Origin of the sequence: Mucilaginibacter sp. P19 (genome assembly GCF_050632265.1) — a bacterium.
Classification (GTDB): Bacteria; Bacteroidota; Bacteroidia; order Sphingobacteriales; family Sphingobacteriaceae; genus Mucilaginibacter; species Mucilaginibacter gossypii.
Map to the genome: position 1 here is coordinate 1,326,447 of NZ_CP192586.1, position 230,686 is coordinate 1,557,132.

Annotated in this window: 189 protein-coding genes, 8 pseudogenes and 1 riboswitch (2 of these 198 only partly in view); of the genes and pseudogenes, 126 read left to right on the forward strand and 71 right to left on the reverse strand. The window is 42.9% G+C overall.

From position 1 onward, the window contains the following. The 5 genes in view from ACQ86K_RS06285 to ACQ86K_RS06305 are tightly spaced (at most 9 nt apart) and all read right to left on the reverse strand, a layout consistent with a single transcriptional unit that may run on beyond the window. Positions 1–277, reverse strand: partial view of a four-carbon acid sugar kinase family protein gene (locus ACQ86K_RS06285; RefSeq protein WP_431200019.1) — the 5' portion only. 236 nt of this gene lie to the left of the window's left edge; 277 of the gene's 513 nt are visible here — the first part of the coding sequence; its start codon is at positions 275–277; its stop codon lies off the left edge, out of view. A gap of 3 nt (positions 278–280) precedes the next feature. Beyond that, positions 281–1,321 (reverse strand): 4-hydroxythreonine-4-phosphate dehydrogenase PdxA, encoded by a 1,041-nt coding sequence (gene pdxA, locus ACQ86K_RS06290; RefSeq protein ID WP_091162966.1) that lies wholly within the window; start codon positions 1,319–1,321, stop codon positions 281–283. After that, a complete protein-coding gene (locus ACQ86K_RS06295) occupies positions 1,318–1,803 on the reverse strand; it encodes a dihydrodipicolinate synthase family protein (RefSeq protein ID WP_431200803.1) in 486 nt (161 codons plus the stop codon). Before ACQ86K_RS06295 ends, pdxA begins: the two co-directional genes overlap by 4 nt. Then, positions 1,757–2,251, reverse strand: coding sequence for a dihydrodipicolinate synthase family protein (locus ACQ86K_RS06300; RefSeq protein ID WP_431200020.1), 495 nt, complete (start codon positions 2,249–2,251; stop codon positions 1,757–1,759). The genes ACQ86K_RS06295 and ACQ86K_RS06300 overlap by 47 nt, the downstream gene beginning before the upstream one ends. A 9-nt stretch (positions 2,252–2,260) precedes the next feature. Next, positions 2,261–3,427 (reverse strand): iron-containing alcohol dehydrogenase, encoded by a 1,167-nt coding sequence (locus ACQ86K_RS06305; RefSeq protein WP_091162968.1) that lies wholly within the window; start codon positions 3,425–3,427, stop codon positions 2,261–2,263. A gap of 417 nt (positions 3,428–3,844) precedes the next feature. On the opposite strand from ACQ86K_RS06305, the pseudogene fbp reads away from it, so the two are divergent. From fbp to ACQ86K_RS06430, 25 genes and pseudogenes are all read left to right on the forward strand, one after another. Further along, positions 3,845–4,889: pseudogene (gene fbp / locus ACQ86K_RS06310) on the forward strand (class 1 fructose-bisphosphatase). Between the two features lie 136 nt (positions 4,890–5,025). Next, complete coding sequence (locus ACQ86K_RS06315) at positions 5,026–7,491, forward strand: TonB-dependent receptor (RefSeq protein ID WP_091162970.1); 2,466 nt, start codon at positions 5,026–5,028, stop codon at positions 7,489–7,491. Positions 7,492–7,767: 276 nt separating this feature from the next. Next, positions 7,768–9,981, forward strand: a complete 2,214-nt coding sequence (locus ACQ86K_RS06320) for an alpha-N-acetylglucosaminidase (RefSeq protein ID WP_091162971.1) — start codon at positions 7,768–7,770, stop codon at positions 9,979–9,981. Beyond that, positions 9,981–11,153 carry an acyltransferase family protein gene (locus tag ACQ86K_RS06325; protein WP_091162972.1) on the forward strand — a complete coding sequence of 391 codons (1,173 nt, stop codon included), beginning with the start codon at positions 9,981–9,983 and terminating at the stop codon, positions 11,151–11,153. Before ACQ86K_RS06320 ends, ACQ86K_RS06325 begins: the two co-directional genes overlap by 1 nt. Positions 11,154–11,417: 264 nt before the next feature. Then, positions 11,418–12,377 (forward strand): family 43 glycosylhydrolase, encoded by a 960-nt coding sequence (locus ACQ86K_RS06330; protein WP_091162973.1) that lies wholly within the window; start codon positions 11,418–11,420, stop codon positions 12,375–12,377. Positions 12,378–12,391: 14 nt separating this feature from the next. Next, complete coding sequence (locus ACQ86K_RS06335) at positions 12,392–12,532, forward strand: hypothetical protein (protein ID WP_431200021.1); 141 nt, start codon at positions 12,392–12,394, stop codon at positions 12,530–12,532. A gap of 89 nt (positions 12,533–12,621) precedes the next feature. Next, on the forward strand, positions 12,622–14,373 hold the full coding sequence (locus ACQ86K_RS06340) for an alpha-L-arabinofuranosidase C-terminal domain-containing protein (RefSeq protein WP_431200022.1): 1,752 nt from the start codon (positions 12,622–12,624) through the stop codon (positions 14,371–14,373). A gap of 37 nt (positions 14,374–14,410) precedes the next feature. Continuing rightward, positions 14,411–15,916, forward strand: a complete 1,506-nt coding sequence (locus ACQ86K_RS06345; protein ID WP_431200023.1) for a family 43 glycosylhydrolase — start codon at positions 14,411–14,413, stop codon at positions 15,914–15,916. 2 nt (positions 15,917–15,918) lie between these two features. Further along, entirely contained in the window at positions 15,919–16,551 is a 633-nt protein-coding gene (locus tag ACQ86K_RS06350) for a family 43 glycosylhydrolase (protein ID WP_431200024.1), read from the forward strand. A gap of 199 nt (positions 16,552–16,750) precedes the next feature. Then, complete coding sequence (locus ACQ86K_RS06355; protein WP_431200025.1) at positions 16,751–17,380, forward strand: DUF6597 domain-containing transcriptional factor; 630 nt, start codon at positions 16,751–16,753, stop codon at positions 17,378–17,380. Beyond that, complete coding sequence (locus ACQ86K_RS06360; protein ID WP_431200804.1) at positions 17,308–17,565, forward strand: helix-turn-helix domain-containing protein; 258 nt, start codon at positions 17,308–17,310, stop codon at positions 17,563–17,565. Before ACQ86K_RS06355 ends, ACQ86K_RS06360 begins: the two co-directional genes overlap by 73 nt. A 71-nt stretch (positions 17,566–17,636) precedes the next feature. Then, a complete protein-coding gene (locus ACQ86K_RS06365) occupies positions 17,637–18,017 on the forward strand; it encodes a YybH family protein (RefSeq protein ID WP_431200026.1) in 381 nt (126 codons plus the stop codon). A gap of 201 nt (positions 18,018–18,218) precedes the next feature. Then, positions 18,219–19,007: an isocitrate lyase/PEP mutase family protein gene (locus ACQ86K_RS06370; RefSeq protein ID WP_431200027.1), complete on the forward strand. Its 789-nt coding sequence runs from the start codon at positions 18,219–18,221 to the stop codon at positions 19,005–19,007. Positions 19,008–19,310: 303 nt separating this feature from the next. After that, positions 19,311–19,424: riboswitch (SAM riboswitch) on the forward strand. A gap of 121 nt (positions 19,425–19,545) precedes the next feature. Beyond that, the gene (locus ACQ86K_RS06375) at positions 19,546–20,115 is read left to right on the forward strand and encodes a TlpA disulfide reductase family protein (protein WP_129569298.1); all 570 of its coding nucleotides are present in this window, start codon (positions 19,546–19,548) and stop codon (positions 20,113–20,115) included. Between the two features lie 335 nt (positions 20,116–20,450). After that, entirely contained in the window at positions 20,451–23,633 is a 3,183-nt protein-coding gene (locus ACQ86K_RS06380) for a SusC/RagA family TonB-linked outer membrane protein (RefSeq protein WP_431200028.1), read from the forward strand. 6 nt (positions 23,634–23,639) lie between these two features. Continuing rightward, complete coding sequence (locus ACQ86K_RS06385; protein ID WP_431200029.1) at positions 23,640–25,076, forward strand: SusD/RagB family nutrient-binding outer membrane lipoprotein; 1,437 nt, start codon at positions 23,640–23,642, stop codon at positions 25,074–25,076. 177 nt (positions 25,077–25,253) lie between these two features. Beyond that, positions 25,254–25,796: an isopentenyl-diphosphate Delta-isomerase gene (gene idi / locus ACQ86K_RS06390; RefSeq protein WP_431200030.1), complete on the forward strand. Its 543-nt coding sequence runs from the start codon at positions 25,254–25,256 to the stop codon at positions 25,794–25,796. A 172-nt stretch (positions 25,797–25,968) separates the two neighbouring features. After that, positions 25,969–28,578, forward strand: coding sequence for a ligand-binding sensor domain-containing protein (locus ACQ86K_RS06395; protein WP_431200031.1), 2,610 nt, complete (start codon positions 25,969–25,971; stop codon positions 28,576–28,578). Between the two features lie 8 nt (positions 28,579–28,586). Continuing rightward, positions 28,587–30,155: a hybrid sensor histidine kinase/response regulator transcription factor gene (locus ACQ86K_RS06400; protein WP_431200805.1), complete on the forward strand. Its 1,569-nt coding sequence runs from the start codon at positions 28,587–28,589 to the stop codon at positions 30,153–30,155. A gap of 471 nt (positions 30,156–30,626) precedes the next feature. After that, positions 30,627–33,830: a SusC/RagA family TonB-linked outer membrane protein gene (locus ACQ86K_RS06405; protein WP_218134347.1), complete on the forward strand. Its 3,204-nt coding sequence runs from the start codon at positions 30,627–30,629 to the stop codon at positions 33,828–33,830. 11 nt (positions 33,831–33,841) lie between these two features. Further along, entirely contained in the window at positions 33,842–35,542 is a 1,701-nt protein-coding gene (locus ACQ86K_RS06410; protein WP_091162983.1) for a RagB/SusD family nutrient uptake outer membrane protein, read from the forward strand. A 71-nt stretch (positions 35,543–35,613) separates the two neighbouring features. Then, on the forward strand, positions 35,614–37,116 hold the full coding sequence (locus ACQ86K_RS06415; RefSeq protein ID WP_091162984.1) for an RICIN domain-containing protein: 1,503 nt from the start codon (positions 35,614–35,616) through the stop codon (positions 37,114–37,116). A 101-nt stretch (positions 37,117–37,217) separates the two neighbouring features. Beyond that, entirely contained in the window at positions 37,218–38,705 is a 1,488-nt protein-coding gene (locus tag ACQ86K_RS06420; RefSeq protein WP_431200032.1) for a glycoside hydrolase, read from the forward strand. Positions 38,706–38,727: 22 nt separating this feature from the next. Beyond that, positions 38,728–41,160: a glycoside hydrolase family 2 TIM barrel-domain containing protein gene (locus ACQ86K_RS06425; RefSeq protein ID WP_091162986.1), complete on the forward strand. Its 2,433-nt coding sequence runs from the start codon at positions 38,728–38,730 to the stop codon at positions 41,158–41,160. Between the two features lie 49 nt (positions 41,161–41,209). Further along, positions 41,210–43,048: a glycoside hydrolase family 35 protein gene (locus tag ACQ86K_RS06430; RefSeq protein ID WP_091162987.1), complete on the forward strand. Its 1,839-nt coding sequence runs from the start codon at positions 41,210–41,212 to the stop codon at positions 43,046–43,048. A gap of 86 nt (positions 43,049–43,134) precedes the next feature. Here the strand turns inward: ACQ86K_RS06430 and ACQ86K_RS06435 are convergent, their stop codons facing one another. The 5 genes from ACQ86K_RS06435 to ACQ86K_RS06455 form a co-directional block, all read right to left on the reverse strand. Further along, positions 43,135–43,836, reverse strand: coding sequence for a hypothetical protein (locus ACQ86K_RS06435; protein WP_176844362.1), 702 nt, complete (start codon positions 43,834–43,836; stop codon positions 43,135–43,137). Positions 43,837–44,045: 209 nt separating this feature from the next. Next, complete coding sequence (locus ACQ86K_RS06440) at positions 44,046–44,627, reverse strand: cupin domain-containing protein (RefSeq protein WP_091162989.1); 582 nt, start codon at positions 44,625–44,627, stop codon at positions 44,046–44,048. Positions 44,628–44,910: 283 nt separating this feature from the next. Then, positions 44,911–45,090: a histone H1 gene (locus ACQ86K_RS06445; protein ID WP_090532015.1), complete on the reverse strand. Its 180-nt coding sequence runs from the start codon at positions 45,088–45,090 to the stop codon at positions 44,911–44,913. A 154-nt stretch (positions 45,091–45,244) separates the two neighbouring features. After that, positions 45,245–47,647, reverse strand: a complete 2,403-nt coding sequence (locus ACQ86K_RS06450; protein WP_176844363.1) for a glycoside hydrolase family 127 protein — start codon at positions 47,645–47,647, stop codon at positions 45,245–45,247. A 26-nt stretch (positions 47,648–47,673) separates the two neighbouring features. Next, complete coding sequence (locus ACQ86K_RS06455; RefSeq protein WP_176844364.1) at positions 47,674–50,043, reverse strand: glycoside hydrolase family 127 protein; 2,370 nt, start codon at positions 50,041–50,043, stop codon at positions 47,674–47,676. A 347-nt stretch (positions 50,044–50,390) separates the two neighbouring features. Here ACQ86K_RS06455 and ACQ86K_RS06460 point away from each other — a divergent pair, with 347 nt between their 5' ends. From ACQ86K_RS06460 to ACQ86K_RS06535, 16 genes are all read left to right on the forward strand, one after another. Next, complete coding sequence (locus ACQ86K_RS06460) at positions 50,391–53,417, forward strand: SusC/RagA family TonB-linked outer membrane protein (RefSeq protein ID WP_091162991.1); 3,027 nt, start codon at positions 50,391–50,393, stop codon at positions 53,415–53,417. A 25-nt stretch (positions 53,418–53,442) separates the two neighbouring features. Continuing rightward, complete coding sequence (locus ACQ86K_RS06465; protein ID WP_091162992.1) at positions 53,443–54,834, forward strand: SusD/RagB family nutrient-binding outer membrane lipoprotein; 1,392 nt, start codon at positions 53,443–53,445, stop codon at positions 54,832–54,834. Between the two features lie 122 nt (positions 54,835–54,956). Beyond that, complete coding sequence (locus ACQ86K_RS06470) at positions 54,957–55,895, forward strand: dihydrodipicolinate synthase family protein (RefSeq protein WP_091162993.1); 939 nt, start codon at positions 54,957–54,959, stop codon at positions 55,893–55,895. Positions 55,896–55,959: 64 nt separating this feature from the next. Further along, positions 55,960–56,901 (forward strand): 4-hydroxyproline epimerase, encoded by a 942-nt coding sequence (locus ACQ86K_RS06475; RefSeq protein WP_431200033.1) that lies wholly within the window; start codon positions 55,960–55,962, stop codon positions 56,899–56,901. A 200-nt stretch (positions 56,902–57,101) separates the two neighbouring features. After that, entirely contained in the window at positions 57,102–58,346 is a 1,245-nt protein-coding gene (locus ACQ86K_RS06480; protein WP_091163476.1) for an NAD(P)/FAD-dependent oxidoreductase, read from the forward strand. Between the two features lie 426 nt (positions 58,347–58,772). Continuing rightward, complete coding sequence (locus ACQ86K_RS06485; protein ID WP_091162996.1) at positions 58,773–59,675, forward strand: AraC family transcriptional regulator; 903 nt, start codon at positions 58,773–58,775, stop codon at positions 59,673–59,675. Positions 59,676–59,713: 38 nt separating this feature from the next. Beyond that, entirely contained in the window at positions 59,714–61,513 is a 1,800-nt protein-coding gene (locus ACQ86K_RS06490; RefSeq protein ID WP_256337340.1) for a DUF885 family protein, read from the forward strand. Positions 61,514–61,577: 64 nt separating this feature from the next. Further along, positions 61,578–62,885, forward strand: coding sequence for an APC family permease (locus ACQ86K_RS06495; RefSeq protein ID WP_431200034.1), 1,308 nt, complete (start codon positions 61,578–61,580; stop codon positions 62,883–62,885). Between the two features lie 150 nt (positions 62,886–63,035). Then, positions 63,036–64,232, forward strand: coding sequence for a putative Ig domain-containing protein (locus tag ACQ86K_RS06500; RefSeq protein WP_431200035.1), 1,197 nt, complete (start codon positions 63,036–63,038; stop codon positions 64,230–64,232). A gap of 4 nt (positions 64,233–64,236) precedes the next feature. Beyond that, the gene (locus ACQ86K_RS06505) at positions 64,237–65,259 is read left to right on the forward strand and encodes a glycoside hydrolase family 27 protein (protein WP_431200036.1); all 1,023 of its coding nucleotides are present in this window, start codon (positions 64,237–64,239) and stop codon (positions 65,257–65,259) included. A 195-nt stretch (positions 65,260–65,454) separates the two neighbouring features. After that, positions 65,455–66,939 (forward strand): aldehyde dehydrogenase (NADP(+)), encoded by a 1,485-nt coding sequence (locus ACQ86K_RS06510; protein WP_091162999.1) that lies wholly within the window; start codon positions 65,455–65,457, stop codon positions 66,937–66,939. Between the two features lie 90 nt (positions 66,940–67,029). Further along, positions 67,030–68,433 carry an aminopeptidase P family protein gene (locus ACQ86K_RS06515; protein ID WP_091163000.1) on the forward strand — a complete coding sequence of 468 codons (1,404 nt, stop codon included), beginning with the start codon at positions 67,030–67,032 and terminating at the stop codon, positions 68,431–68,433. An 856-nt stretch (positions 68,434–69,289) separates the two neighbouring features. Next, positions 69,290–71,332, forward strand: a complete 2,043-nt coding sequence (locus ACQ86K_RS06520; protein WP_431200037.1) for a prolyl oligopeptidase family serine peptidase — start codon at positions 69,290–69,292, stop codon at positions 71,330–71,332. Positions 71,333–71,429: 97 nt separating this feature from the next. Then, positions 71,430–71,666, forward strand: coding sequence for a hypothetical protein (locus ACQ86K_RS06525; RefSeq protein WP_431200038.1), 237 nt, complete (start codon positions 71,430–71,432; stop codon positions 71,664–71,666). Between the two features lie 17 nt (positions 71,667–71,683). After that, entirely contained in the window at positions 71,684–74,644 is a 2,961-nt protein-coding gene (locus ACQ86K_RS06530) for a family 43 glycosylhydrolase (protein WP_431200039.1), read from the forward strand. After that, positions 74,644–75,003 carry a hypothetical protein gene (locus ACQ86K_RS06535; RefSeq protein ID WP_431200040.1) on the forward strand — a complete coding sequence of 120 codons (360 nt, stop codon included), beginning with the start codon at positions 74,644–74,646 and terminating at the stop codon, positions 75,001–75,003. Before ACQ86K_RS06530 ends, ACQ86K_RS06535 begins: the two co-directional genes overlap by 1 nt. A gap of 94 nt (positions 75,004–75,097) precedes the next feature. On the opposite strand, the gene ACQ86K_RS06540 is transcribed toward ACQ86K_RS06535, so the two are convergent. From ACQ86K_RS06540 to ACQ86K_RS06595, 12 genes are all read right to left on the reverse strand, one after another. Continuing rightward, a complete protein-coding gene (locus ACQ86K_RS06540) occupies positions 75,098–76,003 on the reverse strand; it encodes a PepSY-like domain-containing protein (protein ID WP_176844365.1) in 906 nt (301 codons plus the stop codon). Between the two features lie 314 nt (positions 76,004–76,317). Beyond that, positions 76,318–76,884, reverse strand: a complete 567-nt coding sequence (locus tag ACQ86K_RS06545; RefSeq protein ID WP_431200041.1) for a tetratricopeptide repeat protein — start codon at positions 76,882–76,884, stop codon at positions 76,318–76,320. Then, positions 76,872–78,050 carry a tetratricopeptide repeat protein gene (locus ACQ86K_RS06550; RefSeq protein WP_091163005.1) on the reverse strand — a complete coding sequence of 393 codons (1,179 nt, stop codon included), beginning with the start codon at positions 78,048–78,050 and terminating at the stop codon, positions 76,872–76,874. The genes ACQ86K_RS06545 and ACQ86K_RS06550 overlap by 13 nt, the downstream gene beginning before the upstream one ends. Beyond that, positions 78,032–79,153, reverse strand: coding sequence for a M23 family metallopeptidase (locus ACQ86K_RS06555; RefSeq protein WP_431200042.1), 1,122 nt, complete (start codon positions 79,151–79,153; stop codon positions 78,032–78,034). The genes ACQ86K_RS06550 and ACQ86K_RS06555 overlap by 19 nt, the downstream gene beginning before the upstream one ends. A gap of 32 nt (positions 79,154–79,185) precedes the next feature. After that, complete coding sequence (locus ACQ86K_RS06560) at positions 79,186–80,196, reverse strand: urea transporter (protein WP_431200806.1); 1,011 nt, start codon at positions 80,194–80,196, stop codon at positions 79,186–79,188. Further along, positions 80,183–81,538, reverse strand: a complete 1,356-nt coding sequence (locus tag ACQ86K_RS06565; RefSeq protein WP_091163007.1) for a diaminopimelate decarboxylase — start codon at positions 81,536–81,538, stop codon at positions 80,183–80,185. The genes ACQ86K_RS06560 and ACQ86K_RS06565 overlap by 14 nt, the downstream gene beginning before the upstream one ends. A 9-nt stretch (positions 81,539–81,547) precedes the next feature. Further along, the gene (locus ACQ86K_RS06570; RefSeq protein WP_431200043.1) at positions 81,548–81,787 is read right to left on the reverse strand and encodes a hypothetical protein; all 240 of its coding nucleotides are present in this window, start codon (positions 81,785–81,787) and stop codon (positions 81,548–81,550) included. Positions 81,788–81,792: 5 nt separating this feature from the next. Continuing rightward, positions 81,793–82,602: a hypothetical protein gene (locus tag ACQ86K_RS06575; RefSeq protein ID WP_431200044.1), complete on the reverse strand. Its 810-nt coding sequence runs from the start codon at positions 82,600–82,602 to the stop codon at positions 81,793–81,795. 2 nt (positions 82,603–82,604) lie between these two features. Beyond that, positions 82,605–82,847, reverse strand: a complete 243-nt coding sequence (locus ACQ86K_RS06580) for a PqqD family protein (RefSeq protein ID WP_091163009.1) — start codon at positions 82,845–82,847, stop codon at positions 82,605–82,607. Positions 82,848–82,919: 72 nt separating this feature from the next. Further along, positions 82,920–83,297 (reverse strand): response regulator, encoded by a 378-nt coding sequence (locus ACQ86K_RS06585; protein ID WP_091163010.1) that lies wholly within the window; start codon positions 83,295–83,297, stop codon positions 82,920–82,922. A gap of 103 nt (positions 83,298–83,400) precedes the next feature. After that, entirely contained in the window at positions 83,401–84,096 is a 696-nt protein-coding gene (locus ACQ86K_RS06590; RefSeq protein WP_091163480.1) for a LytR/AlgR family response regulator transcription factor, read from the reverse strand. 10 nt (positions 84,097–84,106) lie between these two features. Further along, positions 84,107–85,300 (reverse strand): sensor histidine kinase, encoded by a 1,194-nt coding sequence (locus ACQ86K_RS06595; protein ID WP_091163011.1) that lies wholly within the window; start codon positions 85,298–85,300, stop codon positions 84,107–84,109. Positions 85,301–85,782: 482 nt separating this feature from the next. Between ACQ86K_RS06595 and ACQ86K_RS06600 the strand changes: the two genes are divergently transcribed. Beyond that, the gene (locus ACQ86K_RS06600) at positions 85,783–86,478 is read left to right on the forward strand and encodes a Type 1 glutamine amidotransferase-like domain-containing protein (RefSeq protein WP_091163482.1); all 696 of its coding nucleotides are present in this window, start codon (positions 85,783–85,785) and stop codon (positions 86,476–86,478) included. Here ACQ86K_RS06600 and ACQ86K_RS06605 read toward each other — a convergent pair. Both ACQ86K_RS06605 and ACQ86K_RS06610 read right to left on the reverse strand, forming a co-directional pair. Further along, positions 86,475–87,089, reverse strand: a complete 615-nt coding sequence (locus tag ACQ86K_RS06605; protein WP_091163012.1) for a hypothetical protein — start codon at positions 87,087–87,089, stop codon at positions 86,475–86,477. The two genes, ACQ86K_RS06600 and ACQ86K_RS06605, sit on opposite strands and share 4 nt — an antisense overlap. 47 nt (positions 87,090–87,136) lie before the next feature. Beyond that, positions 87,137–87,856: a 2OG-Fe(II) oxygenase gene (locus tag ACQ86K_RS06610; protein WP_091163013.1), complete on the reverse strand. Its 720-nt coding sequence runs from the start codon at positions 87,854–87,856 to the stop codon at positions 87,137–87,139. Between the two features lie 115 nt (positions 87,857–87,971). On the opposite strand from ACQ86K_RS06610, the gene ACQ86K_RS06615 reads away from it, so the two are divergent. The 11 genes and pseudogenes from ACQ86K_RS06615 to ACQ86K_RS06665 all read left to right on the forward strand — a co-directional run bounded on the left by ACQ86K_RS06615 (position 87,972) and on the right by ACQ86K_RS06665 (position 97,762). Beyond that, positions 87,972–88,325, forward strand: coding sequence for a DUF488 domain-containing protein (locus ACQ86K_RS06615; RefSeq protein WP_218134348.1), 354 nt, complete (start codon positions 87,972–87,974; stop codon positions 88,323–88,325). Between the two features lie 98 nt (positions 88,326–88,423). Then, positions 88,424–89,275, forward strand: a complete 852-nt coding sequence (locus ACQ86K_RS06620; RefSeq protein ID WP_091163014.1) for a methylated-DNA--[protein]-cysteine S-methyltransferase — start codon at positions 88,424–88,426, stop codon at positions 89,273–89,275. 294 nt (positions 89,276–89,569) lie between these two features. Then, the gene (locus ACQ86K_RS06625) at positions 89,570–89,893 is read left to right on the forward strand and encodes a hypothetical protein (protein ID WP_129569333.1); all 324 of its coding nucleotides are present in this window, start codon (positions 89,570–89,572) and stop codon (positions 89,891–89,893) included. Then, entirely contained in the window at positions 89,875–90,540 is a 666-nt protein-coding gene (locus ACQ86K_RS06630) for an ATP-binding cassette domain-containing protein (RefSeq protein ID WP_176844366.1), read from the forward strand. Before ACQ86K_RS06625 ends, ACQ86K_RS06630 begins: the two co-directional genes overlap by 19 nt. Before the next feature lie 60 nt (positions 90,541–90,600). Then, positions 90,601–91,575, forward strand: a complete 975-nt coding sequence (locus ACQ86K_RS06635; RefSeq protein ID WP_091163016.1) for an aspartyl protease family protein — start codon at positions 90,601–90,603, stop codon at positions 91,573–91,575. Beyond that, positions 91,575–93,002, forward strand: coding sequence for a hypothetical protein (locus ACQ86K_RS06640; RefSeq protein ID WP_091163017.1), 1,428 nt, complete (start codon positions 91,575–91,577; stop codon positions 93,000–93,002). The genes ACQ86K_RS06635 and ACQ86K_RS06640 overlap by 1 nt, the downstream gene beginning before the upstream one ends. A gap of 210 nt (positions 93,003–93,212) precedes the next feature. Continuing rightward, a complete protein-coding gene (locus tag ACQ86K_RS06645) occupies positions 93,213–93,998 on the forward strand; it encodes a PhzF family phenazine biosynthesis protein (protein WP_091163018.1) in 786 nt (261 codons plus the stop codon). 224 nt (positions 93,999–94,222) lie between these two features. Beyond that, positions 94,223–94,657 (forward strand): AAA family ATPase, encoded by a 435-nt coding sequence (locus ACQ86K_RS06650; RefSeq protein WP_431200045.1) that lies wholly within the window; start codon positions 94,223–94,225, stop codon positions 94,655–94,657. Continuing rightward, a complete protein-coding gene (locus tag ACQ86K_RS06655; RefSeq protein WP_431200046.1) occupies positions 94,606–95,154 on the forward strand; it encodes a hypothetical protein in 549 nt (182 codons plus the stop codon). Before ACQ86K_RS06650 ends, ACQ86K_RS06655 begins: the two co-directional genes overlap by 52 nt. Before the next feature lie 560 nt (positions 95,155–95,714). After that, a pseudogene (locus tag ACQ86K_RS06660) lies at positions 95,715–96,047 on the forward strand (hypothetical protein); the annotation flags it as partial. A 1,481-nt stretch (positions 96,048–97,528) separates the two neighbouring features. After that, a complete protein-coding gene (locus ACQ86K_RS06665) occupies positions 97,529–97,762 on the forward strand; it encodes a hypothetical protein (RefSeq protein WP_431200807.1) in 234 nt (77 codons plus the stop codon). A gap of 201 nt (positions 97,763–97,963) precedes the next feature. On the opposite strand, the gene ACQ86K_RS06670 is transcribed toward ACQ86K_RS06665, so the two are convergent. The 4 genes and pseudogenes from ACQ86K_RS06670 to ACQ86K_RS06685 all read right to left on the reverse strand — a co-directional run bounded on the left by ACQ86K_RS06670 (position 97,964) and on the right by ACQ86K_RS06685 (position 101,111). Next, positions 97,964–99,319, reverse strand: a complete 1,356-nt coding sequence (locus tag ACQ86K_RS06670) for a S41 family peptidase (RefSeq protein ID WP_431200047.1) — start codon at positions 99,317–99,319, stop codon at positions 97,964–97,966. Positions 99,320–99,543: 224 nt separating this feature from the next. Next, complete coding sequence (locus tag ACQ86K_RS06675; RefSeq protein ID WP_091163021.1) at positions 99,544–100,152, reverse strand: HAD family hydrolase; 609 nt, start codon at positions 100,150–100,152, stop codon at positions 99,544–99,546. Beyond that, a complete protein-coding gene (locus tag ACQ86K_RS06680; RefSeq protein ID WP_091163022.1) occupies positions 100,152–100,451 on the reverse strand; it encodes a hypothetical protein in 300 nt (99 codons plus the stop codon). Before ACQ86K_RS06680 ends, ACQ86K_RS06675 begins: the two co-directional genes overlap by 1 nt. Position 100,452: 1 nt before the next feature. Beyond that, a pseudogene (locus ACQ86K_RS06685) lies at positions 100,453–101,111 on the reverse strand (ABC transporter ATP-binding protein). A gap of 397 nt (positions 101,112–101,508) precedes the next feature. On the opposite strand from ACQ86K_RS06685, the gene sucC reads away from it, so the two are divergent. Then, the gene (gene sucC, locus ACQ86K_RS06690) at positions 101,509–102,702 is read left to right on the forward strand and encodes an ADP-forming succinate--CoA ligase subunit beta (protein ID WP_090532025.1); all 1,194 of its coding nucleotides are present in this window, start codon (positions 101,509–101,511) and stop codon (positions 102,700–102,702) included. 122 nt (positions 102,703–102,824) lie between these two features. On the opposite strand, the gene ACQ86K_RS06695 is transcribed toward sucC, so the two are convergent. Both ACQ86K_RS06695 and ACQ86K_RS06700 read right to left on the reverse strand, forming a co-directional pair. Beyond that, a complete protein-coding gene (locus ACQ86K_RS06695; RefSeq protein ID WP_091163024.1) occupies positions 102,825–103,538 on the reverse strand; it encodes a PH domain-containing protein in 714 nt (237 codons plus the stop codon). A 122-nt stretch (positions 103,539–103,660) separates the two neighbouring features. Further along, positions 103,661–104,647, reverse strand: coding sequence for an acyl transferase (locus ACQ86K_RS06700; RefSeq protein WP_091163025.1), 987 nt, complete (start codon positions 104,645–104,647; stop codon positions 103,661–103,663). Positions 104,648–104,872: 225 nt separating this feature from the next. Between ACQ86K_RS06700 and ACQ86K_RS06705 the strand changes: the two genes are divergently transcribed. Both ACQ86K_RS06705 and ACQ86K_RS06710 read left to right on the forward strand, forming a co-directional pair. Beyond that, positions 104,873–105,352, forward strand: coding sequence for a DUF1203 domain-containing protein (locus ACQ86K_RS06705; protein WP_091163026.1), 480 nt, complete (start codon positions 104,873–104,875; stop codon positions 105,350–105,352). A gap of 93 nt (positions 105,353–105,445) precedes the next feature. Further along, positions 105,446–106,123: a lipid-binding SYLF domain-containing protein gene (locus ACQ86K_RS06710; protein ID WP_176844367.1), complete on the forward strand. Its 678-nt coding sequence runs from the start codon at positions 105,446–105,448 to the stop codon at positions 106,121–106,123. Between the two features lie 53 nt (positions 106,124–106,176). Here the strand turns inward: ACQ86K_RS06710 and ACQ86K_RS06715 are convergent, their stop codons facing one another. Then, on the reverse strand, positions 106,177–106,317 hold the full coding sequence (locus tag ACQ86K_RS06715) for a hypothetical protein (RefSeq protein ID WP_167516217.1): 141 nt from the start codon (positions 106,315–106,317) through the stop codon (positions 106,177–106,179). Positions 106,318–106,333: 16 nt separating this feature from the next. Between ACQ86K_RS06715 and ACQ86K_RS06720 the strand changes: the two genes are divergently transcribed. Further along, positions 106,334–106,537, forward strand: coding sequence for a hypothetical protein (locus ACQ86K_RS06720; RefSeq protein ID WP_091163028.1), 204 nt, complete (start codon positions 106,334–106,336; stop codon positions 106,535–106,537). Here the strand turns inward: ACQ86K_RS06720 and ACQ86K_RS06725 are convergent. The 3 genes from ACQ86K_RS06725 to ACQ86K_RS06735 form a co-directional block, all read right to left on the reverse strand. Continuing rightward, on the reverse strand, positions 106,523–108,958 hold the full coding sequence (locus ACQ86K_RS06725; protein ID WP_091163488.1) for a penicillin acylase family protein: 2,436 nt from the start codon (positions 108,956–108,958) through the stop codon (positions 106,523–106,525). The two genes, ACQ86K_RS06720 and ACQ86K_RS06725, sit on opposite strands and share 15 nt — an antisense overlap. A gap of 33 nt (positions 108,959–108,991) precedes the next feature. Then, positions 108,992–109,570, reverse strand: coding sequence for a thermonuclease family protein (locus ACQ86K_RS06730; RefSeq protein WP_091163029.1), 579 nt, complete (start codon positions 109,568–109,570; stop codon positions 108,992–108,994). Between the two features lie 167 nt (positions 109,571–109,737). Beyond that, the gene (locus ACQ86K_RS06735) at positions 109,738–110,088 is read right to left on the reverse strand and encodes a VOC family protein (protein ID WP_091163030.1); all 351 of its coding nucleotides are present in this window, start codon (positions 110,086–110,088) and stop codon (positions 109,738–109,740) included. A gap of 250 nt (positions 110,089–110,338) precedes the next feature. On the opposite strand from ACQ86K_RS06735, the gene ACQ86K_RS06740 reads away from it, so the two are divergent. The 3 genes from ACQ86K_RS06740 to ACQ86K_RS06750 all read left to right on the forward strand — a co-directional run bounded on the left by ACQ86K_RS06740 (position 110,339) and on the right by ACQ86K_RS06750 (position 112,579). Continuing rightward, entirely contained in the window at positions 110,339–110,599 is a 261-nt protein-coding gene (locus ACQ86K_RS06740) for a (2Fe-2S) ferredoxin domain-containing protein (protein ID WP_091163031.1), read from the forward strand. Positions 110,600–110,703: 104 nt separating this feature from the next. Beyond that, a complete protein-coding gene (locus ACQ86K_RS06745; RefSeq protein ID WP_091163032.1) occupies positions 110,704–111,648 on the forward strand; it encodes a helix-turn-helix domain-containing protein in 945 nt (314 codons plus the stop codon). A gap of 85 nt (positions 111,649–111,733) precedes the next feature. Then, entirely contained in the window at positions 111,734–112,579 is an 846-nt protein-coding gene (locus ACQ86K_RS06750) for an SDR family NAD(P)-dependent oxidoreductase (RefSeq protein WP_091163491.1), read from the forward strand. A gap of 236 nt (positions 112,580–112,815) precedes the next feature. Here the strand turns inward: ACQ86K_RS06750 and ACQ86K_RS06755 are convergent, their stop codons facing one another. Further along, positions 112,816–113,346: a ferritin gene (locus ACQ86K_RS06755; protein ID WP_091163033.1), complete on the reverse strand. Its 531-nt coding sequence runs from the start codon at positions 113,344–113,346 to the stop codon at positions 112,816–112,818. A 129-nt stretch (positions 113,347–113,475) separates the two neighbouring features. Further along, positions 113,476–113,835: a hypothetical protein gene (locus ACQ86K_RS06760; RefSeq protein WP_091163034.1), complete on the reverse strand. Its 360-nt coding sequence runs from the start codon at positions 113,833–113,835 to the stop codon at positions 113,476–113,478. Between the two features lie 258 nt (positions 113,836–114,093). Between ACQ86K_RS06760 and ACQ86K_RS06765 the strand changes: the two genes are divergently transcribed. From ACQ86K_RS06765 to ACQ86K_RS06820, 12 genes and pseudogenes are all read left to right on the forward strand, one after another. Further along, the gene (locus ACQ86K_RS06765) at positions 114,094–114,609 is read left to right on the forward strand and encodes a cyclomaltodextrinase N-terminal domain-containing protein (RefSeq protein WP_431200048.1); all 516 of its coding nucleotides are present in this window, start codon (positions 114,094–114,096) and stop codon (positions 114,607–114,609) included. Then, on the forward strand, positions 114,606–115,955 hold the full coding sequence (locus ACQ86K_RS06770) for an alpha-amylase family glycosyl hydrolase (RefSeq protein ID WP_431200049.1): 1,350 nt from the start codon (positions 114,606–114,608) through the stop codon (positions 115,953–115,955). Before ACQ86K_RS06765 ends, ACQ86K_RS06770 begins: the two co-directional genes overlap by 4 nt. 43 nt (positions 115,956–115,998) lie before the next feature. After that, the gene (gene pgmB, locus ACQ86K_RS06775) at positions 115,999–116,649 is read left to right on the forward strand and encodes a beta-phosphoglucomutase (protein ID WP_091163035.1); all 651 of its coding nucleotides are present in this window, start codon (positions 115,999–116,001) and stop codon (positions 116,647–116,649) included. A gap of 112 nt (positions 116,650–116,761) precedes the next feature. Beyond that, a pseudogene (locus ACQ86K_RS06780) lies at positions 116,762–118,767 on the forward strand (family 65 glycosyl hydrolase domain-containing protein); the annotation flags it as partial. Positions 118,768–118,851: 84 nt separating this feature from the next. Beyond that, the gene (locus ACQ86K_RS06785; protein ID WP_431200808.1) at positions 118,852–119,070 is read left to right on the forward strand and encodes a glycosyl hydrolase family 65 protein; all 219 of its coding nucleotides are present in this window, start codon (positions 118,852–118,854) and stop codon (positions 119,068–119,070) included. Continuing rightward, positions 119,070–120,884, forward strand: a complete 1,815-nt coding sequence (locus tag ACQ86K_RS06790) for an alpha-amylase family glycosyl hydrolase (RefSeq protein ID WP_431200050.1) — start codon at positions 119,070–119,072, stop codon at positions 120,882–120,884. Before ACQ86K_RS06785 ends, ACQ86K_RS06790 begins: the two co-directional genes overlap by 1 nt. A 212-nt stretch (positions 120,885–121,096) precedes the next feature. Next, positions 121,097–122,110 (forward strand): MFS transporter, encoded by a 1,014-nt coding sequence (locus ACQ86K_RS06795; protein ID WP_431200051.1) that lies wholly within the window; start codon positions 121,097–121,099, stop codon positions 122,108–122,110. Positions 122,111–122,112: 2 nt separating this feature from the next. Continuing rightward, entirely contained in the window at positions 122,113–122,466 is a 354-nt protein-coding gene (locus ACQ86K_RS06800; protein WP_431200052.1) for a hypothetical protein, read from the forward strand. Positions 122,467–122,576: 110 nt separating this feature from the next. Further along, positions 122,577–125,051, forward strand: coding sequence for a TIM-barrel domain-containing protein (locus ACQ86K_RS06805; protein ID WP_091163038.1), 2,475 nt, complete (start codon positions 122,577–122,579; stop codon positions 125,049–125,051). Between the two features lie 764 nt (positions 125,052–125,815). Continuing rightward, positions 125,816–127,213 carry an MAC/perforin domain-containing protein gene (locus ACQ86K_RS06810; protein WP_091163039.1) on the forward strand — a complete coding sequence of 466 codons (1,398 nt, stop codon included), beginning with the start codon at positions 125,816–125,818 and terminating at the stop codon, positions 127,211–127,213. 669 nt (positions 127,214–127,882) lie between these two features. After that, on the forward strand, positions 127,883–129,844 hold the full coding sequence (gene glgB / locus ACQ86K_RS06815; protein WP_431200809.1) for a 1,4-alpha-glucan branching protein GlgB: 1,962 nt from the start codon (positions 127,883–127,885) through the stop codon (positions 129,842–129,844). A 100-nt stretch (positions 129,845–129,944) separates the two neighbouring features. Beyond that, positions 129,945–130,136: a hypothetical protein gene (locus ACQ86K_RS06820; RefSeq protein ID WP_091163041.1), complete on the forward strand. Its 192-nt coding sequence runs from the start codon at positions 129,945–129,947 to the stop codon at positions 130,134–130,136. Positions 130,137–130,265: 129 nt separating this feature from the next. Here the strand turns inward: ACQ86K_RS06820 and ACQ86K_RS06825 are convergent, their stop codons facing one another. Then, positions 130,266–131,912 (reverse strand): M1 family metallopeptidase, encoded by a 1,647-nt coding sequence (locus ACQ86K_RS06825; protein ID WP_218134349.1) that lies wholly within the window; start codon positions 131,910–131,912, stop codon positions 130,266–130,268. 303 nt (positions 131,913–132,215) lie between these two features. Here ACQ86K_RS06825 and ACQ86K_RS06830 point away from each other — a divergent pair, with 303 nt between their 5' ends. The 14 genes and pseudogenes from ACQ86K_RS06830 (at position 132,216) to ACQ86K_RS06895 (ending at position 148,123) form a co-directional block, all read left to right on the forward strand. Beyond that, entirely contained in the window at positions 132,216–134,633 is a 2,418-nt protein-coding gene (locus ACQ86K_RS06830) for an ABC transporter permease (protein ID WP_431200053.1), read from the forward strand. Positions 134,634–134,834: 201 nt separating this feature from the next. Then, entirely contained in the window at positions 134,835–135,740 is a 906-nt protein-coding gene (locus ACQ86K_RS06835) for a helix-turn-helix domain-containing protein (RefSeq protein ID WP_091163044.1), read from the forward strand. Between the two features lie 51 nt (positions 135,741–135,791). Continuing rightward, on the forward strand, positions 135,792–136,517 hold the full coding sequence (locus ACQ86K_RS06840; protein WP_091163045.1) for an SDR family oxidoreductase: 726 nt from the start codon (positions 135,792–135,794) through the stop codon (positions 136,515–136,517). 207 nt (positions 136,518–136,724) lie between these two features. Continuing rightward, a complete protein-coding gene (locus tag ACQ86K_RS06845; RefSeq protein WP_091163046.1) occupies positions 136,725–137,276 on the forward strand; it encodes an acyl-CoA thioesterase in 552 nt (183 codons plus the stop codon). Positions 137,277–137,326: 50 nt separating this feature from the next. Then, complete coding sequence (locus tag ACQ86K_RS06850; protein ID WP_431200054.1) at positions 137,327–137,440, forward strand: YqaE/Pmp3 family membrane protein; 114 nt, start codon at positions 137,327–137,329, stop codon at positions 137,438–137,440. 208 nt (positions 137,441–137,648) lie between these two features. Further along, complete coding sequence (locus ACQ86K_RS06855) at positions 137,649–137,891, forward strand: response regulator (protein WP_431200055.1); 243 nt, start codon at positions 137,649–137,651, stop codon at positions 137,889–137,891. 110 nt (positions 137,892–138,001) lie between these two features. Further along, positions 138,002–138,994 carry a sigma-54 interaction domain-containing protein gene (locus ACQ86K_RS06860; protein ID WP_431200056.1) on the forward strand — a complete coding sequence of 331 codons (993 nt, stop codon included), beginning with the start codon at positions 138,002–138,004 and terminating at the stop codon, positions 138,992–138,994. 465 nt (positions 138,995–139,459) lie between these two features. Then, complete coding sequence (kdpF, locus tag ACQ86K_RS06865) at positions 139,460–139,537, forward strand: K(+)-transporting ATPase subunit F (RefSeq protein ID WP_083879072.1); 78 nt, start codon at positions 139,460–139,462, stop codon at positions 139,535–139,537. Positions 139,538–139,546: 9 nt separating this feature from the next. After that, positions 139,547–141,261: pseudogene (gene kdpA / locus ACQ86K_RS06870) on the forward strand (potassium-transporting ATPase subunit KdpA). Between the two features lie 2 nt (positions 141,262–141,263). After that, a complete protein-coding gene (gene kdpB / locus ACQ86K_RS06875; protein WP_091163049.1) occupies positions 141,264–143,294 on the forward strand; it encodes a potassium-transporting ATPase subunit KdpB in 2,031 nt (676 codons plus the stop codon). 109 nt (positions 143,295–143,403) lie between these two features. Beyond that, positions 143,404–143,970 (forward strand): K(+)-transporting ATPase subunit C, encoded by a 567-nt coding sequence (locus ACQ86K_RS06880; protein WP_091163499.1) that lies wholly within the window; start codon positions 143,404–143,406, stop codon positions 143,968–143,970. 128 nt (positions 143,971–144,098) lie between these two features. Beyond that, complete coding sequence (locus tag ACQ86K_RS06885; protein WP_091163050.1) at positions 144,099–145,145, forward strand: porin; 1,047 nt, start codon at positions 144,099–144,101, stop codon at positions 145,143–145,145. A gap of 125 nt (positions 145,146–145,270) precedes the next feature. Further along, positions 145,271–146,399 (forward strand): annotated as a pseudogene (locus ACQ86K_RS06890) (sensor protein KdpD). Positions 146,400–146,401: 2 nt separating this feature from the next. Further along, positions 146,402–148,123: an ATP-binding protein gene (locus tag ACQ86K_RS06895; protein ID WP_431200057.1), complete on the forward strand. Its 1,722-nt coding sequence runs from the start codon at positions 146,402–146,404 to the stop codon at positions 148,121–148,123. Between the two features lie 21 nt (positions 148,124–148,144). Here the strand turns inward: ACQ86K_RS06895 and ACQ86K_RS06900 are convergent, their stop codons facing one another. After that, positions 148,145–148,906: an NUDIX hydrolase gene (locus tag ACQ86K_RS06900; RefSeq protein ID WP_091163053.1), complete on the reverse strand. Its 762-nt coding sequence runs from the start codon at positions 148,904–148,906 to the stop codon at positions 148,145–148,147. A gap of 189 nt (positions 148,907–149,095) precedes the next feature. Here ACQ86K_RS06900 and ACQ86K_RS06905 point away from each other — a divergent pair, with 189 nt between their 5' ends. From ACQ86K_RS06905 to ACQ86K_RS06960, 12 genes are all read left to right on the forward strand, one after another. After that, on the forward strand, positions 149,096–150,595 hold the full coding sequence (locus tag ACQ86K_RS06905) for a glycoside hydrolase family 3 N-terminal domain-containing protein (protein ID WP_431200058.1): 1,500 nt from the start codon (positions 149,096–149,098) through the stop codon (positions 150,593–150,595). Further along, positions 150,579–151,403 carry a glycoside hydrolase family 3 C-terminal domain-containing protein gene (locus tag ACQ86K_RS06910; RefSeq protein WP_431200059.1) on the forward strand — a complete coding sequence of 275 codons (825 nt, stop codon included), beginning with the start codon at positions 150,579–150,581 and terminating at the stop codon, positions 151,401–151,403. Before ACQ86K_RS06905 ends, ACQ86K_RS06910 begins: the two co-directional genes overlap by 17 nt. 936 nt (positions 151,404–152,339) lie before the next feature. Next, positions 152,340–155,588 carry a SusC/RagA family TonB-linked outer membrane protein gene (locus tag ACQ86K_RS06915; protein ID WP_091163055.1) on the forward strand — a complete coding sequence of 1,083 codons (3,249 nt, stop codon included), beginning with the start codon at positions 152,340–152,342 and terminating at the stop codon, positions 155,586–155,588. Between the two features lie 104 nt (positions 155,589–155,692). Then, positions 155,693–157,384 (forward strand): RagB/SusD family nutrient uptake outer membrane protein, encoded by a 1,692-nt coding sequence (locus ACQ86K_RS06920; RefSeq protein WP_431200060.1) that lies wholly within the window; start codon positions 155,693–155,695, stop codon positions 157,382–157,384. Positions 157,385–157,461: 77 nt separating this feature from the next. Beyond that, positions 157,462–161,076 carry a VCBS repeat-containing protein gene (locus tag ACQ86K_RS06925; protein ID WP_091163057.1) on the forward strand — a complete coding sequence of 1,205 codons (3,615 nt, stop codon included), beginning with the start codon at positions 157,462–157,464 and terminating at the stop codon, positions 161,074–161,076. Positions 161,077–161,086: 10 nt separating this feature from the next. Further along, the gene (locus ACQ86K_RS06930) at positions 161,087–162,343 is read left to right on the forward strand and encodes a vanadium-dependent haloperoxidase (RefSeq protein WP_431200061.1); all 1,257 of its coding nucleotides are present in this window, start codon (positions 161,087–161,089) and stop codon (positions 162,341–162,343) included. Between the two features lie 210 nt (positions 162,344–162,553). Continuing rightward, positions 162,554–163,990 (forward strand): FG-GAP repeat domain-containing protein, encoded by a 1,437-nt coding sequence (locus tag ACQ86K_RS06935; protein ID WP_431200062.1) that lies wholly within the window; start codon positions 162,554–162,556, stop codon positions 163,988–163,990. A gap of 16 nt (positions 163,991–164,006) precedes the next feature. Then, positions 164,007–165,560: an FG-GAP repeat domain-containing protein gene (locus tag ACQ86K_RS06940; protein ID WP_091163505.1), complete on the forward strand. Its 1,554-nt coding sequence runs from the start codon at positions 164,007–164,009 to the stop codon at positions 165,558–165,560. 169 nt (positions 165,561–165,729) lie between these two features. Then, entirely contained in the window at positions 165,730–167,574 is a 1,845-nt protein-coding gene (locus ACQ86K_RS06945; RefSeq protein ID WP_431200063.1) for a glycoside hydrolase family 2 protein, read from the forward strand. Between the two features lies 1 nt (position 167,575). Then, positions 167,576–168,520 carry a hypothetical protein gene (locus ACQ86K_RS06950; protein ID WP_431200064.1) on the forward strand — a complete coding sequence of 315 codons (945 nt, stop codon included), beginning with the start codon at positions 167,576–167,578 and terminating at the stop codon, positions 168,518–168,520. A gap of 210 nt (positions 168,521–168,730) precedes the next feature. Continuing rightward, entirely contained in the window at positions 168,731–169,585 is an 855-nt protein-coding gene (locus tag ACQ86K_RS06955; protein WP_431200810.1) for a flavin monoamine oxidase family protein, read from the forward strand. After that, positions 169,563–170,051, forward strand: a complete 489-nt coding sequence (locus ACQ86K_RS06960; RefSeq protein ID WP_431200065.1) for an FAD-dependent oxidoreductase — start codon at positions 169,563–169,565, stop codon at positions 170,049–170,051. Before ACQ86K_RS06955 ends, ACQ86K_RS06960 begins: the two co-directional genes overlap by 23 nt. A 28-nt stretch (positions 170,052–170,079) precedes the next feature. On the opposite strand, the gene ACQ86K_RS06965 is transcribed toward ACQ86K_RS06960, so the two are convergent. Beyond that, a complete protein-coding gene (locus tag ACQ86K_RS06965; RefSeq protein ID WP_091163062.1) occupies positions 170,080–171,330 on the reverse strand; it encodes a glycosyl hydrolase family 8 in 1,251 nt (416 codons plus the stop codon). Further along, positions 171,284–172,234: a LysR family transcriptional regulator gene (locus tag ACQ86K_RS06970; RefSeq protein WP_176844368.1), complete on the reverse strand. Its 951-nt coding sequence runs from the start codon at positions 172,232–172,234 to the stop codon at positions 171,284–171,286. The genes ACQ86K_RS06965 and ACQ86K_RS06970 overlap by 47 nt, the downstream gene beginning before the upstream one ends. 128 nt (positions 172,235–172,362) lie before the next feature. Here ACQ86K_RS06970 and ACQ86K_RS06975 point away from each other — a divergent pair, with 128 nt between their 5' ends. The 3 genes from ACQ86K_RS06975 to ACQ86K_RS06985 are packed head-to-tail and all read left to right on the forward strand — an operon-like array spanning position 172,363 to position 178,111. Continuing rightward, entirely contained in the window at positions 172,363–173,727 is a 1,365-nt protein-coding gene (locus ACQ86K_RS06975; RefSeq protein ID WP_431200066.1) for a TolC family protein, read from the forward strand. Positions 173,728–173,745: 18 nt separating this feature from the next. Continuing rightward, a complete protein-coding gene (locus tag ACQ86K_RS06980) occupies positions 173,746–176,991 on the forward strand; it encodes an efflux RND transporter permease subunit (protein ID WP_091163064.1) in 3,246 nt (1,081 codons plus the stop codon). Next, positions 176,984–178,111, forward strand: a complete 1,128-nt coding sequence (locus ACQ86K_RS06985) for an efflux RND transporter periplasmic adaptor subunit (RefSeq protein ID WP_091163065.1) — start codon at positions 176,984–176,986, stop codon at positions 178,109–178,111. The genes ACQ86K_RS06980 and ACQ86K_RS06985 overlap by 8 nt, the downstream gene beginning before the upstream one ends. 224 nt (positions 178,112–178,335) lie before the next feature. On the opposite strand, the gene ACQ86K_RS06990 is transcribed toward ACQ86K_RS06985, so the two are convergent. The 10 genes and pseudogenes from ACQ86K_RS06990 to ACQ86K_RS07035 all read right to left on the reverse strand — a co-directional run bounded on the left by ACQ86K_RS06990 (position 178,336) and on the right by ACQ86K_RS07035 (position 186,084). Beyond that, positions 178,336–179,766 carry a serine hydrolase domain-containing protein gene (locus ACQ86K_RS06990; RefSeq protein WP_091163066.1) on the reverse strand — a complete coding sequence of 477 codons (1,431 nt, stop codon included), beginning with the start codon at positions 179,764–179,766 and terminating at the stop codon, positions 178,336–178,338. Positions 179,767–179,841: 75 nt separating this feature from the next. Continuing rightward, entirely contained in the window at positions 179,842–180,381 is a 540-nt protein-coding gene (locus ACQ86K_RS06995) for a hypothetical protein (RefSeq protein WP_143020688.1), read from the reverse strand. Between the two features lie 15 nt (positions 180,382–180,396). Continuing rightward, a pseudogene (locus ACQ86K_RS07000) lies at positions 180,397–181,328 on the reverse strand (aspartate carbamoyltransferase catalytic subunit). Between the two features lie 147 nt (positions 181,329–181,475). After that, the gene (gene pyrR, locus ACQ86K_RS07005; protein ID WP_090531558.1) at positions 181,476–182,024 is read right to left on the reverse strand and encodes a bifunctional pyr operon transcriptional regulator/uracil phosphoribosyltransferase PyrR; all 549 of its coding nucleotides are present in this window, start codon (positions 182,022–182,024) and stop codon (positions 181,476–181,478) included. Positions 182,025–182,384: 360 nt separating this feature from the next. Next, positions 182,385–182,582 carry an ACT domain-containing protein gene (locus ACQ86K_RS07010; protein ID WP_431200811.1) on the reverse strand — a complete coding sequence of 66 codons (198 nt, stop codon included), beginning with the start codon at positions 182,580–182,582 and terminating at the stop codon, positions 182,385–182,387. 11 nt (positions 182,583–182,593) lie between these two features. After that, on the reverse strand, positions 182,594–182,779 hold the full coding sequence (locus ACQ86K_RS07015) for an ACT domain-containing protein (protein ID WP_431200067.1): 186 nt from the start codon (positions 182,777–182,779) through the stop codon (positions 182,594–182,596). 11 nt (positions 182,780–182,790) lie between these two features. Next, complete coding sequence (locus tag ACQ86K_RS07020; RefSeq protein ID WP_091163070.1) at positions 182,791–183,123, reverse strand: hypothetical protein; 333 nt, start codon at positions 183,121–183,123, stop codon at positions 182,791–182,793. A gap of 77 nt (positions 183,124–183,200) precedes the next feature. Next, the gene (rpsA, locus tag ACQ86K_RS07025; RefSeq protein ID WP_091163071.1) at positions 183,201–185,168 is read right to left on the reverse strand and encodes a 30S ribosomal protein S1; all 1,968 of its coding nucleotides are present in this window, start codon (positions 185,166–185,168) and stop codon (positions 183,201–183,203) included. A gap of 243 nt (positions 185,169–185,411) precedes the next feature. Then, a complete protein-coding gene (locus ACQ86K_RS07030) occupies positions 185,412–185,552 on the reverse strand; it encodes a hypothetical protein (protein ID WP_431200068.1) in 141 nt (46 codons plus the stop codon). A gap of 241 nt (positions 185,553–185,793) precedes the next feature. After that, on the reverse strand, positions 185,794–186,084 hold the full coding sequence (locus ACQ86K_RS07035; RefSeq protein WP_431200069.1) for a hypothetical protein: 291 nt from the start codon (positions 186,082–186,084) through the stop codon (positions 185,794–185,796). Between the two features lie 210 nt (positions 186,085–186,294). On the opposite strand from ACQ86K_RS07035, the gene tyrS reads away from it, so the two are divergent. From tyrS to ACQ86K_RS07050, 3 genes are all read left to right on the forward strand, one after another. After that, positions 186,295–187,578, forward strand: a complete 1,284-nt coding sequence (gene tyrS / locus ACQ86K_RS07040) for a tyrosine--tRNA ligase (RefSeq protein WP_091163073.1) — start codon at positions 186,295–186,297, stop codon at positions 187,576–187,578. Between the two features lie 404 nt (positions 187,579–187,982). Further along, a complete protein-coding gene (parS, locus tag ACQ86K_RS07045; protein ID WP_431200812.1) occupies positions 187,983–188,240 on the forward strand; it encodes a type II RES/Xre toxin-antitoxin system antitoxin in 258 nt (85 codons plus the stop codon). Beyond that, entirely contained in the window at positions 188,240–188,692 is a 453-nt protein-coding gene (locus ACQ86K_RS07050; protein WP_091163074.1) for an RES family NAD+ phosphorylase, read from the forward strand. Before parS ends, ACQ86K_RS07050 begins: the two co-directional genes overlap by 1 nt. Positions 188,693–188,822: 130 nt before the next feature. Here the strand turns inward: ACQ86K_RS07050 and ACQ86K_RS07055 are convergent, their stop codons facing one another. Next, entirely contained in the window at positions 188,823–189,683 is an 861-nt protein-coding gene (locus ACQ86K_RS07055) for a sigma-70 family RNA polymerase sigma factor (protein WP_090466905.1), read from the reverse strand. A gap of 228 nt (positions 189,684–189,911) precedes the next feature. On the opposite strand from ACQ86K_RS07055, the gene ACQ86K_RS07060 reads away from it, so the two are divergent. Together ACQ86K_RS07060 and ACQ86K_RS07065 are read left to right on the forward strand one after the other, a co-directional pair. Continuing rightward, positions 189,912–190,559: a DUF2975 domain-containing protein gene (locus ACQ86K_RS07060; protein ID WP_091163075.1), complete on the forward strand. Its 648-nt coding sequence runs from the start codon at positions 189,912–189,914 to the stop codon at positions 190,557–190,559. 3 nt (positions 190,560–190,562) lie between these two features. After that, on the forward strand, positions 190,563–190,763 hold the full coding sequence (locus ACQ86K_RS07065; RefSeq protein ID WP_091163076.1) for a helix-turn-helix domain-containing protein: 201 nt from the start codon (positions 190,563–190,565) through the stop codon (positions 190,761–190,763). 262 nt (positions 190,764–191,025) lie between these two features. Here ACQ86K_RS07065 and ACQ86K_RS07070 read toward each other — a convergent pair. Beyond that, a pseudogene (locus ACQ86K_RS07070) lies at positions 191,026–193,270 on the reverse strand (sodium-translocating pyrophosphatase). Positions 193,271–193,425: 155 nt separating this feature from the next. Between ACQ86K_RS07070 and ACQ86K_RS07075 the strand changes: the two are divergent. From ACQ86K_RS07075 to ACQ86K_RS07095, 5 genes are all read left to right on the forward strand, one after another. Beyond that, the gene (locus ACQ86K_RS07075; RefSeq protein ID WP_091163078.1) at positions 193,426–194,892 is read left to right on the forward strand and encodes an APC family permease; all 1,467 of its coding nucleotides are present in this window, start codon (positions 193,426–193,428) and stop codon (positions 194,890–194,892) included. Further along, complete coding sequence (gene dacB, locus ACQ86K_RS07080) at positions 194,870–196,276, forward strand: D-alanyl-D-alanine carboxypeptidase/D-alanyl-D-alanine endopeptidase (RefSeq protein ID WP_091163079.1); 1,407 nt, start codon at positions 194,870–194,872, stop codon at positions 196,274–196,276. The genes ACQ86K_RS07075 and dacB overlap by 23 nt, the downstream gene beginning before the upstream one ends. A gap of 68 nt (positions 196,277–196,344) precedes the next feature. Then, positions 196,345–196,800 (forward strand): hypothetical protein, encoded by a 456-nt coding sequence (locus ACQ86K_RS07085; protein ID WP_091163080.1) that lies wholly within the window; start codon positions 196,345–196,347, stop codon positions 196,798–196,800. Between the two features lie 25 nt (positions 196,801–196,825). Continuing rightward, the gene (locus tag ACQ86K_RS07090) at positions 196,826–197,050 is read left to right on the forward strand and encodes a hypothetical protein (RefSeq protein ID WP_431200070.1); all 225 of its coding nucleotides are present in this window, start codon (positions 196,826–196,828) and stop codon (positions 197,048–197,050) included. Continuing rightward, on the forward strand, positions 197,038–197,220 hold the full coding sequence (locus tag ACQ86K_RS07095) for a hypothetical protein (RefSeq protein WP_431200071.1): 183 nt from the start codon (positions 197,038–197,040) through the stop codon (positions 197,218–197,220). The genes ACQ86K_RS07090 and ACQ86K_RS07095 overlap by 13 nt, the downstream gene beginning before the upstream one ends. Before the next feature lie 80 nt (positions 197,221–197,300). Here the strand turns inward: ACQ86K_RS07095 and ACQ86K_RS07100 are convergent, their stop codons facing one another. Together ACQ86K_RS07100 and ACQ86K_RS07105 are read right to left on the reverse strand one after the other, a co-directional pair. After that, the gene (locus tag ACQ86K_RS07100) at positions 197,301–198,344 is read right to left on the reverse strand and encodes a response regulator (RefSeq protein WP_091163082.1); all 1,044 of its coding nucleotides are present in this window, start codon (positions 198,342–198,344) and stop codon (positions 197,301–197,303) included. Further along, positions 198,341–199,528 (reverse strand): PAS domain-containing sensor histidine kinase, encoded by a 1,188-nt coding sequence (locus tag ACQ86K_RS07105; protein ID WP_091163083.1) that lies wholly within the window; start codon positions 199,526–199,528, stop codon positions 198,341–198,343. The genes ACQ86K_RS07100 and ACQ86K_RS07105 overlap by 4 nt, the downstream gene beginning before the upstream one ends. Before the next feature lie 186 nt (positions 199,529–199,714). Here ACQ86K_RS07105 and ACQ86K_RS07110 point away from each other — a divergent pair, with 186 nt between their 5' ends. The 6 genes from ACQ86K_RS07110 (at position 199,715) to ACQ86K_RS07135 (ending at position 208,300) form a co-directional block, all read left to right on the forward strand. Beyond that, entirely contained in the window at positions 199,715–200,956 is a 1,242-nt protein-coding gene (locus ACQ86K_RS07110; RefSeq protein ID WP_091163084.1) for a YdcF family protein, read from the forward strand. Positions 200,957–201,027: 71 nt separating this feature from the next. Continuing rightward, positions 201,028–201,906 carry a hypothetical protein gene (locus tag ACQ86K_RS07115; protein WP_091163085.1) on the forward strand — a complete coding sequence of 293 codons (879 nt, stop codon included), beginning with the start codon at positions 201,028–201,030 and terminating at the stop codon, positions 201,904–201,906. 516 nt (positions 201,907–202,422) lie between these two features. Next, positions 202,423–205,557: a SusC/RagA family TonB-linked outer membrane protein gene (locus ACQ86K_RS07120; protein WP_431200072.1), complete on the forward strand. Its 3,135-nt coding sequence runs from the start codon at positions 202,423–202,425 to the stop codon at positions 205,555–205,557. A gap of 24 nt (positions 205,558–205,581) precedes the next feature. Next, on the forward strand, positions 205,582–206,559 hold the full coding sequence (locus ACQ86K_RS07125; RefSeq protein ID WP_431200073.1) for a RagB/SusD family nutrient uptake outer membrane protein: 978 nt from the start codon (positions 205,582–205,584) through the stop codon (positions 206,557–206,559). After that, complete coding sequence (locus ACQ86K_RS07130) at positions 206,556–207,110, forward strand: RagB/SusD family nutrient uptake outer membrane protein (protein ID WP_431200074.1); 555 nt, start codon at positions 206,556–206,558, stop codon at positions 207,108–207,110. Before ACQ86K_RS07125 ends, ACQ86K_RS07130 begins: the two co-directional genes overlap by 4 nt. 248 nt (positions 207,111–207,358) lie before the next feature. After that, positions 207,359–208,300: a helix-turn-helix domain-containing protein gene (locus ACQ86K_RS07135; RefSeq protein ID WP_091163088.1), complete on the forward strand. Its 942-nt coding sequence runs from the start codon at positions 207,359–207,361 to the stop codon at positions 208,298–208,300. A 285-nt stretch (positions 208,301–208,585) separates the two neighbouring features. Here the strand turns inward: ACQ86K_RS07135 and ACQ86K_RS07140 are convergent, their stop codons facing one another. The 5 genes from ACQ86K_RS07140 to ACQ86K_RS07160 all read right to left on the reverse strand — a co-directional run bounded on the left by ACQ86K_RS07140 (position 208,586) and on the right by ACQ86K_RS07160 (position 212,251). After that, on the reverse strand, positions 208,586–209,218 hold the full coding sequence (locus ACQ86K_RS07140) for a Crp/Fnr family transcriptional regulator (protein WP_431200075.1): 633 nt from the start codon (positions 209,216–209,218) through the stop codon (positions 208,586–208,588). A 332-nt stretch (positions 209,219–209,550) separates the two neighbouring features. After that, positions 209,551–210,198, reverse strand: a complete 648-nt coding sequence (locus tag ACQ86K_RS07145) for a response regulator transcription factor (RefSeq protein WP_090523305.1) — start codon at positions 210,196–210,198, stop codon at positions 209,551–209,553. A 26-nt stretch (positions 210,199–210,224) separates the two neighbouring features. Next, entirely contained in the window at positions 210,225–211,031 is an 807-nt protein-coding gene (locus ACQ86K_RS07150) for a sensor histidine kinase (protein WP_091163090.1), read from the reverse strand. Positions 211,032–211,094: 63 nt separating this feature from the next. Next, a complete protein-coding gene (locus tag ACQ86K_RS07155) occupies positions 211,095–211,667 on the reverse strand; it encodes a hypothetical protein (protein ID WP_431200076.1) in 573 nt (190 codons plus the stop codon). Positions 211,668–211,702: 35 nt separating this feature from the next. Next, positions 211,703–212,251 carry a hypothetical protein gene (locus ACQ86K_RS07160; RefSeq protein ID WP_143020689.1) on the reverse strand — a complete coding sequence of 183 codons (549 nt, stop codon included), beginning with the start codon at positions 212,249–212,251 and terminating at the stop codon, positions 211,703–211,705. Positions 212,252–212,661: 410 nt separating this feature from the next. Between ACQ86K_RS07160 and ACQ86K_RS07165 the strand changes: the two genes are divergently transcribed. Then, positions 212,662–213,210, forward strand: coding sequence for an inclusion body family protein (locus ACQ86K_RS07165; RefSeq protein WP_091163093.1), 549 nt, complete (start codon positions 212,662–212,664; stop codon positions 213,208–213,210). A gap of 101 nt (positions 213,211–213,311) precedes the next feature. On the opposite strand, the gene ACQ86K_RS07170 is transcribed toward ACQ86K_RS07165, so the two are convergent. Further along, positions 213,312–214,094 carry a hypothetical protein gene (locus ACQ86K_RS07170; RefSeq protein WP_431200077.1) on the reverse strand — a complete coding sequence of 261 codons (783 nt, stop codon included), beginning with the start codon at positions 214,092–214,094 and terminating at the stop codon, positions 213,312–213,314. A gap of 691 nt (positions 214,095–214,785) precedes the next feature. Between ACQ86K_RS07170 and ACQ86K_RS07175 the strand changes: the two genes are divergently transcribed. The 3 genes from ACQ86K_RS07175 (at position 214,786) to ACQ86K_RS07185 (ending at position 219,446) form a co-directional block, all read left to right on the forward strand. Continuing rightward, positions 214,786–217,284, forward strand: a complete 2,499-nt coding sequence (locus tag ACQ86K_RS07175) for a glycoside hydrolase family 9 protein (RefSeq protein WP_091163095.1) — start codon at positions 214,786–214,788, stop codon at positions 217,282–217,284. Positions 217,285–217,288: 4 nt separating this feature from the next. Then, positions 217,289–218,875: an AGE family epimerase/isomerase gene (locus ACQ86K_RS07180; protein ID WP_091163096.1), complete on the forward strand. Its 1,587-nt coding sequence runs from the start codon at positions 217,289–217,291 to the stop codon at positions 218,873–218,875. A gap of 205 nt (positions 218,876–219,080) precedes the next feature. Further along, positions 219,081–219,446: a hypothetical protein gene (locus ACQ86K_RS07185; protein WP_091163097.1), complete on the forward strand. Its 366-nt coding sequence runs from the start codon at positions 219,081–219,083 to the stop codon at positions 219,444–219,446. A 152-nt stretch (positions 219,447–219,598) separates the two neighbouring features. Here ACQ86K_RS07185 and ACQ86K_RS07190 read toward each other — a convergent pair whose 3' ends face one another. Then, positions 219,599–220,018: an OsmC family peroxiredoxin gene (locus tag ACQ86K_RS07190; protein ID WP_090523343.1), complete on the reverse strand. Its 420-nt coding sequence runs from the start codon at positions 220,016–220,018 to the stop codon at positions 219,599–219,601. 152 nt (positions 220,019–220,170) lie between these two features. Continuing rightward, positions 220,171–220,809, reverse strand: a complete 639-nt coding sequence (locus ACQ86K_RS07195; RefSeq protein WP_431200813.1) for a hypothetical protein — start codon at positions 220,807–220,809, stop codon at positions 220,171–220,173. Here ACQ86K_RS07195 and ACQ86K_RS07200 point away from each other — a divergent pair. Further along, entirely contained in the window at positions 220,742–220,978 is a 237-nt protein-coding gene (locus ACQ86K_RS07200; RefSeq protein ID WP_431200078.1) for a hypothetical protein, read from the forward strand. The genes ACQ86K_RS07195 and ACQ86K_RS07200 overlap by 68 nt on opposite strands. A gap of 23 nt (positions 220,979–221,001) precedes the next feature. On the opposite strand, the gene ACQ86K_RS07205 is transcribed toward ACQ86K_RS07200, so the two are convergent. Continuing rightward, positions 221,002–221,241: a hypothetical protein gene (locus ACQ86K_RS07205; RefSeq protein ID WP_431200079.1), complete on the reverse strand. Its 240-nt coding sequence runs from the start codon at positions 221,239–221,241 to the stop codon at positions 221,002–221,004. 204 nt (positions 221,242–221,445) lie between these two features. Here ACQ86K_RS07205 and ACQ86K_RS07210 point away from each other — a divergent pair, with 204 nt between their 5' ends. Both ACQ86K_RS07210 and ACQ86K_RS07215 read left to right on the forward strand, forming a co-directional pair. Next, a complete protein-coding gene (locus tag ACQ86K_RS07210) occupies positions 221,446–221,982 on the forward strand; it encodes a GNAT family N-acetyltransferase (protein WP_091163099.1) in 537 nt (178 codons plus the stop codon). A 97-nt stretch (positions 221,983–222,079) separates the two neighbouring features. Continuing rightward, positions 222,080–222,613 carry a hypothetical protein gene (locus tag ACQ86K_RS07215; RefSeq protein WP_091163100.1) on the forward strand — a complete coding sequence of 178 codons (534 nt, stop codon included), beginning with the start codon at positions 222,080–222,082 and terminating at the stop codon, positions 222,611–222,613. 155 nt (positions 222,614–222,768) lie between these two features. Here the strand turns inward: ACQ86K_RS07215 and ACQ86K_RS07220 are convergent, their stop codons facing one another. The 5 genes from ACQ86K_RS07220 to ACQ86K_RS07240 all read right to left on the reverse strand — a co-directional run bounded on the left by ACQ86K_RS07220 (position 222,769) and on the right by ACQ86K_RS07240 (position 227,024). After that, positions 222,769–223,656, reverse strand: a complete 888-nt coding sequence (locus ACQ86K_RS07220; RefSeq protein WP_091163101.1) for an alpha/beta hydrolase — start codon at positions 223,654–223,656, stop codon at positions 222,769–222,771. Positions 223,657–223,717: 61 nt separating this feature from the next. Further along, positions 223,718–224,155, reverse strand: coding sequence for an alpha/beta hydrolase-fold protein (locus tag ACQ86K_RS07225; protein WP_431200080.1), 438 nt, complete (start codon positions 224,153–224,155; stop codon positions 223,718–223,720). Beyond that, positions 224,134–224,601: an alpha/beta hydrolase gene (locus ACQ86K_RS07230; protein ID WP_431200081.1), complete on the reverse strand. Its 468-nt coding sequence runs from the start codon at positions 224,599–224,601 to the stop codon at positions 224,134–224,136. Before ACQ86K_RS07230 ends, ACQ86K_RS07225 begins: the two co-directional genes overlap by 22 nt. Before the next feature lie 18 nt (positions 224,602–224,619). After that, on the reverse strand, positions 224,620–225,582 hold the full coding sequence (locus ACQ86K_RS07235) for an MBL fold metallo-hydrolase (RefSeq protein WP_091163103.1): 963 nt from the start codon (positions 225,580–225,582) through the stop codon (positions 224,620–224,622). Positions 225,583–225,929: 347 nt separating this feature from the next. Further along, positions 225,930–227,024, reverse strand: a complete 1,095-nt coding sequence (locus ACQ86K_RS07240; protein WP_091163104.1) for an AI-2E family transporter — start codon at positions 227,022–227,024, stop codon at positions 225,930–225,932. A gap of 324 nt (positions 227,025–227,348) precedes the next feature. Between ACQ86K_RS07240 and ACQ86K_RS07245 the strand changes: the two genes are divergently transcribed. Next, entirely contained in the window at positions 227,349–227,525 is a 177-nt protein-coding gene (locus ACQ86K_RS07245; protein ID WP_167516215.1) for a DUF6496 domain-containing protein, read from the forward strand. Positions 227,526–227,610: 85 nt separating this feature from the next. Here ACQ86K_RS07245 and ACQ86K_RS07250 read toward each other — a convergent pair whose 3' ends face one another. The 3 genes from ACQ86K_RS07250 to ACQ86K_RS07260 all read right to left on the reverse strand — a co-directional run bounded on the left by ACQ86K_RS07250 (position 227,611) and on the right by ACQ86K_RS07260 (position 230,124). After that, on the reverse strand, positions 227,611–228,513 hold the full coding sequence (locus tag ACQ86K_RS07250) for a Gfo/Idh/MocA family protein (protein WP_431200082.1): 903 nt from the start codon (positions 228,511–228,513) through the stop codon (positions 227,611–227,613). Between the two features lie 190 nt (positions 228,514–228,703). Next, on the reverse strand, positions 228,704–229,696 hold the full coding sequence (gene mgrA, locus ACQ86K_RS07255) for an L-glyceraldehyde 3-phosphate reductase (RefSeq protein WP_431200083.1): 993 nt from the start codon (positions 229,694–229,696) through the stop codon (positions 228,704–228,706). A gap of 80 nt (positions 229,697–229,776) precedes the next feature. Further along, positions 229,777–230,124, reverse strand: coding sequence for a winged helix-turn-helix transcriptional regulator (locus tag ACQ86K_RS07260; protein WP_091163107.1), 348 nt, complete (start codon positions 230,122–230,124; stop codon positions 229,777–229,779). A 106-nt stretch (positions 230,125–230,230) separates the two neighbouring features. Here ACQ86K_RS07260 and ACQ86K_RS07265 point away from each other — a divergent pair, with 106 nt between their 5' ends. Beyond that, positions 230,231–230,686 carry the 5' portion of a lipocalin-like domain-containing protein gene (locus tag ACQ86K_RS07265; protein ID WP_091163108.1) on the forward strand. The gene runs 36 nt beyond the window's last position, so the window shows 456 of its 492 coding nt (coding positions 1–456); its start codon is at positions 230,231–230,233; its stop codon lies beyond the right edge, outside the window.

A 230,686-nucleotide genomic window follows, 5' to 3' on the forward strand; every position in this document is an offset into this window, starting at 1 on the left:
GGCTTTGCAGTTCCTCAATAATGTGCCCTCTTAAAACTGAATCTATCTTTTTGAAAAGAAAGCGGGGCTTTAACCGCTGTAATTGGACGGTAAGATTATAAACTATATTCGTCGCTTTATTTACAGCGAGTGAGCGGGTGTCGGTAGCTATAATTAGCAGATCTGCATCGCAGTGTTCATCAACAGAGGTACTCACCTCGGTTCTCAATCCGTGATTGAGACCTATACCCGCCAATTCGGCGGCTCCTGTTAAATCATCTGCAATTACAGCGATCATAGCTTATACTTTTATCCGGTTTTTGCTCAACTGCACCGCCGATTCGATGGCCAGTAACATGGCATCGCTGCTGGCAACGCCTTTGCCTGCAATTTCAAAGGCAGTCCCATGGTCAACCGAGGTGCGGATAATAGGCAGTCCCATAGTGATGTTAACGCCCTTTACGCTATCCATTTGGTGCTTTTCGGCATTCCATTTAAAACCGGTAAGCTTAAAGGGGATGTGGCCCTGGTCGTGGTACATAGCTACCACACCACCATAATATCCAGTTGATGCTTTTGAAAATAAGGTGTCGGCAGGTACAGGGCCTTCCACATCGTAACCTAATTTTATAGCTTCCTGTACAGCGGGAAGGATCTCAAAATCATCTTCGGTACCAAACAAACCTGAGTCACCTGCATGCGGGTTAAGCCCGGCTACACCAATCTTCAGGTTTTTTTCTCCAAGGGAAATAAGGCCATCCTGTAAAAGTTCGATTACTTCAATAATGCGGTCTTTTTTAACAAGGTCACAAGCTTGTCGTAGTGATACGTGGGTGGATACATGGATCACCTTCATGTTATGCTCAACCAGTAGCATGGCATATTTTTTTGTACCGGTATAATGGGCATAAATTTCGGTATGTCCGGCAAAATGATGCCCGGCTTCGTTAATTGATTTTTTGTTGATAGGCCCGGTTACTGTGGCATGTACTTCGCTATCAAGCGCCAGGTCAATTGCTTTTTTAACTGCTTCAAACGAGGCATTGCCTGCCATAGCCGAGATCTCACCAAAACGCAGCTGTTCCATATCTACATTTTGCAGATCAAATACATCGGGCCTGCCAAACTCAAAATTTGCGTTGCGGATATCTTTTATCGAGTTGATGCGTGCATCGAAGCCCAACCGTTTTACGATATCGAAAAATACACCGGTATCGCCAATAATCACCGGGCGGCAGATGTCGTATAATCTTTCTGTTAACAATGCTTTAACGGCTATTTCAGGGCCAATACTGGCCGGATCGCCCATGGTTATGGCTATGATCGGTTTTTCGGCTGTCATTGGTAAATCGGTAAGCTAAGATTTTCAACATTAAGCATACGCTGCAGTTTTCTTTGCAGATCGGCAGCTTCGGCTTCAGTAACCTGCAATAAAGGCGGCATCATGTAAGTACGGCACAATCCTGCGCTTTGCATTAGTGATTTTAATGCTGCCAATGATTCGCCCAGCAGGCGTTTGCCCTGGTAAATATCACCTATCAGGTTGGAATGCCTTTGTAGTTGCAGCGCAGCGGCTTCGTCGTTATTATCTGCAGCAACTATCATTTTGTAATAAATATCCGGGAACAGGTTTCCTGTACTTGGCACCAGGCCGTCGCTGCCGGTAAACAGCGCGTGGGCAGATTGCGCCCCCCAACCCAAAAAGTGGCTAAAATCGGCCCTGTCGGCCCATAGTTTAAGCGAATCTTTTAAACGCTCGTGATTCCGTTCCGAATCTTTAGTCCCAACAATATTTTCGTGGTGACTTAATTCTGTCGAGAAGATTTAGGTTTATCGATACATTGGTTGTAGCCGGTATGTTGTAAACTATCAGGGGGATAGGTACTTCGTTAGCCAGCGTTTCAAAGTATGTTTTAATTTCGTATTCAGTTAAAGTGAAATAGGCAGGCAGGTGAGCTACAGCAACATCAATACCTTCGTCGGCACAGCGTTTGGCAAGGTCAATTGAATCGGCAAGGCAGTTTGATGAAATACCTGCATAAAGCAACCGGCCCGGCTGCCTTACTGATGTGGCCAGTTTAATAAAATCAAGCTTAACATCGTTTGGCAATGAGGCAGATTCGCCGGTGGTACCCAGTATAAAAGGTACACCACCATAGTTGAAAATATTGTCAAATATTTTTTCAACTGCTTCGTGGTCAAGTTTGTAGTTGTCGGTAAGTGGCGTAATTGATGGCACCACCAGGCCATTATATTTCTTTTTTAGTTTCATTAGTATGTTTTAATAAGCAGCCTCGTAAATGCTGATAGCGTCATCTATGTTTATTGGTCGCGGGTTGTTTTTAAGCAAGCGCGTAATTTTCATGGCATCGGCAGCCATTTGCGGTATGGTATTTTTATCTATGTCTATTTCTTTTAAGCTTGCAGGGATTCCGCATTCGCTGATCAGCTGCCTGATCTTTTCAACACCGGCATAAGCGGTTTCAAAATCATTGATACTACTGTTACAACCCAATGCACGGGCAACGGCAGCATATCGCTCAGGTGCGGCAGGGATATTATACTCCATTACTAACGGCAGCAAAAGGGCATTGGATAGGCCGTGGGCAATATGATACAGGCTGCCCAACGGATAGGAGAGTGCATGTACGCCCGCTGTGTTAACCGGGCCTAAACAAAAACCACCCATTAAACTGCCAATGGCCAATTGCGTACGGGCATCTTCATTAGTGCCGTCATTTACTGCTTTAACCAGGTTATCAGCTATAAGCCTGATCCCTTCAAGTGCATACATATCTATAAAAGGATGTGCGTATAGATTGGTATAAGCTTCAAGGCAATGAGTTAAAGCATCAAGTCCTGTAGCTGCAGTAACCTCTGCCGGCAGGCTGATCATCAAAGCCGGATCAATGATCACTACATCCGGAACCAGGTAAGGGCTGATAATACCTTTTTTCTGGTTGTCTGTATCATCTATCAATATAGCATTGGGGGAAGCTTCACTACCAGTTCCGGCTGTTGTGGGTACACAGATCAGTTTTTTAGATCGCTTTTTAAGCAAACCAATTCCCGTGATATCTGCCAGGGTTTGGTCATTATCAATCTGCGCAGCTATGAGTTTAGCCACATCAAGCACACTGCCACCACCAATACCTATGATCACATCTGCTTCAGTATGTTTTACAGATGCAAGCAAATCTCCAAAATCCTTGAACGAAGGCTCCCGTACTATGGAGGTATCAACACGAGCGTTAACTCCTGCTTCTTTAAATTGAGCTAAAAGTGGTTCAAGTTTATTTAATAGCGGACTGATGGTAATAATTAAAGCTGATTTATACCCGCCGCTGATAACATCACCGGTTAATTTAAAAAGCGAGTTTTTGCCAACAATTACCTGGCCCGGAAACCGGATAGTGATGTCGCGATAAGGATGTTCAGTTTGCGGCATATACTTATATTAATAATAGCTGGCCCTGGTTAATTGGTTTTGATATAAAACAAAGATGGATAATGCCGCCTCCCATTTTTATCCAACCGTTATCCAATTATTATACGATATTATCAAAAGGGATACCTGCCGGTAAGTTATTATGATATGATCTGCCTGTAATTGGCTTTAATAGGTAGTTGTTATAGTAAATAATCAATAAAATACAGGGAGACGGGGCATGACAGTTCTGTAACTAAAGGCCGGTAACTTAGCAAAAAGTTGAATATGAGGTTATAGGGCCAAGTTTATATGGGCTGTTTATCTTTTGATACTTTTATTTATCGGTGGTTAAACTGCTGCATCCTAATTATAAATCATCCGGCTAAACCTCGGTATTTTTTAATATTTCCGTTAACCAATTAAATATACATCCTCATGAAAAGCGTGAAAACCTTAGGACAATTTATTATAGAGAAACAAGCTGATTTTCCATTTGCCAAAGGCGAACTGTCAAGGCTTTTGAGGGATATAGGCATTGCAGCTAAAATTGTAAACCGCGAAATCAGCAAGGCCGGGCTTATTGATATCATCGGCGAAACCGATTCCGTAAACTCACATGGCGAGCGGCAGAAAAAGATGGACGTTTATGCCAACGAACAATTCATTGCGGCATTACGTAGCGGCGGCGAATGCTGTGTTGTTGCCTCTGAAGAAAATGACGAGCATATCCTAATAGAATCAGAAATCTCAAAACATGCCAAATATATTGTGGCGATTGACCCGCTTGATGGCTCATCAAATATTGATGTGAATGTAAGTGTGGGCACCATATTTTCTATTTATCGCCGTAAGTCTCTTGAAGGCAAAGCTATACTGGATGATGTACTGCAGAAAGGTACTGAGCAGGTTGCCGCCGGTTACGTTATTTACGGTCTCGTCAACCATGCTTGTTTATACTACGGGCAAAGGGGTTAACGGTTTCACGCTTGATCCATCAATAGGGGAGTTTTGCCTGTCGCATCCTGAAATTAAAATGCCTAAGGATGGCTATATCTACTCAATAAACGAGGGATACTATACCCACTTTCCTTTAGGGGTAAAAAAATATATCAAGTACTGCCAGGTTGAAGATGTAACTACCAGCCGTCCGTACACTTCAAGATATACAGGTTCAATGATTGCCGATATTCATCGCAACCTGATCAAAGGCGGAATCTTTTTATATCCAACTACTGCGCAATATCCAAATGGCAAACTGAGATTGGTCTACGAATGTAACCCGATGGCCTTTATTGTTGAACAGGCAGGCGGTCTGGCGTCGACAGGTTATGAGCGGATCCTGGATCTGGATGTTAATGAGCTTCACCAGCGCTCGGCTATTTTTATCGGTTCGGAGAATATGGTTAAGCGTGCCGAAGATTTTATGCTGGCCTTTTCTTCGCAGCAACCATCTATAACTCAACATAAACAGGTTATTTAGTCATTAAGAACTTCTGTTCATAGTGCATCTGTTATTTGGATTGATATATGAGTAATTTTATATGTATTATTATAAAAATTAGGTAAGACTAATTTTTTTATTTGTTTTGTATATTATTTATGATGTGCTAAAACGAATGAAAATATTATCTCTACTATTCTTTTTATTAATGCCTGTGATGGTTTTCTCCCAGCGTGGTTCACTTAGGGGCAGGTTAACAACCGGCAGCGAACCGCTCTCTTTTGCTACCGTTGCACTTTCAGGAACTTCTATCGGGGCTACTACCAATGATAAAGGCTATTACCATTTAAAAAATGTTCCGGCAGGCACATACACAATAGTATTCTCTAACATTGGGTATGTTACTGAGCGCCATAAAGTGAGTGTAAAACCTGATGAAGCAATTTCATTGGATGGCAATCTTCAGGAAAGCAGCTCCAAATTAAATGAGGTGACGGTAACCGGCGTTTCACGCAAAACTGAGTTGAGGAGTAACCCCATTCCCATCGCAGTAATGACCAAGAAGGAAATGGATCAGAATGTGAATAATAACATTATTGACGCCATTGTGAAAGGAGTACCGGGTGTTAATGCGGTTACTACCGGGCCCAATATTTCAAAACCATTTATCAGGGGATTAGGCTACAATCGTGTTTTAACTTTGTATGATGGCGTGCGCCAGGAAGGGCAGCAATGGGGTGATGAACATGGTATTGAGATAGACCAGTACGGCATTGGTCGCGCCGAAGTAGTGAAAGGGCCGGCAAGTTTAACCTATGGCTCAGATGCATTGGCAGGCGTGATCAACATGATCCCTTACCTGCCGGTTGGCGAAAATAATGTTTTGAGAGGTGACTATACTGCCGATTATCATACCAATAACGGCATGATCGGTACCTCGTTAGGACTGTCATACAAAAAGAACGATTGGCGATACGCCTTCCGGGCAACTGCGAAAGCGGCGCATGATTATCATAATAGTGTTGATGGTTATGTGTATAACACAGGTTTCCGGGAGTTCAATTTATCGGGTATGGCCAGGGTTGATAAAAATTGGGGGTACTCGCAAATTGCCGCAACCGTTTATGATAACCGGCAGGAGATTCCCGATGGCAGCAGGGATTCGCTTTCAAGGCGGTTTACCAAACAAGTAGCTGAAAGCAGTACTGACAATATCAGGAACCGGCCGGTTGTAAGTGATGATGAGTTAAGATCATACAGTATAACCCCGCTGCACCAGCGTATTCAGCATTATCGAATTTATTCGCATAATGAGTTTAAACTTAGTGAAGGCAGCAGTATCAATGCTTCGCTTGGTTTACAACGAAGCATCCGTAAGGAATATAACCACCCTACATTGGCCGATCAGCCGGGCTTGTACGTGGTACTTAACACGCTTAATTACGATTTTAAATATAACCTGCCTGCTATTGCAGGGATAGAAAGTACCCTTGGTGTAAATGGCATGTACCAAACTAACCGCAGCAAGGCCGCAACAGATTTTCCGATTCCGGATTATAATCTGTTTGATGCGGGAACTTTTTTCTTCGCCAAAAAAACAATCGGAAAAGTTGATATTTCGGGCGGCTTGAGATATGATAACAGGCACATCCATTGGAATGATTTTTACGTAGGGCCAAACTCCAAAAACGGGTTTGAGCAGCATGTGAAATTACCGGATACCGCAGGCGCCCATTTACAGTTTCCGGCTTTTAGGCATGTTTATCAGGGTGTTTCGGGTAGTTTGGGAATAACCTATAATATCAGCGAACGCTTATTGTTTAAAGCCAACATCGCGCGCGGATACCGTGCCCCTAATATTACCGAAATCGGCTCAAACGGACTCGACCCCGGTGCTCATATCGTGTATTTAGGCAACCGCAGCTTCAACCCTGAATTTAGTTTACAGGAAGATCTGGGCTTCATCGCCTACCTGAAAGATGTTGACCTGATTGCTGAGCTGTTTAATAACCACATCAATAATTACATTTATCAGGCTAAACTTACTGATGCCAATGGCAATCCTGTGGTGATTGTACCGGGTAACAGCACTTATCAATACCAGCAAAGTAGTGCCCGCCTGTATGGGGCCGAGTTTACGCTAAATGTGCATCCCCAAGATGTTAAATGGCTGGCTTTTAACAACAGCCTGGCTTATGTAACGGGAATCAACGGCAATAAACAGCTTGTTGATGAATCCAATGGCGCGGCTAAATATCTGCCATTTATTCCGCCGTTGCATATCCGGTCGGAGTTTAAGGCGAGTTTGCAGAAAGCATATGGGGCTTTTTCTAAGATTTACTTTAAGGCCGAAATGGATGCTTATGCTACGCAGAACCGGTTCTATGCTTTGGATAATACAGAGACAGCTACGCCCGGCTATGCCTTGTTTAATATCGGAGCAGGCACTACCATCAAAAATAAATCGGACAAACCTGTTTGCGAGCTTTTTTTGCAGGTTGATAACTTGTTTGATAAAGCCTATCAATCAAACCTTAACCGTTTAAAGTATTTTGAGTATTACCAGTCGTCGCCAAACGGACACCTCGGCATTTATAATATAGGGCGGAATATTAGTTTTAAAGCTGTTTTTCCTTTTTGATTTATTTTCAATGAAATATGCCTTTTTTTGTTTTTATTGCCTTGAGTTTGTGAACATCATGTAAGCGTGCGATAATAACGTGCCATCAGGGTCTCTCGCAAAGGATCCTGATGTATACACCGAGCAAATTCGCCGTTCTGAATGCCCTCGAAGAAGTATACAACGCGGCTGAACCTCAGGGTCCTCTGCGAGAGACCCTGAGGGGACATGAAATGATGTCAAAACTTATTGGTCGATGTGCCTAAAACTCAGCAATCGTAAAAACAATCAAAGTAAATGATATATAAAACAAAGGTTTTCATTTGTGTGCTGCTGTGTGGCATATGCGGTGGGATGATAAGCGCTCAGGCACAATTGCAAGTGCCGGCTTCTTATGCTTTAATTAAACGGGTGGTGCCCGGTTATGAAAAGAATTTTATTGTTCAACCGCTTTCTGAAAATGAGGCCAAAGATGTTTTTGAAGTAGAGGGCGCTAAGGGCAAAATTGTACTCAGGGGCAATAATGGTATCGCAGTGGCCTCAGCCTTATATTATTACCTTACAGAATACGCTCATTGCCAGATCACCTGGAATGGTACAAATTTGAACCTTCCAGTAAAGTTACCTATACCAGCTCAAAAGGTTCATAAAACTACGCCTTACCAATACCGCTATTATCTTAACTATTGTACCTATAGCTACAGTATGAGCTGGTGGGACTGGAAACGGTGGGAAAAGGAAATTGACTGGATGGCCTTGCACGGCATCAATATGCCGCTGGCCATAACCGGGCAGGAGTATGTGTGGGATAAAGTTTATAAAGGTATGGGCTTTAGCAGTAAAGATATGCAGGACTTTTTTACCGGTCCGGCGTATTTTGGATGGTTTTATATGGGCAACATAGATAAATGGGACGGCCCGCTGCCCGCAAGCTGGATAACCAGTCACCGGGATTTGCAGATCAAAATATTGCAGCGCGAGCGCGAACTTGGTATAAAACCGGTGCTTCCTGCATTTACTGGTCACGTGCCGGCATCGTTTAAAACACATTTTCCCAATGCTAAACTAAAGCAAACCAACTGGAACAACGGCTTTGCCGATACTTATATCCTGGATTCGGAAGATCCGCTATTTGCAGAGATCGGTAAAAAATTTATACAGGAACAAACCAGGGTTTATGGTACAGATCATCTGTACTCTGCCGATACTTTTAACGAAAATGAGCCGCCCTCAAACGATCCTAAATTTCTTTCGGAACTAAGCGCAAGGGTTTATGACGGCATGAAAGGGGCCGACCCGAAAGCTGTTTGGGTAATGCAGGGCTGGCTATTTTTCAGCGATCGTAAATTTTGGCAAAACGAGCAGATCAAGGCATTGCTGAATGCAGTGCCCGATGATCATATGATAGTGCTTGACCTCAATACCGATTACGAACCAATATGGAAGCGTACTGAAGCATTTTACGGCAAACCCTGGATCTGGAATATGCTGCATAACTATGGCGGTAACAATAGTTTGTTTGGCAGGATAGAGGCGGTAGCAACGCAGCCGGCGCAGGCCCTTAATGATCCTAAATCGGGGCGTATGGTGGGAATTGGCTTAACGATGGAGGCTATTGAACAAACCCCTGTGCTTTATGAATTAATGACGCAGCATACCTGGCAAAACAAGCCGATTGACCTTGATCAATGGCTGCCGGAGTACTTATTTAATCGTTATGGTGTAAAAAGCAAGGATGCGCTTGATGCCTGGCAAACGCTACGGGGTACCGTATTTAATGGCAAGGATATCCGTGACGGGGCCGAGTCGATCATTACCGGCAGGCCAACGCTTGATTCGGCCGCAATATGGACCCGTACTCGCTTAAACTACAACCGGAAAGACCTGCTGCCGGCCTGGGATAAAATGGTAGCCGCCATACCTGCATGCAAACAAAGCAGCGGTTTTAACTACGACCTGGTTGATGTTACGCGGCAAGTATTGGCTAATTACGGCAGGCCGATGCAGCTAAAATGGATTAAGGCTTATCATGATAAAGATGAAAAGGCTTTTGATAAATATACTGCCGAATACCTTAACCTGATAACCGATATGGACAGGCTGCTTGCTACCCGTAAGGATTTTATGCTGGGCCCCTGGATAGCCGATGCCAGGAACTGGGGAGCTACTCCCGCCGAAAAAGCGCTTTATGAAAAAAATGCCCGTAACCTGATAACACTTTGGGGCGATGCCAATAGTCCGCTGCATGAATATTCATGCAGGCAGTGGAGTGGATTGCTCAATGACTTTTATAAAGTGCGCTGGCGAAAATTCTTTGATTTATTGAAAGGATCAATTAAAACCGGTAAAGAGCCAGACTTTAAACAATTTGACAAATCGATAAGTAACTGGGAATGGCAATGGGTTAATTCATCTAAAGTTTATCCCATTGTTCCTACCGGAGGCAGCGCTGCTGTTGCAAAACAGCTTTATGAAAAATACAGAACAAACATGGATAAGGATCTTAAATAATGGATACATCGACAGCTAAATCTGTAAATACTGTAGCGAAGCCTGCAAGATTGTTATCATTAGATGCCCTTCGTGGGTTTGATATGTTTTGGATCATGAGTGGGGAAGGGGTGGTGCATGCCCTCGCTAAAGCTACCGGCTGGCCACTGCTGGTGTGGATGTCGGGGCAACTACATCATACGGCATGGAATGGCATCACCTTTTATGATATGATCTTTCCTTTGTTTTTGTTTATTGCCGGGGTTTCCATGCCTTATTCAATAGGCAATAAAGTTGCCAAACACGGGGTAGCTTATCCATATCTGTTGCCGTCCTCATCCAAAGGCGAAATTTATCGTTCCATGATCAGGCGCACCATTATCCTGTTGTTTTTAGGTGTGGTTGTTAACGGCTTGTTTAAGTTTAACGGTTTGGAGAATACACGCTTTGCAAGTGTGCTGGGGCGTATCGGCCTGGCCTGGTTTTTTGCCGGTGTAATTTATCTCAATTTTGGTACTCGTGGACAAATTTTATGGTTTGGTATTTTGCTGTTTGGTTATTGGGCAGCAATGGAACTAATCCCGGTGCCCGGTTACGGGGCCGGGGTTTTAACCATGAACGGTAGCCTGGAATCCTATATAGATCGTTTGTTACTTCCCGGTCGCCTGCACGATAAGGTACATGATCCAGAGGGTGTATTATCTACCATTCCGGCTATTGGCACTGCTATGCTGGGGATTTTTACAGGCCAGTTTCTGAAGTTTGAATCTGCAAAATGGCCGATGTGGAAAAAGGGGGTTTGTTTATTTGCAGTCGGTGTTTTATTTATTGGCTTAGGGATGCTTTGGAATCTTGCTTTCCCTATCAATAAACGCTTATGGACAAGTTCATTCGTGATGTTTGTAGGTGGGTGGAGCCTGGTTTTCCTGTCGGTATTTTACCTGGTGATTGATGTTGCCGGATACAAAAAATGGGCATTTCCTTTTGTGCTTATTGGTGTAAACTCTATCCTGATCTATCTGGCATCAGAAGGGATGGTTGATTTTCAGCATACAGCCAATTTTTTCTTCGGGGGAATTGTTAGCCATCTCGCACAAAGCTGGCAACCGGTATGGGCAGCAATATTCATTGTGGTTGTACAGCTTGCTTTGTTGTACTTTTTATATCGTAATAAGATCTTCCTGAAAATATAAATATAAAGTAGTTTTTTGAATGTAGAGACGCATAATTGCGTCTCCCGCATGCAAGTTAGGGCGATTTACTCCGTTACAAGGTGGCCCGTCCTTTGGGAGACGCAATTATGCGTCTCTACATAAAAATATTTTAACCAAATTATCCAGTTACTCGGAATCACTTTTAATCGTAAGGCGATTGGAAAAAAATAATTGAGATAAAATCGTATTTAATTCGTTAATTGTTAAAATAACACTTAATATTGAATTGTTTTTACCTTTATTATGACCAAGCGCATACTTTTCTTTTTTACACTTGTTTTGATTGGCGCAGCTTCGCGTGCACAAAAGCAAATGATCCCAAATCCAATAACCGGGGGATACTTCGCCGATCCAACTATTGTGAAAGATAAAGGCCGCTATTTTATTTATGCCACAATTGATCCCTGGGGCGATAAAGAGCTGGCCGTATTGGAGACTACCGATTTTATTAAGTTTACGAGGCATCATATCAACTGGCCTACCAAACAAGCCTGCACCACTCCAACCTCGCTCAACGAAATGGTTTGGGCGCCATCTGTAGTAAAAGGAAAGGACAACAAATTTTACATGTATGTAGCTGTAGGCGGTGAGGTTTGGGGAGGCGTAAGCAATACACCGCTTGGCCCCTGGAAAAATTTAAAGAGCGACAATACGCCTATGGTAAAATCTACAGATTATCCGCAGGTGCATAATATCGATCCGGATTGCTTTATTGATAGTGACGGCAGCGCTTATTTGTATTGGGGATCGGGGTATAAATGGATCAACGGGCATTGTATGGCCGTAAAGCTAAAGGACGATATGGTTTCGTTTGACGGAGCGCCAAAAAATATCACCACGCCGCATTTTTTTGAAGGCGCACATATGGTTAAACGCAATCAAACCTATTACCTCATGTTTTCGGAGGGTAAAGCCATTGATGCAACCTACCAGGTAGGGTATGCGAAAGGAAATAGCCCGCTTGGGCCTTTTCAGGAGGATGAGCACCGGGTTATATTGAATACTTCTGCGGATAGTACCGTGATTGGCCCGGGCCACAATACCACTTTTGTTGAAAAAGGACAGCGTTATATTTTATATCACCGCATTTTTCCGCAAAAGGAATCATTTGTATTGCGGCAGCTGTGCCTTGACAGTTTAAATTTTGATGCCGATGGCAATATTAAAAAGGTAAGCACTAAAGGAGTACAAAAGTTCAATTAACCTTATAACCTGTTATGATGAAAAAGATAGCCTGCACAGCGCTGTTATCAACACTGGCATTTACCTGGCTTGGAGCCTCTGCACAGCAAAAAGGCGATGCCGCAAAGCCAAGAAAGATCAGTCCAGACCTTTTCGGGATTTTTTTGAGGATTTAAGTTATGCGGCAGATGGAGGCCTTTATGCCGAGCTTATCCAGAACCGCTCATTTGAGTACAGCCCGGCCGATAACCGCGACTGGAATTCAATGACCGCCTGGAAATATCAAACGGACGGTTTTGGCTATGGTACCATTTCAGTAGAAACAGCTACCCCGGTACATCCCAATAATCCGCATTATATTTTACTTGATATCCAGGATGAAGGGCAAAAAGGAGTGGGACTTGAAAATTCAGGGTTTGATGGGATCCCTGTAAAGGCGGGTAAAAACTATAATTTTTCAGTTTTTTTAAATGCAATTTCAGATCAGTCTTTACCTGTAAAAGTAGCTCTTGTTGATCGGAAGGGTAAAGAATTAGGTTCTTCCTCATTTACAACATCTGATAAAGGCTGGAAAAAATACGCCGAACAGATTCATGTGAATTTTGATAACGATAGTGCTAAACTGGTATTGCTGTTTAAAGCGAAAGGGAAAATCGGGATAGATATGGTGTCATTGTGCCCGGAGGAAACTTTTAAAAATCATAACAATGGATTGCGTGCCGATTTGGCGCAGGTTATTGCCGATATAAAACCAAAGTTTATGCGTTTCCCCGGCGGCTGCCTTGCTCATGGGGATGGCGTCGCCAACATTTATCGCTGGAAAAATACCATCGGCCCGGTTGAGCAAAGGGTAGAGCAACGTAACATCTGGAACTATCATCAGTCGGTAGGTTTGGGATATTTTGAATATTTCCAGTTTTGTGAGGATATCGGGGCAAAACCGGTGCCGGTGCTTGCGGCAGGCGTAAGTTGTCAAAATTCGGGTGGAACCTGGAAAATAGGAGGCACCGGACAAAAGGGTATCCCGGTGGAAGAAATGAAAGCTTATGTACAGGATGTACTTGATTTGATAGAATATGCTAATGGGCCGGTCACTTCTACCTGGGGCGCAAAGCGTGCCGCTGCAGGTCATCCTGCGCCTTTTAACCTGGAGTACCTCGGCATCGGCAATGAGGATAAAATCACTGGCGTATTTGAGGAACGGTTTAGGATGATCTATGATGCCGTACACAAGGCCCATCCCGAAATTAAAATTATTGGTACGGTTGGGCCAAGTCCGAAGGGCGAAGATTTTGATAAAGGCTGGAAGTTGGCCGATCAGCTTTCGGTTGGTATTGTTGATGAGCATTATTATGAAAAGCCGCAATGGTTTTTAAAAAATACCCAGCGTTATGATGCATACAACAGGCTCAGGTCAAAAGTTTATATTGGAGAATATGCTTCGTGGGGCAATACCTTGTTTAATGCCTTATCAGAAGCCGTGTACATGATCAGTTTAGAACGCAATGGAGACGTGGTTAGGATGGCGTCATACGCACCGCTTATTGCCAGGATAGGCCATGCATCATGGAACCCGAACCTGATATATTTTAATGGCACTCAGGTTTTCCCAACGGTAAACTACTATGTTCAGCAGCAGTTTGCCGTTAATTCGGGCAATGAGTATTTGCCGGGTGTAATAAAAATGAAAGGCGAAAAAACTGTATTGGATACCACGGCAGGTGTTTCAACCGTGCGCGACTCTGCGACTGGGGATCTGATCCTGAAAATTGCTAATGCCGGTAGTGTTCCCGTTTCGGGAGAGGCAGACCTGTCAAAAATTGGTCAACTACCCAAATCGGCAACGCTTACTGTTATTACAGGCAATCCGGAGGTGAAGAATTCTACCGACAATCCGCAAGCTATCGTCCCTCAATCATCAGTAATAAAATTGCAAAAAAAGTGGGCTTTCACTGTACCTGCCTATTCATTGACGGTTGTCAGAATTAGCAGCAGAAGTATGGAAAAGCACAAATAATTGTCCCGAATATTCGAAAATAACAAATCAATTATACATGAAAAAAATAGTTTTACTGGGCGTTTTAGTTAGCTTTTATACGGCGGTTATAGCGCAGCCGCATCAAAAATTCAGCGCCTACCTGTTTACTTATTTTACAGGCAGTAAAGGCGGCGAAGAAATTCGTTTTGCTTTGAGTAACGATGGGTATCATTTCCGTGCGCTGAATAACAATCACCCCGTTTTAAATTCAGCGGATATCAGTGCTACCGGCGGTGTTCGGGATCCGCATATTATGCGAGCTGCCGACGGTAAAACATTTTACATGGTTGCAACCGATATGAATACCGAAAAATACGGCTGGGGGCCGGATTATTCTATGGTATTGCTCAAATCAACCGACCTGGTACAATGGAGCTCGAAAACCATTGATATCACCAAACTTTATGAAAAGTTTGCAGGCGTGAACAGGGTATGGGCACCGCAAACCATTTATGATCCACAGAAAAAACAATATATGATCTACTGGTCGATGCGTTTTGGCGAAGAGGCCGATAAGATCTATTATGCTTATGCCAATAAAGATTTTACAGGTCTTGAAACCGAGCCTAAGCAGCTTTTCTTTAAGCCGGATGGCGGTGCCTGCATAGACGGCGATATTGTTTACAAGAACAATAAATATTACCTGTTTTTCAAAACAGAAGGATCGGGTGCAGGTATAAAAATAGCGGTATCAGATGAGCTAACTTCTGGCTATGTATTGCGTGATAAATACGTACAGCAAACCAAAGACCCGGTAGAAGGGGCAGGTACTTTTAAATTAAACGATGGTAGCGGTTATATTTTGATGTATGATATGTATACCCAGGGTAAATACCAGTTTACCAGGACAACCGATCTCGAAAACTTTAAACTGATTGACGATGAGGTATCCATGAATTTTCATCCGCGCCATGGTACAGTGATGCCAATAACTTCAAAGGAAGGGGCGGCATTAACTGCGAAATGGGAAACGCCTGAAGATGTCATACTTGCGCCGTTAAACAAGCAGATTAAAACCATCAATATCGTTTTAGATACGGCGAACCATAAAGTTCACCTGCCTGTAATACCGGGTACTAATTTAAAATCATTTGATCCCCGGTTTACCTTGTTCCCCGGCGTTACTATCAGCCCTATAAGGCCGCAGGATTTTACCAAAGGCCCGGTTAAATATTCGGTAACCATTGCAGGTAAAAAAACGCAGGTTTTTGAGGTTACTGCCCAGGAAACCCATAACCCGGCTATTGCTGGATACTATGCCGATCCGGAGATCCTCTACGCCGAAAAAACAGGCAAATTCTATATTTATCCTACCAGCGACGGCTTTGATGGTTGGTCGGGCAAGTATTTTAAGGCCTTTTCTTCGGATGATATGGTTAGCTGGAAAGACGAGGGTAAGATTCTTGATTTACCGCAGGACGTGAGCTGGGCTAAAAAGAATGCCTGGGCCCCTTGTATCATCGAAAAAAGGTGGGAAACGAGTATAAATACTTCTACTATTTCGCAGCTGCACAAAAAATAGGGGTGGCAACAGCAAATGATCCGACGGGGCCATTTACCGATTCGGGCAAGCCTTTGGTGGCACAATTGCCTGAAGGTGTTAAAGGCGGACAGCAGATTGATGCTGATGTTTTTGCCGATCCGCAAACAGGCAAAAACTATTTGTACTGGGGAAATGGTTATATGGCTGTAGCCGAGTTAAACGATGATATGATTTCGTTAAAGCCAGGCACCACCAAAATCCTTACACCTTACGCTCATTATAACGAAGGCACCTATGTGTTTTACCGCAACGGTACGTACTACTTCATGTGGTCTGAAAATGATACCAGGAGCCCTAATTATAGCGTGCATTATGGCACTTCTAAATCTCCATTGGGGCCAATCGAGATTCCTCAGCAAAATACGGTTATTGCCAAAAATGCTGCTAAAGGCGTTTACGGAACCGGCCATAACTCAGTTATCCAGATCCCGGGTACAGATGAATGGTATATTGTTTATCACCGGTTCAATTATCCTAAAGGCATTACCATGGGCGATGCCGCAGGCTACAACCGCGAGGTTTGTATTGATAAAATGGAATTTGACGATAAAGGGTTGATTAAACAGGTTACGCCTACACATGAAGGCATTAAACCTGTACATGTGAAAAAGTAAACGCGGGTTATTGAATGATAATATGGCTGCCATGTGAACGAGTTGAAGGTTCACATGGCAGCTTTTGTTTTATATAAAATCTATGCAAATTAGTTAAACAGATATTGCCTTTAAGCTTTATGCCTTCCGCTTTAAGCTACTAAAAATATGTTCCGTTTTTTACAATTTGGGAACTTCGTTGTATCCTATATTTGTAATCATGGTTTTCAAAGAGCTGCTTCCGGAGCCAAGGCTACAGCCTTACATTAAGTGCTTCTATCTGTATGAATCAGATTCGGACAGAAGCTATGATGATATCGTGTTTCCGAGCGGGACCATGGAAGTGATCTTTAACCTCGGTGCCGGAAACTGGAGATCAAAGAAAGGCGATACATTTTTTACCACTCCTCCTGTAGAGCTCTGGGGGCAGATCACTAAACCCTTAGCAATACAATCGGTAGGGCGAAATATCATGCTGGGCTTCCGCTTTTACCCGCACTCGGCAGCTTATTTTTTTGATGAAAATGTATCGGAATTTAACAACGAAATTGTTGATGCCACGCACGTATTCGGACCTAAATTAAGAACGCTTTATTTAAAATTATTGGAGACCGCCAACCTGAATGCGAAGGTGTCCATGATTGAAGATTATTTGTGGGGCCGTTTATCGGCATCCGAAAAAAGCATTCGAAGATCAAATTTATCGGGGATATCGTCAGTAATCTTAAAAAGAATTACAGCGGCGATAATATCCTGTCCATTTCCAGCCGTTATAACATTTCCTCACGGCACCTTAATACCCTTTTTTCGCAGTATACAGGTTTACCGCCAAAATTATTTTACAAAATAAACCGCTTTCAGCATAGCCTTAGCCTGGTTAGCGCTAATGAAGAAAAGCTAACGAATGTAGCCTACAGCGCCGGTTATTTTGACCAGGCACATTTTATAAAGGAATTCAAGCTTTTTACAGGTTTTACACCTAACTCATTTGCTGCTCAGGCGTCGCCTATAAACCAGGCCCTGGCGGGTAGTTAATACTCTTCCGTTTTATACAATTTTGGGCTATTCGAGCTACATAGTTTTGCTGATATAAAAAAAACAACAAAATGAAATCAGCAAAAACACCACAGGAAGTGCACGCAGTACTTGCGGCCGCTTTTAACACCAAAGATGTAAATGTAGTTATGAATGTGTATGATGCCAACGGTATTATTTTTCCGGAACCGGGAAAAGAAGTATCAGGCAGGACCCAGTTTGAAGAGGCTGTTAAAAGCATCTGCGCTGTGCCCGGAGTAATGGAAATCAAAACAGTTTACTGTCTGCAATCAGGCGATGTAGCGGTCGGCCGATCGGAGTGGAGCATTACCGACAATGGCAAAACACAGATTGCCGCAAAAGGGATAGAGTTAATGAAACAACAATCCGACGGCAGCTGGAAAATTGTCATCGATCACGCATTCGGAGCCGAAGCTAATCTCGTAGCCTGATTTAAATTCAGAAACAATAATGGCCGGTTTACCCGGCCATTATTGTTTCACCTTTCACCTTTCACCTTTCACCTTTCACCTTTCACCTTTCACCTTTCACCTTTCACCTTTCACCTTTCACCTTTCACTAATCTCTTCCGTTTTATACAATTTTTAGAAAAATGCTCAAGCTAATTTTGAGCATAAAATAAACACAAAAACATGAAAAATAGATTCAATGAATTTTTAGCGCTGCATCATAAAACCGAACCTTTGCAGATTGGCAATGTATGGAACGCTCAAAGCGCGCAGGTTTATGATAAGTTAAACTTTGAGGCAATTGGCACGTCAAGTGCCGCTGTAGCAAGCTCATTAGGCTTTGCAGATGGCGAAGAAATGAGTTTTGATGATTACCTGTTTGTAATCAAAAGGATAGCGGCAACATCATCGGCCATGTTAACTGTGGACCTGGAGGGAGGTTATGGTGATACAGCGGAAGTAATCTGCGATAATATCACAAAGCTATATGATATCGGCGTTGTGGGTATTAATATAGAGGATTCGATAGTGATGGATGGCAAGCGAAGTATCGTTGATGCAAATGAGTTTGCCATGAAGCTTAAACAGATCACCGAACTGTTGGCTAAAGTAGGTGTACAGGTGTTTATAAATGTGAGAGCCGATTCCTTCCTGCTTGGTTTACCTAACGCGTTGGAAGATGCTTTAACCCGCACTAAGCTTTACCAGGATACAGGTGTGCATGGTTTGTTTTTTCCCTGTATCACCCAAACAACAGATATTGAACAAATAACAGCCTTATCGCGCCTTCCGGTTAGCGTAATGTGCATGCCCGGACTTCCGGATTTTAAAGCGTTACAAAATGCCGGTGTTAAAAGGATCAGTGCAGGTCCGTTTTTAAACATGAACATTTACCGGTCACTGGAAAATTTGATCGAAAAAATAACAACCGAAAATAGCTTTGCAGCCCTTTTTAACGGGACTGCCAGTTAACAGGCGAATAAAAGTGCTAAATAATTAAAAAGCTAATTGTCTTGTTTTATCTTATTATAAGGTAGTTTAATAATCTGCAAAACAAGTTTAGGTTAAAGTCCCGGCAGCGAACGTTAGGGACTTTTGTTGTTATGGAATTTATCTTCAAAAAGTTTCAGCTAATCCAATCAGTAAACAAATTCTGTAAATAAGCCTGCAGAACTTTAAAGTGTTAATTCATTTTATTGCAATAATTATATAAAGTCTATGGTTTTAGTAGAATTTATATATATTTGCATCGTCAAATCGGTTCTTTGAATATTTTAATTATCAAGAAAGACTGAGGGAAAGGCCCTGTGATGTCTTAGCAACCTGTAAGCCCACTGTTATAAAGGTGCTAATTCCTGTCTGCCCAAAATAGGGTAGAAAAGATAATGTAATACGCTATGGCCTTGTATAGTGCAAGGTGTTGTATACTTCTTTTCCCTCTTCATTTTTCTTGCTAATTAAAATATTGAAAATATCACCGGGATGATATTACGGTTTAACCTGTATAGCAATGAACATTAAACAATTACTTTTTACCTGTTTGCTTTTCATAACAACATTGCCGGCTGTTGCGCAGACCACCAAGGCAATTGATCCGACAGCTGACGACCGCGGTTATATCATAAAAACCGGTGATCTTGCTCCTGCCGATTTTGAGCTCGTATTGACCAATGGTACAAAAACTTCTTTAACGAAGTTGCGTGGTAAGGTGGTTATCCTGCAGTTTACCGCAAGCTGGTGCAGCGTATGCAGAGAAGAAATGCCGCATTTGGAAAAAGAGATCTGGCAGACTTATAAAGATAAAGGCCTTGTTTTAATAGGCGTTGACCGCGATGAACCGCTCAACAAAGTAAAAAGTTTTCACCAGGTCATGAATATAAGCTATCCGTTGGCACTCGATCCTGGTGCTGAGATTTTTGGCCGGTTTGCCAGCAAAAAGAGCGGTGTTACCCGCAATGTGGTTATCGATCGGGATGGGAAAATTGTTTACCTCACCCGCTTGTACGATAAACAGGAATTTGCATCCATGTTAAAAGCTGTGGACGCTTTGGTAAACAACAAAACAGCGTCTATCAATTAAAAAGAATCTATCAGTACTTATTTAATACCCGTTTTATGAAAACAGAATCTACTTTTTTACACAAGAAAACTTTCGTTTCGGAAAGCCAGTCAATCTGCAAATCCTTCTGTCTCAATATGCAAAGCATGCATTGTTGCTGTTAATCATTTACAGCATGCATGGTGTTTAAATGCGGGCTTGCTGCAGCTTGTCTTAGCTTAATAATTACCATCCCCTAATCAATTCTTTACAGTTACGATAGGCTTATGAGCCGGGCAAATTATGCCCGCTAAGGCGATAGCCATGTCTTTTGTACTGGTAAAGGCATCAAAAATTAATCTCAATTATTAATTATCATGTTAAAAATTTACAAGCTATTACTGGCAATTATATTGCCTTTTATTCTCGTCCAGACGGTTGCGGGGCAATCCGTTAAAATTAGCGGAGTGGTAACCGCCAAATCCGATGGGTTGCCGTTGCCGGGCGTTAGCGTATCTGTTAAAGGTAAAACCACGGGTGCACAAACCAATGTTGATGGTAAGTTTATCATCAACGCCAATGTTAATGATGTGCTTAGGGTTAGCTACATTGGCTTTACAACCCAGGAGATCCCGATTACGCAAGGAATAACTACCTTAAACGTGGTTTTGGTTGAAGCACCAAATTCTCTGAATGAGGTAGTGATAACGGCCCTCAATATCTCAAAGGATAAAAAATCGCTTGGATATGCAGTACAAGGGCTTAAATCGAAAGATATCTCTGAAGCTAAGGAAACCAATTTTGTTAACGCGCTCACAGGTAAAATTGCCGGTGTGCAGGTTACCAACAGCCAGGGCGATATGGGCTCATCCCGTATCATTATCCGTGGAGAAACGTCTATCTCACGGGAAAATCAACCTTTATTTGTAGTTGACGGGGTTATTGTTGATAATAGCCAGTTTTTGGGCACTAATGGTTCAAGAGATTTCTCCAATGCCATTTCTGATTTAAATTCTGAAGACATTGAATCGGTAAGTGTATTGAAAGGCCCGAATGCAGCTGCGCTTTATGGTTCACGTGCAGCCGCGGGTGTTATCCTCATCCGCACTAAAACAGGCAAAGGGGCAAAAGGATTAGGTGTTACTATAAACTCCAATACCAGCTTTTCAAACGTACAGGTATTGCCCGAATATCAAAATCAATATGGTCAAGGCTCAAATGGGAAATTCAGCTATGTAGATGGTAAAGGCGGCGGCGTTAACGATGGTGTTGACGAAAGCTGGGGCCCTGCTTTGGATGGTTCACTGATTCCACAGTTTTATTCAAATGGGCAGGCCGTACCTTTCGTGGCACACCCCGACAACGTAAAAGATTTTTTTAAAACCGGTGTAACACTCAATAATGGCATTGCTATTGCGAGCAGCAGCGATAAAAGCGATTTCAGGTTATCCTATAATAACCTGCACCAAACCGGTATTGTACCCAATACCTCACAAGGCCGTAACTCTTTTGCTTTAAACTCAAGCTATCGTATCAACAATAAATTGACCGTTAATACAATTGTTGATTACAGTAAAGATGATGCTGATAACCTGCCTGGTGCATATGGAAAACGTGCAACCAGCACCATGCTGCAGTTTACCTGGTTTGGCCGCCAGGTTGATATCAACAGGCTTAAAAATTACAAGGATGCCAATGGTAATACCTTTAACTGGAATAATAGTTACTATAGCAACCCATACTGGCTGGCTTATGAAAACACAGTAGACCAACACAAAAATCACCTGATAGGTAGTATCGAGCTGAATTACAAAATCATTGACGGTCTATCAGCAAACTTCCGTACCGGTACCGATTATTATAATGACCGGCGTAAGATTAAAGTAGCCTACGGCACCAATGGAACACCGTTTGGCTCATACGAAGAGGATGCTTACAGCGTAAACGAAAATAACACCGAAGCCAGGTTGCAATACACTAAAAAGCTGAATAACGATTTTTCGCTTGATGTATTTGGTGGTGGTAACATAGCTGTGAGGACGACCGAAAATAATGATCAGTTGGCTCCGAAACTTGCAGTTGCTGGCTTGTACACGCTGAGCAACTCCCGCGATCCACTGGTCTCTACAAATTACTATGGGAAACTTAAAACCTATAGCTATTTTGGTTCGGCACAGCTTGGTTTCAGAAATTACGCGTTCATCAACTTCACAACCCGTAATGATTGGTCGTCAAGTTTACCGGCAGATGCCTTGTCATATTTCTATCCCTCCGTAAATGGCAGTTTAATATTATCTGAAGCATTAGGCATTAAAAGCGATGTACTTAGTTATGCTAAATTAAGAGGTGGGTGGTCAAAAGTAGGTAAGGCGACAGATCCATTTCAGTTAATTAACGTTTATACATCTTCAAACCTCTTTGGCTCAAATCCGCAACAGAGTATATCTAATATTGATCTGAACGATCATCTTAAGCCTGAAACCACTACATCGGCAGAGGCCGGTTTTGAATTAGGCTTTTTCCATGATCGCGTACATTTAGATGTAAGTGCTTATAACACCAACAGTATTAACCAGATCCTAACCGTACAGGTAAGTTCATCAACCGGTTTCAGCCAAAAAGTAATAAACGGTGGCCGTCTTAATAACAAAGGTATCGAGGTTCAGTTAGGTGTTACGCCAATTAAATCAAATGGATTTACCTGGGACATAACTACAAATTACTCGTTAAACCGTAGTAAAGTAGCTTCGCTTGATGCCGATGGCCGCTTACAGAGTGTGGTATTAGGCACTGATCGTACAGTGCAGGTTTTAGCATCGCTTGGTCAGCCTTATGGTGCTTTGTATGGTACCGCATACACACGTAATGCTTCAGGTCAGATTATTATCGACGCTAATGGTACACCTGTATTTAATACCACCAAACGTTATTTAGGTAAATTCACTCCAAATTGGTTGGGAAGCATCAATAACAGCTTCTCCTACAAAGGGATTAACCTGAGCTTTTTGGTTGATGCACGTTTTGGCGGATCCATTTATTCAAACACCAACCGTACAGGTACTTATACCGGCGTGTTGGCTTCTACCTTACCTGGCCGTGGCGCTGCTAACGGAGGCTTAAGTTACTATTACCCGGGCAACAATACTTCGGCTGCTGCTGTGCAGGTTACCGGTGCAGCCCCTGCGGGTGTAACCGTTTATAATGATGGTATGATATTTAAAGGCGTTAAGGCCGATGGTTCGCCAAATACCACTATTATCCCTGCGCAATCATATTACAAAGGCTTTACCAATATTGACGAAGCATTTGTTTACGATGCCTCATACATCAAGCTTCGCGAAGTAAAACTGGGATACTCTTTACCTGCTAAATGGGTGAATAAGATTGGTTTCCAGGGAGCTACATTTTCGGTAGTTGGCCGTAACTTGTGGATCATCCATAAAAACGCACCGAATATTGATCCGGAAACAGCCTTTAATGCAGGAAACGGACAGGGTCTCGAAGATCTTACCCTGCCTACCGTGCGTAACATCGGTTTCAACGTAAACCTTAAATTTTAAAACATCATGAAACTTAAATATATCAGCATATTATCTGCCGCGGTTTTATTATCGGTAACATCGTGCAAAAAGGATCTGTTAAAGATCAATCAAAACCCTAACGGCTCACAAACAGCACAGCCCGACTATCTATTAACCGCAGCCACCAAAGCAACGGCAGATACCTATTGGGGTGTAGCCAATAACATGGATGCTAGTCTTCTTTTTGTGCAGTATTGGTCTAAAATTCAATACACCGACCCCGACAGGTATATTTACGCCAGTAGTGCGTTTGAGGAGCTGTGGAGCACGGGCTATTCAAAAAGCATTGTAAACCTTAACCAGATCATCAAACTTGCCGATGCCCAGGGTAATACCAATTATAAAGGCGTTGCACTGGTACTTCGTTCATGGGTATTTAGCTTATTAACAGAGGCTTATGGGAATATTCCTTACAGGCAGGCCACCAATATTGATCAGTACCTTACCCCGGCTTATGACACCCAAAAGGATGTTTATTTTGCTTTGCTGGATGACCTTAAAGCAGCTCAAACGGCGCTTGATCCATCAGGCAAAGCTATAGCAGGAGATGTGATCTATAGCAACAATATTGCTTCATGGAAAAAATTTGCCAACTCGTTAAGGCTTCGCATCGCCTTGCGCATTTCCGATAGGGAACCTGCAAAAGCTAAGCAAGTATTAGATGATATTAAGACCGAAGGCGGTTCATACATCAGTTCGAATGTCGAAACCGCGCAGTTGGTTTATTTAGATTCGCCTAACCAAAATCCGATAAGCAACCTGTTTGATACCCGTGACGATTACCGTATCAGCAAAACTATAGTGGATAAGCTGTTTGCACTTAATGATCCCCGCTTATCAATATATGCCGCTAAAACACAAGATGTAACGCCTCAAACCTATGTTGGCTTGCCAAACGGTTTGTTGGTGGGCGATGCCAGCAATTACGGCTTCACCAAAACTTCTAAACCAGGCACTTATTTTCGTGCACCACATGCCCCTGCTGTAATATTAGGCTATGCAGAGAGCTTGTTTGACAGGGCAGAGGCTGCCGCTCGCGGTTTTACTACCGAAGATGCCGCTTCATTATACAGTCAGGCGGTTACTGCTGCGTTGGCTCAGTACAGTATTGCTTCGGCTGATATCGCTACTTATATAGCGCAGCCGGCAGTGCAATATGATGCCTCTAATTATAAAAAATCAATAGGCGAGCAAAAGTGGTTAGCGCTGTTTGGCCAGGGATTGGAAGGCTGGACCGAATGGCGCAGGCTTGATTATCCGCAATTACAGCCGGCAGTTGCAGGTACACTTAATGGTAAAATACCGGTAAGGTTTATTTATCCGGGAACAGAGCAATCGCTAAACAAAACTAATTACCAGTCGGCAGTAGCAGCACAGGGAGCCGATGCGCTTACTACCAAGCTTTGGTTTGATGTAAACTAAACAAGTGTCACTTCGTAAAATAAAACGGGTTTCTCCAAAAGGAAATCCGTTTTTTATTGAAAATAAAGCTGAAATTTGCGGTATGGCTTTGGCCCTGTTTTTAGGATTAACAAAAAATAACAAGAAATTCCTGAGATCTGCGTGTCTCATCAGGAAGATTACAACAAATTATAGCGAGTGAAGATAGAAGAAACCGTGATTTTGGTTGATCGCGATGATCAGGAAATTGGCACTATGGAAAAAATGAAGGCGCATCTTCAAGGGAAGCTACACCGTGCGTTTTCAGTTTTTATTTTTAATAAAAAAGGAGAGCTCCTGTTGCAGCGACGCGCCGAAGGCAAATATCACTCGGGTGGCAAATGGACAAACACCTGCTGCAGCCATCCAAGGCCCGGCGAACCCACATTTGCAGCAGCCCATCGCAGGTTACAGGAGGAGATGGGAATGGCCGCCGAACTTAACTTTGTATTTTCTTTTGTTTACTGTGCAGCTATCCAGGACGATCTGGTTGAAAATGAATACGATCATGTGTTTTTTGGCATCACCGATGCTTTGCCGATCCCTGACCATGGCGAGGTCTCCTCATTTAAATACATAACCATGGCCCGGCTGGCAGTCGACCTGAAAGAAAACCCGGGCGATTATACCAGGTGGCTCGCTATATGTTTCGACGAGGTAATGGATCATTATCAGCAATTACAGATCGCCAATATGCAGTAATCGTTGCTGTAAATAATGCTGTCCTTACAATTTTTATATATGATAAGGGTGAGCCATTACTTCTTATTGTAACGGGTATTTTACATTTTGCAATATTATTGTTTACTTTACAATTAATTAGGTAGCTTTAATCTTCCAATTATTTGTGTAATTCACAGCCTGCAACGTGTTAATGAAAAAGGGATCCTTCTGCTGCATTGTTCTTTGTTTGATCATTTCCTCGGCCTATGCCCAGTCGCCCATCAAAAATAAGATCCTCAATTATTCTTTAAAAAATGGTCTTTCTTTTGGTATTGTAAATAGCATTACACAGGATGATAAGGGTTTTATGTGGTTTGCCACCAATGATGGCCTCAATCGTTTTGACGGTACAACTTTTAAGATTTTTAAGTCGCGCCTGGGCGATTCAACTGCGCTGGCCAGTAACTATGTACAAAAGGTTTTGTGCGATGTTCATGGCAGCATCTGGGTATCGTCAAGAAACGGCCTCAGCAAATTTGATAGCCGTACAGAAAAGTTTATCCATTATAAATTCACCTCTAACAGGGCCGTCAAAAACGATATCAGTAATATCATTCAAAGCCATGATGGTAATTTATGGATCACATCTTATGGGCAGGGCTTTTCTTATTTCAATACCAAATCGGCAAAGGTTGTTAATTACACCCAAGCCAATTTATCCCGGTTGTCAAGTAACAGGGTGCTCTGTTTGTACGAAGATTCAAGGGGCCTGGTATGGGTGGGTACACAGGAAGGCAGCATCAATGTTTTTAGTCATAAGGATGGTGTAATAGCCAACCTTGCGGGCATAGGCCCTCCAATAGCCAACCTGCCGGGTACCCGGATCAATGACATTTTTGAAGATCATTTTCACAACATGTGGATAGCAACTGGAGGCGGGCTCGGCTACTACAACAGGCAATCAAATAAATTTACCTTACTGCAAACCAGTCAGCAGGGTATTAAAAGTAAACGATACATATCAGTTATTGAGGATAGTGATAAGCAATTGCTTGTAGGCCTGCAGGATGGCGGTTTGTTTAAAGTTAACATTGGCACAAGTCCCAACTACAACATTAATAACTTTTTTCTTCAGCCGGTAACCGGCGATGACGGATATTACCTTACACAGCGCTCTGTTCAAACGCTTTATATAGATAAGGATAAAAATGTTTGGGTAGGTACCTATGGCGATGGCATTTACATGGTGAGCAGCATTAAGGAGAAATTTTCAAAGATTGCTAAAAAGCGATATGGGGCCAGCGGCGAAAGCTTGGTAAGGTTTTATGGCCTGTGCCAGGATAGCGACGGCTTTTTATGGCTGGGCACTGACGGCGAGGGGATTTACAAAACCAGCCATAACGGCACCCTGATAAAGCAATACAAAGCAGATGGGCAACCCGGCAGTATTACCGATAATGCCATTTTATTCGGCTATACCGATCAGGATAATAATTTATGGTTTGGTACTTATGCAAAGGGGCTTTTGCAGTATAACAAGAAAACGGATTCGTTTGTCAACTACCTACACAGCCAGGCAAATAACAAAAGCCTGGGTGGTAACGACGTACGGGTTATCTACCAGGACAAGCATAAAAATTTATGGATTGGCACCAACGGCGGCGGCTTGTGCCTGTTTAATGCCGTTACAAAAACTTTCACCAACTATACCCCTGCCAATAGCGGCCTTACTTCATACGATGTAAGATCAATTGCCGAAGACGATAAAGGTAATTTATGGGTTGGTACTTATGGTGGGGGACTTGATTTTTATAACGCCGGGCAAAAGAAATTCAGCAGGTATTTTAAACCCGCCGATGAAAAAAGCAATTTACCAGGTCAGGTGATATTTTCACTCCATCCCGACAAACAACACAGGTTATGGATAGGAACTGAAGGCGATGGACTAATTTCATATGATCTTCAAAACCGGGTTTTTAAAAAGTTTAATGAAACTAATGGTCTCGCTAACAATACAGTATCGGCCATCAAGGAATCATCCGATGGTTCATTATGGCTAAGTACCAATAAAGGCTTATCAAACCTTGATGTACGGAATAACAAGATCTTAAATTATGATCAGTCGGACGGGTTACAGGCCGGGCAGTTTAACGCGGGGTCTGTTTTGTTTGATTCTGCTAATGGATTGATGTATTTTGGGGGAACAGAAGGGCTTAACTTTTTTGACCCGGGAAAAGTAAATCAAAGCGACTATAAACCAAAAGTTATTATAACCGGATTACAAATTTTTGGTAAGCAGGTTGAAGTTGGCGGGCTTGACAAGGACCGTACAGTATTGCCCGAAGCCATTAACCAGGCAAGGCAGATCACATTACAGCCCGATCAGTCGGTATTTTCTATCCAGTATGCCTCATTAAATTATACCTATCCGGATAAAGGCGGGTTTGCTTATAAACTGGATGGCCTTGATAAAACCTGGAACTATGTTGGCGATCAGCGGCTTGCAACTTACCGCTACCTTGAACCCGGAGAATATACGTTCAGGGTAAAAGCATCCAACCAGGATGGCTTGTGGTTTGATAATTATGCCACCTTACAGGTTAAGATCCTGCCGCCCTGGTATAAAACATGGTGGGCTTATTTAATTTATATAGCAGCAGCAGGGGTTGTAACTTATTACTATATACTTTACAGAAACCGCCAAACCAGGCTTAAATACGAGGTTAAAGTAGCCCAGCTTTCGGCCGAAAAAGATAAGGAGCTTAACGAGCGTAAACTTTCTTTTTTACCAATATCTCGCATGAATTCCGTACCCCGTTAACACTCATCATCAACCCGGTAAAGGATATGTTGTTCGGGAAGGGCGAGGTTACTGATGACGCTGGCAATTTGCATATCATTTATCGCAACGCACGGCGTCTTTTGAGTTTGGTTGATCAGCTTTTACTGTTCAGGAAAGCCGAAAGCGACACCGATAAGCTTAAAATAGTAAGGCTCAATATCGTATCCCTTTGTCATGAGGTGTTTTTATGTTTTAGTCACCAGGCACGTACCAAGCATATTCAGTTTGATTTTGTAAGTCAAAGGGATGCGATGGAGATTTATGCCGACAGGGAAAAAATGGAAATAGCTCTGTTTAACCTCATCTCGAATGCGTTGAAGTTTACACCGGAGTATGGCATAGTAACTTGTACAATAGCCGATTTTAACGATAAAATTACCATTGAGATCAAGGATAGCGGCTGTGGAATAGCCGAGGGGACCGGCGATCAGCTATTCGGCAAGTTTTACCAGTTGCAAAATTCGGCGCCAATGGCAGGCGGTTTTGGTATCGGGCTATATTTGGTTAAAGCATTTATTGAAAATCATAAAGGCAGCATCGGTTATAGCAGCCAGCAGGGGCAGGGTACGGCGTTTCATGTATCGCTGTTAAAAGGCCGGGAGCATTTTGGGCAGCAATTTGTGTTTGAAGACATTGCCGAAACTTCGGTGTTCCTGGATGAGCTGATGGAGAATAAAGGTGAATTAGTCGCCGTTGAAGCTGAAAACGCCGTCGCTGCCAAAAGTTCTGAGGCTTTAAGCTCCGACACCAAAACCATGCTGCTGATTGATGATAACCAACAGATCCGTACTTACCTTAAACAAATTTTTAGCGGCGAATTTGAGATTTTTGAGGCCGATAACGGTACGGATGGGCTTGACCTTGTTTATCACCTGGTACCCGATATTGTGATAAGCGACGTAATGATGCAGGGGTTAAGCGGTATTGAGGTATGTAGCCGTATTAAGGAAGATCCTGTGCTGAACCATATCCCTGTGATATTGCTTACCGCCAGTTCCTCGCCCGAAATAAAGCTCAAAGGTATTGAAGGAGGGGCGGATGATTATATTAGCAAGCCTTTTGAAAAAGAGATCCTGGTGGCCCGTGTTAACGGGATCCTGAAAAGCAGAAACAACCTGCAGAAGTATTTCTATAATGAAATAACCCTTAACAAATCAAACGATCTGAAGATCTCGCAGGAGTACAAGGAGTTTTTGGAAAAATGCCTCCAGATAGTTGAACAGCACTTAACCGACCCGGATTTCAGCATTAAAACACTGGCTGCCGAAATAGGCATGAGTCACTCTAATTTGTACAAGCGGATCAAATCTATTTCCGGGCAATCGGCAAACAGTTTTATCCGTTTTATCCGCTTGCGTAAGGCTGCCGAAATATTGCTTACAACCGATAGCACCGTGTACGAAACAGCTTATAAGGTGGGCTTGAATGATTTGAAATACTTCAGGGAACAGTTTAATAAGTTGTTCGGGATAAACCCTTCTGATTATATCAAGAAATATCGTAAGCCATTTCACAACAATTACAACGTGAACCGGGATGTGATTAAAGAGAATTAATCTTGTTTATCGGTTGGTTGATTCACCTGGTTCATGCTTCGTCGGACCAACTTCCCTTCGCCTTCATTTTCACAGCAAATAGCTAAGAGTGGTTTTTGTGGCCCTTCTTTACAAAGTAACGAGGTGACGACAAGCGCAGCAATGTTTGGGAGCTAAATACTACAACTTATTTTTGTCCCCCTGCCAGTATTGATTTACCCCCTCTTTAAAAAGTGCCCCAAACGCTGTTTTTAAGCGCTTTTTTATGAAATACCCCCTGTCTTATTCAGAATTTACCCCTCACTCATTTTTGCTTTAAAACGCAATTTAGCCCTACCAATAACCAAGGTTTAAACCAAACTTTTGTACTGTGTATAAATAATAAGGTCAAAATGGGGCGGTAATTTATCTATGCCGAATCCACTTCCTTGTTTTTATGCGCCTCGCTTTGCAAGGTTTAAGCCGATTAAAAAACCAATTTTTTAAAACCATATGAAACCAAATTTACTCGAAAAGGATTCTCCCCATCGGAAAAGATCACCCCGCTTTTTCGTAGTTGCGGCCAGCATGGCCGTTGCTTGTTTCGCTACAGTCCAAATGCCGGTAATGGCTTTTGCGGGTACCATTAATGAGCAGCGCTTACCTGATGCCAGAATTAGCGGTAAAGTAACCGACGAAAAAGGTGAAACATTACCAGGTGTAAGTGTATCCTTAAAAGGGACTTCAACCGGCGTGGTGACCGATATTAAAGGTAACTTTAGCCTTAATGTTCCAAACGCTTCATCGGGCACACTGGTGTTTAGCTACATTGGCTACACATCTCAGGAGGTTGTTCTTAACGGACAAACTACAATCAATGTACAATTAACAGCCGACTCAAAATCATTGAATGAGGTGGTAGTTGTAGGTTACGGTACTCAGAAAAAGGCAACCTTAACAGGCTCCATTTCGCAGGTAAAAGGTTCCGAGCTGGTAAAAAGTCCGCAGCCCAACCTTTCAAATGGTATTGCCGGTCGTTTTTCAGGTGTAATTGTTAACAATCGCAGTGGTGAGCCAGGATATGACGGTTCAGGTATTACCGTGCGTGGTTTGGCCACTACAGGCAATAACGATGTGCTCGTCGTTGTTGACGGGGTGCCGGCCCAGATAGGTGGTTTAGAGCGTCTCGATCCTAACGATATCGAAAACATGTCGGTATTAAAGGATGCGTCTGCTGCTATTTACGGTAACAGGGCCGCAAACGGTGTTATCCTCATTACTACAAAACGTGGCAAATCAGGCAAGCCAACCATCAATTACAGCTTTAATCAGGGCTTTAGTTCGCCAACCCGTTTACCAAAAATGGCTGATGCGGCAACTTATGCCCAAATCATGAACGAGATCAACTATGACTCGAACCCGGCGGGCGGCTTAAATCAATCTTACACAGCCGATCAGATTCAGAAATTTAAAGACGGATCGGATCCGTTAAATTATCCAAACACTGATTGGGAAAAGCAAACGCTTAAAGGTTCAGCATTGCAAAACCAACATAGCCTTTCGGTTTCTGGCGGCGGCGAGGATATAAAATACTTCGTTTCATTGGGTACGCTTTATCAGGATGGTATTTATAAAAACGGAGCAACTAAGTATCACCAATATAATTTCCGCTCAAATATTGATGCTAACGTTACCAAACGCTTAAAAGTAGGTTTATCGTTATCTGGCCGTGAGGAAGACAGGCAGTTCCCTGTAACAGGTGCCGGCGATCTTTTCCGTTCTGTTTACAGAGCCAAACCTATTGTTGCAGCTTATTACCCAAATGGTTTGCCAACTACAGGTATTGAGAATAATAACCCAGCTGTACAGGCAACCGATATTGGCGGTATCAATAATAACCCCAAACAGGTTTTCAATGGTATTTTAAAAGGTAGCTATGCTATCCCTGGCATTGAAGGTTTATCGGTTGACGGTTTTTTCTCGGTTGATAAATCATACAATTTTGATAAAAATTTCAGCAAACCGTACGTTTTATACAGCTATGTTGCGAGCACACAGGTTTATAACAAAGTTACTGTCGGCGGTAATAATAACGCTGCTACTTTATTCGAGTCGCAGGAAAATCAGAGTTTGCTAACTTCCAACATCAAATTGAACTATGCGCACAAATTTGGTTTGCATGATATAAGCGCGTTTGTAGGTTATGAGCAAAGTAAAAACCATAAAGAATATTTTGATGCAACGCGTTACAATTACTTATCTTCACAACTACCAGACCTGTCGCAAGGCGGAAGCGCTGCCACCGATTATCTTAACTCTGGTTTAAGTTCAAATTACAACCGCGCCAGCTACATCAGTCGCTTAACTTACGCCTACGATGAAAAGTATCTGTTTGAAGGGCAGTTACGTGCCGATGGAACTTCTGTGTTCCCGGGGGCTACCCGTTGGGGTTATTTCCCTTCGGCTTCAGTTGGTTGGAGAATCACGAAAGAAGACTGGTTTAAAAACAGCGTGAGCTTTTTTGATGATCTGAAACTAAGGGTTTCTTATGGCTCGTTAGGTAATGATAACATAACACCCTTCCAATATTTTAATAACTACACTTTAGTAAATAATGGCTTTGTGGCCAGTACGCCGGGCAGCGGTTCAAACATTATCCAGCCAAATGTTACCCTTACAAAACTTGCAAATCCTAACATCACCTGGGAAACCGCTAAAAAACTTGACATTGGCATTAATGCCACTTTCCTGCATAACTTTACAGTAGAGGCTATTTATTTCCAGCAAAGGAGAAATAATATCCTTGCTGCAAGGAATGCTTCTGTGCCAGCCTCATCAGGTATCGTAAACCCATTTAATGATGGTTCGGCAAATTATACCCCGTTAGTGCCTTTAGAAAACATTGGCAAAGTTAACAGCGATGGTTTTGAAGCAACATTAGGTTACAATAGCACAGGGCATGCCTTTACATGGGGAGTAAGCGGAAACTTCACTTATGCAAAAAGCAAAATTGTTTTTATTGATGAAGCAAGCACAGTGGCGACTTTGCCCTATCAGCGACAAACAGGACGCCCATTAGGCACATCGTTACTTTACGATGCCATAGGTATATTCCGTACCCAAGCCGAGCTCGACGCTTATCCACATGTTCCGGGTGCTAAAGTTGGCGACTTGAAATACCTTGATTATAACAACGATGGCAAAATTACAGCCGACGACCAAACCCGTACAAAATACGGTAACATCCCTCAAATCACTTACGGATTTAGTTTAAACGCAGCATATAAAGGGTTTGACCTGTCAGTTCTGTTTGCAGGCCAGGCCCAGGTTAGTCAATATGTGTTGCCTGAAGCAGGTAGCGTAGGTAATTTTTACAGTAGCTGGGCCGATAACCGCTTTAGTCCGTCAAATACCAATGGAACTTATCCAAGGGTTTCAGACCGTTCATCAAATGCCATTAGCGGTGGATTATATCCCAATAATTTCTGGCTTAATGACGCATCATTCCTGAGGTTAAAAAACGTACAGTTAGGCTACAATTTCAACGCACCGTTCCTGTCGAAACTTAAAATCGGTGGCTTAAGAGTGTATGCAAGTGCATTCAACTTGTTTACCATTACCAAAGTTAAGGATTACGACCCAGAGGGAACCAGTGGCAGCGGACAGTTTTATCCGCAGCAACGAATTATAAACTTAGGTGCTAACGTGAAATTTTAAATCAAACGATAATGAAACTACAATATAAAGCCCCACTATTTTTGATGATGGGCGGTATGCTGAGTATTACAGCATGTAAAAAGAATTTACTGGATGTAACACCAACCGATAGGATTGCTTCATCGGCGATTGCTTCAGACACAGCTGTATTTGAAGCGTTTGTAACGAATCGTTACATAGGTGCCAGGTTACAGGATAAAGAGGGTGATGGCTCAAACCCTGGTTTTGGCCGTGGTTTTGAATATAGCATGTGGAGCTCACTCACTGACGAGTCTATTTATAATAATGATGATGCTACCTGGCTGATTCAAAGGGGCCAGCTTGCTCCCGAAAATTTAGGTGGTGCAGGTGTGCTTTGGGCACGTAGCTATCGCAGTATCCGTGAATGTAATTCAGCACTTGCTCTTTTACCGACAGTTGCTTTAAGTGCCGCCCATAAAACCCGCATAGAGGGCGAACTTAAATTTATCAGGGCTTTCCGTTATCAGGACTTGATCCGCAATTATGGCGGAGTTGTGTTGATGGGGGATAAAGTAACTAACCTTAATGATAACCTGCAGGACCCGTCACTATCTAAACGTGCTTCTATCAAAGAGTGTATTGATTACGTGAGTGCCCAGCTTGACGACGCCGCATCAAAATTGCCGCTAAACAATGATGGTAGCTGGCTTTTGGGCCGTGCTACTAAAGGCGCGGCGTTGGCTTTAAAATCAAGGCTGAAATTATATGCTGCAAGCCCCTTATATAATGCAGGTACCTGGGCCGATGCTGTTACCGCTGCGCAAGCTGTTATCAGTTTGAATAAATATGGTATCTACACCGGTGGCTATAATAACCTGTTTTTAGTTAACGAAACCAACGAAACCATTTTTGAACGTTTATACACTAAAAACGCTAACCATACGCACCTTGAGATAGCCAACGGCCCCAACGGTTATGGCGGCTGGGCTGGTAACACGCCGCTTCAAAACCTGGTTGATGATTATGAAATGGATAATGGTAAAGCCATTACAGATCCGACATCTGGTTATGACCCAACACATCCGTATGACCACCGTGACCCGAGGTTTGCTGCTACTGTTTTATACAATGGCGCTCTTTACCGTGGTCAAACGGTTGACTCTTATATTCCAGGTGGTAAGGATAGTAAAGATGGACCTGATAACTGGAATACCACTAAAACAGGTTACTATCTTAAAAAATACATGAACGATGCTTACCCTCTGCAAAACCCGTGGGGTAACGCAGGCTTCCAGCCATGGATCTATTTCCGCTATGCCGAAATCCTGTTGAATTTTGCTGAGGCAGCTAATGAGGCTTATGGCCCTGATGTTGTACCTTCAGGTTCAACCTTATCCGCACGTACCGCTATTAACCTGATCCGTTCACGTCCAAGTGTTAATATGCCTCCTTTGGCTGCAGGTATGTCGCAATCACAGATGCGTGATGCCGTACGCTACGAACGCCGCGTTGAGCTGGCATTTGAAGAGCACCGCTTTTATGATGTACGCCGCTGGAAAATTGCCGAGGTTACGGAAAATAAGCCAGCTGGTGGTGTAATCATTACCAAAGATTCCAATGGCAAGTTTGTTTATACGCCAAAAATTGCTTTGGATGGTAGAAAGTTTGAAACCAAACATTACTGGTTGCCAATACCAAGAACTGAAATCCAGGCATCAGGTGGTCAGTTACAACAAAACCCTGGTTACTAATAACCAATATTCCGGGGGAAGAGTTTCTTTCTTCCCCCTTTTTTCCTTCCAATTATAACCTATAGCAAATTATGAAAAACTTAAGTATTGCATTAATAGCGATGTGTTGTTTGGTGGCCGGGTGTAAAAAGGATATCGTATCAGTAAAAAAATCGTCAACTCCGGATGAAGTAAAAACAGGAGATAAAACAGTAACTACAGATTCAACACCGGCAAGCGCGCTGAAAGGCGTGAACTGGGCGGCTGATGGTGATAATTTTAGCGACGGGATACTGGTATTAAGCGGTTTAACATCTGCTGATAGTTATGCCACGGTATCGGCTAAAGCAGATGCTGTTTTAACAGGCATACAGGCTAATACAGGGGCAAATACGGTAAGGCTGCCTGTAAACTATTCAACCGTATCGCAAACCTGGTGGAATTCATACACCGGCGTTATCGATAAAGCATTGAGCAAGGGAATGAATGTGATACTGGGCTACTGGGAAGCCAAATCATCCGAAGATGGTAAGATAGATAATACCACCGAATTTTGGTCGATGTGGCAAACCATTGTTACCAAATATGGCAGCAATGCCCACGTGTACTTTGAAATATTTAACGAGCCACATGGCTATACTTTAACCGACTGGACAACCATCTGTGCCCAGTGGTTAAGTAACTATCCTTCTGTTCCGCAGGGAAGGATTTTGATCAGCGGTACGTCCTATTCGCAGGATATTACCGGGGTAGGGGCCGATAGCCGTTTTTCGGGCTGTTTATTGTCGATACATGATTATACCTTTTTCAGTAATGGTACACTTACTACTGCTTTGCAATGGGAAAACCGCCTGAAAGGTAATATTGGCGCTTATAGCAGCCGCGCGGTGCTTACCGAGTTTGGTATCCCGATGACGGGTGGTAAAAATTATACCGGCGCCATAGGCGGTGATCAGGAAATTGCGTACCTGCAGGGATTAACCAACCAAGCACGTGCCTACGGCATGGGCGCGGTTTACTGGCCGGGCGTACGTACCGGCGATAGCTATGCCATTCAACAATTAAACGGGACAGGTACCAGTCTTACCGTATCAACAACAAATGCATCGGGCTTAAGCCGCATTAAGTATGCCTGGGGCGTAGGGGCCGGCGGTACCGACACTTTTTACACAGGCGCTTACTACAGGTTTTTAAATGTTAACAGCGGCCAGGCGCTTGATGTTAATGGTGGCTCAACTGCCAATGGAGCAGGTATCATACAATGGCCTCAAAACGGGGGCAATAACCAGCAATGGGTTATTGCTGCCAACGGTGGTGGCTATTACAAAATAACTAACCGCAACAGCACGCAGTCGCTTGATGTCAATATGAGTTCAACTGCCAACGGTGCGGCCATTATACAATGGCCCTGGAACGGCGGCAACAACCAGCAATGGCAGCTTACTGCTACCAGCGATGGTGTTTATAAAGTACTTAACCGTAACAGCGGGCTTGCGCTTGATGTTAACGGCGCATCAACCACAAATGGTGCAGGCATCATTCAGTGGCCTTATGGCGGCGCTACTAACCAGCAATGGCAAATAGTGCAACAATAATATTGCAATAAAACAGCGCTAAACAGTGCTGTTTTATTTGTTGATTTAAACACTATGATAATAAAAACTACTATAAAAAAATACTGCTGGCTGCGGCCGTTTTGGGGATTAATATTCCTTTTGTAAGCGGCCAGGGCAAAGAAGTAACTATTGATATCAATTTTTCAAAAACGCACCAAATCATTAGCAATTTTGGTGCTTCGGATGCGTGGGCCTGCCAGTTTGTGGGTAACTGGCCTGATGATAAGCGCAATAAAATTGCCGACCTGCTTTTTAGCCGGGACACCTATGCCGATGGATCGCCTAAGGGTATAGGCTTATCATTATGGAGGTTTAACATTGGTGCTGGCAGTACTCAGCAGGGAAACGAAAGTGGCATTAAGGACGAGTGGCGCCGTGCTGAATCGTTTTTAAACGGCGATGGCAGCTATAACTGGCGAAACCAGGCCGGGCAGTTGTGGTTTCTTGAGGCTGCCAAAAAGCGCGGGGTTAAGCAATTTTTAGGTTTTAACAACAGTCCGCCAGTGCAGTTTACTGTTAATGGAAAGGCTTACGCTACCGGTGGCAAAGTTAATATAGCACCCGATAAGTATGATGCTTATGCCGTGTTCCTGGCTAAAGTTGTAAAGGGAGTTGAGCAGGTAAGCAAAGTAAAATTTGATTACATAAGCCCGGTAAACGAACCTCAGTGGGATTGGAGCGATGGCGGTCAGGAAGGTGCCCCCTATAATAATGCCGAGGTAGCAGGATTGATACGGGCCATCAATAAAGAATTTATCAATAATAAGATTAGCTCAAAGATTTTGGTTGGTGAGGCCGGGAGCATCAACTATTTATTTACTAAAGGTGATAAGCCAGGTAAAGGCAGCCTGATAACCGATTTTTTTAAGCCGGGATCGGCCAATTACATAGGCGACCTGCCTTCGGTAGCCAAAACTATCGCGGCGCACAGCTATTTCACTACGTCGCCAATGGCATCGTCAGTAAAAGCTCGCAGGGCATTGGCCGATAGTATTGCGACTATTAATGGTCTTGATTTCTGGCAATCGGAGTATTGCATCTTAGGCGATAATGCGGGTGAGATAGACGGTAACAAGCGTGATCTGGGTATTGATGCCGCGCTATATTTAGCATCGGTGATCCACACTGATCTTACAGCCGCCAACGCGTCGGCCTGGCAATGGTGGACAGCCATTTCGGCCTATGATTATAAGGATGGCCTCATCTACATCGACAAAAATAAAACCGACGGCAATTTTTACGGCAGTAAAATGCTTTGGGCCATGGGTAACTACAGCAGGTTTGTTAAACCCGGAGCTGTGAGGGTTGATGCTGAAGTTTCATCAGTAGCTGAGGGAAAGCCCTTGCTGGTATCGGCATTTAAAAATGGAAAAAACTTAACCGTGGTTATAATTAACCAGGGTGCCAATGAGGTAAGAGCGGCATTTCACATAGATAATGCTAAAGTTCAGTTTACATCATCCTATTTAACATCGCAGGTTGATGAACTTAAAGCCGGTAAAGCAACCGGCGATGAGAATGTTGTTCCGGCACGTTCCATTGTCACGTTTACAGGTGTCATTAAATAGCATTTTATCTCTCTATCATCAAATGAAAAATAAAAAACATCTGCTACTTTTTGTACTTGGCATGTTAATGCTACCTGGCTTACTTAAGGCCCAGGGCATTGGTAAGCCGGTTTTATTTAATGCGGCATGGTCTTTCCACAAGGGCGATATCAGCACGGGGATCAGCGGGATCGCTTCCGAAACGCAATGGAGAACTGTTGATCTGCCGCATGACTGGAGCATTGAAGGCCCTTTTAGCGATGAATGGGCAAGTGCTACCGGTTATTTGCCCGGGGGGATTGGCTGGTACAAAAAGAGTTTCGCCGGTAATGCAGCCTGGAAAGCGAAGCAGGTATATATTTATTTTGATGGGGTATATAAAAACAGCGAGGTATGGATCAACGGGCATTATTTAGGTAAACGTCCAAATGGTTTTATTGCGTTTCAGTATGAGCTGACCAGGTATCTAAATTTAACCGGAAAAAATACGATAGCTGTAAGAGTAGATCACAGCGAGTTCGCTGATTCAAGGTGGTATACCGGCTCGGGTATTTATCGTAATGTATACCTCATCGTTAAAGATCCTGTACACATTGCTCCCTGGGATGTAGCATTTACAACGCCTGATATTTCGTTAGAGAAAGCTACCGTAAAAGCTAAGGTGAGTGTTACCAACAGCAACAAGGTTGATGCTTCTGTATTAGTGAAAGTAAACCTGCTTGATGAGAAAGGAAAAGCGGCTATTGCCCTCCAAAAACAAATAAAAGCAAAACCGGGAGTACACGAGGTTGAGTTTGAGAAAGAATTATCGTCCCCCAAACTATGGGACACCGAAAAGCCCGAGCTCTATAAATTACAGGTTTCACTTAGCCGCAATGGTAAAGCATTTGACGAGGTAACGCAATCTGTAGGGATCCGCGGTATCCGTTTCGATAAGGATAAGGGTTTCTTTTTAAATGGTAAAAGTACCAAACTTAAAGGCGTTTGTATCCATGATGATGCAGGCGCCCTGGGTGTAGCCGTTCCGCAGGAAGTTTGGGTACGCAGGTTGAAATTATTGAAAGATGCAGGAGTAAATTCGCTCAGGTTAAGCCATAACCCTCATGCCGATTATTTATACGATTTGTGCGATAAGATGGGCTTTTTAGTAATGGACGAAGCTTTTGACGAATGGGAGGTAGGAAAAAACAAATGGGTAGCAGGCTGGAATGTTGGTACGCCATCCAAAAACGGATACCACGAATATTTTAAAGAATGGGCAGATCGGGATGTAGCTGATATGGTACTGCGAGCGCGTAACCATCCATCTATCATTATGTGGAGCATTGGTAACGAAATAGATTACCCCAACGACCCATATACCCATGAGGTGTTAAACACAGGCCGCAACCCGCAGATCTATGGTAAGGGCTACCTGCCTGATCATCCCCCGGCAAGCGGTTTAACACCGATAGCCAAACAATTAGTTAAAGCTGTAAAAGCGGTTGATCAAACCCGCCCGGTAACTGCTGCGCTGGCCGGTGTGGTGATGTCGAACGAAGTTGGCTACCCTGATGTATTGGATGTTGTGGGCTATAATTACCAGGAATACCGGTACCCCGAAGATCATAAAAAATATCCCAACCGGATCATTTACGGCAGTGAGAACGGCATGCAAAAACAAGCCTGGAACGCTGTAGACAGTAATGAATATATTTCGGCCCAATACCTGTGGACTGGTATAGATTACCTGGGTGAAGCCGGCAAATGGCCGCAGCGCAGTAACGGAGCAGGACTTATTGATCTGGCCGGCTTTAAAAAGCCTGAATATTTCTTCAGGCAAAGTCTTTGGTCGGACAAGCCCATGGCTTATATAGGTGCACGTCCTATAACCGGGACCGATGACAAAGGGATCTGGAGCCACCGTACTGCCGAGCCTGTTTGGAATTGGCAATCTGGCAGTAAAGTAAAAGTTGATTGCTTTACCAATTGCCAGGAAACAGAATTGTTCCTGAATGGCAAATCTCTTGGTAAACAAATAAGCGGCGCCGCAAGAGGGCAGGTTCCATCATGGCAGGTTGACTATGAGCCTGGCGAGCTGGTTGTTAAAGGTTACAACAACGGTATTGAAGTATGCACTAACAATATCAAAACAGCCGGCGATGCTTATCAACTTAAAACGGTAGCTGATAATATCCTGTTTAACCATAACACAAAAGGCTTGAGCCAGATTGAGATTTACATTACCGATAAAAACGGGAACCCGGTATTTACTGCTACCGATGAGATAATAGTAACAGTTAACGGCGCAGCTAAACTATTGGGTCTTGAAAGCGGCAGCAACAGCAGCCATGAAAGCTACCAATCAAACAAACGTAAAGCATTGCATGGGCGCTTATTGGCCTATGTACAAACTACAGGTAAACCTGGCGTGGTACAGGTGCAGTTTGGTGCCGGTAATCTTAAATCATCAACTATAACATTAACCGTAAAATAGTCAACCCCCTTATACAAATAAAAACTAAAACCCTGCATTTTTTCAATTTATGAAACTTATAAAACTACTGTTCCTCTTTGTTATCCTGTTTGCATCAGCAAAGCTGCAGGCGCAAAATGCCAAACATACTTTTGCTCTTGGCGATACTACATTTCTGCTTGATGGTAAACCGCTGCAGATCATTTCAGGCGAAATGCACTATACCCGCGTTCCGCGTGAGGCCTGGCGCCAGCGTATGAAAATGGCCAAAGCAATGGGTTTGAACACTATTGGTACCTATGTTTTCTGGAATGTTCACGAGCCACAAAAAGGACATTATGATTTTACAGGCAATCATGATATTGCTGAGTTTGTTAAAATAGCAAAGGAGGAAGGCCTTTGGGTGATACTACGCCCAAGCCCATACGTTTGCGCCGAATGGGAGTTTGGCGGTTACCCATACTGGCTTGAAAAAGAGCAGGGCTTAGTGGTGCGCAGCAAGGAGCCTAAATACCTGGAAGCTTATAAAAGATATCTTACCCAGGTAGGTAAGCAATTGTCACCACTGTTGGTGAACCACGGCGGTAATATTTTAATGGTACAGATAGAGAATGAATACGGCTCGTACGGCAGCGATAAAGATTACCTGGCCCTTAACCGCAAAATGTTTATTGATGCTGGTTTTGACGGCCAGCTTTACACCTGCGACCCTGAACCAGCTATAAAGGATGGTCATTTACCGGGCTTGCTGCCTGCTATAAACGGTGTCGATGATGTAGCAAAAGTTAAAAAATTGATCGGCGAAAATTATAATGGCAAGGGCCCTTATTTTATTGCCGAATGGTACCCGGCCTGGTTCGACTGGTGGGGAACCGCGCATCATACTGTACCGGCGGCTAAATTTATACCAAAGCTTGATTCGGTATTGGCAGCAGGTATTTCCATTAACATGTATATGTTTCATGGCGGTACAACACGCAGCTTCATGAACGGTGCAAACTATAATGATCAAAATCCATATGAACCACAAATCAGTAGTTATGATTATGATGCCCCGCTTGATGAGGCAGGTAACGCTACCGATAAGTTCATGAAGTTTAGAGAGGTGATTAGTAAACACCTTCCGGCAGGCGTAACCCTGCCCGAAGTTCCGGCTGCTAAACCTGCTATGGAGCTGCCTGTAATTAAATTTACCAAATCAACCAGTTTATTTAATGTGTTGCCGCTTGCAAAGACCAACAATACTCCGCTTACTTTTGAAGACCTGAACCAGGCTTACGGTTTTGTGTTGTATCGTACAACCATTAACGGCGGCAAATCTGGTCTGCTTAAATTGAAAGACCTGCGCGATTATGGCATGATCTTCGTAAACGGTAAGCGTGTGGGGATCGTCGACAGGCGCAAATACCAGGATAGCTTGATGATCAGCTTACCAAAAGGAAAGGTAACATTGGATATTTTGGTTGAAAACCTTGGCCGCATCAATTTTGGGCCTTATCTGCTTAAAAACAAAAAGGGTATTACCGAAAAGGTACTTTTTGCCGGTACTGAGCTGAAAAACTGGAAAATGTATTCACTGCCTTTTGATGATATCAATAAAGTGAAAACAAATCCGGCAATTAAAAAAGTTGCAGCTAACAACGCACCGCAATTGAAAAAAGCAGTTTTCAAGGTTGATAAATTGGCCGATACCTATCTTGATATGAGTACATGGGGTAAGGGTATTGTTTGGCTCAACGGACACAACTTAGGCCGCTACTGGAATTGCGGTCCTCAGCAAACCTTGTATGTGCCGGTTGAATGGCTCAAAAAAGGTAATAATGAAATTACCGTACTTGAACTGATAAAACCATCAGAAAATACATTAAATGCGATTGATCACCCTGTTTTGGATGTTTTAGGGAAATAGGGTCAGGGTAGCCAATTAAAAGGAGGGCGCTGTTACTTTAAAGAAAAAGTAGCAGCGCCCTCCTTTATTATATTACAAGTTTTGAGCTAATCAGCTTTAGCATGCTTTAACAGGTGTACACCAATAAGGTATGGCATTATGAAAGGGATGGCAGGTATAGCAACAAGGTAACCGGCGGTGCCGAATGGCTCGGGCCAGTAGGATGGTAATACAACCAGCATCATGCCTATTAAACCGAAGATGATATAATACCGGCAGGCAACCGGATTAAAACGCCCGGTGACTTTAAGTGAAACGGCAAAAAATACGGTGCCAAGGTACATCAGTAATACTTCGGCTATACTGATCACATAAAATAAACTTTTTATTGGCCCATGCAGGTCCGGGCGTTTGGAAACACCTGATTGTATAAACACCCCGAATGCATCGGTTAGATAATATCCCCAAAAAGCCATGTTGATGATAAAGAGTGGCAATGCAAGATTAATCGCTGCTGAAGCCATTACCGAATATAGATTTTCGCCTGCCGCCTGTAATTTTACTTTCAACAATGCAGAACCCTGCGCGAATAAAATACCGCCTGTAATGAGTATAGTATACCGGATCTGCTGCTCTGCAGCAGCATTTACCCAACCCTGTAAAGTAGCAGGTGGTGGCCCCATTCCGGCGAAAATGGAAAATAATAGCCAGGGTGCAAATAGTAATAAAGCTGTGATTACCTGCTTCTTTATCTCCTGGTTATTGTTTCGGAGTTGATAGCCACCTAAATGCCAAGTTGCTGCTACCATTAAACAGGCGTTAACAACCCAAATTGGCAAATAAATTTTATAACTCACGTGGCCTATCCCAAATCCTATAGCTACAACTGCTAAAGGTATAAGGCATAAGTAAACCAGGCTCAGTTTTTGTTTAAAAGCAAGCCACTTCATGATAAGTAAGAAGGTATATAAATTAACATCAGAAATAAATTATTTGGTAAAAATGATGGTTGCGCCGGCTAAAACTTTTTATAGTAATCAAGCGGGGGGCCTACACGTTCAAAGCCATGTTCCTTTCTGAATGCGTCAAGCTCGGCTTCGGATTTACCTTTCATCAAACCATCGCTCAGTGCCTGGAAACAAGCTTCCATTTTACCGGCCGGCTGAAAGGTAATCAGCATTTTAGCTGGTGCGCCATCGCCTATTTTAGTAAAAGTATGCGGAACGCCCCGCGGTCCAAATACACTGTCGCCGGGTTTGGTATGAAATAGCTGATCTCCTACTTTTATTTGAAATTCACCTTCTAAAATATACCACCATTCGTCCTGCTCATAATGTACATGTAGGTTAGGCCCGCCTTTTTTAACCCGGGTTGATTCATAAACATACATATCACCATCAGTGTCCCTGGTTGAAACTTTGGTATAGAAAGTATCACCATCAAATAAGTGCATTGGATTTTGCGCGCGATCGGCTCCTGCATCGGTTTTAAAGCCTTTCTTTTCCCTGGTTTTGAAGAGGTTATTGGCAACTCCATCAAATGGAATAGCTAAAAATGTGGCAGCGCCCATCAAAGCGCGTACAAATGTATTCCGTTTCATATCGGGTTGTTTTGATTATGAATGTTTTTTCAGAAGGTTTACAAAGAAAGATCAACGGGAGTGAAAATACTTTTGAGTTTGTTACAAATACTTTCTGGTTCGTTACATTTTAAACCTGTGTGTCGGGCAGTAGGTTGTACTTGCTATGCCTTGTTGTGCTTTAGGCAGTTCGCCGGCGTGGAAAAACCCAAGCGAGTGATTGAAATGGCAGTGGCATCGAAAAAAATAAAGCGGGTACATGGAAAACCAGCCCCGCTTTATCTAAAAACATTTTTAACAGTGATTAAGCTGCTGCGTTTTTCTTTTCAGTAACTTCTTTACGGATATCCGTAGCTAATACTTTTAACTGTTGCATAGCGTTACGCAACCTTGTACCGGCAGCTTTGTTGCCTTTTTCATAAAAGCTTGCCGCATCAGCTTCAGCTGCTGCGATTACTTCTTTCACTTTTTCGAAATTTATCATTTTTTTATTTTTTAAGGCCGCAAATGTAGGGAATATAAGTTTATAGGTAAAATGGGCTTTTTCATACTTAAAGTATTCCGTTGCGGTGTAATTAAAATAGTAAAGCCTTTCGCATAAACGGAAAGGCTTTACTGTTATTATGGATAACAGGAGGTTATTTAACCGCCCATTCGTGGATCCCGGAAGAATTATCAACCGGTAACTGAATTTCCATCCGTAAGGCTGTAGTAGCAACTGGCTCAAAAGTAACTACGTTAAAGCTATCTTTACTTATGGCGTAGGGTGTAGTATTTTTAACAGGAACCCACTGCCCGTCTTTTTTATACAGGATCTTGTACGATACCGGGATACGGCAGCCACCCCATGGGCCGTCATCGTACCAGTAAACTTTCGATTCGCTTACGGTATGTTCGGCATCAAAATCATATTGCACAAACTCATTGGTGTTTTTGGCGGGCCACCAGTGCAGGTATGGGTAGTTGGTATCTTTGGAATCGGCGGGTTCATACTGGTCTTTTATGGCAGCAAACATCCTTACGTTTTTTAACGACGCGCTTACTTTGCTGGTGCTGGCAATGGTAGGTGCCGGTTTTGGCCGCACTGCCGAAGTTTCATAGGGGATCCAAACGGTCATTTCGCTTGGACCGCGATTGGCCCAGGCATAGTAGGGGATAGCCTTCACCATTTGCTCGGTTTGTAAAATGCTGTCGGTTTTTAGTTGGCGTTTGGCGCTTTTTCCTTCTGCACTGATTACATCAACACCGTTAAGCAGGTCGGCATGATAGTTGGCATCGGCAATGGCGTTTTTATCAATTAATATGTTTTGTACTAGGCTATCCTTGTTATCAGGGCCTTCAAGGCAATAAACAATAGGGCCGCGCTCAAAGGCAAATCTGCCACGGTCGTCTTTAACCTGTTGATTGGCCAATACCTTTTCGGTTTCCATCGGTAATAAAAGTGAAACCTTATCGCCTTTTTTCCAGGTGCGTTTTAATACGGCATAGCCTTTTTCTGTTTCAAATGATTTTGCCTGCCCGTTGATCATCAATGTAAGCGGGAAAGACTTCTTATCCATGAAGGTATACAGATCGCCGGGGACAGGTTGTTGTTTTGCCCAGCCCGGGATACGTACCCTCAATGTAAATTCACCCGCTTTATCCGGGTTAACAGTGATATCCACCCTACCTTTCCATGGGTAATCCGTTTGCTGTACTATGTTCACGTTACCCTCAGTAAGTTTGATATTGCTTGAGTTGCTCATGAACAGGTTAACGTACAGGTCGTTTTTGTTTTTGGCATACACATAACCCGGTAATGAAGGTAAAAAGCGGGTCATGTTGCTGATACAGCAGGCACAACTGATCCAAGCGCTGCGCTGGTGCTGGAACATGGAAGCCAGCGGATTTGGATAGAAAAATCTGTTACCACTCAACGAGACGCCCGATAACAGGCCATTATAAAGCGTACGTTCAAGCACATCAATATATTTCGAATCGCCGTGCAGCAGGAACATCCTGTTGTTCCAGTAAACGTTGCCAATGGCCGCACAGGTTTCTGCATAGGCCGACATATTAGGTAATTGATATGCCTCGCCAAAAGCTTCACCTGCCCCGGTTGCACCGATGCCGCCGGTGATGTATAATTTCTTGGTTACCACATCGCTCCATATATCATCTATGGCTGCCAAATATTTGGTATTACCTGTCAATGCAGCAATATCGGCCATGCCGGTGTACATGTAAGCAGCCCGTACCGCGTGCCCTTCGGCTTCATGCTGGTCAACTACCTTTTTATCGGCCTGGTTGTAAGCATCTCCTTTTGGGCCGCGTACATCTAAAAAGAATTTGGCAAGGTCGAGGTATTGTTTGTTGCCGGTAACCCGGTACATTTTTGATAAGCCGATCTCCACAATCTGGTGGCCTGGATATTCCTCAATTTTGCCCGGCCCGAAAGTTTTAACAAGTAGGTCAGCATTTTTTATGGCAATGTTGAGCAGTGTGCGCTTACCGGTTGCCTGGTAATGTGCTACAGCGGCTTCATAAAGGTGGCCTGCGTTATATAGCTCATGACTTAGATCTTCTTCCTTTTCCCAGCGTTTGGAACCTATCCATTCATGCGGCTTTTTGGCGTTAACAGTCCTGAATGTGTATAGATAGCCATCTGGCTCCTGGGCCGCGCCAATAATGGAGATGAGGCTATCAATGGATTTATCAAGCTGCGGGTTCCTTTTATTCTGCATAGAATAGGATGCACCTTCAATGGCCTTATAAACGTCTGTATCATCAAACGGAAACTCACTTAACTTATCGCCATCCAGTTTTTTTGCCGCACGTAAAAAGTTATCCATACGCCCGTTTGCCTTACATTGCGCCAGTACATACGGAATGGTAACGGTGGCATTTACTTCCATTTTGGGCTGCCAGAAGTTGTCATTTACATGTACGCTGGTGAAGACAACAGGTTGAATAGGGTAATCTTTTTGCTGTGCCAATACCGGACTTGTAAGTGCAGCCAGTGAAAAGGCAAGCGCACCGGCAACTTTTTGTTTATTGATCATGATATTCAAGTTCTTTTACTTTAAAATTAGTTTTTAACCATCCGGCTGCCGTAAACCGGGCCTGCGCTGTTCTCTTTTTGCGGCAACAGTTTTACGGTTACTTTTTGTTTGCCTTTTGTCAGTTCAATAGGCAAGGTGTAGCTGATATCGTAAAAACGGCTCTCTTTATATTGGTTCAAATCTTCAGAAGCCAATTTAACGCCATCAATCAGGATATCAAATTTTCTGCCGCGGTTATCCATGCCCCAGTAGCTGTTAATCAGCGTGTTTTGTGCATTGGCATCAACCTTCATTTCGTATTGCAGAAAGCCTCCGTTTTCTGTCGACCGCCATTTCTTTTGGTGATCTTCGCCTGTAGTGGCGTTTTCACTGCTGAAATTATGATCGCGCTCGGGCTGCATTTCGCCTACACGCAAAATATCCAGGGTGCGGGCTTCCAGTTCCTGTTGTTTTTTCCTTTGTTCATCATACGCTTTTTGCTGCACAACCCAGGCCTGTGGTGTAAATACGTCCCAGTAAACAGAATAGTATTGATTTTGGGTTTGATTAAAAGGGATCAAAGTAACTTCTTCGGGTTTTGAGATATTCACCGTGCGGAAACTTAGCTGTTTTTTATCAACCATTTGCAGCCATTGGTTAGGGTCAGTTTCGCTGGTCACAAAAACCGGAACACCTTTCAACGGATCGGGCTCTGTATTGCCTAAAACACCAGCCAATAATACCGGGCCGTAAAATACCGCGCGCCTGTTGGCATTGTCGGGCATGGCTTCGGTATAAAGTTTTTCGGGTGTTGTAAATTCAATTTTATCGTTGTTGCTCCATTTGCGGTTTAGCACAATATATCCCTGATCATCAGTGGCAGCATTTTGAGTTTTCCCGTTAATGCTGATGGTTGGGTTGGCAGTCCATTTTGGTTTACGGATGCGGATAGCCATGGTAAGCGGCTTTTTGGTGTTCACCGTAAATGTGATATGATCATCATTAGGGAAACTGCTTTGCTGCTTCACCGACAAACCTTTTGATGCCCAGTTAAGTACTGAGGGGATGAACAGGTTTACATATAAGCTGCCGTCGGTACCTTTAAAATAAATACTTTCGTTGTATTTAACATGGTTTTCCATGCCTGAACCAACGCAGCAGGTAAAATCATCAAATGGCGTACTATAATGCTTGGTGCCGCCCATACGCAATGGTACAAAGTAGCACATCATCCCATCAGTGTGGTTTTGCGATGCAAGGATATGGTTATACAGCGCTTTCTCGTAGTAATCCATCAGCATGGCCGAAGGCTCAACCGCAAACAAATGCCGGGTTAATTTCAGCATGTTGTAGGTATTGCAGGTTTCGGTAGTGTTTTCTGTTAGCTTATCGTTCAGTTTGTCTGCATCGCTCAGGTATTCATAATTGCTGTTACCTCCTGTTGCGTAGGAATGGTGGTTAACAATGGTTTCCCAAAAGAAATCGGCTATAGCCTTGTCTTTTTTATCGCCGGTAAGCTCGTATCTGCGTGCACTGGCTATTATCTTAGGGATCTGGGTGTTAGAATGCTTGCCCGGCAATATATCCTGCTTTTGAGATAGCGGATCGAGGATCTTTTTATCATAGAATTTATAGGATAGCTCCAGGTATTTTTTATCCCCATTAATAGCATAAAGGTTAGTTAATGTTTCTGCCATACCTCCATATTCACACAGCAGCATTTTTTGCAGTTTCTCGTCATCAAGGTTTTTGATGGTTTCGCCTGTCCAGTTGGCCATACCTTTGCATACTTTTAAGGCTTCGGCATTATTGCAATATAAATAGGCATCAAGTAACCCGGCCATAATTTTATGCACAGTATACCATGGCGACCAGCCACCGTTCAAATCGAAGCCACGGGAGCGGATCTCGCCTTTGGCAACCTCGGCCCAGATAGTGTCTTCTTTGGGGATTGCACCCACGTAACCTGTTTTGCGGGCTACCTGGCATTCGTCAAGTTCTTTAACTATATAGTTTACGCGTTTCAAAAATTCAGGATCGCGGGTTGATGCGTAGTGCATGGAAATGGCCGACAGGTAATGTCCTAATGTATGCCCTGCTAAACCTGATGACTCCCAGCCTTCGTACATTTTACCTTTAGGTGTAAGGCCCGAATGCGAGCGAAAAGCTGAAAGCAATCTGTCGGGCTCTATAGATAGCAGATATTTAACATCAGCATCCATTGCCGTTTTAAAAGGGCTTTCCAATAATTGAACGTCCTTTAAATTAAAAGAATAGGCTTTAACCGGAACTACCGGTTTTATCTTTACCCGGGTATCGTTCAATTCGGGTACGTAGGATTGTGCCTGGATAGTTTGTGCCCCTGCTAAGCAGGCTACGAGGCATAAGTTCAATTTAAACCACTTTTTTATTAGCATGATATGTTTGTGTAACGGTAAGAATAACTTTCAACTAAATTAGTGTGCTTTGCACAATTATTTTGAATAATATTTTGCAGTTGATAGCAGGATTTTATCCGTTTTTTTAACGTGCAGGTTATTTACAGTGAGTTTATTAACGATACTGCGAATTAACTATCAATATATTAACGTTTTAACGGGTTTTTATATAAATATAATATCAAATTAATGCTATTGTAACAGTAATGTTAAGATACGGGCAGTATTGGCAAATTTCATAAAAAAACAAGGGGCGGCTCGCAGATAGTTTTACGTGTCTGAAATACAGCATGTAATATATAGTTTTTAACCCCAAAATTTAATTTATGAAGTTTAAACAATTACTAAAGAGGTTCATTTTGCCTTTACTAAGTGTGTTTGTGTTTTGTTACAGCACCTACGCGCAAACAGTAACATTAAAAGGAAAGGTAACCGACGAGAAGGGCGAGCCCATAGTTGGCGCTTCCGTTAAAATAAAAAATACAAGCGCCGGCTCTGTTACCAACGGTAGTGGTATGTTTAGCCTTAACTATACCGGACAGGGTACACTTATGGTAACCGCTATTGGTTTTGCAACCCAGGAAATTAAGTTAACAGGACAAGCTCAGGTTAATGTAGCTTTAGCCGAGGATAATAAACAGCTGAACGAAGTTGTTGTTACCGCTCTGGGTATAAAACGCGACAAAAGGATCTTAACTTACAGCTCCCAGGAGGTAAAAGCCGAATCGATTGCGCAGTCAAAAGAGCCCAATCTGGTAAATGCTCTTGCCGGTAAGGTATCAGGCGTGCAGGTTACAAGCTCATCGGGTACGCCGGGTAGCTCCGCAAGGATCGTGATCAGAGGCGCAACTTCATTTTATGGCGAAAATGGCCCCCTAATGGTTATTGACGGGGTTCCTGTTGATAATGCTGAAACAGGTAACCTTAACTCCGGCCCGGGCACAAATAGACTGGCTGATATTGATCCCTCTATTATTGCCAGTATGAACGTGTTGAAAGGTGCTGCAGCAACGGCCCTTTATGGTTCAAAGGGTGCGAATGGTGTTGTTATTATTACCACTAAAAACGGCGCTTTGAATCAAAAGCCGCTTATCACTTTTTCTTCCGACTTTTCTTTTGAAAACCCGTTGTTGCCTCAAATTCAAAATAAGTATTCGCAAGGTACAAACGGTATTTATTATGATGGCGTAAATCAAAAAACAAGTACATCATGGGGTGCGCGCATGGACACCCTGAAAATAAATGGGCAACCCGCAAAAGTTTATAACCAGTCTGATCTGTTTTTTAAAACCGGCCACACGTATAATAATACTGTTAACATCGGCGGTGGCGGTAACAATTCTACTTACCTGGTTTCGTACTCTAATTTTAACCAGCAGGGTACGGTGCCAACAACTAAATTTTTGCGTAATACATTCTTCGCTAAATATAGTGCACAAGTGCTTAAAAACCTGACTACTACATTTCAGCTAAATTACTCCAATTCGCAAAATGACAGGTTGCCGGAAGGTTATGCGCTGGAAAGCCCGGTTTGGACAATTTTTACAGCGCCGGTATCATACAACCTGCAGCCCTATTTAAATGCCGATGGCACCCAGCGTTTGTATCGTTTTTCACGTAATAACCCATATTGGGTTTTAGATAACATCAAAAACCATTCGGGCGTTAACCGGTTTTTGCCAACTTTTACTGCCGATTATAAACCCCTGTCGTGGTTAACTATTACCGAAAGGTTTGGTGCCGATGTTTATGCCGAAATGGACAGGTATCATGAATCAACCCAGTCGGTGTCAAACCCCAATGGCAGGCTGGTTGATCAGAACCTTACTTACCGCCAGTACAATAATGATTTATTAATCAGTGCTAACAAGCAGTTTGGCAATTTCAATGTGGATGTTGTGCTGGGTAATAACCTGATCTCTACCTATGGTGAAAGTACATACGCAAATGGTGTTGGCTTAACTGTACCCGGTTTGTATAATATGGCTTCCGCATCAACAGTTAATTATAGTGAAGGCTCATCATTGCAGCGAAAAGTTGGTTTTTATCTGCAATCAAATATCGAATATAAACGTTTTCTGCTATTGTCATTAACCGGACGGTACGATGGTAACTCTGTACTTTCGATAGACCACAGCTTTTATCCATATGGTTCTGCTGCCGGTAGCTTCATATTCTCGGAGTTTTTTAGCCCCGAATTTTCAAAGGTCATGAATCTGGGCAAGGTAAGGGTTTCATATGGTACCGTTGGTAACGATGGCAGCATTGGTGCCTATAGCTTGTTAACCCCATATAATAAAGCAACTGTCCGGAACCTCTCTTTCCCTTATAACCAGCAGGCTGGTTTTTTAATCAACGATGTACTGGGCAATCCTAATCTTAAAAACGAGCGTATCAACGAGTTTGAAGCAGGGTTTGAGGCGGGTTTCTTTAATAACAGGATCAGTCTTGAGGCTTCATTCTACAATAAAAAAACAAATGGTGGTATCATACCTACTGTGGCGCTTCCGCCCTCAACAGGGTATTCTGCAACAAGTGTAAACTCTGCAGTAATGCGTAACAAGGGTATTGAAGTATTATTAAATGTAAACCCGATAAAAAGCCGCGACTTTAACTGGGACTTTACTTTAAATTTTACACGTAACAGGAATAAGGTATTATCTATTTATAAAGACCTGTCATTGATTAACATTGGCTTTACCAATGTCGTTATTGGGCAGCCTTACGGCGTGATATATGGTACCCGTTATGCTCGTAACGCTGCAGGTAAGTTATTGATTGACGATTCGGGGCTTCCATATGCCGATGATAACCAGGGTATAGTAGGTAATATTAACCCAAACTGGCTTGGTGGTATTAACAACAACTTCAGGTATAAACAATTCAATTTCAGTTTCTTTTTTGATATCAAACGCGGCGGCGATATTCAAAATAATGTTGATGGCTATGGCTATTTCTATGGCACGCCAAAAGTTACTGAAAACCGTGGTTTAAGAGTAGTTGATGGTGTAAATGCAACTACCGGGCAACCAAACACAGTAGCAGTTAACGGTCAGGCGTATTATCAGCGCGCAAACGGTGTGCTGGAGTCTGTTATCCAGGACGGCAGCTATGTTAAACTGCGTAATGTGAGTTTAGGTTACACTTTAAAACCATCATGGTTAAGTAAAAGCCCTTTCAAATCGGCAACATTTAGTGTAACGGGCCGCAACCTTTGGATCCATGCACCGCACTTTACCGGCGGCGACCCGGAAGTTAGCTCATTTGGTTCATCAAATGGTTCACAGGGGATCTATTCATTCTCAACCCCAACCTCAAAATCAGTTGATTTTAGCTTGAAAGTTACCCTATAATTTAAATCACTAATAAGAAATTGTCATGAAAAATAAATATATCACGTTAATAACATGCGCGTTGGTAAGCTTTACGGGCTGTAAAAAATACATTGATGTAAACCACGATCCCAACAGACCTATCGATGTTAAAGAATCACTGATCCTGGCCCCGGTTGAAGCTGCCGTATCACAAAATATCACCGCCGGCGGTAACCTTCCGATAGTAATACAGCAATACCTGCAGGTCATAGCCTTAAACCAGGTACCGCCAAATTTTGGCACTTATCTCATGTATCATCAGGATATGGACGGTGACTGGTATAATTTTTACACGCAAGTGATGAATAACCTTGTACTGTTAAACAAAAAAGCGGAAGCCGATGGTAATGCGAATTACGCAGCCATATCAAAGATTTTGCTGGCTTATACACTTGGCTCGGCTACTGATGTTTGGGGCGATGTTCCCTTTTCAAAAGGTTTTCAGGGTATTGCCAACGTTACACCAACTTATGACAGCCAGGAATCTGTTTATGCGCAGATCCAAACCCTGCTCGATAATGCTATTGCCGATATCGCCAAAAGCAGCGCTACCGTGCCAACTGGCGATGATTTTTACTACGCCGGTGATATGAGCAAATGGAAAAAGGCGGCTTATACGCTAAAGGCACGTTATTACATGCACCTTACTAAAGCACCCGGTCATACTGCAGCAGCACAGGCACAGTTGGCACTCACTGCCCTTCAAAATGGTATGGCAAGTAACGATGATGATATGAAAATGCCTTTCGCTGGCGGGGCCGGAGCCGAAAACCCATGGCAGCAAAACTTTTTACCGGGCTCAACGCTGGTATTGGCCTCAACATTTGTTGATGGTTTTGCAAGCAGAAAAGATCCCAGGGTATCAAAAATGGTAGCGCCTGCAATTGAAACAGGGTTATATACCGGAAGAGTGATCGGCTCGGACGATATTGGCAGTTTGGAGGCCTACTCATTAGGTGGCTCTTTTTATGCAAGTACAAGTTCAAATAACTATATTGTTACTTACTCGGAGGCATTATTTTTAAAAGCTGAAGCTACATTTGTAATATCCGGGGCTACCGCCGCACAACCGGTTTACACGCTGGCTGTTAAATCGCACATGTCAAAACTGGGTATTGCCGATGATGTTGCGGATAGTTACTTAACTTCAAGGGGAACGCTTACCAGTGCCAATGCCATGAAGCTCATTATTGAGGAAAAGGTTGTAGCTAACTTCCTGTCGATGGAGAATTATGTTGACTGGAGGCGTACGGGATTCCCGGCTTTAACCAAGGTGAAAAACGCCTTGTCGGATATCCCACGCAGGGTGTTGTATCCGCAGTCAGAAATGACTTCAAACCCGCAGCCGCAGCAAAACGCTAAGCTTACCGACAGGGTTTGGTGGGATGCGCAATAGGCGTTATTTAGCAGGCAATACGCGCGATTTTGACATTATTGGTTAAAATACGGTTATTGTCTGCTAAATTGTTAAATAAACTTATTTAATACTATTTTTAGTTTTGTGAAAAATAATATACAATGATAACTTTTGATTGGAAAGGTGTACTCCCTGCAGTAACTACAAAATTTACAGATAATGACGAACTTGATTTTGATGCTTTTGATATAAACCTGAACGCCCAGCTTGAGGCCGGCGTTGACGGATTTATATTAGGCGGCTCATTAGGCGAAGCAAGCGTTTTAAGCGATGACGAAAAATTCGCGCTGCTTACACATACTGTTGAGTTTGTAAAAGGAAAAGTACCTGTTATACTGAACATTGCCGAGCAAACTACCAAAGCGGCTGTTGCTTACGCCCAAAAAGCATTTGATAAAGGTGCTGATGGCCTGATGCTGTTGCCGCCGATGCGTTATAATAGTGAGGCCCGCGAAACGGTCGCTTACCTTACTACTATTGCAAAAAGTACCGAATTGCCAATCATGATCTATAACAATCCTGTTGATTACAAAGTTGAGGTTACTTTAGATATGTTTGAAGAGCTTGCTGCTTACGATAATATCCAGGCGGTAAAAGAATCAACCCGTGATATATCAAACGTTACCCGCATGATCAACCGTTTTGGCGAAAGGTTCAAGATTTTTACCGGCGTTGATCCCCTGGCTATGGAAAGCCTTGTGATGGGTGCCGATGGTTGGGTTGCCGGTTTGGTTGATGCCTTCCCTAAAGAAACTGTTGCTATTTACCGTTTGGTTAAAGCAAAACGTTATGATGAGGCTTTGGCGATTTATCGTTGGTTTTTACCTGTGCTTGAGCTGGATATTCACCCTAAATTGGTACAATACATTAAACTGGCCGAAGTTGCAACCGGCATTGGTACCGAAAATGTACGTGCGCCACGTTTACCACTAATTGGTGCAGAGCGCGAAAAGGTTCAGAAAATCATAAATGATGCACTTGCTGCAAGGCCTGAGTTGCCTGTAGGCAGCTGGGGTAAATTAACCGAAGTAGCGTTATAATTGCATATGGCAAGTAAAACTTTTTTGTGTTGATGCACATACCTGCGGTAACCCAGTAAGGCTGGTGGCCGGTGGCGGCCCTACCCTTAAAGGTGACAACATGAGCCAGAAACGTCAGCACTTTTTAAAAGAGTATGATTGGATCAGGACGGGCCTGATGTTTGAACCCCGCGGTCATGATATGATGTCGGGCAGTATCCTGTATCCGCCTCATGATCCGGAAAACGATGTTGCTGTTTTGTTTATTGAAACCAGCGGTTGTTTACCAATGTGCGGGCACGGAACTATCGGCACAATCACCATAGCTATTGAGGAAGGGCTGATCCAGCCTAAAAATCAGGGTATTGTGCGCATGGAAGCTCCTGCCGGTCTTGTATTGATTGAGTATAAACAGGAGGGCAAAAAAGTAACCTCTGTAAAGTTAAGGAATGTTGCAGCCTACTTGGCTGCAACTGATTTAGAGGTTGAATGCCCTGACTTAGGTACACTTACTATCGACGTTTCGTATGGTGGTAACTATTACGCCATTGTTGATCCTCAGCCTAACTTTAAAGGTATCGAGCATTATACAGCCGGTCAGCTGATAGCCTGGAGCCAGGTGTTGCGCAAACGTATTAACGAAAAGTACCAGTTTGTACATCCGCAGGATCCTACTATCAATACCTGTACGCACATCCTTTGGGCAGGTGCTACCTTATCTGAAGATGCAACTGCACGTAACGCGGTATTTTACGGTGATAAAGCTATCGACAGGTCGCCTTGCGGAACCGGTACTTCGGCCCGCATGGCGCAATGGTTTGCTAAAGGTAAACTGAAAGTGGGTGAGTCTTTTGTTCACGAAAGCATCATCGGCAGTAAATTTATTGGTAAGGTTGAAGACGTGGTTAAGATCAATGATATTGATGCCATTATACCAAGTGTAGAAGGCTGGGCCAAAGTATATGGCTACAATACCATTAAGATAGATGATGACGATCCGTATGCTCACGGTTTCCAGGTGATATAACAATATCCACGTTCCCTCAGGGTCTCTCGCAGAGGACCCTGAGGTTCAACGCTTTCTAAACATCTAATAAATGCTCAGAACGGCTAATCTGCATGGCGTATACATCAGGGTCCTCTGCGAGAGACCCTGATGGGACGTTTAAAAAAGAATTATTAACAAGCTTTCGGCTTTCCGCCTTAAGCTTTCAGCTTAAAATAAAAATGGCAAAGGTGCTGATAATAGGAGGTGGAATAGTAGGACTTAGTTCGGCTTATTACTTACAAAAAGCCGGGCACGAGGTTACTGTGCTGGATAAAGGCGATATGACAGATAGCTGCTCATATGGCAACGCTGGTATGATAGTGCCAAGCCATTTTATCCCGCTGGCAACTCCGGGTATGGTTTCGCAGGGTATTAAGTGGATGTTTAACAGCAAAAGCCCGTTCTACGTAAAACCATCCTTAAACCCCGAACTAATTTCATGGGGATTGAAATTCTTAAAGAAAGCCAATGCAGCACACGTTGAAAAATCGGCTGTTCCTTTAACGGAACTTTCTCTGCTTAGCAAAAAGCTTTATGAGGACCTGAGCAAAGAGCCCGGTTTTGATTTTGACCTGGTTGAAAAAGGCATCCTGATGTTTTATAAAACCGAAAAGGCTGGCGAGGAAGAAGCACATATGGCCGAAAAGGGCAGGGAATTGGGCCTGGATATGGCGGTGCTTAGTGTTAATGACTGTAAAAAGCTGCAACCCAAGCTTGAACTTGATGTGTTGGGCGCGGTACATTACCGTTGCGATGCACACCTTTCGCCAAATAAGCTGATGGCGGCTTTGATCAGGCACCTGAAAACCGTTGGTGTACAATTGCTTACCAATAAAGAGGTTACTAAAATTGAAACCAAAGGTGGTAAAGTGAGCAGGGTATTGGCAGACAATGAAGAGTTTACTGCTGATGAATACATTATTGCGGGTGGTTCATGGTCGCCGGCTATTGGCAGATTGTTGGGTTTAAAGATCTTGCTGATGCCGGGTAAAGGTTATTCTTTCAATGTAAAAGATAATAGTGAAACTATGCATATCCCGGCATTGTTAGCCGAAGCGAGGGTTGCTATAACCCCAATGAATGGTGGTTTACGTTATGGTGGTACCATGGAACTTGACAAGATCAACGATCGTATCAACATGAACCGTGTAAAAGGTATTGTAGAATCAGTGCCAAAATACTTCCCGGGTTTAAAACCTGCTGTCCCTGAACAAAAGGATATCTGGTTCGGTTTCCGGCCTTCATCTGCAGATGGATTACCATACATCGGCAGGAGCAAACAATATAACAACCTTACTGTGGCTACCGGGCATGGTATGATGGGCTTGAGCCTTGGCGCGGCAACGGGTTTACTGGCAAACGAAATCATATCTGGCAAACCAACCTCTATTGATATTAAAGAATTTGCCCCTGAAAGATCTTAATTTAAACAATTGATAACCCTTCTGGCATGCCGGAAAACGGAACCGTTCATTTACCCCTGATGAACGGTTTTTTGCGTTAATAAGAGTCTGTTTTATTACTTGTATCATAAAAAACAGATTAAAAAACGGGTTTTCTGCGTAAAATGCATGGTTAGTGTAAAATGTACAATAGTTGTATTCTGTACAATTAAAAATATTTTATTCGGTCAAATGGTGGCTGTTGTGGCTATAATTTCGATTTTAATTGTTTATATAACATTTAATTTACTTTCTATTTGTTGGATAAAAATGGGTTTTTCGGTCAATTTTGGCACCTGTACCAACCATAAATTATCAAATATTGCCCGTATTTTATCCTTTTAAGTTCATTTGTTAGCAAATTAAGTTAAGTAATTGTAAATTCAACAAGTGATAATCAAGTAGCAGATGAAAGTTTTACAATTTACTATCCCGGTTCCGCACGATAAAAGTGTGATAGCAGAAAAGGTTAGCTTACCTTATCATTACCCCTACCTGCACCGTCATAAAGAAATTCAGCTCACGTGGATCCAGCAGGGTGAGGGTACTTTGATTGCAGGAAATAACATGCATGATTACTCTGCAGGCGATTTGTTTTTAATTGGTGCAAACCTGCCGCATGTGTTTAAAAGTAATCCCGAATACTTTGCGCCCAATGCGAACAAGCAAATAGAAGCGCTTACCATATTCTTTAACCCTGAAGGTGCGCTGGCACCGCTGTTTAATTTACCCGAGTTAAAGCCAAGCCTCATATTTATGCAGCAGCACCAGCAGGGCTTCAAATTGCCTCATTCTGTTGTTGACAAAGTATCGCAGATCATGATCGCGCTGCAGAAAGCATCGGGGCCCGATCAGTTGATCCAGTTTTTCCATCTGCTTAAGGGGCTCACCAATATCAAAAGCAAATTGGATCCTTTGTCAACCTATGGCAATTTACCGGGCATAACCGAAAACGAAGGGATCAGGATTGGTAATATCTACAACTACATCATGCAGCACTATAGTGAGCCCATTACACTTGAGGATGTTGCTAAGGTGGCCTACATGACGCCGGAGTCGTTTTGCAGATATTTCAAAAAGCATACTGGTCATACTTTTATTTCATTCCTGAACGAGATCAGGATCAACGAGGCCTGCAAAAAATTGATCGCCCATAAATTTGAAAGTATCAACACGGTGGCCTATAAATGCGGCTTCAAAAGTATCACCAACTTTAACCGGGTGTTCAAATGTGTCATAGGCAACTCGCCGCGAGGCTATCTCGACTCATACAACAACAATCTTATCAGCCTTAACAGGGCTGCAAGCTAATTGCTACTTAATTTTCTTTACCTCAAACCAAATATATCGTGCTTATTAATACTAAAACAACCATAAAAGGTTTAGCCCTTTATGCCCTTACTTTTGGTGTCCTGACTGCAAATGCACAAACTGCTCCATCCAGCAATTTGTATGAGCAAAGCAGCGAAGTAGCCGGTACCATAATCAGGTACGGGCAGGACATGAATGCCATCCACGATTTTTATTCGCCCTATAATGTTAATGACCGTGCTGAAGAACAGTACAAACAAGATGTCATTAATTCACCCGAGCAGCGCAAAAGGCTCATTGAAGTTGATAACGATTATCTGAAACAACTGGAGCAAACAGATTTTAATGCCCTGAGCATATATGGCAAAGTTGATTATATCCTGCTGAAAAAGCGCATTAACTTTGATCTGAAAGATCTGAAAAAGGAAGAAGACCTTTACAGCCAGGCAGCCAAATACATCTCGTTTGCCGATGAGATTTACGCGCTTGAACAAAAACGCCGCCGCGGAACATTTGTTGATGGCGAAAAGGTTGCAGGGGATCTGAACAAGATCTTGAAAGAACTTAAAGCAGATACCACAGCGTATCGTAAACTTCCATCGGTGGATATGCCGGTGGCTAAAGTAACCAAAGCTGCTTTATTGGGTTTGAAAGGCCGTTTAAAGGACTTTTTTGGTTTCTATAATAAATACGATCCTTCGTTTACCTGGTGGGTACCTGAACCTTATAAAGCCGTTGACAATGCGCTGGAAAGGTACAGCGAGTTAGCCATTAGTAAAGGAAAGCTGAACACCAGCCAAAAAAGCGATAGCAGCGGTATAAAAGGCGTACCTATTGGCAGGCAAGAGCTGATTAATCAGTTACAGGCCGAGATGATCCCTTACACGCCCGAAGAGCTTATTAAACTGGCTAACAAGGAGTTTGCCTGGTGCGATAAGGAAATGCTGAAAGCATCGCAGGAAATGGGTTTTGGCAGCGATTGGAAAAAGGCCCTCGAAAAAGTAAAAAACAGTTATGTGCCGGTAGGCCATCAGCCCGAACTAATTGTTAAACTATATAATGATGCACTAAGCTTCATAAAAGAGCGCGATTTGATCACGATACCGCCATTGGCCGAGGAGACCTGGGGCATGGTGATGATGTCGCCGCAAAGGCAGTTGGTTAACCCGTTTTTTACCGGTGGCAAGGAGATTAGTATCTCATACCCAACCAATACCATGCAGTATGACGACAGGCTGATGAGCATGCGGGGCAACAACCCTTACTTTTCAAGGGGGACGGTGCAGCACGAATTGATTCCCGGTCATAACCTGCAGTATTTTATGAACAGCCGGTATAAAGCTTATCGCCAGGATTTCGGTACCCCGTTTGCAATTGAAGGCTGGGCTTTATACTGGGAGCTGTTGTTATACGACAAAGGCTTTGCCAAAACCCCCGAAGAACGTGTAGGCATGCTGTTTTGGCGTATGCACCGTTGTGCAAGGATCATCTTTTCGCTCAACTACCATTTAGGCAACTGGACACCTGAGCAATGCATCGACTTTTTGGTTGACCGTGTTGGTCATGAACGCGCTAATGCCGAAGGCGAGGTAAGGCGCTCGTTTGAAGGCGGCTATAGTCCGCTTTACCAGGTAGCATACCTGTTAGGTGGTTTGCAGTTGACAGAATTGAGAAAAGAACTGGTTGACAGTGGAAAAATGACCTATAAGCAATTCCACGATGCTGCCATTAAGGAAAATCTGATTCCTGTTGAGATGCTTCGGGCAACATTGACCAATCAAGCATTAACTAAAGACTTTACAACAAGCTGGAAGTTCTACGACTTCAGAGGCAAATAGTTAATAAAACAGCATTAATGGTAAGCTTTAAGCTTTATGCTTTCAGCTTTTAGCTAAAAAAATTATGGAGAACAGCACTTCTTTTAAGCCTTCGTTGCGGTTGATGGATGCCACCATGCTGGTGGCGGGCAGTATGATTGGCTCCGGTATTTTTATTGTGAGCGCGGATATTACCCGCAATGTGGGCAGCGCAGGCTGGCTGCTATTTGTGTGGCTTATTACCGGTTTTATGACCCTCACTGCTGCCCTAAGTTACGGCGAATTAAGCGCCATGTTTCCAAGGGCAGGAGGGCAGTATGTTTACCTGAAGGAAGCTTACAGCCCTTTGGTGGGCTTTTTATACGGATGGAGCTTTTTTACGGTGATCCAAACAGCTACTATTGCGGCCGTGGGTGTAGCCTTCGCCAAGTTTACAGCTTACCTCATTCCGCAATTAAGTGAAAGCATCGTTGCTATTGATTTTGGTTTTGTCACCATATCCCCGGCTCAACTGCTTTCCATCCTGGTGATTGTATTTTTAACTTATATCAATACCCGCGGGGTAAACAGCGGTAAAATAGTACAAACCATTTTTACCATGGCTAAGCTGCTGAGTTTGCTGGGCTTAATTGTGTTTGGATTATTCTCATTGAAAGCTTCGGTATGGAACGAGAACTGGAAAAATGCCTGGAGCATGCATAGCCTCAGCGCAAATGGTTCTATCGCTTCGTACACCACCATTGCTGCCCTGGGTGCAATAGCATCGGCTATGGTGGGCTCCATATTCAGCAGCGATTCCTGGAATAACGTAACTTTTATTGCCGGTGAAATTAAAAACCCTAAAAGGAATATCGGTTTAAGTTTGGCGCTGGGTACCCTGATTGTGACAGTGATTTATATATTAACCAATGTGATGTATACCGGCGTGCTTTCCCTGCATGACATTGCCAGCGCCGATAAGGACAGGGTAGGTGTAGTTGCATCACAGCATATTTTTGGCAGTTCGGGTACTGTGATCATTGCGCTGCTCATCATGGTCTCAACCTTTGGCTGTAATAACGGGCTTATCATGTCGGGTGCAAGGGTTTATTACTCTATGGCTAAGGACGGGCTTTTCTTCAAAAAAGTGGGGACGCTTAATAAAAACTCGGTACCGGGTTTTGGTTTGTGGTTGCAATGTGTGTTTGCGTGTCTTTGGAGCCTGAGTGGTAAATATGGCGATCTGCTGGATATGATTTCCTTTGTGGTAGTAGTTTTTTATGTGCTTACCATCATCGGGATCTTTATCCTCCGAAAAAAATGCCCAATGCCGAGCGGCCTTACAAAGCTTTCGGCTACCCGGTACTGCCGGTTATTTATATCATTATGGGCATTGCTTTTTGCCTGTTATTGATTAAATATAAACCTGCTTATACGTACCCTGGCTTAATCATTACTTTAACGGGCATCCCAGTTTACTACCTGATAGGCGGCAGCAAGCAACGCAAAAGCGCCGAACTCCCGGTTGAAAGTTTGTAGACCGGGACATTCATTATATCAATTCATGAAAAAGATCTTATCGCTGCTATGGCTTTTAACTATCGCCATAGCAGCTTTCGCTCAAAACGGAAATTTTATTAAGCTGGGCACTGCAAAATTCTCTACCGGGAATGATGCTGCCTGGAAAGACGCTGCTTTCAACGATACGCAGTGGAAAAGTATCAAAGTTGGCGATGTATGGCAGGAGCAGGGCTACCCGGATTATCATGGCTTTGCCTGGTACCGCATCCATGTAGTTATCCCATCTTCATTAAAAAAGCAAGCAGTTTGGGGCGATAGTTTGCGGGTGTTTCTTGCGCATGTTAATGATGTTGATGAAACTTATTTTAACGGCAAACTGATTGGTAAAACGGGTGCATTTCCTGAAGATAAAGGCGGTTATATAAGCAAGTGGCCTGCCGTACGCAATTATTGCGTTGCAGCAAATGATCCGGCCATTAAATGGGACGGAGAAAATATCATCGCCATAAAAGTGTATGATGGCGGCGGCTCGGGCGGTATTTTTATGGGAGCTCCTTATATTGATATGCTGGAAAAATTTGATGGCATCGTTTTTACCCAAGCCGATATCAGCTTTCTACCCAACGCGCAGTCTGTCCGGAAATTAACTGTAGGCAATAGCTTTAAAAGTAATATCAGTGGTAAGTTTCATTACAGGATAGTTGACGAAGTGACCGAAAAGACAATCGCCGAAAAAACAATAGCTGCTAACCTTCCATCTCTGGGCAAAGAAACTTATACGCTTACCTTTCCGCACCGCGAAGGCATTAAACTGTTTTACGAGTTTACCGAAGCGGCATCGGGCAAAACCAAAACCTTTGCCGAAATAGCGCCGTATTTGCTTACTCCTAAAGCATCTTTAAAGCCAATGATTAATGGCGCTTCAGTTTTAGGCGTTCATCCCGGCTCACCGGTACTTTATAAAATTGCTGCAAGCGGACAACAGCCCTTGAAATATATGGTTAAGAATTTGCCTCAAGGTTTAGTACTTGATAATAAAACAGGCATTATAACAGGAACTGCACCTGAAGCAGGTGATTACAATGTATCAGTTTCCGTAAGCAATACTTTAGGAAAAAGCGAACGAACGCTAACTATTAAATCGGGTAAGTTATTAGCGCTTACCCCGCCCATGGGCTGGAACAGCTGGAATTGCTGGGGATTAAATGTGAGCGACAGAAAAGGTAAGGCTTTCGGCTAAAGCTATGGTTGATAAAGGTCTTACTGATTATGGTTGGAATTTTATTAATGTGGATGATGGCTGGCAGGCACCCGCAAGGCTACAAAACGGAGAAATAGCCGCGAACGAAAAGTTTCCGGATATGAAAGTACTTGGCGCACACCTGCATCAACAGGGATTAAAATTTGGCATTTATTCATCGCCGGGTGCTAAAACCTGTGGTGGTTACCTGGGCTCGTTAGGGTATGAAGGGCAGGATGCTACCACTTACTTTAACTGGGGCGTTGATTATTTAAAATACGACCTGTGCAGCTACTCAGACCAAACGGCAGGTGATACCACATTATTCGCCCAGCAAAAGCCATATATGGTCATGCGCGATGAATTGGCAAAGCAACCACGGGATATTATTTACAGCATTTGCCAGTACGGTATCAAAGATGTTTGGAAGTGGGGCGCAAAAATGAATGGCAACCTATGGCGTACAACCGAGGATATTACCGATACATGGGAAAGCTTGTACGGCATCGGCTTCAGTCAAACCAATAATGCAGCCTATGCCAGACCGGGAGGCTGGAACGACCCGGATATGCTTATTTTGGGCAGGGTAGGCTGGGGCGAAAATCTTCACCAAACTAATCTAACGCCTTATGAGCAATATACCCACATGAGCTTATGGAGCCTTTTATCGGCACCCCTGCTTATTGGCTGTGATATGGATAAGCTTGATGAGTTTACCCTCAACCTGTTAAAAAATCGGGAGGTAATTGCCATTGATCAGGATGTGGCAGGCAAGCAAGCCGTACGCATGATTAACGATAAGCAGATCCAGGTTTGGGTTAAGAAACTGGCAGATGGGAGTAAGGCTGTAGGTATTTTTAATCTTAGAAAAAAATACACGAAGTATACGCTTGATCTTAACAGCATTCATGTAGGCAGGGTTAAAGTAGTGCGGGATATCTGGCAGCAAAAAGATATCGCAAAAAATGTTGCTGCTGTTTCCTGTAATATCCCGCCACACGGGGTAAGGTTTTATAAATTGATGTAAACAAGACTATTACCTGCTTGTTGAATACGGGATGTCTTGACCGTTTTTTAATCTATTTTGAGGATGTGTTGGGTAAATAAGATAAAATCCTGCTATAACTGGTTAGAAATCTTCAGTACATATCATAAAAGGTTAAATATATTTGCTTGCGCAAAATAATGGCGTAAGCCCTCGTTTTTTACTAAAATATCTGCCATGGCTAACAACTTTAAAGAAGAAAGCACCAAAGAAATAAATATCATTATGCAGCAATCGCAAAGCGCGTTTGAGGCTTACCAAAAAACAAGTGCCGAACAAAAGGCCCTGTTTTTAGAAGCTATTGCTGATGAAATAGAAGCAGTAGGCGATGCCCTACTGCAAAAAGCAGCTGAAGAAACTAACCTCCCGTTACCGCGTTTAAGCGGAGAACGTGCCCGTACCACCGGTCAGCTGCGTATGTTTGCAGGGATGCTGCGCGAAGGTAGCTGGGTTGAGGCCAGTATTGATACCGCTTTGCCCGACAGGAAACCGTTACCGCGTCCTGATCTCCGCAAAATGCTTGTCCCGCTGGGACCGGTTGTTGTTTTTGGCGCAAGCAATTTCCCATTTGCGTATTCAACCGCAGGTGGCGATACTGCAAGTGCTTTGGGTGCAGGCTGTTCGGTAGTAGTAAAAGCACACCCTGCCCATGCCGAAACTTCTGAAATGGTTTATCAGGCTATCAAAAAAGCTATTGTAAGCAGCAATATGCCTGAGCATGTTTTTCAACATGTACATGGTACATCCTTTGAAAGCGGTAAAGCATTGGTTCAGGCAGATGATACCGCTGCAGTTGGCTTCACCGGTTCAACTGTTGGCGGTTTAGCCCTGCTGCAATATTCGTCAGAGCGTAAAAAGCCTATCCCTGTATTTTCAGAAATGGGCAGCATAAACCCGGTTATATTTTTGCCGGATACTTTAAATGAAAACGCTGCTGATTTGGCCGTACAATATGCAGGTTCCATTACTTTAGGTGTTGGTCAGTTTTGTACCAATCCGGGCTTAATGCTTGCTATTGAAGGTGAAGGTCTTGATAATTTCTATAAACTTTTGGGTAATGGTATTGAAGCTATTAAACCAGCCAAAATGTTGCATGCCGGCATCCATTCGGCTTATGAGAAAAAGAGCCATGCGGCTTTGGAACAGGAAGGTATAACAAGTGTGGTAAAATCAGCTACCGAAGCTGTTGACATTGAAGCTCAACCAACCATCGCCCTGGTAAATGCCGAAACTTTCCTTGAAAACCACCTGTTACATGAGGAGGTGTTCGGCCCATACTCATTAATGGTAAGCTGTAAAGACGAGCAGGAACTAATCAACGTTTTAAAATCGGTATCGGGACAACTCACTACTACAGTAATGGGTACCGACGAGGATTTTGCGGGCCATTCAAACCTGTTGCAATTATTGCCGACCATAGCAGGCAGGGTATTGTTTAACGGCGTACCAACAGGTGTTGAAGTTTGTGCCAGTATGGTGCATGGCGGCCCGTTCCCGGCCACTACCGATAGTCGTTTTACAGCAGTAGGCATTAATGCCGCTAAAAGGTGGGTGCGCCCGGTTTGTTACCAAAACTGCCCGGATTCATTATTGCCTTTAGCCTTACAACAGGCCAACCCAACCAACATCTGGCGCTTGTTTGATGGCGAATGGAAGAAATAGTGAGCCGTTAATCATCATCAGATAATCAAATTTAAATTATACTTGCACATGCCGGTTCCTCAACAGAGCCGGCATGTTTAATTTTGCATTATGAAACTTCAACTTTTTGATCAGCAGGTTTACGTACAGCGCCGCAATGTTTTAAAACAGAGTATGGGCGCCAACGGTATCATCGTTTTGTTAGGGAACGAGGATAGCAGCATGAACTATAAAGACAATACCTACCTGTTTAGGCAGGATAGCAGTTTTTTATATTATTTCGGACTTGATGTAGCAGGTTTAGCAGCTATCATTGACACCGATACCGGTGAGGAAGTGATATTTGGAAACGACCTTACCATTGATGATATCGTTTGGACAGGCACCTTACCATCTGTAAGTGAGATGGCCGCGCTGGTTGGCGTTTCGCAAACAAGGCCTTATGCCGATGTAAAGCATTATATCCACAAGGCGGTAACCGGTAGCCGCCAGGTTCATATTCTGCCGCCTTATCGCCCCGAAAATAAAATCAAACTGGCCGATTGGTTAAACACCAGTCTGGAAGATGTGGCTGGTCGCGTTTCATTGCAACTGGTAAAAGCGGTTATAGCCCAAAGGGTTATCAAAACTCCGTTGGAGGTTGCCGAGATAGAGAAAGCCGTATCCATCAGCGTTGACATGGAACTGGCGGTAATGAAATATGCCCGTCCGGGTACAAGGGAGTATGAACTGGTTGCCAAAGCACATGAAGTGGCCATAGCCAATGATTCACGCTTGGGTTACCCGGCTATCATCACTAAACACGGTCAAACACTGCACACGCACTATTACGGTAATATCCTGGAAGAGGGTGATATGGTACTGAGCGATATTGGTGCCGAAAATGCCATGCACTACGGCGGCGATTTGACCCGTACCTTCCCGGTAGGCAAACAGTTTACCACCCGCCAAAGGGAGTTGTATGATGTGGTTTTAAATTCAATGGATCATGCCATTAGTATGCTGAAACCCGGTGTACGCTACAAAGATGTGCACCTGCAAGCCTGCCAGAAATTGGCCGAAGGCCTGAAAGCCGTAAACCTGATGAAAGGTGACCCGGCCGAGGCGGTTGCAGCCGGAGCACACGCCATGTTTTTTCAATGCGGCTTAGGCCACATGCTGGGCATGGATACCCATGATATGGAAGATTTAGGTGAGCAATATGTTGGCTATACCGATGCCTTGAAAAAAGAAACTGCTGTCTTCGGTCTAAAATCATTGAGGTTAGGCCGCGAACTGGAAGCTGGTTATGTGCTTACTGTTGAGCCGGGTATCTATATTATTCCGGAACTGATAGACCGCTGGCAGGCCGAAAAGAAATTCGCTGAGTTTATTAATTACGATGTGTTGAATACCTATCGTGATTTCGGCGGGATCCGTATTGAAGATAACTTTTTAATAACCGATACCGGCAGCCAGTTATTAGGTAAATATTTGCCTAAAACCCGGGAGGAGATTGAAGCTTTGAGAGGATAGCGGATAAATAAAAGTGATATGGCGCATAGTTGACTCACCCGGTCTGCGCTATGCTGGACCACCCTCTCTTCGCCTTTGGCGGAAAGAGGGTAAAGGAAAGAAGAGTAAAATCCCCTCTTTACGCTTGGGTAGAGAGGGGTGACGAGCGCAGCGATGTCGGGGTGAGTCGATACGGCGTTTAATTCTTTACTCGTGTCCAATCATGGGTTATTGTTCTAAAGAGATGATTTTTTAAATCCTTTGTTCGTTTAGTTTCTTGAGCTAACAGCATTCAACTTCAACTGAGCTCTGGATTTAGAGGTAACCCTGTCTTTTGTTTAATAGATTGATTATTAGTTGTTTATAGATTGAAAATCGAATTTCTGTTAACCCTGTTAACCCCGTCGACTGCCTTGTCGGCCCAGGCATAGACACTTCCTGATTTTATAATTCAAGCGAAGAACGCTTGGACCTGCGTGAAATTTCATAAGACATTAACCAAACAAAAGGGCCCGCATCCAAAAGGCGCGGGCCCTTTTGCTAAATGCCTGCTATGATGTGTTAATTTATGTAAATATAAACTGGTGGTGTTAGGTAACTTTACGCAACACTATTAACTTATGACAAGGTACCACCAATTTTTACTGTTAACCTTTTTTTAGCAGCTGCAGGTCAATCAGCCAAGGCTCAGCAAACTAAAGCTACTCCATATTACCCCACCCACGCAGAAGTACTGCAAAACTATAAAGCAGCTGATGCCCTTGATTCTGCCTTAAAAAAGATTCCGCTTGTTACCGGTATCAGGCCTAACTGGCAGGCTGGGGGGAATGAATTCTGGTACGGTAAAAAAACTGCCAATAATCAAACAGCTTATGTTTTGGTTGATCCTGAAAAAGGAACTAAGAAAACCATTTTTGAAAGCAGTCAGTTAAGTACTGAGGTAAGCAAAGCAACAGGCAAACCTGTGAAAGATGGCGGCTTCCGTATTGAAGATATGTTTTTTAGTGCCGATAAAAAGCAGGCAACATTTAAAACAGGCGGTACCTGGCTTATGTGCGATTTGGGCACATTGCAATGCATTAAAACTACAGATACGGTACATCAAAGTTATGATAACGAGAAGCCGCTACAGGAACGCCATTACCGTTGGGAAGGTGTTAGCGCCGATTCTGTATCGCCCGATAAGCAATGGACTGCCTTTGTTAAAGGAGGAAACATCATTGTTAAATCGTTAAAAAACTCAACCGAAATCAAGTTAACTACGGATGGTAATTTAGATAAGCCTTACGGTGAGCTTACATGGTCGCCGGATAGTAAACATATCGTAGGTTATCGCATTGACTCTAAGAAAACAAAAGAAGTTTATTACTTGCTCAGTTCACTACCAGGTACCACAAGAGCGGTGCTGAAATCACATGAATATGATCAGCCGGGTGATGAGTTTACCTCGTATCAGCAGTATATATTCAATATCACCGATAAAAGCGCGATAAAAACCGATGCCGAAAAGATAGATTTTTTTGGTGCGCCTCGATTGCATTGGCGCGATGGCGACAGCCGCTATTTTACCTATGAAAAGGCAGATCGCGGTCACCAGCGTTTCAGGGTTATCGAGGTAGATGTTACCAATGGTAAAACCCGTAACATCATCGATGAAAAAACAAACACTTTTATTTATGAGCAAAGGATCTACACTTATTATGCCTCAAAAACGCATGAGATAGTATGGGTAACCGAAAAAGACGGCTGGCGTCATATTTACCTGGTTGATGAATTGAGCGGCAAAGAAAAATTGGTAACCAAGGGCGATTGGGTAGTACGTGATATTGATAGTGTTGATGTTAAGAAAAGACAGATCTGGTTTAAAGGAAGCGGTAAAAATGTTGGTGAAGACCCTTACTTTATGCACTATTACCGCATTGGTTTTGATGGTAAAAACCTGGTTGACCTTACACCCGAAAAAGGTAATCATAGCCTAAGCTTTTCGCCGGATAGAAAATATTATATTGATACATATTCAGAGGTTAATACTGCTCCCCGTATTGTAATCAAAAGCACTGCCGGCCTGAAAACGGTTACGGAACTTGAACATGCTGATTTGACCGGTCTTTTAGCTACCGGCGTCAAACTGCCTGAGGTGTTTGTTGCCAAGGCAAGGGATGGAAAGACGGATATATGGGGCGTGGTATATCGCCCGGCCAATATGGATCCCAATAAGAGCTACCCGGTAATTGAAAATATTTACGCCGGTCCGCAGGATTCATTTGTGCCTAAAAGTTTTTCCGCTGTGAATGAGATGCAAAGCATAGCCCAACTGGGTTTTATAGTGGTGCAGATGGATGGCATGGGCACAGCCAACCGTTCAAAAGCTTTTCATGATGTATGCTGGCATAACCTTGCAGATGCCGGTTTTGCCGATCGTATTTTATGGATGCAGGCGCTTGCTGCCAAATATCCACAGGTTGATATCAGCAGGATAGGTGTTTACGGTACATCTGCAGGCGGACAAAATTCTGCTGGTGCTTTGTTATTCCACCCTGAATTTTATAAAGCTGCGGTATCTGCCTGCGGCTGTCATGATAATCGTATCGATAAACAATGGTGGAATGAGCAGTGGATGGGCTACCCTGTTGGGCCGCATTATGAGCAGCAATCAAACATTACCAATGCCGGTAAATTGCAGGGCGATTTGATGCTGATAGTAGGTGAGGCCGATAACAATGTTCCGCCTGAGTCAACCTTCCGTTTTGCGGATGCGTTGATCAAAAACAATAAAATGTTCGACCTGCTGGTGGTGCCGGGTATGGGCCATAGCGATGGCGGTCCTTACGGTCGTAAAAAGAAACGCGACTTTTTTGTAAAGCACCTGCTTAACGCAGAGCCGCCTGCAAGAAACACGGATGAGTTGGCACATAATTAAATAAAATCCTCTACAGGTATTTTAATATTTGATAAAGGGTAGTTAGCTTTTGGCGTTGTGCCTTCAGCTTTTAGCTTTACCTATGTAACAAGGTACAATGCATAAACTTCAATTAACGGTTTTTCTTTTCTGGTATATGTGTTTGGCTGTATTAAACAGTTTTGCACAGCAACAATCAGCAACAGTGCCAGGTAATGGTAATCCCATTATTCCCGGCTACTTTGCCGACCCAACTGTACGCAAGTTTGGCGATACCTACTACATTTATGCTACCACCGATGGCAACGGCGGGGGCATGGCCCATCACAGGTTTGGACATCCAAAGATTTTGTGAACTGGACCATGCATGATATGAACTGGCCAACCTCCAATTACTATTGGGCCCCCGATGTTATCAATGGTAACGATGGTAAGTTTTACATGTACTACTGCCAGCCGGTTGATATCTATGGAGCATCGTCAGCAAGCCCTACCGGGCCGTGGACACCCCTAATGCCCGATGGAAAATCAATGATCCCCAATTATTTTATCCCAGGGGTGATTACGCTGGATGGACAAACCTTTAAAGATGACGACGGCAAGATCTATATGTTTTGGGGTACCTGGGGCATCTATCCTGATCATGGTTGTGGCGTGGGTTTGCTAAATGCAGATATGCACACCTTTGCCAAAACGGCAAAGATTCCGAATACCATTGCCAAAGATTTTTTTGAAGCACCTTTTATGTTTAAACGTAAAGGCATCTACTATTTCACCTACTCGTCTGGTTTTTGCGAAGATTCTACCTACCGGGTACAATACGCCATCAGCAAAACCGGGCCGATGGGGTCGTTTGAGTTCGGCAAAAATAACCCGGTGCTGAGTACCAACAGTGATGGCACTATTCACGGGCCTGGGCATGAGTCGGTAGTGCAGGTTGGGGATGATTTTTATATGGTATATCACCGCCATAATAACCCGCATTCAAACGGAGGTTATCACCGGCAGGTTTGTGCGGATAAGATCGTGTTTGACTCAGATGGCAATATTGAAAAGATTGTTCCTACCCATCTTGGCGTTGGGCTATTAGGAAAAAGCACCATTAATGCTCCCGACGAAGCTTATCAAAAAAAGGTCACTGCCTCATCTTTTTACAACGAAAATTATAAACCCTCATTTGCGGTTGATAATAATAATGGCACCTTATGGAAACCAGCAGATAACAGTCGTAGCCCTGCCTGGATCACCATCGATTTAGGTTCGGTAAAAACGGTACAACAGGTTTTGACCCAATTTGAATATGCAACATGGTACTATCAATACCTGGTAGAATCATCGGTAGATGGTAAAACTTGGAAGTTGTTTGCTGACAGGAGGGAGAACAAACAACATGGTTCGCCGATGGTAGATTCAGGAAATGCCCAGGCCCGCTTTATCCGCTTAACAATTACCGGCACGGAATATCCGGGGCTATATAAAGCGATTTGGAACGTGAAAGTTTATGGCGAACGGGTAGTAACCGGAGATCTTACTTCTGCCGATAAAAAAGAAATATCAAAAGCTGTAGCTCCAGACGAGAAAGAAGGTTTATTGGTAAACCTAAACACCGATAATCTTCAGGCGGGCGAAGCTCTATCTCAATGGACTAACAACGGCGCGTTGGGCGGTAGTTTTACTGCAACTGGTAAACCTCCGGTTATTGATATTATTGCAGGTAAAAAAGCTGTGGTGTTTATTGGTACGCAGTCGCTTGAATCAACGGTGGCGGTGCCCCGGTCGCTTGCAGGTAATAACAGTTATACAGTATGGTACGAGGTTTATGCCGATCTGATCAAAGACGAAAACCCGGTATTAAGCTGGACAAACGGCGAATCGGATCATCGCAGCGCTACTTTTGGTTTCGGAAGCAATAAAACAGCCGGTGCCGTACAACATTTTGGCGTTTCCGACTTTCAATATAAAACAATGCCTGCAGCCGGCAAATGGCACCAGGTGGTTGTTACGTTTGATGGCTCAGTTGAAAAACTATTTGTCGATGGCGAGCAGAACAATGCAGAAAACAAGATGCTGTTTCTACAGCTTGCAGATAAATTTATTATCGGGGCAAAAACAAATCGTTCAGCATATTTTTCAGGCGCTATTTCGTCGCTTAAAGTTTATAACAGGCCAATGGCCGATAGTGTCATAAAACAATGGGCTCTGCATCCTACAAAATCTGATATTGCCCTTTACCTCGATGCCGCAAAACTTAATTATGGCCGGCTTCAAAAATGGACAAATAACGGCGATGCAGGCGGGGCTTTCTTATCTGCTGAAGGGCAGGGAGCAGAAGTAACGGATATAAAAGGAAAAATTGCTGTTAGTTTTAATGGCAACAGCCCGCTTGTATTTAATAATTTTGTTGATATTAATAACAAAAAAGGTTATAGTGTAGTCTTAAGTGTTTACCAAAACGCATCAACGCAAAGCGGCGCGATACTGAAATCACAATCGTTGAAAGGGGCTTTCATCAATGCCGGTAAATATCTGAGTGCGGACCAATGGCACTATGTCATAAAAACTGTTAGTGGCAATGCCGCTAAATTATATGTAGATGGTGCTATAATAGCAACAATATCAAATACAGATAAGCTCACCGGCAAGCTTTTACTGGGCGATGGTTTTAATGGTGCGGTATCTAATCTTGTGGTCTATAAACATAGCTTATCATCAGCAGAAATTAAACAATTGAGCCTGGGTTGGAAACAGAACTATCATCCGCCTATAGCAGGTTCGTTTGCATTTAAAGCTGCTCCGACGGCTGTAACACCCGGCATGGTTGAAATGGAAGCGCCTGCATATGCTTCTGTAAAATCAAACCTCCAATATGATTTTATTAACGAGACAGATAACAGCAAATCAAGCGGCTGGCAGGCTGATCCGCATTATATCAGTTATGGGCTTTCGGCTGATAAAAATTATAGCTACTCTTTTAAAGTTAAAGACAACTATGGTAATGTAAGTTCAAAAACTGCGGCATTGCCGGTGAGTACAGCTTCGATCTTATTTAATGCCGTTGCAGATGGGTTTACAATTAATAGAGACTTTGTGACTAATGGCGTAACCGGCACTATATGGAATGGTTTGATAGGCGGGGACAAGCCGGAGAATAAAGTATCTATCAGTGATAGTTTGCTTACGTTGGAATCAAAAGGTTCAAACTGGGATGGGAATTTGCCTTATGGGCCATTTTTATACAGGAATGTTTCGGGTGATTTTGTGGCCGAAGTAGAAGTAGCCGACGTAAGCGGTTTAAAGGAAAAAAGGTGGCCGGCAACAGTGATATGGGATTAATGGTACGGAAAGTCAAACAACCCGGTACTGAAGGAAGCGAAAACCTGATCCAGAACAGTATTTTCCCGGCCTGGAACTGTGGCAATATGCTCACCAATTTTAAAACCGGCGACCGCATGCAAACCAATACTCAAACCGGCTGGAATTACAACCGTTACCTGCAGATCCAAAAGTCGGACGATGTGTTTTACATCAGAAGCGGCAACGACGGCATACATTGGACCGATCTGCCCGGAAGCCCGGTTGTTAGGCCTGATTTAATTGGTGCTGATCTGCAAATCGGCCTTTACCATAGTACCTACGGGCCGCACCGCTCGTATGTTAAATTCTCCAATTTTAAACTCATCAGCAGGAAATAAATATGTAATCCGCTGTTTGGGGCTCTGAAACTAAGCAAGTAAGCCATGTTTAATTAAAAACATGGCTTACCAACAGCGCTATAATCTCGATTGTTTAGTGGATAGGCAGGACTCTGACAAATGTACCGGACGCATTAAAAATTAAAGCGTATTTGGTATTGTTTGATGTAATCAATACAACGTAACCTTGCAGGGTTCCGCCGGGGCTTTCAGAAAATGCTTTATCAAATACGTAGCCCGGATAAGTAGCAGTAAGATAAGTGGTAATAGCAGCCGGTAAGTTAGCTTCAGCTACTACGGCATGTTTTAAATCGTGTTTTTCTATCTGAATACGTTTTACAAGTTTGCCTGCTGCGGTTACCGTTGTTGAGTAAAGTACCCCGTTCTGGCTTATCAAAATGTATACGTTATCGGGTGCGATAGAGGCATGCAACAAAGTATCTGTTGGATAGGTTGTTGAAAAATAGTTGCTCACAGCAGAAGGAAGGGCCGAAATGGCAATGGTATCGCGGTGTTTACTGTCACGATTATCAAAGAATCCGCCTAAGTGCCATCCTGGTCCTTTAAGGTCAACACCTTCGCGTTGCTCAAGGATGCTTACAAACGTACCAGCAGCAGTGAATTTGAGGCCAACCAAAGCGCTGTTGTATTTGATAACCACAATGTAGTTGATAACTGTATTAGTACTATCAGTAATGGAGTATGCTTTTTTGAATGTATAACCGCTGTAATTGGCTGTAAGGTAAGTGCCAATAACTGTAGGTAATGTGCTAAAAGCAACGGAGTCTTTGGTATCATGCTTGCCATAGCAGCCAACCATATAAACGCTGTCGGTAGTAGTTCCGGACGATGCAAGGCTAATAGCGATGGCGCCGGTTGATGTGACGGCTGATGACGAAACGCTGCCGGCCGAAGCTGATTTTGAAGCGTTTTCCTTTTTACATGATGCCAGGCCGATTATTGTGCCGACCATCAATAGTGAGGCGTAAAATGATTTCATTTTCATAGAATTAATTTAAATTGATAATTAGCGCTGCCTTTTTTCGGACAGGTTTAATTAAAATTAATTTGTAAAATCGGGTCGTCGGGAAAAGTGTCGACAAACAGCGGATTTAAATCGATGTATGAGGATACAATGTAGAGACGCATTCACATGCGTCTGCTATATGCAAGTTACCTCATGTTAAGCGCTGTGAGGTGTGCTTTATCTCGCGAGAGATGCATCAAATGTGTCTCTACATAAAATGTTTTGGTAGTTTTTTTAGTTACACCTGGCTAAGCCATCAGTACTCGAGGCATCTGCAGGTTTAATGATCAGCGCTTTTTCAAAAAAAGGTTTCGCTTCAGCTTTTTTCCAGCCATAAGCATCGACCAGGCCAGCATGTGGTTGCCGTCATAATCAAAAGGGTAAAGCGTTACTACTACTCTGAAAAGCTTAATAGCGGGTTCGTATTGTTTGCGGTTATAATAAATTACGCCTCCCCAATAATTAGCCTGCGTGTTTTGCGGGTCTATTTTCAGGATAGCAAGATATTGTTCCAGCACTTTATCCCAGTTTTGCAAAAAAGAGAGCGGCTTTATATAACCAAACTTAGCCTCAATAGCGCCAGGCTTCAGGTTAACTGCTTTTTGATAATAAGTTTGCGAAGCAGTGTAGTTTTTATTGAGGTAATGGAGCCAACCCAGCCTGATGGCTATCTCATAATTATTTTCCGAATAGTAAGGATAAATATCGGCAATGGCAGCAACGTAGTTTTTGTTTAATTCATTGGTATAACTGTTGTGAAAAGCTTTTTGAAGCACCACATTTGTCTGTGCCTGCAATTGTGCTGCAAATACAAATAAAAAAATGGGAATAAACGTCTTCTTTAAAATTTCCATGTTATACCTAACGTAACAGAGTTTTGGTTATAGTTAACAGCCCGGTAAATGTCTGTTTTCTTTTCATAAAAGTAATTTAAATTCAATAAGGCATGGTTACCTAACTGATAAAAAACGCTTTCACCGCATTTAAATTTTGTAGGATCGATAGCGTTATACACATAAAGCCCGTCCGCATCCAGGTAATCATCCTGGTTGCCAAAAGTAGCGACTGTTTCCAGCCACGTTTTATTTAATACTTTAAATCCTACCGACTGACTATAAATGAAATGAATTACTCCGCTTAAATTCAGTACCGATGCCCTGCTTGTGGTGTATAGATTCAAGTTTCCCAGTGGATAAAAATCCACTTTGGCATCATATTGTTTTAGGGTTTTATTAATGAGTTTGCCAAAGTTAATATCGCCCTGCAAATCAATGTAACGGGTATCATATTTTACTCCTAACAGCCCAAGGTTACTTTGGTAAATATTGCTCCGGTAGCTGGTATGTAAATAATGGTACGCGCCAAGTAAACTGATGTTTTTAGTGAAAGAATATTTCGTTTTAGCATAATATTCAAACTGGCGGTCGGTTTTGCCTGTTTGATTAAAGTAATCAATATAGCCCGATCTGAATATATTCTGTTTGAAAAACATAAATGATTGGTCCAACTGCAAACGCCACGATAATCTTAAACCGATACCCGCGCGTTCAAAAAAGCCGTTGTCGCGTTCGTTGCTATTAGGCAATTTTATGCCACTTTCTAAAACCGCATCAGTTAAACCAAAGAGTGATAACTTGATAGCACGCAGGGTTGCTGTGTCTAAATGCGATGCATTGTAAAACGCAGCGTTATTGTTGTTGATGTAGGTGTTGCAGTAGTAAGCATATAAATATGCAGTTACATTTTGCGGTTCTTGAAGTAAAACCTGGTTAAACTGATAAATGGCAGCTTTGTAATTGCTGGTAAGCATATAAGCGTAGCCTGCCTTAAAGCGTAAAGCGGGCGAGTCTACACTATCGGCAACCGATTGATTTACAAACCTGATAAGTTGTTTCCAGTTGCCGGCATTGTACAATTGTTCGGCGGTACTATCGGCCGTGGCAAGTTTATTATCTTGTGCACGGGTTACAAGAGCAGCAAATAGCAAGGCAAAAAGTATGGTTAATTTTCTGTACTCCATTGTGCTTCAATATGCTGTCCGTTTATATTTATGACGAAAGCCTGCAAACTGCCGTGGTCAACCAAAACTGTTGATTCAGTAAGCGGCATTGTTTTACCTGCAATTTCCTGGTATTGTTTGGATACAATATTTAGCCCTGTCTTTTTCAGCTGGATCCCGCTTTTATATTTTATGCTGATGAACCGGTAAAAAGGCGCAATAAAATCCTGCAGCCAAAGCAATGTTTTGTTATGGGTAAGCGGTACCGGAAACTCATCATTAGCCTGGATATATCCTGCATCGTTAAAAATAACTTTATATGCGGCAAGGTAAAAATAATGGAGGAGCGACGTTTTATCGCCATAAAAGCTGGTGAAGTAAAACATAGTGCCGTTATTAATAAAATAAGCAACGGCACCGGTTGTTTTGCTGTAGATGTATGACTGTCCTAATTCATCTTTAAAAACTTCCCATTCTTCGGTTGCGCCGTTTTCGTTAACTAATTTAGATAGGAAGCCCGGTTGCAGATCGAATGCTTTTTTGAGCGGTGCATTGATTTCGGGGTTGCTTATTAATTCGTTTTCATTTGGGATACCGTAGCTTAAAAGGCTGCTTTGACCACCTTTTTTGGTAAAGTAATATGCGAGCGGATAAGACAATGTCTTAGACCCGATATAAGGGGTAGCCTGCAACTGGAAATGCAAATGCGGCTCTGGCGAGCGACCCGAATTACCGCAAAACCCCAGCAGGTCGCCTTGTTTTACAACATCGCCAGGTTTAACTTTTATCGAGTTTTTTTTGAGGTGGGATAGTTTGGAATAAAGCCCCGCGGCATGACGGACCACTACCGTATTGCCCCAGTTTTCTTTCAGGTTTTCTTCGCCAATATCATTATCTTCTACATGGTTTACAACCAGTTCTACAACGCCATCGCCGCAGGCCAGTACCGGCTTATTGAAACAATAAAAATGTTCAGGAAGGGTACCGGGATGCTGAAATGTTTTTTGTTCATCATCCGTAATCACAAAATCAAGCGCCTGGCCCCATTCGCCTTTGTGGGTAATGCTACCATTATAACCCTGCGAAACCGTCCAATAGCCCATAAACGGCAAATTGAGCCTCATGTATTTCAGATCGTTCAGCCTGTTTTGCAGGTTTAAAACATGGTAAAGATTTTTTCGGGCGAGTAATGCTGTGCTATGGTTAACTGCAATTTGGGGTGATGACCGGTTAACTTTAAAAAATAGAGCAGGCTGATATTAAGCACGCAAAACGGTAACGAAAAAACAGGCAGCGCATGCAAGGCCATGAGTGTGGTAAGGGCATTAATGAGTATGAAACCCAAGGGGATGCAAAGAATTGCCAGTAGGTAAGAGCGTAACGATGGGATAGTGAAAAAACTGCTTATAGCCATTGAGGCCATCATTAAATTAGCACCCAGGTGGTAATAGCTGATGCCCTCGGGGTAGGTATGTGTGATGTTGTTAAACCCGCAGGCCGTTAAAAAACTAATGATAAGCAGGCTGAATGCAATGCGCGAATGTACAAGTATCCCCATAGCAATAAGCATTCCGGCTATGATATTATGCTGAAACAGAATTGCGCTCAATGAACGGAAAAATAAGCTCATCAGTTTTGGCAATGTTGTGGCAAGATAACCTTCGGCGCCGGCCAGGTTACCCGGGCCGGTGTAAATTTCTTCGAGCAGGGAGCTGCTTTTTTGTGATAATCCAGTGTTGAAGATGCTGTTGGATGCCAGCAGTACAAGCCAGAAAACCAGGATAAACGGCAGTGAAAGTATAGGTAAACCCGGTTTACCCATGCGCTTTGACATGATAATGGTAGCAAGCACTACCAGGCAACAGGCAACCGCCAGCCAGGTCACAAACATGAGATTAACCTGGAAAAAAGCACCAAATGCTATCCCTAATAATAAACAGTTAAAGCTGTAAATTCCTACCCGGTAATCTTCGTTATCCTGTTTTAACAATTTTGTTATCAGCAAAGAGAAAATGACACAACTCAACCCTGCAAAGCCGGATACCGGATTGAAAAATGATACCAGCAGCAAAATAATCCCTAATACCCGGTTTTGAGAAAAAACAAAACCGAATAGGAATTGATGACGGTTTTTATGAATGCTGGAATTTGCTTCACTTGTTGTTATTTAAATGAGCGGGTACTAACTCTGGTTCGGCAGTATATTCCAATGTTTCGTTTTTGCGGATGAGATGCGTACGCAACTTCTCGTCTATCAACACAACAGCAGGCCTTAAAGTGATGAATTGCATCCATTGGGTCATGTTGTAAGCGCCAACCTTGTGCACTACTACCTGGTCGCCGGGATTTAGTAGGGGCAGGTTAATGCTTTCCCTGATCACATCAATGTTCATGCAAAGCGGTCCGTATATCACCATGTTTTCGGTATGTGCAGCAAAATCCTGGGCTGGGCTTACCTGGTGTTCATACCAAAAAGATGTAAACAGGATATTGACCCCAAAATCAACAATGGCGGCGCCTTTGCCATTGGCTAAACGTTTGTTGGCGATAACAGTGCCCAGCAGGTAACCGGCATCATCTATCAAAACACGCCCACTTTCCAATATCAGCAGCGGCAGATCATCATTGGCAAAGCCAAAATTGAGCAAAGCCGAAGTTATGACTTCAGCAAAGTCATCAATCGTCGGCACGGTATCATTTCCCGGCAGGTAAGCACCTTTCAATGTATTGGTTGAGGGGAAGCCGCCTCCCAGATCAAGATATTCTATTTTATGATTAAGCTCGGTCTGGCAGCGAACAGCCAGTTCGGCCAGTTTATTAGCCGCTATACCATAAGCATCGGCAGAGAGCATATAGGTACCGATATGGCAATGCAAGCCCACCAATTGCAGACTTCCCGAGCCTGTGATCTTTGTAACTGCCGACCAGGCTTCTCCATTTTCATAGTTAAAACCAAAGCGGTCCCAAAGTGGGTAAACGCCGGTATCCATATTTATACGAATGGCCACACGCGGTTTATTGACCAGGTTTTTACTTAATGTAAGCAGTAGGTTAAGCTCATCGAAATGATCAATATGGATCAGCGAATCATGTTCGATGGCCAGCTGTAAATCATTGATGGACTTGCCCGGTCCGTTAAAAATGATCTTGTTGCCAGGTACGCCATTACCTAAAGCTTTACGATATTCAAAGCCCGAAACTACCTCGGCCCAACTGCCTTCCTGGTGAAAAATCTGACAAACGGCGTTGAGGTAATTGGTTTTGTAGCTCCATGCAAATTGTACTTTTGGGTAGCGGGTGCTAAAAGCGCGGTATGCAGCCCGGTAGTTTTTGCGGATCTGTTTTTCGGACAATACGAACACCGGCGAACCGTAGTTTTCGATCAGGCTTTTAACCGAAACGCCATCGATACTTTTAAAGGGCTGCAAACCAGTGCGGGAGCCGAATTTGTTAAGGGCACCGGCCTGTAGTTTTTTTATATATGGTTTCTCGTATGGCAGCTTTTCCATCGTTATAAATTATAATTCGCCAAACGCCGAGATCTGCTGAAAATCGGCGATGTCGGCGATATGGTCCCACGAATACCGGACAAACAGTTTGCCGGCCTGGTAATCGGCATAAGGCTCAACGCCTTCACCCATCGCTATTTTAGCTAATGCCACAGGCTGGTTTTGGCCTGCGGCGGCAGTTAAATAAACCCATGCCGGAAACCGGGGGTTAATTTCCAATATGTATAAATGCCCTTCTGCATCGCTCATGACCTCTATTTCGTAGCCCCTTTCCAGTTGCTTGCGCGGGCAAAGTTGTCGGCCAGTTGGGTAAGCTTGTCATCTTTAATGGTAACACCCGCCCAGGCTTTCCCTTTATCGGTAATATAAAGCTTGCGCATAGCCACCAAACTGATATTGTAGCCATTACCATCCCCAAGGGCTGAGATGTTGATTTCGTTGCCCTTGATGTATTGCTGCGCTATTATCGGTACGCCCCAGGCTGCATACAATTGATGAAAGGCTTTCAATGCCTGATCCATCGTGTACACAACATAAGCATCATAAAACTTACCTTTTATTACCATAGGAAAGTTGAACTCATCAGCCGCTTTTTTAATATCATCGGTTGTGTAAAGCTTATGATCGGCGGGCACATAAAAGCCATTTTTTGTGCCGAAATTTTTTAGGTTCACCTTATCTCTTAACGCCAGTTGCTGGTGTGTTGGGAGATAAGTTGCTATGCCCATTTGCTGCAATTGCGGCGCTATCTTTATAAAATTGAACAGCTCGGAATCAAAGTTGGGGATAATGAGATCAAGCTTTTCCTGTCCGTTTATATATGCCAAACGTTCAACAAGGGCTGCCGTACCTTCGGTTGGATAGGGGAGCTGGTAAGTTTTGTTTACCTGATCCCGCAGGTAAATTCCGGGCTCCAGCGATTCGTACGACAGGCCAATTATTCGCAAACCATCTCTAAAACACTCTTTTAAACAACGGATGACTGCCATCCCCGGCCCTGGATTGTCGTTTGCATTAAGCCCGGTAACAGCAATACATAAATTAGCGTACTTGTTTGCCATCATCCTTAAATTTCGAGCAGGTTTGCTTCTTTTAGCTGCAGCATCCAATTATCCCAATCGCTGTTAAGCTGGCTTTCGCTCACCTCGTATCTGCTCAGAATATCCTGCTTAATATCATCTTCGGTTTTGCCGCTTTTCATAGCCTCAAGCAGTTGTGCCGCCATACCGTTGCCGGAAAATGAATCGCCGGTGGCAGGGTTAAAAATAAACCCGTTTTCGCTGGTGGCTATGTTGCTTTTGAGTTTCATTTTATAAGTACAGGTTTGTTTAATTAATAAAAGCTAAACTTAGCAGGTTTATATGAGTTTACAAAACCGGCTTCAGGATGCCATCAGGTATTCTATCCTTGATGCAAGCACTTCCATATCCAGCGGTTTTACAAACAAGGCATCGCATTTATAGGAGTCGGCCTGTGCTTTTTTTGTTTTAAAAGCGGTTACAATAATGATAGGTACATTGCACAGCTGCTTATCGTCCTTAAAGTCCCGGCAAACCAGTTCACAATCATTATCTAACAACAAATAATCCAAAATGATCAAATCCGGATTAATCATTTTAGCTTTATCATATATAGCATTAGGGTCAAAAGTTAAATGCACATTAAAATCACCATAGTACATAATGTCATCAATTACCGATAACATCCGGCTGTTTTTATCAAGTACTAAGATGGTTTTTTTATCGCCTGCTGTTTTCATGACTTTAGGGATTAGTATCAATTTTAATAATATAAAGTTGAGGCTATTTAAGGGGCTGTAAAATAATGTGTCGTTCAACGCCTTTAATGTGCCGATGAATTGATTATTTGTGCCAGTCTTTGATAAAATCGGTATAGTTTGTACCTACAGGAAGCTCTACGTTGGTTAGTTTTACCTTGCGGTTGTGGATAGACCTAATCTGTTCACGCGCTACCACGAAGCTGCGGTGGATGCGGATAAATTTTGATGCAGGCAGTTTTTCAATTGCACTTTTCAGGGGCATCAGTGTCAGTATGGGTTTGGCTACGCCCAGCATATGGATCTTGATGTAATCCTGCATGCTTTCAATGTATTCAATGTCTTTAATGTTGATCTTGATCAGTCTGTATTCTGAATGCACATACAGAAAATCGCTTTCATTTGGGGTATCGGTATGTTTGTACTGGTAATAGCCAATTGCCTTTTGAACCGCTGTGCCAAAGCGCAGGTTATTGATCGGTTTCAGCAGGTAATCAACCGCTTCCAGTTCGTAACCTTCATACGCATAATTTTTGTAGGCAGTGGTAAAAATAATCATTGGCTTATCAGTCAATGATTTTACCAGGTCGATACCGGTAATATCAGGCATGTTAATATCTATGAACAGCACATCCACCTTGTTCATTTTCAGGTATTCCCCGCCCGATATGGCATCCTCAAAAGTATTAACCAATGTTAGCGCGGGATATTCGGCTACATATTTTTCAATTATTTGGAGGGCCAGCGGCTCATCATCAATGGCTACACATTTTAATTGCATAATAAACAGTTTAAGCGTTAATCTCCAGTTCAACAATGTAATTACCATCGGCCACGCTAATGTCAAGCCGGTGTTTGTTAGGATAAATATGTTGCAGGCGCTGGCGGTTATTGGCAATGCCGATCCCTTTCCGTTCGGTGGCAGGTCGTTTTTCGAAAATGGTATTTTTACAGATGAACAGCATTTGGTTGCCGTTTACCCTTAAGCAAATATCAATAACTGATGGCTGGTGTTTACTTACGCCATATTTAAAAACGTTTTCAATAAAGGTCATCAGTATCAGGGGCGGAATTTTTTGATTGTCAATCTTGCCCGAAACTTCAAAATCGAGCTTTGTTTTTTTGCCGAGGCGCAGGCGTTGCAGATCGATATAATCATTGATACAATCAATTTCATTTTGCAGCAAAACAAAATCCTCCGTTACCTCATCGGTTACATAGCGCATGATGTTAGAGAGTTTCATGATGCTCTCGGAAGTATGCTCGCTATTGGTAACCGATAAGGCATAAATATTATTCAGCGTGTTGAATAAAAAATGAGGATTGATCTGGGCTTTAAGAAAAGAGAGTTCGGCATGGGCTTTTTCGGCCTCGGCACGGGTAACCATCTGCTCGGTAAGCTGCCATTTTTGAACCGTGGCAATGGCAACGCTCAGCCCCATCACAATGATAAAAATAAATAAGCCTACCATATCAATATTACCGGATTGATGAATGAAGATAATTCGGTTGGTGGGTTTAAGGCTGGGGTCCTGCATCCGCAGATCCTCATGCGGCAACGGGCCAAAAGGCATATTTTGCTGATCAGGTGCTGAGCTGTCAATTCCCGTTGGCGTAATTTGTGGTCCTATAGGCTGCGGATTGGGGGCTGTTGTTGCAACTGGTTTATTCCCTTTAATGAGATTGTGAAGAAGCAGGTTATCAAAAGGCTGCAAAAAGTAAACACAGCCTGAAAGTAATAGCACAATAATCCCATACCAGAGATATCTTTTACGGAACACGAACTTTGGCACCAGGTACCAGGCGTTCAGGTAAAACATAAATATATAGGTGAGACAAAACAGCCAGTAGTAAGGCGAAAACAGGACGGCATAGGTGCCGGCGCTGCTTTGCTGTGTGCGGTTCATGAATAATAGCGGGAACCCTAAAAACACAAGCCAGCCTGCAGCATGAATGAAAAAAGTGGTTGCTTTTGAGCGGATCATTTTATTTTAAGATTCTTTTATTCATCAATGCCGGAGCTACTGGCTGGCAAATATTTTAGCATCTAATTTAAAAAAAGCACCTGTACATTGCACAGGTGCTTCATCTTATACGAAAAAAACTATAATTCAGTGTCCCTGCTTCTGAATTATAAATCAAAGGTGAAGATGAGCGGGAGTTTTAACAACCATGTGTCGGTGAACCGGGAAATTGTATAGACGAGACGGGGGAGTGGCGTGTTTTACCTAAAATAGGGATGCGTAGATTATATAAGAAAGCCCCCTGGCACTCGCTGCTTGGGGGCTGTCACCTAAACCTTATCACTGATCAAATTATTATTTGATGCTGTAAAGGTAGCCCTGAGTTTTTAATCTGAAATTTTGTACCGACGAACGGGGTAATTGAATGGATGGAGGGGGAGTTTTGGATATTTTATGAATTTAATTCAGCGTTTTTATTAACATTGATTATAATCCAACAAATTATGAAACTACTTCTTACGTCTGCCGGAATTAGCAACATGAGTATTCAAAATGCTTTGGTAGAGCTGTTGGGTAAACCGGTTGCCGAAGCGAACGCCCTTTTTATCCCTACCGCGATATACGCCATACCCAATGGCGGCGACATAGTACGAAGGGTTATTTGCGGGTCCTTAGGTGATCCCTTTTGCCAATTGGGTTGGAAGTCGCTGGGCTTATTGGAACTTACCGCCTTACCCAGTATCAAAAAAGAGTTATGGGTTGACATGCTCCGGGAAATAGATGCTTTATTGGTAGGTGGCGGCGACTGCCAGTACCTGACCTATTGGATGCAGCAATCCGGGCTGGCGGATCTGCTGCCCTCGCTTTTACAAAAGATGGTATATGTTGGCTTGAGTGCCGGTAGTATGATCATGACCTGCTTTGGTACTACCTATGGCAACCATATCCTGCCGGCTGATAGCGATAAGTCATTAAGTTTTGTTGACTTTGCTATCCACCCGCATTTGGATCATGAGTGGTTCCCGAATAATTCGCTGGACAATATTGAGAAACTGGTTGCTTCCATACCAGTACCATCATACGCTATTGACGATCAAACCGCAATTAAAGTGACTGACGTAGCCGTTGAGGTTATTTCTGAGGGGCATTGGAAATTATTTACTCCCCGAGATTATGGCAGGCCGCTAAAAAATATTTAATAAATCCCTATTTGAGGCACATACCCCGCACTGAACATGTTCACAATTGACCGGGGAGTTAGTACTGTGATTATATCCACATTGGGCAGCCTTATTCCTTTTAGGTATCCGGCAGGGCTCCATAAATACAACTGGTTATCTTTGAGTAAATGTGATTTGCCATCATAAATTACAAATGTGCCGTTGGGCAGGGCTTTTAGTTTTTCTTGATAGGTAACTTTTGACTTATCAGCTGTAATGCGCTCTGCCTGCAAAATGTCGTCTATTTTGGCTACCGTTGTTTTCATGTCAAAACCGTATTGAGGGTTGCCTTTTAGCCAAAACTCTTTAAACCGATGATGATCCCTATACCTGCATTGAAAACAAGGCCGGTGCCCTGCTGAAAATGCCGTGGCTTCATCAAGGAAGAAGAGTTCAGTCCAGCGGTCGGGCTGCATGATTTCCCGGTGTCGGCCCCTGAACTCCAAAGCGCAGGTTATCCAGGCTTTAATTTTGAAAGCGCGTACAATTTCCTTGTCCTCATTATGGATTACGCCCCGGTTACCAAGCCAGGCACCCCGCGCTGTTGTTTTAATAAGTTGTCCAAATGGATTTACACGGTTCTGCAACATGTTATACGTTGTTTTCAATGGTCAGGATCAAAGTCACATCAATCTGTTTAAGACAGCGCGTCATGAAATATAATGCCCAGGCTATGGCGCTTACCGCTGTGAACCGGGCTTACGCCGTGCTTCATATTTACCCTGTAATAACCTTTACTTCCCTTTACTGGCCTAAAGTTAGTGGTAAATAAAACCATATCACCCATGCCAGGGGTAAGTACATTAACTTTTGATTGCGCCCGCGGAATTTTCTCGGTGATTACAAATTCGCCGCCGGTATAATCTCTGTTGTGTTGATCGAGCATGAAAACCATTTGGATGGGGAAATATACCTCGCCGTAAAGGTCCTGGTGCAGGGTGTTAAATCCGCCTTCTGTGTATTGCAATATCAGGGCTGTGGGTTTGGTTTGCCCGGCTTCATGGCTTAACTGTTTCATTTCTTCATGGGTGCCGGGGAATTGTTTGTCAAAACCAAGTTCATTCATCCATTTATTGGCCACAGGTACGATGTACGGATAAACGCTCTCCCTTAAATCGGTTATAATTGCAGGAAGCGGGTATTTATAGTATTTGTATTCGCCGTATCCAAATCTGTAGCGCTCCATGATGACGGTTTTACGGTAAGCATCTGCGTCATAATAGCTGATCAATGTATCGCAGTAGCGTTCACCTAAAACCTGTTTAACAATTGCAAAACCGTTGTCATGTAATGTTTTATTAATTTGATCCCAATCAAGATTTTTGATGCGATCTTTAAGTGTTTGTTCCGGTGTCATTTTTGTTATTTTGAATAGTATCAAAACTATCGTTAGGAAGATTGGTGGGCAATCCGATTCTTGCGGAATTTATACTGTCGGTTCCATCGAAGAAAAAGTATTAAAATACATTATCATGAAGATTAAACTTAAACGGGTTTATGAACCTTATACCGAGGCAGATGGCGTTAGGGTTTTGGTGGACCGCCTTTGGCCGCGGGGGATAAAAAAGGAAGACCAACGGATTGACAAGTGGTTTAAAGATGTAGCTCCATCTAACGAACTAAGAAAATGGTACAACCATGATCCTGAGAAATTTGAAGCCTTTAACCAAAAATACCGCACTGAAACTGAGGGTGCAAAGGCTTTGGATGAATTGGTAGATTATATCAGGCAGCATAAAATAGTGACGCTGGTGTTTTCTTCAAAGGAGCTGAAATTAAATAATGCGGTAGTTTTAAGCAAGATAATCGAAGAGCATATCGCCTGAAAACTCCGCAAGAATCGGATTGTTGAGCAGAGACGAGGCCGGTACCTTTGTGTTGTAAATACAAAAAACACAATTGAATTTATTTAAAAAAAGGCTTTATGAAAACTCAACAAGAGATAGATTATACCCGCATAGCAGACGCGATTGGCTTTTTCAGGGAGAATTTTAAGGCACAGCCTAAACTGGACGAAGTTGCGGAACATGTTAATTTAAGCCCCTTTCATTTTCAACGGATGTTTAAGGATTGGGCAGGGGTAACCCCAAAACAATTCCTGCAGTATTTGAGTGTGGAGCATGCCAAGGAAATCTTGAAACATGAAGACGCGAATGTTTTTAATACCGCGCTGCAAACAGGTCTTTCGGGAGGTGGCCGGCTGCATGACCTTTTTATTAAGGTAGAAGGTATGACCCCCGGCGAATACCGTAACGGCGGAGCCATGCTGCATATCAACTATTCGTTTGCAGATACACCTTTTGGTAAGGTGATCGTAGCATCCACTGCTAAAGGGATTTGCCACATGGCGTTTGTTGATGAGGGCGAAGAGAAAGCATTGGAGCAACTGAAGATAAGTTTTCCTAACGCGGTATTCAACCAGTTAGTTGACAGGATCCAGCAGAACGCTTTATTTATTTTTACGCAGGATTGGAGCCGTTTGGACGAGATCAAGCTGCATTTAAAAGGGACCGATTTCCAGATCAAAGTGTGGGAGACGTTATTGAAAGTACCTCCCGGCGGATTAACCTCTTATGGCTCACTTGCCAAAAAAGCAGGCAGCGAAAATGCTTACCGAGCAGTCGGCTCAGCGGTGGGTAGTAACCCCGTAGCATTCCTGATCCCCTGCCACCGGGTAATCAAATCAACCGGCGAAATCGGCCAGTATCATTGGGGCAGTACCCGTAAAAACGCAATAATAGGCTGGGAAGCAGCGCTAAAGGAGCGGGTTGAATAAGGTTTGTGAGCAAGGGGGATATGCAATTGCCCTCAAGCGTCCGCGCTTACATAGCAACGCTAAAGTAAGCGTGGACGTAAACATAAAAATGAGTATGTCCTGTTTTACAGATCACTGGAACAACGCCTCAGTGTGGAGTAAAGTGCCGGGCTCATCAAAAACTGTGTCTGCAGTTACCGCATCTCCGAACCTGTTCGCCAGGAGAGCCAGCGGGCGAACAAAATAGAATTGCCTGCGAGGAAAATTTTAAGCCACAACCTGCGTTATTTTAGCTCACCTGTCATGATTAGCTGAATGCGTAACACCATAAAAATCACCTGGTATTTTTATAAGTCGATGTTGTTATGGTGCATGACCATCAACATGATCTGCATCTACTATTTGTTTCGCGGAGAGGTTAATATTGTAGAATCATACATTTTTAAAATAATGAGTTATGGTTTAATTATCGGCTTCCGGTATTATAATTACAACTCAACTAAAACCTTCTTCTACTTCCGTAATGCAGGTTACGGGATCGACAAGTTATACCTGTACGCCCTTACGTGCGATGCCCTGGCCTACGGAATACTGCTATCACTCTTAAAACTGGTAAAATATTGGGTCAGTATATTTTAAAAACCGACAGCGTTCACCTCGAGTTTGATGGACGCAAAATTTTACAGGATATTTATCTCGATTGCCGCCAGGGCGAGGTGGTAGGTTTGCTTGGCCGCAACGGCTGTGGCAAGTCATCGCTGCTGCGGGTTATTTTCGGTAGCCTGAAGCCAACTTACAAGCACGTAAGCATCGACGATGAACACATTTATAAAGGTTATGACGATGGTCGGGTAGCTTATTTGCCCCAGCACAATTATCTGCCGCAAAGTATAAAGATCCAAAGCCTTGCTGGTACCATTATCGACCCTCAATTTACTGATGAATTTACCTCATTGTCAATTTACCAGGATCATCATCACAAAAAGCCCGGCCAGCTATCCGGCGGAGAACTCAGGCAATTGGAAACCCTGATGTGTATTTACAGCCGGGCAGATTTTATATTGCTCGATGAGCCATTTACTCATGTTTCGCCGGTGCAGGCGGAAATGTTTAAGGGTATCATTCGTAAATGCGCTAAGGTAAAAGGTATCATTGTTACCGACCATCAGTATTATAATATCCTTGACGTGGCCGATAGAATAGTACTAATTACCGACGGGAGCACCAAAGCCATCAACAGCCCTGATGATCTGATCAGGCACGGCTATATTAATCACATTATTTAAATGCCGGGAGGTGTAACTTAAAGTGTAAAACGAGGGTCTGATAGGTATATACTTAATACCATGTTCAGGGTTTACTTATTGATCGCTTTTTTAACTTTCTGCTGTTTGGGTGCAGCGGGAAGCGGGAAAACGACCATTAATGGCATCACCTTTAAAAACGTACAATCAGACCCGGATCCTTCACCAACCGGCGATTTTAAAACCTTGGTCATCCCCATAAAACGAGCTGGTAACCTGATTGTTATTGAAGCCCAGATCGATACCCTTGAAGGTAATTTTGTGCTGGATACCGGCGCGCCGTATCTGGTTTTAAATGAAACCTATTTTAGGGATCTGCCACACGTAGCTGAGCAGGAATCTGCAGGAATCAACGGCGTTGCCGGCAGTTCTTTTACTACTTATATCCGTAATTTTAACATCCTTGACCTACATTATCCAAGGCTCAGGGCCGATGTTACCGATCTGTCCTCTATCGAAAACAGTAAAGGGATCAAAATATTGGGATTACTGGGTACCCGGGTATTTTCAGATTTTGCCATTACAGTCGATCTGTTCCGTAATACACTATATATTCAAAAGCTTGACGAAAACGGCAATATCCCTCCGGCTGAGAAAGTATTTTACGACCGGTTTATGGTAAGCCCTTTCCGCATGCTTAATGATGTTATTTTAATGAAGGGCACTGTTAATGATAATTCGCTTTGGTTCGCTTTTGACAGCGCAGCAGAAACCAGTTTGCTCGATTACAGGAGATCAAAAAAGCTAATGCCCGATATGGAGGTAGTTAGCCGCTCAAAAATTATGGGGATTGGCGGTACTTCTATCGAGGTGATCTATACCCGTTTTGATAACCTGGTTGTGGGCGACCGCAAGTATATGAAAAACCGGATCCTGATCACCAATCTCGAAAAAATGGGGAACGCTTATGGTTACACAATAGATGGTGTATTGGGTTACGATTTCTTTGTAAGGGGCATATTCACCATCAACTTTGTTAAAAAAGAATTTGAAATGTACATTTACAATAATCAGTAATGAAAAGAGGGGCCTATATAGTTATTGTTTTTTTTGCGATGGTTTGCATGGCTTTGTCTGCAAGCGCGCAAAAACGCGGTAAGCTGGTTATGGGCGGCGATAACCTAAGGCTGCTTATTGATATGCGGTCGACTAAAACGGAGGTAGATAGCTTGCTCAAAAAAGCCGGGTTAAAAGGTGCAAATGCCGCTGCTATTTTGAAGGGAGATTTTACCGCTCTGAAAAAAGACGGCTGGACAATGGCCGAAAAACAGGGAAATATAATAGAGTTCGACAGGCCGCTTGAGGCCCTTAACCTGAACCCGCAAGTTACTCCTTACCTGATAACTACTAAAATAGATAACAATGATAATGAGTCGCCGGGGTATCCGGCTGATGTTAGCTTCGGCATCAATAACTTTGCTAAAATCACCGTTCATGAACTACCATCTGGATTAACCCGTTTCTTTTTGCCCGGTTATGCCCAAAGTAAAAGGGTACTGTTATCAGGTAACTTTAATAACTGGAGCACCCTTAAAGGTATCATGGCCAAAACCGACAGCGGTTGGATTGCCGACATAAAGCTGAAACCCGGCAAGTATGAATATAAATTTATTGTGGATGGCCATTGGACCAGTGACCGTTATAACAACCTGGTGAGCGATCATGACGATAATTCAATATACTTTCGTTATAACTACACTTTTAAGCTTAACGGATACGCCAATGCCCATAAAATAACACTGGCAGCGAGTTTTAATGATTGGGACGCTAACAATATCGTTCTCGAGAAAAGTCCCAAAGGCTGGCAAAAACAGCTTTACCTGCACGAAGGCACACAGGCGTATCGTTTCCTGGTTGATGGCAAATGGATCACCGATCCAGCTAATCCTAATAAGATCCAGGGCGCTGATGGATATACCAACTCAGTGCTGAACCTTGGCGAAACGGTTGTATTTAAGCTTGATGGTTATACCAATGCAAAGAAAGTGTACGTTGGCGGAAGCTTCAATAATTGGGAACATGGCCTGATCCCGCTTACCAAAACCAAAACGGGCTGGGCATCGTCCTTAATTATTCCGCCGGGCAATTATGGCTATAAGTTTGTTGTGGATGATAACTGGATCACCGACCCCAAAAACCCTCGTAATATGATGGAGGGCGGCGTTGTTAATTCATATATTTCGGTGAAACCAAATTATACGTTTAAGCTAAGCGGTTTCAATAATGCAAAAAAGGTTCATTTAGCGGGCAGTTTTAACAACTTTGATGATTTTGGTTACACACTTGCTTTTAACGGTAAAGAGTGGACGGTAAGTGTTTACCTGAAACCAGGCAAGCAACTGTACAAGTTTATTGTGGATGATAAATGGATGATAGACCCGGGCAATAAACTTTACGAACCTAACCAATATAATTCGGGTAATTCCGTTTTATGGATCGAGTGAGAAAAGAATCGAGAGATAAGAACCAAGAGATCAGGATCAAGAGAAAAGAATTAAGAAGCGGGAAAATATTAATAAAGATCTTGATTCTTGCAGTATTGTATCTTGATTCTCACAGTCTTGCATCATGATTCTGGTATTCTTGAATCTTGATTCTTATATTCTTGCATTTTGACTCTCACCTCGTTATATTAGCTAAAATACAATATTTTTATGACCATCCCCATATACCAGGCCGACGCATTTACCGATAAGCTCTTTGGCGGTAACCCGGCGGCAATTTGTCCGCTTAATGAATGGTTGCCCGATGTTACCATGCAAATGATAGCCATTGAAAATAACCTTGCCGAAACCGCTTTTTTTGTGAAAAACGGGGATGGCTACAAATTGCGCTGGTTTACGCCCGAGTATGAGATAGATCTTTGCGGGCATGCTACCCTGGCATCTGCTCATATCCTATTTTCGGAGCTGGGATATGAGGGAGATGTAATTCATTTTGAAACCGTAAAGGCCGGAACGCTAATTGTAAAGCGCGATGGCGATAAATATACTATGGATTTTCCGTCGAGGCCACCTATCCCAATTGAGGCTCCAAACGGATTGGCCGAAGCGCTTGGTGAAAAGCAGCCGGTAGCATTTTTGCGCTCGCGTGATTATTTCATTGTTTATGAAACCGAGCAGGATATCAGGGAGCTTACGCCCGATTTCTTCGCCATGTCAAAAATGGATACGGTAGGGATCATAGCCACCGCTCCTGGCGATAACTCTGATTTTGTTTCACGCTTTTTTGCCCCCGGCGCAGGCATCCCCGAAGACCCGGTTACCGGATCGGCACATTGTAACCTGATCCCGTATTGGGCAAAACGCCTTGGTAAAGATAGCCTCCATGCCTATCAGCTTTCGGCCCGCCGCGGCGAGCTTTGGTGCGAGCTTAAAGGTGATAGGGTATTGATGAGCGGTAAAGCGGTTACTTATCTGAAGGGGGAGATCAGGGTTTGATTTCTTCCTCATGTTATTGCAGGGAGGAACGACGAAGTAATTGCACAGAAGCATAGCTGCTCTGTAAAGCAAGCGATTGCCGCGCTGCGCTCGAAATGATTAACTACATCAACCTTTCACCTTTAGCCTTTTTCCTTTCACCTCAAATCAAAATATACTTTCAAAACTCAATTATTTATAATTACTTTGGAGGTTTGGACTTTGCAAGGTACTTAATAAATTAAATGCAGCTTACCCGTTTAGAAATCAAAGGCTTCAAGAGTTTCGGCGATAAAATAACCATCAATTTTAATGAGGGTGTTACCGCTATTGTAGGCCCTAACGGTTGCGGTAAGTCAAATGTTGTTGACAGTATCCGTTGGGTTTTGGGTGAGCAAAGCACCCGGATGCTCCGTTCGGAGAAAATGGATAACGTTATTTTTAACGGTACCAAAAGCCGTAAATCGGCTAACCTTGCCGAAGTTTCCCTCACTTTTGATAATACAAAAAACGTACTGCCAACCGATTATTCGCAGGTAACGCTTACTCGTAAGCTTTACCGCACGGGCGAAAGCGAATACCGACTTAACGATGTACAGTGCCGTTTAAAGGATATTACCGATCTTTTTTGGATACGGGTATCGGCTCCGACTCCTATTCTATCATCGAGCTCCGGATGATCGACGAGATCATCACCAATAAGGAGGGCTCACGCCGTAACCTGTTTGAGGAAGCATCGGGCATCTCTAAATACAAGCTCCGCAAAAAGCAAACTTTCAGTAAGCTGAAAGAGACAGAGGCCGATTTGGCCCGTGTTGATGACCTGCTGTTTGAGATTGAGAAGAACCTGAAATCGCTGGAGAACCAGGCGAAGAAAACTGAACGATACTATCGTCTCAAGGAGCAGTATAAAACATTGAGCATTATGCTGGCTTCGTTCAGGATCGTGGCTTTCAGCGAATCATTAAAAAAGATAGAGGAGCAGGAGCTAAAGCATAAGGCCGAGAAGGGCGATATCGTAGCCCAGATTGATACTTTGGAAGCGACTTTACAGCAACAAAAGCTGGATAGCATCACCAAAGAAAAAACCTCTCTGTTCAGCAAAAAACAACCAACGAGTTTGTTTCCAAGATCCGCGCTTACGAAAGCGAAAAGAAGATCAAGAATGAACAGTTGAAGTTTCAACAAGATAAGGAATCGCGTCTGACTGAAGAGTTAGAACGGGACAAAAACCAGCTGAACCACGTATTATACAACATTAAACGCCTAAACGAGGAAAAGGCTACTGAAGATGAAACCCTGCAAGCTATTCAAAGCAGGGTAACTGATTTAAAGGAGGCTGTTGACGAATTGCGCGCCCAGCAAACCGAAGCACGTAATGAGCTAAACGAACTTAATAATATCAATACCCGCCTGCAAAACCAGGCTTACAAGGCTGAAAAGGACCTGGATATATTACAAATTCAGCAACAGGCTTTGGAGCAGGAAAGCCAGCGTAATATGGAAGATACCACCAATAAAGAGGTGGAGCTTTCGCACTTTAACCAGGTGGTTGCCGAGCTGCAATACCGCAAGGAAACACTCGACGATGAATTTCAGCAGGCTGTTGAGTTTGAAAATAAATTAAAAGAACAAATTGCCGAAACCGATGTTGAGTTGAACTCGGTTAAGGATACCATTATAAAAGAAAGCCGCAGGCTGGATGCCAAACAAAACGAATACAACCTTACCAAAAGTATGGTTGACAGTTTGGAGGGCTTCCCGGAGTCAATCAGGTTCCTGAAAAAGAATGCCGATTGGGCTAAAAATGCACCTTTGTTTAGCGATGTGCTTTTTTGTAAGGAGGAGTTTCGTGTAGCCATTGAAAACTACCTTGAACCGCTCATGAACTATTACGTGGTTGAAAGCTACGACGATGCTGTAAAGGCTATAAGCCTGTTGAGCAATTCGGCAAAGGGCAGAGCAAATTTCTTTGTGCTGAATAACTACGCTGATGAATCGCCTGCACAAATCAGCTTCGAAAAGGAGGGGGCTATCCCGGCACTGAGTGTTATTGAGGTTGAAAAACGTTACCTGCCGCTTTGTAATTACCTGCTTAAAGGTGTTTACCTGGTTGATGACGATAAAGAAGGCCAGATCAATAGCGAAACTTTACCGCAGGGCGTTGTGTTAATCGGCAAGAGCGGTAAGTTCAATAAATCAAAACATACCATGGCCGGTGGGTCTGTGGGTTTGTTTGAAGGTAAAAGGATCGGGCGTGCTAAAAACCTGGAGAATTTGGCTAAAGAGATCCGGGGAATAGAGAACCAGGTGGGTTCATTTCGTACGAAGTCTGAAGAATTACAGAACAAGCTTGCAGCTTTACGTTCGTCAACCAAGGCAGCTGAGATCAATGAACAGCAACAGATCCTGAACCGTTTAAATAACGAGTTGATCACTGTAAAAACCCGCCAGGAGCAATATCAAACTTTTATTGAAAATAGCCTTAACCGTAAAGAAGATATCGCCCGCAAAATTGCAGGGATCAAAGATGAAATGGCTGCCCTGCAACCGCAATTGGCCGAGCTAAAAACTCAACGCCAGATCCAAAGCGATTTACTGGCCGATAAGCAGATGGCTTTTAACGAGCTTAATGAGTACGTATCGGTACAATCCAACGCTTATAACCAGGAAAATATCCGTTTCCATCAGCAGCAAAACAAGGTGTCGGGATTGATGAAAGACCTTGACTATCGTGATACCCAGCAGGAAAGCCTTGAAACGCGTATAAGGCAAAATAGCAGCGAGCTTGAAAAAGTAAAAGTTGCTATACAGGAAAACCTGAAACTGGCCGATAACTCAGACGACAACCTGCTTGAAATGTATGAGCAGAAGGAAAACCTGGAAAAGGCCACACAACAAGCCGAACAGGAGTACTATCAATGGCGCGGCCTCATCACCGAAAATGAGAGTCAGGTAAGCTCATTGAGGCGCAAAAAAGAAAACAGCGAAGTTATTGAGAATGAGCTGCGCGACGAACGAAATAATTTAAAGATAGACCTGAACGCGCTGAAAGAACGTCTTTCGGTTGAGTTTAATATAGATATTGAAGACCTGCCCGAAAGCGAAGTACCCGAAGGTGAAAATGAGCAGGACCTGCGCGAGAAAGCCGAAAAGCTAAAAAAACAGCTGGATGATTTTGGCGCCATAAATCCGATGGCGGTAGAGGCTTATAACGAAATGAACGAGCGTTATACTTTTATCCAGGCGCAAAAGAAAGACCTGAGTGAAGCCAAAGCATCATTGCTGGCTACCATACAGGAGATTGATGATACCGCGAAAGATAAGTTCATGACCGCGTTTATTATGGTGCGCGAAAACTTTATTAAAGTATTCCGCTCGCTGTTTAATGAAGAGGATTCATGCGATCTGATCCTGACTGATCCTGATCATCCGCTCGAGTCAGATATCGATATCATCGCGAAGCCAAAAGGTAAACGACCATTATCCATCAACCAACTATCGGGAGGGGAAAAACCCTTACGGCAACCGCTATACTTTTTTCGCTGTACCTGCTTAAGCCTGCACCTTTCTGTATTTTTGATGAGGTTGACGCGCCGCTTGATGATACCAATATTGATAAGTTCAATAACATTATCCGTACCTTCTCCAAAGACTCTCAATTCATCATTGTATCCCACAACAAACGAACTATTGCAAGTACAGATGTTATTTACGGCGTAACCATGGTTGAGCAGGGGATTTCCCGCGTTGTTCCCGTTGATTTAAGAGAGCTGGCTGATTAGAGCTTAAAGCCTAAGGCGGAAAGCTAAAAGCTCGCGCCGTTGCCACCAACAACTTGTTATACCTGTATAATTTTATTAACCACTAAAGCCGATACGCATAGCATAAAGTTGTTGGTGACAACACCAACAACGGCAAGCTTTAGCATAATAAAAAAGGCGAAAAGCTTTTTAGCCCTCCGCCTTAAATGATACGGAAAAATTTTATTTCTTCTTTTTAAACACCGATGGTGTTTTAAGCATCAAACCTTTTACTTTGCTGCGGGTGAATCTCTGTTCCATCGCACGTTTCTGATCGGCCGAAAGTACGTTTTTTGAAGAGGTAGCCAGGCTTTGGGTTGTTACTGAACCGGTTTTATACTTGCCGGTAGAGATATAGCTCAAAGCCTGTGCTAATAAACCTTCGGTAGGGTCGCCGAAATCTTTGGTCAGATCGTCGACAGCGCTAACACCTTTATAAATGCCTTGTCCTGGTGTCATACCGGTATAATAATCGCCATTGTTTGCCGAATTTCTTGTGGAGAACATTGGCATATACAATTGGTATTTATTGATATCAATACCATAAAAACCAACAGGCTTGCCATAGGTGACAGAGCCGATCAATTCAACATCCAGTTCAGGGATCAGGTTATTAATGGTTAACTCACTTGCTGAGGCAGTACCGCTACCAACTATAAAGAATATCCGGCTTAAATTAAGTGACCCTTGTTTTTGGAAATTAACAGTTTGGTTGCTTACCGAAAAAAATCCTTTGGGTATTTCGTAAAGGTTTTTAAACAAGGTATAGTTATCGTTTGTAAGCTTATCATTAAAATAAGCTGTATACATCTTAGTGCCGTTCTTAGCCGATGGTACTAAAAGGTTGTCAAGGTATTCTGCAGTTTCTACGGATCCGCCACCGTTATACCTTAAATCAACGATCAAATCGGAAATACCAGTGAAGCTGTTTAAGGCCTCTAATATTTTAGGACCGGCATTGGTTTTATCAGTAAAAGAATTAAAAACCATGTAGCCTGCTTTTTTGCCCGAGCCGGCGTCCAGTGTTTTATAAGTAATAACAGGGTTTATGGTATAGTTAGCAGTATTAAGCGTTACATCAACGGTAGTATTATCCGGTCTGGCCAATGTCATGCTGATAGTTTTGCTGTATGCATAGGCTTGTATTACAAACTGGGTAGTCGAACCTCCGTCATCGTAAGCAAGGTCGGTACGCCCATTTATTTTGGTGATCTGATACCCGCGTTTAATACCTACTTTATCAGCAGGTGAACCAGGGTATACATATTTGATCCTCAGATCCGAACGCGTAGGGTAGAATACCGAAAAACCGAAGTCGCCGCCATTACCGCTCAATTCGTTCGATACCGAGCCGTCATCAATAAACGAATACTTAGCCGTGCCGGTATTATCGTAATATTCGTACGGTTGAGAGCTTGCCGGATTTACGGCATATTGTGATAAATGGTCAACCTCGCTGCTTAACCCGGTAATAGTATCAGTACTGACATAGTTACGGGGCTGAAAGTTTTTATAGGTTGGAAGCTGGTTGTACCACAAATAGGTTTCCTGTGGATATAAAAAAACAGAATCTCTTATACGATCAAGGGCGGTACCGGTGCTTGGCGGGCCGGTAGTACCATCATCGCCGTTATTAATAGGTTTATTTTTTTACAGGCAGATATCGATGCAACGGAAATAAGGGCTAAAAAGTAAAATATTTTTCTCATACACTTGAGTTTAAGTATTAAAACGCCTTGTTAGTAAGTATGTTATAGGTAATACTATAAAAAGTCTTCAACACTGATACAGTCAATGCCGCTGGCTTCGGCACAAAGCTTATCTGTTTCCGAATTTTCAATCATCACTATTTCTTTACGCTGGAGGCCATGTTCCTGAATAAGCAGGTTAATTACATCTGGTTCGGGTTTTGGTACGGTTTCTTCGGTAAAATAGCAGCGGAGATATTTTTCCAGCCCGTGCCATTCGGTTTGTTTAATTTTATTTACCTGTTCCTGAACATTGCCGTTAGTTACAATAAACAATTTTTTGCGGTCGACCACAATATCCTGCATTAAGGTAAGTATATTTTGATATAAAAGCAGTTTTAGCGGTAATTTGGCAGTTAAAAGCAGGTTCTCAAATTTATCGCGGTATTGTTCGGCCACCGGGAACTGCTCCGTCAAACGGTTAAATGCGGCATCCTTCCCTTCAGCTATATACGTATCAGTTAATACTTTGGTTGCGGCCTTTGCATCTATCAGCTCAATATATTCAAGCATGTTTGCAAACAGGTAATAAGCCTGAAAGTAATAATCCTTTGCCGGATAAAGCACATTATCTAACTCAAAAATAAAAGCTGTTTTACGTTTATCAATATCCTTATAGTCCATTAAGCAATTACGTGTAGGTTTATATCGTATTCATTAAAAAGGGTTTCGGCCTTTAGCAAGAGTATTGTTTCATCAGGCCTTAATAAATAAACCGAATCGATGCTTTTATCCAGGCAAAGCGTTAGCATTTCATGTGTATAACTTGCCGAAGCTGGATTGGGCAACAATATCATTTTGCCGGTTTTTATCATAAAATCAGGCAGGTCCATATGATCACCCAAAATAATATTTTTTCCTTCCAGTTTGTTTTTGAGCTGGTAGGCTTGCGCCGACGTGGCGGCGGTAATTAAAATGCTCATGTTAATGGGCGTTAACAATTAAACCATCCCTCATTGTAACTGTGCGGTCTGACAGGTTTGCAAGATCTTCATTATGAGTAACAATAACAAAGGTTTGCCTGAAATCATTTTTAAGCTTAATAAATAATTCATGAAGCTCGAGCGCGTTGACCGAATCAAGGTTGCCTGAAGGTTCATCGGCAAAAATAAGTGCTGGATTGTTGATTAACGCACGTGCCACAGCTACCCGTTGTTGCTCGCCGCCAGATAGCTGGTTAGGTTTATGGTGCAACCTGTCTTTCAAACCCAAAAGGTCAAGCAACCCGGCCGCTTTTTTTCTGCTTCAGATTTTGATTTTCCTGCTATAAAGGCCGGGATGCAAACGTTTTCAAGAGCGCTGAACTCGGCCAGTAGATGATGAAACTGGAATATAAAACCAATCTGCCGGTTCCGGAAATCGCTTAGTTGTTTATTGTTTAGTTTGTTTAGTTCAATATCATTAATGGTTAAAGTGCCCGAATCTGGCCGGTCAAGGGTACCTAATATGTTAAGTAACGAGCTTTTTCCGGCACCTGAAGCACCAACGATGGTTACGATTTCACCCTTTTGTACCTCAAGGTCAACGCCCTTTAATATTTGTAACTGTCCGTATGATTTATGGATAGATCTGGCTTTAAGCATTTGGCAAAGTTAACGGATTAGCTGGATTTATTTTGTTGGGATTACACTGATTGATTTATGATTTCACCGATTTTTACCGTTGATGATTCTTGATTATGTTGACACCCGATTTTTCTGATTTGACGAACATTCTATTAATCTTAAAATCCTGTAAATCCTGATTCTGGCAAAGAGCTGTATGAGATGATTTAAGCAGGCTCTCAACTGAAAACAAATTGTACCATTTTTTCTTTGCGGCGTTGCGCCTTAGTTTGCTTAATATTCAATTCCCTATGTTTCTTGTACTTTGTATCCTTTGTAAATACAATGTTATTTACCCCGATAAGGGCAAATAAACTGAAACAAGGTGTTTACCGTTTCAAACAAAATTGTAGCTTTACCGCAAATTCTTCAAAACATGAATATTCACGAATATCAGGGTAAAGCTATATTAAAAAGCTATGGCGTTAGAGTTCAGGAAGGCATTGTAGCCGATACTGTTGAGCAGGCTGTTGAGGCTGCCCAAAAATTGAAAGAAGACCTGGGCTCAAGCTGGGTAGTGATCAAAGCACAGATCCACGCAGGTGGCCGTGGTAAAGGCGGCGGCGTTAAGCTTGCCAAAAACATCGACCAGGTAAAAGAACATACCGGCAATATTTTAGGTATGCAATTGGTAACTCCGCAAACTGGTCCTGAAGGTAAAAAAGTTAAGAAAGTTTTAGTTGCACAGGATGTTTACTATCCGGGCGAAAGTGAAACCAAAGAGTTTTACATGAGCGTATTGCTTGACCGCGCCCGTGGCCGCAACATTATTATGTACAGCACCGAAGGCGGTATGGATATTGAGGAAGTTGCACACTCAACCCCTGAGCTTATATTTAAAGAAGAGATTGACCCTAAAGTTGGTTTACAGGGCTTCCAGACCCGTAAAATAGCCTTTAACCTTGGCCTTGAAGGCGAAGCATTTAAAGACATGACCAAATTCATTGCTGCTTTATACAAAGCCTATGAAGGTACCGACTCATCGCAATTTGAAATTAACCCGGTTTTAAAAACCTCTGATAATAAAATTTTAGCTGTTGACGCTAAGGTAAACCTTGACGATAACGCGCTTTACCGTCATCCGGATTACGCTGCAATGCGTGATACCGATGAGGAAGATCCAACCGAGGTTGAAGCCAGCAAATCAAACCTTAACTATGTTAAGCTTGATGGTAACGTAGGCTGTATGGTTAATGGCGCCGGCTTAGCTATGGCTACTATGGACATCATTAAAATTGCCGGGGGCGAGCCTGCCAACTTCCTTGACGTAGGCGGTACGGCCAACGCGCAAACTGTAAAAGCTGGTTTCAATATCATCCTTTCAGATCCTAACGTAAAAGCCATTCTGATCAACATCTTCGGTGGTATTGTTCGCTGCGACCGTGTTGCGCAAGGTGTAATTGATGCTTACAAAGAGATCGGTAATATCCCGGTGCCAATTATTGTTCGTTTACAGGGCACAAACGCTGCCGAAGCAAAAGAACTGATCGATAACTCAGGTTTGAAAGTTTACTCGGCAATATTGCTGAAAGAAGCTGCCGATCGTGTTAAAGAAGTTTTGGCGCTTTAATTCTTTTTAGAGATAAGAGGCTGATGATTAGAGATTAATTGCCAGCCTGTAGATAAAAAAGGAGGCTATATCACATTGATACGGCCTCCTTTTTTTATAAGGGTACCATGTCCCCTAAAAGACTATAAGTCACTCAAGAGGTCAAGTTTTTTGGCGTTATATTCTTCCTGCGAAATAAGGCCATTATCAAACAGGGTTTTTAGTTTTTTTAGTTTTTCGGTAAGCTCATCAGGCTTTGGTGATGCAGGCGGAGGTGTTTCCTGTACAACAGGAGCAGGGACAGCAACTAGTGCAGGCGGCGTTGCAGGTGCGGCAGGTGCTGTGTACCCATTTTGTTGAGAAAAGGGTTGCGGAGATGCCGGTGCTACAAAAGCGCGGGCAGGCGAATTTTCCAGCTGGATAGCACCTGATTCGGCACGTTTTTGTTCCAGGTCGCGCTGACGGCGGGCTTCACGCTCAACTTCCTTACGTTCCTGGGCATACTGGTATAATTTACGGCCCTGAACTTTAGGCAGGTAATCAACAGCCATTTCGGCGCCACCGGTGGTTTTTACGCTGAAAATGGAGCCGATAATTTCTTCCTTGGTATATACGTCAACGATATCTTTCCAAACAAAATCAACAAACTTGATAGATAGCCCCAGGTTGGCCGGGGTAAAAAACAATACACGTTTGTTGGTAATAGCTATACAATCAGGAAAAAGGTTTACCAGCGGCTTTTTCTGAACGGCAATGTAGATAACCTCTTCGCCTGAAGAAAGCAGATCCACAAGGCGTGAATAAACCTTTTCAACTGTTTTAGGGTCCTGTTCCTCGTTTAAAAATTTCTCAATCATATTTTTAGCATTTATGATGCGCGCAAAAATAACAATTATACCTGTTAAAGAGTCAAGAATCAAATGTTAAGAATCAAGTTTTCCTGAAACGTTATTCCTGACGTCTTGATTCTCAAATGGTATTAAGCAATCAACAAATTACATCCGCGGATGTCTGACTGGTCAAACCGGCCCAATACTTCAAAAGAGCCATCAGGGTAAATCCTGCCCAAATCCTGCGTAGCAATAAACGCGCAGGAATTGATATTGGCCAGGTCAATAACGCTGATGCCGCCTGTTTTACCAGTTTGTAACGTACTGAGCGGATCGTTAGTATCCCGGATGATGATCTTCATCCATGGCGGGCAATTGAAAATGCCGTCGCCTTTGGAGTAAGCTTGTGACAGCAGCTCCGTCATTCCATATTCCGAGTGGATCTGCTTTACACCAAAGCCTTTGCCTAAAATGGCGTGCAGCTCCTCGCGAATCATTTCCTTACGGCGGCCTTTCATCCCGCCGGTTTCCATTACAACAAGCTCGGGAAAGTTGACCTGGTGGTTTTCAATAAAATCGAGAAGGCCGAAAGTTACGCCAATTAAAAGCGTAGGTTTCGCGGCATCCTGCTGTTTTTTAAGTTGATGAAACAGCTCGTCATGATTGTACAAAAAGAAACCGCTATCCGGATGATTTGATTGTTTAATGAGATCATCAACCATGTAAATGAGGGATGAACCTTCGCGCTCCAGGTAGGACGGGAGCAGAGCCAGTACAGTAAAATCCCTGATATCACCATAAAAAATATTGAAGGCACGCCGAAAGCTTTCCTCATACCAGGTTTTATCGGTAACCCGGTGACTGCTGGTGATCATCCCAGTAGTACCTGAACTCGTAAAGGTTACCTCAACGGGCGCATCGGTACTTAATATAGTATGTGACTTAAAAAACTCAATAGGTAAAAATGGGATCTGGCTGTAAGATGTAATTGATGATGGATCAATTTTCAATCCTTCAATAAACTGGCTGTAAACCGGGTTATGCTGTGCCTGGTAGTTGAAAACCTGCAAGGCAGCGTCGTTAAATTGCTCTTCGGTGCTGATAGAAAATATTTCCTGTTTACCTGGTTTGTCCATTGAGGGCAAAGATAAGGAAATGTGCAGATGTGCGGATTTCAGATGTGCAGATTATCTGAACCGGGATTAACCCGATTTTTGGGATCAACGGATTTGCTTTCAAACTATTTATTGGCATCCGGGTAATCCTTAAATCCTATAAATCCCGGTTCAGAAACTCCGCAAGTTTCGGGTTGAAACGCTTTGTTTATCGCGCGAACTTTGATCTATCTAAAAACAATAATCATGAACACATTTAAAATTGTACCGCTATCAAAATCATTCGCCAAAAAAATAAGGACAACCATGACCGACGATTTTGGAGGCGAAGTGGTTGAACAACTGGCTACCGGGCTTGGGCCATGCCGGGTTTCACTTAAACCCTTTGACCGTAATGTTGATAAACGCCTGTTGCTAAAGCACTCGCCTTTTGAAATCGAAAATGCCTATAACCAGCCGGGACCTATTTTTATTCACGCTGAAGATGTGGAGGAGTACAGCGATATTTATCGTTTCCCGCCGGAGATTAAGGCTAATAAAAAGAGTTTCCCGTTGTCGCTCATAGGTTACAGCAAAGCGCAGCAAATGGTTTTAACCCGGCTTGTTGGTGATGCCGATGTTGATGAACTGATCAGCGAAATATTTGCCGAAAATGACAATGTTGAATATTTGCATGCCAGAAATGCCCAGGCATGTTGTTTTATATGCAAAATTGAGCGTGTTTGACGTTCCTATTACATAAAATTAAAAAACAAGTACGTGTTTTGGGGGTTAGTTAAATATTGAATATATAATTAATAATATTAATCATCTATCCCCATGAAAACATTAAAATTCTTGAGACTCCCGGTTTTGTTAGGTCTCTTTTTTGTAATGATATCGGCAAAACCGGCCGATGACAGCAAGCAGACAGAACGCATCCATAATTCGTCAAATGTGTTGAAAGAGTTTGCCAAGATGAAGGAAAGCATCCCGCATCAGCTATTGGAAGAATACGAAGGCATTGTTATCATTCCCAAACTCATCAATGCCGGATTTGGCATTGGCGGTAAACGTGGTAAAGGCGTAGCCATGGTGAAACTGGATAATGGCAAATGGAGTGATCCGGTATTTGTTACCTTAACAGGCGGTAGCTTTGGCTTACAAATCGGCGTACAATCCGTTGATCTGGTGCTGGTGTTCCGCCATAAAGGTGTATTAACCAAAGTCAAGAATGGCGATTTTACTATCGGTGGCGATATTTCTGCAGCAGCCGGCCCTGTTGGCCGCAGTTCGACTGCAAGTACCGATTATAAGCTGCAGGCCGAGGTTTACTCATACTCACGCAGCCGTGGTTTGTTTGCCGGGATAACCATCAATGGCTCAAACCTGGGCATCGATAAGGATTCAAACGCTGCTTATTATGGAGCCAAAGCCACCTCGCAGGATATTTTTGCGCAGGCAAGCAGCAATACCGAGGCGGTTAAAACATTAAAAGAAACATTGGCCGCGTTTTAAAAACAATGCGCTGATAAACAAAAATACCCGGCTAAATTCCGGGTATTTTTGTTTTAATGCTTTTGAAATGCCCGTTTAAGCAGTAGTCCGGACAGTGCCGACATCCCACCCACTAAGCCTCCTAAAATGCCCGTTACAGCTAATATATAACCCCAGCCAGGCAGATGAAATAAGTGGGCTATCCTTGTAGCCATGATATGATCATTGGGTATGCTTTTAAAGAGAGCCAGTACTATCCATACCATCAAAACCGCTATAAAGGCTTGCCAAAAAGAACTTTTTGCTGTTGTGCCAATAAAAAGGGCCGTTAAAAATGATATGACTGCGACTATCCACCAGGGTAAAAAATATCCGCTGGCAAATGAAAGTATAAGTATGATGAAGAACAACATGGTGTTATTATTTACCGGTTAATGTATAAGTTGATTTAATGCGTGGTGACTGTTCACTTACCGATTGCATGAAGAGCAGTTCTTTTAACTTTCCCTCGTTCCAGGTTTTGAACATATCATTATAGAAAAAACTGCCGGGATTACCTGATTCGCCGCCGGGAAAAATACCGTAACCTTTTACTTTGGGACCCATTTGCACCACCATACGCCATGATGGGCCATGCCCGTCATGAAGGGCATTAACTGTTGATGCTGTGCCACCCGATTCAAAATTACCCGAACCAAAAGCCGGTTGACGTGAAAGGCTCGCTATCTCCATTCTTTTAAATTTACCCCATTGCCAGTTTGCTCCGGGTTTACCACATCTGTCGGTAATTTCCTTTACCGCAGCTGCAAAAGCTTTATTAACGATATCTGCTGCGGTTTCCTTTGCTGGTGTGCGGATGTCATCAAACCATTTGGAAGTTGGCTCATTAAGCAGTAGCTTTTCTGTGCGATCTACAGAAGGGAAATTGTTTTGCAGGGTTTTATCTGCAAAATCATCCCCCCACACAGCATTGTACAATTGCGACCACCAATTGGTAAACACAGTAGCACCTATTGAATTCGGTGCGAAATTTTTGTCCCACATATTGATTTGATCATAAGCGCTAAGTTGTGTAGCATTAAGTTTAGTTGGGTCGATATATTTAAGCATGGTTGGTAAAATGTTCTGTGCCCGGATACTGTATACATCTGTTTGGAGTTTACGCATACTATCAACGGTGGCATTAGTCATAACGGCAAGTCTGTCATTAATGCGTTTACCGCGTTCATAGGGCGCAAATGACCAATTGATATAATAAGGATAAGAAGGATCTGTTGATGATTGATTGGCCGAGCTTACAAACCCACGAGCCGGATTTTTAATGGTGGGGTCCTGCCCAAATGGTACCCAGCCATGCCAGTCGTCAGCCGGGTCGGTTCCATCTAAAATAAATTTCCCCTGGTCTTTGTATTTAAGCGGGTATTTACCGTTTGGGGTTATGGCGATATCGTCTTTACTGGCAAAAACAAAATTTGAAGCAGGGGCGCTGAAAAAGGTAAGCGCCTTGCGGTAATCGTCATAGTTTTTGCCTGTATTAAGCAGGTACATAGCCATCAGTTCATTGGATTGTTCGTGTGCTATCCACCTTAAAGAGTGTCCAACCGGAACAAAATCAGGGCCATCGGCTTTTTGAGCATTGTTTTGATACACAACCGGGCCATGGTGCGTATAAACTACTGTATCATAAACCGGTTTTTGACCAAGTACTTCAATTTTTTCAACACGGCGGGTAGTTTTATTCCATTTGTTGTTGTACCAGTATTCCTCCATTTTGGTATCCCTGAATTTTTCCTGGTACCAGTCCAATACGTCGGCATCAACATTGGTAATACCCCAGCTAATGTTATTGTTAAAACCTAAAATAACACAGGGCGCACCTGGTAGTGATACACCATAAACATTCATACCCGGCGCCGAAAGCTGTACCTGGTACCAGATAGAAGGTAGTGTGAGGTTAAGATGCGGGTCATTAGCTAAAATAGGATACCCGCTTGCTGTTTTACTGCCCGCTACCGCCCAGTTATTGCTGCCGATACCTTCAACACGGGGTTTAGTATTTGTACTATCTGCCATGCCGGCTAAAAAATTAGCGGATGGTTTGGGAATGGGCAATGTTTTAAAATAATCCCATTTTGTGCCTGTAGGTATGATAGGATCTTCGTGCATAGGATAATCGGGAAAAAGATCATTTGTAGAGGCCGGGCCAAATTTGCGCAGAATATTGGTCATTGCAAATTCGTTTGAGCCGCCGGCCAATGTTTCCGACATCAGCTTAAGCAAAAAGGCGCAGTTGATAGGTTTCCAGTCTTCGGGGGCATAGTTAAGCAGTTTAAACTCTATGGGGTAACTCCTCGGGCTTAGCTGATGGATATAACTGTTGATGCCATCGGTATACGCCAGGATCATGTTGCGCTCTACTGGATCGGCCATCATTGCCTTTATTGTTTTTTCGGCGCCGTAAACCATTCCCATGCGGCGGTGATAGCGATCAATATCCAGCACTTTGGGGCCAATAACTTCAGCCAGCCTGCCTGCTGCCTGCCGGGTTTGGATATCCATTTGCCAAAGGCGGTCGGTTGCGGTCATGTATCCCTGGGCAAAGTACAGGTCGTGCTCGTTCTGTGCGAAAATGTGCGGGATATGATTCTCATCAAATTTAATGGTAACCTTATCCTGTAAGCCATTCAGTTTCAGGTTGAGTGCTGGCAAAATGTGCTTGCTTTCGGCATTTTGCCAAAAGCCATCGGCCGGGCTCAGGAATTTTCCTAATGGTGGAACGAGGCTTATTTTAGTTTGCAGTGCCCAAATGAGCAGTAATGTGAAAAAGATAGATATGAATGCTTTGGTAAATTTCATTGCTTGGATGATGATGCCCCTAAAGTTAACCATTTAGGCTGCATATTCAAGTCTTGGCTTACGCTTGCGGTAATGTTTTTTAGGTTTGGGAGTTTGAAGTGAGTCTGTCTTAGGTTGTTTCTTTTCCCGGCGAAAATCCCAGGGTGGGGTAGGGTTGGCATCCTGCCATAAACCAAGTTTATCTTCGCGGGCCTGTTGTTCCAGAGCAGCCAGTTCGGTGTTTTTGGAATAGGCTTTATACTGCCAGGCGTAGCCGTTTTTTACCAGCGCATAATTTACATTAGTGCCATCGATAAGTACCACCTGCGCAACAGTACGGCCATAGCGATCATGCTCGTTGCCAATTAATTTTACCTCTTTACCAAAACACAGATCGGAAGTGAATTTTTTAGCTGCTTGCCCGAACGCCTGCGATTTTTCAGGGCAGTCAATTTCGGCAAGCCTTACGGCAATCTGCTGGTTATCGCCGGTAAGCAAACCCAAAGTATCACCATCTTTTATCTTCACAACTTTATAAACACTGGCATCTGGTTGTTTGGTATTATTGGGATTACAACCGGCAATTATAATTAATGCAAGGACGAGGAGGGCAGAGTACTTTTTAAATATCATATATTAATGTGCGGATTTTGGATGAATTTATAGATGTGCTGATTTCAAATGCGCAAATATGCAGATGAATTTATTGATGTGCAGATTTCAGATGTGCAGATAGATTTGATGAGCTTATCTAACAGATAATCTGCGCATTCAAAATTTGCATATTTGCGCATCTGAAATTATTTCGCATGCAGGCTCAACGCATTTCCGTCGGGATCCTTAACCGTGGCAAAGCGGCCCCATGGGGTTGTGTCAACATTGCCTACTTCAAGGCCTTTGGCTTTAAGGTCTGCTATATCTTTATCCAGGTCGTCGGTTTTAATTACAAGGCCGCGTACACTACCCGCCGGCATTTCCGCGAACCAGTTTACGAGGGTGATGGAAACAGGCGAGCCCGGAAATGCCATCTGGATCCAGGTTTGTTTTTCAAAGTTAGCTTCAACTAATATTTCAAAACCAATTTTTAGGTAGAACGCTTTGGCTGCCTGCTGGTCGGTTACGGGGATGGAGATAATTTCAATTGCTTTCATATATTTAGCTTTGTTTGATGCTAACGGGTTGGCTTAGCCCTGCATTGATTTTCAAATTTATCTTTTAAAATACACAATTGAAACAAATTAACATCGGCACCATGTCGATGTATGTGTATCGAATCCGACGGGGGCACTGTAATAAAGTCCTTTCAATCTTGTAAATCCAATTAAATCCCGGTTCAGCTAAAATTGGAACATTAAAGCATTAACTTTGCTGATTATTAACATAGTCTTAATAATTGCCATTATGAGCAAATTTACCATACCTGATAAAGTGTTGTACGTATGCGTAGGCAGCAAATGCGGAAAACGAGGTGGTAAGGACATGTACAAGATCGCAAAATCGTACATTAAACATCATCACGGGCCCGAAGAGTTGGAGGTAATTGAAACCGAATGTACCGACAGGTGTAAATATGCCCCTGTGTGCAGTATCCAGCCCGGCAACACCTGGTTGAAAGAATATCACCCTAAAGAGGTGTTGAAGTTGATGGATCTGATTGAGTGACGTCTTCCAATGGTGCCGTATCATAAGCCCCGGCTTTGCAGGGTCTGGACAGCGCTATTAAAATTCACTAACTTTGCGCCGAATCAAATTACATTACCGGGCCCATGCAAAATTCAACGATTCCCCGTATGCCATTGGAAACGTTCGCAACGGACAACTACCAGCAGCCATTACTCAATGTAGAGCATTACCCGGTTGATTCGCAATACTTTGTCATTCAAAACCGGGACACTTACCCGATTAAGGATTATATATCGCCGCACCGTCGTAAATTTTACAAGATCTTCCATATGACCCGGGGCACCGGAGTTTTGACCATCGGCCTTCACCGCTACGAAATGGGGCGGAATGAGATCGCTTTTCTCCACCCCGACGAGATCATGTCCTGGCAAACCACTTCAGCAGAGACTGGCGGACATTTCTGCCTGATTCATCCCAACTACTTCGGGCTCGAAGCTGACCATGTGCTTCAGTTGTTCCGGCAGTTCCCGAACTTTGAGACTGATAAGGCGGTGATCCAACTGACCGACGAACAGTCGGCCACGATCAACGGTTATTTCGAAACCATGCATCGGGAAGACCGCGGTAACAGCGACGATAAAAAGCAGGCAATTTTATTACAGTTGCAGATGCTGTTGCTCGAAAGCCGGCGCGCTGGCAAGAACCTGATGCGCACGAAGGCTTCGGAAGGTTATAGCTATATCTACCGTTTCTTATCCTTACTGGAATCATCCTTTCAGATACAGGAACGCGACTCTTACGTTAAGCTTAAAACGGCGGCTGAATTTGCAGACCAACTGCATGTGCACCCCAATTATCTGAATTCCCTTGTTCGCAATCAGACAGGAAAAACCCTGCGGGAACATATACAGGATCGTCTGATCCATGAGGCCAAATCCTTACTCGTGCAAACCGACTGGGGTATCAATGAGATCAGCGACGGGCTGGGCTTCTCCGGCCAGGCTGCCTTTACCTCCTTATTCAAGAAAAAGGCCCTTGTTTCCCCTTCAGAATTCCGCAGAAATGCGGCTGTTTCCACTCATATTTGAAACTCACAAATATTCCTGTGATTCGAATAAGTCCCTTCAGGGCCTCCCTGCGCAATTTTGTACCATACAATTAATGATCAAGAAAATGAAAACACAGAAAGTATGGTTCGTTACAGGAGCCTCAAAAGGATTAGGTTTAAGTTTAGTAAAACGGTTGTTAACTGAAGGCTACAAGGTAGCGGCTACTTCAAGGGATGCAGAAGCCTTACGTACCGAGGTGGGCTACAGGGGCGGTGATTTTCTTCCGCTGCAGGTGAACCTGACCGACAATACCAGCGTAGCTGAAGCAATTACCGCGATAGTTGCCAAATTTGGCACGATCGACGTAGTTGTGAATAACGCCGGTTACGGGCAGCTCGGCACATTGGAGGAACTAACCGACGACGAAGCCCGCAAAAACTTCGACGTTAACGTATTCGGTTCGCTGAATGTAATTCGTAACGTAATGCCGATATTCCGCGCCAGGAAATCAGGTGCGTTCTTTAATATCTCTTCAATAGCCGGTTTCCTGGGCACTTTCCCCGGATGGGGTATATACAACGCCACCAAATTTGCGGTTGCCGGCTTTACCGAAGCGCTTTCGGCTGAAGCAAAATCACTGGGTGTAACTGCCACCATCGTTTATCCCGGCTATTTCAAGACCAATTTTCTGCTGCAAGGCTCATTGCGCACCGCAGCAAAGCCGATCAATGACTATAAAGAAGCCCGCGACCTGGAAGTGATCCACAACGAACAAGTCATCGGCAACCAGCCCGGTGACCCTGAAAATGCGGCTTTAGCCTTCATCGAGGTGGCTGAAATGCAAGAGCGTCCGCTGCACTTATTCCTGGGTTCAGATTCATTCGGGATGGCGCAAAGCAAGATCGAAGCCGTTCAGAAAGACCTGGCTGCTTTCGAGAGTATCAGCAAGTCGACCGATTTCAGAAAATAAGCTTTTTTCTGACTTCCTTTTATAAAAAGCCGGCCAGTAATGGCCGGTTTTTTGGTGTTTGCAGGGTAATGCCGAAGGTATCATATGAAAAGGAAAGAGCCACCAAAACAAAAAAGACCGCATCATTTGATTTACGATACAGCCTCCTTAAAATAAGATGTTAAAACAAATGCCTTTCGTTTATCGAAAGGCATTTCGTGTGGAAACCTATCCCTCTGGGGAGGGCAGGGTGGGGCTTAAGCCTCACTATCATATTTTATCTGACCAACGTGCTTGTCAATCTGCCATCTGCCGGTACCCTCTTCGCCGATAACTTCGAATAGTTCGAGGGCGCGGCGGGCTTTATATTCTTCTTCGCGTTGTTCTTTCAGGAACCAGTTTAGGAACTCCATAGTAACAAAATCCTGTTCTTTCATACAACGCGCATATATGTTTTTGATAGCGTTGGTAACGCTGATTTCCTGGTCGAGGGCGTCTTCAAACACTTCGCGGAATGAATTATATTCCTGTTTAATGCCGGTTACCTCAGGTGATACAGCATTGCCACCCATATCAAGGATATATTTATAAAATTTTAGCTGGTGTTGACGTTCTTCTTCGGCTTGTTTGAAAAAATATTCTGACGAAAAATCATAACCGTTGCGATTGCACCATGATGCCATGGCCAAATATGCTGACGAAGAAAATGCTTCTTTTTTAACTTGCTGATTTAAAATCGCTTCGATATCTGATGATAACAGGCTTTTTATGCGGAGTAGGTCTTTCATGGTCTTGATAAATTAATGTTATATGTCTTATCGCAGGATATTATGTACAATAATAATGCTGTAAAGGCATATTAGTTTAATTTAAAGACAATATGAAATTAATCTAAATTGTGTTGATAATTAGTCTAATTACAGTGAGTTGCTGTAAAGGCGGTCATGGATAATGTGGTTGAGTTCCAGCATTACAAAAGTACCTTCTAAAAGATCTTTCAGGCTGATGATCTGAGCCAGTGAAAGTACATAACAATGATCGCAGGCGCAGATGAAAATAATCTCCACGTCGGGATCAGTAGTGGCGTTCAGCAGTTTTTGCTCAATGTCGATAGAATAAACCGCTTTGCGTAATTTTAAGAAATTGCGATGATCAAACCGGGCAACCTTACCGGCGAAATCGACATACCAGCAACGCTCTGTATCACATTGGTAAACGGCACCAGTCTTGGTGCTGAAAACGTCGGTCCATAAAGTTAGTTCGGTGGTCGCAATCATATAACGGATACAAATATTGGTATTATTTGTAATCAATCCAAATAAAGATAGAAAATTATTTTTCACGCGAATGATTAGCGTGCGGCTCAAAATTTATTCGAATTACACCAATCGGGTAGTAAAAACCAATTCGCGTAATTCGAAACAAATTAGTGTGAATTATTTTTTTCATACAAGCAATTAATTTTATTATAAATTTGGAACATGGTTACGGGCTTAATCCGAAATCGAACCAATTATCCTTTTATCATTTTTTATATGAGAAAAACCTTACTATCCGCCTTATGCTGCTTGCTGGCTGCTTTGGGTGTAAAGGCACAAACGCCTGCACTTGAGCGTGTTGAGCCCATGTCCTGGTGGGTTGGCATGAGCAATCCCAACCTCCAACTGGTTGTGCATGGCAACAATATTGCCGCCCGTAATGTAGTGCTTACTTACCCCGGTGTAAAGCTTAAAGCAGTTCATAAAGTTGAAAATCCGAATTATTTATTCATTGACCTGAACATTTTTTCATCGGCTATTCCGGGAACGTTCCCGATAAAATTTAAGAAAGCAGGCGAAAAAGACCTTACGTATAGTTATACACTTAACAAACGCGACAGATCTGCAGGCAGGGCGCAGGGCGTTACCAGTAAAGATCTGATCTATCTCATTATGCCTGACAGGTTTAGCAATGGCGATGTTGCCAACGACTCATTTGATAACCTACGTGAGCGAGGCATCCACCGCGATTCGATGTTCAGCCGCCATGGGGGGACCTTCAGGGGATCATGAACCATTTGGATTACCTGAAAAATTTAGGAGTAACTGCAATCTGGCTTACACCCGAAATCGAGAATGACGAGCCAAGCGCTTCGTATCACGGGTATGCCGTTACCGATTATTATAAGATAGATCCAAGGTACGGCACTAATAACCTTTACAAAAAATTTGTGGAAAAATGCCACAGCATGGGGCTTAAGGTTATTAAAGACCTTGTACATAACCACGCCGGTACCGAAGGTTACCTTATACAGGATATGCCAATGAAAAGCTGGGTACACCAATGGCCAGCGTACACCAAATCAAACTTCAGGGATGCGGCTGTGATGGATCCGCACGCCTCGCCAATGGACCGCAAACTGATGCAGGACGGCTGGTTTGACCACCGCATGGCCGATTTAAACCAAAATAATGTTTACGTACAAAACTACCTTACCCAAAACCACATCTGGTGGGTGGAGTATGCGGGTATCGACGGTTTCAGGCTGGATACTTATCCTTATAATGAACCTGTTTATATGGCCAAATGGGCGAAAGATGTAAAAGCCGAGTTTCCTAAGCTTTCCATATTTGGCGAAACGCTGGTATGGTCTGCCGCTAACCAGGCATTTTTTACGCAGGGCAATACGGTTAACCGGGGTTTTGATACCCAGCTACCGGGCGTAACCGATGCTGTTTTAAAAGATGCCATTTATGAAGCTATTAATGGTAACGATGGCTGGACAGACGGCGTTGGTCGCTTGTATTCGGTAGTAGCTCAGGACTTTCTATACCAGGATGCTACCCGCAATACCATATTTATGGATAACCATGATATGAGCCGTTTATTATCAATGGTAGGGGAGGATATTACCAAATACAAATCGGCTATGGCTATGCTGCTGACCATGAGGGGCGTACCGCAAATGTATTATGGCGATGAGATTCTGATGAAAAACTACTCGAACCCTGATGGTTTGGTACGCGAGGACTTCCCGGGCGGCTGGGTCGGCGATAAGGAAAATAAATTTACTGCCGAAGGCCGCAGTAAAAAAGAAAATGACGCTTTTAATTATGTGAGTAAGCTGGCTAATTACCGCAAAAGCACTACTGCTCTGCAAACAGGTAAAATGATGCAGTTTGTGCCCGAAAAAGGTATTTATGTTTATTTTAGGTATGATGCCCAAAAAACGGTAATGATCATGTTCAACAGCAGCGATAAGGAACAGGAAACTACTACAGCACGGTATTTTGAGCGTATTGGCGATGCCAAAACAGCAAGGAATATACTAACGGATGAAATGATTGGACTGGATAAAGTCACTATACCGGGCAAAACAACTTTAGTGTTAGAATTAATACCCGGTGTTACCCATTAAAATAATATCTTAGGGAACTAATTCCCTGTGTTTTACCAAAAAAATGAATACAATAAAAGCCTGTATTTTTGACCTCGACGGTGTAATAGTCGATACCGCCGTTTACCATTATAAAGCCTGGAAAAGGCTGGCCAATTCGCTTGGCTTTGATTTTACCGAACATCAGAACGAACAGCTGAAGGGCGTAAGCCGTGTACGTTCGCTGCAATTGATCCTGGGCTGGGGCGGCGTTACCAAAACAGAGGCCGAGCAGGAGCAACTGGCTACCCTGAAAAATACCTGGTATATGGAAATGGTAAACCAAATGAAACCCGAAGAGATCCTGCCTGGGGCCAAAGAGTTTTTAACAACCTGCCGTGCGGTAGGTCTTAAAACCGCGCTGGGTTCCGCCAGTAAAAACTCAATGACCATATTGGAGAAAATTGGTATCACCGATATGTTTGATGCGGTGATTGATGGTAACAAAGTGAGTAAAGCCAAACCAGATCCCGAAGTATTTTTGGCGGGTGCACAGGCCCTGGGCGTTTTACCTGAAGAATGCGTGGTTTTTGAAGATGCCATTGCGGGCGTTGAGGCCGCCGTTGCCGGTGATATGAAAGTGGTAGGCATCGGCTCATCCGATGTACTTAAAGGCGCCAACCTGGTTATTAAAGGTTTGGACGAAATGACTTTAGATAAATTGTATAAACTATAGCTCCGGCCAACCCTCCCCTAAAGGGAGAGGGCTTTAAAACGGGCGTTATTAATTAAACTATTAACTATTAAATTCAAGTCTCACCCTTTAGGGAGAGATTTAGAGGGGGCAAATGAAAAACTATATAAAAGCTGATGAGTGGAAGATAATTGAAGAAGGCTTCGATCCTCATTACAATAAAATTTCTGAAAGTATCTTCAGCTTAGGTAATGGCCGCATGGGCCAGCGCGCCAATTTTGAAGAAGCTTACAGCGGTGATACCCTGCTGGGCAACTACGTAGCCGGGGTTTACTATCCCGATAAAACCCGTGTAGGCTGGTGGAAGAATGGTTATCCCGAATATTTTGCTAAAGTGCTTAACGCCGCCAACTGGATTGGTATTGATGTGGTAATTGACGGCGAGCAACTTGACCTTGCTAAATGCGAAGTATTCAGTTTCCGCCGGGAACTAAATATGAAAGAAGGTTACCTGAAGCGCGATTTTCGCGCTAAAACAGCATCGGGTAAAGAAGTAAAAGTGGAGGCTATTCGCTTTTGCAGCATGGCCGATGATGAAACAGGTGCTATTAAATATACCCTTACGCCGTTAAATTTTAGTGGGGCCATCACCTTAACGCCTTCAATTGATGGAGATGTGGTGAACAAAGATTCCAACTATGATGAAAAGTTTTGGGACGAAGTAAGCAAGGCAACACAAACCGACGGCGGTTACATCGTAATGCGCACCAAAAAAACAGGCTTTGAGGTTGCTACAGGTATGAAGTTTAGTATCCTTCAAAATGCTGAAGTTATTGAATTAGCTACCGAAGCCATCAAAAAGGAAAAATATGTAGCTTCTAAAATTGATCTGCAGGCAAAGCAGGGCGAAAGCATCAGCGTGATTAAATATGCCGCTAACCTGTCATCACAAAACTATAAACCCGAAGAGCTGGTTGATCAGTTAAACGCTACTTTAACCCGTATCAGTGCTAAAGGTTTTGATACCATGCTGGCCGAACAAGCTGCCGCCTGGGCCGAAAAATGGAAACATAATGATATCATTATTGATGGCGATGTATCTGCACAACAGGCTATCCGCTTTAATATATATCAACTTAACCAAACCTATACTGGTGAGGATGATCGCTTGAACATCGGCCCCAAAGGCTTTACCGGCGAAAAATACGGGGGCTCAACCTATTGGGATACCGAAGCTTATTGCGTGCCTTTTTACCTTTCTACAGCTCCGCAAAAAGTTACCCGCAATTTGCTGCTTTACCGCTACAAGCAATTAGGCAAAGCTATCGAGAATGCCCAGCTATTAGGTTTTAAAGATGGCGCCGCATTGTACCCTATGGTTACTATGGATGGCACCGAATGCCACAACGAGTGGGAAATCACTTTTGAAGAGATCCATCGTAATGGGGCTGTCGCTTTTGCCATTTACAACTATGTGCGTTATACCGGTGACGAAGCTTATTTAGGCGATTACGGTTTTGAGGTATTGTTAGGTATAGCCAGGTTCTGGTCGCAAAGGGTTAACTGGTCGGATGATAAGCAGCAGTACGTAATGCTGGGTGTAACCGGGCCAAACGAGTATGAGAACAACGTAAACAATAACTGGTATACCAGCACTATTGCAACCTGGTGTATGCAATATACTGTTGATGTTGCTGATAAAATAAAGGTGGCTGATCCGGAAAAATATGCAGCGTTGGTAAGCAAGCTGAACCTGAATGAGGAGACCGAATTTGGCCGTTTCAACGATATCATCCAAAAGATGTATTACCCATACGACGAGAAACGCCAGGTGTTTTTACAACAGGACGGCTACCTGGATAAAGAGCAGATCCTGGTAAAAGATCTGCCCGCGTCAGAGCGTCCTATCAATCAAAAATGGAGCTGGGACAGGATCTTGCGTTCATGCTACATTAAACAGGCTGACGTACTGCAGGGAATTTACTTTTTGAAGATCAGTACAATATAGATACTATTCGTCGCAACTTTGATTTTTACGAGCCGCGTACTGTACATGAATCATCATTATCACCATGCGTGCACGCTATTTTGGCTGCCAAACTCGGCGATGAAGCCCGTGCTTATGAGTTTTACCTGCGCACGGCTCGCTTAGATCTGGATGATTACAACAACGATACTGATGATGGCTGTCATATCACCTCAATGGCTGGCACCTGGATGGCTGTTGTTGAAGGTTTTGGCGGGATGCGTGTAAGGGATGGCAAGCTGGTATTTCAGCCGTTCATTCCCAAAAAATGGTCGTCATTTTCGTTCCATATAGGTTTCCGCGGTGCCTTGCTGAATATTAAAGTGAGCAAAGAAGGTGTGCAGATCAAAAACGCTTCGGATGTGGAAACAACAGTGCTGGTTTATGGTAAAGAGCAACTGGTGAAAGCCAATGATGAACTACTGGTTGAAGCGTAATGAAAGGCAATAAGATTTTTACCTGTTTTATTGCTGCAACAATGTTGCCCGTTATTACGTTGGCACAGGTAAAACCACATCATACAAAAAAACGCATGGAACAAACTACCAACCATAAGCTCATCATATACCAGTTATTGCCCCGCCTGTTTGGCAATACCAACACACTTAATAAAACCAATGGATCTATTGAGGAAAACGGTGTAGGCAAGCTGAACGATATCAACGATAAGGCCCTGCAGGAGATAAAGAAAATGGGCTTTACCTATGTTTGGTACACGGGCGTAATTGAGCACGCTACCATGACTGATTATTCGCAATATGGTATTAAAGCAGATGATCCGGATATAGTGAAGGGCAGGGCCGGTTCTCCTTATGCAATTAAAGATTATTACGATATCGATCCCGACCTGGCAGTTGATGTTAAAAACCGTATCGGCGAGTACGAAGCGCTTATCAAACGCAGCCACAACAATGGTTTAAAAGTATTGATGGATTTGGTTCCAAACCACGTAGCCCGTACCTATGGTTCGGACGTTAAACCGGCCGGGGTACGTGATTTTGGCGAGGATGATGATAAGAGCAAGGCTTTTAGTCCAACTAACGATTTTTACTATATGCCTGGCCAGCCTTTTGTTGTTCCGTCGGGCTATAATCCCGGAGGTGATGAATTCAAAAGTCTGATGAAGGATGGTCATTTTGATGAAAACCCAGCCAAAGCAACCGGTAACGATGTTTTCAGCGCTGCACCATCAATTAATGATTGGTTCGAGACTATGAAGCTAAACTACGGGGTCGACTATATGGATCATCGCCGTGGTCATTTTGATCCGATTCCGCCGCTTTGGAACAAGGTTTATGATATTCTGCATTACTGGAGCGAAAAAGGTGTGGATGGTTTCCGTTGCGACATGGTTGAGATGGTGCCGATTGAGTTTTGGGGTTGGGTAATCCCTAAGCTTAAAGCTGGGCATCCTGGGATTATTTTCGTTGGCGAAGCTTACGACAAAGGCAAATACAGCGATTATATTAATAAAGGCAAGTTTGATTATCTGTACGATAAGGTAGGCCTGTATGATGCTATCAAACGCCTTACCCGCGATGAGCACAATTCATCAACCTGGGAAATCAACGCTGTTTGGAACCACGATAGCAAAGGCATTGACGAGCACATGCTCCGGTTTATGGAAAACCACGATGAGCAGCGCATCGCTTCAAATGATTTCGCAGGTAACCCATGGTTAGCCGTACCTGGCATGATCGTAACAGCCACTTTAAATACCGGCCCTGTAATGGTTTACTTTGGGCAGGAAGTAGGGGAGCCGGCTATCGGTAATGAAGGGTTTAGTGGTAACGATGGCCGCACTTCCATATTTGATTACTGGGGTGTTCCGCAGCATCAAAAATGGGTTAATAACCATAAGTACGATGGCGCGAAATTATCGGCAGATCAACAAAAGCTTCGTGGCTTTTACCACAACCTGCTTACTGCAGTGCACAATAGTGAAGCTCTTAAATCGGGCGCTTTCTATGAGCTGATGATAGCTAATGAACATCAGCCAGGCTTTGATACCCGTTTGTATATCTACGCCCGCTATACCAACAATCAACGTATATTAGTAATAACCAATTTTAACCGGAGTGAGCGTAAACTAACCGTAAAGCTTCCGGAAGACCTGTTAACAAAATTAAACCAAAGCGGCCATAAACAATTCACCGACCTGCTGAGCGGCGATAAATTCAATACCGATGATATACGTAGTGGTGTTGAAGTAAGCCTGCCCGCCATGGGCGGATTGTTGCTGGAGTTTTGATCAGAATTTACTGAATTTTAAAATTGACAGAATGCTTATCATGTTGTGAAAATACCATGGTGTTCCGTGCAGAGGCCTATCTCCCTGAGCTTGTCGACGGGTCGCGTGCAGAGGCCCTGCCCACCATGCTTCGACAGGCCCAGCATGACACCCTGATATTCTGAAAATCCTAAAATTCTGAGAATTCTGATTCTGACATTATAAAACCAATTATGAGTAAACCAACCATCGCGCAAAAGCCACGGTTAAGCTTTTGGCAGATCTTTAACATGAGCTTCGGCTTTTTAGGCATCCAGTTTGGTTTTGCCTTACAAACGGGTAACGCCAGCCGCATCCTCCAAACCTTTGGTGCCGATGTGGAGCATCTGTCGTGGTTTTGGCTGGCCGCGCCAATAACAGGCATGGTTGTTCAACCTATCATAGGTCATTACAGCGACAGGACCTGGAACCGTCTTGGTCGGCGCCGCCCTTACTTTTTAACAGGTGCTATTTTATCGGGTTTGGCATTGTTTTTTATGCCCAACTCATCTATGTTGGCAGCGCTGATCCCGCCGATAGTAGTAGGCGCTGGCATGCTCATGATTATGGATGCTTCATTCAACGTAGCTATGGAACCTTTCAGAGCTTTGGTGGCTGATAACCTGCCCGATAGCCAGCATACAACCGGTTTTTCCATGCAAACCTGTTTGATAGGTGTAGGCGCTGTAATTGGTTCATGGCTACCTTATGTTTTTGCCGAATGGTTTGGAATAGCCAAAACAGCCGATCAGGGCATTGTGCCTAATAATGTGCTATATTCATTTTACATTGGTGCCGCGGTTTTAATAGGCGCTATTTTGTGGACTGTAGTCCGCACTAAAGAATATCCCCCCGAAGTTTATGCAACCTTTCATGAAAAGGACGAAACGGTATCTGGGCATAAGGGCGGTTTGTTGGAGATCTTCTCCGACCTCGTCAACATGCCTAAAACCATGAAGCAGCTGGGATTGGTACAGTTCTTTTCCTGGTTTGCACTTTTCTCTATGTGGGTATTTACAACCCCGGCAGTTGTTGATCATGTTTACCATATCCCGGCAGGGGATACTTCTTCGGCAGCCTATAATGATGCCGCCAACTGGGTAAATGTATTGTTTGGTGTATATAATTTAGTATCGGCAGTGTATGCTTTGTTATTGCCCCGCATAGTCAAAAAACTGAGCCGAAAAAAGCGCATGCGTTTTCATTAACTATGGGCGGTTTAGGGTTAATCTCCGTATTTTTTATTCCTGATCCACGTTTGCTGATCTTGTCAATGATTGGTGTCGGTTTGGCTTGGGGTAGTATCCTTGCTATGCCTTATGCTATTCTATCAAGCTCAATACCAGCCAAAAAGATAGGCGTGTACATGGGCATTTTTAATTTCTTTATTACTTTTCCGCAAATAGTTAATGGCATTATTGGTGGTCCGATAGTGAAGTATGCATACAGCGGGCATGCCATTTATGCTTTGGTAATGGCCGGTATTTTTATGTTCCTGGGCGCGATAGCTGTTCTTTTTGTTCAGGATGGTAAGAAAATTCAAATAATTGAAGCCGCAAATTGAATAAAAATTAAGGATTTGGCACGGTTAATGGTTTTTCGTTAATTCAATTATTGTATATTGCGTAGTAAGTACACTTTATACATCTTTGCAGAAGCCACTAATTTGTTTGAATGGAAAGTAATACCCCAAATCCGGAGTTGATAACCAGTAAGTTAATTGAAGCAGAAAACTTACTTGAAGAAGAAGAGGAATTTCACCATCTTAATAACCCTGCCGATGGTATTAAGCCGGTTGTAAAAAAGTATCTCGGTGTACCCAATCATGCTGATCAGGTGGGGAATAAGTTCTACTTTACTGATGGCGATGCTAAAGTTGAAGTAATAGTTGTTACCGACGAGATTATCCGTGTGAGGCTTGCGCCGCATAGCGTTTTTTTAGATGATTTTTCATACGGGGTACCTAAGCTGCCAACCAAGGCGGCAGGTTTTACTTTGCATGAAGATGATAATGAATTTCGGGTATCTACTTATAAAGTGAATTGCCATATCCGCAAAAAGGATTTCTTTATCTCTTTTTCAGATAGCAGCAACCATGTAACCAGCATCGATGCTGTGCCAATGCATTGGGAAGAGAACGTGCAGGCGGGCGGTTATTATGTGTTTTGCACCAAAACCTGCGCACCCGACGAAAGTTTCTTTGGCTTAGGCGATAAACCGACCGAATTTAACCTGCGCGGCAAAAGGCTAAAAAACTGGAACACTGATGCCTACTCGTTTCAGTGGAACCAGGACCCTTTGTACCGCAGTATCCCTTTTTATATCAGCGTAAACGAGGGTATAGCACACGGTATCTTTTTTGATAATACATTTAAAGCGCAATTTGACTTTGGCGCCGAAGACAGGACTAAAACAAGTTTTTGGGCTGATGGCGGCGAACTGCAATATTACTATATCCACGGGCCGCACATGATGGACGTGGTAAAAAGCTATCACACCTTAACCGGTACACACCCTATGCCACCGCTTTGGGCGCTGGGTTACCATCAATGCCGCTGGAGCTATTATCCTGAAGCTAAGGTTAGGAAGATAGCCAAAGGTTTCCGTGAAAACCAGATCCCATGCGATGGTATCTACCTGGATATCGATTATATGGATGGTTACCGCTGCTTTACCTGGAACCGTAAGTACTTCCCCGATCCTAAAAAAATGATCAGCGAGCTTGCTGCTGATGGCTTTAAAACCGTGGTAATTATTGATCCTGGGATTCGTGTGGATGACAACTACGAGGTGTTCAGGGAGGGTAAGGAGAAGCGATATTTCTGCCGTCGAAGCGATGATTACTTTATGGAGGGCCACGTATGGCCAGGCCGTTGCCAGTTTCCTGACTTTACCAATCCTGAAGTACGCGAATGGTGGGGCGGTTTGTTTGACGAACTGGTACAAATGGGCGTTGCCGGTGTTTGGAACGATATGAATGAGCCTGCTGTATTTGGTGCCGGTACCTTCCCTGATGATGTGCGTCACCAGTACGATGGTTACCGTGGATCACACCGCAAGGCGCATAATATTTATGGCATGCAGATGGTACGCTCAACCTACGAGGGTTTGCGCAAGATCATGAAAAACAAACGCCCTTTTACCATTACAAGGGCAGGTTATTCAGGCGTGCAACGCTTTTCATCGGTGTGGACCGGTGATAATGTGGCCTCATGGGAACACCTTAAGCTGGGTAATATCCAGTGTCAGCGTTTGTCGATATCGGGCATACCATTTTGCGGTACCGACATTGGCGGTTTTAGTGGTGAGCCCGATGGCGAACTGTTTACCCGCTGGATCCAGATGGGCACCTTTTCGCCGTTTATGCGTGCGCACTCGGCGGGTGATACCAAAGAGCGTGAACCGTGGAGTTTTGGCGAGCCATTCACGGCAATCAACCGTAAGTTTATCGAACTGCGTTACCGTTTGATCCCCTACCTGTACTCAACTTTTTGGGAGCACCACCGCTATGGCTTCCCTATTTTGAGGCCGATAGTGATGCACGAGCAGGACACACAGCTAAACCATTTCCGCCAGGATGAGTTTACTTATGGGGATAAAATTTTGGTTTGCCCGGTAATGGAGCCAGGGCAGATCAAACGCAATGTATATCTGCCTAAAGGAAAATGGTACAACTTCTGGACTTACGAGGTTGTTGACGGCGGCCAGGAAGTATCAGTAGATACCCCGCTTGAGACTATGCCAGTATTTATAAAAGCCGGTTCGGTGATACCTGAATATCCGGTGATGCAATACGTTGGCCACAAAGAGATTGAAGAAGTAAAGCTGAATATTTACTATACCGATTATGAGGTAAATTCATTCCTGTTTGAAGATTACGGCGAAACATTTGCGTACGAGCAGGATATTTACCTGGAGAAAAAGTTTGTGGTAAATGGCAGTAGCAAAAATTTAACCATTGATCAGAGCCTGGAAGGTTTGTATACCCCACGCTATGACGGCTATCATTTTAACCTGATAGGTTTGCCGTTTACGCCATCAAAAATAAAAGTAGATGGCAAAGAGGTAAAAGAATTTCAACTAAATGATGATAAAACGGTAGAGTTTAAATACAGTAAAAACTTTAAACATATTGAAATAAGCAAATAATATTTATATATAGCCAAACTACCTCTTCGTAACGCCAGTGCGAGGTATGAAGCAATCGCAAACCATACAGGTCTAACCTGTTAAGATAGATGGATTGCTTAGTACTAAAGCATTGACGTTTTTTATTTCAAACTTTATTGTTTATTTCCTCCGCGCACCATCGAAAGATAAGAAGTAAAAGCTAACTTTAAAGGGAGTTTGCATAAGCGTTATGTCAATAAAGCGCTTCGGACGTTATGATGATTTTTCTGTAAGTTGTTCATAAATTAAATAAGTTGTTTTTGAGCATTAGCTAGGTTTTTAATTTTTATTTTGGATCGAATTTTCGAGTCCTTGGATCTGTTCATCCTGCTGAACCTTGCTTTAGTCATACCATACCTGTTTTGGTGCAATTTTAAAATATCAGTTGTTTTTAGCTTACTGTAACAGCTAATTGCCGTCATGAAGATACTAACTTTACATGACACGGTTTTGCCAGTCCGAAAGGCTGGACCTTACTAATACCTTTAAGTTTTGTGATGCGTGTTCTGTTGTTAAGGATATATAATTAACTAATATATAGCCTGATATGATAAACAGAGGGTGCTAAATACCCTTTAATAACATATCGTTGTAGTGCTAATCTTTATTTTCTGTCATATAAATCTATAATCTAAATGTCTTGATTAAAAGTATATTACGATTTTTTATAGAAATAAGTCTATTATTTATTATTACTAAGTATTACCTTTGATAAAAATATTAAACTTATACCTTATTGTTTTATGAAAAAAAATCTATTCATTATCTCTTTGATGATGATGCTGTGGTCTTGCAGCAAAAATGCACAATTAGTTCCCGATCAAACAAAAACGTCTTCTGGAAAGTTGACGGCACATGCTGCTGGAGACCAGGCATGGGATGTTTTAGGTTTTGGCTATGATGTAACAGGTGAATATGGGAATTCGGTTTCCACAACATTTCCAGTTATTGACGTTGCGAAGCTTTATGCAGCAGATCCTATCAGGGTAGTTAAGAATGTAAGTACAAGTAGGAATTCGACATTTTCATATGGGGATAACGTACAGCATTACTCAAGCGACCTGTCTGCACATTTAAATGCAACTGTTGGCTTTTCTTTATTCAAAGCAAGTATCACTTCTGCTTATTCTGATGTATCCTCTTTTAATTCAAAGTATATTTATGGCAGCTATAATCTTTTATTACAACAGCGTGAGCTAAAGTTTAATGCGCCGACTGTTATACTCCAACAATACTTAACATCAAATTTTAAAACCGATATAGGTATTCTTACTCCAGAACAATTAGTTCGTCAATATGGTGCCTTCTTTTTGACGGATATTATGTTGGGGGCTAAACTACAGATAACCTACCGTTCGCAAACATCAAGTTCTGATAGAAAGACAGCCGCATCCGCAGGTTTAGATCAAAGTTTAGGCAGTTTGTTTTCAATCAATGCTGGCATTAACTCACAGCATTCACAAAGTAGCAGTAACTTTAATCAATATGTGCACTATGTAACTCATGGTGGAGACCCCACTGTTGGAATAACTCCAAATACTATCGTATTTGATCAAAATACCCCACCTATTGATTTTGGAGCCTGGCAAAGTACTACCAATGCGCAAAACGCAGTGCTTATTGATATCCCGAGTTCTGGTTTAATTGGTATTTACGATTTAATTGCCGATCCGGTAAAATCAAAAGCAGTTAAGGATTATATTAATAATGTATTCTTGCCAGGTAATCAAGTACAGGCTGTATTTGATAAAGCACCTCTTTACCGGTGCTTTAGTACTGCCAATCAAGATTACATGATTTTAACAAATCCAAGCGAAGTATCTAATTTACCAAGCTGGAAGATTGAAGGCGTTTTAGGGAATGTTTATACCGATAATACTAAGGGAGGTTTAGTGCCTGTTTTAAGATGGTATCAATACCAGGCAGGATATCACTTTTTTACTTGTAACGTGAATGAGATCCCTTCTCAGGCTAACCAAGAAGGTACGCAGGGATATATCAATCCTACTCAAGTACCGGGGTCAAAACCCTTGTATCGTTATCGCAATAGTAGAGGAGCACACTGTTATTCTGTAGATGTAAATGAACTTGGGCCTAAAAATGGATGGACATTGGACGGTATTATGGGATATCTTGAATAATACATAAAATATTTTTAAAGGCGTGGTCATTTGACCCGCCTTTTTGTATTTTATCCAAATGCATTTTCAATTTTATCCTTTCTGAAATTTACCCTAAGCCAACAAATACCAGATTGTTTTTAATAGTGAAAAATTATATGGCTTTCGAAATCGGTCATCACTTTTTGGTATTTTAAAGAATCCAGTCCGATAACTGATCCCAAAACAGATATGATATAGTTAACTGATTGCTCCGGTGGTGCTGATAGTGTCTCCATCTTCCCTCTAAAAATAAATCTCCAAAACCCTGCATAATATATTAATCCTGTTATATTTGATTACATATAAACCAAACTCATTCCTGTGATTTGGGTTATCTACTAACACTCTAACAGGTTATCTATATCATGGCCAAAAAAACAACTAAAACCGAGAACCCCTTACCGGATACAAAGCCTGTAAAGGAAAAAAGCCGTCACTAAGGTCAAAGCCGATAAAGTAACGCCTGAAACAGGAGCCCCGGAACCTAAAAAAACAGTTAAAACAAAAACAGTGGCTGCCGAAAAGCCTGCCGTTGCAGAGAAAGCTGTACCGGTTAAAACAAAATCGACTGCTGATGAGAAGCCTTCAGTCGTTAAAAAAGCAGCATCGGCTAAATCGAAAGCGGTGAATGCCAATAACCTGACAGAAATTACCCCGCAACCTGTAACGCTTAAAGCCGTTGAACCATACAGCCGTTTTACGGATTTTGATATCAGTTTATTTAAGTCGGGCAAACATTATAAGCTGTATGAAAAACTGGGCTCGCATGTAGTGGAATATCTGGGTGTCATTGGGACTTATTTTGCCGTTTGGGCTCCAAATGCACAATACGTAGCGGTAATAGGCAACTTTAACGGCTGGGACCGCGGTTCGCATAGCTTGAATGCCCGCTGGGATTCATCGGGTATTTGGGAAGGTTTTATTCCAAATGTTGGCAATGGCGAAACGTATAAATACTATATCAAATCATCAACCGGCGAAGACCTGGAAAAAAGCGATCCTTTCGCCCTACGCTGGGAATTGCCTCCACGTACAGCCTCTATAGTTGCCGATACTTTTTATGAGTGGAAGGATCAGGACTGGATGCAGAACCGTCATGAACATAACGCGCTCGACAGGCCATATTCGGTTTACGAAGTGCATTTGGGTTCATGGGCGCGTAATCCCGAAAGTCCGGACGAGTTTTTAACTTACACTCAGCTTGCCGAAAAAATGGTGCCTTATGTAAAGGAAATGGGCTTCACCCATGTGGAGTTCATGCCCATTATGGAACACCCGTATTATCCGAGCTGGGGTTACCAGGTAAGTGGTTATTTTGCAGCGGCATCACGCTACGGTACACCACAACAACTGATGTACCTGATTGAAGAATTTCACAAAGCCGGTATTGGCGTAATCCTGGATTGGGTGCCTTCGCACTTTCCGGGAGATATCCATGCACTGTATAAATTTGACGGTACACACCTTTATGAGCATGCCGATGCCCGCAAAGGTTTTCACCCCGACTGGAAATCATATATTTTTAACTACGGCCGAAACGAGGTAAGGGCTTTTCTGATCAGCAACGCTTTGTTTTGGCTGGAAAGGTATCATGCCGATGGTTTACGCGTTGACGCGGTGGCCTCAATGCTGTACCTTGATTATTCGCGCAAGCATGGCGAATGGGAAGCTAACAGGTATGGTGGTAACGAAAACCTCGAAGCTATATCATTTCTGAAAGAATTTAACGAAGCTGTTTACAGCCATTTTCCATCGGTACAAACCATAGCTGAAGAATCTACGTCATTTACAGGCGTTAGTCGCCCGGTTTATTTAGGCGGCCTGGGCTTTGGGATGAAATGGATGATGGGCTGGATGCATGACACTATCGATTATTTTCATGAGGATCCTATCCATCGTAAATATCATCATAACGAGATAACTTTTAGTACTATATATGCCTTTACCGAAAACTTTATGCTGCCTTTCTCGCATGACGAGGTTGTTTATGGCAAAGGCAGTATGCTACGCAAAATGCCCGGCGATGAGTGGAGGCAGTTTGCTAACCTGAGACTGATGTACGGATACATGTTCACACACCCCGGCTCAAAACTACTCTTTATGGGCGGCGAATTTGGGCAGGGCGATGAATGGGATTTCGGCAAATCGTTACAGTGGCATGTGTTGCAGTATCCAAATCATCAGGGTATTAGCGAAACAGTTAAGGCGTTGAACCATTTATATCGTACAGAGCCTGCGCTGTATGAAAAAGCCTTTTCGCACCAGGGCTTTGAATGGGTTGACGGCGGCAATGCCAACGATTCCATACTGGTTTACCGTCGGATGGGGCATGACACTAAAAACGATCTGATGGTCATCCTGAACATGACCCCTGTTGTACGCCGTGATTATCGCATAGGCGTACCTGCTGCTGGTAAGTGGAAAGAGATCTTTAATTCGGATAATGAAAAATACTGGGGCAGCGGCATCATCAATTATGAGCCTGTAAATAGCGACCAGGTAAGTTGGCATGGCAAAAGCCAGTCGATCAAAATTACTATACCGCCGCTTGCGGCTGCGGTATTTAAACTGGTACCTGATGTGCCTGCTAAATATGAATTGAAACGGTAAGCAGCTTTGAAAGACTTACGAAGTTCCAAATACTTCGTAAGCCTTTCAAAACCAAGTAAACAAGTTAAGGATGCTCCTGTTGTTAGTATGTAAATAGCCTATGAACCCAAAATTCAAATATCTTTATCTTATAGGTGGTATAGTTGCCACGATATTGTTTATTGTGCAAATTGTGGCTACCTATCCAAAGCCTAATACAGTTGGGGTAATTCTTGGCGCTTTGCCAGCTTTGGCCTTGTTTTACTTATCGTACAAGGCTTATCATGTTAAAAAGGATAATGAGTTGATGTGAGATAGACTTAGATATTGGAAGGCGTTTCTATCCTCCTGCAATTACCACGCTTTGCCCATAATAATCTCTCTTTTGTTTATTTTGCCCAATAACCTGTGAGGTGGACCAGGTACCTGGTTGATAATTAATTTACTTAACGATTTTTGCCTGAATATAAAAATCAGGGTCAATAACTAATGAGTCGACAGCAGGAAGATATTCTAATTTCAGTGACTGCCAGTTCGTTGAGGGGGCAATCCAACGTTGATCAATCAATTTGATTTTAACGGGCATGGTAAAACCGGCTATACAATTTGTAAATCTGTATTCGAAGCTTTTTTCATCAATTTTATATTCCAATACAGGGATCTGTGTGGTTCTTAAATATTGGTCAAATATCTTGCTGAGATCTTTTTTGCTGACCTTACTGATATAGTTTTCGATCTGTGCCGAATTTACTGATTGGTGATAAAAGCTTCTGTTAAGTCCTCGTAACACTTCCCTGAATTTATCGTCATTATTGATAATAGCCTGTAACATGTGGATTAAAACCCAACCCTTCAGATAGGCGTCTTCACCTCCGTCTTTAAAAATATTGTCGGGAGAAATTACCGGAGCCTTGTTGCCTATCCGATTGGTAGTCCTGCTCAAAAAGAAATCGTGGGACGCCTTTGGCCCGTAAAGATCGGCAATAACCAATTCCTCCGCATAGCCGGCAAAGCCTTCCTGTAACCAGCCGTAGGCAGGATCACTTGCCGTTATATTGTTGCCAAACCATTCGTGCGCTGTTTCATGAACCACCATCCGGTCGGTTTTTTGATCCCAATAAGTTAGCCGTTTGGGATTAAGACCAAAGCGACCCAATCTAAACTTGTTTCCATAGCCGATAGCGCTTTGATGTTCCATTCCTATATACGATGCTTCAACCATCTTAAAGCCGTCGCTGTAAAATGGGTATGGGCCAAACCAGTGCTCAAATGATGTTAAAGTTTTTCGAACTTTGGCAACCAGGTAATCTTTTACCTTTTCCTGGTTATAATCCAGTACCCAAAAATCCAGATCAAGGTTACCGCGTTCGCCGTTAAATTTTTCACTTACATGTTCATATTTCCCTATATAAAAGGTAAGCCCATAATTATTTATAGGACTGTCCACTGCCCAGGTGTAGCTTGAGGTGCCATCTGTATTTTTAAGTTGCCGCCGAAGCCTTCCATTTGATACCGCGACTAATGTATCTGGTGTAATTATTGTAACCGAAGCTCCTTTATCTGGTTTATCGCCAATATAAACCTTACATGGAAACCATGCACTCGCGCCCGGCAATTGACAGGCTACAGCCATCCATGGTCTGCCTATAGAGTCCTTTTGCCATACCAAGCCACCATCCCATGGAGGGTTAACTGATTGTTTTGGTTTGCCCGAATAGTAAATCGTAATGTTTTGAATATTATTTTTTGACCGCTGTAGGGGCTTTACAAACCAAGCGTCGCCGTTTTGTATAAAAGATAACTTTGCGCTCCCCGTTCTGATACTATCTATTTTAAGAGGCGATTGGAGGTCTATTTGCATGAGCGCGGTGTGTTTATTTTTAACAATCTTATATTGAATAATATTGCTACCGCAGATCGTTTGATTAATATAATCTGGTTTTATGGTCAGATCATAGCGCAGAACATCCCACCAAGCCCTTTCCGGCGTTATCGACCCTTTTAAAGTATCCTGGTGCGTTGGCTTGATTTGCCTATCGTTTTGTTGTGCAATTATTTTGCAGGTTAATAAGCTTAGGATTATAAACATAAATGTTTTTTTAGTCATAGATAAGTATCTTGTAGGGCGTGATGTATCGTTGGTTATTGCCAACCTTGAGCCACTAAAATAGTGAAATTTCACTTGCAGGAGCTATTATTAAACGTCCCAACGACTTATAAACCCCCACCTTTAATTTTCAACCGCGAATTTCCAAACCACTCCGCAACCGCACAATCACTGTTCGAAAACGAACAGTTTCGTAGATTGTGCTTTTCTTTAATTGATTGATATTCAGTAAATTAAAAACAGGGCATATAATTAGCTGAAATTCAGGTATAAACCATTACAATTATGCTTAAAAATTACCTGCTGGTTGCTTTTAGAAACCTTTCAAAAAACAAAGCTTTCTCTGCCATTAATATAATAGGGCTGGCTATCGGCATGGCGGCATGTCTGCTCATTTTGCAATATGTTAGCTTTGAGCTTAGTTTTGATGATTTCCACGCTAAAAAAGACCGCGTTTTCCGGATTAATCAGGACAGGTATAACAATGGCAAGTTAAGTACTCAATGGGCCGGCGGGGCTTTTGCACCCGGCACAGCATTTAAAAATGCGCTGCCCGATATTGAAGAGTACGTAAAGATTGTAGGAGCAGGGCAAACCATAGCCAACTACAAGGATCAGAAAATGGTAATCCGGAATGTTTACTATGTAAGCGACGCTTTTTTTAAAACCTTTTCTTTCCCGCTGATAAACGGCGACGGAAATACTGCACTTAAAGAACCCAACACCGCGGTAATTACCCGGCAAATTGCTGACAGGCTTTTTCATGGCGTAAATCCCGTTGGGCAAACCTTGTATATTAATACAGATAAGCCGCTTAAAATTACCGGCGTAATGGAAAATATGCCTGCCAATACGCATATGAATTTCGATATCATGCAATCCTACGCTACGCTGCTTAAAGAAAATCCGCCTAATAAAGATTTTAATCTCGATAATGCCTGGCTAAATGACGGCTGCACAACTTACCTCCTGCTTAAACCTGGAGTTGATCCGCGTGCTTTGGAAGCTAAGTTTATCCCTGTAGTGAAAAAAGCTTATGATAAATATCCTGGTACGGGCGAAGGCGGCATTTATACACTTCAGCCGGTAAAGGATATCCATCTGTATTCCAACAGGATGCTGGAGTTTCAGCCCAATGGAGATGGTAAATCGGTGTACCTGCTTTTGGGGATTGCCATCTTTGTGATCATCATAGCATGGATCAACTATATCAACCTGGCTACTGCCCGTGGTATTGGCCGGGCTAAGGAAGTTGGGGTACGTAAAACTTTGGGCTCGGCAAAAGCACAGTTGATTACCCAGTTTATGTTAGAGGCCATGATGCTTAACGCCATGGCTATAGGCCTTGCATTGCTTATCATTATGGCTTGCTTGCCTGCATTCGCCAATGTTTCCGGCATGCAGATGGGCTTTACCTTATTTGCTAAAGTAACTTTTTGGCTGGCTGTTTTGGGAATCTTTGTATTGGGCTCATTCTTCAGCGGCTTTTATCCGGCCATTGTATTATCGGCGTTCAGGCCGGTTGAGGTGATGAAAGGCAAGATCTTAGCATCGCCAGGGGGAGTGATATTACGTAAGGCAATGGTGGTATTCCAGTTTGCTGCCTCGATATTTTTACTGATAGGATCGCTTACAGTGTTCAAGCAACTTAAATACATGCAAAGCCAAAAGTTAGGAGTAAAAATAGATCAAACACTGGTCATTAAAGCTCCGTTGGTTAAGGTAGATTCGTTTTACCGTAGCATGAGCTCATTTAAACACGAATGCCTGGCACAATCTGCCGTTAAAAGCGTAACAGTATCAACCTCAATCCCCGGCGAACCTGTGCAATGGAATGCTGGCGGTATTAAGTTGGTTGGCTCAGATCAAAGTACAAGCAAACAATACCGCATTATCGGTGCCGATTACGATTACCTTAACGCCTACGATATCAAACTGATAGCCGGTCGTAAGTTTTCGAAAGAGTTTGGCGATGAACCACATAAAGTGATATTCACCAAAAAAGGGGTTGAACAGTTAGGCTTTAGCAAACCTGCCGATGCCCTTGGCAAACGCATCGATTTTTGGGGACAGGTTTATGAGATAATAGGAGTGGCCGATAATTTTCACCAGCAATCCTTACATGATGCCTACGATTCCATGATCTTCCGTTGTATCCCCGATGTTCGGGGACCGGTATCTGTGAAAATCAGCACCACCAATTTGCCGCAAACCATTGCGGAATTAAAGAAAACCTGGGCTGCCTTTTTCCCCGGCGACCAGTTTGATTATTTCTTTTTAGATCAGCATTTTAACGAGCAATACAAAACCGATCAACGCTTTGGGCAGGTGTTTGGCGTATTTACGGGCATCGCCATTTTTGTGGCCTGTTTGGGATTATTTGGCCTCGTATCGTACACCATTGTACAGCGCACTAAGGAAATTGGCATCCGCAAGGTACTGGGAGCTTCGGTAAACAGTATTTTAAGATTGTTGTATAAAGACTTTGCCCTGCTTGTAGCGGTATCGTTTGTGATTTCGGCACCAATAGGCTGGTACGCTATTCATCAATGGCTGCAAACATATGCTTTCAGGATGGATATCAACCCCTTCCTGTTTGTTGTTCCATTCTTCCTGGTATTGCTGGTTGCCTTTGCAACGGTTTCGTTTTTGAGCGTGAAAGCAGCGCTGATGAACCCTGTAAAGAGCTTAAAGACGGAGTAGTAAACAAGAAACACGTCATTGTAAGGTACGAAGCAATCGTACGAAAGTACGGTCACGCTGTATAGCGTGCGATTGCTTCGTCGTTCTTCTTATAATGACATATTTTTATTTCAAGGCGAGGGATTTTGGCGGGGCAAAACATTTACAATCCGCTGTTGGTAGGCTATTTACACAGTATCAATTAATTGCGTACTTTGCCCTATGCCTGTTTTAACTGTAGCCGAAAAAACTCTTATCCCAACTTTTACCTTGCAGCAAAATAACGAGCGGGGTAATACTATGATAGATGTGCGCGAGGCCGGCGGGCAATGCGGCGAGTTTAGGCTTGACCCTGCTTTTCTGCAGCCTCACCGTAAGGATTACTACTTTTTTGTACTGGTTAAAGGCGGTGCTAACCGCCACTGGATAGATTTTGTACCCTATACCGTAAAGCCCGATACCTTTTACTTTACTATTCCTCAGCAGGTGCACCTCAAAGAGCATTCGGCCCCAATGGAGGGCTTAATGATGAGCTTTACCAACGAATTTTTGCAGCTGGAAGATAATCGCATACTTCAACAACTTCCCATTATTCAAAACCCTGCCGCCGCGCATGAAATAAAACTTAGCCCTGTCGATCTGGCTTTTATAGAGGATACCATGCGCAAAATGCTGACTGAGTTTAATGCCGATGGTACCTGGCGCAACCAAATGCTTACCTCGTGGCTGCGGGTGCTGGTGATATACCTGAGCAGGCTGTACAGCGAGCAGTACAATGAAACCTGCGTTACACTAAACTATTGCCTTCTTAAAAGTTTTCAGGCACTTATTGGCGAGCATTATGCCAGCCAGCATGACGTTGCCGCCTATGCCGAACAGCTGAATCTTACACCCGGGCATTTTACGGAAGTTATTAAACAACAAAGCGGTAAAACAGCTATCACCCACATCCATGAACGATTGATTGTTGAGGCCAAACGTCGTCTGCTGCATACCGAACTATCGGTAAAACAAATTGCCGATGAGCTTGGCTTTGAAGATGCGGCTTACTTTAACCGCTTTTTTAAACGCCTTGCCGATACCACGCCTATAGCTTTCAGAATGCAAATCCGGGAAATGTACAGTTAATGCCCTGCTATGTGCAGCGACAAAAATATAGCACCTCCGTAGCTTTGTATTATGGAAAAACAAACAGTTTTAATAACAGGGGCCAATAAGGGTATTGGCCTGGAAACCGCCCGCCAGTTGGCTACCGCTGGCTACTATATTTACCTTGGCAGCCGTGATCAGGAGAGAGGCGAAAAAGCCGTTGGGCAACTTAAAGCTGAGGGCTTAAACGATGTAGAACTATTGCTGATAGACGTAACCAGTCAGGCATCTGTACAAGCCGCTCATGACGAGGTGGCTGCCAAAATCGACCATTTGGATGTATTGATCAATAATGCCGGTATCCCGGGTCCGTTTCCCCAACCAGCTCCCAATTTGAGCGATGATGCCGTGAAAGAGGTGTTTGAGGTAAACTTTTTCGGCGTTGTCCGTACAACACGTACTTTCCTCGATCTGGTTAAAAAATCACCAAACCCAAGGATAGTAAACGTAACATCCGACCTCGGTTCATTAACTTATCATAACGATCCAAACTGGGAGCATTACCAGGTTAAGACAGGTGCTTACGGTCCGTCGAAATCAGCATTGAACGCCTATACAGTTGCTCTGGCTTATGACCTTAAAGACCAGGTTAAAGTAAACATGGTGAACCCCGGCTACACCAACACCGAATTTAATGGTAACCGCGGGCCCAAACCCGTTGAAGATGGTGCAGCACCAATTGTAGCGTACGCCATGATAGGTGCTGATGGCCCGACAGGTAAATATGTGAGCGATTATGGCGAAACGCCCTGGTGATTAAGGAGTAAGATTTAAGAAGTCAAGAATCAAGATCCGGGAAGTTAAGATTTAAGATAACAGGCCGGAGATTTTCCAGCTTTTTTCTGTTTTATTAATATCACCACCCTCGTAGCTGCAAGGTACTAATCAATTAGCCTCAGCCAACCCCCAAAAGAGAGGTTGGCTGAGGTTTTTTCCTATCTTTGCCCCAAAAGCAGACTGAATATGACCGGAAAATCGCCGCAGGAATCATACACCATCATGAACGAACTGGTATTGCCCAATGATACCAACACTTTAAACAACCTGATGGGTGGTCGTCTGTTGCATTGGATGGATATTGCCGCTGCTATTTCGGCACAAAAGCACTGTAACAGGATAGTGGTGACCGCTTCAGTAGATAACGTATCGTTCCAGTCGCCGATAAAGTTGGGTGATGTGATCAGCATTGAAGCAAAGGTTACCCGCGCATTCACTACGTCGGTTGAGGTAAGGATGGATGTATGGGCGCAAAACATTCCATCAGGCACTAAAGTAAAAAGTAATGAGGCCTATTACACCTTTGTTGCTTTGGATAAAGATGGGCAAAAGACAGCTGTGCCCGAGCTGGTACCTGAAACGGATAAAGAGCGCGCATTGTATGAGGGTGCGCTTCGCCGCCGCCAATTGAGGTTAATATTAGGCGGAAAAATGAACCCCAATGATGCTACTGAACTGAAAGCCTTGTTTTTTGGGGATCAATTGCCACCCAATCTTGGTGAAGAAATAAAGCAGTAACAAATTTCCAGGTGTATCGTCTAAATGGTTTAAACATTAAAACTACTGCGATGCGATATTTTCTGTGCTTTTTACTGCCACCGCTTGCCATACTTACTACTGGCAGAATAGGTGCATTTATATTGAATATATTTTTAACCCTTTTCTTCTGGATCCCGGGGTGATCCATTCCATCCTGGTAACCAGCGATTATTATGAGGCTAAACGCCACAGGCAACTGATGCGGGCGACAAGGCGTTACCGTTGGTAGCCTTGATTCGCATGATTATGGGATTCCCTGAGGTTTTGAATGAGATTATTTAGGACTATTCTATCAAGAAATCCTTAAATCCTAAAAATCAAGGTTCAAAATAAATTACCATATTTGCCACGATGCAAAAAGGTAAGCTATTAATTATCGACGACGAAGAACGCCTCCGTAACTTGCTGGCGCGCATTCTGCAGTTGGAAGGTCATGAGGTAATAACCGCAGGTTCCGGCAAAGAGGGCCTTAAAAAATTACAGCAGGATACTATACATGTGGTATTAAGCGATGTAAAGCTACCTGATATTGATGGCATCACCCTTTCTGAAACCATCAAAAAAACTATCCCAGCACCGAAATCATCGTATTAACGGCTTACGGGACTATCAATGATGGCGTAAAGGCAATAAAAGCCGGTGCGTTTGACTATATCACCAAGGGCGATGATAACGAAAAGATCATCCCGCTGGTAAGCAAGGCCATGGATAAAGCCCTGCTGCAGCAAAAGGTTGCCGAATTGGAAAGCAAGCTGAATGATAAGTTTGGTTTTGACAGGCTCATCGGTAAATCAACGGCTATCAGCGATGTAATTAAGCTTGCCCAAAAGGTTGCCCTTACCGATACAACTGTATTATTATTGGGCGAAACCGGCACAGGTAAGGAGATTTTTGCCGAAGCCATTCACCAGGCCAGTAACCGCAGCGCTAAATCATTTGTGGCTGTAAACTGCAGCGCTTTCACAAAAGAATTATTGGAAAGCGAATTGTTCGGTCATAAAGCCGGTTCGTTCACGGGAGCAGTTAAAGATAAAAAAGGCCTGTTTGAAGAAGCCAACGGTGGCACCATATTTTTGGATGAGATAGGGGAGCTTGATCATGATCTACAGGCCAAGCTGCTTCGTGTGCTTGAATCGCAGCAGTTTATTAAAATAGGAGATACCAAACCCACCCAGGTTAATGTACGGATTCTGGCAGCTACCAACCGTAATTTGCTCAACGAAATCAATGACGGCCATTTCCGGTCTGATTTATATTATCGCCTTTCAGTATTCCAGATCACGCTGCCAGCCTTACGCGAGCGTAAAAAAGATATCAAACTGCTGGCCGAATACTTTATGCAGCATTTTGCCCTTAAAGTAAAAAAGCAGGTAAATACCCTCAGCGACGAGTTCATAGAAAAACTGGAAGCCTACCCTTGGCCCGGGAACATCCGTGAGTTGAAAAATATTGTAGAACGGGCTGTTATTCTAACCGATAGCAATGTGCTTGATGAAAGCCTGCTGCCTTATGAAGTTCAGCAGCAACAGGTGAAAAGCGGTGCACCTATTTCGGCATTTGATCTTTCATCTGTAGAGAAACTGCATATTCAACGGGTATTAAACCATACCCACGGTAACCGTGCAGAAGCAGCGCACCTGCTTAATATTGGCGTGGCTACGCTGTATAGAAAGCTGAAGGAGTATAATTTGGAATGATTTCGGATTTCGGAATTTCGATTTCGGATTTAGTGAATAAAAAGTTCTTTCTACGCTGACGCCCGGCTCCAGCCGGGTGTCTACTATCAAGCGGCCTCAGGCCGCCGTACACAAGCCGGAGGCCTGGAGATATTTGCCACTCTTGAGATCATGCCTATCTGCCAAAGGTTACGTTATCGCTACTTCCTGCAGCTAAGACCTTCTTCAATCCCACTTTGATAATCAGCTATCAAAATGATAGCCCAATTCTCCTTAAATAAATAAAATAATGTTTCTGTTGTTATATAAATAATTAATAATCAGTTATTTGTATTGATAATAATTTTCTTGGCATCTGCTTGGCAAAGCCCTTTGCAAAAACACATAAAATGGATGCTTTACTCACAATCGCTTACCTGGCCACATTTGTAGTGGTATTCTGGATCTTTTTTAAATCTGTAACGTACTTCGAAAAAATCTAAAATCATGGCAGCATTATTCATCGTAGCAATAGCCGTGTTCATTTACATGGTATACGTACTTCTCAAACCCGAAAAATTTTAAAATTAAACTATGAACACTGAACTAACGGGTGTGATTTTCACCTACCTGCTCACCTTAGCCATCGCCATTCCCCTTGGCCGCTACATAGCTAAGGTATTTAAGGGCGAAAAAACCTGGCTCGATTTCCTCGCCCCGCTTGATCGCTTTATTTTCCGTTTCAGCGGCATCGACACCAAACGCGAAATGAACTGGAAACAACACCTGCTGGCCCTGCTTACCATTAACAGCGTTTGGTTAATATATGCCTTTGTTTGTTTGATGGCCCAGGGCCATTTGCCGCTTAATCCCGATGCGAATCCGGGCCAGTCGCCTGATACAGCTTTCAATACTGCCATCAGTTTTTTGGTAAACTGTAACCTGCAGCATTACTCGGGCGAAAGCGGTGCTACTTACTTTACACAGCACTTCGTATTCATGTTCCTGCACTTTGTATCGGCTGCTACAGGTATTGCTGCGCTGGTGGTTGTTTTCAGGGCCATGAAAGATAAGGTTACCGATAAGCTGGGCAACTTTTGGGAGTATTTTGTAAAATCAATCACCCGCATATTATTACCTATCTCATTTGTGATAGCTGTGATCTTCGCTTTTAACGGCATGACTACAAGCTATGCAGGTAAAGATACTTTCATAAGTATGCAAGGCGACACAGTTCACGTCTCCCGTGGACCGGTTGCTGCCATGGTTGCCATTAAACACTTAGGCACTAATGGTGGTGGTTGGTTTGGCGCAAACTCTGCACACCCTATTGAAAATCCTAATTACCTAACTAATACTGTTGAGCTGGTGGCCCAGTTGATCATCCCTATCGGTTTGGTATTTGCATTGGGCTTTTATCTCAACAAAAAGAGATTTGCCTATGTAATTTTTGGCGTAATGACGCTGGGGATGCTTTTGCTGATGATCCCGACCATCAACGCCGAGCTTAATGGTAACCCTGCCATTGCTCATATGGGCATTAGCCAGCCAACAGGAGCTATGGAGGGTAAAGAGGTACGTTTTGGGCCGCTTAACTCTGCATACTGGAGTATCATGACAACCATAACTTCTACCGGTTCAGTAAACTCCATGCATGACAGTGCTATGCCGGTATCCGGATTGTCAATGCTTTTAGGTATGATGATCAACTGCTTTTACGGTGGTTGCGGGGTTGGTATCCTTAACTTTTACATATTTGTGGTAGTAGCCGTGTTTATATCCGGTTTAATGGTAGGCCGTACACCCGAGTTTCTGGGTCGTAAGATAGAGGCGAGGGAAATGAAGATTGCTTCGTTGATTGCACTGCTGCACCCTTTTATTATATTGGTAGGCCTTGCAATTTCGTCCTACTTTATTGTACATGTTCCCGGTACCGACTGGGCTGTCAAGCCATCGGCCTGGTTAAATAATCCCGGCAACCACGGTTTTTCCGAAATGCTGTATGAATATTCATCGGCAGCAGCCAACAACGGTTCGGGCTTTGAAGGTTTGGGCGATGGTAATATTTTTGGAACTATACAACAGGTATCGTCATGATATTGGGTAGGTTCCTCCCAATTATTGGTCCGCTGGCTATTGCAGGCTTATTGGCTAATAAAAAGAATATTCCTGAATCGGCTGGTACTTTAAAAAGCGACACCTCAACTTTTGGGTTGATGATTTTCGCGGTGATCATAATTATCGCTGCCCTGTCATTCTTCCCGGCACTTGCTTTAGGTCCTATCGCTGAATACTTTTCACTTAAATAATCATGAACTCAACTCAAAATACATTGTTCCAGGGCGATCAGATGAGGGATGCTTTAAAACAATCTTTTATCAAACTAAACCCTCGCGTCCTGTTCCGTAACCCGGTGATGTTCACCGTGGAGATAGGTACGGTTGTGATGCTCATTGTGAGCATATTTTCACTGGCCAATAAAGGCCAGGGCAGTTTTGCCTACAACTTTACAGTATTTGTTATATTGTTGTTAACCGTTTTGTTTGCCAATTTTGCCGAAGCTATAGCCGAAGCACGCGGCAAGGCCCAGGCCGAGAGCCTCCGTAAAACCCGTGAGGAAACACCTGCACGCTTACTGGTTAACGGCAAGGAAGAAAGGGTGATGTCATCACAGTTAAAAAAAGGCGACGTATTCATTTGCGAAGCCGGTGATAATATCCCAACCGATGGCGAAATCATTGAAGGTATCGCTACCATTGATGAATCGGCTATTACCGGCGAATCTGCCCCGGTAATCCGTGAAGCCGGTGGTGATAAATCATCTGTTACCGGTGGTACCAAAGTATTATCCGACAGGATCAAAGTATTGGTAACCACCCAGCCGGGCGAAAGCTTTTTGGATAAGATGATTGCGCTGGTAGAAGGCGCATCCCGCCAGAAAACCCCTAACGAAATTGCCTTAACTATTTTGCTGGCCGGTTTTACGCTGATCTTCGTTATCGTGTGCGTTACCCTGAAGCCATTTGGTGATTATTCAAATACGCCCATCACTATAGCCGCTTTTATATCGTTGTTTGTTTGTTTGATCCCTACAACTATCGGTGGCCTTTTATCGGCCATCGGTATTGCCGGGATGGACAGGGCTTTACGCGCCAACGTGATCACCAAAAGCGGTAAAGCTGTTGAAACAGCAGGCGACTTAGACACTTTATTACTGGATAAAACTGGTACCATAACCATTGGTAACCGTAAAGCAACCAGCTTTTACCCAACAGCAGGCGTAAACGAGCAGGATTTTGTAATGGCATGTGTGTTAAGTTCACTGGCCGATGAAACTCCCGAAGGTAAGTCGATTGTAGAACTTGCAGAGCAGGGCCCGCACAAATTAAAAATCTACGCTCCTACCGATTCGGTGTTTATTAAGTTTACTGCCGAAACCCGTTCAAGCGGTTTGGATACACCCGATGGCCTACGCATCCGCAAAGGTGCTTTCGATTCTATCCGCAACATGGCCATTAAAGCCGGTAACCAATTCCCTGCGGATGTGGAAGAGAATGTTAAAAAGATCTCCTCAAACGGTGGTACCCCATTGGTTGTATCACAAAATGAAAAGATCATGGGTGTAATCGAGCTGCAAGATATCATCAAAACCGGTATTGCCGAACGTTTTGAGCGCTTGCGTAAAATGGGGGTTAAAACAGTGATGGTTACCGGCGATAACCCGCTTACTGCCAAATTTATTGCCGAAAAAGCCGGTGTAGATGATTTTATTGCCGAGGCGAAGCCTGAGGATAAAATGAACTACATTAAAAAGGAACAGCGGGGCGGTAAACTGGTAGCCATGATGGGCGATGGAACAAACGATGCCCCCGCACTGGCCCAGGCCGATGTTGGCGTAGCCATGAACAGCGGTACACAAGCCGCCAAAGAAGCGGGCAATATGGTTGACCTGGACAATGATCCAACCAAACTGATCGAGATAGTTGAAATAGGTAAGCAATTATTAATGACCCGCGGTACATTGACAACCTTTAGTATAGCAAATGATGTGGCTAAATATTTTGCCATTGTTCCGGCTTTATTCATGGTATCAATGCCTGCTTTAAAAGCTTTAAATATCATGGACCTGCACAGTCCGCAATCGGCTATACTTTCGGCGGTGATATTTAACGCCATTATTATTCCGCTACTGATTCCGCTGGCTTTACGTGGTGTTGAGTACAAGCCGATTGGTGCAAGCGCGTTGTTACGCCGTAACCTGCTCATTTATGGGTTAGGCGGTATTATTATACCTTTTATAGGCATTAAATTAATTGATTTAGCTGTTTCAATTTTTATATAGATGTGAGATGTTAGATATGAGATTTGAGACTTTTTGAGTTATAAGTCACGCATTTCGTATTTAACAAAATCTCATGTCTCAAATCTCATATCTCAAATCTAAAAAAGAAATGAAAACATATTTGTTGCCATCCATCAAGCTTACCTTAATACTGATAGTATTAACAGCAGGCATCTATCCTTTAGCTATAGCCGGTATGGGTAAATTTACCCCGGGTAAAGGTGATGGTGAAACCATTACATACAAAGGCCGTGTAGTTGGCTACGCCAACATTGGTCAAAAGTTTACTAAAGACGAGTATTTCTGGGGCCGTCCATCAGCAGTTGATTACAATGCTGCCGGCTCAGGCGGTTCAAACAAAGGCCCGTCAAATCCTGATTACCTGAAACAGGTTGAAGGCAGAATAGATGATTTTCTGAAACACAACCCAGGGGTAACACGCTCACAGATTCCTGCCGAACTGGTTACGGCTTCAGGTAGCGGTTTGGATCCTGATCTTTCACCAGCAGGCGCAAAAGTTCAGGTTGCCCGTGTAGCTAAAGTTCGCGGTTTATCAGTTGATGCCGTAAACAAACTGGTTGATGAGCATACTGAACAACCTTTGTTAGGTTTGTTTGGCCCTGCTAAAGTGAATGTATTGAAGTTGAATGTGGCTTTGGATAGGGTGAAGAAGTAAAAACCAGGCTACCGCAGTTTTAGCGGAGCTCAAATCCTCGCCGGGGTTGGCAATAATTAGCAACGGCGAGGATACAAACACAATTTGGGTTACCAATAAGGAACCCGGAAATTTTAATACCTACTTAAATGAAATTTTTCCTGCTATTGATATTTTCGATGTTAACCTGTGCTTTTATAGTTAAGGCTCAGGATACGGTCAAAACCACATCCGATGCACCTTTGGTGGTTTACGGCTCGGTTGATACCTATTTTAAATATGATTTCGCAAACAGGGGATCGCAGATCCCGACGAGTTTTGCAACGGATCACAATTCAATTTCTATCGGGATGATAGATCTGGGTTTAAAGAAAAAGGTTGGCAGGGCCGCTTTTGTAGGCGAGTTATCATTTGGTCCGAGAGGACAAAGCCAGTCGATACCAAACGGATCTGATGGCGAGTCGTATCATATTCAAAACTTGTATGTGGCTTATGATGTAACAGATAAATTTGTACTTACTGCCGGATATATGGCTACTTTTATAGGTTATGAAGTTGTGAGCCCGGTTGGCAATTTTAACTACTCAACCTCTTACCTGTTTACCAATGGCCCGTTTCAAAACGCGGGTTTTAAAGCCGCATATTCGTTTTCGGATAAAGTGAACGTGATGGCCGGTGTGTTTAATGATAATTGGAATTATTACCGGTCGTCAAATCAAGTAAACAGTTTTGGCGCTCAGCTAATATTAAACCCTGTTAAGGGCTGGACCGCCTACTTAAACGTAATTACCGGAGGGATTGTAGGCACCGAGTTTGATTTAACAACTGCGTATCAAATAACAAACGCGTTTAAGCTGGGCCTGAACGCGGCCGACTTTTCGGCAAACAAAGGTGTTACCGGCGGTTTTTCGGGCGTAGCTTTGTATCCGCAACTGGCAGTTTCAAAATACGTTACACTTGGTTTAAGGGGCGAATATTTTAAGCATAAAACAGGTATTTATACCGCAATTGCAGGGCCGGCAAATGGTAAATCGGTTACAGCGGCAACGCTTACGGCTAACGTTAAAGCAGGCCCGTTAACATTAATACCCGAGGTGAGATTGGATCACGGATCGGTAGAGCAGTTTAAAGCACGCAATGGTGATTTGACAAGGTCTGCATCACAGTTTGTGCTGGCAGCTGTTTATGGGTTTTAGCAGCAATTAAATGCTTAGGTATTACAGCAGATCCAGGCATCGTGGCTAAAGCATGTGCAAAGTGAGCGGAAAGCCTGACCGGCATGGAACACCATAAAAACTAAAGGAAAATTCAAAGGCGACTTATGAATGAGGACACTAAAGAGCAATCTGTAGAGCACTTCCTGGAGCTGATCAAAAAATCGCGCCGGGGAAAGTTCAAGGTATATATAGGCATGAGCGCCGGTGTTGGGAAAACCTACCGGATGCTGCAGGAGGCCCAAACCCTGCTGCGCAATGGTATCGACGTGAAAATTGGTTACATCGAAACCCACAACCGTAAAGAAACCCATGCCTTGCTGGAAGGTTTGCCTGTAATACCCCGCCGTAAACTGTTTTACAAAGGGAAGGAGCTGGAGGAGATGGACCTGAAAGCTGTGATAAGCCTGCGCCCCGAGGTGGTTATAGTTGACGAGCTTGCCCACACCAACATTGAGGGCAGCAGCAATGAAAAACGATGGCAGGATGTACTGGAGATCCTGAATGCAGGCATTAACGTGATCAGTGCGGTGAATATACAGCACATGGAGAGCCTTAATGAAGAAGTGCAGCGGATAACCGGAGCTACCATCAATGAACGCGTACCCGATAAAGTTTTGCAGTTGGCCGATGAAGTGGTAAACATCGACCTTACCGCCGACGAACTGATTGAGCGCTTGAAGGAAGGTAAGATCTATGATGAAAAAAGATCCCGACGGCGTTAAGTAACTTTTTCCAGGCAGAGCGGATTTTGCAGCTGCGCGAGTTGGCCCTGCGTGAGGTGGCCCACCAGGTAGAGCGGAAAATTGATATTGAGGTGCCTAAGACAATTAAGCTAAGGCCCGAGCTTTTTTGGCTTGCATCAGTACCAATGATGAGTCGGCTAAGGTTATTATCCGTAAAACGGCAAGGCTATCATCATACTATCGCTCCAAATGGTATTTACTATATGTGCAAACCTCGCGCGAGAGCAGCGATAAGATTAACTTAGCCGCGCAAAGGCACCTTATCAATAATATGAAGCTGGCCACGCAACTGGGAGGGGAAGTGCTGAAGGTAAAAGATGATAATGTGGCCCGTACCATTTGGGAAACGGCCGAAAAATATGATATCACCACGATTTGCATTGGCAAGCCGCGGTTTAAATTTTACCAGCTTATCATGAAAACAGCGGTGTTTACACAGCTACTAAATAAAATGTCGAAAACTGATATTGACCTTGTAATACTTTCATAGCCATGACAATAAAAAATAAACTCCGGGCAGGGATAGGTTTCCTGTTTGTACTGGCAATAATTTGCTGCGGAATGTCGATATATTTCCTAAACCGGTTATCTGCCGATGCAGGAGCCATATTGAAAGATAACTATAAAACAGTAAAGTATATGCAAAATATACTTACCGCTATTGATTCGCGTACCGACAAACTATCGGCCGACCAACAAAAAACGATAAATGACAATTTGGTATTGCAGGAGCACAATATCACTGAGGCAGGTGAGCTGCAACTTACAGATTCCTTGCGGGCTGTTTTTGAGAGTTTAAAGCACGGGAGCGATAATAAAATAGCCGAAAGCGACTTACGTAATCGCTTGCACAAGCAGGTGTATGGAATAATGAAGCTCAACATGGATGCTATCGCACGGAAGAATGATAAAGCTAACACAACTTCAAAAAGAGGGTCGTTGCTGGTGGCATTTTTAGGCGCGTTTTTGTTTTTAGTAGCATTCAGTTTCGCAGTTAATTTCCCGGGATACATTGCCAACCCAATTAAGGAGCTTACTGCCCGCATTAAAGAGGTATCAAACAAAAATTATCACCAGCAAATTCATTTTGAATCGGACGATGAATTTGGCGAACTGGGCCAGGCTTTTAATAACATGACGCGCAAGCTTGATGAATTTGAAAATAGTAACCTGGCCAGCATCCTGTTTGAGAAAAAGCGAATTGAAACTATTATCAACTCCATGCATGATGCCATTATTGGCCTTGATGAAAAAGGTGTTATCATTTTCGCCAACCAAGTGGCCTGCAACCTGATTGGTATGAAAGCCGACCAGCTTAATGGTAAATATGCGCCAGATATTGCTATTGAAAATGATCTGATGCGTAAATTGCTTGTTAATGACCAGGCAAAGCTTCGGATCTTTGCTGATGAGCGCGAAGGTTTTTATTCGCGCGAATCCTTATCGGTAAGCAGCAGGGATAAAGTGATAGGTAAAGTGATTATTCTGAAAAACATTACCGAATATCAGCAACTGGATGAGGCCAAAACCAATTTCATTGCTACCATATCGCACGAGTTGAAAACCCCCATCTCATCTATAAAAATGAGCTTGAAGTTATTGGAAGATGAGCGCATAGGCGAAGTAAATGCCGAACAACGCCAGCTGATAGGTAATATTGACGACGATACTCGTCGCCTGTTGCTCATCACAGGCGAACTGCTTGACATGGCACAGGTTGAAACCGGCAAGCTACAGCTTAACTTCGGCAGTACGCACCCTCAAAATATTGTGGATTATGCCGTAAAAGCCATTAAGTTTATAGCCGACCAAAAGCATGTGGAAATTAAAGTAAAATGTGATGAAAGTTTGCCAAAGGTACATGCCGACCTGGATAAAACTACCTGGGTACTCATCAACCTGCTCTCCAATGCCATAAAATACAGCCACGAAAAATCAACAGTTGAGCTGGTGGTTAAAAAACGTAAGAACGATGAGATAGAGTTTTCGGTAACCGATCATGGTAAGGGGATAGAAGAGCAATATCTGCCCCGTTTATTTGAGCGTTATTTTAAGGTGTCTAATGCTACATCCGAGCAAAGCGGAACGGGTTTAGGCCTTGCCATAGCCAAGGATTTTATTGAGGCACAGGCTGGAAAGATTAGCGTGGACAGCGAAATAGGTTCGGGCAGTACATTTTATTTTACATTAAAACGGGCGATAGCTGCGGCGTAAGCCATCGCCATTTTAACATAATTACCATCCGCCTTTAAACCCTTCGGTTAAGGCGTTTTGGTAATTTTTCATATCAAATGAGTATAGGTACGGCGCCTTATGCGCGCCGCCTTTACGTGGCTCTTCAGATCGGTTCAGGATGCCGAATGCTAAGATCCTGCGTTGAAAGTTACGCCTGTCTAACTTTTTACCTAAAATTGCTTCATACAATTTTTGCAACTCGGGCATGGTGAATTCTCCCGGCATCAGGTTGTAACCTATCGGTTGATAGTTAAGCTGCAGGCGTAAGGCATCTAATGCACTTTTATAAATATTTTCATGGTCGAGTTGCATTTCGGGCATGTCATCCAGGTCGCGCCAGGCACAAAGCTCCGAAAACTGATCGGGGTGGGGTATAACGCCAAAAAAGTCGACCAGCGCATAATAGCCTATAGATATAAACCGGCCTGAAAACCAGTTTTGTTCTTTTGGCAGCATATCGGCATACATATCGTTATGAACTTTTGAACGGTCGGGATCGCCAAATACACGAAACTGCTGTAGAAATATTTTATCTAAACCGGTACGTTCCTGCAAGATCCTTACAGCGGCGTTATCTATCGGTTCTTCCTTAAGTACAAAACCGCCGGGCAGGTACCACTTCTCTTCGTCATTGGTTTTTAATAGCAGCACTTTCATTTGCCCTTCGTGAAATCCAAATACAACACAATCAATAGAAATGTGGTTTACATAGTTTTTGCGGGCATCCTCGCTGTACTGAATAAGTTGCTGTTTGCTTAACATTTGTGCTATTGTACAAATAAAGTTTGATTTTTTAATTATAATATTTACAATTGTGTACTTAATACACTATGCGGAATGCCATAGCATATCGCTTTAAAAATCATCAAAAATATTTAAGGGTACAATGAAATACCCTGATTATTAGTCATATTTGTTAACCAATTATTTACTACCCATATAACTTAAAAAATGAAGAAGTATTTTTCAAGCCGGCTTGTCATAGCCGTGATGCCATTTTGCGTGGCATTGACACCCTTTAACAAGGTGCTGGCACAGGCTAAAACCGAAGATGCGAAAATGAACGCCTATGTAAAAGGCCTGATGAGTAAAATGACCCTTGATGAAAAAATAGGGCAGCTAAACCTGGTAACCATCGGAGCAGCAACAACAGGATCGGTAGTAAATAAAGGGGTTGAAGAAAATATTAAAAATGGATCAATTGGTGGAGTGTTTGGTGTTTGGGGTACAACGCAAACCCGCCAGATCCAGGATATAGCCGTTAAAAACTCAAGGCTGCACATTCCGCTTATTTTTGGTTTGGACGTGATCCACGGTCACCGTACTATTTTCCCTATCCCGTTGGGCATGTCGGCAACGTGGGATATGGGCTTGATCAAACAATCGGCACAAATTGCAGCTAAAGAAGCAACCGGCGAAGGTTTGAACTGGGTGTTTTCGCCAATGGTTGATATTGCCCGCGACCCGCGCTGGGGCCGTATTTCTGAAGGTTCGGGCGAAGACCCGTGGTATGGCTCACAGGTGGCAAAAGCTATGGTGCAGGGTTATCAGGGTACCAATATGAAAGATGCCGATGCCGTGATGGCCTGTGTTAAACACTTTGCACTTTACGGTGGTGCAGAAGCCGGCCGTGAGTATAACACAGTGGATATGAGCCGCATTAAAATGTACCAGGATTATCTGCCGCCATATAAAGCAGCGGTTGATGCCGGTGCGGGCAGCTTTATGAGTTCATTTAATACAGTTGATGGTGTGCCTGCAACGGTTAACCAATGGTTGTTAACCGATTTGTTAAGAAAACAATGGGGTTTTAAAGGTTTCGTGGTATCTGATTATACCGCAGTAAACGAAGTGACAGATCACGGCCTTGGCGATTTGCAAACGGTATCTGCCCTTGCCCTGAAAGCCGGTTTGGATATGGATATGGTAGGAGAGGGGTTCCTGAAAACATTGAAAAACTCGCTTACACAAAAGAAAATAACCCAGCAGGAAATTGATCTGGCCTGCCGGCGTGTATTGGAAGCTAAGTACAAATTAGGTTTGTTTGATAACCCTTACAAATCAATGGATGCCGGTAAAGAAGCTAAAGAAGAGTTATCGACTGCGAACCGCGCTGCTGCACGGGAGATCACTAAACACTCCTTTGTATTGCTAAAGAACGATAATCAGACACTTCCGCTTAAAAAAGGCGGCAGTATTGCCCTGGTAGGTCCGTTGGCTGATAATCACCGCGATATGCTGGGCACCTGGGTTATTGCCGGCGAATGGCAAAAATCGGTAAGCGTAATGGAAGGCATCAAAAATGTGGTAGGTAACAATGTTGCCATTAACTATGCCAAAGGTGCCAATATAACCGAAGACAGTTTGTTTATTAAAAGGCTGAACTTTGGTCCCGGAATGGTTTCTTTAGATGCTAAGCCGGCCGACGAGATTGTTGAAGGAAGCAGTTGATGCCGCCAAAAAATCGGATGTGATTGTGGCTGTGGTTGGCGAATCGCAAAGTATGTCGGGTGAATCGTCAAGCCGCTCGGATATTGATATTCCCGAAAGCCAGAAAAACATGCTGAAGGAACTTTCAAAATTGGGCAAACCAATGGTGATTGTGCTGTTTAACGGTCGTCCGCTTACCTTAACCTGGGAAGATAAACATGCTAACGCGATACTTGACGTTTGGGCGCCCGGCACCGAGGCCGGTAACGCCATCGCCGATGTATTATTTGGCGACTATAACCCGGCCGGTAAATTGACTGCTACATTTCCGCGCAGCGTAGGGCAAATACCTATTTATTATAACCACAAAAACACGGGTAGGCCATACAAAGGCGGTCCTTCAAAATTCAGGTCCAATTACCTTGATATTTCAAACGATCCGCTTTATCCGTTTGGTTACGGCTTAAGCTATACCACCTTTAACTATAGCGCTGTTAGCGTAAGCAAAACCAAATTAAAAGGTAATGAAACTTTAAAGGCTACTGTTACGGTTACCAATACCGGTAAATATGCAGGCGAAGAAGTAGTACAATTGTATATAAGTGACCCTGTGGCAAGCATCAGCCGTTCGGTAAAAGAACTTAAAGGTTATCAAAAAATAAGCCTTCAGCCGGGAGCATCAAAGCAGGTTAGTTTTACTATTACTCCAGAGCAACTGAAGTTTTATAATACGCAGCTTAAGTATGACTGGGAAGCAGGCGAATTTGTAGTTGAAATAGGAACCAACTCGGCCGATACGCATAATGCATCGGTTTGGTGGGCTAAATAGTGCCATTTAAAGTGTAATACATTTTTAGCACTTTGTTAAAAATGGTAAAGGTATTTTTTGACGCACGAAAATATCTGAACGGCACCGGTAAGTAAAATTCACCGGTGCCGTTTTGTTTTGGAAAAAATGTGTAAAATGTTGTATAAAGGCGTGAAATCGATTGTAATAAATGTAATCTGAACATTTATTGTTTGGAAAGTACTGCTTTGGTAAATGTATATTTAACATTTATTATTGCATAATTAATAATAAATGTTGACCTGACAGTATTTTCAAAGTATAATGATATTTTAACACTTTGGTAAATTATGGCAGGGAGGGCCCGCACATTAAACTAAGGGCAAAATATTTAAGATAACAGCTCGGTTGCGTTAATATTTATTGTTTTAACAACTTTTTTGCACCGGTTACAGAATAATAGCAACATTTTTACAATACGATATTTTTAAAAAAGTATGACATGTGTTAGCAATGTATTAATGAAAGATTCTCAATTTGTAATTTTAGTGGATAAATCGACCTATAAATAATTAATTTGTAAATCTACCTATTTTACTTGTGTATACAGTACACACTAATTACATTAGTTCCATAGCCAATATAAATTTCTGTTTTGGCAGAAATCGTTCAAAATCTAATATTATTATAACATTTTAACTTTAATGTTGCTTCATTAGCAGGAGCATAAAAAAGGTGATTACACGGATAAAAAAGTTAAAAAAAATATACGAGAGAAGTTCATATGATAAAACTTTTACATTTTTTACTTTCCAACACTTCATCTCCCATTAATCTGTTTAACAGAGCTTATCTCACAGTCGCTCGGTTAAAACAGGCTACCTGTAAGTGTGCAATTTTCTATTTTAAAACTTAGCAACACCAATTATCGACTTAAAAGCTTAAATCAAATATATTAATCAACTAAATCTCAATCTCATGTTTAAAAGTTTACTCCTAAAAGGAAGATACTTGGGTTTGCTGCTATGCTGCCTGGTATCTTCATTGGTAGTTACAGCCCAAACAAAGTACAAAGGTAAGGTTATCGGCTCGGACGATAAGTTACCTGTTGTTGGCGCTTCCATACGCGTCAAAGGTACAAGCACTGGTACTGTAACTGATGTTAATGGTGAATTCACCTTAAGCCTTAGCCCGGGCAATACGCTGGTAGTATCTTACATCGGCTATCAAAGTACCGAAGTTAAGGTAGGTACTGATGTAAACCTTCGGGTTACACTACAATCAGGTAGCAGTACACTGAATGAGGTGGTGGTAACCGGTTATACCGCTCAGCGTAAAAAAGATATTACCGGTTCGGTATCGGTGGTTAACGTTGCAACCATGAAAACAGTACCTGCATCAAACACAGCCAGCTTACTTCAGGGTACTGCAGCAGGTGTTACTGTAGTTAACTCAGGTAACCCTGGTGCTAATACTACAGTTAACGTACGTGGTGTGGGCTCTATCTTCAGTACAGCGCCCCTTATTGTAATTGACGGTGTTCAGGGCTCATTGAACGATATCAACCCTAACGATATCGAATCAATGCAGGTATTGAAAGACGGTCAGGCATCAATTTACGGTGTGCGTGGTTCAAACGGTGTTGTGGTAGTAACAACCAAAAAAGGAAAAAGTGGTGCTGCAACTATTAGCTATGATGCTTACTATGGTACGCAAAGGCCATTAAAAGATGGTTTTAAACTGGCCGATACCAAAACGTATGTAGAGGCCATTTATCAATCATACAAAAACAGCCCCAACGCTGACGGTTCAAGCCCTCTGGCAGGAGGTAACCCACAATATGATCCTGGAAAAACAGGTACCTGGACAATTCCAGACTATATTACACCAGCCGGAGCTCACGTAGGTGACCCAAAAACCGATCCATCAACTTATCTCTTAAATCCGTTTACTACAGATAACCAGATCACCCGTGCCAACAAACAAGGTACCGACTGGTTTCATGAGGTGTTTAAGCCAGCTCCGATACAGAGCCATAATATTACAGCAAGCGGCGGTAACGATAAATCAACTTACCTGATGTCAATAAGCTATCTTAATCAACAAGGTACTTTAATTGATACCTACTTCAAAAGGTATGCTGCCAGGATTAATACAAATTTTGCTGTTGGACCTCATATCCGTGTAGGTGAAAATGCTTATATTTTTTATAAAAGAAGCCCTAACCTTAGCAACAACCAAAACGAAGGTAACGCTATTTCATACATCTATCGTGAACCACCTATTATCCCGGTTTATGATATTATGGGCAACTTTGCGGGCACTCGTTCTGGCAGTTTAGGTAACTCAAGTAACCCGGTTGCAGTTCAGGAGCGTTCAAAAGATAACAGGAACAATAACTGGGATATAACAGGCAACGTTTATGCCGAAGCTGATTTTCTGAAACATTTCACCATCCGCACCCAATTTGGTGGTACGGTCGATAATTACTACTACTACTACTTTACTAAACCTGCATATGAAAACTCAGAAGGTAATACTTCAACCAACGGTTTTACTGAAGTAGCAGGCTACAACAGCCAGTACACCTGGACTAATACCTTAAACTATAAACAGCAGTTTGGTAAACATAGCGTTAATCTATTAGCTGGTTCTGAGGCTATAACTACTTACAGACGCGGTATCCGTGCAGGTGGAGGTAACTACAATATCTCATTTGACCCTAACTATGTAACCGTAGCCAACGGTGCTAACCCACCGAGCAACGGTGTTGATCAGCTTTTTGATTCAGGTTTGCTTTCGTATTTCGCAAAATTGGACTACCAGTTTAACGATAAGTATATCTTAGGTGCAACAGTTCGTCGTGACGGTTCTTCATATTTTTCTCCAGGTCATCAATGGGGTACTTTCCCTTCAGTAACCGCTGGTTGGAGGATTTCCAAAGAGGCATTTCTGAAAGATGTTAGCTGGCTTAATGACATGAAGATCCGCGCAAGCTATGGTAGTCTTGGCTCACTTGCCGGCGTTGAAACCCGCTTAAGTAATGCTTACAGCTTATACGCCCAGTCAAACGGTAATGCCAATTATGACATCACTGGAACTGGTAACTCAACTGTTACAGGTTTGTACAGGATACAACAAGGTAACTTAGCTACGTCATGGGAAACTGATAAGATCAAGAATATTGGTTTTGACGCTACTTTGTTTAACAATAAATTCGATTTCACATTTGAATATTTCCAGAAATCGGTTACAGGTTTGTTATTCCAATCAGGCGATCCTTCAATAGCACTTGCTCCCGCTGCCGTTGCAAACTTACCTTATGTTAATGGTGGTAACATTAAAAATAAAGGTTTTGAAATTGTTGCCAGCTATCATGGCAATGTCGGCAGCGACTGGAAATATGATCTGAGCCTGAATGCAAGCCATTACTCAAACCTTGTTACCGATTTGAATGGCCTTAAATACCAGGATCGTAACAGCGATGGCTCAACACGTATCCAAAACTTTGTAAGGTTACAGCCAGGGCAGCCTGTGGGCGAATTTTACGGATATAAAGTTATCGGCTTATATCGTGATGCTGCTGATATAGCTGCTTCGCCAACCGATGTTAACGCAAGGCCGGGTTTATTTAAATATGCCGACGTTAACGGTGATGGAAAGATCACCTCTGATGACAAAACATTTATAGGTAACCCTAACCCCAAATTTACAGGTGGCTTTACATTCAACGTTAGTTACAAAAACTTCGATCTGAATGCCTTTCTTTATGGTTCATTTGGTGGCAAGATCTTTAATTACATTAAATACTGGACTTATTTCCCACAAGTATTTACCGGTAACGTAAGTGCTGATATATTAGGCCCTAAAGTTTGGAAACCAGGTGCTGATAACAGCCAGGCAACTATCCCTGTATTAACCCGTACAGCTAACGCTGATAACACGGGTGATCCAAATTCATGGTACCTTGAAAGCGGTACCTATGTTAGGTTGAAATCATTGACATTAGGTTATACCGTTCCAAATTCGCAAATCAAGGCTTTGGGTATTAAGAGATTAAGGTTTTATTTGTTGGCTAACAACTTGTTCACTATTACGAAGTACACTGGTTTAGATCCTGAGTTACAGCCATCAAACCTAAATAACAATACCAGTTTTGGTATCGACTTTGGTAACTACCCTGCCGGGCAGAAGATATATAACATTGGTGTTAACGCCTCTTTCTAATATTGAGAAATTTTTAATATAAAAGTTATGAAAAAATTCAAATAAAACTGATCATACCAATAGCGTCGCTGTTGGTGTGCCTGGTGTATGCGTGCCGTAAGGATATGCTAAACAGGCCCATCCTGCAAAGCTTAAGCCCGAACATCGTTGCTAACAAAACTGGTGTTGAAAGCTTACTAATTGGTACTTATTCACTGTTGGACGGTGTAGGTGGTAATGGCGGCGGTATAAACGCAGCCGGTTCAAACTGGTTATTTGGTAGTGTTACTGCTGGTGATGCCTATAAAGGTTCAGAGCCATCGGATGGTGGTAACGATATCTTGCCGGTAGGTAATTTTACTTATTCTACCTCGAATCCGTACATCAGAGACAAATACCGACTTTGTTTTAACGGTGTTAGCCGGGCTAATGACGTTTTGCGCACACTTCCGTTAGCAAAAGATATCAGTGCCGATGATGTAAAAAGGATTACCGGTGAAGCTCGTTTCTTAAGAGGATATTACTACATGGAACTTAAGAAAATGTACAACATGATCCCTTACATTGACGAAACGCAAACAGATGCCAACCAGCCTAATGATAAGGATATCTGGCCGAATATAGAAGCTGACTTACAGGCAGGTATAGATAATATTCCTGCCCTTCAATCGCAAAAAGGCCGCGCGAACAAATGGATAGCTATGGCATATCTCGCCAAAGCAAAAATGTTTCAACACAAATTTGCCGAAGCTAAAGCGTTATATGATAACCTTATACCTAATGGTACCAAACCAAGCGGCGACCACTTTGCATTGAACGATAACATGCAGAAGAACTTTAGCCCTCAGGCTGGTCAAAAAAACAGTGTAGAATCGGTATTTGCTGCACAATCATCAGTTAATGATAACTCAGGCGGTAACAACGGTAACACCGGCGATGAGTTGAACTTCCCTTACAACAGTGGGCCTGGTGCTTGCTGCGGTTTCTTCAACCCATCGCAATCATTAGGTAACTCATTTAAAACAGATGGTGACGGCTTACCATTGTTTACCACTTTCAATTCGGGTAAAAAAGTAAGCGGTAAAACTGATCCTTACACTGGTACTTTAGATCCTCGTATTGATATCACCATGGGGCGTCCTAACATTCCTTATCTTGACTGGGGCAATCCTCCGGCAAGTTGGATCCGTGACCCTACAGATGGTGTTTTCAATCCACGTAAAAACGTTTATTCATCTGCCGAAAAAGGTACTAATTCAAGTACTGAAAACTACTGGGCAGCCAATGAGGTTACCTCAAACAACATTAACTTAATGCGTTGGAGCGATGTCTTACTGATGGCTGCAGAAGCTGAAGTAGAAGTTGGAAGTACTGATAAGGCTTTAGAATATGTAAATATGGTTCGTAACCGTGCTGCAAATCCTGTTTGGTGGGTATATAAAAATTCAGCATACGATCCGTCAAAATCGGAGTATACTACAAAGACAACCCCTGCTGATAATTATTTGGTTAAACCATATCCTGCCGGTGCATTTGCCAATAAAACTTATGCCCGTACAGCTATCCATTTCGAGCGTAAACTTGAATTGGCGATGGAAGGTCAGCGTTTCTTCGATTTACAACGCTGGGATCAAGGTACAGGCAGCATGGCTGATGAAATCAACGCTTTCTTCGCATACGATATTAACGTTAACTCACAGCTGAACGGTGCTCACTTTACTAAAGGTAAAAACGAATATTACGCTATACCTCAAAGCGAGATCGACCTTTCTGGTTCAAAAGGGGCCTCAAAACTTAAACAAAACCCTGGTTATTAATTAACCATTGATTTTAAATATTTAACTTTAGGTGGAGATAATTATCTCCACCTTTTTTTATAGTTTACTAACCAATAATGAAGTATACCCTTGCCCTTATATACCTGGTTGCCGTTTTACTTAGTGCCTGTAAAAAAGCTACACTTTTTGAACAGGTTCCTTCTTCGCACTCGGGTATTACCTTCAATAATAAAATTGTTGAAAATGATGCCATAAACCCGCTTACCAAACTTAATCTGTACAATGGCGGCGGTGTGGGCATAGGCGATTTTAATAATGATGGCTTGCAGGATATCTACTTTGTTGCCAATACCACATCAAACAAACTTTACCTTAACAAAGGTGATATGAAGTTTGATGATGTTACTTCAACTGCGGGGGTTGGCGGCAGCGGCGGATGGGGCCGGGGAGTGGCTGTTGTTGATATTAACAACGATGGCCTTATGGATCTTTATATATGTTATACTTTACTTGATGATGCGGTTAAGCGAACTAACCTGCTTTATGTAAACCAGGGAGTGGGTAAAGATGGTATACCGCACTTTAAAGAAATGGCCAAGGAGTATGGTCTTAATGTAAGGCTCCACTCAACTATGGCATCGTTTTTTGATTATGATAACGATGGTGACCTGGATATGTACCTTACCGTTAATGAGGCTGTTGCCGGCGATAATCAAAGTACTTTCAGGCCGATAATAACTAATGGAAGTCACCGGAGTACCGGGCAGCTTTACCGCTGCGATTGGGATCCGGCGCTAAAACACCCGGTTTATACCAACGTATCCAAACAGGCAGGCATTGGGACCGAAGGCTATGGACATGCTGCCACCATTGTAGATATTAACCGAGATGGCTGGAAAGACATTTACGTAACCAACGATTTTTTAACCGATAACATTTTATACATCAATAACGGCGACGGCACTTTTACAGATAAAGTGAAGGAGTATTTTAAGCACACCGCCTTCAGCTCCATGGGGCAGGATATTGAGGATGTAAACAACGATGGTCTTGCCGATGTTTTCGAGGTCGACATGAACCCCGAGGATAACTACCGTAAAAAGATGTTCATGCCGCCCAACAATTACCAGATATTTCAAAATTTCGACAGGTATCAATATCAATATCAATACACCCGTAATACTTTACAATTAAACAACGGCCCGCGAATTGGCGGTAATGATTCTATTGGCGACCCCTCATTTAGCGATGTGGCTTTTTTAAGTGGTGTTGGACAAACAGACTGGAGCTGGGGACCCATGATAACCGATTTTGATAATGACGGGTATCGCGATATTGTAATAACCAATGGCTATCCGCGCGATGTAACCGATCATGATTTTATAACTTTCAGGCAAATGGCCTATTCGGTAGCGTCAACCCAACAGGTGCTTGACCAAATCCCGATTGTGAAAATACCCAACTATGCTTTCCGCAATACCAATGGTGTGCAGTTTGAAGATGTAACCCAAAGCTGGGGGCTTGGTGCTCCTTCGTTTTCAAACGGATGTGCCTATGCCGATCTGGATAACGACGGCACCATGGATATGGTTATTAACAATATTAATGATGAGGCATTCATCTACAAAAATACTTCCCGTAAAAGCGCTATAAACAGTAGTAACTACTTCCACATACAATTTCATGGCGGCCCCAAAAACCTGAACGGTCTTGGTGCTTTTGCCGATATTTATTACGATCACGGCAAACATCAATATTATGAAAATACACCTTACCGTGGTTATTTATCAACTATACAGGATATTGCCCACTTTGGCCTGGGTAACATATCTCTGCTCGATTCGGTAGTTATCCGCTGGGATAACGATAAAAAACAGGTGCTTACCCATGTTAAAACTAATCAAACACTCCAGGTTAAAATTAGCGATGCGAAGCTTGATTATACCAATAAACAGCCCTCTGTTGATAATACCGCATTGTTCAAAGAGGTCACTCAATCGGCAGGAATAACCTATAAACATAATGATCAGGATTATATCGATTTTAATGTTCAGAAACTGCTTCCGCATAAACTGTCGGAATATACGCCGGCCATAGCGGTTGGCGATGTAGATGGCAATGGTTTGGACGATATGGTGGTTGGGGGTACTACAATGTATCCCGCTCAATTACTATTGCAGCAGGCCAATGGCAAATTTATTCAGCGCGATTTAGTGCCTCAGCCTAAAACTATAGTCCCGGTTGGAAATCCCAACGATATGGCACATATGATATCCCCTGTAAGAGTGAAGGACGAAGGCATGCTGCTTTTTGATGCCGACGGCGATGGCGACCTTGATCTGTACGTTGCCAGCGGCGGTTATGAAAGCGAGCCCGGTTCATCAAATTACCAGGACAGGCTTTATGTTAACGATGGTAAAGGCAACTTCAAACTGCAACCCGATGCCCTGCCTAAAAACTTTACCAGCAAACTGTGTGTAAAAGCAGCTGATGTAAACCGCGATGGCAAAATGGACTTGTTTATATCCGGCCGTGTGGATCCCTGGAACTATCCTAAGCCGGTTTCAAGTTTTATTTTGCGTAACGATAGCAAGAACGGCGTTATCAAATTTACCGACGTATCCTCATCATCGGCAAAAGAGCTGAATAATATAGGCCTGGTTTGCGACGCCACCTTTACCGATTTTAATAATGACGGATGGCCCGACCTGATTCTTACCGGCGAATGGATGCCGATCACATTCCTTAAAAACGATCGTGGCATATACAAAAATGTAACGCAAAGCACCGGAGTTGAAAATAAGCTTGGTTGGTGGAATACAATTGCCTCCGGCGATTTTGACCACGACGGCGATACAGATTACATTGTAGGCAATACCGGTCTCAATACTTTTTATAAAGCAACCGATCAATACCCGATTTATATTACTGCCAAAGATTTTGATAAGAATGGCAGCTACGATGCTTTCCCTTCTGTTTTTCTGAAAGATCAGCAGGGCCAATTGCAGGAATTTCCGGCTTTCGGGCGCGACGATATTGTGAAGCAAATGATCAGCATGCGTATCAGATTCCAGAATTATAGGTCATTTGCAACAGCGACAATGGATTCGGTGATAACCCCAAAAATGCGTGAGGGGGCATTGCGTTTAAAAGTGAATTACCTGCAATCGGTATACTTACGCAATGACGGGGGAGGGAAGTTTACGGCTATTCCGCTGCCGGTTGAAGCGCAAATGTCTGAACTATGCGGCATTACTATTGATGATTTTGATGGAGATGGCAACCTTGATGTTGCACTTAACGGCAATGACTACGGCACTGAGGTTGCAACCGGCCGTTACGATGCTTTTAATGGTTTATTACTAAAGGGAGATGGCAAGGGAGGCTTTAAACCGCTCAGCATTATGCAAAGCGGTATTTATATTCCGGGCGATGGCAAGGCTTTGGTGAAGCTTAAAGGAGCCCGTGGTAACTACCTGTTGGCAGCTACTCAAAATCGTGACAGTATGAAATTGTTTGAGCTGAAACGGCCAGTTAAAACCTATAATCTGGAGCCGCTTGATGCATTTGCAACCATAAAATACAAAAATGGTAAAACTGCTAAACAGGAGTTTTATAATGGTAATTCTTTCTTGTCGCAATCGGGCAGATTCATTAATATTGATGATAACATGGCATCGATAACTGTAACCGATAGTTATGGCCATCAACGTAATGTACCAATTAAATAAACTATTATAAATGAGATGCTTTAAAATATTTATAGCCGTTGCGGGTTGTGCCCTTGTTTTAGGTTGCGGTAGTAAGCCTAAAAAAACACCGATGATGAAAGATGCTGATGTTATACATAACAACATTGATCAGCTTACGCAGGTTATTATTTATGATGTGTTCAGCCCTCCCGTAGCAAGCCGTATTTATGGATATACCTCGCTGGCTGCTTATGAGGCAATACGTTATTCTAATCCCGGATACAATTCAATTACAGCTCAGCTGTGGGGCTTTGGTAAACCTCCCGAACCAAAGGCAGGGGTAAAGTATAATTATACGCTTGCGGCTACATCAGCGTTTTTTGCAGTAGCTCATAAGGTTACCTTCTCTATCGATTCGCTCAAAAAATATGAGGCCAAGGTTTACGCCATGTATAAAGACAACATGGATGATTCAACCTATGCCCGCTCAATGGCATTTGGCGAAAAAATTGGCAAGTACATATTAAAAAGAGCAGCAGTTGATAATTATCCGCAAACCCGTGGCAAGCCAAGGTTTTTAGGGAACGATAATCCGGGTAACTGGCATCCCACTCCTCCCGATTACCTGGATGGTGTTGAGTTTTGCTGGGGTACTATGCATACTTTCGCAGTTGACACCTCAACCATGTTTCCTTTGCCGCCGCCACCTGCTTTTAGTGAGGATAAAAACAGCGAGTATTTTAGACAAACAATGGAGGTGTATAACCAAAGCAAAAACATTACGCCAGAGCAAAAAACTATTGCAAAGTTTTGGGACGATAATCCTTTTGTTATTGAGCATAATGGCCACATGATGTTTGCCAACAAAAAAATCACCCCTGGTGGTCACTGGATCGGCATAACCGCAATTGCCTGCAAGCAAACCCATGCCGATGTTGTAAAAACTGCGCAGGCTTATGCGCTTACCTCAATAGCTTTGTTTGATGCTTTTATTTGCGGCTGGCAGGTTAAATATGAAACTAATTATATAAGACCGGTAACCATTATCAATGATAAAATTGACCACGACTGGCTGCCAATGCTGCAAACACCACCATTTCCTGAGTATCCGAGCGGCCACAGCGATATCAGCGGTGCATCTGCAGTGGTGCTTACTCATTTATTTGGAGATAATTTTGCCTATCAGGATACCAGCGACCTGCGTTATATAGGTATGCAGCGCCATTTCGATTCATTTTTGAAAGCTGCCGACGAGAACTTCAATAAGCAGGTTTTACGGCGGTATCCACTTCCTCAACAGCGTTAATCAGGGCGCTGTACAAGGAAAACAGGTAGGCGAATACATTTGGAAAAAATTAAAACTTAAAAATTAAGGGCTGAGCTATTTTATGAATTTTAAAAAAGCTTATTAACCATATCATACCTTTTTTCATTTTCTGCAATATTAGCTGGTTTAACGCTCATTAATAGCTGCAAGCGTAAACCGGCATATCAACCTTATAAGTTTACCGGCGATGTGATAGTTGATGGTAAAAAACTGGTACAATTAAAGTGTACCCGCTGCCACTCGTTAGTGCCTGTTGATGCATTACCGAAAGATGTGTGGCTTAACCATACACTGGTGAATATGGCGCCGTTACTGCACATTTCAACATATGGAGGTTCATCGTACTATAAAAATGATCCGCTTGATACTACCGGCGCTACTATTGCCGAATGGACAGCCATTTTGGAATATTATAAAAAAGCTGCACCCGATACATTGATGCCGGCTAAAAAACCAATCCCATTAATAAATGATTGGGCTGGTTTTACACTTAGAAAGCCTGCACGGGTAGGTTATACCGCTTTTACTACTATGCTTGCTGCCAATGTAACTACAGGGCGTATGTACAGTGCCGACGCCGTGGATGAAAAATTGTATGCCTGGGACAGTAATTTAAAAATGGACTCCCTCGCCAAATTTCCATCAGCCGCGGTTGGGGTTAGTTTTGACAAAGATAGTGCCGGGAATAATATAGGCTTTTTCGCCTGTATTGGGCGTATGGCACCAGTTGATTTTCCGAATGGCAAAGTAGTTAAAGTAAACCTTGATGCGCAGCACGTTAACAACGAACAAACTTATATTGCATCTGATTTGCCCCGGCCTGTTGGCACAATAACAGGCGATTTTAACAAGGACGGTTTGCAGGATGTTGTAGTTTGCGGTCAGGGCAAGTTTAAAGGAGGTGTTTACCTGCTTAAGCAAAATAAGGATCATACGTATGAGCAACAAACCATTTATGACAAGCCGGGCGCTGCACAAGCTTTAGCCGGCGATTTTAACAACGATGGCTGGACAGATGTAATGCTGTTAACCGGAAGCGGCGATGAAGGCCTTTGGTTGTTGTTGAATGATCAAAAAGGAGGATTTACAACCCGGAACCTGCTGCATTTTCCGCCGGTTTATGGTTCAAGCAGTTTTCAATTGGTTGATATGGATCATGACGGCAAACTTGATCTGGTACTAACCTGCGGCTACAACTACCGTGATTCGAGGATCCTGAAACCTTACCACGGCTTATACATTTTTACCAACACGGGCGACTGGAACTTTAAACAACGCTGGTTTTACCCTATAAATGGTTGTACTAAAGCCATTGCCACCGATTTTGACGGTGATGGAGATATCGATATTGCTACGATAGCTTTCTTTGCCGATATGAAAAATACGCCTGCCGAAGAGTTTGTTTACTTTGAACAGGCTAAACCTTTAGATTTTAAACCTCATGCTTTGCCGATTAGTAACCTTGGCCATTGGATGTGTATGGAAATGACCGACCTGAACAAGGACGGCAAACCCGACATTGTATTAGGTAATTATGCAGATGGTTTTATGTTCCAGGATGGTTTTAAACCTAATTGGGACCAGCACCTGCCATTGATAATGCTTGAAAATCACACCAAAAAGTAAAGCGATACCGAACTGTATGAGTAAAGCAGGAGGGGTGAGCATAATAAAACGAAACGTATTGTTGCTGATTATAATATTCGCAGCTGTTGTTATTGCCGCATTGAATAGTTGCGGCGATAATGAACCGAGCGACGAAGAGCTTTTGGCCGACGCTAAAAAAACGGCGTTCAAACATTGCGGCAGCTGTCATGAACCGCCCGATGCTTCTGTACTGGATAGTGCCACCTGGGACAAGCACATATTACCAGCCATGGGAGCAAAACTTGGCATGCGCCCTTTTATGGACCAGTATATAGCCGGTCCAGGGGCCGAGCTCTCTCTTGCCGATTGGACAAAGATTGTTGTTTACTATAGGTACGCCTCGCCCAAAAAACTAAAAATTCCTAAACCGGATGCCCTGCTCGATTCGGCTATATTTTCGGTGAAAAGGCCTGCTAATGTTGATACTACATCTGGGGAGGCCATGACCACCATGATTAAGTTTAATGACGTTGATAAGCACTTTTATACAGGAGATGCCGGCAATAAGCTTTACCGCTGGAGTAGTGATCTTACAGCTACCCTGGTCAAAAAATTCCATTCGCCAATAACCGATGCTACCTTTTATCAGTCGGCAACCGAACCTAACAGCGCCGTAGTTACCTGCATCGGGATCCTTCCGCCTAATGATCAACTCAAAGGAACCTTAACACATATTAATCTCGACAAAAAATCAAAAGATACCACCCTAATGGCCGATAGTCTGCCACGCCCGGTTAAAAGTGCGGCGGCCGACTTTAACAAAGATGGCCTGATGGATTATATTAGTTGCGGTTTTGGCCGCGACCGGGGTGGTTTGTTCCTATTACAGCAACAAACTAATCATACATTCAAAAGAAAGATCATCCGTGCAGTTCCTGGTCCTGAAATAGTTTGTACCGGCGATTTTAACGGCGATGGCTGGCCTGATATTGCCTGCCTGTTTGCCCAGGCCGATGAAGGGATCTGGCTGTTTCTGAACGATAAAAAGGGAGGATTTACTACCCAAAATATCATACGTTTTCCATCGGTTTACGGGTCGAGCAGTTTCCAGTTGATGGATGTTAACCACGATGGTAAACTTGATATAGTTTACACCTGCGGAGATAACAATGATTACTCGCCTATATTTAAGCCCTATCATGGAGTTTATATATTTACCAATCAAGGCAACTGGAAATTTATACAAACCTACTTTTACCATATCAACGGCTGCTCCAAAGCAATAGCCGCCGATTTTGATAAGGACGGAGATCTTGATCTTGCTGTAATAGCTTTCTTTCCTGATTATAAATATCATCCTACCGAAGGTTTTACCTATCACGAGCAGGTTAGCCCGGGCAAGTTTGAAGTACACGAGGTTCCCGTTAATTTATTAGGTCGTTGGATTTCGATGGAAGCCGGTGATATTGATGGCGATGGCGATACTGATCTGGTTTTGGGCAATTTTTCGGTAGGGGCCCAGGGCCTCATGAACCAAAAGGATTATAAACCTAATTGGGACATGTACGAGCCGATTATTGTACTGCAGAATAAAACGATTAAAAAGTAGGGTTTCATTAACCGTTTTAATAAGGACAGAGGTTGTCTTGATAAGAAACTGGTAAATTGATTACTAAAGCCCCAAAACGTATCATTTGTACAACAAATTGATAAATAAGTACCGCTGTATCTGGTTGTATGTTAAGTAGTTTTACCATACTTATTTATTGATATACTAAATGAACAAAAGTATCTGCTCAGCTTTAGGTGTTATAGCTGCCTGTATTTTACCTGCCTTTGTTTTGGCACAATCAGGAGTTGTAAAACAAGTTAAATTAAGCAATTTCGATTTGCAATCATCGGCCTTGGTAAATGCAACAGGCACTGAACTTTCCAATACACAATACCACTCGCCGGTGTATTGGTTTCCCGTAAAAGTACCATCAACAGTACTTACCGGACTGGTGGCCAATCACATCTATCCAGATCCATACCAGGGTCTTAATAATATGCTGATCCCCGATGCCTCCGATCAGTTTAATAAAGAATATAACCTGGAACAATATAGTCATCTGCCTAATGACCCTAACCCATGGAAAAAGCCTTATTGGTACCGCACTACCTTTAAAGTGCCGGCTGCAGATAAAGGCCGTCGTTTTCAATTGATCTTTAAAGGTATTAACTACCGGGCAGCTGTATGGCTTAACGGCAAGCAAATTGCCGACAGTACCCAGATGGCTGGTATGTTTGCTGAACATAACCTTGATGTAAGCAATATAATTAAAGCTGGGGCTGAAAATGCCCTCGCCGTGAAAATTTACCCGCTTGATTATCCGGGATATCCTGCAAAGGAGCAGTTGAAAGCCCTCGGCCCGTTTTATGAAAATGGCGGCCCAACGGGTGATATCGGCAAAAACGTAACTATGCTTTGTTCATCAGGATGGGATTGGATCCCGCCCGTGCGCGACCGTAATATGGGGATCTGGCAGCCAGTGTTTTTACGCACAAGTGGCGCGGTAACTATCGGCAGGCCAAAGCTGATTACGGATTTGCCAAGCCTGCCTGATACCGGTACAGCCAAGCTTTCATTAAACCTGACATTAACCAATAATACAACTGCAACACATGGCGGTAAACTAACCGTCAGCATAAAGCCCGAAAATTTTGCAGGCGCACCGGTTCAGTTTAGTCAGCCAGTCGTTGTACTTGCTGGTGCCGAAAAAGCGGTTGAGTTAAACGCTGATAAGATTAGCCAGCTGATAATCCATCAGCCTAAATTATGGTGGCCAAACGGTTACGGTAAGGCAAACCTGTACCGGATCCGTATGCAGTATGCTGAAGGGAATACTGTAAGTGACGATACCACTTTTGTTTTTGGCATCCGCAAGGTGGCTTCAAAAGCCGAAACTACAGCCAATGGTTTTGTGCGCCGTAAGTTTTATGTTAATGGGAAGGAAGTGCATTTGGTAGGTGGCGCCTGGGTACCGGATATGATGGTGAACCGCGATTCGGCCCGTTACGATTATGAGATGCACCTGTGCCGTAACGCCAACGTAAACCTGGTACGTATCTGGGGAGGTGGTGTTACCGAGCCGGATGCTTTCTGGAATGCTGCCGATAAATACGGGCAGATGGTATGGTCAGACTTTTGGATTACCGGCGATACCCAGGGTGAATTTAAAGGTTCGCCTGATTGGCCGCTGGAGGGTAACGTATTCATCAAAAACGTAGAAAGTACCATCTACCGCATCCGCAACCATCCAAGCTTATTGGTATGGACAGGTGGCAACGAAGGCCATGCCCGTAAAGAGCTATATGATATAATGCGTAATGATATTATCACTTTAGATGGTACACGTCCCTTCATTCCAAGTTCGTCGGGCTTTGCCAAACTGCCGGAAGGCTGGAAGGGTTCGTGGCCTGATGATATGCCGTCGGGCGTTTATAGTGGTGGCCCTTATGAATGGAAAGACCCCAAAGACTATTATAAACTGGCCGATGCTGCTAAAGACTGGGTGTTTAAAGACAGAAACCGGCCTACCGTCACAACCACCATATACAACTCTGCCGAAGATCATCCCTAATTTGGTTTGGGATACCAACTTGCCTTTTCCGCTTAATAATTCATGGGGCTACCATGACGCGGCAACCGGAGCCGGTAAATATGATAAGTATTATGAAGAAATGACCAAAAGGTATGGCAAGCCAAGTAGTATCGTTAATTTTTCGGACAAGATGCAGCTCATGAACGCCTTAGGTTACCAGGGTATTTTTGAAGCTGATGGCCATAAACTGAACGAAACCGGCGGCGTAATGCTCTGGAAGTTAAATGCGGCTTTACCAAGTGTAATATGGCAAATTTACGACTGGTACCTTGAACCTAATGCCGGCTACTATACTATGCAAAATGCCTGCGAGCCTATCCACATCCAGTATAATTATGATAATTCATCAATAGCAATCATCAACCGTACACACCATGCCACCGGAAGCTTAACTGCTACGGCCGATATTTATGATATCAACAGTAAGCTGATTAAATCAGAAAAGGTTGGCAATGTAGGATTGGCGCAAACTGGTGTTAAGGAAGTGATTCAGCTCAAAGATGCACTTGCCGCTACCAAAGGCGTAAGTTTTGTAGTGTTGAACCTGACTAATGCGGCAGGTAAAACCGTATCACATAATGTTTACTGGCTATCGGCCACTGATGACTTTAAGTCATTGAACGATATGAAACATGCACAGGTACAGGGAAAAGTGATCAAAGCTGAAAAAGGATTAAGCGAAAATAAGTGGACTATGCAGTTTACCAATAACTCCAATCAACTGGCATTCTTTGTCCGCCCGCAATTGATGAAAAACGGCGAGGAGGTTATGCCAAGTTATTGGACTGGTAATTACTTTAGCTTGGCACCACATGAAAGGATTATAGTATCGGTAAGCGCCCCGGTAGCCAAATTAGGCGCGGCAAAATCAACCGTATTACTCGAAGGCTGGAATCTGGATAAGCAGGTGATAACATTGCCCTGAAATTTTTAAAACTTAATATGTTCGCAAAGGCGCGAAGACGCAAAGTTTTTTCTTAGCGGCTTCGCGCCTTTTTTGCTATAATATTAATAACAAAACCGTAAGCTTTAAGCTTTGTGCATTCAGCTTTTAACTTTTTTTAAGTTAAATTTTGTTTAAGAATGACTTACCATACAGGTTCTGTTTTGAAAATCTGCTTATCTTGCTCAACGCATTTTACATATGGAAAATACAGATGTAATTATCATAGGAGGGGGAGCCGCGGGTTTGATGGCCGCCCGTACGCTTGCCAAAGCAGGTAAAAATGTTGTGCTGCTTGAAGGCCGAAACCGGCTTGGCGGTCGCATTCACACACTAGAGCATGGCACATCATTAGAGCCTGCTGAACTGGGTGCTGAGTTTATTCATGGCGATTTGCCCATAACCCAAAGCTTGCTTAATGAAGCTGACATTAAATATACCCATGCCTCCGCCTCTATGTGGAAATATGAGGATGGAAAGTTTATAGCCGAAGGGGACGTTATTGAGCATTGGGACAGATTTCTGGAAAGCATCATGCAACTGAAGCATGATATGAGCATTGAAGCGTTCATGCAGCAGGAGTTTTCGGGCGAACGATATGGAGGGCTCCGGGAATCGGTGCGGGGCTATGTATCGGGATATGATAATGCCGATCCTAAAAAAGCCAGTGCCTTTTCTATCCGTAAAGAGTGGCAAAATGAGCATGAGGATGCGCAGTATCGTGTAGAAGGAGGTTACTGTACGTTAATCAGCTATTTGGCAAATGAGTTTAAACAGGCAGGTGGGCATATTTATCTTAATGCCGTTGCAAAAGATATTGACTGGGGCCAACATCATGTTACAGTAAGCACTGATATTGGGATAACCTACCAGGCCCGGCAGCTATTGATTGCCGTACCGCTCGGAATTTTACAGGCTGAGGTCGGGTTGAAGGCTACACTGAGTTTTGACCCCCCGGTTGATTATTATATCAATGCCTTAAAATCGCTTGGCTTTGGAGCGGTGATCAAGGTGTTACTTGAGTTTGACGAGAGCATTTTGGTATAGTGATGAAACCCGGCAAATGACCGGTGCCGATCTCGAAGATATGGGCTTTCTGTTTTCAAATAAAGCAATCCCCGTTTGGTGGACCCAAATGCCGGTACATCGCCCGCTGCTTACCGGTTGGCTTGGTGGACCACCTGCTGCCGCCCGTATAAATACCAGCGACGAGGATGTTTTGATAGAAGCACTCGGCTCCATCTCCAATATTTTTAAGATAGATATCGCGAAACTGAAAGAAAAACTCCTTACCTGGAATGTAATCAACTGGACTGTCGATCCGTTTTCGAGAGGTTCATATAGCTATGATACCATAGAAACAGCCGAAGCACGAAAGATCCTGAGCCATCCTATTGGCGATACCTTATTTTTTGCAGGCGAGTATCTGTATGAAGGAACGGCAATGGGAACTGTTGAGGCGGCTTTGACGAGTGGGTTGAGGGCTGCGGAGATGTTGTTGGACTATGAATAAAAAAATGTCAATGACATGATTGTAGATGCTATTGTCCCTTCCAGTAATTTCCACTCACAATAATCATATCCAACATTTTGATAGTATTATCGTAATAATCATAATCCTTCAGTTTAAAGGCTATTAGATAATCCCAGACTTTATTAAGCCACTGCTGATTACTTTTGTCAACCATGGCCGATACCGTAAATGGCGCTATAAAACTTAAAGCTTCGAAGTATCTGCCTTTAATATCATTACCTTCAAGCGTATATCCTGCCGAAATATTATCCGGATTGCCATCAGTAGTTTGCGTGATCCATTGATTTATTGGACTAACAAAGCCTTTAGCGCGTTTATCGCCATATAATAAATAATCGGTAGCTATGCGCCACGGTACCCTACATGCATTGTAATTATAATAACCATCATACTTTGATTCCATGTAGTTGGGCTGAGCAGGCCGGGCTTTAGTCTTTATTCCTCTGATAAAATCGGGCACCAGGCCTGCGCCCGGGCTGTAGTTTTTTTGCAGATAGTTAAATAAGCGATAGTTTTTATCAATAGCTTTTTGCCATTTACCGGTTTTTGAGGCGCTTTCAAATGCTTTGAAATTGGCAGGCATAAAATCAGATGAGCGCATATCATAATAATCTTCGCTATCTCCGTCGCTGCCATCGCTTAATAAAACAGAAAACGTTTTAGGATTGATTTCGTAGTGCATAATTGCCGCCATAGCGTTCCTGGCTTCCTGCAGGTAGTTGATATGGCCTCTGCTTCCCCATTGCTTATCAGCTAACAGAAGGGAGTATGCTATATCTATATCGCCGTCGGTGGCGGCATCCCGGTCGTGGTTTTTACAGTTCTTTAGCTGGGCCCAGGCCATTAAATAAGGAGATGCTTTGGCTGGATGGGTTTTATAATATTGATATAAACCATCATAAACGGTTTTTGCCTGCTTATCGTACCCGGCCATCAGTGCGGTAATCACCATGCCATAGCCTTGCCCTTCGGATACGCATTCTTTACCTGGCTTTTCAAACCAAACATAAAATTGATTTTTATCGCAGCCGGGTTTAATGTACCTGTGTTTCCATTGATCGTAAAAAGAGGTTACCTGTCTATCAAGCTGTTGCTGATTGATGTGATTGGGTTTTATTGTACCGGCAGTATACCGGCTATGTTGCGGAAACGGCCTTAATGCAACCTGTGCATGAAGGCCGTTTAGTATAAATAGCGAAAATAGCAGCAGGCTATATCGCACGTAGTTCGGGGTAAGCAGCAACCTCTTCAACATCATTGCACAATAACTCAGTTTTGCAGAAATGGTTCTTAAGGCAGCTCAAAAAGTTCTGAATTGCCGGTGTATCCTTACAGGTAGCGGCATACCACGTGCGTTTTGCAATACTGTGGTGCAACGGTTTTGTAACAATGTGTTTACCGGGCAGGTACGGCTTCACAATCCAGTCGGCCATAACGCTTATTCCGAGGCCCGCGTTTACCATCTCAATAGTGGCATCTGTGTAGTGGATGCGACTCAATGTTTTGGGCTTTACATGCTGTTCTTGGATGAGTGTTTCGATGACCGGAGTTTCCTGGTATGAGGGGTCATAAAGAGCCAGGATTAACTCCTGATCCTGGAAGTCGCAGATGTCAATAACGGCCTTTTTTGCCAGGGGATGATCGGCCGGTAAAATACATATCAGGCGGTCTTCAAAAATGGGTTCATACACTATCTGAGTATTCACCATTTGGGTGCGCACAATACCCAGGTCAAGGTCGCCCCGCATGAGGTATTCAAGTGGTCGGCGACTAGCATCTGAAACTATATTTATGTTAATATCAGGCCATTGGCTTTTGAAATCTTTAATTACGCCGGGTAACCAATGGTATGCAGTATAGCATTGCATACTAATATTAAGCTTACCGGTTTTGCCATTTTTATAGTTGTTAATATCTTCTTCAAGGGTGCGTATTTCGGCCAATATTTTTTCCGAACTTCGTAGGAAACGATAGCCCACTTCGGTTAGCTGAAGCTTCTTTCCCTGGCGATGGAACACCTCTATGTCCAGTTCTTTTTCCAGTTCTTTTAACTGGTGGCTCAGGGCCGATTGGGTTAGATGTAAAGCACTTGCTGCTTTGGTCAGCGAACCCTCTTTTGAAATGGTATCAACTAACCTGAAATGATGTAATGCAATATTCATTATTAGTTTTGCTAATGATTTACACAAAATTAATTCATTTTTTTCATGAATCATATAGATATACATTTGCTGTGTATAAAATACACCTCATGTTAAACACAACTTCAAAAAAATTACTCCTGTTTTTTTTGAGTGTTTCATATGTCTTACACGTACAAGCTCAGCAAAAAGTCCTTTCCATTAAGGATGCTGAACAAATGGCCCTTGCTAACTATGCTTCTATTAAGTCGAAGGCAAACCAGCTTAACGCCTCTAAGGCATATCTCAAAGAAACAAAAACGGAGTATCTGCCGGATGTAAATTTCTCCGCGCAGCAGGACTACGGAACAGTGAACGGCCAAAACGGACCCTCGTATGGTTATCGTGGCCTGTCGGTGTCCTCATCGGGGCCAGCTTTGGCCAAACAGAACTGGAACGCTGCATTCGGCGCTCTGTATTTAACTAACGTTAGCTGGGACTTTTTCGCCTTCGGCAGATCGAAACAAAGGATCGGCGTACAAAAAACCATCGTATCGCGCGATGAAACTGATCTTGCACAGGAGCAATTTCAGCACCAGGTACGCGTTGCAGCCACGTATTTAAATCTACTTGCTGCACAACAGCTTGCCAAGGCGCAGCAGGATAACCTTAACCGTGCTATGGAATTGCAAAAAGTAGTCGTAGCCCGCGTAAAGAACGGCTTAAATCCGGGTGTGGATTCATCCTTGGCCAACGCCGAAGTATCTAACGCCAAGATCGCGCTTACCAATTCGCAGCAAACGGTACAGGATCAAAGTAATCAGCTATCTATTTATTTAGGAATTCCCGCCCAGGAATTTCAATTGGATAGTGCTTTCATTACCAGACAGCCCAATAACCTGGAGACTTTGAGCGCTGTTGCCGCAACCGATCACCCAACTTTGAAGTTCTATCAAAACAGGGTAAACGTGAGCGATCAACAGGCTAAATACCTTCGCACTTTCGCCTTGCCAACCTTTAGCCTTTTTGGTGTTTACCAGGGCAGGGGCTCAGGCTTTAAGCCGGACTACGGCACTAACCAGGATAGCTACACCGGCAGCTACGGCGCAGGTGTTGACCCAACCCGTTACAACTACCTGTTTGGAATAGGTATGATATGGAATTTTACCAGCGTTTTCAGGACCCACTATCAGGTACAGTCGCAAAAGTTTACCTCAGCGCAATTGAAAAACGATTACGAATTGGTTGATAAGCAACTGGAAGCACAGCGCAGCCTTGCCGAAACACGCATAGGCAACGCTCTTAAAAATGTAAACGAAGTACCGGTTGAAGTTTCGGCCGCTAATAACGCTTACATTCAAAAATATACACTGTATAAAAACGGACTATCAAACATAGTTGATTTTACACAGGCGCTTTATACCCTTAACCGGGCCGAGGTTGACAAATATATAGCATTGAATAACGTATGGCAGGCACTGCTGTTCAAATCAGCAGCTACAGGCGATTTCGGGATATTCATCAATAATTTTTAACAGTTACACACATATACAATGGGAATGATAAAAGGGGCGCTGCAAAAACCAATTACCATATTGGTTATAGTAGCCGGGCTGTTCTTCTTCGGTATAAATGCGGTACGGACTATCAAGATCGATATATTTCCCGATCTGAACCTGCCGGTTATATATGTATCGCACCCATACGGCGGTTTCACCCCAAACCAAATGGAGGCTTACTTTGGTAAGCAATATGTTAACCTGTTGCTTTTTGTATCGGGTGTAAAAAGCATCGAAACAAAAAACATACAAGGCTTAACGTTAATAAAAGTTACTTTTTACGAGGGTACTAATATGGCCCAGGCCGCGGCGGAGGTCACGAGTTACACCAACCGCGCCCAGGCCAGCTTCCCGCAGGGGTCGCAGCCGCCCTTTATTTTGCGCTTTGATGCCTCAACGCTGCCGGTTGGTCAGTTGGTGTTGAGCAGCGCCACTCGTAGCAATAACGAATTGCTGGATTATGCATTGGTTTACGTGCGTTCGTCATTTACCTCCATCCCGGGCCTTGTTGCGCCTGCACCTTTTGGTGGTAACCAACGTACTATCCTGATTAAAGTCGATCCAAACCTGTTGCGCTCGCACAATTTAACACCCGACCAGATCGTGGCTGCCCTGCGCGAGAATAACCAGAACACCCCTGCAGGTAACGTGCGTGTAGGCGATTACAACTACCTTGCACCTTCAAACACCACCATAAAGAAAATCCCGGATTTTGGAGATATCCCGCTTTATAAAAATGGGATTCAAACCGTATTTATGAAGGATGTTGCCACTATAGAAGATGGCGCCGATATCACCAACGGCTATGCACTTATTAATGGTAAGCGTTCGGTTTACTTGCCAATCACCAAATCGGCCACGGCCTCAACCTGGGAAGTAGTGCAAAACCTGAAAAAAGCATTGCCAAAATTCCAGGCCTTACTACCCGATGATGTGAAGCTGTCGTTCGTGTTTGACCAGTCGGTTTATGTGATTAACGCTGTAAAAAGTTTGGCCGAAGAGGGCGCGATAGGGGCGGTACTTACCGGGCTTATGGTATTGCTGTTTTTAGGTGATAAACGCGGAGCGCTTATCGTGATCCTTACTATCCCCACCTGTATTATCTCGGCTATATTCTTCCTGTCGCTGGCACACCAAACCATCAATATCATGACGCTTAGCGGGCTTTCGCTGGCAATAGGTATTTTGGTGGATGAGTCGACGGTGACAATTGAGAATATTCACCAGCATTTTGACATGGGCAAGCCGAAAGCTTTGGCTATCTGGGATGCCTGTAAGGAGATCGCGTTCCCTAAATTGCTGATCCTGTTCTGTATCCTGGCGGTGTTTGCACCTGCATTTACCATGAACGGGATTCCGGGAGCATTGTTCCTGCCGCTGGCGCTGGCTATCGGTTTCTCGATGATCGTATCTTACTTCCTGGCGCAAACCTTTGTACCAATCATGGCCAACTGGATCATGGTAAACAAACATGAAGACCACAGCCATAAAGATGGGTTTGCACTGGAGGATGAAGGTGAGCCATGGGAACAAAAAGAAAAAGCCATGAAGGCTGCCCTTGAACATACAGGCGACGAGGTAACCCGCTTTGACAAATTCAGGGATAGCTTTATGCGCCTGATGGACCGCATGCTGCCTAACCGCAAGATACTGGTAACGGTTTATGTAATCGTTGCCTTTGGCCTTGCTTTCCTGTTATTCAATATCATAGGCCGTGACGTATTGCCTAAGGTAAACTCAGGTACCTTCCAGGTACGTTTGCGGGCTGCTGATGGTACCCGTTTAGAGCGTACAGAACTAATAGCTGTTAAGGCGCAACACATATTGGGCGATATTGTGGGTAAAAACCACATAGCTATAACTTCGACATTTGTTGGTTCGCACCCTTCATCATTCTCAACCAACCCTATCTATCTGTTTATGGCTGGTCCGCAGGAGTCTGTGATGCAGGTGAGTTTAACGGAGGATTATAAGGTTAATCTTGATGACCTGAAGGAAAAGTTCAGGCATGAGATGGCAAAACAGCTACCCAACGTTAAATTATCATTTGAGCCGATTGAATTGACTGATAAGATCCTGAGCCAGGGTTCGCCAACTCCTATTGAAGTAGCCATCACCGGTAAAAACAAAAAGCAAAATGTTGAGTATGCCTTTAAGGTTATCAATAAACTGAAAGATATCAAATACCTGCGCGATGTGCAGATAGGCCAGTCGTTCAATTATCCAACTATCGATATTAATATCGACAGGCAACGGGCCGCACAGCTTGGGGTAGGTTTAAATGATATTTCTCGTTCGCTTGTGGCATCAACTTCATCATCAAGATTTACAGAAAAGAACAACTGGATTGATGAAAAATCAAACTTGAGCTACCTTGTGCAGGTACAGGTGCCGGAGTATCAAATGGCCAGCCTAAACGATGTGAAGGAGATTCCGGTACTGGCAAATCAGGCACGCCCTGTTTTGGGAGATGTGGCCGATGTTAAAACTGGTACAACCTTCGGTGAAAACGATAACGTAGGTGCAGTGCCAACATTATCGGTAACGGCAAACATCAACAAAAAGGATTTGGGTACTGCAACCAATGATGTGCAGAAAGCCATTGACGAATTAGGCAAACCACCGCGCGGTTTAACAGTTGAGATGCATGGCATGAGCCAAACCCTTACCGATACGCTTAATAGCTTACAATCGGGCTTATTGGTAGCCGTATTGGTGATATTCTTGATGCTGGCTGCAAACTTCCAGTCGTTCAAAATGTCGATGGTGGTATTATCAACTGTGCCGGCTGTTTTGTTTGGTTCATTGCTGCTGGTAAAAATCACCGGCGCTACGCTTAACCTTCAATCATACATGGGTATGATTATGTCGGTGGGTGTATCTATTTCCAACGCAGTGCTACTGATTACCAATGCCGAAGAGTTGCGTAAACACAACGGCGATGCACTGAAGTCGGCCCGTGAAGCTGTAGCGTTACGTCTTCGTCCTATCCTGATGACCAGTTTGGCCATGATTGTAGGTATGATCCCGATGGCTTCCGGCTTAGGTGAAGGTGGTGATCAAACATCACCATTAGGTCGCGCTGTTATTGGCGGACTTATCGCTTCAACTTTTGCAGCGCTCCTGATATTACCATTGGTTTTTGCCTGGGTACAAGGTAATGCCACAACTCAATCTGTTTCATTAGACCCGGAAGATAAAGAAAGTAAATTTTATGTCCCTTTGCACCACCATGAATAAGCTAAAAAATAAATCGATATTGCTGTTTGCCGTTTTAGCAATGGCAATAGGCTCATTGAGTGCCTGCCACTCGGATGATAAAGAAAAGAAAGAACAACAGGAAGAGCAGGAGCAACAGGAAGCTGTTGAAACGCCCACTGTACAAATTGTGCCGGTAACCAAAGGCAGGTTAAGCAGCAACATCACCATACCTGGTGAGCTGATCCCTTACCAACAAGTTGACCTGTATGCCAAAACCAACAGCTATGTTAAAAAGCTTTTGGTTGATATCGGTTCAGAAGTTAAGCAGGGCCAGTTATTGGCTGTGCTTGAAGCGCCGGAAATTAACTCGCAATTGGCTGCGGCGCAATCTCGCATCAAACAATTTGAAGCGGTTTACTTTGCCAGCAAAGCTACTTATGACAGGCTGGTAAGCACCAGCAAAACCCCGGGTACCGTTTCTCAAAACGACCTGGAGCAGGCTGAAGCTAAAAAGAATGCTGATGAGGCTAATATTGACGCCGCTAAATCCGGCTTAAAAGAAGTATCAGCTAATTTGGCTTACCTTGAGATCCGCGCCCCGTTTGACGGTGTGATCACCAGTCGTAATGTTAACCTGGGGGCTTATGTTGGTCCGGGTGGTAAAAGTACCGATCCGCTGTTTACCGTTCAGGATCAGGGTCGTTTACGTTTAGTTGTATCAGTGCCCGAAATTTACACAGGTGCATTAAGCAGCAAAAGTGAAGTTAACTTTACTGTTAGAGCCTTGCCAAGCCAAAAGTTTACCGCCCAGGTAAAGCGCATAGCCGGCGCGCTTGATGAAAAATTGCGTGCCGAGCGCCTGGAGATGGACGTTTACAATAAAGACAAAAAGCTGCTTCCCCACATGTTTGCCGAAGTAAGTGTACCATTGCCTGCCGGCGATAGTACTTACGTGGTGCCTAAAACAGCTGTAGCAACTTCAACCGAAAAGGTTTTTGTGATAAAAGTGGTTGATCATAAAGCCGTTTGGGTTGATGTTAAAAAAGGCCTGAGCAATGGCGATAGCATCGAAATCTTCGGTGGCGACCTGAAACCTGATGATAAGCTGGTAAAAGCAGCATCAGATGAGATAAGGAACGGATCGACCTTGAAATATTAATAAATTGAAGGTCGATTAGATTCGGCCTGATGGATAGTGCGAAGGGATAAAAGAGCCCGAAAACTGAGAAGTTTTCGGGCTCTTCTTATATAAAATTATGTCATTGCGAGGAGCAGAAAGGGAAATGAGCCTGGGTGCGACGCGGCAATCCCGTAGCTATACAGAGCGGAAACGCATTGGTTACAAGATTGTCGCGCTTCGCTCAGCAGTGACATGGTTTTAAATTATTTAACCTCCGCTTGCAACTTCTTAATAATGCCCGTCCCCACAGCATCCGTACTTTCAGCAGCGTTTGATAATACAATCACAGCAAGCTTTTTATCGGCATTAAAAGCGAGGAAGCTGCTACTGCCGTAAGTGCCGCCATTATGGAAAATGTATTCTACGCCATCAACCAAGATGATATGCCAGCCAAGGGCTATTTTGGCATCTTTGCTGTAGGTGATCTGGTGTGTTAGTTCAAAAGCCTCTGATAGCTTATCAGTGCCATTAGCCATGTTAGCCTTTGCATATATCAGCAGGTCATTTACCGTTGAATGCAGGGCTCCGCAAGCGGCAAGGGCGTTAAAATCCCAGGCTACTGTTGCATCACCGTATTGACTGTATACTTTAGTAAAGTGGGAGGTTTGTAAAGCGCTTAAATGCTGTACGGTATTTTTCATCCCCAAAGGACCGCAGATTACTTCCTGCACCATCTGATCAAATGTTTTTCCACTTATTTGTGATAATATCGTTCCTAATAAACCCACTCCTAAATTAGAATATGCATATTGTTCTCCCGGCTTGCTATTGAGTTTGCAGGTTTTTAGATAACTAAACAGTAGCCGTTTACTATAACTTTTATAAGGATTTGCCGCGCTGGCCGAATCAAACTGAAGGTTCTCCGGGATCCTTGCCAGGCCGGATGTATGATTGCTTAGCGTTTGCAAGGTTATATCATTCAACGCCGCATTGGTTTTTACCGAATCGGGCAGGTATTTGGTAATTGGATCGGTTAATTTTACTTTGCCCTCGTTGGCGTAATAAGCCAGCAGGGTAGCTGTAAATGTTTTGGTAATAGAGCCAATTTCGAACAGCGTATTGGCAGTTGGTAGCTGGTTGTTGCCGCGTGCGGTTTCTCCGTAATTGTAGGTGCTGATCTGGCCATCTTTTAATACGCCTATACTAAGGCCTACTGTATTTACTTTTTGAATATACGGGCGGGCAATTTCATCAACCTGTTTGTCCATTGTGTTGAGTAGTTTGTTGGATGTAGGTACCTGTGTGGTCTTATCGGCATTAATGTCTTTATAGGGCTGAAACAGGAAGAGCTCAATTTTATTCCCTGCATCGAGGCTCATAAGCAGCTGCAATGTTGCCGATTGAAATACCAGTTTGTAAGTACTTACCTTGTTGTTAACAAAGCTGATCACAGTTGAACCTTTTATTTCATTTAAGGGGAACAATTGTTGTTCGGTGAGGCTGCGGAACTGGCCCGCGCTTACAGCATGCCTGAAGTTTGGTCCGGTTAAGGTATAGATGGAGTCGGCCTGTTTGGCGTTGAAGAATTTTTTCACCAACACAAATACCGAATCAGTTTTAAATTGCTGATGGCTTTGGGCAAATGTTACGCCCGGGGTAAATAAAAGTAAGATAAAACAGAACCTGAGTTTCATGAAAAGTAATTCGTGTTTAATTAAATGTCGTTTAGTCTTTAGTCTGAAGAAAAAAATAGACTTACGACTACTGGCTTAAATGTCCTGGTAATCTTTGGCAAAGTAATTATCAGCCAAAGGATCAGTTAGGCGCACAAAACGTTTCTCGTTGTGTTTCCATTTCATGCGGAATATGATAACGGCAATACTGGCCCCGATGATATAATTATAACCGATAAAAGCGAACATATCGCCGGGTTCGGCAAGCAATGTGTGCATGTCCTTGCCTTTAAGAATTAACCAGGCAACACTTGTGATGAGGGATATAGCCAACCCGAAAATAAATCCGCCGTCGATAATGCAGTAATTCCACATGCCACGTTTGCGCGAATGCTCCCACTTTTTTACGAAGCTAATGTTGTCGATGTCTTCTTCGGTGAGACCACGGGCTTTGAGCTTTTCGGCCTGAGTTAGTTTGTATTGATAGCGATAATAGCCCTGTACAAACGAGAATGGGAAAAATAAAAGGAAAATGAGATTGCTATGGTCGTAAAAATACAACGTAACAATAACGGCAAGATAAACCAGTTCGGTTTTATAAGTATGTTTCAGATATGTTTTAAAATTGAATTTCATATCTGAAACATGCACTTATATGGTTGGTGTTTGTCCGGCCAGCAGGTAAAGCACTGCCATACGTACGGCAACACCGTTTTCTACCTGGTCGAGAATGATAGACTGTTTGCTGTCGGCTACATCGCTGGTGATCTCCACGCCGCGGTTGATAGGGCCGGGGTGCATTACAGTGATTTCTTTATCTAATGAGTCGAGAATGGTTTTATTAAGACCGAAAAGCATGGTGTATTCCCTCAGAGACGGGAAATATTTAATATCCTGACGTTCCAGCTGAATACGAAGCATATTGGCAACATCGCACCAGTTAAGCGCTTTGATGAGGTTGTGCTCAACTTTTACACCCAATGAGCCAATGTATTTAGGAATAAGCGTGGTTGGCCCGCAAACCATAACCTCGGCGCCTAATTGTTTAAGACAAAGGATGTTGGAAAGTGCTACGCGCGAGTGAAGGATATCGCCCACAATCACCACTTTTTTCCGGCTACATCGCCGTATTTTTCACGGATAGAGAAAGCATCAAGCAAAGCCTGGGTAGGATGCTCATGTGCACCGTCTCCAGCGTTTACAATCTGTGCTTTTACGTGTTTTGACAGGAAGATCCCGGCACCTGCGTACGGATGACGCATTACAACCATATCAACCTTCATGGCCAGGATGTTGTTTACTGTATCGATCAAGGTTTCGCCCTTGCTTACAGATGATGACGATGCCGCAAAGTTGATCACATCTGCCGAAAGCCTTTTTTCGGCCAGCTCAAATGATAAACGGGTACGGGTTGAGTTTTCAAAGAAAATATTGGCGATGGTAACATCCCGTAACGACGGCACTTTCTTGATCGGCCGGTTTAAAACAGATTTAAAAGTATCGGCAGTTTCAAATATCAGCTCAATATCTGCCCGGTTCAAATCTTTTATACCCAATAAGTGTCGTGTGCTCAGTCCTGCCATCTCAGTTATTTTCCTGTTATATTTTATTCCTTGTTGTATTATTAGTTATGTCATTGCGAGGTACGAAGCAATCGCGAACTATGCAGGTTGCTCTGTATAGTATGCGATTGCCGCGCTATCGCTCGCAATGACATATTATTAATTCTATTACTCCTGTACTTCCGATACCAGCACTATCTTATCCTCTCCATCAGTATCCTTCCAGCTAACCACTACTTTTTGTGATGCGATAGAATCAACCTCGATGCCAACATAATCCGCAGACACTGGGATGTGGCGCGAATAGCGGCGGTCAACTAAAGCCAGTAGCTCTATCTTTTCAGGCCTGCCAAATGCCTGCATGGCATCCATTGCGGCGCGAATGGTGCGGCCGGTCCACAGTACGTCATCCATCATGATCACTTTTTTACCTTCAATAATAAAATCTATCTTGGTTTGATTAGGTACGAGTTGTGACTCGCGGCGGCGGAAATCGTCGCGATAAAAAGTGATATCGAGGTCGCCTTGCAGTATATTTTTATCAGGAAGGATCTTTCTTAATTCTTCGGCAACGCGTTTGGCCAAATAAATGCCACGTGGCTGAATGCCAATTAATACTGTATTTGAAAAGTCGTTATGATTTTCAATTAACTGGCGACATAAACGTTGTATGGTAATTTGAAACTTTTGTCCGTCGAGCAGTGTTAGATTTTGCATCGTATGGGTGGATTTGGGCAAAAGTAATAATTTGTTTTCAGTTTTGGAGGATGAGTTTTGAAAGTGGGGAGTTTGAGATTTATCATCCTGAGGAACGAAGGGTCTTCTTCGCCCTGGATAGGCGCACTGTATCTTGCAGAAGATTCTTCGCTATCGCTACCCATGACATAATAAGAATCAAGGTCATGCTGAACTTGTTTCAGCACCCCACTCGCTAAGCGGGCATGTTAAGCAAAGCGGCCACCTGTCCTATGGGATGCCGAAATAAATTCGGCATGACGGTAGGCATATGTTATCTTTCCTTCAAAGGTCGCGGATTTAATTTAATCAGAATGACAGGTGGCTTTTTGAATAAAGAAATTATTTCGATAATTTCTCCAACGCCAACATCGCCCTTTCCGCATCTTTTTTTGCCACAAAAATATGATCATGATAATAAGCTGCTACTACATTACAACTGATATTCTCTTTAGCCAACGCGGTCGCAAAAGCGGCTGTAAGGCCGGTGGCTTCCAGCGATGAATGTATGGTTAAGGTGATCCAGGAGACAATATAGATGTATTCAAGATTTAGCGTGTCGGCTGTTTCTTTTTTAGGATGAGGGTTACCGCTTCCTGTTCTTTAAAAAAGGCTATGATGTCATCGGTATTGATGTTGTTTAATGATGTAGTTGTGCAATAAACATAATCGCCTTCATTAAGCACAGGTGTCATGTTTTTTATCAGGGTGTTGAGGTTGGTTTCTCCGGTGGCCATTATTTATTATATTATCGTGGGTAATTTAAAGCTGGCAAAACCATTCCTACAGCTATGAATACAGAAAATCCAAATAATAGGCTTAGTACGGTAAGATGCATAGAGCTATCGTCCTTTGGCGATTTTGAAAATGATTCCCTTAAATAAATTATTCTTACTATAAATCCTGTGTAGCCTAAGGTGGCTATTACAAGAGAAAATGAAATAACACTCACATAAATAGCGAAAGGAATCATCATACGATTGAAGTTTAGACCAAACATGATAAAAACAATAAGTAACGTTAATAAAAGTAAGATACGGGTGGTTTTAAACGTAAATGTATTTATGATAAAGGTTTTCATCCTATAAATATAAAATTAATAGAGCAAAAAAAGCCCCTCCGGATAACCGAAGGGGCTTATATAAGCTTAAGCTAAAATTATGCTTCTTCTTCAGAGCTGTTAGCAGCAGGTGCAGCCTTGCGGGCTTTGTTTTCTGCACCTTCCATTTGCTCTTTTAATTGAGCTAATACGCTAAGATCGCCTAAAGTTGATTTTTCAACAGAGTCTTTCACTTTTTTCACCGCGTTAGTAGCAGCTTTTGCTTCTTTTTTACGGTTTTCAAATTCCTGTACGCGGGCATCAGCGCGGGCTTCTTCCCAGATACGTGAGTGTGAAATAACGATACGTTTGTTTTCTTTGTTAAATTCAATGATTTTGAATTCAGCAGCTTCTTCAGCTTTTAAGCTCTTACCGTCTTCTTTAACCAGGTGTTTGGTTGGCGCGAAGCCTTCAACACCGTAAGGTAAAGCTACGATAGCACCTTTGTCGGTTACTTTGATAACAGTACCTTCATGGATCGAGTCGATAGTGAAGATAGTTTCAAATGTATCCCAAGGGTTTTCTTCAAGCTGTTTGTGGCCTAAGCTCAGTTTGCGGTTTTCAACATCAAGTTCAAGTACAACCACGTTTAATTTTTCACCAACTTTAGTGAATTCGTTAGGGTGGTTAACTTTTTTAGACCAAGAAAGGTCAGAGATGTGGATTAAGCCGTCGATGCCGTCTTCCAGTTCAACAAACACACCAAAGTTGGTCATGTTTTTAACTGTAGCTACGTGCTGAGTACCAACTGCGTACCTTTCAGCAGCGTTTTGCCATGGATCAGGAGTTAATTGTTTAACACCTAATGACATTTTACGCTCTTCGCGGTCTAAAGTCAATACTTGAGCTTCGATCTCGTCACCAACTTTCAGGAATTCCTGAGGGTTACGCAGGTTTTGTGACCATGACATTTCTGATACGTGGATCAAACCTTCAACACCAGGGATGATTTCAAGGAATGCACCGTAATCAGCAACGGTAACGATTTTACCTTTAACTTTTGAACCAACCTGAATGTCTTCAGAAAGGCTTTGCCAAGGGTGAGGGGTTAATTGTTTCAAGCCCAGAGCAATACGTTTTTTCTCATCATCAAAGTCAAGCACAACAACGTTGATTTTTTGATCCAATGATAAAATTTCGCGTGGGTGCTCAATACGGCCCCATGAAATATCTGTAATGTGCAGTAAGCCGTCAACACCACCAAGGTCAATGAATACACCAAAGTCGGTAATGTTTTTAACGGTACCTTCCAATACCTGACCTTTTTCAAGGCGAGCAACAATTTCAGTTTTTTGGTTTTCCAGATCGTCTTCGATAAGCACTTTGTGCGATACCACAACGTTCTTGAATTCGTGGTTGATTTTAACAACTTTGAATTCCATAGTTTTACCTACATACACATCGTAATCCCTGATAGGTTTGATATCGATCTGTGAGCCAGGTAAGAAGGCTTCAACGCCCATAATGTCAACAATTAAACCACCTTTAGTACGGCTCTTAACAAAACCGGTGATGATTTCATCGTTATCAAGGGCTGAATTAATGCGCTCCCATGATTTTTGAGTTTTTGCACGTTTGCGTGAAAGTACTAACTGACCGTTAGCATCTTCCTGCGATTCAACAAAAACGTCAACTTTGTCACCGATCTTCAGATCAGGTGTGTCACGGAATTCTGATACTGATACTAAACCGTCTGATTTGAAACCTACGTTAAGTACAACATCTTTGTTGTTAACGTTAACAACAGTACCGGTGATGATTTCGCCTTTGGTGATAGAGCTGAAAGTTCCATCATACAATTTCTCAAATTTCTCACGGTCGTCATCGCTGTAGTTACCAAATTTTTTGTCGTCAGCATCCCAGTCGAAATCTTCGCTTGGTGTAGCTGCAATTTTTGATTTGATCTCTTCGATAGAGATTGAATCAGCTTCTGATTCAATAGTTTCCTTTTCGCCAGACGCGTTCACTGTACCCAGTTCAGCTTCTTTCGCTTTTAATTCTTTTTCTGCTTCTTGTTTTTTTGCCATTAAATAATTTTTCTCCTTTTCCCAATTTGTTAATTGGGACTGCAAAGGTACGGATATATTTTATTGAAAAAAGAAATTTTTTAATGTTAATTGCTTATATTTTAGGTGTTTTTATAGGGTTTTAGGATTGTTGAGCAAGTGAAAGTTAACTTAAGGAGGGATTTTACGTTGAGTAAACCATTTGATAACATCGTTTGGTGTGTTATCTGCGCTATAAATTAATGAGTTATAGCAAGTAAAATTTTACGCCTTATCACTCAATTTACCATCTATCTCTTCAAAAATCTGCATAAAATCATTCAGCATTTCTTCGCGGTAACTGCTCAATATTTCGTCCATTATCACCTCTTGCTCTGGTGTGAATGGGTTTTTCCAAACGCGCATACAGATCCGTTTTAACGCGTAGGCAATCTGATGGGTTTCGGCATAGGTATGCAGGTACTGACTTTTTTAAAGCCTTCGTAAAATTTAAAGAAAACGGCAGTATCCTCAAGCCCGGCAAAGGTTAAAAAGCTTCTTATTTTATCTTCCCGGCAACCGGCTAAATGATCGTAAAATTCGGTAACGCTGATTTTGCCGGTGGTAAGCAGCAGGTTATCGATAATCAGCTCAAGTGCAATATGCCCTAAAAAAATGGTTTTACCGGCGAGTTTATCAGGGCAGGGGCCAACAGTTTTTTGAGCTCATGCGAACGGGTGGTAAAAAAAGCAGATAAGTGAAAATACCGGTCGACATCAAGGTGCTTGTTCCATCCGGATATGATCGAATTGACCTCGTTATCAGTATGGTGCAGCTTTTCGGGATGAAGGATAATGTTTTTATCGGCATTCTTCAACAAGTCGGGCAGCACCGTTCCCAGCACGTGGTAACAGTTGGTAGTATCCCTGTCGAAATAAAAATGCGATAAAAAATTCATAAGCCTTGCCTTGCAAAATACCCGGTTTTGCTCAAGATACAAAATATAAGTAATTATTTGAAACAGATTTTACCTGTAGTTAACCTGTTATAGGCACCAATCTTTTCATGTAGCAGACAATTAGATCGAATTGCACGAGTTTTTCAGAGGGTGTCTAAATTAGTGTATCAATTTCATTTATATTTGCACCTTTTTGAAACAGAACTTGATATGAACTTTGTTGAAGAATTACGCTGGCGCGGCATGCTGCATACCGAAATGCCCGGAACCGAGGATATGTTAAATAAAGGTATGGCTTCGGGGTATATCGGGTTTGATCCAACTGCCGATTCATTGCATGTTGGTCACCTTACCCAGATTATGACCCTGATCCACTTTCAGCGCGCGGGCCATAAACCTTATGCTTTGGTTGGTGGTGCTACCGGTATGGTAGGCGATCCGTCGGGCAAATCGGCCGAGCGTAATTTATTATCAGAGGATGTGCTGCAGCATAACCTGGAAGCCGTAAAAAAGCAGCTTACCCGTTTCCTTGATTTTAATACCGGCGCCAACAGTGCCGAAATGGTAAATAATTACGATTGGTTCAAAAACTTTACTTTTCTTGATTTTATCCGCGATGTAGGCAAACACATTACGGTTAACTATATGATGGCCAAAGATTCGGTGAAGAAACGTTTGGAAGGCGACACAGGTATGTCGTTTACCGAGTTTACTTACCAGTTGGTACAAGGTTATGATTTTTACTACCTGTGGAAGCACCATAACTGCTCGTTACAAATGGGTGGCAGCGATCAATGGGGAAACATTGTTACCGGTACTGAGCTAATCCGTCGCAAAGACAGCGGCGAAGCTTTTGCCCTAACTACTAATCTGATCAAAAAAGCCGACGGCACCAAGTTTGGTAAAACAGAAAGCGGGGCAGTGTGGCTTGATGCCGAACGCACCTCGCCATACCAGTTTTACCAGTTTTGGTTAAACACTACTGATGTTGACGCCAAATCATACATCCGCATTTTTACCTTGCTTGATCGTGAGGTTATTGAAGCCATGGAAGTTGAGCATGATGCGGCGCCGCATACCCGCGTATTGCAGAAAGCACTGGCTAAGGATATCACCATCCGTGTGCATGGCGAGGCTGAATACGAGAAGGCAATAAAATCATCAGAGTTTTTATTTGGGAATATCGGGATTGAGTTTTTGAATGAGCTTAGCGATGCGGAAGTGTTAGACTTATTTGCCGGTGTACCTAATTATAATATAGCGTTGAGTGAACTGGAGCAGGGCATTAATGCTGCTGATCTTTTAGCTGCTAAAACAGCTGTTTTTGCCTCAAAAGGCGAGGCTAAAAAGATGATACAAGGTGGTGGTGTTGCTATCAATAAAGTTAAAATAGGTACTGCCGATGATGTTTATAATGCAGATGCTTTGATTGGCGGTAAATTCATCGTAGCTCAAAAAGGTAAGAAGAACTATTTTTTGATAATAGCAGAATAAACTCTTAACCAGACTTACGAAGTTTCCAAAACTTCGTAAGTCTTAAAATTACAGGTCAATGACTTAATGAACAATGACCCCGTGATAAAAAGCGATAGGCTAAAACTTATCGCTTTTTTATTGTCTTTGGTATTGTAAATGCGACAAATGGTAATTATATTTGTACATATGTCGTACAAATCAAAGCCGGATGCTAAAAATGAGGTTAACGAGCCCATGGCAGCTTATGTTGTTCAGGGAGCTATGCCTTCGTTTTATAGTTTATTGAATGGCTCAAAACAGGTAAAAGCATCCTCTGATTTTGATATCATCAGTCTGGCGCGTAAGGGCTTCCCTAAAAGTGCCTTACTTTCCCTGGCAAAAAAATCTCCCTTAATATCCAGGAGCTTGCCAATATACTACATATCTCCGAGCGTACCTTACAGCGTTACGAGGATGATGCCATCATCAGAACCGAATATGCCGAAAAGGCTATTGAGCTTGCACGGCTTTATACCCGTGGTGAGGAGGTTTTTGAATCGATGGATAAATTCAAGATCTGGATCAAAACGCCGTCGTTGGTTTTCAGAGGTGAGGCGCCGGTTACTATTCTGGATACATCTGCCGGCTTTGATATGGTTTTCAAGGAGCTTGGCCGTATTGAGCACGGTGTTTTTGCCTGATGATACTTTACCGCATTGCCAAATGCAATTACGCTGCCGATCTGAGCGGCACCGGAGCACGATTATATGGCGGTCGCTGGAATAGCGAAGGTAAACCGATGCTTTACCTTGCTTCCTCCAGATCATTAGCGGTGCTTGAGGTGTTAGTGCATTTGGATCCGTTGATAATTCCGGGTAATTATTGTATAACCGAAATTGAAGTGCCGGATAGTAAAATAATCACTGTGGAGGCTGAGCAATTACCTGAAGACTGGCGTGATTTATCCGGTCCGGTAATTTTGCGCCAACTTGGCGATGCCTTTCTTAAAAAACAGGAGTATTTATTAATGAAAGTACCATCGTCAATTGTCCCTGCCGAATATAACTATCTGCTTAACCCCTTGCATCCCGATTCTTTTGGAGTGAAACTTTTAAAAAGAGAACCTTTTAGTTTTGACAGGCGGCTTATTTAGCCATTAAGTCATTTTGATAAATCGTCATTAGTCGTTGAGGGGCAGTCATTACATCGCAGCTAACCATACCAAAGAAAAAAGCCACCAGTTATATAACCAATGGCTTTTAATATCTCTTTTTAGATTGTGATTAACCTAAATATGATTTCAATATCTTGCTCCTTGAAGTATGGCGCAAGCGTTGCAGTGCCTTGTCCTTGATCTGACGCACGCGCTCGCGGGTTAAATTAAATTTCTCACCAATTTCCTCTAATGAAAGCGGGTGGTTAGTTCCTAAACCAAAGAACAATACAATGATCTCGCGCTCGCGCTCAGTTAAGGTTGATAGTGAACGTTTGATCTCTTCAGATAATGACTCATTGATCAGGATCGAATCGGTGTTTGGCTCCTGGTTTTCCAGTACATCAAGCAATGTATTCTCTTCACCCTGTACAAACGGTGCATCCATTGATACATGACGGCCCGAGTTACTCAGTGTGTCGGAGATCTTATCAACAGTGGTCTCTAATATATCAGCAAGTTCTTCGGGCGATGGTTCGCGCTCGTACTCCTGTTCAAGCTTTGAAAAAGCCTTGCTGATCTTACTTAACGAACCTACCTGGTTAAGTGGTAAACGCACAATACGCGATTGCTCGGCAATAGCCTGCAATATCGACTGACGGATCCACCATACAGCATATGATATAAATTTAAAGCCTTTGGTTTCATCAAAACGCTTGGCGGCTTTAATCAGGCCGAGGTTGCCCTCGTTAATTAAATCGCCCAGTGTGAGGCCCTGGTTTTGGTATTGTTTAGCAACAGATACAACAAAGCGAAGGTTAGTTTTGGTTAAACGCTCCAATGCCGCCTGGTCGCCCTCGCGGATCTTTTGCGCTAAAATTACTTCTTCTTCGGCGGTTATTAGGTCTACCTTACCAATCTCGTGAAGATATTTATCAAGCGATTGCGACTCGCGATTGGTAATGGACTGCGTTATTTTGAGTTGTCTCATCTATTTAATAAACCTCTCTATTCGTTATATTCTGAATAGAACGTGCAAAGCTAATATTTTGTTTCTAAAATAAAACATATAAATCAGAAATAGCAATACCAGTGTAAAATTTTATATTTAAAATTTTAAATTTATGTATATCGCATAAAATTTATTGTAAAACAATAAATTTATTTTGTTATTTAATAAATATTGTTTTTATTTGAATTGAATTAATATCGTAGTGTAATGAAAAAGGTACGTGCCCTGCAAATACTTGTTTATATAGTGTTTGGTTTGTTTGTTTTTCAGAATATGGCTGCCGATTTCTGGCAGGGGTTTAAGGATGGATACAATGATGGAATGGGTACAATACATGGCGCTAAAAGATACGGGCCAACATTGCAAGTCACTATTGACGGAAGCTTCATTTCGCAAAAAAATGGGGGCGAATTGAAGATAGGTGAAAACTATACTTTAAAGAATATAATTATAAACAGTGATATAGTAGTTAATAATGATAATATATCTGTAAGCTGGCCATTAAACGCGGTTGAAACTGGGCTGATACTTATTACAACTGTGATAGTAATAAGAATAGCCTATCTTATTAATAAGGTTATTGTAAATATTGTAGAAGGTACTTTATTTGAGCAGCGATGTATTAGGCTGATCAAAAGCACAGGGATGCTGTTATTGCTGTTTACATTGACTGATTATATAGGGCAGCAAGTATCCTATCAGGTGTTAATAGCTAAATTGCATGTGCCGCTAAAAATCATCAATACATCGGCATTTAATTTTGGCACGCTGGTATTTGCTATCTTGATATTTATCCTGGCCGAAGCATTTAAGCAAGGGGCGAGGCTTAAAGAGGAGCAAGCTTTAACTATTTAAGTCATGCCGATAATAGTAAATCTTGATGTGATGATGGCAAAACGAAAAATGTCATTAAATGAACTGAGCGACAGGGTAGGGATCACCATATCAAACCTTTCTATCCTAAAAACAGGCAAGGCGAAAGCCATCCGTTTTGAAACACTCGAAGCCATATGTAAGGCGCTTGACTGCCAGCCGGGGGATATTCTGGAATACAAGTGAAAGGTGAAAGGTGAAAGGTGAAAGGTGAAAGGTGAAAGGTGAAAGGTGAAAGGTGAAAGGTGAAAGGTGAAAGGTGAAAGGTGAAAGGTGAAAGGTGAAAGGTGAAAGGGATTATGTTAAATAGAGGTTCTCAAATCTCGTCTATGTTCTCCGCGGCCCGTTCTTATTAATAAACCGATAATCCGGCAAATCGTATAAATTCTGGTTCAAACAAAAAAAGCCGCCCTCAACAGGCGGCTCTCTTCATTAACTATAAAAGCTATTAAACGCTTTTCTCTGCTTTAACAACCACATGAATGCTCATAGGGTGTTTGTTCATTTCTTTTTGAATCCTGGCGCTGGTTGCAGCCGAATGGCTGTTCAGGTGCGGGGCAATAACCAGTGAAACTATCGACATTAACTTAATAAGGATGTTCATGGATGGGCCTGAAGTATCTTTAAACGGATCACCTACAGTATCACCTGTTACTGATGCTTTGTGCGGTTCCGATTTTTTGTAGAAGATCTCGCCATTGATATCGCAGCCTTTCTCAAATGATTTTTTGGCGTTGTCCCATGCACCACCTGCATTGCTTTGGAAAATCCCCATCAATACGCCCGATACGGTAACGCCTGCCAGCAAGCCGCCTAACACTTCGGGGCCAAAGGCAAAACCGATGATGATAGGGGTGATCAGCGCGATTAAACCAGGGGCAACCATTTCGCGGATAGATGCTTTGGTAGATATGGCCACGCATTTTTCGTATTCTGGTTTACCCTCGTAAGTCATGATACCCGGAATTTCGCGGAACTGGCGCCTAACTTCTTCTACCATGGCCATGGCGGCCCTGCCCACGGCTGCTATCGCCAAGGCAGAAAAAATGAATGGAATCATTCCGCCAACAAACAGACCTGCCAATACATTGGCTTTATAAATATCAATATGTTCAATGCCTGCAACGCCCACAAAAGCCGCAAATAAGGCTAATGAAGTTAATGCTGCTGAAGCAATGGCAAAACCTTTACCTGTAGCGGCTGTAGTGTTACCAACAGCGTCCAGGTTATCGGTACGGTGGCGTACTTCTTCGGGCAGGCGGCTCATTTCGGCAATACCGCCGGCATTATCCGCAATAGGCCCAAAAGCATCTATCGCCAGCTGCATGGCCGTTGTTGCCATCATACCGGCGGCGGCGATAGCTACACCATATAAACCGGCAAAGTAATATGACCCGTAAATACCCGATGCCAAAACAAGGATAGGCAGTACAGTTGATTCCATACCTACAGATAAACCGCCGATGATATTGGTAGCGTGACCGGTTGACGACTGCCTGATAATGCTCAATACCGGGCGTTTACCCATGGCGGTGTAGTACTCGGTTATAATCGACATTAAAGTACCTACTACGAGGCCAACCAATATCGATCCAAAAACACCGTTTTTTGTAAAAGGTATCACGTCAGTTTTTACTACCCCGTTAACTTCATCACGTACCATGTGAAATTCTGTCCGAAGGTAACATCCATTGAACAACAAAATAAGTAGCTACAGCAGTTAGTATAATTGATGCCCAGTTACCTATGTTCAATGCTTTTTGCACACTGTCGGTTTCTGATTTGATTTTCACCATAGCCGCGCCCACTATCGAAAATATCAAGCCAAGGCCGGCAATTACCATTGGCAGCAATACGGGGGCAATACCACCGAATTTATCGTGTGATACGATTTCACGGCCCAGCACCATAGTAGCCAGCATAGTAGCTACATATGAGCCAAAAAGGTCGGCACCCATACCTGCAACATCGCCTACGTTATCACCTACGTTATCGGCAATGGTGGCCGGGTTGCGCACGTCATCCTCGGGGATACCGGCTTCAACTTTACCAACAAGGTCAGCACCTACGTCGGCCGCTTTGGTGTAAATGCCACCGCCAACACGGGCAAACAGCGCTATGGATTCTGCACCTAATGAAAAACCGGCTAAAACGTCAAGCGCTTTTGCCATGGCTTCGCCGTTAACACTGCTGCCTGCTACTTTAACAACATAAAACTGATAAAAAACAATAAAAAGCGATCCTAAACCAATAATAGCCAAACCGGCCACACCCAGGCCCATTACGGTTCCGCCGGTAAACGATACTTTTAAAGCTTGTGCCAAACTGGTCCGTGCGGCCTGTGTGGTTCGTACGTTAGCTTTGGTAGCAATACGCATCCCCAGATAACCTGCAAAGGCAGATAGAAACGCGCCTATCAGAAATGATATGGCAATAACAGGACTTGAAGTAGCAACCGTTGTGCCCGACCATGCCAGCAAAATACCGGCAACCACAACAAATCCGCCTAATATTTTCCATTCGGCACGTAAAAAGGCCATAGCGCCATCTGCAATGTAACCGGCAAGCATGGCCATGTCGCCGTCACCGGCGTTTTGTTTGGTAACCCAGGCGGCTTTAATAGCCATAACAAGGATCCCGATAAGCCCCAAAACAGGAATTAAATAAATTAAATAATTGTTCAGAAAATCCATATCACAAATTTGGTTTAATAAAGTAGTACTGCTTGGTTTAACAGTGTGTAATAACAATTGGTGATTGCAAAATAGTAATTTTATTTATTTACTATAGTGATCGTTAATATTAAAGTTTTTTGAATAGTTTAGAGATTTAAACCCTAAAACAATATATGGCGAAAAACTCATCGCAACCAAAAATGAAACATGAGCTTAGCTTGCTGGACGGTACCATGCTGGTATCAGGATCCATGATAGGCTCAGGTATTTTTATTGTTAGTGCAGATATTACCCGTAACGTTGGCTCGGCTGGCTGGCTGATAGCTATCTGGGTTATCACCGGTTTCATGACCCTTACCGCGGCCCTAAGTTATGGCGAATTGAGCGGTATGTTTCCCAAAGCTGGTGGCCAATATGTATATTTAAAGGAGGCTTACAACAAGCTCGTCGCTTTTTTATATGGTTGGAGCTTTTTTGCAGTGATCCAAACGGGCACTATCGCGGCGGTGGGGGTGGCTTTCAGTAAATTCACCGCCTATTTAATACCTGCTTTTAGCGAGGATAATATATTATGGAAGTTGCAAACCGGGGCAACATCAACGGGTGATGCGAAGTTTTTTGCTATAAGTGCCGCCCAGGTGGTATCTATTATATTGATCATTATCCTTACTTATGTAAATACCCGCGGGGTAAAGGGCGGAAAGGTTATTCAAACCGTTTTTACTTTAACCAAGCTTATCAGTCTTTTTGGTCTTATAATTTTTGGCCTTTTTGCTTTTAAAGCAGATATATGGCATGCCAACTGGACAAACGCGTGGGATTTGCATAACCTAAATAAAGACGGCAGCATTACTACTCTCACCACAGGTACAGCACTTGGCGCTATTGCCGCAGCCATGGTTGGTTCTATCTTTAGTAGCGATGCCTGGAATAGTGTGACCTTTGTTGCCGGCGAAATGAAGAACCCGAAACGCGACGTTGCTTTAAGTATGATGTGGGGTACTATCATTGTGACTTTTATTTACGTGATGGCCAATGTGGTCTACACTGGCGTATTGTCATTACATGAAATTACTGTTGCCGATAAGGATAGGGTGGCTGTAGCTGCTTCACACGTTATTTTTGGTAACGTGGGCACTTACATAATTGCCCTTATGATCATGGTGTCAACGTTTGGCTGTAATAACGGTTTGATCCTTTCGGGGGCGAGGGTTTATTACACTATGGCCAAAGATGGTCTGTTTTTCAAGAAAACAGGCAGCCTGAATAAATTTGGTGTGCCACAGTTTGGTTTATGGATCCAGTGCGTAGTTGCCTCGTTACTTTGTCTGAGTGGTCGTTATGGCGATTTGCTGGATATGATCTCATTTGTGGTAGTGGTATTTTATGTACTGACTATATTGGGCATATTTATTTTACGTGCTAAACTCCCTGATGCCGAACGTCCTTATAAAGCTATAGGTTATCCCATTTTGCCTGCACTTTACATTGTCATGGGGATTGCATTTTGTATTTTGTTGCTTGTTTATAAACAAAGCTTTACACTTATCGGGCTCGGAATTGTGCTTATAGGTTTACCGATATATTATATTTCGCAACGGAACGTTAAAAAACAGGATGAGGCGCTTACTGGTAATTAGTTTTTTATTTATAGGAGAGTCTGTTGCGGCGCAAACGCTTCAGCAAAAAATATCAAATGCTTTTGGGAGGTTGCAGGCGGATAGCCAGTGCAATTATGCTTCAGTATCATTAACCGTACTTGATGCCAAAACCGGGGAACAGGTGTTTGGCGGTAACCCTAACATGGGTTTGGCTACCGCTTCAACGCTTAAAACCATTACCAGTATTACGGCTTTTAATATTTTAGGTCCCGATTTTCAATATCAAACGCAATTAGGTTATACCGGCGAGATTGGGGCCGATGGCACCCTGACCGGAGATATCATCATTAAAGGTGCTGGCGATCCAACCCTGGGCAGCTGGCGTTATGAGCAAACCAAAGAGGGGCGTGTAATAGCCCTTATGGCCGATGCCCTGCAAAAGGCCGGGATCAAAAAAGTTAACGGCCGCATCATTGGCGATGACAGCATCTTCGGTACACAATCCATCCCCGAAGGCTGGATCTGGCAGGACATCGGTAACTATTACGGAGCCGGTACATCGGGTCTTTGCTGGCGCGAAAATCAATTTGATATAAAGCTGCGTACGGGTGCGGTTGGTAGCCAAGTTGGCATATCGCGTACTATTCCGCTGATGCCATACCTTGCATTTAAAAGCGAGTTGACAAATGGTTCTGCCGGATCAGGCGATAATGCTTATGCTTTTTTACCGGTTGACAGTAAAGTAATATATCTGCGTGGTACTTATGCCATTGATCAGGATAAGAAAAGTATTTCGGCGGCCTTACCCGATGCTGCTTATGATGCTGCGTTGCGGCTCAATGATACGCTGAGGGGTTTAGGTATCATTATCGGTAATGAGCCGGAATCAGCCAATACGTTGAGCGCTAAAAACCTGCCATTGCCTGTAATTGCTAAAAATCTGGCAACTATATCATCACCAACTTTAAGCAAAATAGTTTACTGGCTTAATCAGAAAAGTATTAACCTTTACGCTGAGCAACTGCTCAAAACCATAGCCTGGAAACAGGGACGCAAGCCTACAACGGCAAATGGTGTGGATGAGGTACAAAAGTTTTGGGCGGCCAAAGGTATAGATACCCGCAGCATGAATATTTACGACGGCAGCGGCCTTTCGCCCGGTGACAGGGTAACTACGTTAACGCTGGCCCGCATCCTGCAATCGGCAAAGAAGGAAAGCTGGTTTGCTGATTTTTATACAAGTCTGCCGGTTTATAATGATATGAAAATGAAAAGCGGTAGCATCAACAATGTGTTGTGCTATGCCGGTTATCAAACCAAAAACGGGCGAGAGCTTTGTTTTTCTATCATGGTTAATAATTTCAGCGGCCCGAGCCGTGGTATAAAGGAGAAAATGTTCAGGGTGTTGGATGAATTGAAGTAGTAAGAGTTTACAGGAATAATTTTGATGATTTGACGTTATATAGTGAACTTAATACTATAAACCTCATCATGAAAATATTAACCTTAGCTCCCCACAAACCTATTACCTACGCTCCTGGATTAATTAGCCTGGTTTTACTTCCTGTGCTTTGCGTGCTTTTCTTTCACCAGCATAAAGTGTTTACACAACGGAACTGCATTGATTTGGTAATGTTTGATCCTTCGTGGCCCAAACTGACACCTTCAGAACATAAGGTTAGTTTTCCGCCCGATAGAAGTTTTATCGATGTTAACCTCAATGGAGATCCTGCGAGTGACAGGTCATTGCTTGACTTTGCCCGTATGGAGATCCGTACCATGCTTAAAACCAGGAATACCACGCTTGGCATACGCTTTCATTTTGGCAATAAATCGCGATATTGGACATATGTGAATGCGCTTGATATTTGTTATACTGAAAAGGTGCAGTCATGGATGGCTTATCAGGATTATATTTACGTTGTATATGTAAAACCCCGATATTAGTACAAGTTGAAGAACATATAAACCAATGAAAAAACTCAATATCCTTTTACTTGTGATAGCATCATTCGTTGCCTGCAAAAGCAAAACCAGCTCAAATGATGATGTCCAGTCCATCAAATTTAAGTTCACAGAGCTTGGCCGCGAAACTCAGTTCAGGATCACCTGCGATAAGTTTGATTATTACTTCCCCGAAGGGAAAGAAAAAACTTTAACAAAAAGCCGGGAATTGATAGTGTTATGCAATTGCTAACCGGTATGAAGATGGTGAGTGACGGTACAGAACCGGACGTGCGCGGGAAGATCTATATTACACACACTACCAAAACCGTTGATACCGTATGTGTTGGCGCTAAAGCACTCAGCTACAAAGGTACAACTTATGAAACGCCACAGGAGCTGTTGGTGTTGATACAAAAATAGGTTGCACAGGGGTGCAAATGGTTTGTTGTAATCAAATCATTACTTAGGGAATGAGCAGGATCATCTAAAAATAGCAGCGGTCAGTTTTTCATTTTGGCCAGCCGTTCGGGCGAAAGCACGGTGATCTGGCTTCCTTTTTTATCGATTAGGTTTTCATCTTTAAAATCGGTAAGGGTACGGCTCACAGTTTCAGTTGCCACACCGGCCATAGCAGCAAGGTCTTCCCGCGAAATTTTGAAATCCCCACCCTGCTGTTTATGCAGTCGCACCAGGGTATCGGCCATCCTTTTCCGTACTGAGTTATACGCAAGCTGCAATAATTGCTCTTCCCGGTCGCGGATATGATTAGAAAGCAGTTTGATAAACTCACGCGCAATATCAGGGTATAAATTGAGCAAGTTGTCTAATTGATCTTTAGGGATCAGGCACAGATGGCTGTCCTCCATGGCGGTCGCTGTGTCGATATAAGCCTCGTTCGAAAGTAGAGCATTTACGCCAAGGTATTCCTCGGCAGAGTGGATGGCGGTCATCAACTCACGGCCATCGTTTGCCAGTTTAACGGTTTTAACCCTGCCTTTCAATATCAGGTACAAGCCATTTCCCTTATCACCATCATAATAAATTACCTGGTCTTTTTTAAACAGGCGTACCTTGCGTTCGCCAATAATACGTTTAAGTTCAGCGAGACCGCTGTTCTTCGATACAATTGAATTTAGGTTTTCGAGCGATTGACTATAAAAGCATTGCTGGGCAGTTTTTTTCCTGAGCCTGCTTTCAATGGCGTTCAGCAGTTCAATATCATCAAAAGGCTTGGTTAAGTAATCATCGGCACCCATTTCCATACCTTTACGTTGGTCAATCCGTTCGGCCTTTGCGGTTAAAAATATAAAAGGTATGGCGGCAGTTTCGGGATTTTTATTCAGCATAAATAAAACGCCATAACCATCAAGTTCGGGCATCATGATATCGCAAAGTATTACATCGGGCAGGTTGTTAACGGCCAGTTCAATACCGGTTTTACCATTATCGGCTTCAAATACCGTGTAACCGGCCAGCCCCAGTATTTCTACCACGTTTTCGCGGATATCGTTGTTATCTTCGATGATAAGGATTTTTTGGTTCATGATGCGGGAAATGAAATGGTGAATGAAGTACCCTCGTTTACGTTACTTTGAAAATCAACCCTGCCGTTCATAAGGGCAGTGTACCGGGCCACAATATTAAGGCCTAAACCGGTACCCGCGATATTGCCTGTATTGTGCGCTCTGAAAAATGCCTCAAATAAATGCTTCTGGTCGCTTTCGGGAATGCCTATGCCATTATCTTTTACAGTAATGGAACAGCCGGAAGCATTTATTTCGGTACTAAATTCAATAAAACTGTCCTCGCCCGAATATTTGATGGCGTTTGTGATGAGGTTGATGATGCAGTTTTTGAGCAGATTAATATCGAGGTAAACCATACTATCTGTACCTGTATGCTGATAAAGGATATTTTGGTTTTGCTTGGCCATAATCTGCATTTCTTCAGTTAGCTCTTCGGCCAGCTTAACCAGGTCAAACCTGGTGTATGATGGTTCAATACGCCCGGCTTCCAGTTTTTCGAGCGAGAGAAAATCATTCAGAATGGTAGTGAGGTTGCCAACGGCGTTTTTGATTTTATTAACATGCTTGCTGATCTGCAGGCTGTGCAAAGGCTCGGCATATTTATCAATGAGCGAGGCTGATAATTGAACAGCGCTTAGCGGCGTACGAAACTCATGCGATGCCATGGATACAAAACGGCTTTTCAATTGCCCCAGTTCTTTCTCTTTCTCGAGAGACTGGCTTACTTCCTCCTTGGTTTTTTGCAGTTCAACAACAAATTGTTTCAAGGAGAGGGTGCGTTCCTCTACCACCTCCTCCAGGTGTGATGTGTATTCCTTCAGCTTATCTTCAGCTTCCTTCTCACGGCTAAGGTCGTGTATAAAGCCGGCATATATTTTACGTCCCGAAAAATTTACGTCACTAACCCCAAGTCTGAACGGGAATTGGGTGCCGTCTTTACGCAAGCCTGTTACTTCACGACCTATACCAATGATATGTGGTTTACCGGTAGTTTGATATCGATTGATGTAATGATCATGCTCCTGCCTGTAAGGCTGGGGCATCAGCATCGATACATTTTTTCCGATAACTTCATGAGGTTCATATTGAAATAACTTGCAGGCCGATGGGTTAATAGATTCGACAATCCCCCGTTCATCGATAGTAATAATGCCATCGATAGCATTTTCAATAATCGCTTTTAATAAGGCAGCATTTTCCATAGATGAGGTTTGAGATATTTATCTGCTTTTGCAAATATCAAATTTGATATGGATTTTTTACACCTAAAGATGGTATATCTTAATTAAAATTAAAATTAGGCCTTTTTTGTAAGAGGAAAGTTACCGGTAGTTAACTTTGAGTTTATCTGCTTAGGCGTTATTTGCGCCTTGTTAAAAAACAGCTCAATGAAAAAACTCCTGCTACTAACTATGCTTGGATTAGGTGGTTTAAGCGCCTTTGCACAAACCCAGGCCCCTGTTAAAAATGCCCCGACAGATTATGTAAAGATTAAAAACTACGGCCTGCTGACTTTATTTGAGCAGGATGCCGAAGTAAGCAATTTACTTAAAAACGATCCTGAACTGGCACAGCTCACTCAGAAAAAGCTAAGCGCCCTTAGCACTTCTCTTACTGATTGTAAAGACGCGGCGTGCTTAGTAACTGCGGTAAAACTAACTGATGAGGACATCAAAACCGTAAGCGACCGGCTTGCAGCACTATATAAAACAGGTAACGCGTTTGACAGGATGGTTAAATCGAAACTGATCCCATCGGGCCTTTATAGCTTGTATAAAAAACTATCGCCAGAGCAATTGCTTATAAAAGCATGGGAGCAGGACGCAGGTAGTATTAATTACACTATTGGCATTTATGCTGAAGGCAAAAAGCCTAACTATCCGCAAATAGATTCTATTAGCTATAATGTTAAAGCGAGGGCATATTATACCCTGATGTATGATGCTTCCGCTACATTGTTGGGTGATATTAAAGGAACAAAGCTGTTTTTTGAACCCGCTACGCAGGCAGCCCTGCTTTATCTGCAGATCAACGAAAGGCAGGATCCAGCCAATTACGAGCCTATGGAGTTAGGTAGCAATAAGGCTGCCGTAACCCGTATCAAAACCATTAAATGGGCCGATTATCCTTATTCAAATATTCTTGTACCCGGCGCTGGTCCGGATAATTTAACATCGCCATTGAGCGGTGAGGGGATGCTGCGCTGCAGACTGGCGGTACAGGAATATAAGGCAGGCAAAGCGCCGTTTATCATTGTATCGGGCGGCAATGTGCATCCATATAAAACAAAGTATAATGAAGCCGAGGAAATGAAAGTTTATTTAGTAAAAACCCTTCACATTCCTGAAAATGCGATCATCATTGAACCTCATGCACGTCATACCACAACAAATATGCGTAACAGCGCGAGACTGCTTTATAAATATGGTATCCCTGCCGATAAGCCCGGAATTGTGGTAACCGATAAATCACAAACCGATTTTATAATGAATATGGATGCCCGCTGCCAAAAGGAACTGAACTATGTGCCATATAAACTGGCCAAGCGTAACTCCGAAACCGAAGTTGAATATTACCCGGTAGAAGAAGCCAAACAAATTGATCCTGACGAACCCCTTGACCCTCGTTAAGAAAGCCGAAAGCGGAATGAGCAAAGCTTAAAGCTGTGGTCTGATCATTCATGTAATATTTTATTAAACTAATGCAAAAACTTACTTTAACTATGGTAGCTGCTGTTTTAGGTATCGGCAGCATCACCACCGGTACCATTGATCATAAGCTTAACCGGGCCATAACTATCGACTCGTTGGGCGCCTGCCAGGGTATTTCATACCAAAATGGTCGCATATTTTTATATGGCGACAGGGAAGTTGGAATGATCCGGGAGTTTAAGTTGGAAAATGATAGCCTGGTATATCTGCATAAGGAATATAAGCTAACCCAAAACGGGCAGGATATTATTAACCACCCTACCGGCATAGCCTATAACAATGATAGAGGCCCAACCTTTATAGGCAACTCTATCCGATTGAATGCGGCGGGTAGCCAGTGGAGAGCGGTTATTTATAATGTAAACTGGAAAGGCTTGCTTAAAACCGGTACGCTTGATGGTAACTTAATTAATACCATTGAGGATGATGCCTGTATCCAGGGCACCCGTCCGGAATATGTAAAGTATAATAATAAGTGGTATGTAGCCACTGCAGATTATGGTGATCACGGCAACGAAGTGCGTTTATACGACCCTGAAAAGCTGGCCAAAGCCAAAAGCACGAAGGAACCTGGTGTGCTTTACAAAAAATTTACGTGTACACCCTGGGTACAAAATCTGTTTTGGAAGGCTGATAAAGGCGTTTTAGTATTGATCCAGAATAAGCTTGAGGGCAGGCAATGGCGGCTTACTTATGTTGATCTTAAAAAATCAATAGAGGCCGGTAAACAGGTGGTGCTAAGCCAGGTTGATGGTATTGACAGAGGCGATGAGTTGGAAGGTTTTTCCCTGCTCGGTGGTGGTGAGAAAGGGATAGCCGTAACCTCCTCACGGAAAAATAACGTGAATTTTACCACTACTTCATGGTAGTGTTAAAAAACGGGCTAAAGCAAAAAAATCTGCAAATAGGCAAGTATTTTTCTATTTTTTGTTTAATGTAAATTTAACACTAAGGTATCCTTTGGTTAAGATAACAGGTTTAGCTTTGCTGTCATTATTACAATATTAATAACTTTATATTAATATTATTTAATGATAACGCAATAATAATTATTAAATTATTAATCTTTGGCTCATGTCTTTAAAAATATCGCCTATGTAACATAACTTCAACTTAACATCGGGCCCGGCGATAAAACTAAGAACCGGTGAATGCGCTAACACTCACCCGGTCCGGGATAATTGTCAAATAACTCAAAAGCGGTCCAAGGCTTTAAGTCATTTCTTTCAACAATCAATTTTAAAAATATGAATAAAAAGATTAACCCAAATCTTTTGAGCAGGTTTTTTTAATTCCTGTATTGTTTTTACTGGTTTTGCTAAAACCTTTTATCTCAAATGCTTCGGTAAAAAATATAGTATATAACGCAACCCAAATCACGGGTATTGTTACCGACAGAAACTAATCTTCCGTTACCCGGTGTATCAGTTCGGATCAAAGGGACTGATAAGGGTACCGCAACTAACACAAACGGTAAATATACCATCTCGGTCGAAGAAGGCGCCATGCTGGTTTTTAACTTTATTGGTTATGAGCAGCAGGAAATAACTGTTGGCGGTTCATCAACCATTAACGTTAAGATGAAACCAAAGTCAAACATGCTTAATGAGGTGGTGGCCATCGGTTACCAGTCTATTCGTAAAAGTGATGTTACCGGTTCTATTGCCAGCGTTAAAGCCAGTGATCTTAATCTTTCTGCTCCTTCATTGGGGCAGGCCCTTGCTGGTAAGGTATCAGGTGTACAAGTGTCTCAAACCAGCGGTGCACCTTATACAAGCACTAAAATCAGGGTAAGGGGCGTTGGCTCATTCAATGCCAGCTCTGATCCCCTATATGTAATTGACGGTTATCCGGCCGGTAATGATATCTTCATTAACCCTGATGACATCGAAAGCATCGACATTTTGAAAGATGCTGCATCTGCCGCTATCTACGGTTCACGCGCATCTGGCGGTGTAGTATTGATCACTACCAAAAAAGGTAAAGAAGGTAAAGGCCGTTTTGAATATGATGTACAGACCGGCGTTGATCAGCTTGCCCACAAAGTAAAATTGCTTGATGCCGATCAGGCAGCACTGCTGGTTATCGACGGACGTAACAACGCTTATCATGACCTTTGGGTTAATTCAGGCCATACCTGGAACGATGCCATGTATTCGGATAACAACGTAACCCGCGTTACTAACGTTGGTAACTCGGGCAGTGTGAGCATTCCTAACGGCTTATATGATTTTGCTTCACAAACCCCTATTAAACAAACAGTACATACCGATTGGCAGGACGAGCTTTACCGCAACACGTTTTTCCAGAAACATACCTTGTCTTTTTCAGGAGCATCGAATGGTATTCGTTATTATGTAAGCGGTGCGTATCAAAACCAGCCAGGTATTATTCAATCAACAGGTCAGCAACGTGTTAACTTTCGTACAAATATTGATGGTGATGTAAGTAAACGTATTCATATTGGTGCAAACATAGCTTATACTCAAAACACCAACCAGGAAACACAAGAAGGCCGCTTTGATCATAGCCCAATCCTTGGCGCCTTGATTTATATGCCTTACCTGCCTGCTTATAATGCTGATGGTACTTTACAAACAAACGTTGAAGCTGCCGGTTCATCACAATACGGCTATCAGAGCATCGAAAATCCTGTAGCACTTGCCGAGCGTATTAAAATTAATAGAAAGGGTTACCGTAATACTTATAATGCAAACGTTACTTATAATATTTTGCCTGGTTTTAATTTTAAAACTAACCTTGGTACACAAACCTATACCGAAAAATACGATTACTACTACCCAACCACGATAAGCAGTGGTGCGTTCCCTCCGGGATCTCAGCAGTCAATACTGGCGGCCAATGCACAGGCATCAAACCTTGTTAACGTTGACAGGCTGGCTGAGTTTACGTTGAATTATACCAAACAATTTGGTAAACACCACTTTGATGCGTTAGCCGGTTACACTGCGCAAAAAACAACCAGCGATTACATCAGTGTAAAAGCAAACGGTTTTCAGAGTGATTATGTACCAGAACTTTCAGGTAAAGGTGCCGATGCAGCCTTCTTTAGTTTAAACTCGGCTTCTAAAAGTACTTATACGTTATTGTCATATCTTGGTCGTGCAAACTACAACTGTGCGGGTAAATATTTCTTAACCGCATCGTTTCGTGCCGATGGTTCTTCTCGTTTCGGACCGGCAAATAAATACGGTTATTTCCCTTCTGTGGCCACAGGCTGGAACCTTTCTGACGAGTCTTTCTATCACAATTTCCTTGGCGAACAGTCAACAGTTAAGATTCGTGCAAGCTGGGGTAAAAGTGGTAACTTCAATATCCCTAACTACGCTATCGCACAAACCCTGGCCAGCCCGGTTGGTGCAGTGTTAAACGGTGGTATTGCTACTGCTACATACGCCGGCGGTTTAAAGGATCCTAAGCTAAGCTGGGAAACAACCTCACAATATAACTTTGGTGCCGATATTGGTTTATTTAACGGCCGTTTACAGGTTATCGCCAACTATTACTTAAGTTATTCATATAACCTTTTGTACAATCAGCCAATTTCGGCAATATCCGGCAGTACTACTATCTTAACTAATCTGCACGACTCAAGGATCCGTAATACCGGTTTTGACTTGCAGTTAGATGGTAAGATAATTAATACAAAGGATTTTACATTTGGCGCGAGCGGTAATATTTCATTAAACCGCAACAAAGTAGTTAAACTGCCTGCTCAAAATACCCTCATCATCAACGGTGCCGAGCGTTCATACCTTACCAGTATAACTACCCAGGGCCAGCCTATCGGTATGTTCTACGGTTTCCAGGTTGGTGGTATAATCAACGCTTCTAACTATGGTAAAACTGCTCCATCAGCTTCTCAAACCAACCCTGCCAAAATTGGCGACCTTTGGTTTGTTGATACCAATAAAGACGGTGTTGTGAATGATGCTGATAAAACCATTATCGGTTCACCATATGCTAAATTTACTTACGGCTTCGCCCTTAACAGCACTTACAAACGTTTTGACTTCGGTGCTTCATTCAACGGTTCTTATGGTAATAAGATACTTGACGGGCAGGATTATTATTTGTACAATGGGGAAGGTTCCGGTAACCAGTATGCTAATGTTGCACAACGTTATCGTAACGAAGCTGAACCAGGGGACGGTTCATTTTACCGTGCTTCACGTGCCGGTACGCAAAGTAACAGTACCCGTTTATCAACTTTTTACCTGCAAAGCGGCTCATATCTGCGTTGTACCAACCTTACTTTAGGTTATACCTTGCCTGCCTTCCTGCAGCAAACTTTAGGCCTGAGCAAAGCACGCGTTTTTGCCAGCGTTGTGAACGCATTTACCATCACCAAGTATAAAGGTTATAACCCAGATGTGGATTATAATTATTCAGGCGCTGCTTCAAACAATACTCAGCCTGCCAATCTGGCCCCAGGTATCGATTATGGTACTTACCCGCTGGTTAGATCTTATAACTTAGGTGTTAATGTTACTTTTTAATGAATTTTTTAAAGAGATATTGAGATGAATAAAAAATTTGTAGCCATTGCCTGCCTTGCAGTTGCAGTGGCGATAAGCCCGTCTTGTAAAAAAGACTTTTTAAATGAGAGTGACCCCAACGCTATAACGGTTGATGCCAGCTATAAAACCCCTAATGATGTGTTACTGGCTGTAAACGGTATTTATCAATCGTTACGCAGTGGCAATAATGTAGGCGAAAGCAGTGATTTGTGGACAGATCAGCGTTCGGATGACACCGGTACTCAGGATAACCAGTCAAACGCAGGCGAACCTTTTCAGTTTGGTAATTTTTCGATACTGCCAAGCAATACCTATCTTAAAAATCATTGGGTATCGCTTTATGGTACTGTTACCCGCGCTAACGTGGTGTTGTCGCATATTGATGCTGTGCCGTTTCCGGATAATAGTGTAAAGTTGCAATACATTGCCGAAGCCAAATTTTTACGTGCATTTACTTATTTTGAATTGGTGCGCCTTTGGGGGGATGTACCGTTGGTTACTAAGCAATTATCTTATGCTGAATTGCCTGCAGCTACTTTCCGCGAAAAGCAAGCTGTTGTTTATCAACAGATAGTGGCCGATCTGACAGATGTTATCAATAACAGCCCGCTCCCTAACCTGCAAGCTTCTACCGGCAGAGCCTCAAAAGCGGCTGCTAATTTCCTGTTGGGTCAGGTGTACCTTACTATGGCAACTACCCAGGATCAGGCTAACCGTACAACTAACCTTACCAATGCCAAAACATATCTAATGAATGCTTATAATATGCGTACTTTTGGCACGCTAAACAGCATCCCTTATACTGATGTTTTTGATGTCGCAAAAAAAACAACATGTCCGGAGTTAATCTTCCAGATAGTAAATATTCAGGGTGATGTTAATTATAGCTCTTCAATTGCGGCTAATTTCCAGGCGAAGGGTGAGACTATCAACTCGCAAAAAAATCATCAGGTGCTGGTTATAATGTTACTCATGATTTGATTAATGAGTATGAAACCAACGATCCCCGCATGACTTTCTCTGTTAAATATGCCAATGATCCTATTGTGAAAGACTGGTTTGTTACTAAATTCAGGGATGTGAGCACCAGCGCCGGCGTAAATGGCTACGGCGGTAACGACTGGATCCTGATGCGCTATGCTGATGTGATCCTTTCCCTGGCCGAAGTTAATAACTACCTTGGCGACCAGGCTGCTGCTATCGGCTTCCTTGACCAGGTACGCACACGTGCAGGTATGCCAACTTATGCTGTATCAATGACTAACAGTGATTATGCCACCAAATACCCAACATTAAAGCTGGCTATTTTGCATGAGCGCCGTGTTGAGCTTGCTTTTGAGCATCACCGCTGGTACGATTTGTTGCGTACCTTTAACGATGCAGATCTGGTAGCTTACTTCAAAGCAAAAAAACAAACTGATTTTGGTTTGGCTTCATTGGCAAACTTTACCACTAAAGATCGTTATTACCCGATTCCGTTTGATGAGTACAAACTTGACCCTGTTAAGATGTACCAAAACCCGGGTTATTAATACTGGTATTATATAGAAGGAAGCCGCCTCGTAAGTCAATTATGAGGCGGCTTCTTTTATCATCTGTTAATAGGTATTTATCAAATTCAAATAACATTTCTGTTATGTATTAAGTTTGTTTTGCCTCCGGAAAATATAAAGTGTTGATCTACTGCAAACTTTTGTTTGAGTTTTGTAAGAACTGATTTACCAGAAGCAAATAGTGATGTAGTTATCATTAAGTTTGTGTAGCTCATCAAAGCAAAAAAATGAAAACGGTAACAGTAGAAGATTTTTATAAAAAGGCCGCCGAGCGTACCAACTGCACGGTGGGAGACCTGCTTCCGGCTGATATCAACAAGGAGATAGGGCATTTTAATGTATTTAACCTTAGCGACATCATCGCTATAGTAAAAAAAGACCCTACCCATGTGCCTTACAATCGCAGGCTATATTACAAGATAAACCTGGTAAGGGGCCGAAACATAGCTGAGTATGCTGATAAGGTGATCGATATTGAAAAAAATGCGCTGGTATTTGGTACCCCAAAAATCCCTTACAGTTGGAAACCACAGGATATGGAACAGTCTGGCTATTTCTGTATTTTTACTGATGAATTTTTGGTGCAATCAAAAAGTGGGGTAATATTGGATTCATTGCCTATTTTTAGTCCCGGAGGGTGCCCTGTGTTTATGCTTACTGATGGACAAGCAGAGGAGATCACACTTGTTTTTAGGAAGATGCAGCAGGAAATAGCATCAGACTATCTGTACAAGTATGATCTGATCAGAAATTATGTGCTGGAATTGATTCACTATGGCCAAAAATTGCAGCCTTTTACCAATTATAATAACAGTCATAATGCATCTGCAAGGGTATCATCCCTGTTTATTGAGCTGCTTGAAAGGCAATTTCCAATAGCGTCACCCGATCAAAAGGTGATCCTGCGTACTGCTAAAGACTATGCCGACAGGCTCGCTGTTCATAGTAACCATCTCAATAAGGTATTAAAAGAAAGCACCGGAAAAACAACCACCGAACATATAGCCAACAGGCTCATCCAGGAGGCCCGCATCCTGCTCAAACAAACCGACTGGAATATATCGGAAATAGCCTATAGCCTGGGCTTCGGGCAGTTGTCGCATTTTTCAAACTTCTTTAAAAAGCAAACATCGTTATCGCCGGTTGAAGTACGGAATTTGGTTGGGTGAGGGCTGGCTGCCGATAATTATCTAAATGTGAAAAATGATTGTCGTTAATTTAAAGAGAAGCTGAGCCTATATAAAAAATCGTTGATCATTTGAACGACAGATTAAATGAATTTACCTTGAATAATGGGTATAGGTTTGACAGGGGTGAAGCTAATGATTATGAATAATATCGCAATCGACACAAATATTCTGCTTTACGCCTCATGATTTTTATCCCAAAAAAGCTAAAAATAATAAACCCATTTAAGGCAAAAGGATAATAATATTTCGAAGTAATTATCCCATTTACAACTCATCATCCTGAGTTAAAAGAAAAAGTTTATCATGATTGATAATACTGATCTTTTTGCCATTTGTGCTAATCAGTTTTTCCTGTAACAACTCGTTAACTACCCTGAAAACGGTTTCGTAAGTGGCGCCGGCGTATGAGGCCAGGTCCTGCCGGGTAAGTTCTACATCAATATGGCCTTCCGGGTTTGTACCAAACTGATTTTTGAGGCTTATGAGTGCCTGGGCAACGCGGCCCTTTACCGGCATATGCGCGAGATTACGCATTTTGCGTTCAGCCTCCTGCAGTTCGTCGGCAAAAAATAACATTAGCTGGTAGGTAAACTGAGGGTTTACTTTTAAAGTAGCTTCAAAAAACTCCATATCAATGTAGCATATAATACCTGCTTCCAACGCTGTTGCCGAAATAGGGTAGTGGGTGGCATGTTTACCCAACACACGGTGACCAAAAATGGCACCCTTATTGGCAAAGCGAATAATAAGTTCTTTATCCGGCCCCCATTTTTTATGAACTTTTACATTGCCTTCATAAACAAAGTAAATTCCTTTCACCGGGTCGCCTTCACTGAAAATAACCTGTCCTTTTTTTACATTAAAGTTTTTTTGTTGGCTGCAATTGCAGGCAGCCACTCTTTTATACAGCCCTTACATAAAAGACAGGTTTGATTATCGCACTGGATATTTCTTTTCATTCAAATCTTGATCAATCAGTCAACGTTTTGTTGTAAAAATATCAATGAAAATTGTATTTTTTATCAAAACAATGAATTTTAATTGATGAATTTTTCTATAATTATTGGTTTATATGATTTTAACAATGATAAATCATGTTTTTTGTTAAGCGAAAAGATTAATTATGCTTTTTAAGGTTTGTTTTAAGCGTTTATTTTGTGTGTTTATTAATAAACGGAATCTTGTTTTAAGGGGATGTGCAAAATGCGATGGCTAATTTTAAAAAAGCCTCATATTATCCCATTCTTTACAGCAAACATTACCAGCCCTGCGGTATTTCGTACGCCCACCTTATCTATCAGGCGCTGCCTGATCCCTTCAACCGAGCGCGGACTAAGGAATAGTTGTTTGCCCATTTCATTGGCAGTTTTTTCGGCACAAATTAATTTCAGTACATCCTGTTCCCGTTCGGTGAGTTCAACGCCTTCTTTAAAGGATGGTTTGATATTACCTTTTATCACCAATTTCTTTAAAAGTGCGTTGCTTACTATATTGTTAAAGTAATAGCCTGTTTCGTGTACCGAATATATCGCTTTCCTGATTTCTTCAGCTTCTGCGTTCTTTAGCAGATACCCGTTGGCGCCAATCTCCATTAAATGAATTACGAACTTTTCGTCATCGTACATCGTCACCACTAAAATTTTCATATCAGGATACTTCTTTTTAATGTGTTTGGTAGCTTCCATGCCATCCATAACAGGCATTTTAAGGTCCATGATAATTACATCGGGCATATTGGTTTCAATGCCTTTTATCAGGTCTTCACCATCGCCGGCCTCAAGCATTACTTCCAGGTTCTCATCCTGGGTAAGTCCAATTTTGAGGCCGTCCCTGTATATGGTATAATCATCGGCTATGGCAATTTTAATAGGTTTCATCGCCTTATTTTTGATTGTTATAATGGTTAAATAGTAATCGTTCGGGGGATGCTGATATTAATGTAGTATCCCTCGGGCTTGTGATTGAATGATACCTCGCCTTTCAGCAAAATGATGCGGGTTTGGATAGCTTTGAGGCCAAGGCCCTGTTTATTAAACTTCAGTTCTTCATATTGTGCATGGCTAAGCCCCTTCCCATTATGAAAAATACTAATGTTTAAAGCATCGTGGTTATAAGTTGATGTGATATGTATTTTTTTAGGTCTGGCATGTTTAAGTATATTGTTCATTAACTCCTGCACCATGCGGTATATGCTAATATCATTTTCATTAGCCTGGGTTGTATATGAATCATCAAGATCGGTGGTAATAAATATGAGGTCGTTATTTGTTATTTTCTCAACAAAATGCCTGATTGCTTCATTTAGCCCGAACTCTTTCAGAATACTGGAGTGCAAATTGTGCGAAATACCACGCACCTGTTTAATGGCCATGTCAAGCAGCTCCTGTCCTTTTTCATACCTCGGCTCATTGTTTTTATCAATAACGTTGATCTTTACTCCTTGTAGATGCAGCTTTGATGCCGATAAAATGGCGCCCACTTCATCATGCAGCTCTTCGGCAATACGATGACGTTCAGTTTCTTCACTGCGCACAGCTGCCTCTATCAACTGGTTTTGCTGGGTTTGATGCAGCCTTTGTATTTTTTGCTGATACTGGTATTTCTTACGCTGAAAAAATATAAAAATGAGCAATATACTTGCGAATAAGGAAAGCATAACCGCAATGCCCATAAAGAGCAGGAGCCTGATATCATCATTCGTTTGTTTCATATAACCCTTTCGCTATAAATACACATAAAATGGTATACGTGAAATTGTGGATGTTCCACAGGTTTATGGCAAAATTGTGCAGGCGTATTGTGAGTTCATTGTATAACAAAAAATAAAAAAATTTACAGTGTAGTAAATACCCAGGCCGGTTACTATCCAAAAGTCGGGCTGTTTCTTACCGGGTTCTTCATCGTCGGTTATTTTAAACAGGTAATACTGCATACAATAAAACATCATAATTACCGCCTCAAATGATAGTAATCTGCTGCTCAATTGTCCGTAATCAAAAAAATTTTGATAAAAGCTGAAATTGATAAGTACAAACCCTAAAAAAATATAAGGCGCTATCCTTTTTGTTTTGGACAAAAACTGCTGGTTTAACTTTATAAAAAAAGAGCTAAATAATAACACCCTGATTATGGAGTGTATATTATACAGATAATTATTGGTGTTGTATGGATGCGGTAAAATGGTTTTAAGCTTCCATATGGCGTCAATAGTTACATTAATTGCCAGCGCTGTCCATAAATATATAACAACAGGTTTGTTAAAAGCAGGTTGTTTTTTCTTCAAACAAAGAATGGCCAGGGGAATGAGCAACGCCCAAACCTCCGACCAGTCAGATATACCTTTCATTAGCTGTTCCACTTTGCAGCAGTTTTGTAACGCTATTACATTTTTGCCGGAGGTGATGGATTTGAATCAACATTCCCGGTGTCTGAGTCGCGGTAATCAATAGGTACACCGTTTTTTATAAGGCTGATGGCGTATACAAGGTGCTGGTTGGAAGCTATGATCTTAGGAGTAAAAACCAGGAAGTCATAATCACGTTTTTTTCCGCTATCGGTTGAGATAATTGCCATAATAGCTTTTTTGGTTAGATACGTATTGCCTAAAACCACCGGGCCGGTTAAGTTAACCAGTGTATCTTTTGTAATAGCCAGTGTATCGGGATGCATGGGGTTAAGATAGCCTCCGGCTGTATCCAGAATATATGATACGAGCTGATATGGCTTTTTAACATCATCAACTTGGGGGCTGTAAAACTGAAAAACAAAATTGTCAGTTTTGGCCGAGTCGAGCCAGTGATTAACCTGTGTAGCGGTGTACTTTACCTGGGCAAATTTGCTAGCCTGCCTGCATGAAGTCATGGCAAAAAACAAGCAAATAGTAATCGCGGCAGCGATCGGTCTGAATAAGTTAAAAGGTCGTTTTTTCATGATATAATAGGTTTAATATGCAGGTAATATAGTTGTATTATTTGTATTTTATGTTGGTAATAATAAATTATATAAGTGAGAAATTATTTATACTACTGTGAAAAAATTTCTCACTAATTATTTATTGTTCGCTTCGTTTTCTGCTGATTTTCCTATACCGCAAAGTTAGTAGGTGTGAAATAGTGTGAAAGGGTGTTTTTATGGTTTGTATACGTATAAATACTTATTTTTTTATTCGGTATTTTTTCTCTAATAAGCCTGTTTAAATAAGCGGAGGTTTGTATTGTGATAAGCGAATAAGAAAAACCGGTTAAGAAGCGCCTCGGTTCTGTTCGCTCTGATCAAAGGAGCTAACCCGAAAATCCTTTAAAGAGTAGGGACATTTATTTATCCTAATAACCTTTTTAGTCATGGCAATTAACAGTGAATTTGTCTCCACCTCGCAGGAGATCATCAACATCCAGGTAGTTATTGATACCGATGCAATTACTACCGATTATCCAAACCCAAGTCAGGATCCTAACAATCCAACAGGTTTGCCGCATAACTATATGTATATGGTTGCTACCCGCGGTAATACCATGACCGGATCTGGCGGCGCCGACCTTAACATCAAAGCTGATGTAGGTGATGTTATACGCTGGTATGCAGTATCAGAGTACGGTAACTTTGATTCGGCTGTAGTTATTTACAAGTTAGCATGGTATGCGCAGGATGTAGTATTTGATGGTGAAACTTTCAATGTATATACGCGCACAGGCATTTTGCCAATTAATGGTACCGCTATTCCGGTTGGCTTTTCTACTCAAAATTTTTGGTTTAACCAGGCTACTGTAATTAGCAAAGGCACCGAACAATACAACGTGCAGTTTGCACTTTATGTGCGCCAGCGGGGCGTTGATAATCCGGTATTATTTGGTTACTATTACTGGGACCCAACCGTTACCGTACAAAGCTAATCCAGCTTAAACCCGAATTAAAAGAACAGGCACAAGCCCGGTTTATCATCAAATGATACCAGACTTGTGCCTGATTTCCATTAAACGGCTTTAAAGCTTTTTTATTTGGTTTTACCACTACCTCCTTTACTGTCATCTCCCTCGGGTTGGTCGGTTGGTTTTTCATTTCCAACGGTAGTTGAATCATGTTGCTCTGTTGGCTGGTCTTTGGTTGGTTCGGTAGCCTTTAACCCGGCATAAGTGCCAGCACTGATACCCATCATCAGCAATATATTGTTATCAAAATCGGGAAGTAGATTTGATGATACGGTTTTTTGTATAAAAATTAGCCCGAACAGGATATTGAACAGCACGTTTTGAAGGCGCTGGATATTGATGCTGGTCCTGTCAGATAGGATATCGTGAAAAAAGCCTTCACTATGTGCTTTAGGATCAATCTCCGTTTTGGTTTTTTGGTCATTTTCGATAACCTTGCCCGTAGCCATAGTTGCAGCGCTAATGCCCAGGATAGCCAGCAGTGAGCCTGGGATATCAGGAAGTGCCCCCGTTTCATTACATATATACAGGTAGGTGACCGAAAAAATGACCGTCCAATAAAGAAGTTGTGTGCGGCTCAGACTGTAGTATAAATTGCTGTCATCTTTTAAAATATTGTTTTTTAAGCCCATAGCCAGGAAGCCGGCCATAATAGCGGCCATTATCCATACCCAAACCCGGTTTATTTTCTGTTTAACCTCAAGTTGTGTTTTTATTAATCCTTTGGTTATGTAGCCACCTGAATAGCCCACCGAAAAATAAACCGGGATGCGGGCTTTATCGATGGATTTGCTGGCTAAAAACTGTACGGCCAGGTTCTGTACCGACTCGTCTATTTTGAAATACACGATCTTTTCGTAGTCGTTATTACTCCAAAAAGCAGTTTCTCCTACTTTGATATCGTCAACATACAGGGTTTTGAACGAATCGATTGGGAGTGTGGTTTTGAGCCTGATAGCGATGATCTCATTTAACCTGGCCGAATCTTTTCTTCCGCTTAGGTTGTAAATATTTAATATAGAATCAGGAAGAAGGGCTTTAGTTACTGAATCTTTTTTAACCCTGTTATTTTTTACACTATCGGGGTTTGCAGGCTGAGCATGAACTGCTTCAGAGAAAGCAAGAATAAAAAAACAGCTGTAAATAGTTTAAAAACTTGTTTTTTTAAACAGGGGTTTAGTAACAGCAGTGAAGCTATTACAGCTAAGCATAACAGGAAGGCCATCGGTTTAATAATTGTTGCCTACTCTTTGATCCCTTTTTCGGCACACAGGTATTACTGGTAATCAAATTTAAATTAATTGCTGAACAAAATGAATACCTAATATCAGGTATTTTTATTTTTAATTAATTGGTAATAAGTTAATTGCAGTATTGTTGGCTGCTTTTTATTAATAGTGATTTTTAATGTAAAATCCCCGCTATTGTATAAAATCGGCAACAAAAGGTTAATATATCATTATACTGAGCCCTTGTCACAGAGGTATTTTTAGCCGTGCAAATATCTTGTTGCATATTACCGGTTAATCTATTATCCTGATGAGATCTAAATTTACCTTCACCGCGATTATTGCTGCCTGTTGTTTACTGCCCTGTTTTTTGTATGCACAGGTTAAGCCTGCTGCAAACTTAATGAAGCTTAACGCACAGGAATATCTTGAATATAATGGCATAAACGTAATGCTTGCCCATGATTTTTACCCTGAGGGGCACCAGGGTGGGGTAGGCATTATTCAAAACGGACAGCGTGTAGCTACCAATGGTGATATCAGGCTGGAGCCTACGCCGGGTCAATGGTCGCCTATACCCAAAGTAGGTAAGCGTGTGGTTAATAAAGCTACCGGCGAAGTAAGCGTACGTATGGAGTTCCCCAACCCTGATATGAACCGCCATGGTTTTAACCCTATTATCTATCCGGATCTGAATTTTGCTTATAATATTCGGGTGGTCCCTGCAGGAAAGGCGTTCAGGATCATTGTTGATTTGGATAAGCCATTGCCCGATAATTGGATAGGTAAAGTAGGTTTTAACCTGGAGTTATTCCCGGGGATTTTGTTTGGCAAATCTTATTACATGGATAAGCAATTTGGCATATTCCCTCAACAGGCCGACGGACAAACTTATATCGACAAAGAAGGTGAAACCCAGGTTATGCCCATGGCCGAAGGCAGAAAGCTCACTATTACGCCCGAAACCGATTTGCAGCGCATGACTATCGAAAACCTTTTGGGCGGCAGCCTGCAATTGTTAGATGGCCGGGCCAAGCATAACAATGGCTGGTTTGTAGTACGTTCGTTAGTGGCTAAAGGCGCGTCAAAAGATGCTGTAGAATGGTTGATAACTCCAAATGCTGTAGAGGGCTGGCAATCGCAACCGGTAGTGCAGGTATCGCAGGTAGGCTATCATCCCGCGCAGCAAAAAATTGCAGTAATTGAACTGGATAAAAATGATAAAAGAGTATTGCCGGTTTCGCTGATGAGGATAAATGAAAACGGCGGACTAATAACCGCTTTGAAAGCTACACCCACCATTTGGGGAGATTTTTTAAGGTATCATTACCTGCAATTTGATTTTACAAAGATCACCACACCGGGTATGTACTTGGTGAAATATGGCAATTATCAAACGGAGCCATTCCAGATCAGCACTGATGTATTTAGAAACGATGTATGGCAGCCAACGCTTTCATATTTCCTGCCTATACAGATGTGCCATATGCGTGTTAACGAAAAATACCGCGTATGGCATGGCTTATGCCATATGGATGATGCCCGAATGGCGCCGGTTGATTCCAACCATTTCGACGGCTATATTCAGGGGCATAGTACACTCAATAAATATAAACCGGGCGATAACGTGCCATTTCTCGACCGCGGTGCATGGCATGATGCCGGGGATTTTGACCTGCGGGTTGAATCGCAGGCAGAAACGGTACATGGGCTTACATTAGCTTATGAGGCTTTCGACGTAAGATATGATAACACAACTATCGACCAAAAGAACCACATCGTTGAAATTCACCAGCCCGATGGCAAGCCGGATATGCTGCAACAGATTGAGCACGGTTTATTAGCCATTACAGGAGGCTACCAGGCCTTGGGACGTTTTTACCGTGGAGTTATTGAGCCAACTATCAGGCAGTACACCATTTTGGGTGATGCCGCCAATATCACCGATAACACACCTTTTGTAACCAATGCTTCAAATATTAACCCTGTATTGAAAACTCCCGCGGCGGCTGATGACCGCTGGGTGTTTACGGAGGAAAACCCTGGCCGTTCGTTAGAAACAGCCGCCGCCTTGGCTGCTGCAAGCCGTGTAATGAAGGGATATAATGATACACTTGCTACGCAATGCCTGCAAATAGCACAGGAAGTTTGGAAAAACACACCTGACCAGACTTTGCGCCATCGGGTTGCTTTGGCGGTAGAATTACTCATCGCCACAAAAGATAAAACCTATGCCGATTACCTGGTAAACAATACCGATGCGATAGCCAATAGTATTGATAATACCGGCTGGCTGGTTGGCCGCACCATGGGGTTGATCAATGATGCAAATTATCATGATAAAATAACCGAAGCAGTAAAAAAACTATATGCTCAAATTCAGCAGCAGGGAACTAAAACCCCTTATGGAGTTCCGTATGAACCCAATATTTGGGGAGCGGGGTGGGGTATCCAGAATTTTGGTTATAAACAATACTTTTTATACTCCGGTTTTCCGTCTGTTTTTAGCGACACCTATATGCTGCACGCCATTGATTTTGTGCTGGGCTGCCATCCAGGTTATAATACAGCTTCGTTTGTATCGGGCGTAGGTTCAAAATCAATGACAACAGCCTACGGCTTTAACCGGGCCGACCGCTCATATATTCCCGGTGGTATTACCTCCGGCACGGCGCTTATCCGGCCTGATTTTCCCGAACTGCTTAACTGGCCTTACCTATGGCAACAGGGCGAATACGTTTTGGGCGGTGGCACAACCGACTACCTGTTTTTAGTTTTAGCGGCCGATCATGTTTTAAATAAAAAGTAAGCTTATGAAATTGAAGATCACTTTGCTATCGGCTTTAACCAGCGCCGTGTCGATTGTATTTGCCCAAAATAATCAGGGCGAAAAGCAAAAGATAGCCCATGAAATGCAAATATCCATGGTTGATGAACTGCTTAAGCCCTGGTACCCGGCCGCTATTGATACTGCCGATGGTGGCTTTTTAAGTGCTTTCACCTATGATTTCAAGCCAACAGGTTACCAGGATAAAATAATAGTGACCCAGGCACGCCACGTTTGGAGCAACAGCAAAGCCGCTGAACTTTTCCCCGCAAAAAAATATTATGTAGAGGGGGCCCGCCATGGCTATGAGTTTTTGCGGGATAAATTGTGGGATAAGCAATACGGGGGCTTTTACATTTTTACGGATAGACAAGGCAACCCCAAACAGGGTGGCTTTGCTCCTAAAGAAGCTTATGGTAATTCTTTTGCAATTTACGCGCTTGCAGCATATTACCAGGCCTCGGGCGATACCAGCGCATTAAATTTGGCTAAGCAATGTTTTTGGTGGTTGGAAAAACACGCTCACGATCCGGTTTATAAGGGGTACTATCAGCATATGCAGCGTGATGGAACACCAATTGTAAGGGATGCAACCATAAAATCTACTGCCGAAACGGGTTATAAAGATCAAAACTCATCCATCCATCTGCTGGAGGCGTTTACCGAATTATACAGCGTGTGGCCGAATGAATTGCTTAAAACCCGCCTGAAAGAAATGTTAATGCTGGTGCGTGATAAGATCACTAATGATAAGGGAAATCTTATCCTGTTTTTTCAACCCGATTGGACACCGGTATCTTACCACGATTCTACCCTTGCCGTTTATAAGCAGCATCATAGCCTTGACCATATTTCGTACGGACATAATGTAGAAACGGCTTATCTGATGCTCGAAGCTTCACATGCTTTAGGTATTGAAGGGGATGTCAAAACCTTGCAGGTGGGCAAAAAAATGGTTGATGATGCGTTGGATAATGGCTGGGATAATAAAGTGGGCGGTTTTTACGATGAGGGCTATTACTTTAAAGATAAGCCCGGACTTACCATTACTGAGGATACCAAGAACTGGTGGGCGCAGGCCGAAGGGCTCAACACGCTGCTCATTATGGCTGCCAGGTATCCGCAGGATAAGCACCAGTACTTTGAAAAGTTTAAAACCCTGTGGCAATACACGCAAACCTATCTCATTGACCATGAACACGGCGACTGGTACCAGGGCGGCATAGATAAACAACCACAGTATAAAACAGCTCTCAAAGGCCAGGTTTGGAAGGGAACTTACCATACTTTCCGCGCGCTGATGAACTGTATGATGCAACTTGACCCGGATAAAATACCACCCACCGCGCCAAAGCAGGTAATACTGGTTAAAGCTACCGGTACTTTAAAATGGCAGGCATCTAAGGATAATAAGCGGGTGCTGGGCTATAATATTTACAATAAAGGCAAACGGATAGGTTTTACGCCGTTAAATTATTTTGTGGTGGACAGGAGTTTGGGGGGTAAAGGCAAGTTAACAGTGAGAGCGGTTGATTTGGCGGGTAATCAGTCTGCTTTAAATAAAGCTTTTTAATTTAATAATTAACAGATTATGATAATGTTATTGTGAGTTGGTTAATGTTCAAATTTCTTGATCAGGTTTTTATTAGGGTGCACTTTTGCTTTTTGCTTTCAGCCTTCAGCTTTTGAAAGTGACTACGGTCATTTTTTTAACGCACCATGATCATGTTACAGGTAAACTGTATCAGCCATCTTTGTATCATTAAAAGATAACAATCATGGCAACTTTAAAAATAAATGCTCCTGAATGGACAGCTGCAAATACCAGTACCGTTAACACCGCTAATACTAAAGCCGGCAACAATACATGGAATAAGTTAATGGCCTTTGCCGATAGCCAGGCATCTAATAAAACAGTTTGGTTCATGTTTTCACTTGTTTCACAAGGTGTGCTCTTTTTACCTGTACCTGCTTTCCTGCTGTATTATTACAATGCTCCGATAATAGTACTGGTAGTAACTCTTGTGTTATTCTTTGCCAACATAATAGCCGGAATGGGCGGCTCCGGTATCCGTACACTGCTTGGTTTTTTCGCGTTCAGCGTTCTGGTCCATATTACCATGTTGCTTGTATTTATGCTGTAATATAGCTTATTGACCCCCTGATTTAATATGTGCTGAAAAGTCGCCGGTTTGCCGGCGGCTTTGTTGTTTTAAAAAGGAGTGGATAGGGGATGAGTCAACAAAAAGGGGATTGTGCACAGCACAATCCCCTTTTTGTATTTTGTAAAATGTAATTAAGCGTAAGTAACACTTAAAGTAATTGGTACGCTCAGTGCTTTTGAAATAATGCAGTTAGCTTTGGCGCCTTCGGCAATTTCTTTGAATTGTTCTTCAGAAACACCATCAATTGCCGATCCTTTTATTTCTAAATGGATGCCTGTAACTTCTAAAGCCTGCATATCAAGGTCAAGAATTGCATCGGTAGTTAAATCATTAGGAGTAAAGCCTGCCTGGGTTAAAGCAGCGCCAACGGCCATAGTAAAGCAGCCTGCATGAGCAGCAGCTAATAACTCTTCGGGGTTAGTACCGATGCCATCGGCAAAGCGGGTTTTAAATGAATACTGGGTTTTGTTTAATACAGTGCTCTGGGTAGTGATCTCTCCCTGGCCTGCCTGTAATGTACCGTTCCAATGGGCGTTTGCTGTACGTTTCATAGCGTGTGGTTTTTGTTTTTTGGTTATTTAGTCCATAGACCATAGTCTATAGTTTTATTATTATTTAATCCATAGGCATGGTCAATGGTCCATAATTTATAGTCTTAATAAGTGCAGCTTCTATGGACTATCGACCATAGACTATTGACCAATTAATGCCATTTAGCGCGTTCATACTGAACAGGCCATTTTATTTCCTCGCCAAGCTCATGTGCCGCGCGCAGGGCAAAATGTGGATCACGAAGCATTTCCCTTGCAAAAAACACAAGATCGGCGCGTTCGTTTTCTATAATTTCATTAGCCTGGTCCGATTTGGTGATCAAACCTACCGTACCTGTAAGTATACCGCTTTCTTTTTTAACTTTTTCGGCAAATTCAACTTGATAACCCGGTGTTAACGGGATTTTAACATTTGGTATGTTGCCGCCTGTTGAGCAGTCAATCAGATCAACACCTTTTCCTTTTAAAATATTGGCTAATGCAACAGAATCACCTGCCGTCCAGCCGCCTTCTACCCATTCGGTTGCCGAAATCCGTACAAACAGCAGGTTCTCTTCAGGCCAAACTTCCTTAACACTTTCAATTATTTCGAGGAGTAAACGAATGCGGTTTTCAAAACTTCCGCCATATTCATCTGTACGTTGGTTACTGAACGGTGAAAGAAATTGATTGATCAGGTATCCGTGTGCACCATGCAATTCTATCACTTGAAAACCGGCGTCAATGGCCCGTTTAGCAGCGGCTTTGAAATCGGCTTTTACTTTTTCAATGCCCGCTTTATCTAAAGCTATGGGTGGTTCTTCATTTTCAAAAAAGAAATGGTACTTGCCGAAACACTTTGCCAGCCGTTTGGCTGATCGGCAGGGGCCTGTTTACCGCCGTTCCATGGTTCCTGGTGACTTGCCTTACGCCCTGCATGGGCCAGCTGTGTGCCCGGAACAGCGCCCTGAGCCTTTATAAAATCAGTGATCTGTTTTAGTTTTTCAACATGTCTCGTCTTTATATAAACCCAGATCGGCGAAGGTAATGCGGCCTTCGGGTGATACCGCGGCGGCTTCGGTGATAATTAACCCGGCACCGCCTGTAGCAAAGCTACCAAGGTGTACCAGGTGCCAGTCGTTGGCAAAACCATCCTGGCTTGAATACTCGCACATAGGCGATACTACGATGCGGTTTTTTAGTTCGATGTTTTTTATTTTAAGGGGAGAGAATAGTGTAGACATGTTTTTTGTTTTTGCAAATATGCGTACTAACAAGCAGTGTGTATGTACTGTTTTTGTAAAATGATATTGCAGTGAGAGGAAAGAGGCGTTTTGTGCCAGGCGTAATTGTCCGAATCAGAATTACAGAATTATTCAATTTTCAGAATAAGGTCATTCTTTAATAGCGCAGGTTGTGCTATTTACTAAAACGTTACATTTACCGCCATGTTTACCATTACTGCACGCCTGGCAACTTTTAATGATATCCCCGAATTGCAGCGGCTGATCGCTCTTTCTGTTCGTGGATTAAGCACTAATTATTATAATCAGCAGCAAATTGAAAGTGCTATTAAGTACATTTTTGGAGTGGATACTCAATTGGTTACCGATGGTACTTATTATGTAGCCGGAATAGACGGCGTTACCGTAGGCTGTGGCGGCTGGAGCAAACGCAATACTCTTTACGGTGGCGATCAGCATAAAGAAATTGAAGACCCATTGCTTGATCCCAATCATGATGCTGCCAGGATCAGGGCTTTCTTTGTTCATCCGGATTATGCCCGGAGGGGTATAGGTAGTTATATCATAAAGGTTTGCGAAACTGCTGCACAAAACAACGGCTTTAAAAGCCTGCAATTAGGGGCCACATTACCCGGTGTGCCGCTTTACGAAGCTATGGGGTACAAAGCCATAGAAAATATTGATCAGCCGATGCCCGATGGGGTAATATTGCCTTTGGTTAAGATGTTTAAGGTTTTATAGGCGTGGGTTTCATATTAAACCCTCCGTTTCAGCGTTATAGCTTTGAACCAAGCCCGCAATCATGTCCAGGAAAATATTGACGGTAATAATCTTATTAATGGCTGTTACCTTAACACAGGCGCAAACTGTTGAAGATACCTACAACAAATACCTCGACTTTAACCTGGCACGTTTACAGGGAGAGCAGGATAAGGCAATGGACTTTTCCCGGCAAATTATGCAGGATACGGCCAGGCTATCAGTCAAAGTAAAGATCAATTTTTTCAATTCACTGGCCAGGCTTTATGAAGATGATAATCAAAGTGTAAATGCGATACCCTTATACGAGCGCGTAGTTGCTGCCGAACCTGATTATTATGTGGCCCACCGGGCTTTGGGGTACTTGTATCTCAAAAATATCTCCGATGCTGATAAACCTTTAAATAGCCCATCTACAGATGCCGAATACGTTAAGGCTGTAAAAAAAGCCCTGCCTCAATTGGAGAAGGCGCAGGCCTGCGATGCTGACGACAATACTTTAGCCCTGATTAAAACGCTTTATAAAAACATAGGTGATGATGCCGGGTTGACTGGACTGAATAACCGGTTAAAGATTTTGAAAGGAAAGTGTGAGGATATTTTGGGTGATTAATACAATATATATCAATAGAGAGGAGCTTGCCGGGATAGTGCCATAGGCGCGACGTGGAAATCTCTTCGCTTGTAAAGGTGTTATGTTTTGAAGTATCTGTATAGCAAGCGATTGCCACGCTATCGCTTGCTATGACAAGGTTTGGTTAGCGCACCCTACTTTTGCCTAAAGCTATCACCAATAAACGCTAATGCATCGGTGATGCCGGTGCGCCAGTAGGTCCAGTTGTGGGCTCCGTCGCGGATGCGGAATTCATGTGGCACTTTCTTTTCTGTAAGGGCTATATGCAGCAGGATGTTCCCTTTGCTTAGCGCGTCATCATCACCGCAATCTATCCAGTAGCGCACATTTTTCAGATCATCGGTTGTTTTGCTTTGTACCAATCCCATTATGGAGTTAGCCTGCCAGGTAGCATTAAGGCGTTCTTTTCCTTTAAGATCGGGGCCAAATACCTTGCTATATACATCCTTCCAGCGCTCGTCGGGTATCGCCATAAAATCATCATCGCCACGTACCGCAGCACTCAAAGCCGCTGCTGCCGAGAACATATCGGGATGTTTAAGGCTATATACCAATGTGCCAAATCCTCCCATGGATAAGCCCGCCACGCCGCGGTATTGTTTAGTACCTTTTATACGGTATTCTTTTTCGATAGATGGTATAAACTCCTTGAAAAAGAAGTCCTCATAGTTTAGTTTCTCCTTGTATGCATTGATAAAGAAGCTTGTGCCCCCGTCGGGCATTACAATGATCATCGGTGGAATGGTACCATCGGCAATAGCTTTATCGGCATAGCGGTTAACTTCACCAAATTGCAGCCAGCCGGTATGGTCATCCCCATAACCATGCAACAGGTATACTACGGGGTAGGTCCGGTTTGATGTTTCATAATCAGCAGGGAGGTATACTGTGTATTTTACATTATGATTTAAAATATCGCTTTTTATATATTGCTCTTCAATCACCTTGCCGGTAGTTTGCGCAAATACATTTGCCGAAATCAGCAATAAACAAACCAGCAAAATCCTTTTTATAATACTCATATTCTAATTGATTCAATTAATCGTCATTTACACATCCGCATATCTGAAAACAGCGCATCTGCTACTTTTGCCTGAAACTATCACCAATAAATTGCAGTGCGTTGGTGATCCCTGTACGCCAGTAGGTCCAGGTGTGGGCGCCATCGCGCATGCGAAATTCATGCGGTACATTTTTTTCGGTAAGGGCAATATGCAACAGGCAGTTGCCTTTGCTCAGAAAGTCGTCGTCGCCGCAATCTATCCAGTATCTTACAGATTTTAACTCATCGGTAGTTTTGGTTTGCACCAGGTTTAAAACCGAATTACTTTGCCAGGCATTGTTAACCCTGTCTTTCCCCTTTAAGCCCCGGCCGTAAAGCTGTGCAAATATTCTTTCATAAGTATCATCAGGAGTGCTTACGAGCTGATCGTCAGGAAATACAGCGGCACTTAAGGCCGCACCGGCTGCAAACAGATCGGGATGTTTAAGTGTATAGATCAGTGTTCCGTAACCGCCCATCGAAAGCCCTGCAATGCCCCGGTATTTTTTTCGGCCTTGATGCGCAACGCTTTTTCAATATGAGGCATAAACTCTTTGATGAAAAAGTCTTCATATTTTTCCTTACTGTCATAAGAGTTGATGTACCAGCTCGAATCGGCATTTGGCATTACAATGATCATCGGCGGGATAGTGCCATCGCTAATAGCTTTATCGGCATAGCGGTTAACTTCGCCAAATTGCAGCCAGCCGGTATGGTCGTCGGTATAGCCGTGCAGGAGGTAAACTACAGGGTAGGTGCGGTTGGCCGTTTCATAATCCGGAGGTAGATAAACTGCGTAGTTTACATTGCGCTTTAAAATTTTGCTTTTGAGGTTTTGCTCTTCAAGCACCTTGCCCTGCTGTGCAAATAAATTGAAGCCGCTTACCAGTAGCAGGAATAAAAAAACGGGTTTAAGTATTTTCATAGTGTGGATGTTTCAGGTTTAAAAATCAAGGGCCTTTCCCTGCTGAGGATATACCAGGTTTAGGTTCAGTTTATTGGCAGCTTTTAACTGAGTTTTGATTTTGCTGATACTTGTCATTGGCGGCTTTAAATGAGTTATTACAATGTTTAAGCCTTTTATAGCATCTGTGCCGGTAAACGAAGCCAGTTTATCCATCTCGGCCATTAACCATTTTGGCGTAAGGTGACCAAACAATGTTTTATCCGGCTGCTCATTAGGGAAAGATACCTCTATTAAAATAGCCTTTAATTTTTTGCTTTTTATCAGCGGAGCAGCGGCCTGCCACAGGTTTTGCATGTTGTTGCTTTTTTCTATCTCGTCGGGGCCTGTATCACCTAAATAAAGCAAATAATTGTTATTGCTATTAACCAAAAAAGCAGTACTGGTTAAATTGGAATGACTGAGCGGGAAAGCCCGGACCTTAAGCTCGGTATTTTCGATAGCTGTTTCGGTACCGGGTTCCAGTACTTTATAGTGATATTTTTTCAGTGCCGGTGTTTCACCCTGGTCGGCAAAATTGGCCCAGCTTTTCCATGTAAAATAGTGCGTCTTTATCGTTTCAATACAATCATTAAGTGCATAGATGTTTTTGGTGCTGTCCTCGGGCGAATTAATAATGAGCCCGGCAATATGGTCAAGATGTGGATGGGATATAAAATAGCCTTTAATATACTGCCTGAGCACAGCATTGCCGGGTACATTAAAGCTTTTACACGTTACAGCTTTTTCAATGCCATAATGGATTGTGCCTGCATCAAGGCAGATGTAATTATTACTGCCTTTGGGTGCAAGCATATAAGCCGATAAGTTACTTTCATCAATACCCCCTAGCACACCTAAAGGTACCAGCCTGAAAGTTGAGGTCTTTGGAGTTTGAGCAACCAAAATTACAGGAAAAAGGAAAATATATAAAAATGGCAGTAATTTATACTTGAGGTTCATTTCAGGCAGATTTAGCTTTAGTATGCTACGCTACTAAATTAAGGATATGCATAAATAATTAAAGTAAAATGCCGCCTGTTTTTATGAACAGTCACATTACATAACGCGTTTTAAGGCATCGTTCACAAAAAAATTTGCGAACAGGAAGCCAAAACAGGGTGATTTTTAATAACAGGCCGCGCTTACGCCTGGTTTTTAAAGGCTCATTACATTTTTTACACCTGTAAATAGTGCGTGGCGTATATCTTACAATTTCCATTGTTAGGGGGAGCAACAGTTTCTGCAAAATTAAAGTTCAGTGTATTTAAACGAAAGGTTACAGGTTTGGGTTTGCCTTTTTTGAGAATTTATTCTGTTTTCATGGTCTTCGCAGCAGGTTTTTTATATTCATAATCGCCACCTAACAGATACCCCCACGGTTTAAGTGTTTCAATGCGGTCAAATATGATCTTGAATATGGCAATAACAGGAATAGAAAGGAACATACCCGAAAGGCCCCAGATCATTTCGCCTAAAATAATGCCTATAAAAGAGATGAGAGCATTGAGCCTAACCTTTGAACCAACTATAGTGGGCAGCAAAAAATTAGCATCAACTGCGTGAATGCCTATAACACTAACAGCCACCGCTACAGTGTTGCTGATACTGCCTGTAGCAAAAGTTATAACAGTACTTAAAAGCAAGGCAGTGAAGATCCCGATGTATGGAATAATATTGAAAAGACCGACTATAATGCCCAGCAAAGCGGCATATTTTATACCTATCATCCAAAAAACAGTAATGGCTACGCCGGCAACTATTACCATCTCCAGCAGCAGGCCTAAAATGTATTGCCTCAAAATGCTTTGAATATTTTCAACGATATCCATTACTACATGCTCGTTTTCGTCCCTGAAAACCCATACTATAAAACGAATGAGCAAACGCCTGTATAACAGTATAAAAAAGGTGAAGATCATGATGAACACATAAAACAGCATGATTGATGAGATGGCCCCAAAAGTAGTGCCTAGTACATCAGTGCCCGACTCCATGAGTTTTTTGGCGGTGTCATCAACATAGGCCATTTGTTTGGCGGCGTTAACATGAAACGCATGTTGGATCCATTCCTGCAGGTCCCGTATGGATTGCGTAACCTGTTTTTTAAGCATTGGCCAGTCGTTAGCCATGTTTGAGATCTGTGACCCTACCAGGTAGAGGATCCCCCCAACAACACCAACCAATAATAATATAGAAACCAGCGATGCCATGCTGCGGGGTAATCTCAGCTTATTTTCCAGAAAATTACAAACGGGAAGCAACAGTATGGCGAAAATAAAACCAAAGATCATGGGATCAAGCAGATCCTTACCCATAATAATCAGGTAACCCAGGGCCATAAAACCAATAAGTACTAAAGCAAGACGTTCGTAAAATGGAGCGATGAGTTTTTTTGTTGGCATATGGGGCAAATGTAGAGGTATTTATGAAGGTTTAACACGTAATTATTTCAGAAGTTTGAAGATAAGTAATAATCGGGAACAGACCCGGTGAAAAATGCGAAAGGTTTAAATCATGCCGGATTGAGCAGCAGTTGCAGTTTTAAGTAGCAACAGGAACAGTTTGGTGTACTTGCTATTACAGTCGTTAACTCTACCTATACAGCAACTGCCACTCAGTAACTGCTACTAAAATTGTCGCTGCTACTATTAAAAAACTACTGCTGATTTTATGTTTTGGCAAATATTTTGCATTGTAATATTATCATTTACTTAAAAAGTAACATTATGGCAAAGTATTCAGAAAAAGCCGGAGAGAAGGTTGAGAAAACCATGCACGAAATGAAGGAAGGCAAGCTGAAAAGCGGCAGCGGCAAAAAAGTAACCAGCAAAAAGCAGGCAGTAGCTATAGGCCTTTCAGAAGCGCGAAAAGAAGGCGCCAAAGTGCCGAAGAAGAAAAGTTAATAGATTATAACCGGAAAAATTTCGGCACCTGTCGAAGTTTGATGAATTTAAACATCATGCTTCGACAGGTTTTGGCCTGATCCTTTTACTTTTTTAATGTAAACGCGTCGATGATATCCATCAGCGTCACAGCTTCATCAATGGAGCAGGGGTTGGGCCCTTCGCCATTAAAGTAAGCTACTATTTTGGATATGAAAGGCTGCTGGATATGCTCGGGATGAGTGAAAGTTATGGTGTCTTCTTCACTATCAGTTTTCCAATTGATGTAATTGCCAAAAAACGGGAAGATGATTTTTCCTTTTGTGCCTATGATCTCGCAGGTATCGGTGGTTTCACTTTCGGCTACATTAAAACACCAGGAACCGTTAACCACTACCTTGTTTTTAAATAGGATCTGCCCGCAAACATGATCGTCGGCAGGCGTTGAGTTTGATTGATTGAGCGAAAAACCATGATACATTTCAGGCTCGCCGAAATAATACAGCATCAAATCGAGCTGATGCGGGGCAAGATCATGGAAGTAGCCGCCGCCTGATAATTCGGGCTGTACACGCCAGTTGGTTTCCACGTCGGCAATCAAAGTTGGTTTGCGGCTTTGCCACATCCTGATCTGCACGGTACGGATCTCGCCAATCAACTGCGTGTCAATTAATTCTTTAACCTTTAAAAACATAGGTAAAGCCCGGCGGTAATGGGCAACCGTAAGTTTTGAACTGCTTTCCTTTACCGCCTCCGCCATAGCCCTTGCTTCGGCCGAATTACGGGTGACCGGTTTCTCGACATAAACGTTTAACCCTTTTTTTAATGCGGTAAGTGCATAATCGAGATGGGACGCGGGAGGGGTGGCTATGTAGATCGCGTTTAATTCCTGGTCGTTCAGTAATTCACTGGCATCGCTGTACCATTTGCCTACGCCATGGCGTGCAGCATAATCGGCCGCTTTTTCTGCATCGCGGCGCATAACTGCCACAAGGTTACTTCCCGCCACTTTTTTAAATGCAGGCCCGCTCTTTTTTCAGTTACGTTGCCGCAACCTATAATACCCCAGTTTATCATTGTTAGCCCCTCTAAATCTCCCCTAAAGGGGAGACTTTAATTTTTATTTAAGGAAAGATATTAAAATTACTTGTCGAAAAGAATAGAAATTGGCGCTCCACCATAGTTCCCCCTTTAGGGGGTTAGGGAGCCAAAATTTCTTCTATCCTTGCTAACTCCTCTGCCGAAAACCGCAGGTTATCCAAAGCTTTTAATGAATCGGATAATTGTTCGGGCCTGCTTGCGCCTATCAATACAGATGTTACGCGCTCATCTTTCAGGATCCAGGCCAGTGCCATTTGGGCCAGCGACTGTCCCCGTTGTATTGCCAAACTGTTTAAATCCCTGATCTGGTTCAGGCGTTCGTCGGTGATGTGACTTTTTTGAAGGAAACCGGTCGGTCGGGCAGCCCTTGAATCTTCGGGGATGCCATGAAGGTATTTATCCGTCAATAAACCTTGCGCCAGTGGTGAAAAGGGGATACAGCCTACGCCTTCGTTACCTAAAACATTCAGCAAACCGCCTTCAACCCAGCGCTCAAACATGGAGTATTTAGGCTGATGGATAAGGCACGGTGTGCCAAGCTCTTTGAGTATTTTGATAGCTTTCGAAGCCAGTTCGGCAGGGTAGTTGGAAACACCAACATACAAAGCTTTTCCCTGGCGAACAATGAGGTCCAACGTAGCCATGGTTTCCTCAAGCGGCGTGTTTGGATCGGGGCGATGGTGGTAAAAGATATCCACATAATCAAGCCCCATGCGTTTAAGGCTTTGATCAAGACTGGCTACCAGGTATTTTTTTGAACCCCAGTCACCATACGGGCCCGACCACATGGTGTAACCGGCTTTACTTGATATAATAAGTCTGTCGCGGTAATCGCGGAAATCTTCCTTCAGGATCTTTCCAAAATTCTCTTCGGCTGAGCCGGGAGGCGGCCCATAGTTGTTGGCCAGGTCAAAATGGGTGATGCCGCTGTCGAAAGCGAGATGTAATATTTTGCGGTAATTATCGGCAACGTCAACATGACCGAAATTATGCCAAAGGCCTAATGAAATAGCCGGAAGCTTGATGCCACTGTTACCGCAGCGGCGATATTGCATTGTTTGATACCTATCGGCAGATGCTATATATGTCATATTTTTAGGTGAGGATCGGGCCGTAAAAATAGAACTTTAGGTAGATTAATAAAGGTATTTTTGACTTTACTGAAATTAAATTATGGCATGGCTACTATATCATTAACCTGCATCTGATGTTTGGCCCAATCGCGGAGTAACTGTAAAAAAGGAAGTAATTCCCGGCCTGTATTGGTAAGGGTATATTCAACCTTTGGAGGTACTTCAACATGCACCTGCCGAACGATGAGGCAATCATCTTCCAGCTCACGCAGGGCCTGGGTAAGCATTTTAGAGGTTACTCCTGTTACAGTGCGCCGTAACTCGCCATAACGCATGGTGCCATTGCGTAAACGCCACAGGATGCGACCTTTATATTTGCCGCCTATCCGCTGAAAAGCGTAGTCGATACCGCATCTTGGAGCCTCGTGTTTTGATTTTTTATCCATCAATTAAAAATAATATAACTGATTTACAGCATGGTAACTTTTTAGTAATCAGGCTACTTTTTTGTGCCTTATTGTTAATGGAATATAGCAAATATAACTTTGCTGCATGAAATATAAATTGCTTTTCATTCTAATATTGTTCACTACGTGTGCAGCATTGGCACAGAACAAACCCTCTGGTCATAATTTGACCGGAACCTATGAATTGGTAACAGTTGATAATATTGCCGCCGACGGCAGCCGCACCCATCTTTACGGGGATTCGCCGAAGGGGACCCTTATAGTTGACGCTATGGGGCATTACGCTTTACAGATCTACAGTGAAGGCCGGCTAAAATTTGCATCGGGTGATAAAGCTAAGGGTACCGATGATGAGAACAGAGCCGCGATAAAAGGATGTAATGCTCATTACGGTACCTATAAAGTTGAAGGGAATAATATCATTTTCAATATCGAACATGCATCGTTCCCAAACTGGGAGGGCACACAGCAAAAACGCCCCTTTACAATTTCGGGCGATATTTTTAAGTACACTGTACCTGCGCCAACTACCGGAGGAGCG

Coding starts and splice junctions, on each gene's coding strand:
- pdxA (WP_091162966.1), bottom strand. CDS start 1,321: ATGACAGCCGAAAAACCGATCATAGCCATAACCATGGGCGATCCGGCC.
- ACQ86K_RS06300 (WP_431200020.1), bottom strand. CDS start 2,251: ATGAAACTAAAAAAGAAATATAATGGCCTGGTGGTGCCATCAATTACG.
- ACQ86K_RS06305 (WP_091162968.1), bottom strand. CDS start 3,427: ATGCCGCAAACTGAACATCCTTATCGCGACATCACTATCCGGTTTCCG.
- ACQ86K_RS06315 (WP_091162970.1), top strand. CDS start 5,026: ATGAAAATATTATCTCTACTATTCTTTTTATTAATGCCTGTGATGGTT.
- ACQ86K_RS06320 (WP_091162971.1), top strand. CDS start 7,768: ATGATATATAAAACAAAGGTTTTCATTTGTGTGCTGCTGTGTGGCATA.
- ACQ86K_RS06325 (WP_091162972.1), top strand. CDS start 9,981: ATGGATACATCGACAGCTAAATCTGTAAATACTGTAGCGAAGCCTGCA.
- ACQ86K_RS06330 (WP_091162973.1), top strand. CDS start 11,418: ATGACCAAGCGCATACTTTTCTTTTTTACACTTGTTTTGATTGGCGCA.
- ACQ86K_RS06335 (WP_431200021.1), top strand. CDS start 12,392: ATGATGAAAAAGATAGCCTGCACAGCGCTGTTATCAACACTGGCATTT.
- ACQ86K_RS06340 (WP_431200022.1), top strand. CDS start 12,622: ATGACCGCCTGGAAATATCAAACGGACGGTTTTGGCTATGGTACCATT.
- ACQ86K_RS06345 (WP_431200023.1), top strand. CDS start 14,411: ATGAAAAAAATAGTTTTACTGGGCGTTTTAGTTAGCTTTTATACGGCG.
- ACQ86K_RS06355 (WP_431200025.1), top strand. CDS start 16,751: ATGGTTTTCAAAGAGCTGCTTCCGGAGCCAAGGCTACAGCCTTACATT.
- ACQ86K_RS06365 (WP_431200026.1), top strand. CDS start 17,637: ATGAAATCAGCAAAAACACCACAGGAAGTGCACGCAGTACTTGCGGCC.
- ACQ86K_RS06370 (WP_431200027.1), top strand. CDS start 18,219: ATGAAAAATAGATTCAATGAATTTTTAGCGCTGCATCATAAAACCGAA.
- ACQ86K_RS06375 (WP_129569298.1), top strand. CDS start 19,546: ATGAACATTAAACAATTACTTTTTACCTGTTTGCTTTTCATAACAACA.
- ACQ86K_RS06380 (WP_431200028.1), top strand. CDS start 20,451: ATGTTAAAAATTTACAAGCTATTACTGGCAATTATATTGCCTTTTATT.
- ACQ86K_RS06385 (WP_431200029.1), top strand. CDS start 23,640: ATGAAACTTAAATATATCAGCATATTATCTGCCGCGGTTTTATTATCG.
- ACQ86K_RS06395 (WP_431200031.1), top strand. CDS start 25,969: ATGAAAAAGGGATCCTTCTGCTGCATTGTTCTTTGTTTGATCATTTCC.
- ACQ86K_RS06405 (WP_218134347.1), top strand. CDS start 30,627: ATGAAACCAAATTTACTCGAAAAGGATTCTCCCCATCGGAAAAGATCA.
- ACQ86K_RS06410 (WP_091162983.1), top strand. CDS start 33,842: ATGAAACTACAATATAAAGCCCCACTATTTTTGATGATGGGCGGTATG.
- ACQ86K_RS06415 (WP_091162984.1), top strand. CDS start 35,614: ATGAAAAACTTAAGTATTGCATTAATAGCGATGTGTTGTTTGGTGGCC.
- ACQ86K_RS06425 (WP_091162986.1), top strand. CDS start 38,728: ATGAAAAATAAAAAACATCTGCTACTTTTTGTACTTGGCATGTTAATG.
- ACQ86K_RS06430 (WP_091162987.1), top strand. CDS start 41,210: ATGAAACTTATAAAACTACTGTTCCTCTTTGTTATCCTGTTTGCATCA.
- ACQ86K_RS06435 (WP_176844362.1), bottom strand. CDS start 43,836: ATGGTAGCAGCAACTTGGCATTTAGGTGGCTATCAACTCCGAAACAAT.
- ACQ86K_RS06440 (WP_091162989.1), bottom strand. CDS start 44,627: ATGAAACGGAATACATTTGTACGCGCTTTGATGGGCGCTGCCACATTT.
- ACQ86K_RS06445 (WP_090532015.1), bottom strand. CDS start 45,090: ATGATAAATTTCGAAAAAGTGAAAGAAGTAATCGCAGCAGCTGAAGCT.
- ACQ86K_RS06450 (WP_176844363.1), bottom strand. CDS start 47,647: ATGATCAATAAACAAAAAGTTGCCGGTGCGCTTGCCTTTTCACTGGCT.
- ACQ86K_RS06455 (WP_176844364.1), bottom strand. CDS start 50,043: ATGCTAATAAAAAAGTGGTTTAAATTGAACTTATGCCTCGTAGCCTGC.
- ACQ86K_RS06460 (WP_091162991.1), top strand. CDS start 50,391: ATGAAGTTTAAACAATTACTAAAGAGGTTCATTTTGCCTTTACTAAGT.
- ACQ86K_RS06465 (WP_091162992.1), top strand. CDS start 53,443: ATGAAAAATAAATATATCACGTTAATAACATGCGCGTTGGTAAGCTTT.
- ACQ86K_RS06470 (WP_091162993.1), top strand. CDS start 54,957: ATGATAACTTTTGATTGGAAAGGTGTACTCCCTGCAGTAACTACAAAA.
- ACQ86K_RS06480 (WP_091163476.1), top strand. CDS start 57,102: ATGGCAAAGGTGCTGATAATAGGAGGTGGAATAGTAGGACTTAGTTCG.
- ACQ86K_RS06485 (WP_091162996.1), top strand. CDS start 58,773: ATGAAAGTTTTACAATTTACTATCCCGGTTCCGCACGATAAAAGTGTG.
- ACQ86K_RS06495 (WP_431200034.1), top strand. CDS start 61,578: ATGGAGAACAGCACTTCTTTTAAGCCTTCGTTGCGGTTGATGGATGCC.
- ACQ86K_RS06500 (WP_431200035.1), top strand. CDS start 63,036: ATGAAAAAGATCTTATCGCTGCTATGGCTTTTAACTATCGCCATAGCA.
- ACQ86K_RS06505 (WP_431200036.1), top strand. CDS start 64,237: ATGGTTGATAAAGGTCTTACTGATTATGGTTGGAATTTTATTAATGTG.
- ACQ86K_RS06510 (WP_091162999.1), top strand. CDS start 65,455: ATGGCTAACAACTTTAAAGAAGAAAGCACCAAAGAAATAAATATCATT.
- ACQ86K_RS06515 (WP_091163000.1), top strand. CDS start 67,030: ATGAAACTTCAACTTTTTGATCAGCAGGTTTACGTACAGCGCCGCAAT.
- ACQ86K_RS06525 (WP_431200038.1), top strand. CDS start 71,430: ATGCATAAACTTCAATTAACGGTTTTTCTTTTCTGGTATATGTGTTTG.
- ACQ86K_RS06530 (WP_431200039.1), top strand. CDS start 71,684: ATGAACTGGCCAACCTCCAATTACTATTGGGCCCCCGATGTTATCAAT.
- ACQ86K_RS06535 (WP_431200040.1), top strand. CDS start 74,644: ATGGTACGGAAAGTCAAACAACCCGGTACTGAAGGAAGCGAAAACCTG.
- ACQ86K_RS06540 (WP_176844365.1), bottom strand. CDS start 76,003: ATGAAATCATTTTACGCCTCACTATTGATGGTCGGCACAATAATCGGC.
- ACQ86K_RS06545 (WP_431200041.1), bottom strand. CDS start 76,884: ATGGAAATTTTAAAGAAGACGTTTATTCCCATTTTTTTATTTGTATTT.
- ACQ86K_RS06550 (WP_091163005.1), bottom strand. CDS start 78,050: ATGGAGTACAGAAAATTAACCATACTTTTTGCCTTGCTATTTGCTGCT.
- ACQ86K_RS06555 (WP_431200042.1), bottom strand. CDS start 79,153: ATGAGGCTCAATTTGCCGTTTATGGGCTATTGGACGGTTTCGCAGGGT.
- ACQ86K_RS06565 (WP_091163007.1), bottom strand. CDS start 81,538: ATGGAAAAGCTGCCATACGAGAAACCATATATAAAAAAACTACAGGCC.
- ACQ86K_RS06570 (WP_431200043.1), bottom strand. CDS start 81,787: ATGAGCGATGCAGAAGGGCATTTATACATATTGGAAATTAACCCCCGG.
- ACQ86K_RS06575 (WP_431200044.1), bottom strand. CDS start 82,602: ATGATGGCAAACAAGTACGCTAATTTATGTATTGCTGTTACCGGGCTT.
- ACQ86K_RS06580 (WP_091163009.1), bottom strand. CDS start 82,847: ATGAAACTCAAAAGCAACATAGCCACCAGCGAAAACGGGTTTATTTTT.
- ACQ86K_RS06585 (WP_091163010.1), bottom strand. CDS start 83,297: ATGAAAACAGCAGGCGATAAAAAAACCATCTTAGTACTTGATAAAAAC.
- ACQ86K_RS06590 (WP_091163480.1), bottom strand. CDS start 84,096: ATGCAATTAAAATGTGTAGCCATTGATGATGAGCCGCTGGCCCTCCAA.
- ACQ86K_RS06595 (WP_091163011.1), bottom strand. CDS start 85,300: ATGATCCGCTCAAAAGCAACCACTTTTTTCATTCATGCTGCAGGCTGG.
- ACQ86K_RS06600 (WP_091163482.1), top strand. CDS start 85,783: ATGAAACTACTTCTTACGTCTGCCGGAATTAGCAACATGAGTATTCAA.
- ACQ86K_RS06605 (WP_091163012.1), bottom strand. CDS start 87,089: ATGTTGCAGAACCGTGTAAATCCATTTGGACAACTTATTAAAACAACA.
- ACQ86K_RS06610 (WP_091163013.1), bottom strand. CDS start 87,856: ATGACACCGGAACAAACACTTAAAGATCGCATCAAAAATCTTGATTGG.
- ACQ86K_RS06615 (WP_218134348.1), top strand. CDS start 87,972: ATGAAGATTAAACTTAAACGGGTTTATGAACCTTATACCGAGGCAGAT.
- ACQ86K_RS06620 (WP_091163014.1), top strand. CDS start 88,424: ATGAAAACTCAACAAGAGATAGATTATACCCGCATAGCAGACGCGATT.
- ACQ86K_RS06625 (WP_129569333.1), top strand. CDS start 89,570: ATGCGTAACACCATAAAAATCACCTGGTATTTTTATAAGTCGATGTTG.
- ACQ86K_RS06635 (WP_091163016.1), top strand. CDS start 90,601: ATGTTCAGGGTTTACTTATTGATCGCTTTTTTAACTTTCTGCTGTTTG.
- ACQ86K_RS06640 (WP_091163017.1), top strand. CDS start 91,575: ATGAAAAGAGGGGCCTATATAGTTATTGTTTTTTTTGCGATGGTTTGC.
- ACQ86K_RS06645 (WP_091163018.1), top strand. CDS start 93,213: ATGACCATCCCCATATACCAGGCCGACGCATTTACCGATAAGCTCTTT.
- ACQ86K_RS06650 (WP_431200045.1), top strand. CDS start 94,223: ATGCAGCTTACCCGTTTAGAAATCAAAGGCTTCAAGAGTTTCGGCGAT.
- ACQ86K_RS06675 (WP_091163021.1), bottom strand. CDS start 100,152: ATGGACTATAAGGATATTGATAAACGTAAAACAGCTTTTATTTTTGAG.
- ACQ86K_RS06680 (WP_091163022.1), bottom strand. CDS start 100,451: ATGAGCATTTTAATTACCGCCGCCACGTCGGCGCAAGCCTACCAGCTC.
- sucC (WP_090532025.1), top strand. CDS start 101,509: ATGAATATTCACGAATATCAGGGTAAAGCTATATTAAAAAGCTATGGC.
- ACQ86K_RS06695 (WP_091163024.1), bottom strand. CDS start 103,538: ATGATTGAGAAATTTTTAAACGAGGAACAGGACCCTAAAACAGTTGAA.
- ACQ86K_RS06700 (WP_091163025.1), bottom strand. CDS start 104,647: ATGGACAAACCAGGTAAACAGGAAATATTTTCTATCAGCACCGAAGAG.
- ACQ86K_RS06705 (WP_091163026.1), top strand. CDS start 104,873: ATGAACACATTTAAAATTGTACCGCTATCAAAATCATTCGCCAAAAAA.
- ACQ86K_RS06710 (WP_176844367.1), top strand. CDS start 105,446: ATGAAAACATTAAAATTCTTGAGACTCCCGGTTTTGTTAGGTCTCTTT.
- ACQ86K_RS06715 (WP_167516217.1), bottom strand. CDS start 106,317: ATGGCTACAAGGATAGCCCACTTATTTCATCTGCCTGGCTGGGGTTAT.
- ACQ86K_RS06720 (WP_091163028.1), top strand. CDS start 106,334: ATGCTTTTAAAGAGAGCCAGTACTATCCATACCATCAAAACCGCTATA.
- ACQ86K_RS06725 (WP_091163488.1), bottom strand. CDS start 108,958: ATGAAATTTACCAAAGCATTCATATCTATCTTTTTCACATTACTGCTC.
- ACQ86K_RS06730 (WP_091163029.1), bottom strand. CDS start 109,570: ATGATATTTAAAAAGTACTCTGCCCTCCTCGTCCTTGCATTAATTATA.
- ACQ86K_RS06735 (WP_091163030.1), bottom strand. CDS start 110,088: ATGAAAGCAATTGAAATTATCTCCATCCCCGTAACCGACCAGCAGGCA.
- ACQ86K_RS06740 (WP_091163031.1), top strand. CDS start 110,339: ATGAGCAAATTTACCATACCTGATAAAGTGTTGTACGTATGCGTAGGC.
- ACQ86K_RS06745 (WP_091163032.1), top strand. CDS start 110,704: ATGCAAAATTCAACGATTCCCCGTATGCCATTGGAAACGTTCGCAACG.
- ACQ86K_RS06750 (WP_091163491.1), top strand. CDS start 111,734: ATGAAAACACAGAAAGTATGGTTCGTTACAGGAGCCTCAAAAGGATTA.
- ACQ86K_RS06755 (WP_091163033.1), bottom strand. CDS start 113,346: ATGAAAGACCTACTCCGCATAAAAAGCCTGTTATCATCAGATATCGAA.
- ACQ86K_RS06760 (WP_091163034.1), bottom strand. CDS start 113,835: ATGATTGCGACCACCGAACTAACTTTATGGACCGACGTTTTCAGCACC.
- ACQ86K_RS06765 (WP_431200048.1), top strand. CDS start 114,094: ATGAGAAAAACCTTACTATCCGCCTTATGCTGCTTGCTGGCTGCTTTG.
- ACQ86K_RS06770 (WP_431200049.1), top strand. CDS start 114,606: ATGAACCATTTGGATTACCTGAAAAATTTAGGAGTAACTGCAATCTGG.
- pgmB (WP_091163035.1), top strand. CDS start 115,999: ATGAATACAATAAAAGCCTGTATTTTTGACCTCGACGGTGTAATAGTC.
- ACQ86K_RS06785 (WP_431200808.1), top strand. CDS start 118,852: ATGCGTGTAAGGGATGGCAAGCTGGTATTTCAGCCGTTCATTCCCAAA.
- ACQ86K_RS06790 (WP_431200050.1), top strand. CDS start 119,070: ATGAAAGGCAATAAGATTTTTACCTGTTTTATTGCTGCAACAATGTTG.
- ACQ86K_RS06795 (WP_431200051.1), top strand. CDS start 121,097: ATGAGTAAACCAACCATCGCGCAAAAGCCACGGTTAAGCTTTTGGCAG.
- ACQ86K_RS06800 (WP_431200052.1), top strand. CDS start 122,113: ATGGGCGGTTTAGGGTTAATCTCCGTATTTTTTATTCCTGATCCACGT.
- ACQ86K_RS06805 (WP_091163038.1), top strand. CDS start 122,577: ATGGAAAGTAATACCCCAAATCCGGAGTTGATAACCAGTAAGTTAATT.
- ACQ86K_RS06810 (WP_091163039.1), top strand. CDS start 125,816: ATGAAAAAAAATCTATTCATTATCTCTTTGATGATGATGCTGTGGTCT.
- ACQ86K_RS06820 (WP_091163041.1), top strand. CDS start 129,945: ATGAACCCAAAATTCAAATATCTTTATCTTATAGGTGGTATAGTTGCC.
- ACQ86K_RS06825 (WP_218134349.1), bottom strand. CDS start 131,912: ATGTTTATAATCCTAAGCTTATTAACCTGCAAAATAATTGCACAACAA.
- ACQ86K_RS06830 (WP_431200053.1), top strand. CDS start 132,216: ATGCTTAAAAATTACCTGCTGGTTGCTTTTAGAAACCTTTCAAAAAAC.
- ACQ86K_RS06835 (WP_091163044.1), top strand. CDS start 134,835: ATGCCTGTTTTAACTGTAGCCGAAAAAACTCTTATCCCAACTTTTACC.
- ACQ86K_RS06840 (WP_091163045.1), top strand. CDS start 135,792: ATGGAAAAACAAACAGTTTTAATAACAGGGGCCAATAAGGGTATTGGC.
- ACQ86K_RS06845 (WP_091163046.1), top strand. CDS start 136,725: ATGACCGGAAAATCGCCGCAGGAATCATACACCATCATGAACGAACTG.
- ACQ86K_RS06850 (WP_431200054.1), top strand. CDS start 137,327: ATGCGATATTTTCTGTGCTTTTTACTGCCACCGCTTGCCATACTTACT.
- ACQ86K_RS06855 (WP_431200055.1), top strand. CDS start 137,649: ATGCAAAAAGGTAAGCTATTAATTATCGACGACGAAGAACGCCTCCGT.
- ACQ86K_RS06860 (WP_431200056.1), top strand. CDS start 138,002: ATGGATAAAGCCCTGCTGCAGCAAAAGGTTGCCGAATTGGAAAGCAAG.
- kdpF (WP_083879072.1), top strand. CDS start 139,460: ATGGCAGCATTATTCATCGTAGCAATAGCCGTGTTCATTTACATGGTA.
- kdpB (WP_091163049.1), top strand. CDS start 141,264: ATGAACTCAACTCAAAATACATTGTTCCAGGGCGATCAGATGAGGGAT.
- ACQ86K_RS06880 (WP_091163499.1), top strand. CDS start 143,404: ATGAAAACATATTTGTTGCCATCCATCAAGCTTACCTTAATACTGATA.
- ACQ86K_RS06885 (WP_091163050.1), top strand. CDS start 144,099: ATGAAATTTTTCCTGCTATTGATATTTTCGATGTTAACCTGTGCTTTT.
- ACQ86K_RS06895 (WP_431200057.1), top strand. CDS start 146,402: ATGACAATAAAAAATAAACTCCGGGCAGGGATAGGTTTCCTGTTTGTA.
- ACQ86K_RS06900 (WP_091163053.1), bottom strand. CDS start 148,906: ATGTTAAGCAAACAGCAACTTATTCAGTACAGCGAGGATGCCCGCAAA.
- ACQ86K_RS06905 (WP_431200058.1), top strand. CDS start 149,096: ATGAAGAAGTATTTTTCAAGCCGGCTTGTCATAGCCGTGATGCCATTT.
- ACQ86K_RS06915 (WP_091163055.1), top strand. CDS start 152,340: ATGTTTAAAAGTTTACTCCTAAAAGGAAGATACTTGGGTTTGCTGCTA.
- ACQ86K_RS06920 (WP_431200060.1), top strand. CDS start 155,693: ATGCTAAACAGGCCCATCCTGCAAAGCTTAAGCCCGAACATCGTTGCT.
- ACQ86K_RS06925 (WP_091163057.1), top strand. CDS start 157,462: ATGAAGTATACCCTTGCCCTTATATACCTGGTTGCCGTTTTACTTAGT.
- ACQ86K_RS06930 (WP_431200061.1), top strand. CDS start 161,087: ATGAGATGCTTTAAAATATTTATAGCCGTTGCGGGTTGTGCCCTTGTT.
- ACQ86K_RS06940 (WP_091163505.1), top strand. CDS start 164,007: ATGAGTAAAGCAGGAGGGGTGAGCATAATAAAACGAAACGTATTGTTG.
- ACQ86K_RS06945 (WP_431200063.1), top strand. CDS start 165,730: ATGAACAAAAGTATCTGCTCAGCTTTAGGTGTTATAGCTGCCTGTATT.
- ACQ86K_RS06965 (WP_091163062.1), bottom strand. CDS start 171,330: ATGATGTTGAAGAGGTTGCTGCTTACCCCGAACTACGTGCGATATAGC.
- ACQ86K_RS06970 (WP_176844368.1), bottom strand. CDS start 172,234: ATGAATATTGCATTACATCATTTCAGGTTAGTTGATACCATTTCAAAA.
- ACQ86K_RS06980 (WP_091163064.1), top strand. CDS start 173,746: ATGGGAATGATAAAAGGGGCGCTGCAAAAACCAATTACCATATTGGTT.
- ACQ86K_RS06985 (WP_091163065.1), top strand. CDS start 176,984: ATGAATAAGCTAAAAAATAAATCGATATTGCTGTTTGCCGTTTTAGCA.
- ACQ86K_RS06990 (WP_091163066.1), bottom strand. CDS start 179,766: ATGAAACTCAGGTTCTGTTTTATCTTACTTTTATTTACCCCGGGCGTA.
- ACQ86K_RS06995 (WP_143020688.1), bottom strand. CDS start 180,381: ATGAAATTCAATTTTAAAACATATCTGAAACATACTTATAAAACCGAA.
- pyrR (WP_090531558.1), bottom strand. CDS start 182,024: ATGCAAAATCTAACACTGCTCGACGGACAAAAGTTTCAAATTACCATA.
- ACQ86K_RS07015 (WP_431200067.1), bottom strand. CDS start 182,779: ATGGCCACCGGAGAAACCAACCTCAACACCCTGATAAAAAACATGACA.
- ACQ86K_RS07020 (WP_091163070.1), bottom strand. CDS start 183,123: ATGAAAACCTTTATCATAAATACATTTACGTTTAAAACCACCCGTATC.
- rpsA (WP_091163071.1), bottom strand. CDS start 185,168: ATGGCAAAAAAACAAGAAGCAGAAAAAGAATTAAAAGCGAAAGAAGCT.
- ACQ86K_RS07030 (WP_431200068.1), bottom strand. CDS start 185,552: ATGCGCGTTTGGAAAAACCCATTCACACCAGAGCAAGAGGTGATAATG.
- ACQ86K_RS07035 (WP_431200069.1), bottom strand. CDS start 186,084: ATGAATTTTTTATCGCATTTTTATTTCGACAGGGATACTACCAACTGT.
- tyrS (WP_091163073.1), top strand. CDS start 186,295: ATGAACTTTGTTGAAGAATTACGCTGGCGCGGCATGCTGCATACCGAA.
- ACQ86K_RS07050 (WP_091163074.1), top strand. CDS start 188,240: ATGATACTTTACCGCATTGCCAAATGCAATTACGCTGCCGATCTGAGC.
- ACQ86K_RS07055 (WP_090466905.1), bottom strand. CDS start 189,683: ATGAGACAACTCAAAATAACGCAGTCCATTACCAATCGCGAGTCGCAA.
- ACQ86K_RS07060 (WP_091163075.1), top strand. CDS start 189,912: ATGAAAAAGGTACGTGCCCTGCAAATACTTGTTTATATAGTGTTTGGT.
- ACQ86K_RS07065 (WP_091163076.1), top strand. CDS start 190,563: ATGCCGATAATAGTAAATCTTGATGTGATGATGGCAAAACGAAAAATG.
- ACQ86K_RS07075 (WP_091163078.1), top strand. CDS start 193,426: ATGGCGAAAAACTCATCGCAACCAAAAATGAAACATGAGCTTAGCTTG.
- dacB (WP_091163079.1), top strand. CDS start 194,870: ATGAGGCGCTTACTGGTAATTAGTTTTTTATTTATAGGAGAGTCTGTT.
- ACQ86K_RS07085 (WP_091163080.1), top strand. CDS start 196,345: ATGAAAATATTAACCTTAGCTCCCCACAAACCTATTACCTACGCTCCT.
- ACQ86K_RS07090 (WP_431200070.1), top strand. CDS start 196,826: ATGAAAAAACTCAATATCCTTTTACTTGTGATAGCATCATTCGTTGCC.
- ACQ86K_RS07095 (WP_431200071.1), top strand. CDS start 197,038: ATGCAATTGCTAACCGGTATGAAGATGGTGAGTGACGGTACAGAACCG.
- ACQ86K_RS07100 (WP_091163082.1), bottom strand. CDS start 198,344: ATGAACCAAAAAATCCTTATCATCGAAGATAACAACGATATCCGCGAA.
- ACQ86K_RS07105 (WP_091163083.1), bottom strand. CDS start 199,528: ATGGAAAATGCTGCCTTATTAAAAGCGATTATTGAAAATGCTATCGAT.
- ACQ86K_RS07110 (WP_091163084.1), top strand. CDS start 199,715: ATGAAAAAACTCCTGCTACTAACTATGCTTGGATTAGGTGGTTTAAGC.
- ACQ86K_RS07115 (WP_091163085.1), top strand. CDS start 201,028: ATGCAAAAACTTACTTTAACTATGGTAGCTGCTGTTTTAGGTATCGGC.
- ACQ86K_RS07125 (WP_431200073.1), top strand. CDS start 205,582: ATGAATAAAAAATTTGTAGCCATTGCCTGCCTTGCAGTTGCAGTGGCG.
- ACQ86K_RS07135 (WP_091163088.1), top strand. CDS start 207,359: ATGAAAACGGTAACAGTAGAAGATTTTTATAAAAAGGCCGCCGAGCGT.
- ACQ86K_RS07145 (WP_090523305.1), bottom strand. CDS start 210,198: ATGAAACCTATTAAAATTGCCATAGCCGATGATTATACCATATACAGG.
- ACQ86K_RS07150 (WP_091163090.1), bottom strand. CDS start 211,031: ATGAAACAAACGAATGATGATATCAGGCTCCTGCTCTTTATGGGCATT.
- ACQ86K_RS07155 (WP_431200076.1), bottom strand. CDS start 211,667: ATGAAAGGTATATCTGACTGGTCGGAGGTTTGGGCGTTGCTCATTCCC.
- ACQ86K_RS07160 (WP_143020689.1), bottom strand. CDS start 212,251: ATGAAAAAACGACCTTTTAACTTATTCAGACCGATCGCTGCCGCGATT.
- ACQ86K_RS07165 (WP_091163093.1), top strand. CDS start 212,662: ATGGCAATTAACAGTGAATTTGTCTCCACCTCGCAGGAGATCATCAAC.
- ACQ86K_RS07175 (WP_091163095.1), top strand. CDS start 214,786: ATGAGATCTAAATTTACCTTCACCGCGATTATTGCTGCCTGTTGTTTA.
- ACQ86K_RS07180 (WP_091163096.1), top strand. CDS start 217,289: ATGAAATTGAAGATCACTTTGCTATCGGCTTTAACCAGCGCCGTGTCG.
- ACQ86K_RS07185 (WP_091163097.1), top strand. CDS start 219,081: ATGGCAACTTTAAAAATAAATGCTCCTGAATGGACAGCTGCAAATACC.
- ACQ86K_RS07190 (WP_090523343.1), bottom strand. CDS start 220,018: ATGAAACGTACAGCAAACGCCCATTGGAACGGTACATTACAGGCAGGC.
- ACQ86K_RS07200 (WP_431200078.1), top strand. CDS start 220,742: ATGGCCCGTTTAGCAGCGGCTTTGAAATCGGCTTTTACTTTTTCAATG.
- ACQ86K_RS07205 (WP_431200079.1), bottom strand. CDS start 221,241: ATGTCTACACTATTCTCTCCCCTTAAAATAAAAAACATCGAACTAAAA.
- ACQ86K_RS07210 (WP_091163099.1), top strand. CDS start 221,446: ATGTTTACCATTACTGCACGCCTGGCAACTTTTAATGATATCCCCGAA.
- ACQ86K_RS07215 (WP_091163100.1), top strand. CDS start 222,080: ATGGCTGTTACCTTAACACAGGCGCAAACTGTTGAAGATACCTACAAC.
- ACQ86K_RS07220 (WP_091163101.1), bottom strand. CDS start 223,656: ATGAGTATTATAAAAAGGATTTTGCTGGTTTGTTTATTGCTGATTTCG.
- ACQ86K_RS07225 (WP_431200080.1), bottom strand. CDS start 224,155: ATGGGCGGTTACGGAACACTGATCTATACACTTAAACATCCCGATCTG.
- ACQ86K_RS07230 (WP_431200081.1), bottom strand. CDS start 224,601: ATGAAAATACTTAAACCCGTTTTTTTATTCCTGCTACTGGTAAGCGGC.
- ACQ86K_RS07235 (WP_091163103.1), bottom strand. CDS start 225,582: ATGAACCTCAAGTATAAATTACTGCCATTTTTATATATTTTCCTTTTT.
- ACQ86K_RS07240 (WP_091163104.1), bottom strand. CDS start 227,024: ATGCCAACAAAAAAACTCATCGCTCCATTTTACGAACGTCTTGCTTTA.
- ACQ86K_RS07245 (WP_167516215.1), top strand. CDS start 227,349: ATGGCAAAGTATTCAGAAAAAGCCGGAGAGAAGGTTGAGAAAACCATG.
- mgrA (WP_431200083.1), bottom strand. CDS start 229,696: ATGACATATATAGCATCTGCCGATAGGTATCAAACAATGCAATATCGC.
- ACQ86K_RS07260 (WP_091163107.1), bottom strand. CDS start 230,124: ATGGATAAAAAATCAAAACACGAGGCTCCAAGATGCGGTATCGACTAC.